210 protein-coding genes, 1 other RNA gene and 1 riboswitch (2 of these 212 only partly in view) are annotated in these 225,333 nt (G+C 65.1%); of the genes, 110 read left to right on the top strand and 101 right to left on the bottom strand.

Features of this window, described 5'->3' with window-relative positions; all coding sequences use genetic code 11:
- The 5 genes from JQ603_RS12960 to JQ603_RS12940 all read right to left on the bottom strand — a co-directional run.
- Window positions 1-241, bottom strand: partial view of a hypothetical protein gene (locus JQ603_RS12960; RefSeq protein WP_245003561.1) — the 5' portion only. Its footprint begins 101 nt before the window's first position; 241 of the gene's 342 nt are visible here — the first part of the coding sequence; it begins with the start codon at window positions 239-241; its stop codon lies off the left edge, out of view.
- 81 nt (window positions 242-322) lie between these two features.
- On the bottom strand, window positions 323-1,240 hold the full coding sequence (gene dapA / locus JQ603_RS12955; protein WP_212339839.1) for a 4-hydroxy-tetrahydrodipicolinate synthase: 918 nt from the start codon (window positions 1,238-1,240) through the stop codon (window positions 323-325).
- Window positions 1,241-1,264: 24 nt separating this feature from the next.
- Complete coding sequence (locus tag JQ603_RS12950) at window positions 1,265-1,519, bottom strand: hypothetical protein (protein ID WP_212339838.1); 255 nt, start codon at window positions 1,517-1,519, stop codon at window positions 1,265-1,267.
- A 132-nt stretch (window positions 1,520-1,651) separates the two neighbouring features.
- Entirely contained in the window at window positions 1,652-1,930 is a 279-nt protein-coding gene (locus JQ603_RS12945; protein ID WP_212339837.1) for a hypothetical protein, read from the bottom strand.
- Window positions 1,931-1,952: 22 nt separating this feature from the next.
- Window positions 1,953-2,417: a hypothetical protein gene (locus JQ603_RS12940; protein ID WP_212339836.1), complete on the bottom strand. Its 465-nt coding sequence runs from the start codon at window positions 2,415-2,417 to the stop codon at window positions 1,953-1,955.
- 611 nt (window positions 2,418-3,028) lie between these two features.
- Between JQ603_RS12940 and JQ603_RS12935 the strand changes: the two genes are divergently transcribed.
- From JQ603_RS12935 to JQ603_RS12910, 6 genes are all read left to right on the top strand, one after another.
- On the top strand, window positions 3,029-3,118 hold the full coding sequence (locus JQ603_RS12935; RefSeq protein WP_018641117.1) for a K(+)-transporting ATPase subunit F: 90 nt from the start codon (window positions 3,029-3,031) through the stop codon (window positions 3,116-3,118).
- A 112-nt stretch (window positions 3,119-3,230) separates the two neighbouring features.
- Window positions 3,231-4,934, top strand: coding sequence for a potassium-transporting ATPase subunit KdpA (gene kdpA / locus JQ603_RS12930; RefSeq protein ID WP_212339835.1), 1,704 nt, complete (start codon window positions 3,231-3,233; stop codon window positions 4,932-4,934).
- A 24-nt stretch (window positions 4,935-4,958) separates the two neighbouring features.
- Window positions 4,959-7,073, top strand: a complete 2,115-nt coding sequence (gene kdpB, locus JQ603_RS12925; RefSeq protein ID WP_212339834.1) for a potassium-transporting ATPase subunit KdpB — start codon at window positions 4,959-4,961, stop codon at window positions 7,071-7,073.
- A gap of 59 nt (window positions 7,074-7,132) precedes the next feature.
- Window positions 7,133-7,738 carry a K(+)-transporting ATPase subunit C gene (locus tag JQ603_RS12920; RefSeq protein WP_212339833.1) on the top strand — a complete coding sequence of 202 codons (606 nt, stop codon included), beginning with the start codon at window positions 7,133-7,135 and terminating at the stop codon, window positions 7,736-7,738.
- Between the two features lie 40 nt (window positions 7,739-7,778).
- Window positions 7,779-10,502 carry a sensor histidine kinase gene (locus tag JQ603_RS12915; protein WP_212339832.1) on the top strand — a complete coding sequence of 908 codons (2,724 nt, stop codon included), beginning with the start codon at window positions 7,779-7,781 and terminating at the stop codon, window positions 10,500-10,502.
- Window positions 10,499-11,188: a response regulator gene (locus tag JQ603_RS12910; protein WP_212339831.1), complete on the top strand. Its 690-nt coding sequence runs from the start codon at window positions 10,499-10,501 to the stop codon at window positions 11,186-11,188. Before JQ603_RS12915 ends, JQ603_RS12910 begins: the two co-directional genes overlap by 4 nt.
- Window positions 11,189-11,317: 129 nt before the next feature.
- Here JQ603_RS12910 and JQ603_RS12905 read toward each other — a convergent pair whose 3' ends face one another.
- Window positions 11,318-12,199: a Ku protein gene (locus tag JQ603_RS12905; protein ID WP_212339830.1), complete on the bottom strand. Its 882-nt coding sequence runs from the start codon at window positions 12,197-12,199 to the stop codon at window positions 11,318-11,320.
- A gap of 118 nt (window positions 12,200-12,317) precedes the next feature.
- Between JQ603_RS12905 and ligD the strand changes: the two genes are divergently transcribed.
- On the top strand, window positions 12,318-14,984 hold the full coding sequence (gene ligD / locus JQ603_RS12900) for a DNA ligase D (protein WP_212339995.1): 2,667 nt from the start codon (window positions 12,318-12,320) through the stop codon (window positions 14,982-14,984).
- 121 nt (window positions 14,985-15,105) lie between these two features.
- Here the strand turns inward: ligD and JQ603_RS12895 are convergent, their stop codons facing one another.
- Window positions 15,106-15,270 (bottom strand): DUF3309 family protein, encoded by a 165-nt coding sequence (locus tag JQ603_RS12895; RefSeq protein ID WP_018318514.1) that lies wholly within the window; start codon window positions 15,268-15,270, stop codon window positions 15,106-15,108.
- A 179-nt stretch (window positions 15,271-15,449) separates the two neighbouring features.
- Between JQ603_RS12895 and JQ603_RS12890 the strand changes: the two genes are divergently transcribed.
- Complete coding sequence (locus JQ603_RS12890) at window positions 15,450-15,767, top strand: polyhydroxyalkanoic acid system family protein (RefSeq protein ID WP_212339829.1); 318 nt, start codon at window positions 15,450-15,452, stop codon at window positions 15,765-15,767.
- 3 nt (window positions 15,768-15,770) lie between these two features.
- Here the strand turns inward: JQ603_RS12890 and treY are convergent, their stop codons facing one another.
- The 6 genes from treY to JQ603_RS12860 are packed head-to-tail and all read right to left on the bottom strand — an operon-like array spanning window position 15,771 to window position 29,780.
- Window positions 15,771-18,557: a malto-oligosyltrehalose synthase gene (gene treY / locus JQ603_RS12885; RefSeq protein ID WP_212339828.1), complete on the bottom strand. Its 2,787-nt coding sequence runs from the start codon at window positions 18,555-18,557 to the stop codon at window positions 15,771-15,773.
- Between the two features lies 1 nt (window position 18,558).
- Window positions 18,559-20,310 (bottom strand): malto-oligosyltrehalose trehalohydrolase, encoded by a 1,752-nt coding sequence (treZ, locus tag JQ603_RS12880; protein ID WP_212339827.1) that lies wholly within the window; start codon window positions 20,308-20,310, stop codon window positions 18,559-18,561.
- Window positions 20,307-22,385 (bottom strand): glycogen debranching protein GlgX, encoded by a 2,079-nt coding sequence (glgX, locus tag JQ603_RS12875; protein WP_212339826.1) that lies wholly within the window; start codon window positions 22,383-22,385, stop codon window positions 20,307-20,309. Before glgX ends, treZ begins: the two co-directional genes overlap by 4 nt.
- A gap of 3 nt (window positions 22,386-22,388) precedes the next feature.
- Complete coding sequence (gene glgB / locus JQ603_RS12870) at window positions 22,389-24,536, bottom strand: 1,4-alpha-glucan branching protein GlgB (protein WP_212339825.1); 2,148 nt, start codon at window positions 24,534-24,536, stop codon at window positions 22,389-22,391.
- Window positions 24,529-27,822, bottom strand: a complete 3,294-nt coding sequence (treS, locus tag JQ603_RS12865; protein WP_212339824.1) for a maltose alpha-D-glucosyltransferase — start codon at window positions 27,820-27,822, stop codon at window positions 24,529-24,531. Before treS ends, glgB begins: the two co-directional genes overlap by 8 nt.
- An 11-nt stretch (window positions 27,823-27,833) precedes the next feature.
- The gene (locus JQ603_RS12860; RefSeq protein WP_212339823.1) at window positions 27,834-29,780 is read right to left on the bottom strand and encodes a maltotransferase domain-containing protein; all 1,947 of its coding nucleotides are present in this window, start codon (window positions 29,778-29,780) and stop codon (window positions 27,834-27,836) included.
- A gap of 204 nt (window positions 29,781-29,984) precedes the next feature.
- Between JQ603_RS12860 and malQ the strand changes: the two genes are divergently transcribed.
- Complete coding sequence (gene malQ / locus JQ603_RS12855; RefSeq protein WP_212339822.1) at window positions 29,985-31,946, top strand: 4-alpha-glucanotransferase; 1,962 nt, start codon at window positions 29,985-29,987, stop codon at window positions 31,944-31,946.
- 29 nt (window positions 31,947-31,975) lie between these two features.
- Entirely contained in the window at window positions 31,976-33,775 is a 1,800-nt protein-coding gene (locus JQ603_RS12850) for a glycoside hydrolase family 15 protein (RefSeq protein ID WP_212339821.1), read from the top strand.
- Window positions 33,776-33,989: 214 nt separating this feature from the next.
- Here the strand turns inward: JQ603_RS12850 and JQ603_RS12845 are convergent, their stop codons facing one another.
- From JQ603_RS12845 to JQ603_RS12820, 6 genes are read right to left on the bottom strand one after another with little or no spacing between them, the layout of a single operon-like run.
- Entirely contained in the window at window positions 33,990-34,802 is an 813-nt protein-coding gene (locus JQ603_RS12845) for an HAD family hydrolase (protein ID WP_212339820.1), read from the bottom strand.
- Window positions 34,799-35,341, bottom strand: a complete 543-nt coding sequence (locus JQ603_RS12840) for a gluconokinase (RefSeq protein WP_212339819.1) — start codon at window positions 35,339-35,341, stop codon at window positions 34,799-34,801. Before JQ603_RS12840 ends, JQ603_RS12845 begins: the two co-directional genes overlap by 4 nt.
- Window positions 35,328-36,077 carry a 6-phosphogluconolactonase gene (pgl, locus tag JQ603_RS12835; RefSeq protein WP_212339818.1) on the bottom strand — a complete coding sequence of 250 codons (750 nt, stop codon included), beginning with the start codon at window positions 36,075-36,077 and terminating at the stop codon, window positions 35,328-35,330. The genes JQ603_RS12840 and pgl overlap by 14 nt, the downstream gene beginning before the upstream one ends.
- Window positions 36,074-37,585: a glucose-6-phosphate dehydrogenase gene (gene zwf, locus JQ603_RS12830; protein ID WP_212339817.1), complete on the bottom strand. Its 1,512-nt coding sequence runs from the start codon at window positions 37,583-37,585 to the stop codon at window positions 36,074-36,076. Before zwf ends, pgl begins: the two co-directional genes overlap by 4 nt.
- A 40-nt stretch (window positions 37,586-37,625) precedes the next feature.
- A complete protein-coding gene (gene gnd / locus JQ603_RS12825; RefSeq protein WP_212339816.1) occupies window positions 37,626-38,624 on the bottom strand; it encodes a phosphogluconate dehydrogenase (NAD(+)-dependent, decarboxylating) in 999 nt (332 codons plus the stop codon).
- 13 nt (window positions 38,625-38,637) lie between these two features.
- Complete coding sequence (locus JQ603_RS12820) at window positions 38,638-41,487, bottom strand: bifunctional transaldolase/phosoglucose isomerase (protein ID WP_212339815.1); 2,850 nt, start codon at window positions 41,485-41,487, stop codon at window positions 38,638-38,640.
- Between the two features lie 291 nt (window positions 41,488-41,778).
- Here JQ603_RS12820 and JQ603_RS12815 point away from each other — a divergent pair, with 291 nt between their 5' ends.
- The 4 genes from JQ603_RS12815 (at window position 41,779) to JQ603_RS12800 (ending at window position 47,562) form a co-directional block, all read left to right on the top strand.
- Window positions 41,779-42,486 carry an STM3941 family protein gene (locus JQ603_RS12815; protein ID WP_212339814.1) on the top strand — a complete coding sequence of 236 codons (708 nt, stop codon included), beginning with the start codon at window positions 41,779-41,781 and terminating at the stop codon, window positions 42,484-42,486.
- Between the two features lie 300 nt (window positions 42,487-42,786).
- Window positions 42,787-44,730, top strand: a complete 1,944-nt coding sequence (locus JQ603_RS12810) for a PrkA family serine protein kinase (protein WP_212339813.1) — start codon at window positions 42,787-42,789, stop codon at window positions 44,728-44,730.
- Window positions 44,731-44,749: 19 nt separating this feature from the next.
- Window positions 44,750-46,027, top strand: coding sequence for a YeaH/YhbH family protein (locus JQ603_RS12805; protein WP_212339994.1), 1,278 nt, complete (start codon window positions 44,750-44,752; stop codon window positions 46,025-46,027).
- Window positions 46,024-47,562 carry a SpoVR family protein gene (locus JQ603_RS12800; RefSeq protein ID WP_212339812.1) on the top strand — a complete coding sequence of 513 codons (1,539 nt, stop codon included), beginning with the start codon at window positions 46,024-46,026 and terminating at the stop codon, window positions 47,560-47,562. Before JQ603_RS12805 ends, JQ603_RS12800 begins: the two co-directional genes overlap by 4 nt.
- 205 nt (window positions 47,563-47,767) lie before the next feature.
- Here JQ603_RS12800 and JQ603_RS12795 read toward each other — a convergent pair whose 3' ends face one another.
- The 6 genes from JQ603_RS12795 to JQ603_RS12770 all read right to left on the bottom strand — a co-directional run bounded on the left by JQ603_RS12795 (window position 47,768) and on the right by JQ603_RS12770 (window position 50,481).
- A complete protein-coding gene (locus JQ603_RS12795; protein WP_212339811.1) occupies window positions 47,768-48,208 on the bottom strand; it encodes a DUF1801 domain-containing protein in 441 nt (146 codons plus the stop codon).
- Window positions 48,205-48,417, bottom strand: coding sequence for a hypothetical protein (locus JQ603_RS12790; RefSeq protein ID WP_433996638.1), 213 nt, complete (start codon window positions 48,415-48,417; stop codon window positions 48,205-48,207). Before JQ603_RS12790 ends, JQ603_RS12795 begins: the two co-directional genes overlap by 4 nt.
- Before the next feature lie 56 nt (window positions 48,418-48,473).
- Window positions 48,474-48,893 carry an SRPBCC family protein gene (locus JQ603_RS12785; RefSeq protein ID WP_212339809.1) on the bottom strand — a complete coding sequence of 140 codons (420 nt, stop codon included), beginning with the start codon at window positions 48,891-48,893 and terminating at the stop codon, window positions 48,474-48,476.
- Window positions 48,890-49,213 (bottom strand): ArsR/SmtB family transcription factor, encoded by a 324-nt coding sequence (locus JQ603_RS12780; protein ID WP_212339808.1) that lies wholly within the window; start codon window positions 49,211-49,213, stop codon window positions 48,890-48,892. Before JQ603_RS12780 ends, JQ603_RS12785 begins: the two co-directional genes overlap by 4 nt.
- A 100-nt stretch (window positions 49,214-49,313) precedes the next feature.
- Window positions 49,314-49,763, bottom strand: a complete 450-nt coding sequence (locus JQ603_RS12775; protein WP_212339807.1) for a DsrE family protein — start codon at window positions 49,761-49,763, stop codon at window positions 49,314-49,316.
- 97 nt (window positions 49,764-49,860) lie between these two features.
- Window positions 49,861-50,481 carry a hypothetical protein gene (locus tag JQ603_RS12770; RefSeq protein WP_212339806.1) on the bottom strand — a complete coding sequence of 207 codons (621 nt, stop codon included), beginning with the start codon at window positions 50,479-50,481 and terminating at the stop codon, window positions 49,861-49,863.
- A gap of 209 nt (window positions 50,482-50,690) precedes the next feature.
- On the opposite strand from JQ603_RS12770, the gene JQ603_RS12765 reads away from it, so the two are divergent.
- The 3 genes from JQ603_RS12765 (at window position 50,691) to JQ603_RS12755 (ending at window position 53,595) form a co-directional block, all read left to right on the top strand.
- Window positions 50,691-51,260 carry an STM3941 family protein gene (locus JQ603_RS12765; RefSeq protein ID WP_212339805.1) on the top strand — a complete coding sequence of 190 codons (570 nt, stop codon included), beginning with the start codon at window positions 50,691-50,693 and terminating at the stop codon, window positions 51,258-51,260.
- A 308-nt stretch (window positions 51,261-51,568) separates the two neighbouring features.
- Window positions 51,569-53,134 (top strand): SUMF1/EgtB/PvdO family nonheme iron enzyme, encoded by a 1,566-nt coding sequence (locus JQ603_RS12760; protein ID WP_212339804.1) that lies wholly within the window; start codon window positions 51,569-51,571, stop codon window positions 53,132-53,134.
- 17 nt (window positions 53,135-53,151) lie between these two features.
- Complete coding sequence (locus tag JQ603_RS12755; protein ID WP_212339803.1) at window positions 53,152-53,595, top strand: DUF4399 domain-containing protein; 444 nt, start codon at window positions 53,152-53,154, stop codon at window positions 53,593-53,595.
- On the opposite strand, the gene JQ603_RS12750 is transcribed toward JQ603_RS12755, so the two are convergent.
- The 10 genes from JQ603_RS12750 to pqqA form a co-directional block, all read right to left on the bottom strand.
- Window positions 53,596-54,651 carry a 2-oxoacid:ferredoxin oxidoreductase subunit beta gene (locus JQ603_RS12750; RefSeq protein WP_212339802.1) on the bottom strand — a complete coding sequence of 352 codons (1,056 nt, stop codon included), beginning with the start codon at window positions 54,649-54,651 and terminating at the stop codon, window positions 53,596-53,598.
- The gene (locus tag JQ603_RS12745; RefSeq protein WP_212339801.1) at window positions 54,648-56,495 is read right to left on the bottom strand and encodes a 2-oxoacid:acceptor oxidoreductase subunit alpha; all 1,848 of its coding nucleotides are present in this window, start codon (window positions 56,493-56,495) and stop codon (window positions 54,648-54,650) included. Before JQ603_RS12745 ends, JQ603_RS12750 begins: the two co-directional genes overlap by 4 nt.
- Window positions 56,465-58,264 carry an FAD-dependent oxidoreductase gene (locus JQ603_RS12740; protein ID WP_212339800.1) on the bottom strand — a complete coding sequence of 600 codons (1,800 nt, stop codon included), beginning with the start codon at window positions 58,262-58,264 and terminating at the stop codon, window positions 56,465-56,467. Before JQ603_RS12740 ends, JQ603_RS12745 begins: the two co-directional genes overlap by 31 nt.
- Before the next feature lie 239 nt (window positions 58,265-58,503).
- Window positions 58,504-59,181: a DUF4286 family protein gene (locus tag JQ603_RS12735; RefSeq protein WP_212339799.1), complete on the bottom strand. Its 678-nt coding sequence runs from the start codon at window positions 59,179-59,181 to the stop codon at window positions 58,504-58,506.
- Window positions 59,182-59,350: 169 nt separating this feature from the next.
- Window positions 59,351-60,337, bottom strand: coding sequence for a prolyl aminopeptidase (pip, locus tag JQ603_RS12730; protein ID WP_212339798.1), 987 nt, complete (start codon window positions 60,335-60,337; stop codon window positions 59,351-59,353).
- The gene (gene pqqE, locus JQ603_RS12725; protein ID WP_212339797.1) at window positions 60,327-61,520 is read right to left on the bottom strand and encodes a pyrroloquinoline quinone biosynthesis protein PqqE; all 1,194 of its coding nucleotides are present in this window, start codon (window positions 61,518-61,520) and stop codon (window positions 60,327-60,329) included. The genes pip and pqqE overlap by 11 nt, the downstream gene beginning before the upstream one ends.
- Entirely contained in the window at window positions 61,517-61,828 is a 312-nt protein-coding gene (pqqD, locus tag JQ603_RS12720; RefSeq protein ID WP_212339796.1) for a pyrroloquinoline quinone biosynthesis peptide chaperone PqqD, read from the bottom strand. The genes pqqE and pqqD overlap by 4 nt, the downstream gene beginning before the upstream one ends.
- An 11-nt stretch (window positions 61,829-61,839) precedes the next feature.
- Complete coding sequence (gene pqqC, locus JQ603_RS12715) at window positions 61,840-62,619, bottom strand: pyrroloquinoline-quinone synthase PqqC (RefSeq protein ID WP_212339795.1); 780 nt, start codon at window positions 62,617-62,619, stop codon at window positions 61,840-61,842.
- Complete coding sequence (gene pqqB, locus JQ603_RS12710) at window positions 62,616-63,545, bottom strand: pyrroloquinoline quinone biosynthesis protein PqqB (protein ID WP_212339794.1); 930 nt, start codon at window positions 63,543-63,545, stop codon at window positions 62,616-62,618. The genes pqqC and pqqB overlap by 4 nt, the downstream gene beginning before the upstream one ends.
- A gap of 119 nt (window positions 63,546-63,664) precedes the next feature.
- A complete protein-coding gene (gene pqqA / locus JQ603_RS12705; RefSeq protein ID WP_007595659.1) occupies window positions 63,665-63,745 on the bottom strand; it encodes a pyrroloquinoline quinone precursor peptide PqqA in 81 nt (26 codons plus the stop codon).
- Window positions 63,746-64,006: 261 nt separating this feature from the next.
- Here pqqA and JQ603_RS12700 point away from each other — a divergent pair, with 261 nt between their 5' ends.
- The 5 genes from JQ603_RS12700 to tarD all read left to right on the top strand — a co-directional run bounded on the left by JQ603_RS12700 (window position 64,007) and on the right by tarD (window position 67,923).
- Window positions 64,007-64,264: a DUF6894 family protein gene (locus JQ603_RS12700; RefSeq protein ID WP_130365152.1), complete on the top strand. Its 258-nt coding sequence runs from the start codon at window positions 64,007-64,009 to the stop codon at window positions 64,262-64,264.
- A 230-nt stretch (window positions 64,265-64,494) separates the two neighbouring features.
- Entirely contained in the window at window positions 64,495-65,895 is a 1,401-nt protein-coding gene (locus JQ603_RS12695) for an amidase family protein (protein ID WP_212339793.1), read from the top strand.
- 2 nt (window positions 65,896-65,897) lie between these two features.
- Entirely contained in the window at window positions 65,898-66,374 is a 477-nt protein-coding gene (locus tag JQ603_RS12690) for a glutathione peroxidase (RefSeq protein WP_212339792.1), read from the top strand.
- An 11-nt stretch (window positions 66,375-66,385) separates the two neighbouring features.
- A complete protein-coding gene (locus JQ603_RS12685; protein ID WP_035730878.1) occupies window positions 66,386-66,628 on the top strand; it encodes a DUF3297 family protein in 243 nt (80 codons plus the stop codon).
- A gap of 125 nt (window positions 66,629-66,753) precedes the next feature.
- The gene (gene tarD / locus JQ603_RS12680; protein WP_212339791.1) at window positions 66,754-67,923 is read left to right on the top strand and encodes a D(-)-tartrate dehydratase; all 1,170 of its coding nucleotides are present in this window, start codon (window positions 66,754-66,756) and stop codon (window positions 67,921-67,923) included.
- Between the two features lie 385 nt (window positions 67,924-68,308).
- Here the strand turns inward: tarD and JQ603_RS12675 are convergent, their stop codons facing one another.
- The 3 genes from JQ603_RS12675 to JQ603_RS12665 all read right to left on the bottom strand — a co-directional run bounded on the left by JQ603_RS12675 (window position 68,309) and on the right by JQ603_RS12665 (window position 72,557).
- Window positions 68,309-69,754, bottom strand: coding sequence for an MmgE/PrpD family protein (locus JQ603_RS12675; protein WP_212339790.1), 1,446 nt, complete (start codon window positions 69,752-69,754; stop codon window positions 68,309-68,311).
- 234 nt (window positions 69,755-69,988) lie between these two features.
- Window positions 69,989-71,341, bottom strand: a complete 1,353-nt coding sequence (locus JQ603_RS12670; RefSeq protein ID WP_212339789.1) for a malonyl-CoA decarboxylase — start codon at window positions 71,339-71,341, stop codon at window positions 69,989-69,991.
- 391 nt (window positions 71,342-71,732) lie between these two features.
- Window positions 71,733-72,557, bottom strand: coding sequence for an AraC family transcriptional regulator (locus JQ603_RS12665; RefSeq protein WP_212339788.1), 825 nt, complete (start codon window positions 72,555-72,557; stop codon window positions 71,733-71,735).
- Between the two features lie 51 nt (window positions 72,558-72,608).
- Between JQ603_RS12665 and JQ603_RS12660 the strand changes: the two genes are divergently transcribed.
- Complete coding sequence (locus JQ603_RS12660) at window positions 72,609-73,781, top strand: MFS transporter (protein WP_212339787.1); 1,173 nt, start codon at window positions 72,609-72,611, stop codon at window positions 73,779-73,781.
- Window positions 73,782-74,324: 543 nt separating this feature from the next.
- A complete protein-coding gene (locus JQ603_RS12655) occupies window positions 74,325-76,586 on the top strand; it encodes a cation:proton antiporter domain-containing protein (protein ID WP_212339786.1) in 2,262 nt (753 codons plus the stop codon).
- Here the strand turns inward: JQ603_RS12655 and JQ603_RS12650 are convergent.
- Together JQ603_RS12650 and JQ603_RS12645 are read right to left on the bottom strand one after the other, a co-directional pair.
- The gene (locus tag JQ603_RS12650) at window positions 76,583-79,735 is read right to left on the bottom strand and encodes an efflux RND transporter permease subunit (RefSeq protein ID WP_212339785.1); all 3,153 of its coding nucleotides are present in this window, start codon (window positions 79,733-79,735) and stop codon (window positions 76,583-76,585) included. The genes JQ603_RS12655 and JQ603_RS12650 overlap by 4 nt on opposite strands.
- Window positions 79,736-79,747: 12 nt before the next feature.
- On the bottom strand, window positions 79,748-80,941 hold the full coding sequence (locus JQ603_RS12645; protein WP_212339784.1) for an efflux RND transporter periplasmic adaptor subunit: 1,194 nt from the start codon (window positions 80,939-80,941) through the stop codon (window positions 79,748-79,750).
- A 232-nt stretch (window positions 80,942-81,173) separates the two neighbouring features.
- Between JQ603_RS12645 and JQ603_RS12640 the strand changes: the two genes are divergently transcribed.
- Window positions 81,174-81,965, top strand: coding sequence for a transporter substrate-binding domain-containing protein (locus tag JQ603_RS12640; protein ID WP_212339783.1), 792 nt, complete (start codon window positions 81,174-81,176; stop codon window positions 81,963-81,965).
- A gap of 36 nt (window positions 81,966-82,001) precedes the next feature.
- Here the strand turns inward: JQ603_RS12640 and JQ603_RS12635 are convergent, their stop codons facing one another.
- The 5 genes from JQ603_RS12635 to JQ603_RS12615 form a co-directional block, all read right to left on the bottom strand.
- The gene (locus JQ603_RS12635; RefSeq protein ID WP_212339782.1) at window positions 82,002-83,177 is read right to left on the bottom strand and encodes a YncE family protein; all 1,176 of its coding nucleotides are present in this window, start codon (window positions 83,175-83,177) and stop codon (window positions 82,002-82,004) included.
- Window positions 83,178-83,363: 186 nt separating this feature from the next.
- Complete coding sequence (locus tag JQ603_RS12630) at window positions 83,364-84,347, bottom strand: NAD-dependent epimerase/dehydratase family protein (RefSeq protein ID WP_212339781.1); 984 nt, start codon at window positions 84,345-84,347, stop codon at window positions 83,364-83,366.
- 95 nt (window positions 84,348-84,442) lie between these two features.
- Window positions 84,443-85,516 (bottom strand): hypothetical protein, encoded by a 1,074-nt coding sequence (locus JQ603_RS12625; RefSeq protein ID WP_212339780.1) that lies wholly within the window; start codon window positions 85,514-85,516, stop codon window positions 84,443-84,445.
- A gap of 70 nt (window positions 85,517-85,586) precedes the next feature.
- Window positions 85,587-87,074, bottom strand: a complete 1,488-nt coding sequence (locus tag JQ603_RS12620) for a flavin-containing monooxygenase (protein ID WP_212339779.1) — start codon at window positions 87,072-87,074, stop codon at window positions 85,587-85,589.
- 100 nt (window positions 87,075-87,174) lie between these two features.
- Window positions 87,175-87,624: a cupin domain-containing protein gene (locus JQ603_RS12615; RefSeq protein WP_024339447.1), complete on the bottom strand. Its 450-nt coding sequence runs from the start codon at window positions 87,622-87,624 to the stop codon at window positions 87,175-87,177.
- 189 nt (window positions 87,625-87,813) lie between these two features.
- On the opposite strand from JQ603_RS12615, the gene JQ603_RS12610 reads away from it, so the two are divergent.
- On the top strand, window positions 87,814-88,839 hold the full coding sequence (locus JQ603_RS12610) for an AraC family transcriptional regulator (protein WP_212339778.1): 1,026 nt from the start codon (window positions 87,814-87,816) through the stop codon (window positions 88,837-88,839).
- Between the two features lie 6 nt (window positions 88,840-88,845).
- Here the strand turns inward: JQ603_RS12610 and JQ603_RS12605 are convergent, their stop codons facing one another.
- Both JQ603_RS12605 and JQ603_RS12600 read right to left on the bottom strand, forming a co-directional pair.
- Complete coding sequence (locus JQ603_RS12605) at window positions 88,846-90,714, bottom strand: ATP-binding protein (RefSeq protein WP_212339777.1); 1,869 nt, start codon at window positions 90,712-90,714, stop codon at window positions 88,846-88,848.
- A 134-nt stretch (window positions 90,715-90,848) separates the two neighbouring features.
- A complete protein-coding gene (locus JQ603_RS12600) occupies window positions 90,849-91,481 on the bottom strand; it encodes a cupin domain-containing protein (RefSeq protein WP_212339776.1) in 633 nt (210 codons plus the stop codon).
- Between the two features lie 219 nt (window positions 91,482-91,700).
- On the opposite strand from JQ603_RS12600, the gene JQ603_RS12595 reads away from it, so the two are divergent.
- The 6 genes from JQ603_RS12595 to JQ603_RS12570 are packed head-to-tail and all read left to right on the top strand — an operon-like array spanning window position 91,701 to window position 99,436.
- Window positions 91,701-93,392 (top strand): peptide ABC transporter substrate-binding protein, encoded by a 1,692-nt coding sequence (locus JQ603_RS12595; RefSeq protein ID WP_212339775.1) that lies wholly within the window; start codon window positions 91,701-91,703, stop codon window positions 93,390-93,392.
- Window positions 93,393-93,419: 27 nt separating this feature from the next.
- Window positions 93,420-94,370 (top strand): ABC transporter permease, encoded by a 951-nt coding sequence (locus JQ603_RS12590; RefSeq protein WP_212339774.1) that lies wholly within the window; start codon window positions 93,420-93,422, stop codon window positions 94,368-94,370.
- A gap of 3 nt (window positions 94,371-94,373) precedes the next feature.
- Window positions 94,374-95,249 carry an ABC transporter permease gene (locus tag JQ603_RS12585; RefSeq protein WP_212339773.1) on the top strand — a complete coding sequence of 292 codons (876 nt, stop codon included), beginning with the start codon at window positions 94,374-94,376 and terminating at the stop codon, window positions 95,247-95,249.
- A gap of 40 nt (window positions 95,250-95,289) precedes the next feature.
- On the top strand, window positions 95,290-96,618 hold the full coding sequence (locus JQ603_RS12580) for an NAD(P)/FAD-dependent oxidoreductase (RefSeq protein WP_212339772.1): 1,329 nt from the start codon (window positions 95,290-95,292) through the stop codon (window positions 96,616-96,618).
- A 13-nt stretch (window positions 96,619-96,631) separates the two neighbouring features.
- Window positions 96,632-97,558, top strand: coding sequence for a 2-hydroxyacid dehydrogenase (locus tag JQ603_RS12575; RefSeq protein ID WP_212339771.1), 927 nt, complete (start codon window positions 96,632-96,634; stop codon window positions 97,556-97,558).
- Between the two features lie 9 nt (window positions 97,559-97,567).
- Window positions 97,568-99,436, top strand: coding sequence for an ABC transporter ATP-binding protein (locus JQ603_RS12570; RefSeq protein WP_212339770.1), 1,869 nt, complete (start codon window positions 97,568-97,570; stop codon window positions 99,434-99,436).
- Window positions 99,437-99,460: 24 nt separating this feature from the next.
- On the opposite strand, the gene JQ603_RS12565 is transcribed toward JQ603_RS12570, so the two are convergent.
- Complete coding sequence (locus JQ603_RS12565) at window positions 99,461-100,375, bottom strand: LysR family transcriptional regulator (RefSeq protein ID WP_212339769.1); 915 nt, start codon at window positions 100,373-100,375, stop codon at window positions 99,461-99,463.
- A gap of 159 nt (window positions 100,376-100,534) precedes the next feature.
- Between JQ603_RS12565 and JQ603_RS12560 the strand changes: the two genes are divergently transcribed.
- The 8 genes from JQ603_RS12560 to JQ603_RS12525 all read left to right on the top strand — a co-directional run bounded on the left by JQ603_RS12560 (window position 100,535) and on the right by JQ603_RS12525 (window position 110,180).
- Window positions 100,535-101,500: an agmatinase gene (locus JQ603_RS12560; RefSeq protein WP_212339768.1), complete on the top strand. Its 966-nt coding sequence runs from the start codon at window positions 100,535-100,537 to the stop codon at window positions 101,498-101,500.
- Window positions 101,501-101,545: 45 nt separating this feature from the next.
- A complete protein-coding gene (locus JQ603_RS12555; protein WP_212339767.1) occupies window positions 101,546-102,403 on the top strand; it encodes a transporter substrate-binding domain-containing protein in 858 nt (285 codons plus the stop codon).
- Between the two features lie 67 nt (window positions 102,404-102,470).
- Window positions 102,471-103,130, top strand: a complete 660-nt coding sequence (locus tag JQ603_RS12550; RefSeq protein WP_212339766.1) for an amino acid ABC transporter permease — start codon at window positions 102,471-102,473, stop codon at window positions 103,128-103,130.
- Between the two features lie 4 nt (window positions 103,131-103,134).
- The gene (locus tag JQ603_RS12545) at window positions 103,135-103,854 is read left to right on the top strand and encodes an amino acid ABC transporter permease (protein ID WP_212339765.1); all 720 of its coding nucleotides are present in this window, start codon (window positions 103,135-103,137) and stop codon (window positions 103,852-103,854) included.
- A complete protein-coding gene (locus tag JQ603_RS12540) occupies window positions 103,854-104,666 on the top strand; it encodes an amino acid ABC transporter ATP-binding protein (RefSeq protein ID WP_212339764.1) in 813 nt (270 codons plus the stop codon). The genes JQ603_RS12545 and JQ603_RS12540 overlap by 1 nt, the downstream gene beginning before the upstream one ends.
- Window positions 104,667-104,670: 4 nt before the next feature.
- Complete coding sequence (locus JQ603_RS12535) at window positions 104,671-105,654, top strand: arginase family protein (RefSeq protein WP_212339763.1); 984 nt, start codon at window positions 104,671-104,673, stop codon at window positions 105,652-105,654.
- A gap of 320 nt (window positions 105,655-105,974) precedes the next feature.
- Window positions 105,975-106,511: a hypothetical protein gene (locus tag JQ603_RS12530; RefSeq protein WP_212339762.1), complete on the top strand. Its 537-nt coding sequence runs from the start codon at window positions 105,975-105,977 to the stop codon at window positions 106,509-106,511.
- Between the two features lie 294 nt (window positions 106,512-106,805).
- Window positions 106,806-110,180 (top strand): adenylate/guanylate cyclase domain-containing protein, encoded by a 3,375-nt coding sequence (locus tag JQ603_RS12525; protein ID WP_212339761.1) that lies wholly within the window; start codon window positions 106,806-106,808, stop codon window positions 110,178-110,180.
- A 3-nt stretch (window positions 110,181-110,183) separates the two neighbouring features.
- Here the strand turns inward: JQ603_RS12525 and JQ603_RS12520 are convergent, their stop codons facing one another.
- Window positions 110,184-111,407 carry a polyhydroxyalkanoate depolymerase gene (locus JQ603_RS12520; protein ID WP_212339760.1) on the bottom strand — a complete coding sequence of 408 codons (1,224 nt, stop codon included), beginning with the start codon at window positions 111,405-111,407 and terminating at the stop codon, window positions 110,184-110,186.
- A gap of 183 nt (window positions 111,408-111,590) precedes the next feature.
- Here JQ603_RS12520 and JQ603_RS12515 point away from each other — a divergent pair, with 183 nt between their 5' ends.
- Window positions 111,591-112,247, top strand: coding sequence for a glutathione S-transferase family protein (locus tag JQ603_RS12515; protein WP_212339759.1), 657 nt, complete (start codon window positions 111,591-111,593; stop codon window positions 112,245-112,247).
- A gap of 280 nt (window positions 112,248-112,527) precedes the next feature.
- On the opposite strand, the gene JQ603_RS12510 is transcribed toward JQ603_RS12515, so the two are convergent.
- Entirely contained in the window at window positions 112,528-112,752 is a 225-nt protein-coding gene (locus JQ603_RS12510) for a hypothetical protein (RefSeq protein WP_211406954.1), read from the bottom strand.
- 182 nt (window positions 112,753-112,934) lie between these two features.
- Between JQ603_RS12510 and JQ603_RS12505 the strand changes: the two genes are divergently transcribed.
- The gene (locus tag JQ603_RS12505; protein ID WP_212339758.1) at window positions 112,935-113,291 is read left to right on the top strand and encodes a hypothetical protein; all 357 of its coding nucleotides are present in this window, start codon (window positions 112,935-112,937) and stop codon (window positions 113,289-113,291) included.
- A gap of 3 nt (window positions 113,292-113,294) precedes the next feature.
- Here the strand turns inward: JQ603_RS12505 and JQ603_RS12500 are convergent, their stop codons facing one another.
- Window positions 113,295-114,398 (bottom strand): mandelate racemase/muconate lactonizing enzyme family protein, encoded by a 1,104-nt coding sequence (locus JQ603_RS12500; protein ID WP_212339757.1) that lies wholly within the window; start codon window positions 114,396-114,398, stop codon window positions 113,295-113,297.
- Window positions 114,399-114,571: 173 nt separating this feature from the next.
- On the opposite strand from JQ603_RS12500, the gene JQ603_RS12495 reads away from it, so the two are divergent.
- The 8 genes from JQ603_RS12495 to JQ603_RS12460 all read left to right on the top strand — a co-directional run bounded on the left by JQ603_RS12495 (window position 114,572) and on the right by JQ603_RS12460 (window position 120,864).
- Window positions 114,572-115,405 carry an AraC family transcriptional regulator gene (locus JQ603_RS12495; protein ID WP_212339756.1) on the top strand — a complete coding sequence of 278 codons (834 nt, stop codon included), beginning with the start codon at window positions 114,572-114,574 and terminating at the stop codon, window positions 115,403-115,405.
- Between the two features lie 133 nt (window positions 115,406-115,538).
- Entirely contained in the window at window positions 115,539-116,465 is a 927-nt protein-coding gene (locus JQ603_RS12490) for an SMP-30/gluconolactonase/LRE family protein (protein WP_212339755.1), read from the top strand.
- A gap of 195 nt (window positions 116,466-116,660) precedes the next feature.
- A complete protein-coding gene (locus JQ603_RS12485) occupies window positions 116,661-117,254 on the top strand; it encodes a GNAT family N-acetyltransferase (RefSeq protein ID WP_212339754.1) in 594 nt (197 codons plus the stop codon).
- Window positions 117,255-117,270: 16 nt separating this feature from the next.
- Window positions 117,271-118,917, top strand: a complete 1,647-nt coding sequence (locus tag JQ603_RS12480) for a GMC family oxidoreductase (RefSeq protein WP_212339753.1) — start codon at window positions 117,271-117,273, stop codon at window positions 118,915-118,917.
- A 151-nt stretch (window positions 118,918-119,068) separates the two neighbouring features.
- On the top strand, window positions 119,069-119,338 hold the full coding sequence (locus JQ603_RS12475; RefSeq protein ID WP_212339752.1) for a hypothetical protein: 270 nt from the start codon (window positions 119,069-119,071) through the stop codon (window positions 119,336-119,338).
- Window positions 119,339-119,385: 47 nt separating this feature from the next.
- Complete coding sequence (locus tag JQ603_RS12470) at window positions 119,386-119,970, top strand: WG repeat-containing protein (RefSeq protein WP_212339751.1); 585 nt, start codon at window positions 119,386-119,388, stop codon at window positions 119,968-119,970.
- Between the two features lie 73 nt (window positions 119,971-120,043).
- Window positions 120,044-120,412: a hypothetical protein gene (locus JQ603_RS12465; protein ID WP_212339750.1), complete on the top strand. Its 369-nt coding sequence runs from the start codon at window positions 120,044-120,046 to the stop codon at window positions 120,410-120,412.
- A gap of 116 nt (window positions 120,413-120,528) precedes the next feature.
- The gene (locus JQ603_RS12460; protein WP_212339749.1) at window positions 120,529-120,864 is read left to right on the top strand and encodes a DUF1493 family protein; all 336 of its coding nucleotides are present in this window, start codon (window positions 120,529-120,531) and stop codon (window positions 120,862-120,864) included.
- Window positions 120,865-121,805: 941 nt separating this feature from the next.
- Here JQ603_RS12460 and JQ603_RS12455 read toward each other — a convergent pair.
- On the bottom strand, window positions 121,806-122,648 hold the full coding sequence (locus JQ603_RS12455; RefSeq protein ID WP_080134205.1) for an AAA family ATPase: 843 nt from the start codon (window positions 122,646-122,648) through the stop codon (window positions 121,806-121,808).
- 96 nt (window positions 122,649-122,744) lie between these two features.
- Window positions 122,745-122,990, bottom strand: coding sequence for a GlsB/YeaQ/YmgE family stress response membrane protein (locus tag JQ603_RS12450; protein ID WP_212339748.1), 246 nt, complete (start codon window positions 122,988-122,990; stop codon window positions 122,745-122,747).
- A 123-nt stretch (window positions 122,991-123,113) separates the two neighbouring features.
- Between JQ603_RS12450 and JQ603_RS12445 the strand changes: the two genes are divergently transcribed.
- From JQ603_RS12445 to sseA, 3 genes are all read left to right on the top strand, one after another.
- Window positions 123,114-124,289, top strand: coding sequence for a vWA domain-containing protein (locus tag JQ603_RS12445; protein WP_080134207.1), 1,176 nt, complete (start codon window positions 123,114-123,116; stop codon window positions 124,287-124,289).
- Window positions 124,290-124,413: 124 nt separating this feature from the next.
- Window positions 124,414-124,827 (top strand): rhodanese-like domain-containing protein, encoded by a 414-nt coding sequence (locus JQ603_RS12440; RefSeq protein WP_018641027.1) that lies wholly within the window; start codon window positions 124,414-124,416, stop codon window positions 124,825-124,827.
- Window positions 124,828-124,956: 129 nt separating this feature from the next.
- Window positions 124,957-125,811, top strand: coding sequence for a 3-mercaptopyruvate sulfurtransferase (gene sseA, locus JQ603_RS12435; protein WP_212339747.1), 855 nt, complete (start codon window positions 124,957-124,959; stop codon window positions 125,809-125,811).
- 1 nt (window position 125,812) lies between these two features.
- Here the strand turns inward: sseA and JQ603_RS12430 are convergent, their stop codons facing one another.
- On the bottom strand, window positions 125,813-126,598 hold the full coding sequence (locus tag JQ603_RS12430) for a hypothetical protein (protein WP_212339746.1): 786 nt from the start codon (window positions 126,596-126,598) through the stop codon (window positions 125,813-125,815).
- A 367-nt stretch (window positions 126,599-126,965) separates the two neighbouring features.
- Between JQ603_RS12430 and JQ603_RS12425 the strand changes: the two genes are divergently transcribed.
- Window positions 126,966-128,159 carry a L,D-transpeptidase gene (locus JQ603_RS12425; protein ID WP_212339745.1) on the top strand — a complete coding sequence of 398 codons (1,194 nt, stop codon included), beginning with the start codon at window positions 126,966-126,968 and terminating at the stop codon, window positions 128,157-128,159.
- Between the two features lie 55 nt (window positions 128,160-128,214).
- On the opposite strand, the gene JQ603_RS12420 is transcribed toward JQ603_RS12425, so the two are convergent.
- Both JQ603_RS12420 and JQ603_RS12415 read right to left on the bottom strand, forming a co-directional pair.
- Window positions 128,215-129,177: a D-2-hydroxyacid dehydrogenase family protein gene (locus JQ603_RS12420; protein WP_212339744.1), complete on the bottom strand. Its 963-nt coding sequence runs from the start codon at window positions 129,175-129,177 to the stop codon at window positions 128,215-128,217.
- A gap of 130 nt (window positions 129,178-129,307) precedes the next feature.
- Window positions 129,308-129,523: a hypothetical protein gene (locus JQ603_RS12415; protein ID WP_212339743.1), complete on the bottom strand. Its 216-nt coding sequence runs from the start codon at window positions 129,521-129,523 to the stop codon at window positions 129,308-129,310.
- 234 nt (window positions 129,524-129,757) lie between these two features.
- Between JQ603_RS12415 and ettA the strand changes: the two genes are divergently transcribed.
- Window positions 129,758-131,407: an energy-dependent translational throttle protein EttA gene (gene ettA, locus JQ603_RS12410; RefSeq protein WP_211406968.1), complete on the top strand. Its 1,650-nt coding sequence runs from the start codon at window positions 129,758-129,760 to the stop codon at window positions 131,405-131,407.
- 7 nt (window positions 131,408-131,414) lie between these two features.
- Window positions 131,415-132,641 (top strand): lytic murein transglycosylase, encoded by a 1,227-nt coding sequence (locus JQ603_RS12405; protein ID WP_212339742.1) that lies wholly within the window; start codon window positions 131,415-131,417, stop codon window positions 132,639-132,641.
- Window positions 132,642-132,842: 201 nt separating this feature from the next.
- Here the strand turns inward: JQ603_RS12405 and JQ603_RS12400 are convergent, their stop codons facing one another.
- On the bottom strand, window positions 132,843-133,124 hold the full coding sequence (locus JQ603_RS12400) for a hypothetical protein (protein WP_212339741.1): 282 nt from the start codon (window positions 133,122-133,124) through the stop codon (window positions 132,843-132,845).
- Window positions 133,125-133,361: 237 nt separating this feature from the next.
- A complete protein-coding gene (locus JQ603_RS12395; RefSeq protein ID WP_212339740.1) occupies window positions 133,362-133,682 on the bottom strand; it encodes a hypothetical protein in 321 nt (106 codons plus the stop codon).
- 132 nt (window positions 133,683-133,814) lie between these two features.
- Here JQ603_RS12395 and JQ603_RS12390 point away from each other — a divergent pair, with 132 nt between their 5' ends.
- The 3 genes from JQ603_RS12390 (at window position 133,815) to bfr (ending at window position 135,175) form a co-directional block, all read left to right on the top strand.
- Window positions 133,815-134,123: a hypothetical protein gene (locus JQ603_RS12390; protein ID WP_212339993.1), complete on the top strand. Its 309-nt coding sequence runs from the start codon at window positions 133,815-133,817 to the stop codon at window positions 134,121-134,123.
- 157 nt (window positions 134,124-134,280) lie between these two features.
- Window positions 134,281-134,553 (top strand): (2Fe-2S)-binding protein, encoded by a 273-nt coding sequence (locus JQ603_RS12385; RefSeq protein ID WP_212339739.1) that lies wholly within the window; start codon window positions 134,281-134,283, stop codon window positions 134,551-134,553.
- A 133-nt stretch (window positions 134,554-134,686) separates the two neighbouring features.
- Window positions 134,687-135,175: a bacterioferritin gene (gene bfr, locus JQ603_RS12380; protein WP_011089420.1), complete on the top strand. Its 489-nt coding sequence runs from the start codon at window positions 134,687-134,689 to the stop codon at window positions 135,173-135,175.
- A gap of 82 nt (window positions 135,176-135,257) precedes the next feature.
- Here the strand turns inward: bfr and JQ603_RS12375 are convergent, their stop codons facing one another.
- Complete coding sequence (locus JQ603_RS12375) at window positions 135,258-135,860, bottom strand: MSMEG_1061 family FMN-dependent PPOX-type flavoprotein (protein WP_212339738.1); 603 nt, start codon at window positions 135,858-135,860, stop codon at window positions 135,258-135,260.
- 22 nt (window positions 135,861-135,882) lie between these two features.
- Here JQ603_RS12375 and JQ603_RS12370 point away from each other — a divergent pair, with 22 nt between their 5' ends.
- Window positions 135,883-137,400, top strand: a complete 1,518-nt coding sequence (locus JQ603_RS12370) for a S8 family peptidase (RefSeq protein WP_212339737.1) — start codon at window positions 135,883-135,885, stop codon at window positions 137,398-137,400.
- 46 nt (window positions 137,401-137,446) lie between these two features.
- Window positions 137,447-137,689 (top strand): hypothetical protein, encoded by a 243-nt coding sequence (locus tag JQ603_RS12365; protein WP_212339736.1) that lies wholly within the window; start codon window positions 137,447-137,449, stop codon window positions 137,687-137,689.
- A 4-nt stretch (window positions 137,690-137,693) separates the two neighbouring features.
- Here the strand turns inward: JQ603_RS12365 and JQ603_RS12360 are convergent, their stop codons facing one another.
- Window positions 137,694-138,047 carry a hypothetical protein gene (locus JQ603_RS12360; RefSeq protein ID WP_212339735.1) on the bottom strand — a complete coding sequence of 118 codons (354 nt, stop codon included), beginning with the start codon at window positions 138,045-138,047 and terminating at the stop codon, window positions 137,694-137,696.
- A gap of 140 nt (window positions 138,048-138,187) precedes the next feature.
- On the bottom strand, window positions 138,188-139,249 hold the full coding sequence (locus JQ603_RS12355) for an alpha/beta fold hydrolase (RefSeq protein ID WP_212339734.1): 1,062 nt from the start codon (window positions 139,247-139,249) through the stop codon (window positions 138,188-138,190).
- A 128-nt stretch (window positions 139,250-139,377) separates the two neighbouring features.
- Here JQ603_RS12355 and JQ603_RS12350 point away from each other — a divergent pair, with 128 nt between their 5' ends.
- Both JQ603_RS12350 and JQ603_RS12345 read left to right on the top strand, forming a co-directional pair.
- Window positions 139,378-139,644 carry a DUF2277 domain-containing protein gene (locus tag JQ603_RS12350; RefSeq protein WP_212298980.1) on the top strand — a complete coding sequence of 89 codons (267 nt, stop codon included), beginning with the start codon at window positions 139,378-139,380 and terminating at the stop codon, window positions 139,642-139,644.
- Between the two features lie 95 nt (window positions 139,645-139,739).
- Window positions 139,740-139,961 carry a hypothetical protein gene (locus JQ603_RS12345; protein WP_212339733.1) on the top strand — a complete coding sequence of 74 codons (222 nt, stop codon included), beginning with the start codon at window positions 139,740-139,742 and terminating at the stop codon, window positions 139,959-139,961.
- Between the two features lie 47 nt (window positions 139,962-140,008).
- On the opposite strand, the gene JQ603_RS12340 is transcribed toward JQ603_RS12345, so the two are convergent.
- Entirely contained in the window at window positions 140,009-140,524 is a 516-nt protein-coding gene (locus JQ603_RS12340) for a collagen-like protein (protein ID WP_212339732.1), read from the bottom strand.
- A gap of 157 nt (window positions 140,525-140,681) precedes the next feature.
- Here JQ603_RS12340 and JQ603_RS12335 point away from each other — a divergent pair, with 157 nt between their 5' ends.
- Window positions 140,682-140,951, top strand: a complete 270-nt coding sequence (locus tag JQ603_RS12335) for a hypothetical protein (protein ID WP_212339731.1) — start codon at window positions 140,682-140,684, stop codon at window positions 140,949-140,951.
- A 21-nt stretch (window positions 140,952-140,972) separates the two neighbouring features.
- Here the strand turns inward: JQ603_RS12335 and JQ603_RS12330 are convergent, their stop codons facing one another.
- Together JQ603_RS12330 and JQ603_RS12325 are read right to left on the bottom strand one after the other, a co-directional pair.
- Window positions 140,973-141,218, bottom strand: coding sequence for a helix-turn-helix domain-containing protein (locus JQ603_RS12330; RefSeq protein ID WP_018641007.1), 246 nt, complete (start codon window positions 141,216-141,218; stop codon window positions 140,973-140,975).
- A 263-nt stretch (window positions 141,219-141,481) separates the two neighbouring features.
- A complete protein-coding gene (locus JQ603_RS12325) occupies window positions 141,482-142,249 on the bottom strand; it encodes an SDR family NAD(P)-dependent oxidoreductase (protein WP_212339730.1) in 768 nt (255 codons plus the stop codon).
- A gap of 111 nt (window positions 142,250-142,360) precedes the next feature.
- On the opposite strand from JQ603_RS12325, the gene JQ603_RS12320 reads away from it, so the two are divergent.
- Window positions 142,361-142,846, top strand: coding sequence for a J domain-containing protein (locus JQ603_RS12320; protein WP_212339729.1), 486 nt, complete (start codon window positions 142,361-142,363; stop codon window positions 142,844-142,846).
- A 130-nt stretch (window positions 142,847-142,976) separates the two neighbouring features.
- Here the strand turns inward: JQ603_RS12320 and JQ603_RS12315 are convergent, their stop codons facing one another.
- The 4 genes from JQ603_RS12315 to JQ603_RS12300 form a co-directional block, all read right to left on the bottom strand.
- Window positions 142,977-143,609 carry a hypothetical protein gene (locus JQ603_RS12315; protein WP_212339728.1) on the bottom strand — a complete coding sequence of 211 codons (633 nt, stop codon included), beginning with the start codon at window positions 143,607-143,609 and terminating at the stop codon, window positions 142,977-142,979.
- A 119-nt stretch (window positions 143,610-143,728) separates the two neighbouring features.
- A complete protein-coding gene (locus JQ603_RS12310; protein WP_212339727.1) occupies window positions 143,729-143,980 on the bottom strand; it encodes a hypothetical protein in 252 nt (83 codons plus the stop codon).
- Window positions 143,981-144,219: 239 nt separating this feature from the next.
- Complete coding sequence (locus JQ603_RS12305) at window positions 144,220-144,480, bottom strand: hypothetical protein (RefSeq protein WP_212339726.1); 261 nt, start codon at window positions 144,478-144,480, stop codon at window positions 144,220-144,222.
- Between the two features lie 157 nt (window positions 144,481-144,637).
- Window positions 144,638-145,021 (bottom strand): RidA family protein, encoded by a 384-nt coding sequence (locus JQ603_RS12300; protein ID WP_212339725.1) that lies wholly within the window; start codon window positions 145,019-145,021, stop codon window positions 144,638-144,640.
- Between the two features lie 472 nt (window positions 145,022-145,493).
- Between JQ603_RS12300 and JQ603_RS12295 the strand changes: the two genes are divergently transcribed.
- Window positions 145,494-145,928 (top strand): hypothetical protein, encoded by a 435-nt coding sequence (locus tag JQ603_RS12295; protein WP_212339724.1) that lies wholly within the window; start codon window positions 145,494-145,496, stop codon window positions 145,926-145,928.
- Between the two features lie 119 nt (window positions 145,929-146,047).
- On the opposite strand, the gene JQ603_RS12290 is transcribed toward JQ603_RS12295, so the two are convergent.
- Window positions 146,048-146,743 carry a glutathione S-transferase family protein gene (locus tag JQ603_RS12290; RefSeq protein WP_212339723.1) on the bottom strand — a complete coding sequence of 232 codons (696 nt, stop codon included), beginning with the start codon at window positions 146,741-146,743 and terminating at the stop codon, window positions 146,048-146,050.
- Between the two features lie 305 nt (window positions 146,744-147,048).
- Between JQ603_RS12290 and JQ603_RS12285 the strand changes: the two genes are divergently transcribed.
- Complete coding sequence (locus tag JQ603_RS12285) at window positions 147,049-147,594, top strand: HD domain-containing protein (protein WP_212339992.1); 546 nt, start codon at window positions 147,049-147,051, stop codon at window positions 147,592-147,594.
- A gap of 147 nt (window positions 147,595-147,741) precedes the next feature.
- Here the strand turns inward: JQ603_RS12285 and JQ603_RS12280 are convergent, their stop codons facing one another.
- Window positions 147,742-148,389, bottom strand: a complete 648-nt coding sequence (locus tag JQ603_RS12280; RefSeq protein WP_212339722.1) for a glutathione S-transferase family protein — start codon at window positions 148,387-148,389, stop codon at window positions 147,742-147,744.
- 248 nt (window positions 148,390-148,637) lie between these two features.
- On the opposite strand from JQ603_RS12280, the gene JQ603_RS12275 reads away from it, so the two are divergent.
- Window positions 148,638-149,075, top strand: coding sequence for a VOC family protein (locus JQ603_RS12275; protein ID WP_212339721.1), 438 nt, complete (start codon window positions 148,638-148,640; stop codon window positions 149,073-149,075).
- 451 nt (window positions 149,076-149,526) lie between these two features.
- Here the strand turns inward: JQ603_RS12275 and JQ603_RS12270 are convergent, their stop codons facing one another.
- On the bottom strand, window positions 149,527-150,081 hold the full coding sequence (locus tag JQ603_RS12270) for a mismatch-specific DNA-glycosylase (protein WP_212339720.1): 555 nt from the start codon (window positions 150,079-150,081) through the stop codon (window positions 149,527-149,529).
- A 45-nt stretch (window positions 150,082-150,126) separates the two neighbouring features.
- On the opposite strand from JQ603_RS12270, the gene JQ603_RS12265 reads away from it, so the two are divergent.
- A complete protein-coding gene (locus tag JQ603_RS12265) occupies window positions 150,127-151,728 on the top strand; it encodes a GmrSD restriction endonuclease domain-containing protein (protein ID WP_212339719.1) in 1,602 nt (533 codons plus the stop codon).
- Between the two features lie 134 nt (window positions 151,729-151,862).
- Here the strand turns inward: JQ603_RS12265 and thiC are convergent, their stop codons facing one another.
- The 6 genes from thiC to JQ603_RS12235 all read right to left on the bottom strand — a co-directional run bounded on the left by thiC (window position 151,863) and on the right by JQ603_RS12235 (window position 157,481).
- Window positions 151,863-153,761, bottom strand: coding sequence for a phosphomethylpyrimidine synthase ThiC (gene thiC, locus JQ603_RS12260; RefSeq protein ID WP_212339718.1), 1,899 nt, complete (start codon window positions 153,759-153,761; stop codon window positions 151,863-151,865).
- Window positions 153,762-153,941: 180 nt separating this feature from the next.
- The gene (locus JQ603_RS12255) at window positions 153,942-154,550 is read right to left on the bottom strand and encodes a thiamine phosphate synthase (protein ID WP_212339717.1); all 609 of its coding nucleotides are present in this window, start codon (window positions 154,548-154,550) and stop codon (window positions 153,942-153,944) included.
- Window positions 154,537-155,319, bottom strand: coding sequence for a thiazole synthase (locus JQ603_RS12250; RefSeq protein WP_212339716.1), 783 nt, complete (start codon window positions 155,317-155,319; stop codon window positions 154,537-154,539). The genes JQ603_RS12255 and JQ603_RS12250 overlap by 14 nt, the downstream gene beginning before the upstream one ends.
- A 165-nt stretch (window positions 155,320-155,484) precedes the next feature.
- Complete coding sequence (thiS, locus tag JQ603_RS12245; RefSeq protein WP_212339715.1) at window positions 155,485-155,682, bottom strand: sulfur carrier protein ThiS; 198 nt, start codon at window positions 155,680-155,682, stop codon at window positions 155,485-155,487.
- On the bottom strand, window positions 155,673-156,698 hold the full coding sequence (locus JQ603_RS12240; protein ID WP_212339714.1) for an FAD-dependent oxidoreductase: 1,026 nt from the start codon (window positions 156,696-156,698) through the stop codon (window positions 155,673-155,675). The genes thiS and JQ603_RS12240 overlap by 10 nt, the downstream gene beginning before the upstream one ends.
- A riboswitch (TPP riboswitch) is annotated at window positions 156,686-156,814 on the bottom strand. (Overlaps the previous gene by 13 nt.)
- Before the next feature lie 133 nt (window positions 156,815-156,947).
- Complete coding sequence (locus tag JQ603_RS12235) at window positions 156,948-157,481, bottom strand: lytic transglycosylase domain-containing protein (protein WP_212339713.1); 534 nt, start codon at window positions 157,479-157,481, stop codon at window positions 156,948-156,950.
- Window positions 157,482-157,713: 232 nt separating this feature from the next.
- Here JQ603_RS12235 and JQ603_RS12230 point away from each other — a divergent pair, with 232 nt between their 5' ends.
- Window positions 157,714-157,914, top strand: coding sequence for a hypothetical protein (locus JQ603_RS12230; protein ID WP_212339712.1), 201 nt, complete (start codon window positions 157,714-157,716; stop codon window positions 157,912-157,914).
- Window positions 157,915-157,977: 63 nt separating this feature from the next.
- Here JQ603_RS12230 and JQ603_RS12225 read toward each other — a convergent pair whose 3' ends face one another.
- Together JQ603_RS12225 and JQ603_RS12220 are read right to left on the bottom strand one after the other, a co-directional pair.
- Window positions 157,978-159,306 carry an ATP-binding protein gene (locus tag JQ603_RS12225; protein ID WP_212339711.1) on the bottom strand — a complete coding sequence of 443 codons (1,329 nt, stop codon included), beginning with the start codon at window positions 159,304-159,306 and terminating at the stop codon, window positions 157,978-157,980.
- 13 nt (window positions 159,307-159,319) lie between these two features.
- A complete protein-coding gene (locus JQ603_RS12220) occupies window positions 159,320-160,075 on the bottom strand; it encodes a response regulator (RefSeq protein ID WP_212339710.1) in 756 nt (251 codons plus the stop codon).
- Between the two features lie 180 nt (window positions 160,076-160,255).
- Here JQ603_RS12220 and JQ603_RS12215 point away from each other — a divergent pair, with 180 nt between their 5' ends.
- Both JQ603_RS12215 and JQ603_RS12210 read left to right on the top strand, forming a co-directional pair.
- A complete protein-coding gene (locus JQ603_RS12215; RefSeq protein WP_212339709.1) occupies window positions 160,256-160,807 on the top strand; it encodes a hypothetical protein in 552 nt (183 codons plus the stop codon).
- 227 nt (window positions 160,808-161,034) lie between these two features.
- On the top strand, window positions 161,035-161,565 hold the full coding sequence (locus JQ603_RS12210; RefSeq protein ID WP_212339708.1) for a PRC-barrel domain-containing protein: 531 nt from the start codon (window positions 161,035-161,037) through the stop codon (window positions 161,563-161,565).
- Window positions 161,566-161,815: 250 nt separating this feature from the next.
- Here JQ603_RS12210 and JQ603_RS12205 read toward each other — a convergent pair whose 3' ends face one another.
- From JQ603_RS12205 to JQ603_RS12170, 8 genes are all read right to left on the bottom strand, one after another.
- Entirely contained in the window at window positions 161,816-163,027 is a 1,212-nt protein-coding gene (locus tag JQ603_RS12205; RefSeq protein WP_212339707.1) for an ABC transporter substrate-binding protein, read from the bottom strand.
- Window positions 163,028-163,326: 299 nt separating this feature from the next.
- The gene (locus JQ603_RS12200; protein ID WP_212339706.1) at window positions 163,327-164,157 is read right to left on the bottom strand and encodes an ABC transporter permease; all 831 of its coding nucleotides are present in this window, start codon (window positions 164,155-164,157) and stop codon (window positions 163,327-163,329) included.
- Window positions 164,154-165,398 (bottom strand): ABC transporter permease, encoded by a 1,245-nt coding sequence (locus JQ603_RS12195; protein ID WP_212339705.1) that lies wholly within the window; start codon window positions 165,396-165,398, stop codon window positions 164,154-164,156. The genes JQ603_RS12200 and JQ603_RS12195 overlap by 4 nt, the downstream gene beginning before the upstream one ends.
- 217 nt (window positions 165,399-165,615) lie before the next feature.
- Window positions 165,616-166,674 (bottom strand): ABC transporter substrate-binding protein, encoded by a 1,059-nt coding sequence (locus JQ603_RS12190; RefSeq protein WP_212339704.1) that lies wholly within the window; start codon window positions 166,672-166,674, stop codon window positions 165,616-165,618.
- A 42-nt stretch (window positions 166,675-166,716) separates the two neighbouring features.
- Window positions 166,717-167,826, bottom strand: a complete 1,110-nt coding sequence (locus tag JQ603_RS12185) for an ABC transporter ATP-binding protein (protein ID WP_212339703.1) — start codon at window positions 167,824-167,826, stop codon at window positions 166,717-166,719.
- Between the two features lie 107 nt (window positions 167,827-167,933).
- Window positions 167,934-169,502, bottom strand: coding sequence for a DUF4403 family protein (locus tag JQ603_RS12180; protein ID WP_212339702.1), 1,569 nt, complete (start codon window positions 169,500-169,502; stop codon window positions 167,934-167,936).
- A gap of 129 nt (window positions 169,503-169,631) precedes the next feature.
- Entirely contained in the window at window positions 169,632-170,270 is a 639-nt protein-coding gene (locus JQ603_RS12175; RefSeq protein WP_212339701.1) for a Vgb family protein, read from the bottom strand.
- Window positions 170,271-170,298: 28 nt separating this feature from the next.
- Window positions 170,299-171,519, bottom strand: coding sequence for a helix-turn-helix domain-containing protein (locus tag JQ603_RS12170; protein WP_212339991.1), 1,221 nt, complete (start codon window positions 171,517-171,519; stop codon window positions 170,299-170,301).
- 90 nt (window positions 171,520-171,609) lie between these two features.
- On the opposite strand from JQ603_RS12170, the gene JQ603_RS12165 reads away from it, so the two are divergent.
- Both JQ603_RS12165 and JQ603_RS12160 read left to right on the top strand, forming a co-directional pair.
- Entirely contained in the window at window positions 171,610-172,404 is a 795-nt protein-coding gene (locus JQ603_RS12165; protein ID WP_212339700.1) for a DUF899 domain-containing protein, read from the top strand.
- Window positions 172,397-172,657 carry a hypothetical protein gene (locus JQ603_RS12160; protein WP_212339699.1) on the top strand — a complete coding sequence of 87 codons (261 nt, stop codon included), beginning with the start codon at window positions 172,397-172,399 and terminating at the stop codon, window positions 172,655-172,657. Before JQ603_RS12165 ends, JQ603_RS12160 begins: the two co-directional genes overlap by 8 nt.
- Window positions 172,658-172,689: 32 nt before the next feature.
- Here JQ603_RS12160 and JQ603_RS12155 read toward each other — a convergent pair whose 3' ends face one another.
- Window positions 172,690-173,187 (bottom strand): GNAT family N-acetyltransferase, encoded by a 498-nt coding sequence (locus JQ603_RS12155; protein WP_212339698.1) that lies wholly within the window; start codon window positions 173,185-173,187, stop codon window positions 172,690-172,692.
- Window positions 173,184-173,669, bottom strand: a complete 486-nt coding sequence (locus JQ603_RS12150; RefSeq protein WP_212339697.1) for an Lrp/AsnC family transcriptional regulator — start codon at window positions 173,667-173,669, stop codon at window positions 173,184-173,186. Before JQ603_RS12150 ends, JQ603_RS12155 begins: the two co-directional genes overlap by 4 nt.
- Before the next feature lie 132 nt (window positions 173,670-173,801).
- Between JQ603_RS12150 and JQ603_RS12145 the strand changes: the two genes are divergently transcribed.
- Window positions 173,802-174,197, top strand: coding sequence for a nuclear transport factor 2 family protein (locus JQ603_RS12145; RefSeq protein ID WP_212339696.1), 396 nt, complete (start codon window positions 173,802-173,804; stop codon window positions 174,195-174,197).
- 13 nt (window positions 174,198-174,210) lie between these two features.
- Here the strand turns inward: JQ603_RS12145 and JQ603_RS12140 are convergent, their stop codons facing one another.
- Together JQ603_RS12140 and JQ603_RS12135 are read right to left on the bottom strand one after the other, a co-directional pair.
- Window positions 174,211-174,630, bottom strand: coding sequence for a c-type cytochrome (locus tag JQ603_RS12140; RefSeq protein WP_245003556.1), 420 nt, complete (start codon window positions 174,628-174,630; stop codon window positions 174,211-174,213).
- A 112-nt stretch (window positions 174,631-174,742) separates the two neighbouring features.
- Window positions 174,743-175,468, bottom strand: coding sequence for a L,D-transpeptidase (locus JQ603_RS12135; RefSeq protein ID WP_212339695.1), 726 nt, complete (start codon window positions 175,466-175,468; stop codon window positions 174,743-174,745).
- Window positions 175,469-175,742: 274 nt separating this feature from the next.
- Between JQ603_RS12135 and JQ603_RS12130 the strand changes: the two genes are divergently transcribed.
- From JQ603_RS12130 to JQ603_RS12120, 3 genes are all read left to right on the top strand, one after another.
- Window positions 175,743-176,795, top strand: coding sequence for a glycosyltransferase family 4 protein (locus tag JQ603_RS12130; RefSeq protein ID WP_212339694.1), 1,053 nt, complete (start codon window positions 175,743-175,745; stop codon window positions 176,793-176,795).
- A gap of 33 nt (window positions 176,796-176,828) precedes the next feature.
- Window positions 176,829-177,518, top strand: coding sequence for a class I SAM-dependent methyltransferase (locus JQ603_RS12125; protein ID WP_212339693.1), 690 nt, complete (start codon window positions 176,829-176,831; stop codon window positions 177,516-177,518).
- 236 nt (window positions 177,519-177,754) lie between these two features.
- The gene (locus tag JQ603_RS12120; protein ID WP_212339692.1) at window positions 177,755-178,414 is read left to right on the top strand and encodes a hypothetical protein; all 660 of its coding nucleotides are present in this window, start codon (window positions 177,755-177,757) and stop codon (window positions 178,412-178,414) included.
- Window positions 178,415-178,671: 257 nt separating this feature from the next.
- Here the strand turns inward: JQ603_RS12120 and JQ603_RS12115 are convergent, their stop codons facing one another.
- A complete protein-coding gene (locus JQ603_RS12115; protein ID WP_212339691.1) occupies window positions 178,672-180,336 on the bottom strand; it encodes an aminotransferase class III-fold pyridoxal phosphate-dependent enzyme in 1,665 nt (554 codons plus the stop codon).
- 35 nt (window positions 180,337-180,371) lie between these two features.
- On the opposite strand from JQ603_RS12115, the gene asd reads away from it, so the two are divergent.
- Window positions 180,372-181,235: an archaetidylserine decarboxylase gene (gene asd / locus JQ603_RS12110; protein WP_212339690.1), complete on the top strand. Its 864-nt coding sequence runs from the start codon at window positions 180,372-180,374 to the stop codon at window positions 181,233-181,235.
- Window positions 181,236-181,299: 64 nt separating this feature from the next.
- On the top strand, window positions 181,300-181,863 hold the full coding sequence (locus tag JQ603_RS12105) for an NUDIX hydrolase (RefSeq protein WP_212339689.1): 564 nt from the start codon (window positions 181,300-181,302) through the stop codon (window positions 181,861-181,863).
- 216 nt (window positions 181,864-182,079) lie between these two features.
- On the opposite strand, the gene JQ603_RS12100 is transcribed toward JQ603_RS12105, so the two are convergent.
- Window positions 182,080-183,480 carry a FecR family protein gene (locus JQ603_RS12100; RefSeq protein WP_212339989.1) on the bottom strand — a complete coding sequence of 467 codons (1,401 nt, stop codon included), beginning with the start codon at window positions 183,478-183,480 and terminating at the stop codon, window positions 182,080-182,082.
- A gap of 186 nt (window positions 183,481-183,666) precedes the next feature.
- The gene (locus tag JQ603_RS12095; RefSeq protein ID WP_212339688.1) at window positions 183,667-184,404 is read right to left on the bottom strand and encodes a DUF2147 domain-containing protein; all 738 of its coding nucleotides are present in this window, start codon (window positions 184,402-184,404) and stop codon (window positions 183,667-183,669) included.
- Window positions 184,405-185,019: 615 nt separating this feature from the next.
- Between JQ603_RS12095 and JQ603_RS38420 the strand changes: the two genes are divergently transcribed.
- Window positions 185,020-185,487 carry a DUF2147 domain-containing protein gene (locus tag JQ603_RS38420; protein ID WP_349630732.1) on the top strand — a complete coding sequence of 156 codons (468 nt, stop codon included), beginning with the start codon at window positions 185,020-185,022 and terminating at the stop codon, window positions 185,485-185,487.
- A gap of 134 nt (window positions 185,488-185,621) precedes the next feature.
- On the top strand, window positions 185,622-185,954 hold the full coding sequence (locus JQ603_RS12085; protein ID WP_212339686.1) for a hypothetical protein: 333 nt from the start codon (window positions 185,622-185,624) through the stop codon (window positions 185,952-185,954).
- Between the two features lie 73 nt (window positions 185,955-186,027).
- On the opposite strand, the gene JQ603_RS12080 is transcribed toward JQ603_RS12085, so the two are convergent.
- A complete protein-coding gene (locus JQ603_RS12080; protein WP_212339685.1) occupies window positions 186,028-186,261 on the bottom strand; it encodes a hypothetical protein in 234 nt (77 codons plus the stop codon).
- Between the two features lie 42 nt (window positions 186,262-186,303).
- Here JQ603_RS12080 and JQ603_RS12075 point away from each other — a divergent pair, with 42 nt between their 5' ends.
- The gene (locus JQ603_RS12075; RefSeq protein WP_212339684.1) at window positions 186,304-187,506 is read left to right on the top strand and encodes an extensin-like domain-containing protein; all 1,203 of its coding nucleotides are present in this window, start codon (window positions 186,304-186,306) and stop codon (window positions 187,504-187,506) included.
- A gap of 102 nt (window positions 187,507-187,608) precedes the next feature.
- Window positions 187,609-188,190, top strand: a complete 582-nt coding sequence (locus JQ603_RS12070; RefSeq protein WP_212339683.1) for a histidine phosphatase family protein — start codon at window positions 187,609-187,611, stop codon at window positions 188,188-188,190.
- Window positions 188,191-188,196: 6 nt separating this feature from the next.
- On the opposite strand, the gene JQ603_RS12065 is transcribed toward JQ603_RS12070, so the two are convergent.
- Window positions 188,197-188,538: a DUF6665 family protein gene (locus tag JQ603_RS12065; RefSeq protein WP_212339682.1), complete on the bottom strand. Its 342-nt coding sequence runs from the start codon at window positions 188,536-188,538 to the stop codon at window positions 188,197-188,199.
- A gap of 54 nt (window positions 188,539-188,592) precedes the next feature.
- Entirely contained in the window at window positions 188,593-189,228 is a 636-nt protein-coding gene (locus JQ603_RS12060) for a TetR/AcrR family transcriptional regulator (RefSeq protein ID WP_212339681.1), read from the bottom strand.
- 194 nt (window positions 189,229-189,422) lie between these two features.
- On the opposite strand from JQ603_RS12060, the gene JQ603_RS12055 reads away from it, so the two are divergent.
- The 4 genes from JQ603_RS12055 (at window position 189,423) to JQ603_RS12040 (ending at window position 196,113) form a co-directional block, all read left to right on the top strand.
- Window positions 189,423-190,730, top strand: coding sequence for an HlyD family secretion protein (locus tag JQ603_RS12055; protein WP_212339680.1), 1,308 nt, complete (start codon window positions 189,423-189,425; stop codon window positions 190,728-190,730).
- A gap of 29 nt (window positions 190,731-190,759) precedes the next feature.
- Complete coding sequence (locus JQ603_RS12050; protein WP_212339679.1) at window positions 190,760-192,343, top strand: DHA2 family efflux MFS transporter permease subunit; 1,584 nt, start codon at window positions 190,760-190,762, stop codon at window positions 192,341-192,343.
- 510 nt (window positions 192,344-192,853) lie between these two features.
- The gene (locus JQ603_RS12045) at window positions 192,854-194,653 is read left to right on the top strand and encodes an ABC transporter ATP-binding protein (protein WP_212339678.1); all 1,800 of its coding nucleotides are present in this window, start codon (window positions 192,854-192,856) and stop codon (window positions 194,651-194,653) included.
- 53 nt (window positions 194,654-194,706) lie between these two features.
- Complete coding sequence (locus JQ603_RS12040) at window positions 194,707-196,113, top strand: MATE family efflux transporter (protein ID WP_212339677.1); 1,407 nt, start codon at window positions 194,707-194,709, stop codon at window positions 196,111-196,113.
- Between the two features lie 48 nt (window positions 196,114-196,161).
- Here the strand turns inward: JQ603_RS12040 and JQ603_RS12035 are convergent, their stop codons facing one another.
- Window positions 196,162-196,905 carry a sulfite exporter TauE/SafE family protein gene (locus JQ603_RS12035; RefSeq protein WP_212339676.1) on the bottom strand — a complete coding sequence of 248 codons (744 nt, stop codon included), beginning with the start codon at window positions 196,903-196,905 and terminating at the stop codon, window positions 196,162-196,164.
- 220 nt (window positions 196,906-197,125) lie between these two features.
- On the opposite strand from JQ603_RS12035, the gene JQ603_RS12030 reads away from it, so the two are divergent.
- Window positions 197,126-197,386, top strand: coding sequence for a hypothetical protein (locus JQ603_RS12030; protein WP_212339675.1), 261 nt, complete (start codon window positions 197,126-197,128; stop codon window positions 197,384-197,386).
- Between the two features lie 4 nt (window positions 197,387-197,390).
- Here the strand turns inward: JQ603_RS12030 and JQ603_RS12025 are convergent, their stop codons facing one another.
- Window positions 197,391-198,761: a PLP-dependent aminotransferase family protein gene (locus tag JQ603_RS12025; protein ID WP_212339674.1), complete on the bottom strand. Its 1,371-nt coding sequence runs from the start codon at window positions 198,759-198,761 to the stop codon at window positions 197,391-197,393.
- 78 nt (window positions 198,762-198,839) lie between these two features.
- Here JQ603_RS12025 and JQ603_RS12020 point away from each other — a divergent pair, with 78 nt between their 5' ends.
- Both JQ603_RS12020 and JQ603_RS12015 read left to right on the top strand, forming a co-directional pair.
- Window positions 198,840-199,268, top strand: a complete 429-nt coding sequence (locus JQ603_RS12020; RefSeq protein WP_245003555.1) for a DUF983 domain-containing protein — start codon at window positions 198,840-198,842, stop codon at window positions 199,266-199,268.
- A gap of 70 nt (window positions 199,269-199,338) precedes the next feature.
- The gene (locus tag JQ603_RS12015) at window positions 199,339-200,052 is read left to right on the top strand and encodes an alpha/beta hydrolase (protein WP_212339673.1); all 714 of its coding nucleotides are present in this window, start codon (window positions 199,339-199,341) and stop codon (window positions 200,050-200,052) included.
- A 168-nt stretch (window positions 200,053-200,220) separates the two neighbouring features.
- Here the strand turns inward: JQ603_RS12015 and rnpB are convergent.
- An RNA gene (gene rnpB / locus JQ603_RS12010) (RNase P RNA component class A) lies at window positions 200,221-200,699 on the bottom strand.
- Between the two features lie 150 nt (window positions 200,700-200,849).
- Here rnpB and JQ603_RS12005 point away from each other — a divergent pair.
- Entirely contained in the window at window positions 200,850-201,203 is a 354-nt protein-coding gene (locus JQ603_RS12005) for a YciI family protein (protein ID WP_212339672.1), read from the top strand.
- 22 nt (window positions 201,204-201,225) lie between these two features.
- Window positions 201,226-202,458, top strand: a complete 1,233-nt coding sequence (locus tag JQ603_RS12000) for an RNA polymerase sigma factor (protein ID WP_212339671.1) — start codon at window positions 201,226-201,228, stop codon at window positions 202,456-202,458.
- A 181-nt stretch (window positions 202,459-202,639) separates the two neighbouring features.
- On the opposite strand, the gene JQ603_RS11995 is transcribed toward JQ603_RS12000, so the two are convergent.
- Window positions 202,640-203,422: an N-acetylmuramoyl-L-alanine amidase gene (locus JQ603_RS11995; RefSeq protein ID WP_212339670.1), complete on the bottom strand. Its 783-nt coding sequence runs from the start codon at window positions 203,420-203,422 to the stop codon at window positions 202,640-202,642.
- 505 nt (window positions 203,423-203,927) lie between these two features.
- On the opposite strand from JQ603_RS11995, the gene rsmH reads away from it, so the two are divergent.
- The 17 genes from rsmH to JQ603_RS11910 form a co-directional block, all read left to right on the top strand.
- Window positions 203,928-204,917, top strand: a complete 990-nt coding sequence (gene rsmH / locus JQ603_RS11990) for a 16S rRNA (cytosine(1402)-N(4))-methyltransferase RsmH (protein WP_212339669.1) — start codon at window positions 203,928-203,930, stop codon at window positions 204,915-204,917.
- Between the two features lie 3 nt (window positions 204,918-204,920).
- The gene (gene ftsL, locus JQ603_RS11985) at window positions 204,921-205,313 is read left to right on the top strand and encodes a cell division protein FtsL (RefSeq protein ID WP_018640944.1); all 393 of its coding nucleotides are present in this window, start codon (window positions 204,921-204,923) and stop codon (window positions 205,311-205,313) included.
- Window positions 205,310-207,064 carry a peptidoglycan D,D-transpeptidase FtsI family protein gene (locus JQ603_RS11980; RefSeq protein WP_212339668.1) on the top strand — a complete coding sequence of 585 codons (1,755 nt, stop codon included), beginning with the start codon at window positions 205,310-205,312 and terminating at the stop codon, window positions 207,062-207,064. Before ftsL ends, JQ603_RS11980 begins: the two co-directional genes overlap by 4 nt.
- 83 nt (window positions 207,065-207,147) lie before the next feature.
- Window positions 207,148-208,620, top strand: coding sequence for a UDP-N-acetylmuramoyl-L-alanyl-D-glutamate--2,6-diaminopimelate ligase (locus tag JQ603_RS11975; RefSeq protein ID WP_212339667.1), 1,473 nt, complete (start codon window positions 207,148-207,150; stop codon window positions 208,618-208,620).
- On the top strand, window positions 208,617-209,996 hold the full coding sequence (locus JQ603_RS11970; RefSeq protein WP_212339666.1) for a UDP-N-acetylmuramoyl-tripeptide--D-alanyl-D-alanine ligase: 1,380 nt from the start codon (window positions 208,617-208,619) through the stop codon (window positions 209,994-209,996). Before JQ603_RS11975 ends, JQ603_RS11970 begins: the two co-directional genes overlap by 4 nt.
- Window positions 209,997-210,151: 155 nt before the next feature.
- Window positions 210,152-211,255 (top strand): phospho-N-acetylmuramoyl-pentapeptide-transferase, encoded by a 1,104-nt coding sequence (gene mraY, locus JQ603_RS11965; protein ID WP_018640940.1) that lies wholly within the window; start codon window positions 210,152-210,154, stop codon window positions 211,253-211,255.
- A 10-nt stretch (window positions 211,256-211,265) separates the two neighbouring features.
- A complete protein-coding gene (murD, locus tag JQ603_RS11960) occupies window positions 211,266-212,663 on the top strand; it encodes a UDP-N-acetylmuramoyl-L-alanine--D-glutamate ligase (protein WP_212339665.1) in 1,398 nt (465 codons plus the stop codon).
- A 169-nt stretch (window positions 212,664-212,832) separates the two neighbouring features.
- Window positions 212,833-213,984 (top strand): putative lipid II flippase FtsW, encoded by a 1,152-nt coding sequence (gene ftsW, locus JQ603_RS11955; protein WP_212339664.1) that lies wholly within the window; start codon window positions 212,833-212,835, stop codon window positions 213,982-213,984.
- Between the two features lie 187 nt (window positions 213,985-214,171).
- On the top strand, window positions 214,172-215,272 hold the full coding sequence (gene murG / locus JQ603_RS11950) for an undecaprenyldiphospho-muramoylpentapeptide beta-N-acetylglucosaminyltransferase (RefSeq protein ID WP_212339663.1): 1,101 nt from the start codon (window positions 214,172-214,174) through the stop codon (window positions 215,270-215,272).
- Window positions 215,273-215,394: 122 nt separating this feature from the next.
- Window positions 215,395-216,798, top strand: a complete 1,404-nt coding sequence (gene murC / locus JQ603_RS11945; RefSeq protein WP_212339662.1) for a UDP-N-acetylmuramate--L-alanine ligase — start codon at window positions 215,395-215,397, stop codon at window positions 216,796-216,798.
- Window positions 216,799-216,802: 4 nt separating this feature from the next.
- On the top strand, window positions 216,803-217,723 hold the full coding sequence (gene murB / locus JQ603_RS11940; protein WP_212339661.1) for a UDP-N-acetylmuramate dehydrogenase: 921 nt from the start codon (window positions 216,803-216,805) through the stop codon (window positions 217,721-217,723).
- Between the two features lie 107 nt (window positions 217,724-217,830).
- Complete coding sequence (locus JQ603_RS11935; RefSeq protein ID WP_212339660.1) at window positions 217,831-218,817, top strand: D-alanine--D-alanine ligase family protein; 987 nt, start codon at window positions 217,831-217,833, stop codon at window positions 218,815-218,817.
- A 346-nt stretch (window positions 218,818-219,163) separates the two neighbouring features.
- Window positions 219,164-220,186 carry a cell division protein FtsQ/DivIB gene (locus tag JQ603_RS11930; RefSeq protein WP_212339659.1) on the top strand — a complete coding sequence of 341 codons (1,023 nt, stop codon included), beginning with the start codon at window positions 219,164-219,166 and terminating at the stop codon, window positions 220,184-220,186.
- Window positions 220,183-221,505, top strand: coding sequence for a cell division protein FtsA (gene ftsA / locus JQ603_RS11925; RefSeq protein ID WP_212339658.1), 1,323 nt, complete (start codon window positions 220,183-220,185; stop codon window positions 221,503-221,505). Before JQ603_RS11930 ends, ftsA begins: the two co-directional genes overlap by 4 nt.
- A gap of 87 nt (window positions 221,506-221,592) precedes the next feature.
- Window positions 221,593-223,389 carry a cell division protein FtsZ gene (gene ftsZ / locus JQ603_RS11920; RefSeq protein WP_212339657.1) on the top strand — a complete coding sequence of 599 codons (1,797 nt, stop codon included), beginning with the start codon at window positions 221,593-221,595 and terminating at the stop codon, window positions 223,387-223,389.
- Window positions 223,390-223,749: 360 nt separating this feature from the next.
- Window positions 223,750-224,712, top strand: coding sequence for a UDP-3-O-acyl-N-acetylglucosamine deacetylase (lpxC, locus tag JQ603_RS11915; RefSeq protein ID WP_212339656.1), 963 nt, complete (start codon window positions 223,750-223,752; stop codon window positions 224,710-224,712).
- Window positions 224,713-224,950: 238 nt separating this feature from the next.
- Window positions 224,951-225,333, top strand: the start of a protein-coding gene (locus JQ603_RS11910; protein WP_212339655.1) for an outer membrane protein assembly factor BamD. It continues 520 nt past the right edge of the window; 383 of the gene's 903 nt are visible here — the first part of the coding sequence; it begins with the start codon at window positions 224,951-224,953; its stop codon lies off the right edge, out of view.

Here is a 225,333-nt window from a genome sequence, read left to right as displayed (position 1 = left end):
CGGCGGCGGCGAAGGCGAGCCGTAGCCGCGGCTCGTCGATCTGCTTGCAGAAGCAGTCCAGGATCGCCGCCGCGTCCTGCCGCTGGCCGCAGATGGCCGCGCAGAGATGGGAACTGGTGCGTCGGAAGAAGTGCAGCGAGTCCTGGCCGCTGCGCCGGCTGCCAAGACGATCGAGCTCGGTTGCGAGCGCGGCAACATTGAGCCGGTCGGAATCGCTTCGCGTTACGGCAAAGCGCAGCATGGCCAGTTGCCAGGCGCAGAGCAGCCTGTGATGGTCGTCGATTGATGGAGGCATGCAAGATCCGAACGGCGGCGCGAGGCGTCAGGCGCCGACGCTGTCGATCAGTTCCTCGTCGGCGATCGCGGCGAAGGCGCGTACCACTTCCCTCTGCGCGGCCGCGTCCAGCGGCACGATCGGCAGCCTTGTCGCCGGCGACATTAGACCCAGCACGCTCAGGGCGCTCTTGACCGCCGCCGGACTGTCCTTGGAAAGGCAGGCGATGAGCGGGGTGAGGCGCTTGTGCAGGTAACGTGCCGACTGCAGGCGGCCTTGCCTGACCTGCGAGAAGATCGTGCGACACAGATCGGGGGCGATGTTGGAGACTTCCGAGATCGCGCCGTCGCCGCCGCTTGCGATGGTGCCGAAGGCGGTGACGTCGTCGCCGGAGAGCAGGCGAAAGCCGGCCGGCAGCAGCCGGTTCAGACGCATCGGGCGGGTGATGTCGGCGCTTGCGTCGCACAGGCCGACGAACTGGCGGGACTCGACGAGACGCAGCAGCGTTTCGTCGGCGAGCGGGCGCAGCGTGCGGGCGGGAACGTCGTGCAGGATCACGGGCAGGCCGATCGCGCCGGCGATGGCGCGGAAATGCGCGAGCATTCCCTCCTGCATCGGCTTGTTGTAGGCGGGCACCACCGCCATGACGGCGTCGGCGCCGGCCGCTTCCGCACGCCGCGCAAGTTCGATGGCGTGGCTGGTGGCATTCGACACCGTCCCGGCGACGATGCGCGCGCGGCCGCGGACGGCCTCGACCGCGGTGCGGATGACGAGCTCCTGCTCGGCCGGGGAGAGCGTCGGCGCCTCTCCGGCCGTCTCGCAGACCACGATTGCGGGCACACCGGCTGCGACCTGGCGCTCGCAGAGCGCGGCGAACGCCTCGACATCGATCGCGTCGGCCGCGTTGAACGGCGTCGGCAGGTCCGGAATGAAGCCGGTGAACCAGGCTGAGGGAGGGATGAACATGGTCTTTCGCCTGTTGGCGCCGGCTCAGGCGGCGCGCTGCGAGACGATGATGTCGGGGCGCTTGCCCATGTCGAGCTCGAGCTCGCGCGGCAGCTCGACGATGGTCTCGGGATGCTGTCCGTTCTCGAACAGCGCGTATTTGACGGCCTGGGCGCGGCTGACGAACAGGCCGCCGTAGAGGCCGTTCTGCTCCTGCGCAACCCATTGTCCCCGGCGGTTGCGGCCGATGAAGACGATGGTCGAAGGGGAGCTGCACGAGGGAGGTTCGACGAGTTTCACGGATGTATTCCTTCCGATTGACGCCGGTGGCGAGCGCGAGCCCGCAACCGTCCGATCAATATCTGTTCAAGCGAATATGATTTCGAGTGAGGCACTGCGGCGATCTCATAGGAAGCTCATAAAGCGTTCCGTTCAGCTCTGCTCGTTGACAAGGTGAACCAGCGCGAACAGCGCCCCGAATGCCGCGCATTCGTCCCAATGATTGAGGACGGCGCCAAACAGCTGCTCGCGCCTGAGAACCGCGACGGCGGCGCAGAGGATGATCGACATCCAGAGCAGGGCGGCGAGGCTGCGGCCGAAGCCGATGCTGCCGAACGCCGCAAAGGCTCCGAGGAGGACGACGCGCACGGCAAAGCGCGCGATCACCCGCGCCGGGCTCAGAGCCCGCGACGTGTTCGAAGATTGCGGCAAGGCGCGAACCTGTCCGGCTGGCTTAGCTGAAATTCTCGCAGGCAACCGGCTCGTAGAGCGAATCCGGGACGGGGCGCACGGTGGGAACGCTTGGCCGCGATACCTCCACGGCCAGCGCCTGCACCTCGATGAACGCCGACAGCAAGGCGAGCGCGAGGTCGCCATGGTGTGCCTCGATCGCGGCGTCCAGCCAGTCCGGCAGTTCGCGCTCGCGCGAGAGCGCGCAATGCCACTCGCCCTCGTCATAGGCGATGCGGCGGACCTGCCACAGCGGCAGCTCGAACTCCATCAGCGCCAGCGCCGCGTCGGTCCAGGCTTCCGCATCGATCAGGCGCTGGACGCGTGCCCTGCGTTCGCCCTGGCCCAGCGACGGGAGGCGCCGGCAGGACTTGACGATCTCGAGCATCAGCGGCCGCGTCATTGCCGGTGCCGCGCGAAGCTGCCGGGCGAGGGAAGGTGGGTCTATGCGTCGGAGAGCAGCGGTCATGTCAGGCCTCCTGGAAGTGGCGTCGGTCAGTCGGCCGGCCTCTCCAAGATGGCTGGAAGGACATTTGAAAACGAGATGGGGACCGGGCGAGAGATATAGGGATTTCATAAGTGCCCGGATTCTTCCGGGTCAGACCGATAGAGTCCGGATTACCGTCTCCGCCGAGGTGGAGGCTTATGGAAGCAGGGCGTTTTGAAAAGACCTGAGGCGCGGCCTGCCGTATCAAGGGAGGGCAAAGGCGTCGGTGGATTGCGTCGCTGCACCGCCTGCACGGAGCGTGCTCCCGGAAATGCGTTGTCGGTGTCGCATGGCGGATGGCACGACGTGCCGGCCTTTATGAGATTCCTATAACGTCGCCATAGGCCTCATCTCGAAAACCTATGTGCGCAATGGCACTTCAGCGCGGTGAAGTTCCCGGCCGGAGAGACACGTGCTGCATTCGCTCGAAGCAAGCGGCCTACCGGGAATCCGGAGACAGGCAATGCCGGATATCGTCTCGTATTGAGGAGTATCGCCATGATGGACATTCTGATGCTGGCGCTGGGCTTCGCCTTCTTCGCCCTCGCGATCGGCTACACCTACGCCTGCGAACGGCTGTGACGGAGCGCGCCATGATCTTCGATTACGCGCTTGCCGGCGCCGTCTCGTTCGGCCTCCTGGTCTATCTCACCTACGCGCTGCTGCGGCCCGAGCGGTTCTGAGTCGTGCTGCTGCTTGTCGAATTGCTGCTGGCCGACGCCGTGCTCGTCGCCGGCCTGCTTGCGCTGCTCCTGCCGCTTTTGCGCTGGACACAATGCCTGAAGGGTTAATGCCATGACTGTGATCGGTTGGCTCCAGATCATTCTCTACTGCGCGATCATCGTCGCGCTCACCAAGCCGCTCGGCTGGTACATGACGCGCGTGTTCAACGGCGAGCGCACGTTCCTGTCGCCGGTGCTGCGCCCGATCGAGGCCGGCATCTACTGGATCTCCGGCGTCGACGAGAGGCGCGAGCAGCACTGGCTGACCTATACGGTCGCGATGCTGCTGTTCCATGTCGGCGGCTTCCTCATCATCTACGCCGTGATGCGGCTCCAGGCCGTGTTGCCGTTCAATCCGGCCGGGCAGGGCGCGGTTGCGGAAGACCTCTCCTTCAACACCGCGATCTCCTTCGTCACCAACACCAACTGGCAGAATTACGGCGGCGAGAGCACGCTGTCATATCTCGTCCAGATGCTCGGCCTGACGCACCAGAACTTCCTGTCGGCGGCAACCGGCATCGCGCTCGCGGTGGCCCTGATCCGCGGCTTCTCGCGCGCCTCGGTTCGCACCGTCGGCAATTTCTGGGTCGATGTCACGCGCACCACGCTCTATGTGCTGCTGCCGATCTGCGTCGTCTACACGCTGTTCCTGGTCTGGCAGGGCATGCCGCAGACGCTCGGCGCCTATGTCGATGCGACGACGCTCGAGGGCGCCAAGCAGACCATCGCAGTCGGCCCGGTCGCCTCGCAGGTTGCGATCAAGATGCTGGGGACCAACGGCGGCGGCTTCTTCAACGCCAACGCCGCCCATCCCTTCGAGAACCCGACCGCGCTGTCGAATGTCGTGCAGATGCTGTCGATCTTCCTGATCGGCGCGGCCATGACCAACGTGTTCGGCCGCATGGTCGGCAACCAGCGCCAGGGCTGGGCGATCCTCTCCGTCATGGGCGTCCTGTTCGTCGCCGGCGTCGCCGTCACCTATTGGGCCGAAGCGAACGGCACCTCGACGCTCCATGCTCTGGGCCTGACCGGCGGCAACATGGAAGGCAAGGAGGTCCGCTTCGGCATCGTCGCCTCCTCGCTGTTCGCCGTGATCACGACGGCGGCGTCCTGCGGCGCGGTCAACGCGATGCATGACAGCTTCACTGCGCTCGGCGGCATGATCCCGCTGATCAACATGCAGTTAGGGGAGATCATCATCGGCGGCGTCGGCGCAGGTCTCTACGGCATGCTGCTGTTCGTCGTGCTCGCGATCTTTGTCGCCGGCCTGATGGTCGGCCGCACGCCGGAATATGTCGGCAAGAAGATCGAGGCCCGCGAGGTCAAGATGGCGATGCTCGCGATCCTGGTGCTGCCGCTGATGTATCTCGGCTGGACCGCGGTCGGCGTGGTCTATCCGGCGGCGGTCGCCTCGATGGCGAATGCCGGCCCGCACGGCTTCACCGAGGTGCTCTATGCCTTCACCTCGGCGACCGGTAACAACGGCTCGGCCTTCGCAGGGCTCACCGGCAACACCTTCTTCTACAACCTCACGCTCGCATCGGCGATGTTCGTCGGCCGCTTCTTCATGATCGTCCCGGCGATGGCGATCGCGGGCTCGCTCGCGGCCAAGAAGTCGATTCCGCCGTCGGCGGGTACGTTCCCGACGACCGGCGGGCTGTTCGTCGGCCTCGTCGTCGGCGTGATCCTGATCATCGGCGGCCTGACCTTCTTCCCGGCACTCGCGCTCGGCCCGATCGTCGAGCACCTCGCGATGAACGCCGGCCAAGTCTTCTGACTCTGACTGTTTGGAGTGACCTCCATGGATACGATGAAACTGCAAAAACGCGCCCCGATGTCGGCGATGCTCGATCCCAGGATCGTGCTGCCCGCGATCAAGGCGTCCTTCACCAAGCTCGACCCGCGGCTGATGGTGAAGAACCCCGTGATGTTCGTGGTCGAGATCGTGGCCGCGCTCACCACCGTGATCTTCCTGCGCGACATCGTCACGGGCGGGGCGAGCCTCGGCTTCACCTTCCAGATCATCCTCTGGCTGTGGTTCACGGTGCTGTTCGCCAACTTCGCTGAAGCCGTTGCGGAAGGCCGCGGCAAGGCGCAGGCCGAATCGCTGCGCAAGACCCGCACCGAGAGCCAGGCCAAGCTCCTGACCGGCGCCGGCCAGGCCTTCAAGCTGGTCCCGGGCACCAGCCTGAAGGTCGGCGACGTCGTGCTGGTCGAGGCGGGAGATACCATTCCCTCCGACGGCGAGGTGATCGAGGGCGTCGCCTCCGTCAACGAGGCCGCCATCACCGGCGAGTCCGCGCCCGTGATCCGCGAATCCGGCGGCGACCGCTCGGCGGTGACAGGCGGGACGCAGGTGCTGTCCGACTGGATCCGCGTGCGCATCACCGCGGCGCAAGGCTCGACCTTCATCGATCGCATGATCAAGCTGGTCGAAGGCGCCGAGCGGCAGAAGACGCCGAACGAGATCGCGCTCAACATCCTGCTCGCCGGCCTCACCATCATCTTCGTGTTCGCCACCGTTACCATTCCGAGCTACGCGGCCTATGCCGGCGGCTCGATCTCGGTGATCGTGCTGGTTGCGCTGTTCGTGACGCTGATCCCAACCACGATCGGCGCGCTCTTGTCGGCGATCGGCATCGCCGGCATGGACCGCCTGGTGCGCTTCAACGTGCTCGCCATGTCAGGCCGCGCGGTCGAAGCCGCCGGCGACGTCGACACGCTGCTGCTCGACAAGACCGGCACCATCACGCTCGGCAACCGGCAGGCGACCGCGTTCCGTCCCGTTCGCGGCGTGACCGAGCAGGAGCTGGCGGACGCCGCCCAGCTTGCCTCGCTCGCCGACGAGACCCCGGAAGGCCGCTCCATCGTCGTCCTGGCGAAGGAGAAGTATGGCATCCGCGGCCGCGACATGGCCGAGTTGGGTGCCACCTTCATCCCGTTCACGGCGCAGACCCGCATGAGTGGCGTCGATGCCGGCGGTTCGTCTGTGCGCAAGGGCGCGGTCGATGCGATGCTGAACTATGTCGGCGGTGGCGCGCCGCTGGCGGTTGCCTCCGGCAATGCCGCCCGCGCGATCCAGCCCGCCGGGCTCTCGGAGGTCGGCCGCGAGATCCAGACCATCGCCGACGAGATCGCCAAGGCCGGCGGCACGCCGCTTGCGGTCGCCAAGGACGGCAGGCTGCTCGGCGTCATCCAGCTCAAGGACATCGTCAAGGGCGGCATCCGCGAGCGTTTTGCCGAGCTGCGCCGCATGGGTATCCGCACCATCATGATCACCGGCGACAATCCGATGACTGCCGCCGCCATCGCGGCCGAGGCCGGCGTCGACGACTTCCTGGCGCAGGCAACCCCCGAGGACAAGCTCAAGCTGATCCGCGACGAGCAGGCCAAGGGCAAGCTGGTGGCGATGTGCGGCGACGGAACCAACGACGCGCCGGCGCTCGCCCAGGCCGATGTCGGCGTCGCCATGAACACCGGCACGCAGGCCGCCCGCGAGGCCGGCAACATGGTCGACCTCGACTCCAACCCGACCAAGCTGATCGAGGTGGTCGAGATCGGCAAGCAGCTCCTGATGACGCGCGGCGCGCTGACGACGTTCTCGATCGCCAACGACGTCGCCAAATACTTTGCGATCATCCCGGCGATGTTCCTGGCGTTCTATCCCCAGCTCAACGTGCTCAACGTCATGAGCTTGTCGAGCCCGCAGAGCGCCATCCTGTCGGCGATCATCTTCAACGCGTTGATCATCATTGCGCTGATCCCGCTCGCGCTGAAGGGCGTCGCCTATCGCGCCGTCGGTGCCGGCGCGCTGCTCCGCCGCAACCTCTTGATCTACGGGCTTGGCGGAATCGTCATTCCCTTCATCGGCATCAAGGCGATCGACCTCGTCGTGACCGCCTTGCACCTGGCTTGATCGCCATCGTGCGGGACGCGCGGCGTCCCGCACGATGACGAAGATTTTGGAGACGTAACATGCTCAGAGAAATCCGCCCCGCCATCGTCCTCTTGCTGGTGCTCACCGCCATCACGGGCCTGGTCTATCCGCTGGCGATGACCGCCATTGCCGGCGCGATCTTCCCCGCCAAGGCACAGGGCAGCCTGATCGAGAAAGACGGCAAGGTGATCGGCTCCGCGCTGATCGGGCAGGAGTTCAAGGAGGACAAGTATTTCCACGGCCGCCCCTCGGCGACTCTGGCCCCGGACCCGAATGATTCGACCAAGACGGTGTCGGCGCACTACAACGCCGCCAATTCGGGTGGCTCCAACCTCGGCCCGAGCAGCAAGGCGCTGGCCGACCGGCTGAAGGAGGATGTGGACAAGCTCAGGGGCGAAAATCCGAACGCGCCCGTGCCGGTCGACTTGGTGACCACCTCTGCCAGCGGCCTCGATCCGGACATCTCGCCGGAAGCGGCGGAATTCCAGGTGTCGCGCGTCGCCAAGGCCCGGAATATGCCGCAGGACGCTGTGAAGCAGATCGTGGCTGCCAACGTTCAGGGCCGCTTGCTCGGCCTGCTGGGCGAACCCCGCGTTAACGTACTGGCGCTGAACCTCGCGCTGGATCGCGCTGCAGCCAAGTAGCAGTCTAGGCTCGCGGCGCGCAGATGATTATATTGACAGCATGGTCCGAGAGCGCCGCGATCCCGAACAACGTCCGTCTCCCGAGGCGCTGCTGGAAGCTGCGCGCCGGGAGGAAAGCGCGAGCGGCAAGCTGAAGATCTTCGTCGGCGCCGCCCCCGGTGTCGGCAAGACCTACGAGATGCTGCAGAGCGCTCATGCCAAGCGCAAGGCCGGCATCGATGTCGTGGTCGGCTTCGTCGAGACCCACGGCCGCGCCGAGACCGAGGCGCTGGTGCGCGGCCTCGAAGTGATCCCGCGCAAGCGGCTCGATTACCGCGGCCAGATCGTCGAGGAGATGGACCTCGACGCCGTGATCGCGCGGCGGCCGCAAATCGCGCTGGTCGACGAGCTCGCCCACACCAATGCCGCGGGCAGCCGCCATCCCAAGCGCTATCTCGACGTCGAGGAGCTGCTATTCCACGGCATCGATGTCTACACCGCCGTCAACATCCAGCACATCGAGAGCCTGAACGACGTCGTCGCCCAGATCACCCATGTGCGGGTGCGCGAAACCGTGCCGGATTCGGTGTTCGACCGCGCCGACGCCATCGAGCTGATCGACCTCACGCCCGACGATTTGATCCAGCGGCTGAGGGAGGGCAAGGTCTACGTCCCCAAACAGGCCGAGCGGGCGCTGGAGCATTATTTCTCGCCCGGCAATCTGACCGCGCTGCGCGAGCTCGCGCTGCGGCGGACGGCCGAACGGGTCGACGAGCAGCTGCTCAACCACATGCAGGCGAATGCGATCGCCGGCCCCTGGGCCGCGGGCGAGCGCATCCTGGTCTGTGTCAGCGAAGATCCACGCGCGGCTGGCCTCGTCCGCTACACCAAGCGGCTGGCCGACCGGCTGCATGCACCGTTCACCGCGATCTCGATCGAGACCCGGCGCTCGCTGCAATTGTCCGACGAGGAGCGCGATCGTCTCGCCGATACGCTGCGGCTCGCGGAGGCGCTGGGCGGCGAAGCCTTGACCATTCCCGCCGTCGGCCGCCGCATCGCCGACGACGTCATCAACTTCGCGCATGGCAACAACGTCACCCAGATCGTGATCGGCAAATCGACCCGCTCGCGCTGGTTCGAGATGACGCGCGGCTCGGTGGTGCATGATCTGGTGCGCCGTGCGGGCAATATCAGCGTCCACGTCATCCCCGGCGACGAGCTCTCCGAAGAGGCGGCGCCAAAGACAGTGGTGCAGACCGCGGCACGGTCCGAGCCGTTTGATGCACTTCCTTATCTGAAGGCGCTCGGGATCACCGCACTCGGCCTAGCCGCAGCGGTGGCCATCAAGCCCTATTTCGGCATCGAGAACGTTGATCTGATGTTCCTGACCGCGGTGGTCGCCGTGGCTGTCCGCTATGGGCTGTGGCCGTCATTGCTTGCGAGCGTTGCGGCGTCGCTGGCGTATAACTTCTTCTTCCTGCCGCCGGTCTACACCTTCACCATCACCGATCCAACCAACGTCGCGGCGTTCTTCTTCTTCATGTTGATCGCGTTCGTGGTGTCGAATGTAGCAGGCCGCGTGCGCACGCAGGCCGATGCAGCCATCGGCCGGATCAGGATGACCGAGCAGCTCTATGCCTTCAGCCGCAAGCTCGCCGGCACCGCCACGCTCGACGACGTCCTCTGGGCGAGCGCCTACCAGATCGCGTTGATGCTGAAGGTGCGCGTCGTGCTGCTGCTGCCGGAGGACGGTCTGCTCACGGTGAAGTCAGGCTATCCGCCGGAGGACCAACTGGACCAGGCCGACCTCGCCGCTGCCAACTGGGCCTGGAGCAATGATCGTTCCGCCGGCCGTGGCTCGGACACGTTGCCGGGCGCAAAGCGGCTGTTTCTGCCGATGCGCACCGGGCGCGGCCCCATCGGCGTCATCGGCATCGACAACGACCGCACCGGTCCGCTGCTGACGCCGGACCAGCGCCGGCTGCTGGACGCGCTGGTCGACCAGGGCGCGCTCGCGATCGAGCGCGTGCTGCTGGTCGAGGACATGGATCGCGTCAAGCGCACCGTCGAATCCGAGCGGCTGCGCTCGGCGCTCTTGACCTCGATCTCGCACGACCTGAAGACGCCGCTCGCTTCCGTGCTGGGGGCGGCCTCGACCATGCGCGATCTCGCCGGTGCCTTGTCCGACACCGAGAAGCGCGACCTGCTCGCCACCGTGATCGACGAATCCGAGCGGCTCAACCGCTTCATCGCCAATCTGCTCGACATGACCAAACTCGAGTCCGGCGCCATCGTGCCCAACACGGCCTTGCACGATCTCGGCGAGATCATCGGCAGCGCGCTGCGCCGCGCCAGCAAGATCCTGACCGCGCACAAGGTCGAGCTGGTGCTGGCCGCCGATCTGCCGATGCTGCAGCTCGATGCCGTGCTGTTCGAGCAGGTGCTGTTCAACCTGCTCGACAATGCCGCGAAATATTCGCCGCCCGACACCACCATCTCGATCCGGAGCCGGCGCGAGCGCGATCAGGTGGTGCTCGAGGTTGCCGACGAAGGCGACGGCATTCCGTCCCACGAGCTCGAGAGCGTGTTCGACAAGTTCTACCGCGCGCAGAAGGGCGATCACGTCCGTCCCGGCACGGGCCTCGGGCTCGCCATCTCCCGCGGCTTCGTCGAGGCGATGCGGGGCACGATTTCGGCCGCCAATCGCAATGACCGGAGCGGCGCGATCCTCACCATCCGTCTGCCGGTTCCGGCACAGACCCACGCATTGGATACCGCCGCATGAGTGCCGCCCCGATCAAGGTCCTGGTCATCGACGACGAGCCGCCGATCCGCAAATTGTTGCGGATGGGGCTGACGACGCAGGGCTATGAGATATTGGAAGCACCGAACGGCAAGTCGGCGCTGGAAAAGCTCGCTGAAGGACCCGCGCTGATCATCCTCGATCTCGGCCTGCCCGACATCCAGGGTCATGAGCTGCTCCGCACCATCCGGGCCCGCAACGAGGCCGTGCCGATCGTGGTGCTGTCGAGCCGGGGCGACGAGGCCGGCAAGGTGCAGGCGCTCGATCTCGGTGCCGACGACTATCTGACGAAACCGTTCGGCATGGACGAGCTTCTCGCGCGCCTGCGCGCCGCGCTGCGGCACCAGCTCCAGGTGCAGGGTGAGCGCCCGGTGTTTCGCACCGGCGATCTCTCGGTCGATCTCGTGCGCCGCATCGTCAAGGTCGGCGAGCGCGACGTCAAACTGTCGCCGAAGGAATACGACCTGCTGCGCGTGCTGGTGCAGCACGCCGGCAAGGTGCTGACCCATCGGTTCCTGTTGAAGGAGCTGTGGGACGAGCTGACCGATGCGCAATACCTGCGCGTCTATGTCCGCCAGCTCCGCCAGAAGATCGAGGCCGATCCGGAGCGTCCGCAATATGTGCTGACCGAGACGGGGATCGGCTACCGGCTGAAGGCGGGGGATTGACCCCACAGACCTGTAGGGTGGGCAAAGGCGCAAAGCGCCGTGCCCGCCATTCTCTCGATTTCGATAACGGTGGTGGGCACGCTCCGCTTTGCCCACCCTACGATATCGAGTATGGGGCGAGCGGTCTCCTCACCCCGCCTTCCTGTGCCTCGCCGCTGCCCGGTGCGACTTTCGCGGACTGCGCTGCCGTCCCGTGGCACGGCGCGCATGCGACTTCGCCGACGTTTTCCCCCCGCGCCGCTTCAGGCTCTGCTTCAACGCATCCATCAGGCTGACGACGTTGCTCGGGCGCTCCTCGGGCTCGGGCAATTCGATCTTCTTGCCGCTGGCCTTGCGCTTCACCAGCGCCTTCAGCGCGTTCTCGTACTCGTCCTTGAATTCGCCGGGATCGAAATGCGCGGCCTTGGTGTGCAGGATGTGGCCGGCGAGCTCGACCATGTCCTTGGTGATTTTCGGGCTCTTGATGTCGTCGAAGAACTGGTCCTCGTCGCGGAGCTCGTAAGGGTAGCGCAGCGTGGTGCCGAGCAGGCCCTTGCCGAGCGGCTCGATCGCGATGATGTGCTCGCGGTTGGTGAGCACGATCTTGGCGAGCGCCACGCGATCCTGATCCTTCATGGCATCGCGGATCACCGCGAAAGCGTCGGCTGCGGCCTTGCCGTCAGGCGCGATGTAATAGGGATGGTTGAGATAGCGCTGGTCGATTTCCTCGCTCGGCACAAAGCTCTCGATGTCGATGGTGTGGTTGCTCTCGATCTGGACCGCCTCGAGTTCCTCCGGCTCGATCTCCACATATTTGCCCTTGCGCAGCTCGTAACCGCGTCCCTTCTGGTCGCTCTCGACGACGTCGCCGGTCTCGGCGTCGACCATCTGCTGCTTGAGACGGTTGCCGGTCTCGCGGTTGATCATATGAAACCGGGTCTTCTCGGCCGCTGTCGTCGCGGGGTAGAGCACGACGGGACAACTGACCAGCGACAGCTTCAACGTTCCCTTCCAATAGGCGCGCGGGGCCATTGCATTCTCCAGCGTTTTCAAGGTGTTTTGGAACCCCAACCCCTCCATTGTGTTTTGGTTCCGGGTGGGACTTTTGCCGTGATAGGCTTTGAAAACCAAAAGAGAAGCGGGACCGGTCGTGCTGCGAAAACTCTCCACCTACCGACAGAAGCGTGACTTCGAGAAGACGCCCGAGCCATCCGGCAAGACCGCGGTGGCACCATCGGAACAGCGTCGTTTCGTGATCCAGAAGCATGACGCGTCGCGGCTGCACTACGATTTCCGGCTCGAATTCGACGGCGTGTTCAAGTCCTGGGCCGTGACGAAAGGGCCTTCGCTCGATCCGCACGACAAGCGCCTCGCGGTCGAGGTCGAGGATCACCCGCTCGACTATGGCGATTTCGAAGGCACGATTCCGGAAGGCCAGTATGGCGGCGGCACCGTGATGTTGTGGGACCGCGGCACGTGGGAATCCGACGATCCCGAAGCCGGCTTCAAGAAAGGCGACCTCAAGTTCACGCTCCACGGCGACAAGCTGCATGGCAGCTGGGTCCTGGTGCGTATGCGCAACCGCGGCGGCGAAAAGCGCACCAACTGGCTGCTGATCAAGCATCGCGACGACTATGCCCGCGAAGGCAAGGCCAACGACATTCTCGACGAGGACACCTCGGTCGCCTCGGGCCGCGCGATGGAGCAGATCGCCGAAGGCAAGGGCCGGGCGCCAAAGCCGTTCATGCTGGCGAAGGGCACGGGCAAGGCCAAGGCGAATGCGGTCTGGCAATCCAATCGGGCCGAGGAGACGAAAGGCAGGACCGTCCAGCCGGCGCCGCGCACGGCGTTGAAGGCCGCCGGAAAGAAAGGAAAGAAGACGACGACGGCCACGAATGCCAGGAAGGTCTCGGCGATGCCGGATTTCGTGGCGCCGCAGCTCTGCACGTCGGTCGAGCGGCCGCCGGCCGGCGCGGGCTGGTGCCACGAGATCAAGTTCGACGGCTACCGCGTGCAGCTCCGGGTCGAGGACGGCGAGGCCACGTTGAAGACGCGCAAGGGCCTGGACTGGACCGACAAGTTCGCCTCGATCGCGAAGGAGGCGGGCTCGCTGCCGGATGCCATGATCGACGGCGAGATCGTCGCGCTCGACCACAACGGCGCGCCGAATTTCTCCTCGCTCCAGGCCGCACTGTCCGACGGCAAGACCGAGGACCTCATCTTCTTTGCCTTCGATCTCCTCTTCGCGGAAAATCAGGACTATCGCCGGCTGCCGCTCGGCGAGCGCAAGGCGCGACTCAAGGAATTGCTTGAGGCGCGCAAGCGGAAGTCGGCCCAGATCCGCTATGTCGAGCATTTCGAGAGCGGTGGCGATGCCGTTCTGGAATCGGCTTGCAAACTCGAGCTGGAAGGCGTGGTGTCGAAGAAGCTGGACACGCCGTACCGCTCGGGGCGAACCGAGAGCTGGACAAAAGCAAAGTGCCGCGCTGGGCATGAGGTCGTGATCGGCGGCTACAAGACCACCAACGGCAAATTCCGCTCGCTGATGGCCGGCGTGCATCGCGGTGATCATCTCGCCTTCGTCGGCATGGTCGGCACTGGCTTTGGCGCCGACACGGTCAAGCGCATCATGCCCTCCTTGAAGGCCATGGAGGCCAAGGAGAGTCCGTTCGGTGGCAAGAATGCCCCGAAGAAGACGCGCGACGTGCACTGGCTGAAGCCGGAGCTCGTCGCCGAGATCGAATTTGCCGGCTTCACCGCCGACGGCAATATCCGCCAGGCCGCGTTCAAGGGCTTGCGGCAGGACAAGCCGGCCGAGGAGGTCGAGGCCGAGACGCCGGTCGATACCGCGCTCGCAAAACCTTCGGCCCGGAAGCGTGTCGTTTCAAAAGCTGGCAAGAAGGACGCCGGCACCGCCGAGGTCATTGGCGTCGTCATCTCGAAGCCCGACAAGGAGCTATGGCCGGACGGCGGCGACGGCGAGGGCGTCACCAAGCTCGATCTGGCGCGCTATTTCGAATCCGTTGGCGCATGGATGATCGAGCACATCAAGGGCCGCCCCTGTTCGATCCTGCGCGCACCCGATGGCATCGGCGGCGAAAAATTCTTCCAGCGGCACGCGATGCAGGGCACATCAAACCTGCTCGAGCTCGCAAAAGGCTCCGGCGATCGCAAGCCCTACTTGCAGATCGATCGCGTCGAGGGGCTCGCGGCGGTGGCGCAGATCGGCGGCCTCGAGCTGCATCCCTGGAATTGTGCGCCGGATGCCTATGACACGCCGGGCCGGCTGGTGTTCGACCTCGATCCCGCGCCGGACGTCGACTTTGCCGACGTCGTCGAGGCGGCCAAGGAGATGCGGCAGCGGCTCAGCGATGTCGGTATGGAAAGCTTCTGCAAGACCACGGGCGGCAAGGGCCTGCATGTGGTCGTGCCGCTGCTCCATGGTGCGCGCGACAAGGTGAGCTGGAAGGAGGCCAAGGCGTTTGCGCAAGGAATCTGCCGGTGGATGGCCGATGACGATCCCGAGCGCTATCTGCTCAACATGTCGAAGAAGCTGCGGGACGGAAAGATCTTTCTGGACTATCTGCGCAACGATCGGCTCTCGACGGCGGTAGCGCCCCTGTCTCCCCGCGCGCGTGATGGCGCCACGGTCTCGATGCCGCTCGCCTGGGCGCAGGTGAAGAGCGATCTCGATCCGAAGAAATACACGGTGAGGACCGTACCCGGCCTGCTGGCGCGTTCGAAGGCGTGGGAGGGCTATGATGATGCGGCCGCGTCGATCAAGGCGGCGATGAAGAAGCTGGCGGGGAAGAAGTAGGGTGGGTTAGCCGTAAGGCGTAACCCACCTCTTTGGTTTCCGCAGAGACAGAGGTGGTGGGTTACGCTCGCGGACCGCGCTTTGCGCGACCGCGTGCTAACCCACCCTACGAAGTCTGCAACTAGATCCGTCCCATCAGCAGCAGGATCAGCAGGATGACGATGACCAGCCCGAGGCCGCCGCCGCCGTAATAGCCGGTGCCGTAGAACGGGCCGCCGCCAATGCCGCTGAAGCCGCCGAGCAGGGCGATGACTAGAATGATCAGAATGATCGTGCCGATTGACATGCGAGTCTCCTCCAGCCCTTGCAGAAAGGGTCGTTTGCACCTGTCCCGTGTGTGAGGGCAACTTGCCGCAGGTTTTAAAGTTCCGGTTTTGAAACGGGGCGACAGGTGCAAGTTGCATGGAACCTTTATGGTCGCAGACGGCATCACTAAGTGAGGATCAATCAGCACGGGGCAGGACCATGTCAGCACCGCTTGTCGTTTCCATTCCGCATCGCCTCGGCCGCGAAGAGGCGGTGCGCCGGCTCAAGGCCGGGCTTGGCCGCGCGGCGGCCAGCATTCCCGTGATGCAGGTCGAGGAGGAGCGCTGGAGCGGCGACAGCATGAATTTCCGCATCCGCGCGCTCGGCCAGGTCGCGACCGGTCAGGTCGACGTCGCCGACGATCACGTCAAGGTTCAGGTGGTCTTGCCGTGGCTGTTGCAGCGCTTTGCCGAGATGGCGCAGGCGACGATCAAGAAGCGCGGGCAGCTGCTTCTGACCAAGGACGACGGAAAGTGAGTTTCAGGCGCTTACGCGCTGCCGCGCAGGCCTGATCGCGCTTGCTGCGCGGGCCGCAATGACAGCCGCCGGAAGATCACGGAAAGCCTGTGCGATCGGCAGTGCGTTGCCTGCAAGTCCCGCTGCGGCATAGCCCGTGATATCGACGGTCGCGTCGAAGCTCTCGCGGGCGGGCCATTCCCGGCCGGCTTGCGTGAACGGCGCAAACCGGCGTCCGACGATGACGATCGCTGCCGAGCGGCCTCGGCGGCGAGCGAACGCGATGACGTGCTCGGCATGCGTGCCGCGCACCTCCAGCGGCTGATAGTCGCCTTGCGCGAAAACGTCGCCGAGCTCGTTGCGCTGCCTGAGCAGGCGCCGCGTCCAGGCGAGCTTGAGCCGTCCGTCCGGCCAGGTCCTGCTCAGCTCGCTCCAGTCCGGTGCTTGCAATGACGCCAGCGCCGTATCGCGCGCGGAAAAATCCACGGGGCGGCGGTTGTCGGGATCGACCAGCGACAGGTCCCAGAATTCGGTGCCTTGATAGAAGTCGGGCACGCCCGGCAGCGTCGCCTTGAGCGTGAGCTGGCTCAGCGAGTTCAGGGCGCCGAGCAGCGCGAGACGGCGGGCCAGGGTTTGCAGCGCCTCCAGGAATTCGCCTGACAGCGCGGGATCGAGGATCTTTTCGATGAAGCTCCTGACGCCGCTCTCATAGGCCTCGTGCGGGTTGAGCCAGCTCGTCTCCTCCTTGCCCTCGCGCGCGGCCTTGAGCGCATAGGCCTGGATGCGCTCGACGAAACCGGCACCGGGCGGCCCCTGCAGCGGCCATGCGCCGAGCAGGGTCTGGTAGAGCATGTATTCGAACGTCGCCGACGGCGCGCGCAGATGGCCGTGGAGCGCAAGATGCGGCGCATTCAGAACCTTCCAGCGCGACACCGCGCTGGTCCATTCCCCGGGGATTTCGCTGAGCGCCGCGATCCGGGCGCGCGCGTCCTCACCGCGCTTGGTATCGTGGGTAGCGGTCGCCGTCATCCCCAGCGGCCACTCCCGGGCACGCGCCCGCATCGCCTCATGGAAAGCGGGGACGGTGAGGCCGGTGCTCGCGGGATCGCCGCCGACCTCGTTCAGCGCCAGCAGCCGATGGAACTGGTAGAACGCGGTGTCCTCCAGCGACTTTGCCATCATCGGCCCGGTGAACTGCTGCACCTTCAGCGCGAAGCGGCGCACGCGCGGCGTGCTGTGAGGGGGACGTCCGGGCTTGAGCAGATCCATGGTCAGGGCATCGCGCAGGAAGTCGAAGATGCCTTCGTCCGCGGCGAACCACTCGGCGCGGGCGCGCGCGATGGTGTCCTCGATCAGCTTGCGGTCGTGCGCGGTCGCCCCGGCCGTGGTCAGATAGGTGCGATAGACCGGGAAATGCAGCACATAGAGCTCGAGCGCCTGGCGCAGGCTGTCGGCCGAGAAGTCGCGGGTCGAATAATGCCCGTTGGCGATGCGCGCGAGCAGGCGCGTCAGCACGGTGAATTCACTCGTCAGCAGCGTCTCCAGCACGCGCCGCTTGGCCTCCTTGACGTAAGGCGCAAGCCGCGGCGAGCGGTTGCTGACCTGGCGCCAGGTCTCGTCCAGCGCCTCCAGCCCTTGGGGATCGACCAGCACCTGCGTGATGACGTTCATCCACTCATAGCCGGTGGTACCCTGGACGCCGGCGAAATGCGGCAGCTTCTCGTGCTCGCAGAGGATCTTTTCGATCACCGTGTAGAACGATCTTGTCTTGCCCTGCGCATCGCGCACCAGCCGGCGCAGCCGCTGGCAATATTGCGCGGGATCGCGCAGACCGTCGATGTGATCGAGGCGGATACCCTGCAATCTGCCGTCGGCGACGAGCTGCTTCACCAGGCGGTGCGTGGCGGCGAAGGTGCCGGGATCTTCGACGCGCAGGCCAGCGAGGCCGTTGACGTCGAAGAAGCGGCGATAATTGATGTCGCTGGAGGCGAGCCGCCAGTGGCCGAGCTTGTAGTTCTGGCGCTCCAGGAGGTGATGCAGCGCCAGTGTCTGCGCGGGACGGTCCTTGGCGGCGCGGTAGGCGGCAAGACCGCGGCTGATGATGTCGGCCGCGCCCGCGATCTCCTTGAGCTCCGACTTGAATCCCGGCGCTTCCTTGCGATTGGGGCGGCGTAATCCCGTATAGCGCGCCGCAAGCGCGAGCAGGCGCTTGCCGGCCTCCGTCTCCGCGGCATCCGCCTCCTTCACGATCACGCGCAGCATTTCGCCATAGCGCTCGGGCGCGATCGGCAAGCGATGCTCGAAATACCAGGCCGAAAAGCTTCCCTCATCGGGATCGTAGCGCAGCTCGATCTCGCCGCGCTCCAGCGCCTCGCCATAGGAGGAGCCGAGGATCGGCAGCAGCACGCCGCCGCGGGCGCGATAGGCCAGTTGATCCCAGTCGATGTCGAAGGAGATCGCGTGCGGCGAGGCCTGTCCCCATTCCAGCACGTCGAGCCACCAGGGATTGTCGGCAAAGTGCACGCCGACATGGTTGGGCACGAAGTCGATGATGAGACCGAGATCGTGCTGCCTGAGCGCCTCGCTCAGCCGCGCGAAGCCGGCTTCGCCGCCGAGCTCGGGACTGAGCTGGCTGTGGTCGACGGTGTCGTAGCCATGCGTCGAGCCCTTGCGGGCCTTCATCACCGGCGAGGCATAGAGATGCGTGATCCCAAGTGCCTCCAGATACGGCACCACCGCGGCGGCCTCGTCGAAGCCGAAATCCGCGGTGAGCTGAAGCCGGTAGGTCGCAATGGGAATCGCGGGAGGCATGTCAACCTCCGAGGCGCCAGACCACCGACCAGGGCGGAAGCCGATCGCCGGCCGCGCCGCCCCAGATCGGCGTGCCGGTGCTGACATTGGAGGTGATCTCGTGGTCCGACAGATTGGCGATGAGGCGCAGCGTCGTGCCGTCGCCCATGCGCCAATGTGCGCTGAGCAGACCGTTGTCGGCCGCCTCCGCATCGCCGAAGCTTGCGCCCTTCAGCCGCGGCATGATCTCCTTGCGCCGGAGCGCGAGCAGCTCTCGTACCAAAGCTAATCGTGCGTTCTGCTCCGGCGTACGCCCGGTCCAGTCGAGCACAGCCGATTGCAGTGTTGCGGGATCGAGCGGGTCGGGCACCTCGTCGCCGTATGTCTCATAGGCCCAGCCATATTCCTGCCTGCGGCCCTTGCGCACGGCATCGGCAAGGCCGCCCTGGAAATCGCAGAAGAACGGGAAGGGGACCTTCGAGCCCCATTCCTCGCCCTGAAACAGCATCGGCACCATCGGCGCGAGCAGGGTGACTGCGAGCGCCGCCTCGATCTGCTGCGGCGATGCGAGCGCCTCGAGTCGCTCGCCGAGCGGGCGGTTGCCGATCTGGTCGTGGTTTTGCAGGAAATTGACGAAGGTCGAAGGCGGCAACTGGCCGCTCGGCTCGCCGCGCGGCTTCTTGCCCCAGAATTCCGAGATCTCGCCCTGGTAGACGAAGCCGGAAGCGAGCGCGCGAGAGAGATCCATGCGCGGGGTCTGGTAGTCGGCGTAGTAGCCGGCGAGCTCGCCGGTCAGCATCACGTGCCAGACGTGATGGTAATCGTCGTTCCACTGGCCGCGATATTTTCCGTTCGGCGGCTCCTGAGCGGCGTCGAGCAGGCTGGCGCGATTGTCGCCGTTCTCCAGCACGAGATGGATGTGCCGCCCCGTCGCCCTGGCAAGCTCGCCGGCGGTCACGCTGAGGTCCTGCAGCATCGATTGTTCGCCGGGGACAGCCATGATGTGGTTGGCGGCGTCCAGCCTTAGTCCGTCGATGCGGTAGTCGGTCAGCCAGGACAGCGCGTTCTCGACCGCAAAGGCGCGCACCTGCGGCACCCTGTAGTCGATCGCGCTGCCCCAGGGTGTGTGCGCATCGGTGAAGAAAGACGGCGCATAGCGGCCGAGGTAGTTTCCTTCAGGGCCGAAATGATTGTACACGACGTCGAGGAACACCATCAGCCCGCGCAGATGGGCCTCGTCAATCAGCATCTTCAGATCTTCGGGGCGGCCATAGGCGCTGTCGGGCGCATACCACAGCACGCCGTCATAACCCCAGCCGCGGCGTCCCGCGAAATCGGCCAGCGGCATCAATTCCAGCGCAGTGACGCCGGTCGCCGCGAGATGATCGAGCTTGTCGATCATGGCGCGGTAGGTGCCTTCGCTCGTGAAGGTGCCGACATGGGTCTCGATCAGCACCGTCTCTTCCCACGGCCGGCCGCGCCAATCCTGCGCGCGCCAGGCGAAGGCGTCGTGATCGATCACCTCGCTCGGGCCGAACACGTCTTCGGGCTGGAAAGCCGAGGCCGGATCGGGCACGTCGATCTCGTCGTCGATCCTGAATTTGTAGGGGCTGCCAGGGGTGAGGCCGGCAATCTCGGCCACGTACCAGCCATCCTGCCGGCGCTGCATCGCGTGCCTGCGGTCGAGCAGGAGATCGACACGGCGCGCGCCGGGAGCCCACAGCCGGAACGACACGCCGTCTTTCGTTGGCCGCGCCCCGAAGGATGGCCTCATGACGCCCCCGCGAAGGCGAGCACGGAGCGCGGCGCCGCCTTGCTATCGCTTCCGGACGGGAAGTCGATGGTGTTCAGCTTGGCATCGGTCGTGTTCAGGATCTGCTGCCAGCTCTTGTATTCGGTCATCTCGGGCAATTTGAATGCGATCTCTTCGGGCGCGGCGTTCAGGACGATAAAGATCGCAGCCCCGCCCGGTTCCATCGGTCCCATCACATAGGAGAGAAACCGCCCATCCGGGAATGTCCAGTCGCTCTCCGTCATCTCGCTGCCTGTGGGCGTCAGCCACAGCGCGCCGTAGGAGCTGCCGTCCTTGGGGCGACCGTCGAGCCAGCGATGGCTGCGAAGCTGCGAGAAGCGGCGGCGGATGTCGGCGAGATGGCCGACGAAATCGACCATGTCCTCGCCCTCCGCTCCGAGTTTGTCCCAGCCGACCCAGCCGACCTCGTTGTCCTGGCAATAGGCGTTGTTGTTGCCGGATTGCGAATTGCCGACCTCGTCGCCGGCGAGGATCAGCGGGACGCCCTGCGCCAGCATCAGGCAGGCCAGCACGTTCCTGCGAAGCTGCCGGCGCAGCTCCAGGATTTTTTCATCGTCGGTCGCTCCCTCGACGCCGCAATTGTTGCTGTGGTTGTCGTTGGAGCCGTCGCGATTGTCCTCGCCATTGGCCTCGTTGTGTTTCTCGTTGTAGCTGAAGAGGTCGGCGAGCGTGAAACCGTCATGCACGGTGATGTGGTTGATGCTGGCGCGCGGCCGCCGTCCGTCGTGTTTGAACAGGTCGGAGGACGCCGTCATGCGGCTGGAGATGTCGCCGATCAGGCTGCCTTCGCCGCTCCAGTAACGGCGCATGGCGCTGCGATAGCGGTCGTTCCACTCCGACCATTGCGAGGGGAATGCGCCGACCTGGTAACCGCCGAGGCCGAGGTCCCAGGGCTCGGCGACGAGCTTCACGGCGGCCAGCACCGGATCCTGCCGGATCGCGGTCAGAAACGAGATGCCGCGATCAAAACCGTTCGGTCCGCGCGCGAGCGTGGTGGCGAGATCGAAGCGGAAGCCGTCGACATGGCAGACCTCGACCCAGTAGCGCAGCGAATCCATCACCATCTGCAGCACGCGCGGATGGGTGAGGTTCACCGACGAGCCGCAGCCGGTGAAGTCGTCGTAATAGCGCGGGTTCTCGCGGTTGAGCCAGTAATAGGAGGCATTGTCGATGCCGCGGTAGCACAGCGTCGGGCCGAGATGGTTGCCCTCGGCGGTGTGGTTGTAGACGACGTCGAGCATCACCTCGATGCCGGCATCGTGCAGGCGCGCGACCGTGGTGCGGAAGGAATCCAGCGCATTGTCCTGGGCGTAGCGCGGCTCCGGCGCGAAGAAGGACAGCGTGTTGTAGCCCCAGTAATTGGCGAGCTTCTTTTCCACCAATATGCGGTCGTCGACGAAGCTGTGGATCGGCAGCAGCTCGATGGTGGTGACGCCGAGCTTCTTCAGGTGATCGATCATCGCCGGCGAGGACAGGCCGCCATAGGTGCCGCGCAAATTCGGCGGCACGTCGTCGCGCTTCTGCGTCAAACCTTTGACGTGAGCCTCGTAGATGATGGTGTCTTCCCAGGGGATGTTCGGCCGGATCTCGCGCCGGCCCCAGTTGAAGGTCTCGTCGACCACGACGGCCTTGGGCATGCCGCGCGCATTGTCGCGCCGGTCGAACGACAGGTCCTCGCGCGGCGAGCCGGTGCGGTAGGCGAAATGCGCATCGCTCCAGACCAGCCGCCCCGAGAGCCGCTTCGCATAGGGATCGAGCAGCAGCTTGTTGGCATTGAAACGGTGACCGTGCTCGGGCTCGTAGGGGCCGTGCACCCGGTAGCCGTAGAGCTGGCCGGGCGAGACGTCGTTGAGATAGCCGTGCCAGACGTCCTCGGTCCTTTCAGGCAGTTCGACGCGCTCGAGCTCGCGGCGGCCTTGGGCGTCGAACAGGCAGAGCTCGACCTTCTGCGCGTTGGCGGAGAACAGCGCAAAATTGGTGCCGCGTCCGTCCCAGCTTGCGCCGAGGCGTGCGGGCGATCCGGCGGTCAGGCGCATATGTCAGCTTTCCGGAACGAGGAAGATCGCGGCGAGCGGCGGAATGGTGAGGCGGAGCTCGGGCGTCTTGCCGTCAACGGTCTGGACCTCGCCGATGTTCCCGACATTGCTGCCGCCGTAATGGGCGGAGTCGGAATTGAATGCCTCTTTCCACTTGCCGGCCAGGGGCACGGGGACGCGGTAGTTGCGATAGACGTTGGGGGAGAAATTGACGATGACGAGGCACCGCGCGTGCTCGTCAAAGCCCTTGCGCAGCCAGGCGAACACGTTGCGGTTGGCATCGTCGGTGATCAGCCATTCGAAGCCGGCCTGGTCGCAATCCATCTGGTGCAGCGCCGGCACCGCGCGATAGAGCCGGTTGAGGTCGCGGATCAGCGCCTGGATGCCGGAATGGACCTTGTACTCGAGCAGGTGCCAGTCGAGCGACTGGTCGTGATTCCATTCGCGGCTCTGCGCGATCTCGGCGCCCATGAACAGGAGCTTCTTGCCGGGGTGGCCGAACATGAAGCTGTAATAGGCCCGCAAATTCGCAAAGCGCTGCCATTCGTCGCCGGGCATGCGGCCCAGGATCGAGCGTTTGCCGTGCACGACCTCGTCATGCGACAGCGGCAGGATGAAGTTTTCAGAGAAGGCATAGTGCAGGCCGAACAGGATCTCGCCGTGATGATGCTTGCGGTGGATCGGATCCTTGCTGATGTAGTTCAGCGTGTCGTGCATCCAGCCCATGTTCCACTTGTAGCCGAAGCCGAGCCCGCCGAATTCGACCGGACGCGAGACCTGCGGCCATGCGGTGGATTCTTCCGCGGCCGTGGTCGCCTGCGGGAAGCGGGCAAAGACCTCCGTGTTGAAGCGGCGCAGGAAGTCGATCGCCTCGATGTTCTCGCGGCCGCCATACTGGTTCGGAATCCACGCGCCGGGCGGCCGGCTGTAGTCGAGATAGAGCATCGACGCCACCGCATCGACGCGCAGTCCATCGATGGCGTAGCGTTCCATCCAGAACAGCGCGTTCGACACCAGGAAGTTCGTCACTTCGGTGCGGCCGTAATTGTAGATCAGCGTGCCCCAGTCGAGGTGGCGGCCCTGGAGCGGGTTGGCGTGTTCATAGAGCGCCGTGCCGTCAAAGCTGCCGAGCCCGTGCGGATCGTCGGGGAAATGGCCGGGCACCCAGTCGAGCAGCACGCCGATGCCTTCGCGATGGCAGGCATCGACCAGCGCGGCGAAATCCTCGGGGCTTCCGAACCGGCTGGTCGGGGCATAGAGGCCGGTCGGCTGATAGCCCCAGGAGCCGTCGAACGGATGCTCGCTGACGGGGAGGAATTCGAGATGCGTGAACCCCATGTCGCGGGCATAGGCCGGCAGCTGCTCGGCGAGCTCGCGATAGGTCAGCCATTCATTGTTGTCCTTGCGCCGCCACGAGCCGAGATGGACCTCGTAGATCGACATCGGCGCCGACAGCGCGTTGATGCCGTCGGGTGCGGAGCGCGGCCGCGGCAGACGCGCCTCGTCGAGCACGATCGAGGCCGTCTTCGGCCGTACCTCGCTTGCAAACGCCAGCGGATCGGATTTCAGCGGCAGCAGATGGCCATGCGGGCCGATCATCTCGAACTTGTAGTGATCGCCGATCTTCGCATGCGGGATGAACAGCTCCCAGTACCCGCTGCCGCGTACCCGCATCGGATGACGCCGCCCGTCCCAGAAGTTGAAATCGCCGACCACGGATACGCGCCGCGCATTCGGCGCCAGCACCACGAAGCCGATGCCGTCGACGCCGTCGAGCCGCATCGGATGCGCGCCGAGCTTGTCGTAGAGGCGCTGGTGGGTGCCCTCGCCGAGCAAATAGAGGTCGAAATCGGTCAGGATCGGCGGGAAGCGGTAGGCATCCTCGAACTCGACGACGTGGTTGCCGAATTTCGCGCGCAGCTGGTAGTGCTTCGAGCCGTTGGGCAGGGCTCCGATGAACAGGCCGGAGTCATGAACGCGGTCGAGCGGCGCGACCTCGCCATGCTCGCCGACCGCCTCGACATCGGAGGCCTCGGGCAGGAAGGCCCGCACCACGCTCTTGCCGCCCTCGGGATGCAGGCCGAGATAGTGGAAGGGATCGGAGTGGCGGCCCTCGATGATCGCGTAGGCTTCCGCTGGCAGTTTAGGCATGGGCTTCGCTCTCGGCACTGGACAGAATGCGAAGCAGTCCGGTCAGCGGCGCATGGAGCCCCTCGGGCCGGTGGGACAGTTCGTACTCTACGTCGTCGAACGCTTGATCAAGCAGGAAAAACCTTAACAGGCCGTCCGCGGCTTGCGGATTTTCCGGCCATAGCCGCCGGTCGGTCATGGCCTCGCGATAGGCGTGCAGGAACGTCGTGGTGGCGCGTTCGCGCCATTCGCCGAGCGCGGCGGCAAGCCGGTCCTGTTCCTCCGAGGCGCCCGTGAGGGCTCGGGTGAGGGCGACGTTAACCGAAAGATCAATCGAGCGGATTAGACCGGCGACGTCGCGCGCGGCAGGCAGCTTGCGCCGCTTGCCGGCCAGCGGCCGGTGCGGATGTCCGTCGAAGTCGATGATGAAGATGTCGTCCTTCACGATCAGAGTCTGCCCGAGGCGGAAGTCGCCATGATGACGGATGTTCAACCCGCCGATCCCGGAAGGCAATAGTGCATTGAGGTGGTCGGGCAGGGCCGCGCGCGCTGCGCCGAGCTGGTCGATCAGCGGCCGGTCCGCCTCCCGCAGGCCGTCGCGGCTGTTGGCCAGGTGTTCGAAAACGCGCTCGGCCCGTGTCTCGAGGTCGGAGACCCAGCGCTCGGCGTGTTCGGAGCCGATCGGCTCCGGAGCGAGATTGTCCGGCTTTGCCGCGGCCAGGGCAACATGCAGCTCGGCAAGCCGCCGGCCGATCTGCGCGATGAAGTGCAGGTAGGGCGCCTGCTCCTGGGTCTCGCGGGGCGCCTCGCCCGCGGACAAGACCCGCTGCTCGTCGATATAGCGATCGAGATAACCGGTGGTCACGGTCCAGCCGTCGCCCTGGTTCTCGACAAAGGCATGCAGCACGCCGAGCGTGCTGCGCCGATCGTCCTCGACCAGCTCGACACTGCCGAGCAGCGCCGGCGTATTGGCGAAGCGGGCCACTTCCGTGAGGTAGTGGCCGATCTCGATCTCGGGACTGGTCCCGCTTTGGAGCCGGCGGTAGAGCTTGGCGACATATTGGTTGTCGACCAGTGCAGTGCTGTTCGACTGCTCGATCGCGCGGATGCGCTGGGGCTCCTTGATGGTGTAATCGGCGAACCGGCTGGTGGCCTTGAACTCCAGCCGCAGATTGTTCTCGTCCACCACCAGGTTTTGCGACAGACCCCGCAGGAAAAGTCCGATGAAGATCTGCTCAGTCGCAACGTCGAGCAGCGTACCCTCGCGCGCGCCCTGGCGCACGGCGGCGAGTGCCTTCGGGTTGAAGCGTTCGCGGTCGAAGCGCACCCACTCGATCTGCATCGGCATCACGTAGCGCGTGGTGACGTCGTCCCGCGTCGTCTCGAAGAACGCGATCCAGGGTCTGTTGTCGCCGATATCGCTGAACGGCACCGCCGAGGTGAGCGTGGCCTTGATGTGCTTGGGATTGTGATCGGGATACCAGCGTGTCCTTGCCAAAAATCCCGGCAGCACGTCGCGTTCGAACACGCCGCGCTCGCGGGCGAGAGAGACCCAGTTCGAATTCACCGGCACGACCAGGGTCTCGAACTCCGGCACCGCGCGCGGCGCCACCGGCTCGGACTTGTCGCGCTCCTGAAGCTGGAACCAGTAGAAGCCGTAGGGCCCCAGCGTGATCATGTAGGGCAATTCGCCGATCGCCGGGAAACGCGTCCGTCCGAGCATTTCCTGCGGGATGCGGTCCTTCCAAGGCGACAGATCGAGCTCGGTCGCCTGTGCGGCGCGAGAGAGATTGGCGACGCAGAGGATCACCTCGTCGCGATACTGCCGGACATAGGCCAGCACGGCGCGATTGGCCGGACGGATGAAGGTCATGGTGCCGCGGCCAAAGGCGAGCGTCGACTTGCGCACCGAGATCAGCCGCTTGGTCGCGCTGAGCAGCGACGACAGGCTGCGCGACTGCGCCTCCACGTTCACCGATTCATAGCCGTAGACCGGATCCATGATCAGCGGCGCGTAGAGACGGGCGGGGTCGCAGCGCGAGAAGCCGCCGTTGCGGTCCGGGCTCCATTGCATCGGCGTGCGCACGCCGTTGCGGTCGCCGAGATAGATGTTGTCGCCCATCCCGATCTCGTCGCCGTAATAGATGATCGGCGTTCCCGGGAAGGACAGCAGCAGCGAGTTCATCAGCTCGATCTTGCGGCGGTCGTTGTCCATCAGCGGCGCGAGGCGCCGTCGGATGCCGACATTGATGCGGGCCCGCGGATCGTTGGCGTAGGTGGTCCAGAGATAGTCGCGTTCGACGTCGGTGACCATCTCCAGCGTCAGCTCGTCATGGTTGCGCAGGAACAGCGCCCATTGGCAGCTCGCCGGAATGTCCGGCGTCTGGCGCAGGATGTCGGTGATCGGGAAGCGGTCCTCCTGCGCGATCGCCATGTAGATGCGCGGCATCAGCGGGAAGTGATAGGCCATGTGGCATTCGTCGCCACGGCCGAAATATTCCTGCACGTCCTCCGGCCATTGATTGGCTTCGGCCAGCAGCAGCTTTCCTTTGGAATAGGCGTCGAGTTCCTGGCGCAGGCGCTTGATGATCGCATGCGTCTCGGGAAGGTTCTCGTTCGAGGTGCCCTCGCGCTCGCAGAGATAGGGAATGGCGTCGAGGCGGAAGCCGTCGACCCCGGCGTCCAGCCAGCGCTTCATCACCTGGATGAGCGCGCTGACCACGCGCGGATTGTCGAAATTGAGATCCGGCTGGTGCGAGAAGAAGCGGTGCCAGTAGAAGGCGCCGGCCTCGTGATCCCAGGTCCAGTTCGACTTCTCCGTGTCGGTGAAGATGATGCGCGTGCCCTGGTATTTCTGGTCGGTGTCGCTCCAGACATACCAGTTGCGGGCGCTCGAACCGGGATGGCTGCGGCGCGCGCGCTTGAACCATTTGTGCTGGTCCGAGGTGTGGTTGACAACGAGCTCGGTGATGACGCGCAAACCTCGCTTCTGCGCTTCCTGGATGAAGCGCTTGAAATCCTTCATCGTCCCGAAATCGGGATTGACCGAGCCGTAGTCGGCGATGTCGTAGCCGTCGTCGCGGCCGGGCGAGGGGTAGAACGGCAGCAGCCACAGCGCGGTGACGCCGAGCTCCTGCAGATAGGGCAGCTTCTCGGTCAGCCCGGCAAAATCGCCGATGCCGTCATGGTTGCTGTCGGCAAAGGCCTTGACGTGGAGCTGATAGATAATGGCGTCCTTGTACCAGAGCTCATCCACGATCTCGGCAGCCTCAACTTTCTTGGTGTCGACGGAAGACAGAACATTCATGGCGTGACCCCTTACGCCAGGCAGCGGAACAAGAGCGCCGGATCGCGGTCGGGATCGATACGCAACCTGACCCCGCCCCACTCGATGCGGGACTGTTCGCCGGTGAGGAGGTTTTCGAGTGCCGTCACATGGTGTCGCCGTCCATCGGCGTCAACGGTGACGTCGCCGAGCGGCAGCCAGAATTCGCGCGCATGGCGCGAGAGCGCAATCACGACGACGACGGTGTTCGCGGGATCGGCCGCCTCCTTGGCAAAGGCGATCGTCTCGCCGTCCTCGACGTTGAGGAACCGCAAGTTTGCGGTCTGCTGAAGTGCCGCGTTTTCGTTGCGGATGCGGTTGAGCGCGGCAATGTAGGGCTTGATGTTGCCGGGCGTGTTCCAGTCGCGCTGCTTGATCCGGTACTTCTCGGAATCGAGATATTCCTCGCGTCCTGGGACCGCCTCGTGCTCCAGCAGCTCGAAGCCGCCGAAGATCCCGTAATTGCCCGACAGCGTCGCGGCCAGCGCGAGCCGCGATTTGAATACCCAGGCTTCGCCGCTCTGGAGATGATAGGGCAAGAGGTCGGCGGTGTTGACGAACAGGTTCGCCCGATAGAAGTCCCGCTCGGGATAACGCGTCAGCTCGCCCAGATACTGTTCCAGCTCCCACCTCAAAGTGCGCCAGGGGAAATAGCTGAAGGACTGCGCGAAGCCGAGCTTGGCGAGGCCCTTCATCAGCTTCGGTCGCGTATAGGTCTTGGAGAACAGGATCACCTCGGGATGCCGGCGGCGGATGTCGCCGATCAGCCATTCCCAGAACGGAAGCGGCGCGGTGTCGTGATTGTCGATGGCGAAGATGGTGACGCCATGGTCGATCCAGAACAGCAAGGCGTCGCGAAAAGCGTTCCACAGCCCGGCGCGATCGACGCAGCCGAAGTCGGGGATGACGATGTCCGAATAGGGGCCATCCGCTGCTCGCACCGAGCGGTCCGGCCGCCATTTGAACCATTCCGGATGCTGGGTCAGCCAGGGATGGTCCGGCGAGCACTGCACCGCGAAGTCCAGCGCAAGCTCGAGCCCGTATTCGAGACAGGTGGCGACCAGCGCACGGAAATCCTCGATCGTGCCAAGCTCGGGATGCAGCGCATCGTGCCCGCCCTCGGTGGAGCCGATCGCATAGGGCGAGCCGGGATCGCCCTCGCTCGCCACCGGCGCGTCGTTGCGGCCCTTGCGGTGTGTGTGGCCGATCGGGTGGATCGGCGTGAAGTAGAGCACGTCAAAGCCCATTGCGGCGATATCAGGCACGCGTGCAATGCAGTCGCGGAGCGTGCCGTGCCGGCCGGGAATGTCGCTCTGGCTGCGCGGCATCATCTGGTACCAGGCGCTGAAGCGCGCCTTGTCGCGGTCGATGATCAGCGGGAACAGCGGCGAGCGCGTCAGGTCGGGCCGCGACTGGCTCTCGGCCATGGCTTTGCCGAGCTCGGCTGCCAGCAGCGAAGCGACGTCGCCGGTCTGGAGATAATCCTCGCATCGCTTGATGATGATCGCTGCGGCGTCCTGCCGCGCGCCATGCGCCTTGGTCAGCAGTCCCGCGCCCTCGATCGCATCGAGGCTGACATCGGCCCCGGTGCGCCGCTTGCGCGCGATCGCGTGCGACCAGGTCGCGAACTCGTCGGTCCAGGCTTCGATTGCGTAGACATATTGGCCGGGCTCAACGGGCGTGAACGCGCCGGACCAGCGGTCATTGCCGTGAGGGGTCATCGGCTCGCTCCGCCATTCGCGGTCCTGCTCGCGGCGCCAGATCAGCGCGGCGGCGATCACGGCGTTGCCATCGCGGTAGATGTCGGCCCAGACCTCGACCCGTTCGCCCGCGATCCGCTTCACGGCGAAACGGCCGCCGTCGATCAAGGGATAGACGTCTTCGATGAGGAAAGCGCTGCCGGCTGCGGCACTTTCGACAGTTTGAATTGTCTTGTTCACGGTGATGCCATTGACAAGAAAGCAGGAGCCCGTTTCCCTTGTCGGGAACCTACGCTTGGTACCATTATAGAAAGCCGCTTGTGTGTCATTGGTTCCCTGGGGAACGGCAAGCGCAGTTTGCGAGTTACCCCTGACTAACCTCTTCCGCGACCTCGTTAAAATCCCTGCCCTTGGCCAAACGATGGCCTGCAAGCTGCGTGCCGAATGGATCTTTTAGCTCAAGCCCGGATCAAGGGCGTTCAGTCCGAATTCATCGACGCCCTGGGCAAGCTGCGGGTCACCGCGCCCGAGGCGCTCAAATCCATCCTCGATGCCCTGCCGGAGAAGCGGGTCTACCGCTTCGTCAGCGGGCCTGTCGTGGTGCGCGCCCTGGGGCATCCGCGCACCGAACTGGCGGCAACGGGAACGCCGCCGCTGCAATGGAAGATCTCCGGCAACGGTAATGTGATCGCGCAAGGCGAGACGCGCGAGCCTGTCATTGCCTGGCCCGCCGGCCTGCCGCTCGGCTATCACCGCCTGACACTGACGGATGCCGGTGGCGCGAGCGAAGACGTGCCGATGATCGTGGCGCCCGAGCGCGCCTTCGGCGGCGATTTCGACCGCGGCTGGCTGCTCGCCGTGCAGCTCTACAGCGTCCGCTCCGACCGCAATTGGGGCATCGGCGATTTCACCGATCTCGCAGGTCTCGTCCGGCTCGCCAAGCAACTCGGCGCCGACGGCGTCGGCCTCAATCCGCTCCACGTGCTGTTCGACGACCAGCCGGCCGATTGCAGCCCCTATTCGCCGAACAGCCGGCTGTTTCTCAATCCGCTCTATATCGACGTCGAGGCGATCCCGGAATTTTCCGCCGATCTCGTCCCCGATGCGGCCGTAACCGCCGCGCGGCTGCGCGAAGGCGACCGCGTGCCCTATGCCGACATGGCGGCGCTGAAATGGCTGGCCTTGCGCGCGGCCTTCAACAGCTTCGTGACGAGCGCGAGCGCGGCGCGCCGCAAGGCGTTCGACGCCTTCCGCGCCGCCCGCGCGCCGCTGTTGTCCCGCTTTGCCTGCTTCGAGGTGCTGCGGCATCGCTTCAACCGGCCGTGGTGGGAATGGCCGTCCGAATGGCAACAGCCGGACGCAGCCAAATGCGCCGAGCTGCGCAACGGGCCGGACAGGCGCGAGGTCGAGTTCGTCGAATTCGTGCAATGGACGGCCGACAGCCAGTTGCATGCCGCCAAGGAGCTGGCCGGCCAGCTCGGCATGCGCGTCGGGCTCTATCTCGACGTCGCCGTCGGCGTGCAGTCCAACGGCTTCGATGCCTGGAACGAGCAGACCGCGATTTCCCGCCACCTCGCCGTCGGCGCTCCGCCGGACGTGCTCAACACCGTCGGCCAGGACTGGGGCCTCGCCGGCTTCAACGCCGGCGGTCTCGAGGCGCAGTCCTTCGTGCCGTTCGCCGACATGCTGGCGGCGTCGATGCGCCATGCCGGCGCCATCAGGCTCGATCACGTGCTCGGGCTGAAGCGGCTTTATCTGGTGCCGCGCGGCTTCAGGCCCGACAACGGCGCCTATGTGCAGATGCCGTTCGAAGCGCTGCTCGCCGCGGTGGTGCGCGAGAGCGCAGCCCACAAATGCATCGTGATCGGCGAGGACCTCGGCACCGTGCCGGAAGGTTTTCGCGAGACCATGCAGGATTTCGGCATCTGGTCCTACCTCGTCATGATGTTCGAGCGCGACGATGCCGGCCATTTCCGCAATATCGACCACTACCGGCCCAACGCGCTGGTGACGCTGAACACGCATGATTTGTGCACCTATGCGGGCTGGCGCTCCTTCAGCGATCTCAAGATGAAGCGCTCGCTCGGGCTCGATCCCGGCGAGGACGACCAGGCGCGCTGGGACGCGCTCGGCGCGCTCGACGAGATACTGCGCCAGAACGGCATCGGCGCCAACGACCTCTATTCGGTGCTCGCCTTCCTGTCGCGCACGCCCTCGCGCCTGCTCGCGGTGTCCATGGAGGATCTGCTCGGCGTGATCGACCAGCCCAACATTCCCGGCACGATCGACGAGCATCCGAACTGGCGCCAGCGGCTTCCTGTCGCGCTCGACAAGATCGCGGCCAAGGTCGATCTCGCGGCTTTGAAGGCCGCGACGCGGGAACGATCATTGACCGGCGGGAGTTGAAGGCCGGGGCTTCCCAGGCTCGTACGACATTGACGCAAAAGATCGAGGACTATGCGCTGATCGGCGACTGCGAGACCGCGGCGCTGGTCGGGCGTAACGGCTCGATCGACTGGCTGTGCTGGCCGGCGTTCGATTCCGACGCCTGCTTTGCCGCGATCCTCGGCACGCACAGGAACGGCCGCTGGCTGGTCGCGCCAAGCGGGGAGGTGAGGGGCATCTCGCGCCGCTATCTCGGCAATACGCTCATCCTGGAAACGCAATTCGAGACGAAGAGCGGCACCGTCGCGCTGATCGATTTCATGCCGCCGCGCGGCAAGGCGTCCGACATCGTGCGCCTGGTCCGCGGCGTCAGCGGGAAGGTCGAGATGCGGATGGAGCTCGTCATCCGCTTCGGCTTCGGCGTGGATATTCCCTGGGTGCGACGGATCAATCATTCCCTGCTCGCGATTTGCGGCCAGGACATGACGGTGCTGCGCACGCCGGTCGAGACCCGCGGCGAGGATCTGACCACGGTGTCCGACTTCGAGGTGAGGGCGGGCGAGACCATCCCCTTCGTGCTGACCTACGGCCCCTCGCATCTCGATCCGCCCGCGCCGATCGACCCGGAGCTCGCGCTTCAGGAGACCGAGAATTTCTGGCAGGACTGGTGCCGCCAATGCACCCGCGATGGCGATTATCACGATCTGATCGTGCGCTCGCTGATCACGCTGAAGGCGCTCACCTTCGGCCCCACCGGCGGTATCGTCGCGGCGCCGACCACGTCGCTGCCGGAGAAGCTCGGCGGCAGCAGGAATTGGGACTACCGCTTCTGCTGGCTGCGCGATGCCACATTCACGCTGCTGGCGCTGATGAACTCGGGCTACACCGAGGAAGCCTCGGCCTGGCACAATTGGCTGCTGCGTGCGGCCGCCGGCTCGCCGTCCAACATGCAGATCATGTACGGCATCTGGGGCCAGCGGCGGCTCCTGGAATGGGAGGCGGGCTGGCTCGCCGGTTATGAGGGCGCCAAGCCTGTGCGCGTCGGCAACGCCGCGCATGCGCAGCTCCAGCTCGACGTCTATGGCGAGCTGATCGACGCCTTCCACCAGTCGCGCATGGCCAAGCTGAAGCTCGACGAGGAAAGCTGGGCGCTGGAATGCAACGTGCTCCACCATCTCGCCGAGGTCTGGGACCGGCCCGATCACGGCATCTGGGAGCGGCGCGGGCAACCCCGGCACTACGTGTTCTCGAAGGTCATGACCTGGGTCGCCTTCGATCGCGGCATCAAGAGCGCCGAGGCCTTCGGCTTCAAGGCGCCGCTGCTGCATTGGCGCGCCTTGCGCGAAGCCATTCATCGCGACGTCTGCAACAACGGTTTTGACGCCGAGGAGAACGCTTTCGTCGAGTCCTACGGCTCGAAGCTGCTCGATGCCAGCGTGCTGCTGCTGCCGGCGGTCGGCTTCCTGCCGGCCGAAGACCCGCGCATCCGCGGCACCATCGCCGCGGTCGAGAAATGCTTGATGCGCGACGGCTTCGTGCTGCGGCACGATCCGCGCGAACTGCCCGCGGGCCAGCCGCCGCTCGAAGGCGCGTTCCTCGCCTGCAGCCTGTGGCTCGCCGATGCCTATGTGCTGGCGGGCGATCTCGACAAGGCGCAAGTCTTGTTCGATCGCGTGGTCGGCATCGCTAACGATGTCGGGCTACTCGCCGAGGAATACGACTCCGTCGCCCGCCGCCAAACCGGCAATTTCCCGCAGGCGCTGACCCACATCGCGCTGATCAACACGGCGCATAACCTCTCGGCGGCAAGGCAGAAGAGCGAAAAGCCGGCGATGCAGCGGTCGAAGTAAGGGTGGCAGCGCTCTCTCCGTTCCCTCCCCCCTTGCGGGGGAGGGGCAGGGAGAGGGGTGCCACGCGGGGATTCTATCCGTCGCGCACTGGCTCCTGGTGCATCATCAACACCAACACCTTTGCCTGGGCTACCCCTCTCCCTAACCCTCCCCCGCAAGGGGGGAGGGAACATACCGCCACCGCGGCGCCAGCGGAGTCTCATCTCATCAGACGTCAGCCAACCCCGTTCCGCTTCAAGATCATCTCCATCGCCTCGGCAAAACCGTCCTGCTCGTTGCTCCCTGTGACGTGGGTCGCCTCGTCCTTGACGTTGTCGGTGGCGTTGCCCATGGCGATGGAGGTGCCGCTGACGCGGAACATCGCGAGGTCGTTCTGCATGTCGCCGATGGTGGCGACCGCGTCGGTCGAGATGCCCAGGCGCTTGGCCATAAACTCGACGAACGTGCCCTTGTTGAAGCCGGGCGGGGTGATGTCGAGATAATAGGTCTGCGAGCGCACCGCGGTGGCCTCGCTGCCGAGCGCCTCCTGCATCGCCTTCTCGCACGCGGCAAGCCCGGCGGCGTCGGCGCTGGCGCCGACGATCTTGCAGGCGCTGGCGAGATACGGCGAGAAATCAGTGATGATGGTCGGGTCGGAGCGGATCGTGTGCTGCTCATGCGCGACGTATTTGCCGCTGGGATTGTCGATCAGCCATTTGTCGGCAGTGAACAGCCAGATGTCTGCGCCGAAGTCGCGGAGGATTTGCAAGGACCGCTCGGCGGCGCCCGGCGGAATCAGGTGCTGCTCGACCGGTCGCATCTCGGGATCGACGATCGAGGAGCCGTTGAACGGGCCGACCGGCAGCCACAGCGCCAGCGGCTCGATCAGGAAGCGCATGCCGATCGCGGGACGGCTGGAGGTGATGGTGAAGCCGATGCCGGCCTGGTGCAGCCGCTGCACTGCGCTTCGCGCACGTTCGGTCAGCGTCTTGTCCTTGGTCAGCAGCGTGCCGTCGACGTCGGAGATCACGAGTGAGATGGGAGTCATGGCAGAACCTTGGGTATTGCCCCGCCCAGCTTCAATTGCCGCACGATGCCGTCCACGATCGCCTCGACGGTCTCGTCGATCGAGACGGTGATGACGTGCTCGTCCGTTTCCGGCGGCTCCAACGTGTCGAACTGGCTCGTCAGCAGCCCGGGCGGCATGAAATGGCCCTTGCGCTGCGCGAGCCGCTCGGCGATCAGCTCCTTCGTGCCCTTCAGGAACACGAAGCGGACGTCACTGCGTCCGCGCAGCAGCACGTCGCGATAGGTGTGCTTCAACGCCGAGCAGGCGATGATGACATGCTCGCTGCGTCCGCAAACCCGCTCGATCTCGTCGGCGATGGCATTGAGCCAGGGCCAGCGGTCCCCGTCGGTGAGGGGATGGCCGGCCCGCATCTTCTCGACATTGCTGGCGGGATGAAAGCTGTCGCCGTCCTCGAAGCGCCAGCCGAGCCGCTCGCCGAGCGCCGCCGCAACCGTGCTCTTGCCCGAACCCGACACGCCCATCACGATCAACGCACAAGGTGCTTCAACGCGGCCCACGAATTTCCTCCGGAAGCGCGGCCCTGTCGACCAGCCAGACGGTCTCACCATTCGAGCGCGCGCGTAAGGCCGGCAGATTCTCGCCATTGAGGAGGCGCGTCAAGATCGGCTGCTTGTCGTGCCCGGCAATCTCGAACAGCATTTCGCGGCAGGAGGCCAGAGCGGGCAGGGTGAGCGAGACCCGCGGCACGAACGGCGCGACATTGGCCTTGGGGACGCCGATGACCCAGCGCCCGGTCTCTTCGATCTCGGGAAAGCCGGGAAACAGCGAGGCGGTGTGGCCGTCCGGTCCTGCGCCCATCAGGACGAGGTCGAACAGCGGCCGCGCCGGATCGAGCCGGTCTGCGCCGTAGAAAGCCTGCAGCTCGCGCGCATAGGCTCCCGCACCGGCATCGGGATTTTCAGTCGTGCTCGGGATCGGATGGATATGGCCGGCAGGCGCGCTGCGATCGAGAAATGCCGCCCGCGCCACCGCCATGTTGTTGAGGGGATCGCTGTCAGGCACGAACCGCTCGTCGCCGATGAACCAGTGCACGCGGTCCCACGGGATCTTGCCGCGCCAGGCATCGCTGCCGAGCAATTGATAGAGCTTCTTCGGGCTCGAGCCGCCGGTGAGGCAGATCGCGATGCGCCCGGGATTTGCGCCGATCCGCGCCATCACCCGTTCGGCTGCGGCCTGCGCCAGCGCCTCGGCATCCGCCGCGACGATCAGTTTCGGCTGTTCGGCCGCAATCACGAGTATTTCCGCCAGCTTCGCCCGTCGCGCCGGAGCAGTTCGTCGGCGCATTTCGGGCCGTCGCTGCCCGCTTCATAGGTCTCGATGCCGTTGGTGCCGGCACTTTTCCACGCGTCCAGGAACGGCTGCACAGCCTGCCAGCCGGCCTCGATGCCGTCGGCGCGCTGGAACAGGATGTTGTCGCCGATCATGCAGTCGTAGATCAGCGTCTCGTAGCCGGTCGACGGATCGGCACGGAAATAGTCGCCGTAGCGGAACTTCATCTCGACGCCGTCGATGGTGATGCTCGGCCCCGGGATCTTGGCGTTGAACTGCAGCTCGATGGTCTCGGTCGGCGCGATGCCGATGGTGAGGAAATTCTGCGACAGGCGGTCGACGTCCGTGCCTGAGAACATCGACAGCGGCGCCTGCTTGAACTTGATCGCGACCTCGGTGCGTTTGTGACCCAGCGCCTTACCGGTGCGCAGGTAAAAGGGGACGCCGGCCCAGCGCCAATTGTCGATCATCAGCTTCAGCGCGACGAAGGTCTCGGTGGTGCTGTCGGACTTGACGTCCTCGGTCTTGCGATAGTCCGTGATCGCGTCGTCGCCGCTGCGGCCGGCGAGATATTGCGCGCGCACCGAATTCTTCAGCGCCTCTTCCCGGCTCGGCTGCTGGATCGATGTGAGCACGTCGGCCTTCTCGGAGCGCACGGAATGTGCGTCGAAACGCGCAGGGGGCTCCATCGCCACCAGCGACATCAGCTGGAACAGATGGTTCGGCACCATGTCGCGCAGCGCGCCGGTGGCATCATAGAAGCCGCCGCGATGGCCGACGCCGAGCTTTTCCTCCACCGTGATCTGGATGTGGTCGATATGGTTGCGATTCCAGATCGGTTCGAACATGCCGTTGGCAAAGCGCAGCACCAGGATGTTCTGCACCGTCTCCTTGCCGAGATAATGATCGATCCGGTAGATCTGGTGCTCGTCCATGATCTTCAGCAGCTCGCCATTCAGCGCCTTGGCCGATGCGAGGTCGGTGCCGAACGGCTTTTCGATCACGAGCCGCCGCCAGGCGCCGTTCTCCTTCATCATGCCGGTGCGGCCGAGCTCGCGCGCGGTCGGCGCAAACGCAGCCGGCGGGGTCGCCAGATAGAACAGCCGGTTGCCGCCGGTCTCCTGCGCGCATTCCAGTGAATCCAGATGCTCGCGCAGGCGATCAAAGGAAGGCGGATCCTTCGGATCGGCCTCGACGAAGGTCACGCATTCCAGCAGCTTCTTGGCGATGTCGTCGTCCACGGGCCGGGTCGCGAATTGCCGCAGGCCCTTCAGCAGGCTGTCGCGCAGCTCGTCATCCGACTGGCCCCTGCGGGCCACGCCGACGACGCAGAATTTTTCCGGCAACAGGTGCTCGGCCGCGAGGTTGTAGAGCGACGGCATCACCAGGCGATGGGTAAGGTCGCCGGTGACACCGAAGATGACGAAGGCGCAATTTTCCGGCTTGCGCTTGGCTTGCGGGTCTTTTGTCACGAATTGTCGGCCTTCGCTTGTCTACTTGTTACTCAGGCTTCTATTTGGGTTTCGAAGCGCCCGGCTGCTTCGGCTCCTTGTGGCCGCCGAAACCCGCGCGCATCGCGGAAAGAATTTTTTCGGCGAAGGTGTGTTCCTTGCGGGAACGGAAACGTGTGTAGAGCGCCGCGGTCAGGACTTCGGCCGGCACGGCCTCGTCGATCGCAGCATTCACGGTCCAGCGTCCTTCGCCGGAATCCTCCACGAAGCCCGAATATTCCGCCAGCTGCGGGCTGTCGGCGAGGGCGGTCGAGGTGAGATCGAGCAACCAGGACGGAATCACGCTGCCGCGCCGCCACACTTCGGCGATGTCGGCGAGATCGAAGTCGTAGCGATGATCCGCCGGCAGGGCGTCGATATTGGCGTTCTTGAGGATGTCGAAGCCTTCGGCATAGGCCTGCATCAGGCCGTATTCGATGCCGTTGTGGATCATCTTGACGAAATGCCCGGCGCCGACCGGGCCGGCATGGATATAGCCCTGCTCGATGCGGGGATCGCGCCCCTCGCGTCCTTCGGTGCGGGGAATGTCACCCGCGCCCGGCGCAAGCGCGGCAAAGATCGGATCGAGCCGGTCGACCACGGCCTTCTCGCCGCCGATCATCATGCAATAGCCGCGGTCGAGGCCCCAGACGCCGCCCGACGTGCCGACGTCGACATAGTGGATGCCGCGCGCCTTCAGCGCCTTGCCGCGGCGGACATCGTCCTGCCAGAAGGTGTTGCCGCCGTCGATGATGACGTCGCCTTCCTGCATCACCTTTGCGATCGTATCGATCGTCGTCTCGGTGATGTGGCCCGCCGGCAGCATCACCCAGGCGGTGCGCGGCCGCTCCAGCTTCGAGATGAATTCCTCGAGTGTCGCCGAGCCGACCGCGCCGTCTGCGGCAAGGCCCGCGACGGCCTTGGTGTCCTTGTCGTAGACCACGGTCGAATGTCCCTGGCGCATCAAGCGGCGAACGATGTTGCCGCCCATCCGGCCGAGGCCGATCATGCCGAGTTGCATGTGAGAGATTCCCTTAATTCAGTGCGTCGTTGAGCGCAGCATTGAGCGCGGCGAGACCTTTCTTGAGCCCGCCCTTCAGGTGGACACGCAGCGCGCGCCGCCCGCGTTCGGTGAGCACGTCGAAATCGCCCCGCGCCTGTGCCGCCTTGATCACGCCGAAGCTCGCCTTCTGGCCCGGCACGGACAGGTCCTTGGCGTCGTCAGCGGTGATCTGGAGGAACACGCCGCTGTCGGGCCCGCCCTTGTAGGCCTGGCCCGTGGAGTGCAGGAAGCGCGGGCCGAACTCGGCGCAGGTCGCGACATGCCGCTTCTCGCGCACCTCGAGCCGCATCGCCTGGAGGGCATCGATGGTGGCCTTGTCGCGCGCGATGTAGCCGAGCAGGGCAACGTAATCGCCATCGCCTGAGCGCGAGAGGTGCGCCTTCAGCCAGGAGGTGAGGTCGCCATTGGCGCCGGCAGCGCGTAGCGCCGTGGCGTTGGCCTCGTCGGTGTAGAGATCGGCCTCGACCGTGCTGACCACGGGCTGTTCGTCCGGCAGCGCGCCGGTCTTCTCGAACGAGGCCGTGAGCTCGCGGGTCTTGATCTTGGCCGCTTCGACGTCGGGCTGGTCGAACGGGTTGATGCCGAGGATCGAGCCCGCCACCGCCGTCGCCATCTCGAAGCGGAAGAACTCCTGGCCGAGATGGTCGATCGACTTCATCGCGATGCGCACGACGGGATGGCCGGCCGCTTCGATTGCGGCAAGCTGGGAGTCGTGTGCGGCGTCGGCTTCGCCCTCGATGCGGATGTCGATGAAGAAACGGTCATTGCCGTAGACCGAGGGATCGCCGAGCGGCTCGCCGTCGATCGGGATCAGGCCCTTGCCCTCCTTGCCGGTCGATTCCGCGATCAGCTGCTCGGCCCAGGCACCGAAATCGGCGATCTTCTTCGACGACAGGATCGTCACCTTGTCGCGGCCTTCGAGCGCGGCAAGCCCCATGGCAAGGCCGAGCTGCACGCCCGGGTTTTCGGACGGCGGCACGTCCGGTCCGCAGGAGCGGGCCATGGAGAGCGCGTGCCTGACGAAGGTCTTGACGTCGATGCCGGCGGTCGCCGCCGGCACCAGCCCGAACGGCGAGAGCACCGAGTAGCGCCCGCCGATCGAGGGCTCGCCATGGAAGATGCGGGCATAGTTCAGCGTCTTCGCCGCCTTCTCCAGCGACGATCCGGGATCGGTCACCGCGATGAAGCGATGGCCGGTCTTCACCTTGGAGCCGACCGCCTGCGCGACGCGCTCATGGAAATAATCCTTCATCGCGTTCGGCTCGGTGGTGCCGCCGGACTTGCTGGAGACGATGAACACGGTGTTGGCGATGTCGATCTTCCCCTCCATCGCCCGCACCTGCGCGGGATCGGTGGAGTCAAGCACGTGCAGCTTGGGGAAGCCGGGCTTCTTGCCAAAGGTCTCGGCCAGTACCTCGGGTCCGAGGCTCGATCCGCCCATGCCGAGCACGACGGCGTCGGAGAATTTCTGGCCCTTCACGCGGCCCGCATAATCCTCGTAGTCGGCGACATCGGCCTTGGCCGCGCTGTCGAGCCAGCCGAGCCATTTGTCCTCGTCGGTGCCGGTCCAGACCGACTTGTCGCGCTGCCAGAGCCTGCGGATTTTTGCCGAGGCACGCCATTCCTCGGTGCTCTTGGCCACGGCCTTGCCGAGCCCGTCGCCGAGCGATAGCTGCTGGCGGTCGAGCGCCGGCCCGAGCACGGTGGCGCGCTTGTGCGCGACCGCGCCGTAGAGCTTGTCGGCGGCGTCCGCAAACAGCTTGACGCCGTCCTTGACCAGCTCCTCGGTGATCGCATCGAGCGAGATGCCCGAGCGCTCCAGCTCCTCCAGCACGCGCCTTGCGTCCTCGACATTCTCTTCCAGGCTGTCGCGCGGCTTGCCGTGGTCGCGGAACGCATCCAGCGTCGCCGGCGGCACGGTGTTGATGGTGTCGGGGCCGATCAGCTCCTCGACATAGAGGACGTCGCTGTAGTCCTTGTTCTTGGTGCCGGTCGACGCCCACAGCATGCGCTGCGGCTTGGCGCCCTTGGCGGCGAGCTTCTCCCAGCGGGGACCTGCGAACAGGCGCTTGTAATCCTGATAGGCGACCTTGGCGTTGGCGATTGCGACCTTGCCCTTGAGGGCGGCAAGCCTCTCCTTTTCGGATGGGTCATTGGCGCGCGCGATCTTCTCATCGAGCTGCTTGTCGACGACGCTGTCGATGCGGCTGACGAAGAAGCTCGCAACGCTTGCGACATGCGAGGGGTCGCCGCCGCCTGCGACATATTTTTCCAGGCCCGCGATATAGGCCTCCGCCACCTGGAGGTAGACGGCCTTGGAGAACAGCAGCGTGATGTTGATGCTGATGCCGTCGCCGATCAGCGTCTCGATCGCCGGAAGGCCTTCCGGCGTCGCCGGCACCTTCACCATCAGGTTCTTGCGGCCAACGTCCTTCCACAGACGCCGCGCCTCGGCCACCGTGCCGGCGGTGTCCATCGCCAGATAGGGCGATACCTCGAGGCTGACATAGCCGTCGCCGCCCTTGAGGCGGTCATAGACCGGGCGCAGCACGTCGGCGGCATTCTGGATGTCCTCGACCGCGACGGCTTCGAACAGGTCGGCCACGGTCCGGTCGCCGCGCTTCAGCGCCTTGCCGATCGGGGCGTCATATTCGTCCGAGCTGCCGATCGCCTTCTCGAAGATCGACGGGTTCGAGGTGACGCCCTTGACGCCATCGGTGTCGATCAGCCGCTTCAGGTCGCCCTTGGCGATGAAGCCGCGGGCCAGGAAGTCCAGCCAGACGGCCTGTCCGTGCTTTTCCAGTTCTTTGACGGGATTCATGGTGCTTATTTATCTCCAAGCCTGCGGGCGAGGGGTTTCCGCGCCGGTCCTGACGCGCTATCCTCTAGCTTACATGCTCCCGGGAGGGAACCAATCAAGCGTGTGGGAGTCATACCTCTAGTGTAACTCCGTCGCGATCATGGCGATCCAGGCGGCAGTGGCTGTGTTGCGTAAAAAGTCGTTGGCCGGGAAAGTTTCGGCCGAGGTCTCGTTGCGTAGCGTCTGTCGGCCGCTGCACAGCCGGTCTTCAGTGGATTCCGATCCGCCGGATACTTTGTGGCTCGGTCGCGAATGGCCATGCTGGGGGAAAGCATGCACCTGCATCCTGACGGCTCTCCGTCCGCCGTCTCCGACAGCCCGCAGTCGGTCGCGCCGACCGTGCGCGTCGATGCGCCACACGATCTCGAAATCAACCAATGCGCAACGCGTTCGCGGCTGCTGGTCGCGGCGGGTTTCGCGATGATGCTGTTCAGCGCGAGCCTTGCCTTCGACTGGTGGGACAGCCTCGGCGACTACGACACGACGGTCGGCTATACCGGCGTCGCGGTGTTCGGCCTGATCACCGGCTGGCTGATCTGGCTGCTTCCCGGCGAACGTGGGCCGGTGGTGATCGTCACCCCCTACGGCATCCGCGATCTCCGCATCGGCAATGAATTTCTGCTGTGGGAGTCGATCGCGGAGATTTCGACCGAGGAGCGCCGCGGGCACAGGATGATCGTGCTGACGCCGACGCCGGCATTGCAGCGGCAGCTCTGCTGTATTCGCGGCAGGAGCCGGGCAGCGTCGCGCGGCGCGCAGGACGATCGGATCGTCATTTCCACCGAGGGACTGGCGACCGATTTTGATACATTGCTGCGCGCTTGCCGCGAGTGCCATGCCGCCAGCGATGCACACACCGCATTGCGGCGAGACCGCGATCAAGGCACGCAAGACGCGGGTGCACAAGGCTCAGGTGCACAAGGCTCAGGTGCACAAGGCTTGGCCGTACAAGCGTCATAAAGCTGCCGCCGGCTGGCGACTATGCTGCACCGCCGGATGAGCTGATCCCCGGTAATGCCCGGATGTGGCGGCCGAGTGACATTTTCTGGAAATGAGCGAAGATATACATAGATTCGCATAAATAACAGGCAGGTGCCTGTTCGTAACTCACCCGGTTGCCTACGTTGTGCGTTGCGTCGAGTCGGCCCCCGGGTGTCCAATGACTGTCATGTGCTCACGCTGATTCGAGAAGCGGCCTGAGGAACGGTCCAGTAACTGCTTTCGTTTCAGCTTGTAGCGGAACTCACGCGGAGAGGGATCATGTATAACGATTCTCTATTCAACGCTTTCGCTCGGTCGTTCGAGGCGAGAAGCCAGCACGACATGTCGATGGCGGAATATCTGGAATCGTGTCGAAGCGATCCCATGAAATACGCGAACGCGGCCGAACGACTGCTAGCAGCAATCGGTGATCCGCAGACGATTGACACGGCCAAGGACCCACGCCTTGGCCGTATTTTTTTGAACCGCACCATCCGCACCTATCCGGCCTTCGCCGGCTTCTACGGCATGGAAGAAACCATCGAGCGCATCGTCGGGTTCTTCCGCCACGCGGCGCAGGGCTTGGAGGAGCGCAAGCAGATCCTCTATCTGCTCGGCCCCGTGGGCGGCGGCAAATCCTCGCTCGCCGAGCGGCTGAAGTCGCTGATGGAAGTGCAGCCGATCTACGTGCTCAAGGCCGGCGATGAACTCTCGCCCGTGTTCGAAAGCCCGCTCAGCCTGTTCGATCCCGATCATCTCGGACCGATGCTGGAGGAGAAATACGGCATTCCGCGCCGCCGTCTCACCGGCCTGATGAGCCCGTGGTGCTACAAGCGGCTGGAAGCCTTCGGCGGCGATATCTCGCAATTCCGCGTCGCCAAGATCCAGCCGTCGCGACTGCGTCAGATCGCGGTCTCCAAGACCGAGCCGGGTGACGAGAACAACCAGGACATCTCGTCGCTGGTCGGCAAGGTCGACATCCGCAAGCTCGAGACCTACGCGCAGAACGATCCCGACGCCTACAGCTATTCGGGAGGCCTCAATCGCGCCAACCAGGGCATCCTCGAATTCGTCGAGATGTTCAAGGCGCCGATCAAGATGCTGCACCCGCTGCTCACCGCAACGCAGGAGGGCAATTACATCGGCACCGAGAACATCGGCGCGATCCCGTTCACCGGCGTGATCCTGGCGCACTCCAACGAGGCGGAGTGGGCGAGCTTCAAGGCCAACAAGAACAACGAAGCCTTCATCGACCGCATTTGCGTGATCAAGGTGCCTTACTGCCTGCGGGTCGCCGAAGAGCAGAAGATCTACGAGAAGCTGATCCAGGGCTCCGAGCTCGCGTCCGCGCCGTGCGCGCCGTCGACACTGGAAACGATGGCTCGGTTCTCGGTGATGTCGCGCCTGCGCAAGCACGAGAATTCCACGCTGTTCGGCAAGATGCGGGTCTACGACGGCGAAAGCCTGAAGGAATCCGATCCCAAGGCACGAAGCGTCCAGGAATACCGGGATGCCGCCGGTGTCGACGAAGGCATGGACGGCGTGTCCACGCGCTTTGCCTTCAAGATCCTGGCTGCGACCTTCAACCATGATCCGCAGGAGGTCGCCGCCGATGCCGTGCACCTGATGTACGCGCTGGAGCAGTCGATCCGCCGCGAGCAGCTGCCGGAGGAAACCGAGAAACGTTACCTGGAGTTCATCAAGGCGGAGCTGGCGCCGCGCTATGCCGAGTTCATCGGCAACGAGATCCAGAAGGCTTATCTCGAATCCTACTCGGATTACGGTCAGAACCTGTTCGACCGCTACGTCGACTACGCCGACGCCTGGATCGAGGATCAGGACTTCAAGGATCCCGACACCGGCCAGTTGCTCGATCGCGAGCTTTTGAACCAGGAATTGACCAAGATCGAGAAGCCGGCCGGCATCGCCAATCCGAAGGATTTCCGGAACGAGGTGGTCAAGTTCTCGTTACGGGCCAGGGCTCAGAACAGTGGCAAGAATCCGACCTGGACCTCCTACGAGAAGATTCGCGACGTGATCGAAAAGCGGATATTCTCCCAGGTCGAGGACCTGCTTCCGGTCATCTCCTTCGGGTCGAAGAAGGACGGCGAGACGGAGAAGAAGCACGGCGAGTTCGTCGCACGCATGGTGGAGCGCGGCTACACCGAGCGTCAGGTTCGCCGGCTCGTCGAATGGTACATGCGTGTGAAGCAGGCCGGTTGAGGCGGATGAAAAAGTGCCGATTCACATTATTGACAGGCGCCTGAATCCAGGCGGCAAGAGTCTTGAGAACCGTCAGCGGTTCTTGCGTCGGGCCAAATCCCTGGTGCAGGGCGCCGTCAAGAAGACCTCGCAGGAACGCGACATCAAGGACGTCCTGGAGGGTGGTGAGGTCACGATCCCGCTGGACGGGATGCACGAGCCGCGTTTCCGCCGCGAAGGCGGAACGCGCGACATGGTGCTGCCCGGGAACAAGAAGTTCATCGAGGGCGACTATCTGCAGCGCTCCGGCCAGGGCAGCGCCAAGGATTCCGGTCCGGGCGAAGGCGACAGCGAGGACGCCTTCCGCTTCGTGCTGTCCCGCGACGAGTTCGTCGATCTCTTCCTCGACGACCTCGAACTGCCGGATCTCGCCAAGCGCAAGATCGCGCAGACCGAGAGCGAGGGCATTCAGCGCGCCGGCTACACCACGTCGGGCTCGCCCGCCAACATCTCGGTGAGCCGAACCGTGAAGCTCGCGCTGGCGCGCCGCATCGCGCTCAAGCGTCCCCGCAAGGAGGAGATCGAGGAGCTGGAAGCCGCAATCGCCGCCTGTACGGACGAGGACGAGCGTACCGAGCTCATCGCCCAGCTCGAAGCGCTGAAAGCGAAATCCAAGCGCATTCCCTTCATCGATCCGCTCGACATCCGCTACCGCCGTTTCGAGACGGTGCCGCGGCCGGTCGCGCAGGCCGTGATGTTCTGCCTGATGGACGTCTCCGGCTCGATGTCCGAGCACATGAAGGACCTCGCCAAGCGCTTCTACATGCTGCTCTACGTGTTCCTGAAGCGCCGTTACAAGCATGTCGAGATCGTCTTCATCCGCCACACCGACCGCGCCGAGGAGGTGGACGAGCAGACCTTCTTCTACGGTCCGGCCTCGGGCGGCACGCTGGTCTCCAGCGCGCTGCAGGCGATGCACGAGATCGTGCGCGAGCGCTTCAATCCGTCGGACTGGAACATCTACGCCGCGCAGGCCTCCGACGGTGACAATTCCTATTCCGACGGCGAGCTCACCGGACTGCTGCTGACCGACAAGATCCTGCCGGTCTGCCAGTTCTTCGCCTATCTCGAGGTCGGGGAGTCAGGCGGCAGCGCCTTCGATCTTTCCGACTCCTCGCTCTGGACCCTTTACGAGCGCCTGCGCAACAGCGGCGCACCGCTCTCGATGCGCAAGGTCTCCGAGCGCAGCGAGATCTTCCCGGTGTTCCACGATTTGTTCCAGCGCCGCGAAACTGCTCAGGAGAAAGCCGCTCCATGACGGCACGATTGTTCGAAGGCGCGGATTGGGACTTCCATACCTTGCAGCGCATCACCGACGCCTGCGAGGAGGTGGCGTTGAAGGATCTCGGGCTCGACGTCTATCCGAACCAGATCGAGGTCATCACCGCCGAGCAGATGCTGGACGCCTACTCGTCGGTCGGCATGCCGCTGTTCTACAAGCACTGGTCCTTCGGCAAGCATTTCGCGTTTCACGAGGCCTCCTATCGCAAGGGCCTGATGGGCCTCGCCTATGAGATCGTGATCAACTCCTCGCCCTGCATCTCCTACCTGATGGAGGAGAACACGGCGACGATGCAGACGCTGGTGATCGCGCACGCCGCCTTCGGCCACAACCACTTCTTCAAGAACAATTATCTGTTCAAGCAGTGGACCGACGCCGACGGCATCCTGGACTATCTCGACTTCGCCAAGAACTACGTCATGCAATGCGAGGAGCGCTACGGCCGCACCGAGGTCGAGCGCACGCTCGACGCCGCGCATGCGCTGATGTCGCACGGCATCGACCGCTATCCCGGCAAGAAGAAGCTGGACCTGCGCGCCGAGGAGAAGCGGGCAGGGCGCCGCCGCCAGCACGAGGAAGAGGTCTTCAACGATCTCTGGCGCACCGTGCCGGCCGGCAAGAGCAAGAGCCGTTCGACGCTCAGCATCGAGCGGCGCCGCAAGCTGCTCGGGCTGCCGCAGGAAAACCTGCTCTATTTCCTCGAGAAGAGCGCGCCGCGGCTGGCGCCATGGCAGCGCGAGCTCTTGCGCATCGTCCGCCACATCGCGCAATATTTCTATCCGCAGAGTCAGACCAAGGTGATGAACGAGGGGACGGCCACCTACGTCCACTATCGCATCATGACCAAGTTGCATCAGCAGGGCCGCATCACCGACGGCAACTTCCTCGAATTCCTGGGCTCGCACACCAACGTGGTGTTCCAGCCCGAATTCGACGATCCGCGCTTCTCGGGCTTCAACCCCTATGCGCTCGGCTTCGCCGTGATGCAGGACATCGAGCGCATCGTCACCAATCCGGAAGACGAGGACCGCGAATGGTTCCCCGACATCGCCGGCAGGAACGACGTGATGGGCGTGCTGCGCGACGTCTGGGCCAATTACCGCGACGAGAGCTTCATCGGCCAGTTCCTGAGCCCCAGGCTGATGCGGCACTTCCGCATGTTCCATCTCCATGACGATCCCGAGGAGCGCGCCGGCATCCGCGTCGATGCCATCCACGACGAGCGCGGCTTCCGCCGCGTGCGGCGCGAATTGGCGCGGCAGCACGACGTCGGCTACATCGACGCCAATATCGAGGTGGTCGACGTCGATCTCTCCGGCGACCGCCGGCTGATCCTGCATCACCACGTGATCAAGGGCTCGCAGCTCAACGAGACCGACGCCAAGCGCGTGCTGCAGCACCTGGCCGATCTCTGGACCTACGACGTCGCGCTGATCGAGGTCGACGCCAACGACAAGGTTTTGCGCGAATACGTCGTCAGCCCGCGCCCGATTCCGGCGGCGGTGGCCTGAGGGCGGACGGTAGGTTCTGCATCGACGCGGCGGGACGCTTTCCTGCAGCCATCCTTCGAGACGCCCGCCTTCGGCGGGCCCTCAGGATGAGGGCGGAATGTGCGGCGGCGATTTCAACACGCGGGGATGCTGAGCCTCATCCTGAGGAGACCGCGAAGCGGTCGTCTCGAAGGACGAGGCGCTTGCACCAGCCACCAAGAACGTTCTACGCCGGCCGCTTCTTCGCCGGCTTCTTCTTCGACGCATTCAGCTCCACCGCCGCGCGGATCAGCGCCTTCAACGCCTTCTCGTCGATCTTCTCGCCCTCGCGAATATCGATCGCGCGGCGCACATTGCCGTCGAGGCTGGAATTGAACAGGCCCGCCGGATCGTCCAGCGCCGCGCCCCTGGCGAAGGTCAGTTTCACCACAGCCTTGTAGGTTTCGCCGGTGCAGATGATGCCGTCGTGCTCCCAAACGGGAACGCCGCGCCATTTCCATTCCTCGACGACGTCAGGATCGGCCTGCTTGATCAGGCCGCGGACCCGCGCGAGCATTTCGCCGCGCCAGTCGCCGAGCTCCCTGATCCTGCCGTCGATCAGCCTGGAAGGCGAAGCGCCGTCCGCGTCCTTCGCGCTGCTCTTCTTCGCCGCCACGGCCTTCTTCATGACCTCGCCTCGCTGTGCGCGCCGCCGCGCCGGCCAAGATAAGGCAGCGCGAACAGATACAGCCCGGTCGCGAGCAGCGGGATCAGCGGAACGAGCGCCAGGAAGCCGATCCAGGCGGCATCGAGCTGCATGGTCATGGCGACGATGTTCGCGGTGACGGCGAGCGTGAAGGCGATGGACAGCCAGCGATGGATCTGGCGAACCCACATATTCCCGGTCAAGAAAACCTCCTCTTGAGATGATCGAATGAAGGTCGGTGACGGCGCTACTCGGCCCGCGCCAGCAGCTCGTCCAGCTTGTTGAAAAACTGCTTCCAGCCGGCATGCGCGCCGCCATAGGCCTGCTTCTGCGTCGGACTGAAGCCCGCCTGCTCGACGCGCAGATGCGTGCCCGCGCCCGTCGGCGTCAGCGTGAACGTCACCACGCTCTTGAGATCGAAGGCGGCGTCCTCGTGCGAGAAATTCCAGGTATAGGCGAGCGTCTTCTGCGGCTCGATGGTGAGCACCTCGCAGTCCAGCACGCCGCCCCATTCGCCGCGCAGGTTGAAGCGATGGCCGACCTCCGGCTTGAAGTCGTTCTTCATCAGCCATTCCTCGATCAGATGCGGCTGCGTCAGCGCGCGCCAGAGCCGCTCCGCCGGGAAGGCGAACTCGCGCTCGACGACGACGGATCGTGTTTCGGTCATTGGTCCATCCTCTTCAGGAGATCATCGAGAGCGTCGAGCCGGTTCTGCCAGAAGCCGGCCATCTGGCTGGTCCAGTCGACCAGCGGATTGAGCGCGCCGGGCTGCGCGCTGTAGTGGGTCTGGCGTCCCTCATGGCGGTCGCGCACCAGGCCCGCCTGCTTCAGCGCGCCGAGATGTTTCGAGACCGCCGGCTGGGAAACGCCGGACCGCAGCGTTAGTGCCCCGACCGTCTGCTCGCCCTCGCGGCACAGCCGTTCGAAGATCGCCCGCCGGGTCGGATCGGCGAGGGTCCTGAACAGGAGGTCGTGGGTGGCGGACATGCGAGATCCATAACTCAGAAGTTATGGATTAACTCATAACCGTGGGGTTATGGATGAGTCAAGTGCCAAGAGGAGGATTATGATATGGCGGGCCGCAACCCTACGGCCGCAGATAGAGATACCCCTGCGACTGCAGCTCGGCCAACCGGACCACGCCGCCCTTCTCCGCGCTGACGAAGCCGGGCAACAGATCCGTCAGCGTGACGTTCTGCGCCTTCATCGTGTTGCCGCAGGCGGCGAGCTCGACGCCATCCTTGAAGAATTCGCCGACGCGCCTGCTGACATCGGGGTTGGCTTGCGCCGCGTGAAACGCCTTCAGCGCCGGCCCGTGGATCACCAGTGCGATCGTCACGTGCTCGGGCCCACCGACGCCGTCGATGTGGTTCTGGATGTTGCCGAGCACGAAATTGACCTTCTCGGCGTCGCTGAGGTGATAGACCACCTTGAGCTTGTTCGACGACGGAGCCTCGGTCGCGGCCTTCGCGCTGGAGGCGCCAAGCGCTGCGCCCAAAGCCGAGACGGCGCTCCACAAGATGTTCCGGCGGTTCATGGCGGTCTCCCGAAAGCATGATCCGGAAAAGTGTGAAGCGGTTTTCCGGAAAGATCATGCGCAAATGACGACTAAGCCTGACTTTGCCGGACAGATATCACTTGTGACGGAGCGCTGCGAGTTCCTTGCGGTCGGTCACCAGCGACGCGCATTCGCTGGTGTCGGTGCGATCGAGGCGGAAAATCGCATCGTCGGCGCCGGCGACCAGCGCATGCTCGGCTTCGTCATCCGGCTTGTTGTTCTGCCAGACCCTGACCCGCGCGAGGCGCACGATCGCCGACTTGTCGTCCTTGGAGAGCGCAACGCCGATGCCGCCGCCCTCGCAGTCGACGCCACAGCCGAGGCGGATTTCGGTGCCATCCTTGGTGAACACGGCGTGGTTACAGGAGCCGCTGGAATCGAAATCGCCGCTGCGGTGGCGATACCTGAAGCCGAGGCGGAACGAGTTGTGGAGCTGCTTGTCCTCCTGGTCGACCTCCGCGGAGATCAGCAGCTTCATCGATGCGACCTTCTGCTTCGGGTGCCGTGCCAGGTGCTCGGCGTCGTAACGTCGGACGAAGCAGGCATAGGCCTTGTCGCCCGGCCTGCCCGCATACATGCGCGCGTTGAAGGTGTCGGCCTCGGCCTTGGTGGCCTCACGGATGTCGTCGGCCTCCTCGGCCCGGGCGGCGCCGACGAAGCCGGCAAGGACGAGTGGAAGGATGAGGGCAAGCTTCATGATCGCACCCGGGGCGTGTGAACCGTCGTCCATCCGCAACGCGCAGGTGGGAGCCGACTGGCATTTAGTCGCGGGCGGAAAACGTTGCGTTCAAGTGCTCCTGGCCGCACGCCTTGCGGGCAGCCTCGCGCAAGGTTCCCGCTTTAACGATTTGGAAGGAGGGGTGTTGGTAAACCCCTGGTTGTCGCAGATGACTGGTGGCGGTCAAAATGTCCATAAGTCAGAACTTGCCCAACCTTGCGATCGGCTATTCCCTTCCGCGGCTGTTCAAGTTGCTGGGAGCCGGCCTGTTGGCGACGCTGCTGTGCGGCGCGCTCGCATTCAGCTGGCACTATGGCAGGGACATCGCCACGATCCAGATCGCGCTCAGCTATTTCGGCATCGTGTTTTTCGGCCTCGCCACCTGCAAGACGCTGTGGACGTTGATCTCCGCCAAGGAGCCGGTCCTCTTCATCACCCGTATCGGCATTCGCGACACCAGGATCGCCGATGACACCATCTCGTGGAGATCGGTGCGGGACATCTCGATCTTTCGGTATCGCAGCCAGAAGATCGTCGTTCTTCAGGTCGATCCTCTTCTCGCCGAGCGGTTCGAAGGCGGCCTTCTGAAGCGCGTCTTGTCGCTGCTGAACAAACCCATTGGTGCGGACGGCGTGCTCGTCACGGGCGGCCTGACCATGGACGGCGAAACGCTGTTCGAGACCTGCAAGCAATACTGGACGGCGGGACGGCTGGCCTATACGGGCCGCGCCGCAGCTGAGCCCGAGCCGGTCAGCTAGTCCAGGCCGCAGCCGAGGCGGACCGCATTGCTTTCACCAAACACTGCGTGTTGGCAGTCGCCGCACGCGTGACGCGTTCAACTCGCATACGCGCGCACGGCAGAGCGAGGCGACCTGGTTCCATGTGCGGCCTTAGTCGAACCTCGAGCCAGGAAGGTTCAATCGGCACGGGCCCTCGTTTTTTGGGAACTCGATGCTGACAGCCATTCGACATTGTCCCCATTCGTCAATGTGATAGCCTTCACAGGCGATTGCTTTTGGCAGTCGTAGAGTGGGGCCGCCTCTCGTCGTGTGTGGAGTCCCCCGCAATGGGCGAAATTCGCAACTTCAGATCCGGAAATCAGGACGAGCCGCCTCCACACGGCCCCATGCCTCGTCGTCTCGCGGCGATCATTGTCGGCGACATCGCTTCCTACAGTCGCATCATGCAGGCCGACGAGGAGGGAACGCATGTCCGCGTCAAGCGGATCGAGCGGGACATCATCCAGCCCAGCATCGTCGAGCACCATGGCACGCTGGTGAAGACGACGGGCGATGGCTTCATCGCCATCTTCGACAGCCCGGTCGAGGCCGTTCGATGCAGCATCGTCATCCAGCAGAATCTCATCGGCCGCAACGCCCCGCTTCCCAAGCATTCGCGGCTTGAATACCGGATTGGCGTCAATCTCGGCGACGTCATCGTGGAGCCGGATGACGTCTACGGCGACGGCGTCAACATCGCCACACGCATCGAGGGCATCGCGGAGCCCGGTCAGGTCTATATCTCGGGTGCGATCTACGAGCAGATCAAGCACAAGGTGGTGTGCGGCTACGAGTCGCTCGGCGATCGCAAGGTCAAGAACATCACGGATCCCGTACGCGTCTATCGCGTGCTGCCGGATGCAGACGCAGTCGGCAGGACGCGAAGCCGGCGCGAGAGCGTCCTGCTGATCCTTCTCATCACGGCATTGCTGGTGATTGCCGGCTACGTGCTTTGGTACGTGCTGGTGCAGCACCGCAGCCAGGTGGGGCAACAGGCTGCCGCTCCTCCGATCGCTGCGCCGTCGCCTTCGCCGGCGCCGCAATCCGCTCCGCCGTTACCGAGCCCGGCGGTGCCGGCACCTCAGGCCGCGCCCGCGGCTTCTCCGTTGCCCGCAACGGCGCCATCGCCCGCAGCATCGCCTTCACCATCCCCGGCATCCAGTCCATCGGTGACGCCGGTCCGCGAACCCCAGATGATCGCCGTTCGCGGCGGCAGCTTCGCGATGGGAAGCAATGATGATCCGAGCGAACGACCGGTCCACCAGGTCACGATCAAGCCGTTCTCGATCGGAAAATATCCGGTGACGGTGCAGGAGTGGAACGAATGCGCCGCCGCCAAGGCGTGCGGATTCACGGCGATCGGCAAGGACGATGCTCCCGTCAGCAATGTGAGCTGGACCGACGCGCAGCAATATGCCGCCTGGCTCGCGCAGGCGACGAAGAAGCCGTACCGGCTTCCGAGCGAAGCCGAATGGGAATATGCGGCGCGCGGCGGAACGCAGACCAAATACTGGTGGGGCGACAGGCTCCAGCCGGGCATGGCCGGGTGCAAGGATTGCGGTGACCTTGCGGCCGAGCAGCCGGCCAAGGTCGGCAGCTTCAAGCCCAATCCATTCGGGCTCCACGACATGGGCGGCGGCATCGATCAGTGGGTCGAGGACTGTTGGCACAGGACCTATCAGGGCGCGCCGAGCGACGGCTCGGCGTGGAGCAGCGCGGATTGCAGCTCTCACGTCCTGCGCTCGGGCTCCTGGAAGAACGACTCGCGATATGTGCGGCCATCCAACCGCGACGGTTACGACACCAATGTCCGTTACCCCACACATGGATTCCGCGTCGCGCTCAGTCCGTAAGTGCTGGAGTGGATTTGATGAAGATCATTTTTTGCGTCGCATTGGCGGCGGCGATCGCATTGTCTTCGGGCGCAGTCCACGCGCAGGGCAAGACCGCGCCCAAGGACGCCAAGCTTTATTTCATCACCCCGCGTGACGGGCAGAAGGTTCGCGGCGGGTTCTGGGTCCGGTTCGGTTTGCGCAACATGGGTGTGACGCATGCCGGCGACGACTATCAGAACGCCGGCCATCATCATTTGCTGGTCGACGTCAACGATCCCATCGATCCCAAGGAGCCGATCCCGCAGGACAAGTCGCATCTGCATTTCGGGGCCGGGCAGACCGAAACCATGCTCGAACTTCCGCCGGGGACGCACACGCTGCAGCTGGTGCTCGGCGACGCCAAGCACTACCCGTTCGAGCCGCCCGTCGTGTCCGAGAAGATCACCATACGTGTCAGGCAACCAGTCGCCGGGAAGTGATCAGCGCAGGCTGGCGTTGATCTTGTCCAGCACCGCCGAGCCCGGGCAGAGCGTGTCCGCTTCCAGCGTGTTGAGCGGGGTCTCGACCGTGTTGAGATGCTCGTGCAGATCCTCCGCATCGGGATCGACATAGAGCAGGCCGGTGACGATCTGGCCCTTGGCGGCGTGCTTCGCGAGGAAGGTCTGTGCGCCCAAACGATCATGCGGATCGTAGTCGGCGTCGATCTTGCGCAGCGCGATCTTGCTGCCGTCATGCTGCTCGACCACCTGCACCGTGCCCGGCGCGTAGTCCACCGCGATCGGATCGCGGCCGACCAGCACGTCGAGCCGGTTCACGGCGTCATTGTGCTCGCGGACATAGTCGAAACTCTTGGTCGAGCCGGCGTGGTTGTTGAAGGCGATGCAGGGGCTGATGACGTCGATGAAGGACGCGCCCTTGTGGCCGATCGCGGCCGCGATCAGCGGCACCAGCTGGCTCTTGTCGCCGGAGAACGAGCGCGCCACGAAGGTTGCGCCGAGCTGCAGCGCGATCGCGACGAGGTCGATGGCGTTGTCGGTGTTGGTGACGCCCTTCTTGCTCTTCGAGCCGCGGTCGGCGGTCGCCGAGAACTGGCCCTTGGTCAGGCCGTAGACGCCGTTGTTCTCGACGATATAGGTCATGTTGACGCCGCGCCGGATCGAATGCGCGAACTGGCCGAAGCCGATCGAGGCGGAATCGCCGTCGCCGGAGACGCCGAGATAGATCAAATCGCGGTTGGCGAGATTGGCGCCGGTCAGCACGCTGGGCATGCGGCCGTGCACGGAGTTGAAGCCGTGCGAATTGCCGAGGAAATAGTCCGGCGTCTTCGACGAGCAGCCGATGCCGGAGATCTTGGCCACCCGATGCGGCTCGATCGAGAGCTCGTAGCAGGCCTCGATGATCGAGGCTGTGATCGAATCGTGGCCGCAGCCGGCGCACAGCGTCGAGATCTTGCCCTCGTAGTCGCGATGCGTGTAGCCGAGCTCGTTCTTCTTCAACCCCGGATGATGGAATTTCGGCTTGGCAATATAGGTCATGACACGGCCTTGCGGAGCGGGGTCACCTTGAGGTGATCCTGGTGGTCGCCAATGGCTTTTGCGATGTAGCGGGCGGTAATCGGTGAACCGTCATAGTGCACGATCGGCACGAGCCGGACCGGATCGATCCCGTTCTCGTTGACGATGAGCTGACGGAGCTGGCTGTCGCGGTTCTGCTCGACGACGTAGACGAAGTCGTGCTCGGCGAGGAAGCTCGCCACGCTCGAATGGAACGGGAAGGCGCGGATGCGCATCCGGTCGAGCTGATGCCCGCGCGCCTCCAGCAGGCCGATCGCCTCGTCCATCGCCGGCGAGGTCGATCCGAAATAGATCACGCCGTATTTGGTCGGCCGTTCCGCATTGGCCTGCAGCGGCCGCGGCACCAGATCCTGCGCGGTTTCGAACTTGCGCACCAGCCGCTGCATGTTGTCCGCGTAGACCGTGCCTTCCTCGGAGTAGCGCGCATAGCGGTCGCGCGAGGTGCCGCGGGTGAAATAGGAGCCCTTGGTCGGATGCGTGCCGGGATAGGTGCGATAGGGAATGCCGTCGCCGTCGACGTCGAGATAGCGGCCGAAGTCGCGGCCCTCTTCCAGCATCTCCGCGGTCATGATCTTGCCGCGGTCATATTGCCGGGCGTCGTCCCACTTCAACGGGCGGCAGAGCCGGTGGTTCATGCCGATGTCGAGGTCGAGCATCAGGAAGATCGTGGTCTGCAGCCGCTCGGCGAGATCGAAGGAGGCAGCCGCGAACTCGAACGCTTCGGCCGGATCTTCCGGGAACAGCAGCACATGCTTGGTGTCGCCGTGCGAGGCATAGGCGCAGGCGATGATGTCGCATTGCTGGGTGCGGGTCGGCATGCCCGTGGAGGGGCCGGCGCGCTGGATGTTCATGATCACCGCCGGAATCTCGGCGAAGTAGGAGAGGCCGATGAACTCCGTCATCAGCGAGATGCCGGGGCCCGAGGTCGCGGTGAAGGCACGCGCGCCGTTCCAGGAAGCGCCGATGACGATGCCGATCGAGGCCAGCTCGTCCTCGCCCTGCACGATCGCGTATTTCGCCTTGCCGGTCTCCGGATCGTGCCGGTACTTCTTGCAATGGGCGGTGAAGGCCTCCGCCACCGACGATGACGGCGTGATCGGATACCACGCGCACACGGTGGCGCCGCCATAGACGGCGCCGAGCGCGGCGGCGCTGTTGCCTTCGATGAAGATGCGGTCGCCGACCTTGTCGGACTTCTTCACCCTGAGCCCGATCGGGCATTTCAGGTTCTGCAAGGCCCAGTCGCGGCCGAGATGCAGCGCGTGGACGTTGGAGGAGAGCAGCTTCTCCTTGCCCTTGTACTGCTCGCCGATCAGCTGCTCGATCAGCTTCGGGTCCATGTCGAGCAGCGCCGAGAGGCTGCCGAGATAGATGATGTTCTTGAACAGCTGGCGCTGGCGCGGATCGGTATAGGTCGAGTTGGTGATCGCGGTGAGCGGCACGCCGATCACGGTGATGTCGTCGCGGAATTTCGTCGACGGCATCGGCTTGGTGGAATCGTAGAACAGATAGCCACCGGGCTCGATGCCGGCGACGTCCTTGTCCCAGGTCTGCGGGTTCATCGCCACCATCATGTCGACGCCGCCGCGGGCGCCGAGATGGCCGGCTTCCGTCACCCGCACCTCGTACCAGGTCGGCAGGCCCTGGATGTTGGAGGGGAAGATGTTGCGTGGGGACACCGGCACGCCGTGGCGCAGGATCGCGCGTGCGAACATCTCGTTGGCGCTGGCCGAGCCCGAGCCGTTGACGTTGGCGAAGCGGACGACGAAGTCGTTTACGCTGCTGATCGGCTTTTTGTCGGACATGTCGAACCTGCGTGGGTCATATCGATGAAATATTTCTGCATGTCCCAGGCTCCGGTGGGACAACGCTCGGCGCACAGCCCGCAATGCAGGCAGACATCCTCGTCCTTCACCATCACGCGCCCGGTCTTGAGGTCGCTGGACACGTAGAGGTCCTGGTCGGGGCGCGGCGAGGGCGCCTTCAGGCGCTGGCGCAGATCGTCTTCCTCACCATTGTCCGTGAAGGTGATGCAGTCCATCGGGCAGATGTCGGCGCAGGCGTCGCACTCGATGCAGAGCGAGGTCGAGAACACCGTCTGCACGTCGCAGTTCAGGCAGCGCTCGGCTTCGCCCAGTGCGAGCTTGACGTCGTAGCCCAGCTCGACTTCGGCGCGGATGTCCTTCAGCGCGATGACCTTGTCGCGATGCGGCACCTTGAAGCGCTTGTCGTTGGAGATGTCGTTGTCATAGCTCCATTCGTGGATGCCCATCTTCTGCGAGGAGATTTGCACCTCCGGCAGCGGGCGCTCGGTGATGTCCTCGCCCGACAGCATCTTGTGGATCGACAATGCGGCGTCATGGCCGTGCGCGACCGCCCAGATGATGTTCTTCGGCCCGAATGCGGCATCGCCGCCGAAGAACACTTTCGGATTGGTCGAGGCGAAGGTCTTGGGATCGACCTGGGGCATGTGCCATTTGTCGAACTCGATGCCGCAATCCTGCTCGATCCAGGGGAAGGCGTTCTCCTGGCCGACCGCGACCAGCACGTCGTCGCAGGGAATGGTCTGATCGGGATCGCCCGAAGGCACCAGATTGCGGCGGCCTTTGGCGTCGTATTCGGCTTTGACGTGCTGGAAGCTGACGCCGATCAGCTTGCCGGCGACATGCTTGAAGGCCACCGGCACCATGTAGTTGAGAATCGGGATATCCTCGTGGATCGCGTCTTCCTTCTCCCAGGGCGAGGCCTTCATCTCCTCGAAGCCGGAACGCACGACCACCGTGACTTTCTCGCCGCCGAGCCGGCGCGCGGTGCGGCAGCAATCCATCGCGGTGTTGCCGCCGCCGAGCACGATGACGCGCTTTCCGATCTTGTCGACATGGCCGAACGACACATTGGCCAGCCACTCGATGCCGATATGGATGTTGGCGGCGGCTTCTTTCCGGCCGGGAATGTCGAGCTCGCGGCCGCGCGGCGCGCCGGAGCCGACGAAGATCGCGTCGTATTTCTCCGCGAGCAGCGACTTCATGCTCTCGATGCGATGGCCGCCCTTGAAGTCGACGCCGAGACCCAGGATGTAGCCGGTCTCCTCGTCGATGACGGAATTGGGCAGGCGGAATTTCGGGATCTGCGAGCGCATCATGCCGCCGGCTTCGGGATCGCCGTCGAACACGGTGCAATGATAGCCGAGCGGCGCGAGATCGCGTGCAACGGTCAACGACGCCGGACCGCCGCCCACAAGGGCAACACGCTTGCCGTTCTTCGGCGAAGGCCGCGGCAGACGCTGCTTGATGTCGTCCTTGAAATCAGCGGCAACGCGTTTGAGGCGGCAGATCGCGACCGGATTTTCCTCGACGCGTCCGCGGCGGCACGCCGGCTCGCAGGGACGATCGCAGGTGCGTCCCAGAATTCCGGGAAACACATTCGATTTCCAATTGATCATATAGGCGTCGCTGTAGCGGCCTTGTGCGATCAGTCGGATGTATTCGGGAACCGGGGTGTGCGCTGGACAGGCCCACTGGCAATCGACCACTTTGTGAAAGTAGTCGGGGGCCGCGATATCGGTCGGTTTCATTCCTACCCTGTCCGCGCAGGCTCAAAGACCCCCGCGGCCTTTTCTTGAGCTTGGCGAGCGCTTAGCGCGCTTCGATCCGGTTTCTGAATGACGTCATTGGGTTAGCTTATTAGAACCATTCCGAAGCACAACGGCAAATTTGGGTGATCACCCGCTTTCATGGGAGCTGCGCGTGCACAGCATTAACGCGCCGCGCGCAACATGCGGCGGTGCAATATGTTGCGATGCGGATGGCCGCTTCAGCCGCGCGCGATGTCGCTCTTTGCGAGGTCCCACATCAGGCAGTAGGTGCCCACCGAGACCGGAAGTGGGAAGGGTGATGCGGTGGGACCGGTGAAGCGCTCGGCGATGACCGCCGAGACCGCGCCGACATGCGTGCCGTCGATCAGCACGAACCAGTCGCGTGCACCTTCGTTGCGCACTGCCGGAATCTCGGGCGTTGCGCCCGACAATTCCGGCTCGCTCTCGAGCAGATGCATCGAGATGATGCCGGCGTGCTTTTCCGGTGCCAGGTTTTCTTGCAGTGCATCACGCCAAGGTGCGGCATTGTCAGGCGTCGGCCGCAGCCGCACCACGCCGAGCGCCGTCCCACGTCCGGTGCCGTTGCTGATCGTGATGCGCGCGACCACGCGCAGCATGTCCTTGAAACGCGCCATGGTCTGTCGCGACCAGTCGGTCGGATTGGCGAGCCGCGCCTTGTAGGCGGGGCTGTCGAGCACGTCGAGCGTCGCGGTCGAATAGAGGCAGAGATACTTTGGATTGGCGGCGTGCGCGACATAGCGCCGCGCTTCCAGGAAGCCCTCGATCGCGACGCGCTCTTCCAGATGCTCGCGATCGTACCAGCGATTGAACTCGACCTCATCCGAAACGTCGATGTTCATCGACGTCAGCAGCATGCCTTTCCCGGCGAGCGGCATTGTTCTTGTCCTTCCATGCTCGCCCCTCATGGTGAGGAGCGCGTCTTCGCGCGTCTACCGGACGATGCTGCGCATCGCCGGGAGAACCATGAAGGCCCCCGCTATTGCATCCCGGCCTTTCATCCTTCGCGCGCGAAGGGCGCGCTCCTCAGGATGAGGGGATAGATCCTTATCGCGGAATCTTCGACGCAAGGTCGGCGATCGACTTCATGACCGCGTCCCTCACGCCGCCATCATAGAGCGAATGCCCGGCTTCTTCCACGATGCGAATCTCGGAACCGGGCCAGACTTTCGCAAGGGCATGCGATGTCTCGGGCGGGCACAACAGATCGTAGCGGCCCTGGACGATGATGCCGGGAATGCCTTCGAGCCGGCCGGCATTCTGCAGCAGCTGGTTTGCGGTCATGAAGCTGTCGTTGACGAAATAATGCGCTTCCATGAACGGTGTCGCCGGCAGCGTGCGCCAGACGTTCAGCGCGGCGAGGTCGAGCCGTGTCCTCGCCGGCTTGTGCTCGGACAAGATGCGCTCGGTGTCGTGCCAGGCCTTCGCCGCCGGGCCATGCACGGCCGGGTCGGCGTCGAGGATGCGGCGCCAACAGGCGTCCACCGGCTGGTCGCGCTCTTCTAGCGGCAGCACGCTGAGGAAATCTTCGTAAAGCGCGGGATAGAATTGCGACAGGCGCGAGGTGAAGGCCGTCACGACCTCGGCCCGCGTGCCCAGGAAGGTTGCGCGGAGCGCGATGCCCGAGACGCGCTCGGGATGCGCCTCGGCATACGCCAGCGCCAGCGTCGCGCCCCAGGAGCCGCCGACCACCATCCAGCGCGAGATGCCGAACTTCTCGCGGATCTTCTCCATGTCCGCGATCAGGTGCGCCGTGGTGTTGTGCTCGCGTGATCCCTTGGGACGGCTGCGGCCGCAGCCGCGCTGGTCGAACAGAACTGCGCAGAAGCGGTCGGGATCGAACAGCCGGCGATGATCGGGCTGGCAGCCGCTGCCGGGCCCGCCATGCAGATAGATCGCAGGGATTCCGTCGGCGCGGCCGACGCTCTCGACATAAAGCTCATGGCCGTCGCCGACATCGAGCATGTCGGAGGTCAGCGGCGCAAAGGGGTCGGCACGCCTGACTGAGCTGGCCGCGTCGGCGTCAGGCGCCATTGTCGGATTCCAGGGTGCCGCCCGCGAAGTTGCGGTAGAGGAAGCGGTTGGTCTCGCCCTCGGCCTCGCGCTCGGCCTGCTTGAAAATGGTCTCGTGCAGCGGCGACAGCGCGCAGGCCGGATCGGTGTTGGCGGCATCGCCCGTCAGCGCAAAGGCCTGGCAGCGGCAGCCGCCGAAATCGATCTCGCGGAATTCGCAAGATTTGCACGGCTCCTTCATCCAGCCGGTGCCGCGATAGCGGTTGAAGGCCTCGGAGTTCTGCCAGATCCAGGCGATCGAATGGTTGGAGCGCACGGATTCGAAGTCGAGCCCGGTGATGCTCTCGGCGGCGTGGCACGGCAGCACCTTGCCGGCGGGCGAGATGTTGAAGAACTGCCGGCCCCAGCCGCCCATGCACTTCTTCGGCCGCAGCGCGTAATAATCCGGCACGACATAGTCGATGGTCAGCCGGCCCTTCAGCTGCTCGCGCGCCTCCTCGACGAGGCGGGTGCATTCGTCGAGCTGCGCCACGGTCGGCATGAGGGCGGCGCGGTTCTTCAGCGCCCAGCCGTAATATTGGACATTGGCGACCTCGAGCCGGTCGGCATCGAGATCCATCGCCATCTGGATGATATCGGGGAGCTGGTGCAAATTCTGCCGGTGCATCACCGCATTCACGGTGAGCGGCAGGTCGAGCTCGCGCGTCCATTTCGCCACTTCGAGCTTCTTGCGATGACCGTTCTTGTAGCCGGCGACGCGATCGGCGAGGCCTTCCTCGACGCCCTGGAAGGAGATCTGGACATGGCAGAGCCCGGCGTCGGCGAGATCGCTGAGCTTCTCGCGCGTCAGCAGCACGGCCGAGGTGATGAGGTTGGTGTAGAGGCCGGCGTCGCTGGCATGCTTCACCAGCTCGACGAGATCTTTCCGCGCCGTCGGCTCGCCGCCGGAGAAATGCACCTGCAGCACGCCGATCTCGGCGAGCTCGCTCAGCACTTTCTTCCACTCGTCCGTGGTCAGCTCCTTGCCAGAGCGGTCGAGCTCGACCGGGTTGGAGCAGTACGGGCATTGCAGCGGGCAGCGATGGGTGATCTCCAGCAGCACGGCGAGCGGAATGCCGAAGGTCTCCGCCGTCGACCGTTGTTTCTCCAGCACCGCGAGGCTGTCGCTCATCCCGGGCTGGATGTTGCCGAGCACGTCGCTCATGACGTCTTCTCCCGGGCCTCGGTGAGGAAGCCCTTGTCGGCCAGATCCTGCAGCATGGCGATGACGTCGGCCAGGATCGCCTCGCGCGGCGCGGCGTATTTCGCCGCGAGCTGATCCGCGACGTCGCCGACATTGCGCTCGCCGTTGCAGAGCTGCAAGACCTCGACTGCGATCTCGTCCGGTGCCAGCACGCGCTCCGGCGCGAGGATCACCCAGACCTTGCGGGTCTCGTCATATTTCAGCTTGGCATGCCGCGGCAGCACGGGGCGGCTTGCCTCGCTGACGCTGATGTTCCGCGGCCCGGCCATTGCTTTATCCCTCAGCTCGCTTTGGGCACGAACGCGCCCGGCGGAATGTTGCCCTCGACATAGGCGTGCTGGAGCGCATCTAACTGCACCCACAGCACGTTGGTCTTGAAGATCAGCGCGTTGCACACAAGCGCGCGCTGCTCCGGCGTCGTGGCATGCGCCTTGACATAGTCGAGCGCGAAATTGGCATCGCGCGGCGCCTGCGTCAGGCGCCGCTTGAAGTAGCTCATGATGTCGGGATTGACGAAGTCGTAGTGCTCCAGCATGCCGGAGATGCGCTCTTCGTGCAGGTTCGGCGCGAACAGCTCGGTGAGCGAGGAGGCGATCGCCTCCAGCGGGCTTTTTTCGCGGCAGTAGTGCACGTAGGCTTCCACCGCGAAGCGGGTCGCCGGCAGAATGCCTTCGGTGGATTCCACATAAGCGGTGTCGAGGCCGAGGCCTTCGGTCAGCTTGAGCCAGCGCTCGATGCCGCCCTCGCTGCCGACATCGCCGTCATGGTCCTCGATGCGGTGGCGCCATTCCACGCGCGTGGCGCGGTCGCGGAAGCGCGAGATCACCACCGCGTCCTTGATCGGGATGGTGCTCTGGTAATAGTAGCGGTTGAGCGCCCAGGCCTGCACCTGGCCCTTGTTCAGCTTGCCACCATGCAGCAGCTTATGGAACGGATGCAGGCTGTGATAGCGCGTCGCGCCGATATGGCGCAGCGTCGCCTCCAGCTCTTCGGCGCTCGTGAGCCTGATGTCCTTGCCGATCGAGAGCGCGGTCATTCCAGTCAGTGACGCGGCATTCACAGCACGATCTCCGTTCCATCCCCAGGTATCTGCCAACCCGCCTGTTCGACCCTTTTACGCTCCGGTGAGGCGGGCAGCAGCGCCGGGTTCGAGTTATTGATATGCAGAAATATCTTCCTGTCGATATCGAGGTCGGCGAGGCGCGCAATCGCGCCGTCGGCGCCGGACATCGCGACATGGCCCATGCTCTTGCCGGTCTTGAAGCCGAGCCCGGCCTTGATCATCTCGTCGTCCTGCCAGACCGTGCCGTCGAAGAACACCAGTGCCGCGCCGTCGATCTCGGCCTTGAGGGCATCGGTGACCTCGGCACAGGCGGCGATGAAATAGAAGCACTTGCCGGTGGCCTTGTCGGTGACCTTCAGGCCCAGCGTGTCGCCGTCGCCGGTCTCGCCGCCGGGATGGGCCTTGCCTTCGAGATACCAGGCCGACTTGCCGGGCACGGCAAACGGCAGCACCTCGAGTCCTGAACGCGCGCCGTCGGGCAGCCGCGGCTCGAAGGGCTCGCTGACACCGATCGGCTGGCGCTTGACGTTCTTCTCGTTCAGCACATTGAAGATGCTGTTGCTGGCAAGGATCGCCAGCACCTTCTCATGCGCATAGACCGTGAAGGGCGAGCCTTCGCGCATCGACAGCAGACCCGCCACCGCATCGACTTCGCCGTTGGTCAGGATCACGCCCGCAACCGGCGTATGGCGCAGCGCGCCCGCCTTGGGATGCAGTTGCGGCGTGGCATTCAATTGCTGGCGAAGATCGGGCGAGGCGTTGATCAGGAACCAGTGCTCGCCATCGCCGCTGAAGGCAACCGAGGCCTGGGTTCGATGGAGCTCATGTCCATTCGCACGGGCCGCGCGGCAGCCCTCGCAACCGCAATTCCATTGCGGCACTCCGCCGCCGGCCCCTGCGCCCAGGACGACGACGCGAAGCATGATCCGTCTCCTGGAAGCAACGTCGCGAGGTGAATCTCAGGCCGGCACGGCTTCCGTCATCCGGAAACCAATCGTGACCGAAAGATCCACCTGCGCAGAACGCAAAGCTGACCAACCGCTCACTTGCGGGTGGCGCTCACATACATGTTGATTTCCATGCCGCAGGGCACTTCGACGATCTTCGGGGCTTTCCAGGCCATTTGGCTCTCCATTTTCGCGAATTCGGACGTGTCCGCCCGCAGATAAATTAATGCGGGCGGAAAAGTTCGCCAGTGAAATTTTCCCGACCTAGGTAGTAGGCTGGCGGAATTGTTGCACCGCAAAGAGAGCGCATTGCGGCCGTAAAGATGAGCGAATGACATCCGCAAAATTGTCGATAGGTCGTGATCCCTGTCGGGATAAACCAGTTGTGAGTATGAAACGGCTTCCAATCGACTACAGGCGACCCCATTGGATCAGGCATGCCCAGATATTTCTTCAACACCCGTATCGGCGATGAATTGATCGTGGATCCCGACGGCGAGGACCTGCGCAATCCCGATCGCGCCTGGGAGGTCGCCCGCCAGATGATCCTGGAGGTCCTGAAGTCGGAAGGAACCCAGCCGGCGCTGCTGGAGGCGGTCATCGAGGTCACCGATTCCGACGGCGAGATCGTGCTGGAGTTTCCCTTCACCGAGGCGCTGCTGGACATGCCGGACCAGTCGGCGACACGGCATTAGCCGAGCGCGACGCGGCAAGAGGGGCCCGCGCTCCCTCCACGTCATTGCGAGGAGCCCTTGCGACGAAGCAATCCAGACTGCTTCCTCGGAGGCAGTCTGGATTGCTTCGCTTCGCTCGCAATGACGAAAGATGCGGCAATTCGAGCCCCCGTCGCCCTTCGCCCCTGCGAAATCCGCATGGCTTTGCTGCGTTCCCGGCGCTAAAAGACGCCGGTCATACGGAGCAAGCCATGCAAGATCTCTGGCGCCTGTCGGCCGCCGACCTCGCCACCCTCGTCAGGTCCAAAAAGGTGTCCGCCAGGGAGGCGGCCAAGGCCGGCCTCGCCCGCCTGGATGCGGTCAATCCCGCGCTCAATGCCGTGATCGATCACCGTCCGGAGGACGTGCTCAAGCAGGCCGACGCCGTCGATGCCGCAATTGCCAGGGGCGAGGACCCCGGCGTGCTCGCCGGCGTGCCCGTCACCATCAAGGCCAATGTCGACCAGGAGGGCTTTGCCACCACCAACGGCCTCAAGCTGCAGCGCGACCTGATCGCGCGCGAGGACAATCCGGTGGTCGCCAATTTCCGCAAAGCCGGCGCCGTTCTGCTTGGCCGCACCAATTGCCCGGCCTTCTCCTACCGTTGGTTCACCACCAACTTGGTCCATGGCGACACCAAGAACCCCCGCGATGCCTCGCTGACGCCGGGCGGCTCCTCCGGCGGCGCCGGCTCGGCGGTCGCGGCCGGCATTGGCCACATCGCCCACGGCACCGACATCGCCGGCTCGATCCGCTACCCCGCCTATGCCTGCGGCGTGCACGGCCTGCGCCCGACGCTCGGCCGCATCCCCGCCTTCAACCCGGTGCTGCCGGAGCGCCCGATCGGGCCGCAGATCATGGCAGTGTCCGGACCGCTGGCCCGCACCGTGAATGATCTGCGCATCTCGCTCGAAGCGATGTCGGCCCGCGACATCCGCGATCCCTGGTATGTCCCGGCGCCGCTGGAAGGCCCGGCGAGGCCCAAGCGTGCCGCGCTCTGCCTCAATCCGAACGGCCTTGCCACGACGCCGGAGGTGAAGGCCGCGGTGAGCGATGCCGGCAAGCGTCTCGAGCGCGCCGGTTGGACGGTTGACGTCATCGAGGATACCCCGCCGATGCGCGAGGCGGTCGAGTGGCAGATCAAGCTGTGGCTCGGCGACGGCTACGAGGCCCAGCTGGAAATGGCCGAGCGCGAAGGCGATCCCGGCGCGCTGGCGTGCCTGCGCGGCAACCGCGCAAGGGTGACGCCGATGGACCAAGCCAACTACGCCAAGGCGCTGACCCGAAGAGCCACGCTGACCCGCGACTGGATGCTGTTCTTCGAAAAATACGCCGTGCTGCTGACGCCGGTCTCCGGCGAATTGCCATTCCCCGATCATCTCGACCGCAAGGACGACGAATCCTTCAAGCGCGTCTGGGAAGCGCAGCTGCCGCAGATCGCGATTCCGTTCATGGGCCTGCCCGGCCTCGCGGTCTCCACCGGTCTCGTCGGCAAGGCGCCGGTCGGCGTGCACATCGTCTCCGGCCGTTACCGCGAGGACCTGTGCCTGCTCGCGGGCGAAGCGATCGAGGCCGGCGGCGTGCCGCCGTCGCCGATCGACCCCGTGGGTTAGCGATGCCTGCGATCTACGACTTCAAGGCCAACTCGCTTGCCGGCGACGAAGTGCCGATGCGCCGGTTCGAGGGACAGGTGCTGCTGATCGTCAACACTGCGAGCAAATGCGGTTTCACGCCGCAATATCGCGGCCTCGAGGATCTCTATCGCGATCTGTCGCCGCGCGGCTTCTCGGTGCTCGGCTTTCCCTGCAACCAGTTCGGCGCGCAGGAGCCGGGGCAGGCGAGCGAGATCCAGGAATTCTGCTCGACCCATTACGACGTCACCTTTCCCCTGTTCGAGAAGATCGACGTCAACGGCGCCAATGCGCATCCCTTGTATGAGTACCTGAAACGTCAGCAATCCGGCCTGTTAGGGGCCTCCATCAAATGGAATTTCACCAAATTCCTGGTGGACCGTGCCGGCAAGGTGATCGCGCGCTACGCGCCGACCGCAAGGCCGGAAGGATTGCGGCAGCAAATCGAAACACTGTTGTGAGCGAGACAATCATGAGCGACGAATTTCCCGACCGCCTGTCGGTCGACCCGAACAGCCCATACTACAACGCGGACATCCTGGCGCGCGACGTCGGCATCCGCTTCAAGGGCATCGAGAAGACCAATGTCGAGGAGTACTGCATCAGCGAAGGCTGGGTCCGCGTCACCGCCGGCAACGCCAAGGACCGCTACGGCAATCCGCTGACCATCAAGGTGCATGGTCCGGTCGAGCCGTATTTTCGGGATAAGAAATAACCCACTGTCATTCCGGGGCTCGCGAAGCGAGAACCCGGAATCTCGAGATTCCCCGGTGCGCAATTGCGCACCTGAGGTCTGGTCCTTCGGACCATCCCGGAATGACGACAACAGAGAGATGCCCCATGTCCGTCCGCATCGTCGACGTCCGCGAAATTACAAAACCGATCTCGTCCCCGATCCGCAACGCCTATATCGACTTCACCAAGATGACGACGAGCCTGGTTGCCGTCGTCACCGACGTCGTACGCGACGGCAAGCGCGTGGTCGGCTACGGCTTCAACTCCAACGGCCGCTACGGGCAGGGCGGGTTGATCCGCGAGCGCTTTGCCTCGCGCATTCTGGAGGCCGATCCGAAGTCGCTGCTGGATAGCGCCGGCGACAATCTCGACCCCGACAAGGTCTGGGGTGCGATGATGACCAACGAGAAGCCCGGCGGCCATGGCGAGCGCTCGGTCGCGGTCGGCACCATCGACATGGCGGTGTGGGACGCGGTGGCGAAGATCGCGGGCAAGCCGCTGTTCCGCCTGCTGGCCGAACGCCACGGCGTCAAGGCCAATCCGCGCGTCTTCGTCTACGCCGCCGGCGGTTATTACTATCCCGGCAAGGATCTTTCGATGCTGCGCGGCGAGATGCGCGGCTATCTCGACCGCGGCTACAACGTCGTCAAGATGAAGATCGGCGGCGCTGATATCGACGAGGATCGCACCCGCATCGAGGCGGTGCTGAAGGAGATCGGCAAGGACGCGCAGCTCGCCGTCGACGCCAACGGCCGCTTCAACCTGGAAGCCGGAATCGCCTACGCAAAAATGCTGCGCGATTATCCCTTGTTCTGGTACGAGGAAGTCGGCGATCCCCTCGACTACGCGCTGCAGGCCGCGCTCGCCGAATTCTATCCCGGCCCGATGGCGACCGGCGAGAATCTGTTCAGCCACCAGGACGCCCGCAATTTGATCCGCTATGGCGGCATGCGCCCCGACCGCGACTGGCTGCAATTCGATTGCGCGCTGTCCTATGGCCTCTGCGAATACCAGCGCACGCTCGAAGTGCTGAAGACCTACGGCTGGTCGCCCAGTCGCTGCATCCCGCACGGCGGCCACCAGATGTCGCTCAACATCGCAGCCGGCTTAGGCTTAGGCGGCAACGAAAGCTACCCCGACCTGTTCCAGCCCTATGGCGGCTTCCCGGATGGTGTGCGCGTCGAGAACGGCCACATCACCATGCCGGATCTCCCCGGCATCGGCTTCGAAGGCAAGTCCGATCTCTACAAGGAGATGAAGGCGCTGGCGGAGTAGGCGGGCGCTGGGGCAAGAGCCGCGACGGCAGCGCCACACACTCGGTGTCGTCCCGGCCTAGTGCGCAATTGCGCACGGGGGCCGGGACCCATAACCCCAGGGAGGAGTTATGGCGCGAGCCGGCAACCACGATCTTCGCCAAACCCAATCCTGTGGCCATGGGTCCCGGCCTTCGCCGGGACGACGGCCGAGTTTGTGGCCACGTTCACTGGCTATTCGGCGACGTTTGCGGCCACGACCTCGCCAATTCCTCCGCTGTCATGCCCCGGCTTGACCGGGGCATCCAGTACGCCGCGGCGGATGTGGCGGGAGCGCGCTCTTCAACGCCGGCTTCTGGAATACTGGATCGCCCGGTCAGGCCGGGCGATGACACTGAGTTTGCCCCTCACCCCCGCTGCAGCAAAGGCCGCAGCGTGCGTATATCCGCCACCGCCTCGATCCCGTACACCGACTTGATCAGCTGCTCGCTCTTCTCCGCGCCCACCACCGGCGCGATCAGGTCGCGGGCCTTGTCGATCACCTCCTCGCGCGTCATCGGGTTGCGCGGGGTGCCGCGCACGGCGGTGACGCGCTCGGAGAGGCGGGTGCCGTCGGCGAGCTCGATCTCGACGATTGCGACGCGCACCGGCAGCAGCTTTGCCAACTCCTCGTCGCGCACCAGGGTTACCTTGGCACGCTCCTTCAGCACCGCCGCGTCCTGCATGCGCGGCTTGTCGTGCGCGGCGTGGAAGGAGGCGGTCTTGTCGAGCAGCATCACCGCGACCATGTGCTGCAGGCAGATGTCGGGGATGTCGCGATTGTCCACGACCTCGGCGACCGACGGCGCGAGGCGCACCGTCACGCCCTTGACCTCTCCGGCCTCGAACGCCTGCTTGCGGCGGATCGCATAGATCGCATCGAGCGGTCCCTGGATCGGCGAGCCCACGGTCCATTTCTTGATGTCGGTGCCCGCGATCTCGTAGCGCTCGCCGAGTTTTTCGACGAGCTTTGCGGTTGCAGCCTTCGGCGCATAGGCCAGGAAATAATTATCCGGCCCCGAGAACACGTCGTCGACGCCGTTCCAGTCCGAGCGCACCAGCAGTGCCGCGGTCACGCCGTTGCGGGCCGGCATGCCGGCGAACACAAAACCCTTCTCGATATGGTCGACGTCGCGCCGCCACACGATGAAGCCGGAGGATTGCTGCGCGGCATAGTCGAGCACCCAGCGCATGCGCCGCGCGTCGAAGCCGGCGACACAGGCCGCCGCGGCCGAAGCGCAGAACGTGCCGGCGATGCTGTGCGTGCTCAGCACGCTCTCATAGCTGAAATCGGCGCCGCCCATTGCCATCACCACGCGCGTGCCGACGTCGTAGCCGAGCGTCACCGCGCGCAGGAAATGCGCGCCGTCGATGCCGAGATGCTCGCCGAGCGCAAGCGCCGCCGGCACCACCGAGCTGCCCGGATGCGAGCGCGACGGACTGTGTGAATCGTCAGTCTCGTCCGCGTGCGCCATCACGCCGTTGGCGAGCGCGGCCTCGACCGGCGATGCGTTAAGCGCGGTGCCGGCGACGGTCGATGCGCCCTGCGCCGCATTGGCGCGGATGTAGCGCTGCGCGGCCTGGCCGGGCGGCAGTTCCGACCCCGATATCATCGAGGCCAGCGTGTCGAGGATGTGGTGTTTTGCGTGCTCGACGATTTCAGGCGGCAGCGCGCGGGTTTTGGCGGCACTCATGTAATCGCACAGCGCCGTCATCTCGGGCCCCGTACTCGGGCCTTTGACACCGCGTGCTGGCGAAAGCGAGAGGCTGGCTGCCGTCGCTGCGGTCAGCCCGAGAAAGTCGCGTCGTTTCATGGTGTCCCGTCTTTGGTGCAGGAGCTGATGAAACGGATAGCGCTTATGAGAGCCGCATGTCCAGTAGCCTATAAATCTCCCGACGTCGTCCTGGACAAGCGCAGCGAAGCGGAGCGCTGATCCAGGACCCATTACCACAAGGCGCAGTTTTGCGAAGACTCGTGATTACCGATCTCGCACCGCAACTTCTCCCTGGGGTAATGGGTCCTGGCTTTCGCCAGGACGACGAGGAGGCTACGACAGCCGCATATCCAGCAGCCGTCGCCCTTCGCCCTTCAGCAGCTTCTTCACCGCGCTCGACGCCACGACCTCGCCGTCATTGGCGTAGGCTTCGTGGTTCTTCTCGATGTCGTCGAGGCGGTAGAGGTAGTTGACCATTACACTCGCCGATTCCCGCACGCCCTTGGGCGAGAGGTCCCCCAGCCAGTTGATGCGCTCGAGCCGGGCGCCGTTGCCGAGATGGAAGCGGGCGACGGAGTCGATCAGCCGGCCCTTGGGCGTGCGCGCCTTCAGGAAATAATAGGCAGCGAGCGGCTCCAGCACGCTGCGGAGCAGCGTCGTCGTCTCGGGGCTCTCGAACCATTTGGGATCGTCGAGGCGCCTCAGCACCTCGCGGTCCTCGTCCGACAGCGGCAGGTCCTTGTCCTGCTTCACCCATTGCATGAAGCCGGGGACCGGCGACAGCGTCACGAAGCTGTCGAGCTTGGGCAGCTCGCGCCGCAGTTCCTCCACCACCTGCTTGATCAGGAAGCTGCCGAAGGAGATGCCGCCAAGACCGCGCTGGGTGTTGGAGATCGAATAGAACACGGCGGTGCGCGCCTTCTCGATCGGAAGGTACTGGCGATCGACGGCAAGCAGCGGCGCGATCGCGCCGGGGATGGTCTCGGTCAGCGCCACCTCGACGAAGATCAAGGGCTCGTCCACCATCGCCGGATGGAAGAAGGCGTAGCAGCGGCGGTCCACGGGATCGATGCGGCGGCGCAGGTCGTCCCAGTCGCTGATCTCGTGCACGGCCTCATAGCGGATGATCTTTTCGAGGATGTTGGCCGGGGTCGACCAGTCAATCCGGCGCAGCACGAGAAACCCCCTGTTGAACCACGAAGAGAGAAGATGGGAGACGTCGCGATCGAGCGCGGCGAGATCGGTGTGTCCGTTCATCGTGCCAAGCAGGTCGGCGCGCATGGCGACGAGATCGCCGGTGCCGCCGGGCGCCCGGTTGAGGCGGCGGATCAGCTCCTGCCGCCGCGGCTCCGAGGCGAAATGCAGCGAGCTTGCGTCTTCGTCCGTCGGCTTGGCGCGCCACTTCTCGATCGCCGCGGACAGGCGTTCCCGGTCCGGGCCGAAATCGCGCACCAGCGCCTCGAAGAAGGCGCGGCGTCCCGCCGCATCCAGGTCCCTGTAGAGATCGAGCACCTCGCGTGCCATCGCGGTGCCGGAGGCTTCGCCCCGGCCCGACAGCAGCGCACCGCAGAGCTCGATCAGCCCGTCGGCATCCTGTTTGGTGTCAGAGCCATCGCCGCGCCGAAGCAGCGTGCGGCCGCGCTCGGAGATCGTGGCGAGCAGGTCGGAGAAGAAGGCGTTGGCCATCTGGGCTTTCGAGTCCGGAATTGTGCGATGCGGAAGCTTACACGGGATTTAGGCGGAAGCCGATCACAATCAAGCAGGCGAATTTGGCAACTTTAGTTGGGCCGTGCGTTTGGAGAATGGCGGCATGTCCCGGCTTGCACCGCTGCCGTAGGGTGGGCAAAGGCGCACTTGCGCCGTGCCCACGATCTCTCGACGATAGCGAAAAAGTCGTGGGCACGCTTCCGCCTTCGCTCTTCGAGCTACGGCGGACAAGTCGCTTTGCCCACCCTACGGCTCCTGTGGCTTGGCGGCCGCCTTACACGCCGTCATTGCGAGCGCAGCGAAGCAATCCAGACTGCCGCCGCGGAAAGATTCTGGATTGCTTCGCTGCGCTCGCAATGACGAGGTTGGGCTACCCCTTCCCCGCAAACTCCGTCGGCGTCCGCCCCGTCACCTGGCGGAACGCCGCCGAGAACGCCGGCACGCTGGCGTAACCGAGCTGGGTCGCGAGCTGCTTCACCGACACGCTCGCATCCGTCGACAGCCGTTGGATCGCTGCCGCAATCCGTGCGCGCTGGCACCAGCTCTTGAAGCTCAGCTGCGTCTCGCTCGAGAAGAGCCGCGACAGCGTGCGCGCGGAGGTTCCGACCTCGCGCGCCAGGGTGTCGATGTCGTGCAGGCCGGTGGGATCGTCGAGCACGATCATCGCCGCGCGGCGGCAGCGCGGCTCGCGCGGCAGCGGCACGAAGGTCGCGGAATCCTCGGCCTGGTGCAGTTCCAGCATCACCAGCCGCACCAGCAGCTCGGTGCGCTCTTCCGTATTGCGCGCGTCGAACAGCGCCAGGATCGCCTGGTTCAGCAGTGGCGACACCCGCACCACGAATTCCCTGGTCAATCCCTCATAGCGCTTTTCGCGCTTGAGCCATGACAGGTCGAAATACAGCGTGCGCATCTCGATGTCGGCGAGCAGATCGAGGGCATGCTCCAGCCCGGCCGGCACCCAGACCGCGCGGTCCGGCGGCACCAGCCAGCGTCCCTCGGGCGTCGTCACCTGCATGGTGCCGCGTGCCGCATAGATCAGCTGCGCCTCGCGATGCATGTGCAGATCGATCCGCATGCCCTTTGGATAGTCGCGCGCGACCAGGTGCACGCCCGCGGGCGAGCGATGGTTGCTCCGGACCTCCCGCAGGATTGGCGTTTCCAAGATTGGCGTTTCCAAGACAGTCATTGGCAGCATCCCGTCATGGGTCCGACATATAACTCATTTCGGAGCAGGAGAGGATTCGTAATGAACAGCCCCAGCCGGGTCATCAGTTTCGTCAATGCAGGCCATTTCATCGATCATTATGCGATGCTGATCTTTGCCGCCGCCGTGATCATCATGGGGCCGGCGCTGGGCATGGCCTATTCGGAGCTGCTGCCTTACGCGACGCCCGGCTTCATCGCGTTCGGTGCCGGCTCGTTGCTCACCGGCTGGCTCGGAGACCGCTGGAGCCGCCGCCACATGATGCTGATCTTCTTCGTCGGCATTGGCGCCTCCATGATCTCGGTCGGCTTCGTGCAGACGCCCGTGCAACTGGGCGCCGCGCTGCTCGCGATCGGCATCTTCGCCTCGATCTACCATCCCGTCGGCACCGCCATGATCGTGTCCTACGCCGACCGGCTCGGCCGCGAGATGGGCATCAACGGCGTCTGGGGCAATCTCGGCGTTGCCTCCTCGGCACTGGTGACCGGCGTGATCGGCCAGTATCTCGGCTGGCGCTTTGCGTTCATCGTTCCCGGCGTGGTCACGGTCCTGATCGGCATCGCCTTCGCGATGATGGTCGTGCACGAGGACCGCAAGGGCTCGAAGCAGGCGGCGGCGCAGGCGCGGGTGGCCAAACAGGACATGTGGCGCGTGATCCTGGCGCTGCTGATCGTCGTCATCGCGATCTCCACGACCTTCAACGCCGTCACCGTCGCGCTGCCAAAGCTGTTCGCCGAGCGGCTCGCCGACCTGACCAAGAGCCCGGCGCTGCTAGGTGTGATCGCAGCCTGCGTCTATGTGTTCGGCGCGATGACGCAGTACACGATCGGTCGGCTGCTCGACCGCTATTCGCTGAAGACGGTGGCGCTGCCGCTGTCCTTCATGCTGGCGCCGTTCCTGTATCTCGCCGCCAGCCTGAGCAATCTGCCGCTGATCCTGGTCTCGATCGGCATCGTCATGGGCGCGTTCGGGCAGGTCACGGTGAACGATGCCATGGTCGGCAAGTACACCACGGAAGAGTGGCGCTCGCGCGCCTATGCCGTGCGCTATTTCGTCGGCTTCACCGCGGCCGGCGCCTCCGTCGGCCTCGTCGCCTGGCTCTACGAGCAGGGCGGCTTCGTCACCATGCTGCACGCCTTCGCCGCGCTCTGCCTGCTCGCGATCGTCGCTGCGCTGATCCTGCCGCGCGAGATCCGGACGCCGCAGACGGCGTGAAGTCTCGTGTCCCGACAAGCTGCAACGCGTGAGCGTTGCGGCGCAGAGCCGGGACCCAGAGGCCGCGAATTCCCGTGTTGCATGGGCCCCGGCTCTGCAGCGCACCGCCGAAGGGGCGCTGCGCTGCGTCCGGGGCACGAGCGCGGTGTAAGGCCGCGACTCTCTCCATCCGTGATTGCGAGGAGCCCTTGAGACGAAGCAATCCAGAGTCTTTCCTCGGAGGGATTCTGGATTGCTTCGCGGAGCCTGTCATCGGGCCGCGCTTCGCGCGGACCCGGTGGCTCGCAATGACGGGGGATGAGGAGGCACCCTGCCCATGCCAGCCATGATGCCATTCTGCCAGTGTTTTGCCCGACGGAGCAAGCTGTTTCGGTAACACCGAAATTTTATCGAGCTTTTTCAACGTCGTTTCTACTGTGCATGGGGTTGTTTTCGCACTTTTTGTTTTCGCCGGTGAAACCGCGGCGTAGCAGATGGGGAACCTGCTCCACCTCCCGCGGGTTCTATCCCCGGTGGGACAGATGAAGGGGAAACGACACCTGCATGCAGTGGAGCCCGCTCCGATCGGTCGGCCTCGTCCCCGCGGCGCTTGTCCTCACCACACTTGCTGCCAGTGCCGAAGCCGGCAAGTCGGCCGGCCCGTCCGAGTTCCTGCTGGTGGCGCAGATCGTGCTGTTGATCGCCGTCGGCCGCGGCCTCGGCGAGATCATGCAGCGCATCGGCCAGCCCTCGGTGATCGGCGAACTGCTCGCCGGCATCCTGCTTGGGCCGTCGCTGCTCGGCTGGCTCTGGCCGGAGGCGCAGCACGCCATCTTCCCCAAGACACCCGAGCAGAAGGCGATGATCGACGGCATCGCCCAGTTCGGCATCTTGCTGCTGCTGTTGCTGACGGGCATGGAGACCGACCTCAAGCTGGTCAGGAAGGTCGGCAAGGCCGCGATCGCGATCTCGATCGCGGGCATTCTCGTGCCCTTCGCCTGCGGCTTCGTGCTCGGCGAGTTCCTGCCTGACGCGCTGCTGCCAAATCCGCAGCAGCGTTTGGTCGCCTCGCTGTTCATGGGCACCGCGCTGTCGATCTCCTCCGTGAAGATCGTCGCCGTGGTGGTCCGCGAGATGAATTTCATGCGCCGCGATGTCGGGCAGATCATCGTCGCGACCGCCGTGATCGACGACACCATCGGCTGGATCATCATCGCCGTCATTTTCAGCCTGGCCTCGCACAACACGCTGGATCTCGGCTCGGTGGCGAAAGCCGTGCTGGGCACGGCTGTCTTTCTCGCCGTCAGCTTCACCATCGGCCGGCGCCTGGTGTTCCAGCTCATCCGCTGGGCCAACGACAATCTGGTCAGCTCCGCCCCCGTCATCACGGTCATTCTGCTGCTGATGGGGACGATGGCGCTGATCACGCACCTGATCGGCGTGCACACCGTGTTGGGTGCTTTCGTCGCCGGCATCCTGGTCGGCGAATCCCCGATCCTGACGCGGCAGATCGACGAGCGCCTGCGTGGCCTGATCTCGAGCTTCTTCATGCCGGTGTTCTTCGGTCTCGCCGGCCTTGCCGCCGATCTGTCGGTGCTGCGCGATCCCAATCTCTTGATGCTGACGGGTCTGCTGGTGGTCATCGCCAGCGTCGGCAAGTTCGGCGGTGCGTTCGTCGGGGGCACCGTGGGCGGACTGAACACTCGGGAGTCGCTCGCGCTCGCGAGCGGCATGAACGCGCGCGGTTCGACCGAGGTCATCATCGCAACCATCGGCCTGTCCATCGGCGTGCTCAGCCAGAACCTGTTCACGATGATCGTCACCATGGCGATCGTGACCACGATGGCGATGCCGCCGATGCTGCGCGCGGCGCTGGCCAGGCTGCCGATGAACAAGGCGGAGGAGGAGCGCCTCGAGCGGGAGGAATTCGAGAAGCGCGGCTTCGTCGCCAACCTCGAACGTCCCCTGCTGGCGGTCGACGAGAGCATCAATGCCACCTTCGCCGCCCACGTCGCGGGCCTGATCGCCGGCATGCGCGGCCTGCCGATCACCGTGCTGCATGTCGGCAAGCGCGCTGCGCAGCAGGACAGGGGCCGCGACGAGGAGGAGAGCCATGAAGCCGTGGTAAAGCGGGCGGCCGAAACGGTGGCTTCCGATCCCGAGGCCGGGAACGTCGATGTGACGACGCGGGTTCGCAGGTCGGATCTCGGCGAAGCGGTCGGCGACGAGGCGAAGAAGGGATTCGATCTCCTCGTCGTCGGCATCGACAAGGTCATCGCGACCAAGGATCGTTTCGACAGGAAGATCGAGGACATCGCCGCCGAATTCGAAGGACCGCTCGCGATCGTGGTGGCCAAGGGCCGCCACCTGAAGCAGCCGGTGCCCGACGGGCTCAAGATCCTCGTTCCCGTCTCCGGCAGCGCCGTCTCCAAGCGCGGCGCCGAGGTCGCGGTCGCGCTGGCGCAGGCCGGATCGGGCTCGCTGCGTGTGATCTATGTGGCGACGACGCGGGACAAGGGCGCGCAACGTGGCGTGTCCCGTGGCCTCAGCCAGGAAACCGGCATCCTGAAGGACGCCAGCGATCTCGCCGCCCGCTATGATGTCGATATCACCACGACGCTGCGCGTGAACCGGTCGCCGGAAGCTGCGATCCTGCGCGAGATCGACACCACCGACGTCGATCTCGTGGTCATCGGCGTCGATCGCATCCAGGCCGATCATCTCTCCTTCGGCGGCGTCGCCGACGCCGTGCTCAGGCAGTCGAAGGTCTCGGTGCTGCTGGTCTCGAACGGCGAGGCGCGACCGGCGTCCGCCGCCAAGGCCTAGGGCTTCACCTCCGCCACCGCCTTCGGCGCCTTCTTCGAGGCACGCCAGTTCTCGAAGCGCTGCACCACCACGAAGAAGGCCGGCACGAACAGCACAGCGAGACAGGTCGAGGCCAGCATGCCCGAGAACACGGTGATGCCGATCGACTTGCGGGCGCTGGCGCCGGCGCCGGTCGCGAGCACCAGCGGCACCACGCCGAGGATGAAGGCGAACGACGTCATCAGGATCGGGCGGAAGCGGGCGCGGGCCGCCTCGATCGCCGATTCCAGGATCGGCTTGCCGTCGCGGACGTGCAGCTCGAGCCCGACCTCGACGATCAGGATGGCGTTCTTCGCCGACAGCGCGATCAGGAGGATCAGGCCGATCTGGCAGTAGAGGTTGTTGTCGATCTTGAGGCCGCTCAGGATCAGCATCGGCCCGATCAGCGACAGCGGCACGGCGAGGATCACCGAGATCGGCGCGTACCAGCTCTCGTATTGGCCGGCGAGCACGAGATAGACCAGCAGCATGGCGAGCCCGAACACCCAGTAGATCTGGTTCGAGACCGCCTTCTCCTGGTACGACATCGCGGTCCATTCATAGCCGGTGCCGGGCGGCAGCGTCTTGTCCGCGATCTCCTCCATCAGCGTCAGCGACTGGCCGGAGGAGTAGCCCTGCGCCGGCAGGCCGATGATGGTCGAGGAGGGATAGAGATTGTAGAGGCTGATCAGCGATGGACCGGTGGCCGGCGTGATCGTGGCGACGGTGCCGATCGGGATCATGTCGCCGTTCGAGTTGCGCACCTGCATGTTGGCGATGTCGCGCTCGGTGACGCGGAAGGCGGGATCGGCCTGGGTGTAGACCTGGAACACGCGGCCGAACTTGTTGAACTGGTTGACATAGGACGAGCCGAGATAGGTCGACAGCGCCGAGAACACCTGGTCGGTGGTGACGTGCAGCGTCTGGGTCTTGATGCGGTCGATCTCGACGTTGAACTGCGGCACCGAGGAGCGGAACGAGGACTGCACGCGCTGCAGCGCGCTCTGGCTCTGGCCGTTGGAGACCATCGCGCCGGTGATCGCCTGCAGCTTGGCAAAATCGCTGTTGCCGTCGCGCAGCTCGACCTGCATCGAGAAGCCGGCGGCGTTGCCGATGCCCTGGATCGGCGGCGGCGGCAGCACGATGGTGCGCGCCTCCATGATCACGGCGAGCTTGTCGTTGAGGCCAAAGACCAGCGAGCGCAGATCCTCGCCGGGGCCTTTGCGTGCATCCCAGTCCTTCAGGATGATGTAGGCGACGCCGGCATTGGCAAGACTCGCGCTGCTGTCGAGCGCGGAGATGCCGGCGATGGTGATGACCTGCGCCACGCCCGGCGTATCCTTGATGATATCGCTGGCACGGTCGAGCACGTTCTGGGTCCGCTCCAGCGAGGCGCCGTCGGGCAGCTGGATGGCGGCGATCAGATAGCCCTGGTCCTCGATCGGCAGGAAGCCGGTCGGCACCCGCGACAGACCGTAGCCGCCGATCCCGATCAGCACCAGCGCGACCGCGACCGACACCGTGGCGTGCCTGACCAGGAACGTGATCAGCCGCGTATAGCCGCGCTCGACCCGGTTATAGACGTTGTTGAAGCCGCGATAGAAGAAGTTGCGCTGCTCCGGCGGCACCGCCGGCCGCAGCCACAGCGCGCATTGCGTCGGCTTCAGGGTCGCCGCGTTGATGGCGGACAGCAGCGCGGTCGCCGCGATCACCAGCGCGAATTGCGAATAGATGCGACCGGTCAGGCCTGCGAGGAACGAGGCCGGCAGGAACACCGAGATCAGCACCAGGGTGATGCCGACGATCGGCGCGAACAGCTGGTCCATCGCCCTGATCGCGGCATCGTGGCCGTTCATGCCCTGCTCGATATTGTGGGCGGCGCCTTCCACCACCACGATGGCGTCGTCGACGACGATGCCGATCGCGAGCACGATCGCAAACAGCGTCGACATGTTGATGGTGAAGCCGAGCGCCGCCATCGCGGCGAAGGCGCCGATGATGGTGACCGGCACCGTCGTCGCCGGCACCAGCATCGCGCGCCAGTCCTGCAGGAAAACAAGGATCACGACCAGCACCAGAAGGCCGGCCTCGATCAGCGTCATGTAGACCTCGTGGACCGAGGCCTCGACGAATTTGGTGGTGTCGAACGGCGTGTCGTATTTGATGCCTTCCGGGAAGCGCTTGGCGAGCTCGGCCATCTTCTTCTCGACCGCCTGCTCGACCTGGAGCGCGTTGGCGCCGGGCGACTGGAACACGCCGATGCCGGTGGCGGGCTGCTTGTTGAGCGAGAAGATCTGGCTGTAGGTCTGCGCACCGAGCTCGACCCAGCCGACGTCACGCACCCGCGTGACGTCGCCGCTGGTCCCTGTCTTGACGATGATGTTCTCGAACTGGGTGGTGTCGTCGAGCCGTCCGTTGACGTTGAGCGTGTACTGGAACGCCTGGCCCGGCGGCGTCGGCGGCGCGCCGACCTGGCCGGCGGAGACCTGCTGGCTCTGCTGCTGGATAGCGTTGATGACGTCCTGCGGCACGAGGCCACGGACCTGCAGCTTGTTGGGATCGAGCCACACCCGCATCGAATACTGGCCGGCACCGAACACCGTGACGTTACCGACGCCGGGCAGGCGGGAGAGCTCGTCGCGGATGTTGATGGTGGCGTAATTGCTCAGGTAAAGGCTGTCGTACTTCGACTCGGGCGAGGTCAGCGTCACGAACAGCAGGATCGAGGTTGATTTCTTCTGGACGGTGACGCCCTGGTTCTGCACCGACTGCGGCAGCTGCGCGAGCGCGCTGGAGACGCGGTTCTGCACCAGCACCTGTGCGAAGTTCAGGTCGGTGCCGATCTTGAAGGTCACGGTCAGCGTATAGGTGCCGTCGGAGCCGCTGTAGGACTGCATGTAGAGCATGTCCTCGACGCCGTTGACCTGCTGCTCGATCGGCAAGGCAACCGTGTCGATCACGGTCTTGGCGCTGGCGCCGGGATAACGCGTGGTGACCTGCACCGTCGGCGGCACCACGTCGGGGTATTGCGCGATCGCGAGGTTGAACAGCGCGACGCCGCCGATCAGGATCATCAGGAGCGCGATGACGTTCGAGAGGACCGGCCGCTCGATGAAGAACTTTGAGATCATGGCCGGCGGCTCCTACTTGGTGGACGCCTGGGACTGGTCGATCTTCGTCACCTGCGGGTCGATCTTCTGGCCCGGGATCACGCGCAGCAGCCCCGCGATCACGACGCGGTCCTCCGGCTTGAGGCCGCTTTCGATCACGCGCAGGCCGTTGTCAGTCGGCCCGATCTGCACCTTGCGCTGCTCGACGACATTGTCCTTATTGACGACGAGGAGATAGCGCCCGCCCTGGTCGCTGCCGAGCGCGGTGTCGGGGACGAGCAGGGCACTCTTCTCCTGGTCGAAGGGCACGCGGACGCGGACGAAATAACCTGGCAGCAGCGCCCGCTTGTCGTTGGGTATGATGCCGCGCACCGCGAGCGTGCCGGTCGATGTATTGAGGGTCGGCGAGACATAGTCGAGGTGGCCTTCATGCGGATAGCCAGTCTCGGTCTGGAGGCCCACCTGGACCGGCAACTGTTTGAGGTCGGCGACGGTCAGCCCGCGGCGGGCCGCTTCGGCGCGAATGCGAAGCACGTCCTGCTCGTTGACGGTGAAGTTCACCCAGATCGGGTCCAGCGCGACGATGGTCGCGAGCTGGGTCGGGGAGGAGACGCCGACGAGTTCGCCGACAGAGACCAGGTGCGCGCTGACGATGCCGTCGAACGGCGCGCTCACCTTGGTGTAGCCGTAATTGACCTCGGCGAGCCTGGTATTGACCTGAGCCTGCTGGAGGTTGGACTGAGCGTTGTCGCGGGTCGATGTCGAGGTGTCGAGGGTGGACTGCGACACCGCCTGGCGCTGCACGAGATCGACCTGCCGCTTGTAATCGGCTTCGGCCTGCTTGACCGTTGCTTGCGCGCCGACCTCCGCGGCCTTCGCCTGCTCGACTTTGAGCTTGTACGTTTCCGGCTCGATCGTGAACAGCTGGGTGCCCTGCTTGACGAAGCTGCCGTCCTGATAGTCGATCGATTGCAGAAAGCCCTGCACGCGCGCGACGAGATCAACGCTCTTGATCGGCGCGGTGTTGCCGGTGGCCTCGACATAGCGCGTCACCGGCCGCTGCACGGGCGTGGCCACATCCACCTTGGGCGCGGGCGGGGCCACGTAGGCGTTCTTGTCCTCGCAGCCGGCGAGGGCGATCACGGCGCTTGCGGCGGCGAGCGCCCGTCCGACATGTCTCCACGCTCCATTGCGATGGGCGAGAGATGCGGGATCTGCGCAGGTCATTCGGTGGCCCCCGATTATTGTCTGTCGGTGCGGCAGGCTACCAACAAACGCCCGGCCGTGGAACACCATAGCCATGGCAGTCGCCGGCCTTGCGCTGCACACCGCGCCGTGGCTTTTGACAGATTTGTCATGACAAACCGCTTTTCACCGCGCACACGATCGACCAGAATTGTGTCAGGCCGTGTGCCGGAGACGGAGCAGTTGAAAGAAGAAAAGGTGAGGAGAACATGACATGCCCACGATCTTCCACTCGGCCCTTGCCGGCCTCGTTCTCGCAGCGACCCTCGCCATGCCCGCGCTAGCCGATGGCCTGAAGGACGAGATCGCGCCGACCGGCAAGCTGCGGGTTGCGATCGCGATCAGCCCGGCGGGCGGCGCGTTCTGGTCGACCAGGACGGAAGCCGGCTACGCCGGCGTGCCGGTCGACCTTGGTAAGGAGATGGCCGCGCAGCTTGACGTGCCCGTCGAATATGTCGTGCACCAGAATTCCGGACAGATCACTGATGCGGCCGGCAAGGGCACCTGGGACGTCACCTGGCTGCCCAAGGATCCCGAGCGCGAGACCAAAATGCTGTTCGGCCCGATCTACGAGGTCGCCGACGCCACCTACATCGTCAAGCCGGGTTCGAGCATCACCAATTTCGCCACGCTGGACCAGGCCGGCATCAAGGTCGCGGCCGTCAACGCCACGACCACCATGCGCGGCGCGATCGCGCATCTGAAGCAGGCAAAGGTCACCGGCTATCAGACCTATGACGAGATCTTCGGCCTCCTCAAGAGCGGCGAGATCGACGCCTTCGCGTTGTCGCGCGATCAGCTCAACAAGATGGCGCAGAACATTCCGGGCACGAAGGTGCTCGACGAGACCTTCAAGAAGACAGTGACCGCCGTCGCCGTCCCGCTCGGCCACAGTCAGGCCCTGGCCTTCGTCACCAAATTCATGAACGAAGCCGTGACGAACGGTACCCTGCGCAAGGCCTATGACAACAACGGCCTGAAGGACTCGCCGATCCGCACCGAGTAGGCGGGCGGCGCAGGAGGGCTGCGCCGCGCATCGGTCCTACGGCTCCGCGGTTCTGATCCCCGCGGGGCTCACCTGCAGCTTGAGCGTGGACGTCCTGGTCAGCGCCTTGCCGTCGAACGCGAAGGCGATCAACTCGTTCTCGACCATGCACTGCGCCACGACATGTTTGGAGTCCTTCGACCACACCATGCCCTGGCACCAATGGCCGATCTTGGCCTCCGCCACCGGCGTAAGGTCGGTCCCCGAGATCCGGTAGACCTTGAGCAGGCCGAAATCGTTGAAGAACGGCGAGGCCGACGGCTTGTTCGAGCCGTTCATGACGGTGACGGCGACATGGTTTCCGTCCGGCGACATCTTCACGGCCTCAGGCGTCTGCCCGACGGTCACCGTCGAGACGACACGGATCGGCTTTGCGGTCATGTCGATCAGGCTGATCGTGTCGTTGTCGCCGCTGCCGGCGCCGACATTGCCGACCACGGCGGCGGCGCTGCCGGTGAGATCGATGTCATAGGGACGGATGCCTGCGGAGAGGTCGCGCTTGGCGTACTCGACCTTGGTGCCGTCCACGGTGAGAAGCGAGATCTTGCTGTCGCCGTCACGGGTGACCAGCGCGGTCGCGCCGTCACGCGAGAACACGGCGTGGCTCGGGCCTGACTTGGCATCGCCAAGCTGGATCTTGCCGGACGGCGTCAGCGTGCTCCCGCTGATCGAAAAGACCGAGACCGTGCCCTCGCTCCGGTTCGCAACCAGCGCCAGCGTGCCCGCGCGGTTGATCGAGACGCCGGCCGCGCCCGCGCCGGCCTGGTGGGTCGCGAGCAGCTTTGGCGGTGAGGATTTCAGATCGATGACCGAAAGCTTGTCGTCGGGGATCGCCTTGGTCGGATCCGCCGGATCGACCTTCATGGCGCCCGTCACCAGCGCAAAGGCGCCGTCCGGTGCGATTGCCACGCTCGGCGGCGGGCCGACGACGCTGGCAGGCGCGGGCACCTCGCCGAGCAGCTTCAATGCGCCGTCGGTGAAGTCGATGACGCTGACCGTATCCGGCAGCGGCTGCTTGCGCACGACGGCACTGCCGTTCTCCAGCACCATCTTGCCGTCATTGGCGCTGACGACGATTTCGGCGTGGGCGGCGAAACTGGCAAGGCCGGCCAGGGACGTTGCGACCAGAGCTGACGCGGCATGGCGCACGCGTATGCGAGGAGCGGTTGTCATGTTTCCCCCGAGGATTTGTTCTTGTCCGGCCAAGCTAAATGCAACCGGGCGCTGGATGCAACAACTTCACCGCGATCATTTTTGCCTGGGCCCGGGGAATAAAGAACATGAAGAGCCCCCGGCGGGCATGGGAACGCGCGCCCGTTTGGCGATGGCGACGCTGACCGACGGCTACAAGGTGGAGAACTAGCTCGCCTTGCCCGCATGCCAAGCGGCGAGCACGGCCTTCTCCTCATCCTCTGTAAGTCCGACGACAGGTCCCTTGCTGCTGCGGAGCCAGCTGCGCGTATCGCGGGCCGTCACTGCTGGCGGCCGCGAGGTGAGCCCGGCCGCGCGCGCCGGCGAGGTGTCGCGCGTCATGAAGCCGGCGAAGTCGGGCAGGGGCAGCCACATCGGCAGCGACCGCGGGCCGGCCCAGCGCCGGACGTCGTGCGCCTCAAGAAAGGTGCGATCGACCCAGGTGAATTTGCAGGACGGGTTCAGCGCGGACGCGCACTCGGTCAGAACTTCGCCGCGCGTGCGAACGGGTCCAATGCCGTCATAGATGCCGGTGAGGCCAACCTCTGACGCATGCACGATCCACTGCGCGAGATCGCGCACATCGATGAACTGGACGGCGTCATCGGGCGATCCCGGCGCCAGCACCTCGCCGCCGCGCGCCAGTCGCGCCGGCCAGTACGAGAACCGCCCCGTCGGATCCTCCGGCCCGACGATCAGGCCGGCCCGGCAGATGAAGGCGTCGTCGCCGACCACCTGTTCGCAGGCGACCTTGGCGGCGCCATAGATGGCGTCGGTGCTGTGCTCGATATCCGCCGTCACTGGCTCGCGGAGCGAAGCCGTGTCGGCGCGCTGCCCGGGCGTGCGATTGTCCGCATAGACGCTGACGGTCGAGACGAAGGTCCAGTGCACGCCCGGCCACTTCAGCGCCGCCACCGCGCGGCGGACCTGACCGGGATGACGCGAGACATCGACCACCGCATCGAACGTCCCGCCCGCAAGCGGCGCAAGCCCGTCAACGGTGTTGCGGTCGATCATCACGAAGCGGGCGCCCGGTGCGATCGGTCCCGCGAGGCCGCGGGCCGCACAAGTCACGTCGTGCCCGGCCGCGCAGGCATGGGTGGCGATCGCGCGCCCGAGAAACTGACTGCCGCCGAGGATTAGCAGGCGCATGAGATGGCCGATGACATCGTGGCGCGTCCTTCCCGATGACGAAGGTGTGGGAGAGGGAGCCTACGACGTCCGGTAGCAGTTGCAAGCCGCTTCCCTCAGCGCGGCTTGAGCTCCGCGTACTTCGCCATGGCCCGCTCGAACTTCCGGTTGAACAGCCACATCGCCGCGAGGATCTCGCGGAAGCTGGCCGAGGTCCTCGCGCGGTCGGCCTGTCCGAACGCGAAAATGCTGTTGTTGCGCAGGTGCTTCATGACCGTGGAGCTGGATACCCGGTAATTCAGGAGGTCGCCGGACTTCAGCGCGGACCTTGTCGGGGTCGGCACGATCTGGATCAGCTCGAACAGCTTCATCTGGTCGATCGGGTCGGGCAGGGTCTTCACGATTCCCGGGATCTCGCGGAAGATATCCGCGTGCGCGTTCATCAGGCCGTCGCGCACGTTGGTCCAATGATTGAAACGATGGTCGGTGCCGCGGGCGCGCGCCTCTTCCTTGTCGTCACGCGCGCTCAGCTCGGGATCGAGCGCCGCGATCTCGCCCTTGATGGCCTCCCATTTCCTGCGTCCGTTGCGGTCCTCGGAGGGGCCGGTCTGGAAGCTGCCCATATAGGTGTTCGAGCGCCCATTGCGGACATTCTGCTTGCCGTTGGTCTCCGCAAAGAACAGCCCGAGGCTGATGCGCCCGGCAGCTTGCGCGTGATCGGGCGCAAGCCCCTTGGCGCGCGCAATCGCAACCGCGAGATCGACGACATCCCTAAACGGCGTCGCCGAGTTTTGCGCATTGGCCGGCGGCGCCTCCATGATGTCGAACAGCCGCGCATATTCGTCGATCAGGGGTTCGATGGCGGAATCGAAATAGGCCGGGGGAATCTCGAACTTGTTGGGCTTACCGATCCGCGACGGCATGGCGTCGGTGAGGTCCTTGTAGCTGCTGATGACGGCGACGCGCGCCAGGTACAGCGCTTGGCCCGGCAGGTTCGGCAGCGGCTCCTTGGCCTCGATCTGGCGCCGCCGCTCGGCGAGGATTGACTTGAAGTCTCCTAGCGCGCGCTCGTAGGTGGCGAGCGCCTCGGATTGCTTCGGCGTCGGCGCGCCGCCCTGTGCAACGGCGGGCGTCGCGACGAAGAAGGCGACAGCTGCAAAGGCCGCGGCGGCAAGTCGTCTCGATCCCATGGCTGGTTCCCGTCGATTCGATGGCCAGGGAGATCGTAAGCATCAGACGCCAGCAGCCGCAATTCTCCTCTCACGCCGCCCGGTAGTCCGGCGCGGTCGCCAGGAACTTGGCATAGGCATCCGCGTCCGGTGGCAGGAAGCGGCCTCCTAGTCCGCCGCGCTTCTGGTGCTTCGCGCCGATATCGGCCATCAGCTCGTCGAAATGGCGGTAGTGATAGGGCGCAACGCAGAGACCGCCATAGACGCCCGCCGCCGGCCGTTCGACACGCTTGAAGTGCAGCATCATCTCGATGTTGTCGCGCATCGCCTGCGCCGTCGGTTGGTTGGCGAGCTGGCCGTCTGCGTAGCGCACCAGCCAGTTGGCCGCGAGGTCGGCGCAGAGCACGGTGCAGAACGAGGAGTTGAAGCCGACGAAGCCGAGCTCCGGCAGATCGGGATTGGCGATCAGGCGATAGAGCCGGTATTGCCCGTCGGCATCGACCAGCTTCTGCTGGTATGCCGCAGGCAGGAACGGCACGCCGAGCTTGTAGCCGATCGCGAGCACGGCGACGTCCGCGCCGACGCGCTCGCCGCCGCTCATCACGATGGTGTCGCCTTCATAGTGCTCGAAGCTGCCGAACACCGCCTTGATGCGGCCGTCGGCGACCATCGGATAGAAGCCGGGCGTTGCGATCGGCACCGAGCAGTTGACGCCGTCCTCGATCCGCTCGGTCGGCACCATCTTGCACTGCTTGAGCTTGAGCTGCGCCTTCAACAGGCTCTCCAACCCGCGCCAGTTGGCCCAGACCAGCGGCGCCGCCACGCGGTGCGCAAGCCTTGCCATTGCGCTCGCGCCCCAGCCCGGAAACATCTCCTCCTGCGCGCGGATGTAGAGGATGCGTTTGAAGTTCACGAGGCCGCCGATGAAATAGGGGATGCGCCAGACCGGCTCGCGCATCACGATCGTGACCTCGCGCGCGCCCGACTTCGCCGCGTTCACGGCGATGTCGGTCGCCGATTTCGAGCCGCCGAGCACGACGACGCGGCGACCCTTTGCCAGCGCCGGATCGCCGTATTTCGACGAGTGCAGGATCTGGCCGCCCTGCGCCAGGAAGCCGTCCTCGCCCGGACAATGCAGCTCGCGCGGCTCGTTGAATTGCCCGGTGCAGACAGCGACGAAATCGAAATCTTCGTTCGTCGTGCCGCCGTTGCTCGTCAGGGTGAGCGTCCAGCCCGGTCTGCCGTCGGCGCGCCGCGCCATGCCGGCGACTTCGGTGTCGAGGCGCAGCATGCGGTCGAGGCCGAAGCTCTTCGCATAGTTGGCGAGATAGGCGTGGACCTGCGGCCCGGTCGGCCATTCCGGATAGGCATCCGGCATGGCGCGATCGGTGTAGCGGTAGAGATCCTTCGGGCTCTGAGTCTGCACGTCAGGATAGGAGCGCGCCGGCTCCCAGACGCCGCCGAGATCGCCGCTGCGCTCGACGATGGTGACGCGATGGCCGCGGGCGGCGAACGCCTTCGCGGCGGCGAGGCCGGAGACGCCGGCGCCGATCACGCAGACATGTTTTGGGCTGACCATGGGATTGCTCGATGTGTTTCGCGCGCAAGCGGCCACGTTCGGCCGCAAGGCGCGGCCGGCAGGGTCTGCACGCAGATGAAAGTAGACGAGGGAGCTGCGGCTAGTCGTTGGCCTCGGGCGGCAGGAAATCGACCTCGTGCAGCGCCGAGATGCGCACGACCTCGGCGGGGTCGGTCAGATTGTGCAGCTGGTTGAACAGCGCCTCCAGCTTCTGCATCGGCGAGACCCAGAACAGCGCGCGGCACGGCTTGTCGGACTTGTTGAAATAGCCGTGCGGGATGCCGCGCGGCATGCGCACGAGGTCGCCGGCATGGGCCTTGACCCACTGGCCGTCGAGCTTGAGGTCGAGCGTGCCCTCCTGCACCAGGATGAACTCGTCCTGGGTCGGATGGATGTGCACCGGCACGAACTGGCCGGGATCGCTGTTGGTCTCGAATGCGAAGGTGGAATCGGTGACGGCCTTGGGGAAATAGACCTGGCCCAGGATGTTCCAGCTCTTGCCGCCATAGCCCGTGCCGTTGGCGGTAATGCCCTTTTCGAGTGCAGTCATGGCTTGCTCCTCATGGATTCCGGCGGGGAGGGAGCTTCGGCCAGCCATGGGCCGCCTGTCTATCCGCTAAACGAATCCGGATGCGGCTGTTGCCATGCAGCACGACGATTTTGCGCCTTGCGGCCCTTTTCGCGTTCGGGGAACTATTATAGGCTTAAAGCAATTCCGTGACGCGAAGCGTGGTCGACGATGTCCGCAGCCGTGCAGGAAACGAGCGCAAGAACGTCCGCAGCCGAACGGCTTGCGGATTTCGCCCGCGTCACCACCGACGATGTCGACGAAGCGGCCGAGCAGATCGGCCGCATCTTCTGCCCGCACGATCTCACACCGACGCGGCCACGTGCGGCCGGCTTCTCAGCCCGGCACAATTGCGCGGCCTTCGACGGATTTTCCATCAACTACGTCGCCTATGGCGGATCGGTCAGCATCGATCCCGGCTGCCTCGAGCGCTTCTTCCTGGTGCAGATCCCGCTCACGGGCTCGGCCCGTATACGTGCCGGCGCCGGCGAGCTCGATGCCTGTCCGGGCCGGACGGCATCGCTGCTGTCGCCCACCATCCTGACCCGGATGGTGTGGAGCGACTGCGCGCAGGCGATCCTCTTGCTTGACCGCCGTCTGGTCGAGCAGCGCGCCGCGGCGCTGTCGGGCAGGGCGGCTGGCGCAGTCGAGTTCGATGCTGCGATCGACCTGGACACACCGTCCGGACGCCGCCTGCAAACCAGCCTTGCCGAGCTGATGTTGATTGCCGAGCGCCTCGGGCCGTCCGGCAGGCTGTCCCCGGTCGCAATGGCCGATTGGCGCGAGGCGCTGCTCGATCACCTCCTCAATGGCCAACGGCATGGCCTGTCGGATGCGATCCGGACGTTTTCGGGCCAGGCCGAGCGCCTGCCGCGCGCGCTCCGCGCCGCGCGCGATCATCTTGCGGACAATGCCGGCGAGCCGCTCGACCTCGTGCAGCTTGCCCGGGCCTCCGGCATCGGCATCCGCGCGCTCCAGCTCGGCTTCCGCCGTCACTTCGGCGTCTCGATCTCACAGATGCTGCTCGACATGCGCCTCGCCGGCCTGCATGCCCGTCTCGGGCAGGCCGCGCCCGATGCCTCCGTCACCGAGATCGCCTTCGATCTCGGCTTCACCCATCTCGGCCGCATGGCCGGCGCCTACCGCGAAAAATTCGGCGAGACCCCGTCGGCGACGCTACGGCGGAGGATGAGCTAGGCGGAGCTATTTCCGCGACCGCGTCGTGCCGCCGTCTTCAGTTGCCTGCCTGCGCAAGAAGCCCTCGACGTCGGCCTGCACCGAGTACGGCGTCGGGATTGCATCGCCCGCGGAATCGACGGCGGTGTCGAGAGAGCGGCGCAGCATGCGGGCGAGCTCGGCCTTGCGGTACGGCTTCGTCAGCAGCGGTGCGCCCATCGTGGCGCGGGCCTGCGTGGGCGAGTCATAGGCGTAGCCCGAGGTCAACAGCACTCTCAGCCACGGCCGCGCGGCCACCATCTGCTCGGCGAGCTCGCGCCCGTTGATGCCGCCCGCCATCACGATGTCGGTGAACAGCAGGTCGAACGTCTTGCCCTCCGCGGCGATGGCGAGCGCTTCGGTGGCGTTCGCGGCGGGGATGACCTTGTAGCCGAGGCTCTCGAGCTGCACCGTGACGTATTGGCGGACGTCGCGGTCGTCCTCGACGCACAGGATGGTTTCGTGTCCTCCCACGACCTTGCGCTCGTCATAGCCGGCCGGGCGGAGCGTGCTGGTCTCGGCTTTGGGCAGGTAGATCGTGAAGGTCGTGCCGCGGCCTTCGGTGGAGGCGACCTTGATGCCGCCGCCGGACTGCTTGACGAAGCCGAACACCATGCTGAGCCCGAGCCCGGTGCCCTTGCCGACCTCCTTGGTCGAGAAGAACGGATCGAAGATGCGTTCGAGAATGGCCCGCGGAATGCCCGTGCCGCTGTCGGCGATCTCGATCTCGACATAGTCGCCGGCATAGCCGGCGCCGACCGCGACGGCCTCGCGGACGCCGAACACCACGTTGCGCGTCGTCAGCGTGAGGCTGCCGCCGCCCAGCATCGCGTCGCGGGCGTTGATGGCGAGGTTGAGCAGCGCCGAGCTCAATTGACCGCGATCGGCGAAAGCCAGCCAGGCATTGGCGTCCAGCTTCGTCACGATCTCGATCTTCTTGTCGAAGGTCGCCAGCAGCAGCTTGGCCAGTTCCTCGAGCAGCTCGTTGATGTCGATCTCGGCCGGCTGGAGCGCCTGCTTGCGGGCAAAGGACAGCAGGCTCGACGTCAGCGTGGCGCCGCGATCGGCGGCCTCGCTGATCAGCTTGGTGATGGTCGCAAGCGGCGGATTGTCCTTCACGGCGTCGGCGAGGATCTCGATCGTGCCGGTGATCACGGTGAGCATGTTGTTGAATTCGTGCGCGATGCCGCCGGTGAGCTGCCCGACCGCCTCCATCTTCTGCGCCTGGATCAGCTGCTCCTCGGCGGCCCGCTTCTGCGTGACGTCCTTGACGAAGGTGTTGATGATTTGGCGTTCCCCGAGACGCAGTGCCGTGCTTGACGCCTCGATCAGGATCTCGCCGCCATTTCTGTGCAACAGGCTCGCCTCGAAGCGGATGCCGATCGGCGCATGCGACAGTTCCGGCAACAGCCGCATCATGCGCTGCCTGAAGCCGGCTCGGAGCGGCTCGGCGACGAGGAGGTCGACGACGTCGGCGCCGATGGCCTCGTTGCGCGTCCATCCGGTTAGGGCTTCGGCCTGGAAGCTCCACTCCAGGACGATGCCGCGCTCGTCGGTCTGGACGAAGGCGTCGAGCGCGGTCTTGATGACGGCTTGCGTCATTTGCACGCTCTCGGCGATGGCCTTCGTTTGATCCGCCAGGGCTGCGGCAGCCTGATCGCGCTGCGTCGTCTCGATCGCACGCAGGCACAGGCGCGCGATCAGCGCCGCAATGGCGGCGCTTGCGAGCAGGGCAATGACCTGGGGAGTGCCGAAGCCGCCGGCGGTTCCGGTCACTGCATGGGAGGCGAGGAGGGCTGCGGCAGTCACGACGACCTGCGCGGCCATCGCGAGAGTCAGAAGCCCCCTGAGTTTCATGTCACACCAAGACGTCAGCCGCGGATCGCCCGTCGCGCTGTCGACGGGCCGGCATCATGTGAGCTACAGACTGCCCCGCTCTCCGTCGAGGGTCAATTTACAGCACCGGGGGCGCCGGGAACAGGGTGCGTGGTTCAACCTGGCGGCGAATCGGTCTGGCGCAGCGTCGTCACCCAGATTGCGCGTGCCACCTGCTGGGTCGGGTTATCGAACATGTGCGGCACGGTGCTCGGGAAGCGGAAACTGTCCCCGGCCTCGAGCAGATGGGCCTGGTTGTCGAGCCACAGCCGCAGGCTGCCCGACAGGATGTAGCCCGCCTTCTCACCGGTGTGCTGGAGGAAGTCGGTGCCTGAGGAGGCGCCGGGATTGAGCGTGAGCTCGTAGAGCTCGAGCTGGCCCTTGCCGTCGGGGGTGAGGGCTTCCTTGACGACGCCGCTGGCGGTGAGGCGCAGCAGGCGCCTCGCGTTCTTGCGCACGATGTAGCGCTGCACGTTGTCGGGATCGCTGGTCTCGAAGAAGTAGGAGATCGGCACGTCGAGCGCGATGCTGAGCAGGCGCAGGGTGCGGATCGATGGCATGGCCCGTGCACGTTCGAGCTGGCTGATCATGCCGTTGGAGAGGCCGGTCTTGTTGGCGACATCCTGGATCGAGAGCCCGGCGCGCTGGCGCAGCAGCCGCACGGTCTCGCCGAGGCGCTGGTCGACCGCGTCGTCGGCCTCGACTGCCGGGGCGTCCTTGGTGCCGTTCGTATCGCCGCGACCATCCATGTCGCTCTCCCATGCATCGTCTCACCCCGGGACCCGAGTCGATCCGAGGTTCAGTCACAGTGAAAAGGTCGCGCATCCTAGCAATGTGATTGACAGCTGTATTTAGTCATGATGAACTTTTGATCGAAAAATTTAGAAGCACTAAAGCCCACTCCTTGTCCCTTGCCGGGGTCTCGGGGGCGCGGGAGACGGTGCCGCGTGCGACAAGGAGAGTGGGTCATGGCAGACGACACCGGCAAGTTCGGCGTTGGGGCAGTGCATCTCGGTGTTCCGAATCGCCGTCAATTCTTCCAGCTCGGCGCCGGCGCCGCGGCGGGATGGAGTCTCGCGGGCAGCGCCTTCGCGCAGGCCGAGCGCCCGACCAGCCCGCCGGACAAGCCGCGCGGACAGGTGATCGCGGCGCTGTCGCAGGAGCCGACCGTCTTCCATCCCTTGATGCCCGGCATCGAGGTCGATCAGGGCATCTGGTGGCAGGTGTTCTCGCCGCTCTGGTACATCGATCCCGACGGGAATTTCGTTCCCGACCTCGCCCGTGAGGTCCCGACGCTCGAGAATGGCGGCTTGTCGGCCGACGGCCTGACCTGGAAGATCAAGCTCCGCAAGGACGTGAAGTGGCATGACGGCACGCCGTTCACGGCGGAGGACGTCAAATTCTCCATCGAGCTGATCAACAATCCCGCCTTCCGCGCGCGCAGCCGGGTCGGCCATAGCCTCGTCAAGGACATCACCGTCGTGGCGCCCGACGAGATCCAATGGCGGATGGAAGCGCCGTATTCGCCCTACATGTCGATCCTGGCGTCGTTCACCTTCATCGTGCCCAAGCACATCCTGGAGAAGGTGTCCGATCCGAACGCCTCGCCGTTCCACAATGCGCCGGTCGGGACCGGCCCGTTCCGCTGGGGCGAGCGCGTGCCGGGCGATCATATCCAGTTGAATGCCCACACCGGCTATCACGGCAAGGGGCCGTACGTCGAACGCGTGGTCTTCAAGTACATCCCTGATCTCACCGTGCTCTACACGCAGTTCCGTACCGGACAGGTCGACTACACCGGCCTTGCGGGCATCCTGCCGAACTTCGTGCAGGAGGCGAAGACGCTGAAGGGCCGCAAGATCTTCGTCTCCTCGACCTCCTCGGTGGAGCATATCGCGCCCAATCTCGACTTCGGTCCCTTTACCGACCGCGCCGTGCGCGAGGCGCTCTATCTCGGCATCAACAAGCAGGCGATCATCGATGCGCTCTATTACGGCCTGCCGACGCAGACAGAGAGCTTCGTGCCGCAGCAGGCCTGGTCGTTCCAGCAGGGGCTGCCGCAGCACAAATACGATCCTGCCAAGGCCAATGCGCTGCTCGACGCCGCGGGCTGGGTTCGCGGCTCCAGCGGCATCCGCGAGAAGGGCGGCGTCAAGCTCGAATTCACCAACTCGACGACGGCGGGCAGTGCCGTGCGCGAGCAGTGCCAGCAGCTCCTGATCCAGGACTGGCGCGCCATCGGCGCAACGATGCGCGTCAACAACATGCCGGCGGCCGTGATCTGGGGCGACTTCTGGCAGCAATCCAAGTTCAATTCGGTGATCGTCGGCGTGAACTTCATGCTGGGCAGCGACCCCGACGTGACGCCGCGCTTCGGCTCCGGCGCCATTCCCGCCAAGGGCGGCCGCGGCTACAACACCTATCAATATCAGAGTGCGGAGGCCGACCGGCTGCTTTCCCAAGGCGCCAAGCAGTTCGACCTGGCGCAGCGCAAGGCGACCTATGGCGAGCTGCAGAAGCTCATCCGCAACGACCTCGCGATCCTGCCGCTGTTTCAGAGCTTTATCGCCGAGGGCATCAAGGAGGGGCTGCAAGGCTTCCGTCCGAACATCAACATGTCGATCAACAGCTGGAACATGCGCGAATGGTACTGGGCCTGATGTCTCAGGCCGGCTGGATCGCCTGAGATGGCCCGCTACGTCGCCAATCGCCTGGCGCAGGCGATCATGCTGCTCGTGATCGTTTCGGCGATCGGCTTTGCCATTCTGCATCTGGCGCCGGGCGGCCCGCTCTCGCAGTTTGCCGTCTCCGGGCAGATGACGCAGGAGGATCTCGACCGCGTCACGAGGCAGCTTGGCCTCGACCGGCCGCTGCCGATCCAGTACCTCGACTGGTTCGGCCGCATGCTCAAAGGCGACTGGGGCAAGTCCTATCGCGATGGCGAGGCGGTGCTGTCGGTGATCTCCTCGCATCTCGGCGCCACACTGGAGCTGATGGCGACGGCAACCATCATCGCGGTGCTGCTCGGCTGCTGGATCGGCATCCTTGGTGCGCTGCGCCGCTATTCGGTGTTCGATACGCTCGCCACCGTCGGCGCCATGATCGCGCTGTCGATTCCGACCTTCTGGTTCGGCCTCGTCACCATCTACGTGTTCTCGGTGAAGCTCGGCTGGCTCCCGGCCGGTAACCGGCAGACCATCGGCGACGGCTCCTTTCTCGACCTGCTGCATCACCTGATTGCGCCGGCCATGGTGCTGGCGCTGGTCGAGACCGCGATGTGGGGGCGCTTCATGCGCTCCTCGATGCTGGAGGTCATCAACCAGGACTACATCCGCACCGCGCGCGCCAAGGGCATGCCGGAATGGCGCATCCTCACCGTGCACGCCCTGCGCAACGCGCTGCTGCCGATGATCACGGTGGCCGGCCTGCAGTTTCCGACCTTGCTGGGCGGCGCGCTGGTGGCGGAAACCGTATTCACCTGGCCCGGCATGGGCCGGCTCTTTCTCGATTCCATCGGCTACCGCGACTATCCCGTGGTGATGGGCATCCTGATGTTTTCGGCGACGATGGTGCTGATCGGCTCGCTGCTCGCCGACATCCTCTATGCCGTCGTCGATCCGCGCATCCGGGTGGGCTAGGCGATGGCGACTGCGGCCCTCTCCACTGTCCAGCGCACGCCCGGTCAGGCCGCGTGGCGGCGCTTTTGCCGTCACAGGCTTGCGCTTGCGGGTGCGGTGATCATCCTTGTCCTCGTGCTCGGTTCGGCATTGGGTCCCTATCTCCTGCCGTTCGACGACACCTATATCGACATCATGAAGCGGTTCGCGCCGCCGCTGTCGGGCGCGCACATCCTCGGCACCGACGAGCTCGGCCGCGACGTGCTCGCACGGTTGATGATGGGCGGGCGCGTCTCGCTCTCGATCGGCATCGTCGCGATGGTGATGGCGATGGCGATCGGTATCGTGGTCGGCGCCTTCGCCGGCTTCTATGGCGGGGCCGTCGGTGCGGTCCTGATGCGGCTCGTCGATGCCGTGCTGTGCTTTCCGACCATCTTCCTCCTGCTTGCGCTCGCGGCGCTCACCGAGCCCGGCCTCGTCACCACCACCGTGCTGATCGCCGCAACGGCGTGGATGGCAGTGGCCCGCGTCGTCGAAGCCCAGGTGCGATCGCTGCGTGAGCGCGAGTTTGCCGTGGCGGCACTCGCCTTCGGGTCGTCGAACCTGCGGATCGTGTTCCGCGAGCTCGTGCCCAATGCGATCGCACCGATCGTGGTGGCGGCGACGCTGAACGTCGCCAAGGCGATCCTGCTCGAATCCTATGTCAGCTATCTCGGCTTCGGCATCCAGCCGCCGGCCGCAAGCTGGGGCAACATGCTCAACAACGCGCAGATCTATCTCACCAGCGCGCCCTGGCTCGCGATCGTGCCGGGTGTCGCCATCACGCTCGCGGTAACCAGCTTCAACTTCCTCGGTGACGGCCTGCGCGATGCGCTGGATCCGCGAATGAACATCCCATGACGAGCAAGATCTCGATCGAAGTGAATGCCAGGAGTGCCCCATGTCCCCGCCGCTCAACCGTATAAACAGCGACGAACGCCTGCCGGCGCAGGTGGATGTCGTCGTCATCGGCGGCGGCGTGATCGGCGTGTCCGCGGCCTATCATCTCGCGAAGAAGGGCCATTCCGTCGCCCTCGTCGAGAAAGGTCATGTCGGCGGCGAGCAGTCGAGCCGCAATTGGGGCTGGTGCCGGCAGCAGGGCCGCGCACGCGAGGAGATTCCGCTCGCGCGCGAGGCGCTGCGGCTGTGGGAGGACATGCAGAACGACGCCGGCGTCGATGCCGGCTTCCGCCGCACCGGCGTCCTGTTCCTCACCAAGAGCAAGGACGAGCTCGCCGGCTGGGAGCGCTGGGCCGCGATCGCGCGCGAGCAGCAGGTGCACTCCACCGTGCTGACGCCGGCGGAGGTCGCCGAGCGCATGCCTGATAATGCCGACAAATGGGTCGGCGGCCTGCACACGCCGAGCGATGGCCGTGCCGAGCCGTCGATGGCCGTGCCCGCACTCGCCACCGCCGCGCGCAAGCACGGCGTCACCATTCATCAGGGCTGCGCCGCGCGCGGGCTGGAGACGACCGGCGGGCGGGTTAGCGCCGTCGTCACCGAGAAAGGCACCATTCGCACCCAGTCCGTGCTGCTGTCCGGCGGCGCATGGTCGTCGCTGTTCTGCCGCCGCCACGGTATCGAGCTGCCGATCGGCCTCGTCAATGCGACCGCGTGCCGGACCACGCCGGCGCCGGAGATCACCTCGGGCGCGCTCGGCACCGACTTCTACTGCATCCGCCGCCGCCTCGACGGCGGCTTCACGCTGGCGCTGCGCAACCGCGGGACGGTCGAGCTGTCGCCCGACCTGTTTCGCTACGCGCGCACGTTCTGGCCGACCTATCAGCATCGCAAGAACGGATTGAAGCTGTCGTTCGGCAAGTCATTCTTCGACCAGCTCATGCGCGGCACGGGCTGGAGCTTCGACAAGCCGTCGCCGTTCGAGGCCGAGCGCGTGCGTGATCCCGCGCCTGACATGTCGTTGGTCAATGCGGCGCTGGCTTCGTTGATCAAGTCGAACCCGGAGCTAAAGGACATCGAGATCGCGGAAGCCTGGGGCGGCACGATCGATTGCACGCCCGACACCATTCCCGTGATCTCGCCGGTCGATGCGCTGCCCGGCTTCTTCCTCGCGACCGGCTTCTCCGGCCACGGCTTCGGCATTGGCCCGGCGGCCGGCAAGCTCGCCGCCGATATCGTGACCGGCTCGACGCCGCTGGTCGATCCCGCCGCCTACAGCCACAAGCGCATGATCGACGGCCGCCGGCTGGCGCCGGTCAGCCCGTTCTGAGGATGCCCGTGACATGACGGTTCTCTACAAGGCCAACGTGGCACGCGGGGGGGAATGGGCCCGCTTCTTCGCGGAGCGGGCGCCCGACATGCCGTTCCGGCTCTGGCCCGACATCGGCAATCCCGCGGACGTGCGCTATCTCGTGACCTGGGTGCCGCCTGATAACATCGCGACGACGTTCCCGAACATCGAGCTGGTATTCTCGGTCGGTGCCGGCGTCGATCAGTTCGACGTGGCAAAGCTCCCGCCGCACATTCCGCTGCTGCGCATGCTGGAGCCCGGCATCGCCGAGACCATGGTGGAATACGTCACCATGAGCGTGCTCGCCCTGCATCGCGATCTCCTGCACTTCATCGCCCAGCAGAAGGAGCAGGTCTGGCGCGAGATCCGGATCACGCCGGCCAGGCGCCGACGTGTCGGCGTGATGGGGCTCGGCCAGCTCGGCCAGGCCGTGCTCGAACGGCTCAAGGCGTTCGGCTTTCCGCTTCTCGGCTGGAATCGGTCGCCGCGCGAGATCGAAGGCGTCACCTGTTACGCAGGTGCCGAGGCCCTGCCGGATTTCCTGGCGCAGACCGACATCCTCGTTTGCCTGCTGCCCCTGACCGACGAGACCCGCGGCATCCTGAATGCGGACCTCTTCGCCCGCCTGCCGCGCGGTGCTGGTCTCGTCAATGTCGGACGCGGGCCGCATCTCATTGAGGCCGATTTCCTCGCGGCGCTCGATAGCGGCGCCCTGTCGGGTGCGGTGCTCGACGTCGCCGAACCCGAGCCGCTCCCGGCGGGCCATCCGTTCTGGGGCCATCCGCGCATCCTGCTGACGCCGCACAATGCCAGCATGACCACGCCCGATACGGCCGTCGACTACGTGCTCGACGTCATCGCACGCCACCGCCGCGGTGAAGACCTGCCGGGGCTGGTCGATCGTACGCGCGGCTACTAGGGCAATCGCATGAGCATGGACGCGAGCAGAGCTGACCAGGTGATCGCACAAGCGCGGTCCCCTGTGCTATCGGTCTCAGGCCTCACCACGTCCTTCATGCTCGAGCGGCAATGGGTTCCCGTCGTCCGCAACGTCTCCTTCGACATCGCGCCCCGCGAAACCGTGGCGATCGTGGGCGAGTCCGGCTCGGGCAAGAGCGTCACCGCGCTTTCGATCATGCGGCTGATCCCGAAGGACGGCGGCCGCATCGAGGGCCGCGTCACGCTGGCCGGGCGCGATCTCTTGTCGCTGCCCGAAGCGGGCATGAAAGACATCCGTGGCAACGACGTCGCGATGATCTTCCAGGAGCCGATGACGAGCCTCAATCCGGTGCTCACCATCGGCTTCCAGATCGCGGAAGCGCTGATCCAGCATCGCGGCCTGTCGCGCGCGGCGGCGGAGGCCGAGACCATCCGTCTTCTCGATCGCGTCCGCATCCCCGCGGCGAAGTCGCGCTTCCACGAGCATCCGCACCGCTTCTCCGGCGGCATGCGCCAGCGCGTGATGATCGCGATGGCGCTGGCCTGCAAGCCGAAGCTGCTGATCGCGGACGAGCCGACCACCGCGCTCGATGTCACCATCCAGGCCCAGATCCTGGAGCTCCTGAAGGAGCTTCAGCAGGAGGAGGGGATGTCGATCCTCTTCATCACCCACGATATGGGCGTGGTCGCCGAGATCGCGGACCGCACGGTGGTGATGTATGGCGGGCAGGCGGTCGAGACCGACGCCACTGCGCGCATCTTCGCCGCGCCCGCGCATCCGTATACGCGCGCGCTGCTCGCTGCCGTACCGCGGCTCGGCTCGATGGACGGACGTCAGCGGCCGATGCGTTTTCCCATCGTCGACAAGGTGACGGGCACATCGGATGACCCGATCGAGACGCCCGAGACGGTTTCGACCGCCGAACGCCCGCTGCTCGAAGTCTCGAACCTCACGACGCGCTTTCCGATCCGCTCGGGCCTGTTCGGCAAGGTCTCCGGCCGCGTCCACGCGGTCGAGAACGTCTCCTTCACCTTGCGCGCCGGCGAGACGCTGGCGCTGGTCGGCGAGTCCGGCTGCGGCAAGTCGACGACGGGACGCTCGATCCTGAAGCTGACGGAGCCCGACAGCGGTACGGTCCTGATCGACGGCCAGGATGTTCTCGCCATGAACGGCCGAACCTTGCGCGACTTCCGCAAGCACATGCAGATCGTGTTTCAGGATCCGTTCGCAAGCCTCAATCCGCGCATGTCGGTGGGCACGGCGATCGCGGCCCCGTTGCTCGCAAACGGCCTCGCCACCGCCGCCCAGGCCCGCGACAAGGTCGCCGACCTGCTCGTGCGCGTCGGTCTTTCCGCCGACATGGCCGCGCGCTTCCCGCATGAATTCTCCGGCGGCCAGCGCCAGCGCATCTGCATTGCGCGCGCGCTCGCGCTCGGGCCGAAGCTGATCGTCGCCGACGAGGCGGTGTCCGCGCTCGACGTCTCGGTGAAGGCGCAGGTCGTCAATCTGATGCTCGACCTCCAGGCCAGCATGGGCCTCGCCTATCTCTTCATCTCCCACGACATCGCGGTGGTCGAGCGGATGAGCCACCGCGTCGCGGTGATGTATCTCGGCGAGATCGTCGAGATCGGCCCGCGCGCTGCCGTGTTCGGCAATCCGCAGCATCCCTATACGAAGAAGCTGATGGCCGCCGTGCCGGTGCCGGATCCATCGCGCCGCGGCACGAAGCGTGAAGCCTCCAACGACGAGATCAGAAGCCCGGTGCGCGCACCGGATTACCAGCCGCCGGTGCGGCAATATCGCGAAGTCTCGCCTGGCCACGTGGTGCAGGTGTGGGGTGATGGTGAATGGTCTTGAAAGAAGGCGACAGAGCGAGACGTCTCAGCTCGCGCTCTGTGGATCGGTCAGCAATCTGGTAAGCAACCGGCCGCTCGGCGGCAGGGGGCGATTGATCGCCGAGATCAGCGAGAACTGGGTCGTGTAGCGAAACGCCTCGGCGCCTGTAACCTCCGCCAATTGATGGATCGGTCTCAGCATCTCGACATAATGCGTCGGCAGGAAGCCGACGAAGCCGCCGCCGACCAGCATCGTCGCGACCGCCTCCAGCCCGAAGGCGACGGCGCGCTGCTTGATGTGAAGCCGCCGCGCGAGATTTTGCGTGCGTCGATCGTTTGTCCGCGTCACCAGAACCACGCCGCCGGCGCGCAAGTCGTCGAGCGCAAGCGGCGCGGCCGCCGCTGTGTAGAGCCGGAACTCCTCGGTGAACAGCGAGACGTATTCGAGCTTGCTGTTGATGGCGGGCTGGCCGCTGATCGCAAGATGCAGTCGCCGCTCCAGCACGTCCTCGACCAGCGCGCCCGGCAGGCCGATCGCGACGTTCAAGGTGACATCGGGGGCGGCCGCGCGAAACCGGGCCAGAGTGTCCGCCAATCGGCACTGCTGATTGGAGAGGCAGTTGTCGGCGATGCCGATCTTCAGTTCGCCCGACAGGATGTTCCTGGCCAGGTTGAGCTCGTGATGCACCATTTCGAGTGCGTCGCAGGCCGCAATGCTGGCGAGCAGGGCCCGGTGGCCGAAATCGGTCAGCTCGAACCCGGAAGGGCCGCGAAAGCAGAGCCTGCTGCCGAGGCGCGTTTCCAGCGCGAGCAGATGCCGGCTGATGGTCGATCGCTCCATCCCGAGCTGGGCTTCCGCCGCGGTTAGCCCGCCCGCTTCGGCGACGGCGCGAAAGATGCGCAGCAATCTGAGATCGCTCTCGGTGAGCGGCGGAACGGGCGCCGGCGGGACGTACTTCATGTTGCGGTTCCTGCAAGCATGGTTTCGGGAAACGTCATTCCGGGCGCCGTCCGGTCAGCGTTACCGTCGCTGAACATCCGGGCAATGCGCAGACCGGTCGCCCGGCGGCCAGATGCCGATTTGTTCGGCAAGACCAACCTGCTGTGATCTGGAGGACGTATGGCTTTGCCCCTGACGGTGCCGCCTTCTCTCAAGCACCAGAGCCTGCTCTGGTCGCCCATCTGCACCGATCTCGACGCTCTCGACGCACACATTGCCATCCTCGGCATTCCCTACGGCAGCGCCTACGACGCCGCCGCGATCACCAACGACCAGTCGAAGGCACCCGATGCCGTCCGTTCGGTCACCGATCGGATCTGTCGCAGCCTGGAGCGCTACGATTTCGACGTCGGTGGCCCGATCTACGGCGGACGTGCCTTGAAAGTGGTCGATGTCGGCAACGTGCCTGCCGACATGACCGATCTCCGCAGCCACTCCGTTCGAGCCGAACAAGCGGTAAGCAAGATCCTTGCCGCCGGAGCCATGCCCATCACGATCGGCGGCGACCACGGCATTCCGATCCCGATCCTGCGCGCCTTCAAGGGCCACGGTCCGATCACGCTGATTCAGGTCGATGCCCATATCGACTGGCGCGACGAGGTGAACGGCGTTCGCGACGGCCTCTCGAGTCCGATCCGGCGGGCCTCCGAGATGCCCCATATCGGCGAGATCTTCCAGATCGGCATTCGCTCATCGGGCAGCGCGCGGCCCGAAGAGGTCGAGGCGGCGGCAGCCTATGGCTCCAACATCATCCCGGCCTTCGAGGTGCACGACAAGGGCATGGAGTCGGTGCTCGAGCGGATTCCGGAGGGCGGCCAGTATTACATCACGATCGACGCCGATGGCCTCGATCCCAGCGTGATGCCTGCCGTCGAGGGCCCGGCGCCGGGCGGCCTCACCTTCCATCAGGTCCGCAAGCTCATTCACGGCCTGGTGCGCAAGGGGCGCGTGGTCGGCATGGACGTCGTGGAGATCACGCCGTCCATCGACGTCAACATGATCAGCTGCATCACGGCCGGCCGCCTGATCGTGAATCTGATCGGCGCGGCGGTGAGGGCGAATTATTTCGACGCGCCGCCCGCCTGAGGCGGCGGCAAGGCTTTGCGATCACAGACAATAAAAGGATCAGCCATGCGGAAGACCAATCGCACGATATTCGGCATCCTGGCCGGCGCTGCCTGCCTCGCGCTGGTCGCGAGCCAGCCTGCCTTCGCCGAGACGACGCTGGACAAGATCAAGCGGACCGGCGAATTGACGGTCGGCACTGAAGCTGCCTTTCCCCCCTTCGAGTTCGTCAAGGACGGCAAGATCATCGGCTATGGCTCCGACATCCTGGCCGAAGTGGTCAAGGAGCTCGGCGTCAAGAAGCTGAACCAGCTCGATCTGCCCTGGCAGGGCATCCTGCCCGGTGTGCTGGCCGGCAAGTTCGATTTTGTCGCCACCACGGTCGGCATCAATGCGGAGCGCGCAAAGCGTTACGCCTACACGATGCCGATCGCCGACGGTCTGCCTTACGCCATGAAGCGCAAGGGCGACAAGATCGCCAAGGTGGAAGACCTCAACGGCAAGGTGGTCGCAACCCAGCTTGCCTCGTCGACCGAACCGGTTGCGCGCGCGCTCGATGCCAAGCTGAAGGCTGCGGGGGGCACGGGCTTCAAGGAGCTGAAGCTCTTCACCGCCTACCCCGAGAGCTACGTGGCGCTCGCAAATGGCGAGGTCGACGCCGTGCTCCAGCCGCTGCCGAGCCTTGCGGCCCTGGTCAAGGACAAGTCCGATGTCTTCGAGCTGATGGCGCCGATTCCTCAGGACGGCGTGCACCCCTATCTCGCCTGGGTGACGCGGCCAGATGACAAGGACCTGCGCGACGCCATTTCCGGTGTGATCCTCAAGATGCGCGACGACGGCCGCCTCGCGGCGCTTCAGAAGAAATGGTTCGGCTTCGAGATGACCATCCCGGACAAAGACTATCTGCCGCCCGGGGCCATGTAGCCGCTCGGCGCGACGACCAAGGGGTAACGGCGGGACCAGGCATCTTCCGACAAGAAAGGCCCGTATCATGGGCTTCAAGCTCGACTATCTGTTGTCGATCCTGCCCCGTCTGATCAGCGCTGCGGCCGTGAACCTCCGGCTGGCGATCATCATCATGCTGCTCGCCCTTGTGCTCGGCACCGCTTTGACGATCGTTCGCTCCCGGAAGATCGCCGCCGTCAACGCGTGCATCGCCGTCGTCATCAGCTTCGTGCGCGGCACGCCGCTCCTGATCCAGATCTTCATCGCCTATTACGTGCTTCCGGCGGTCGGTCTCGACCTCTCGCCGGAAGTGGCGGGCGTTTCGGCCATCGCCTTCAACAGCATGGTGTTCGTCAGCGAGAGCATGCGCGGCGGCCTCGCCACCATCGACGCCGGTCAGATCGAAGCCTCGACGGCGCTCGGACTGCCGCCGCATGCCATCTGGCTCAGGGTCGTGCTGCCCCAACTGTTCCGGCGCATCGTGCCGGTGCTGATCAACGAGGCGACGATCGTCGTGAAGGGCACCGCGCTTCTGTCGGTCATCACCGTCGTCGACGTGCTGCGTACGTCGCAGCAGATCGCCAGCTCCAGCTATCGGCCGTTCGAGACCATGATCGGTTCGGCACTCGTGTTCCTCGTCATCAATCTCGCCATCAGCCTGTCCGGCAGGCTGGCGGAGAGACGCTTCGCCGCGGCGCGAGCCTAGCGCGATGCATTTCGATCCAGCCATACTGGTCGATTATTGGCCGCTGCTCCTGCAGGGTGCGTGGCTGACCCTCCAGGTGTCGGTTGCAGCCCTGCTGCTGGGCTATGCCGCGGGAATTGCGGTCGCCTTGATCGCGCTGACGCCGGGCTGGCTGCCGCGGCTCGTCGCCGGCTTCTATGTCGAGATCCTGCGCAACATTCCCTTCATCATCATTCTCTTCGTCGTCTATTACGGTTTGCCGTTTTGGGGCATCCGGCTGCCGGCGACCCTGGTCGGGACCGTGGCACTCGCGCTGTTCGCCAGTGCCTATTATGCCGAGATCGTGCGTGCCGCGATCCTCGCCTTGCCGCGCGGCCAGTTCGAAAGCGCGCGCGCCATCGGCATGTCGCCGGCGAACGCGATGTGGCATGTGGTGGCGCCGCAGATCCTGCGCACCCTGGTGCCGCCGTCCACCAACATGACGCTGACCATGATGAAGGAGTCGGCCGTCCTGTCCTCCATCACGGTGCCGGAGCTCACCTATCAGAGCCTCGTGGTGCAGGGAAACACCTTCGCGCCCTTCGAGGTGTTTGCGGCCGTAGCCTCGATCTACTGGCTGATCGCGGTCGTCATCGCGGAAGCCTCGAGGCGGCTGGAACGCAGGGTCGGGGCCGTGCAGGCCGAGGCCGTCAGCCGCAACCGGATCGCCGACCGCTATCTCTCGCTGGTGGCCAGGAGGACCTGATGAGCGCTGTGCCCGTCCTCCGCGTCTCCAACCTGACCAAGCGCTTTCACGGCGTCACTGCGCTCGACCAGGTGTATCTCGACGTCCATGCGGGTCAGATCGTCGCACTGATCGGCCCGAGCGGATGCGGCAAGAGCACCCTGTTGCGCTGCCTGACCTGGCTCGAGCAGCCCGACGACGGCTTCATCGAGGTGGCGGGCAAGCCGCTGGGGCGCGAATTGATGCCGGGTGGTGTCGTGCGCCGCCACAGCCGCCGGCAGATCGACGCGCTGCGTCCGCAGGTCGGCATCGTCTTCCAGCAATTCCACCTCTGGCCGCATATGACGGCACTGGAAAACGTGGTGCGGCCGCAGATCGTGGTGCTCGGCCGCTCGCGGGACGAAGCGACGCGGCGCGGTGCGGAGCTGCTGACGCGGCTTGGTCTTGCCGACCGGATGGATCGCCATCCGCACGCGCTCTCCGGAGGTCAGAAGCAGCGGGTGGCCATCGCCCGTGCGCTGGCCATGGATCCGGCCCTGATGCTGTTCGACGAGCCGACCTCGGCGCTCGATCCGGAACTGGTCGGCGAGGTGCTCGCCGTGCTGCGCACGCTCGCCGATATCGGCATGACCATGCTGGTCGTCACCCACGAAATCGGCTTTGCGGCGAGCCTCGCCGACCGCATTGCCTTCATGGACCGCGGCCGCATCCTGGAGGAGGGGCCGGCGCGCGACATCATGGCCGCGCCGAAGGAGCCGCGCCTGCAGAGCTTTCTCGATCTGGTGCGGACGGACCACCGCATCGTCAGGACAACAGCCAAACCCACGGAGTAATGCCATGCCTCGCGTCAACCGGCCCTATGTCGGGATCCCATCCTTCCTGCGCGCGCGGATCTGCGAGGATCTGTCCATGCTCGAGGCGGCCATTGCCGTGCTCGGCGTGCCCTTCGATGAGGGCTCGCCGTTCATGCCGGGCAGCCGGCTTGCGCCGCGCGCGCTGCGCGAGCACTCGCTGCGCTTCTACGGCAGCGGCCAGGGTTACTACGATCCGGAGACCCGGCGCGAATATCTGGTCGAGGAGATGTCCAAGGGCCTGATCGCCGACGTCGGCGATGTCGACATCCATCCGGCCAATGCGCCGCGCACCTTCGAGAACATCACCGCCATGGTGCGCGGGATTCTCGATCGCGGCGCGCTTCCCGTGGTGCTCGGCGGCGATCATTCGATCACCTATCCGGTGTTTCGCGCATTCGACGAGAAGCTGCACGTCATCCATTTCGACGCGCATACCGACTACGCGCCGTTCGAGAACGACCTGACCATCACCAACAGCCATGCCTTTCGCCATATCGCCGGCATGGACAACACGCTCAGCCTGACGCAGGTCGGCATCCGCAGCCTGCGTCATTCGCCCGCGCAGGTCGAGGAGGTGATCGCCGGCGGTAACCGCGTCATCCCGATGGGCGAATTCCGGCGGATCGGCGCGGAGGGAATTGCCGCTCTGCTGCCGGCCAATTCACGTGTCTATGTCAGCATCGACGTCGACGCCATGGACATGTCTCTGGTCCCGGGCTGCGTCTCGGCCGAGCCGAACGGGATGAGCTATGTCGAGCTGCGCGACAGCCTGAAGGCGATTGCCGAGCGGCACGACATTGCAGGTTTCGACTTCGTCGAGGTCAACCCGCCGCTCGATGTCGGTACCGGTGTTACCGCCTATCTCGGCGCGCTGACCGTCGTCGAATTCCTCGGCCACATCTGCGCCCAGCCGCGCTGGGCCGCGCGCCGCTTGCGACTACGCGGCGATGCGGACTTGTCCTCCTGAAATCGTGACCGGATGGAGCGACAGGAAACTGCGCTGTGTGAACCATCTCATAGTTCATCACTCTCTTTCTGAACTACCACTCCGGCAAGAAATTGCCGCACCCGGACTCCATTCGACAAATACGGGTGAGATGCAATGCCTGCGCAGCCGCGTGCTCGCAGCTTTGGATTGGCTCCTCGTCTTGTTCACGAGCAAGCCAGCCCCATCACTCAGCACAGATCTTTCAGAAGTGGGAATCAAGGGCATCGAGAAACGCGTCCAGGCAGCTTCTATTTGGGGTCAGCCAGAAGGCTGCCAATTACTCAGAAGGAGCCCCCCCAATGAAGATAAGCAGCGCAATTTCCAGCGCATTTTCCCTCAGAAGGCACGTCGGCAGTCTTCGGATCGCCCGTTCCAGTCTGATCAAGTCGGCCCATATCCTTGAAAGAATTGGGCTGGCGGCCGTTGGGGCCTCTTGCGGCCTCTATGTCGGTGCGACTCTGTTGCGTCAGAAAGGCGGACTGTTTGAAAGCGGTTGGATTGTGCTCCTGACAATGCTCTACGGAGCTATTAGCTGTTACGTCGGAATTGATTTGTCCGGCAATGTCGCACGGAAGCCGAAATCGAGCATCTCGGAAGAATGGACCGGCTCCGAGCCGGCTGAGATCATGAGTGCGGCCGGAACGTTCGGCGCGGCCATTGCCGCAACTCTGTCCGTCAGCATCCTTGTCCTTGATCAAAATCTGCCCAACGGCCTGATAGGCTTTGTCGCCGGCTGTTGGGTGGTTGGTTCTTCGCTTCAGGTTGCGGCGGGCACGATGGCTCGCAGCCACGATGCGTCCGCGAATGAGCCAATGAAGGACTGCGCTCGCGAATAAACGCCCGCTTGGAATCGTACGTGAGCGAAGCCGCAGTGTTGGTTCGGCTTCAGATCTGCAGTGAGCAGCGACGACTCATCGCAACCTCTGCCGCCCAACGCTGCGCGCCAGCGATGTTTGGTAGTGTAGCCGTTCGCATCGAGCGCTGTCCCGGCACGAAATCGTGCCGGTATCGAGTAACCTAAATTCTCGCACAGCAAACAAGACGTGCCATCATGGTGGCGTTGGGATATTGTCCGCGCGCGGCCGTGGTCCAAGAGTCTGCTAACTGCCAGCCACAACATCGGTGGTGCCATGCAGATTGCGGAGTGGCTCGAGAAGCTGGGGCTTGGGCAATACGCAGATCGTTTTGCCCAGAATGGGATCGACGTGGGCGTCCTCCCCGAGCTGATGGACGAGGACTTCGACAAGCTCGGAGTCCTGCTCGGTCATCGCCGCAAGATGCTGCGTGCCATTGCCGACCTCGACCCGGCCGCGTTGATCGCATCGCCGGCTCCTCCTCACGACGCAGAGCGGCGTCATCTCACCGTGATGTTTTGCGATCTGGTCGGCTCGACTGCGCTCTCGGCGCGTCTCGATCCCGAGGACATGTGGGAGGTGATCCGCGCTTATCGCGCCGCCTGCGCGCGCGTCATTGCCGCGTATGACGGCAGGATAGCCAGGTTCGTCGGTGACGGAATACTCGTCTATTTCGGCTATCCCCGCGCCCACGAGGATGATGCGGAGCGGGCCGTGCGAGCGGGTCTCGACACCATCGCTGCGGTTCGGCAACTCAGGACAGGCGCCGGCGAACGGGTCGAATTGCGGATCGCAATTGCGACCGGACTTGTGGTGGTCGGCGATCTCATCAGCGGAGATGCATCGGAGGAGCACGCAACCATCGGCGACACACCAAACCTCGCTGCGCGGCTTCAGAGCCTGGCGGAGCCGGGGGCGGTCGTCGTTGCTTCATCGACGCGCCGGTTGCTTGGCGATCTCTTCACCTTTCGCAATCTCGGCCGCCGCGAGGTCAAGGGGGTCGGCGAACCGATTGCGGTCTGGGCGGTGGAAGGAGCAACCGCATCGGAGAGTCGCTTCGAGGCGGTCCGTGCCGCGCGCTCGATCGGCTTTGTCGGCCGCAAGGACGAGATCGAGTTCATTCTCTCGCGCCAGCGGGAGGCATGGCAGGGCCAGGGCCAGATCGTATTGATTTCCGGCGAAGCGGGCATCGGCAAGTCGCGCATTGTGGCAACGCTGTCCGAGAGCGCCTCGCTGGGGATGCACCGTCGCGTGCGATATCAGTGTTCGCCTTATCACACCAACAGCGCACTTCATCCCTTTGTCGCGCAGCTCGAGCGCGCCGCCGGAATCCGCTCGCACGACACGCCAGAACAAAAGCTCGACAAGCTCGAGGCGATGCTGGCGCTGGGAACCCGGCAGGCCGCCCGAGCAACACCGCTCATTGCGGCTCTGCTTTCGATTCCGACCGGCGACCATTGCCCGCCCCTCGGCTTGAGCCCGGCGCAGCAGCGGCGCCAGACATTCGCTGCCCTTCTCGATCAGCTCGAGGGATTGGCGCGAGACCAGCCTCTGCTGATCATCTGCGAGGATATGCATTGGGCCGATGCCACGACCCTCGAACTGTTCGATCTCGCGGTCGATCGGATCAGGGGACTGCCGATACTCGTGCTCTTGACATCCCGGCCGGAGTTCGAGCCCTCCTGGTCGGGCCTTGCCAATGTCAGCCTGTTGCGGCTCGACCGGCTCGATCGGCAGGACACGCGCGCGCTGGTCGAGCAGCTGGTCGTCGGCCGCCAGCTGCCACGCGAGATGATGAAGCAGATCATCGACAAGACCGATGGCATCCCGCTATTCGTCGAGGAATTGACCAAGATGGTGCTGGAGTCCGGGCTGCTCGTCGAAGATGCCGGGCGCTACCGCCTGAACAGTCCGCTCCCGCCGCTCGCCATTCCCGCGACGCTGCAGGATTCGCTGATGGCGCGGCTCGACCGGCTCGCTCCGGTCAAGGAGGTGGCGCAAATCGGCGCCGCTATCGGCCGCGACTTCTCCTACGCGCTGCTGAAAGCGGTGGCGGGACGGGACGATCTGACGCTGAGCGCTGCGCTGGGACAACTCGAAGAGGCCGAACTATTGTTGCGTCGTGGGACGCCGCCCGATGCAAATTACAGTTTCAAGCACGCCCTCGTTCAGGAAGCGGCCTACGAGAGTCTGCTCAAGAGCAAGCGGCAGGTGCTTCACACACGCATTGGCGAGGTCCTGCGCGAGAAGTTTCCAGTCGTCGCCGGGACCGAGCCGGAAGTTCTGGCGCACCACTTCACCGAGGCGGGGCTGGGCGAGGTCGCCCTCGAATGGTGGCGCAAGGCGGGCCAGCAGGCGTTGAAACGCTCGGCCTATTCCGAGGCAATCGCGCATCTCGGCAAGGCCATTGCGGCCGCCGATCAGTTGCCTGACGATCCCCGCCGGATGATGAGCAGGCTGCATCTTCAAATCGCCTATGGCCGTGCCTTGCGGGGCAGCCTCGGCCACAGCGCGCCCGAAACGGTCGCGGCATGGACGCGTGCGCGCCAGTTCGCAGCCGACATCGATGATCCCGTTGAACTTGCTCCGGTGCATTCGGGACTCTTCAATGCCTGCCTGACGCACGGCGAACTCGCTCCGATGCGGGAGCTGGCGGACGCCATCAGGAGCGCCGCTGACCGACGACCGGATTCGCCAGTGGCCGCCGTCGTCGCCCATTGGACGGGCGGTGTCACCTGCTGGTTCGCCGGCGATTACCTGAATGCGAGAACGCATCTCGAGCAGGCGCTGGCGATCCATGGTGCCGAACCGGATCCCGCGACCTTCAGGGCTTCGGCGCTGGATCTGCCGTTCGTGATCATGAGATTTCTTGCCCTGGTGCTCTGGCCGCTCGGTAGCACCGCTCGTGCGCGCAAGCTCGCCGCGGAAGCGGTGGGTGCTCCGGGAGAGAAACGGGCGCTGTCCCAGGCCAATGCGCTGGTTCATCGCGCCGTGTTCGACGGGGTGTGCGGGGGCATGTTGCAGCAAACAGAGACGATCCTGGCGCTCGGTCTCGCGCGCGACCACACGATGCCGCTGTACGTTGCCGCGGGCACCTACCTGAATGGCCTGGCCAAGTGGCGTGCCGGCGACCGAATGGCCGGACTGGCGGACATGCGTCACGGCTGGACCTCGCTGCACGAGAACGATTGCTACCTCTGCGAACCGTTCTGGGGGATGCATGTTGCCATGGCGATTGCAGAGGTAGGCGAAGTCGAGACCGGGATGGAAATCCTGAACGAATTGATCGCCGGGACGGGACAATCCGGCCAGCATTGGCTCGATGCCGAGTTGCATCGTGTCCGCGGTAGACTTTTATGGCGTCATGACCCTTCGGACGAATCCAGCGCCGAAGACGCCCTCAAGCGAGCGCTGGACATCGCGCGTAACCAGCAGACCAGGACTTTCGAGCTGCGCAGTGCCGTTGAACTTGCACGCCTGTACAAGACAAATGGCCGTGCGGCTGCGCTATCCGAAGTGCTCGCTCCCGTGCTCGCCGAATTCGAGGCGGAGCGAAATCTTCCGGAATTCGTGGAAGCGCAAGAGCTGCTCAGGCAAGAGCATGAGGCACGTGCCGATTTCCCTGGCCGGCGGTCGTTTGGGCAGAGATGACGGTCACGAATTCACGTGCACGAAATCCCGCAGCAACGGGTAGATCTCGTTGTTCCAGCGTTTGCCGGAGAATACGCCGTAATGGCCGACGCCGGCCTGCATGTGGTGGACGCGGCGATAGGCGCGCACGCCGGTGCAGAGGTCTTGCGCGGCGAGCGTCTGGCCGATCGAGCAGATGTCGTCCTTCTCGCCCTCGACCGTCATCAGCCCCATGCGGCCGACGGCCCTGGTGTTCACGGGACGGCCGCGGTGCATCAGCTTGCCTTGCGGCAACAGGTGCTCCTGGAACACGTCGCGCACGGTCTCGATGTAGAACTCCGCAGGCAGGTCCATCACGGCGAAATATTCGTCGTAGAAGGTCTTGATCGTCGCGGCCTTCTCCTTCTCGCCCTTGGCGATGTGATTGGCGAGGTCGAGATGCTGCTTGATGTGGCGCTCGAGGTTCATCGAGACGAACGCGGTGAGCTGCACGAAACCGGGATAGACCTTGCGCAGCGCGCCGCGGCACTGCATCGGCACGTAATTGATCAAATTGCGCTCGAACCACTCGATCGGCTTGCTCTTGGCGAAGTCGTTGACCTTGGTGGGCTGGATGCGCGTGTCGATCGGCCCTGCCATCAGCGTCAGCGTCGCCGGCCGCGACGGATGATTGTCCTCGCACATGATCGCGGCGGCCGCGAGCGCCGAGACCGAGGGTTGGCAGATCGCCACCATGTGCGGGCGCGGGCCGAGCTGTCCGAGGAAATCGATCAGATGCTCGGTGTAATCGTCGAGCCCGAAGCGGCCTTCGCTGCGCGGAATGTCGCGCGGGTTGTGCCAGTCGGTGATGTAGACGTCGTGGTCCTGCAGCAGCGTCTTCACGGTGCCGCGCAGGAGCGTCGCGAAATGACCGGACATCGGCGCTACCAGCAGCATGCGCGGCTGCTCGCCCACGTCATCCTTCTTGAAATGCAGCAGCGAGCCGAACGGCGTCGCGTAGGCAATCTCCTCGCGGACGGCGACCTCGCGGTTTCCGACCATCACGCTGTCGATGCCGTAGGCCGGACGGTCATAGGTGAGGGTGGAGCGCGAGATCAGCTCCAGCGCGGCCGAGAGCCGGCCGACCACTTGGTGCGACATGCCCTGAGGCGCCAGATTCAGGAATTTGAGCGCGGACGAGGCTCCCGCCCGCCAAGGCGCCGTCAGATCCATATGGTTCTGAAAGGCCTGATAATACATCGACATCATACTGAATTGCCCACCCTGTTCCCTGCCGTCATGCAATATCGAAGCCAGACGGGAGCAGGACCGCCCGCAAAATTGGCACATCGCTTGCTCCGGAAGCGGGGTGAGGACACAGGGAAGCTCAGCGAATGAGCACGTCCGCGGGCCGGGCGGGATGCGGGTCACAGGCGTGAGGGAAGGGGCCATATGGCGAAAGCGACACTGACCATCAGCAGCAAGAACTACTCGTCCTGGTCGCTGCGTGGCTGGCTGCTGACGAAATTTTCCGGGCTCGATTTCGAGGAAGTTGTGACCGCGCCGGATGACGCATCGGCGCGTGCGGAGATCCTCCTGCTGTCGTCGTCGATCCTGGTGCCATGCCTGCGGCACGAGGGCGCCGTGGTCTGGGATACGCTGGCGATCGCCGAATATCTCAACGAGGTGATGCCATCAGCCGGGCTGTTGCCGGACGACCGCCTTCAGCGCGCCCATTGCCGCTCCATTTGCGGCGAAATCCATTCCGGCTTCACCACGCTGCGCGCTTCGCTGCCGGTCAACCTCAAGGGACATTTCCCCGGCTTCAAGATCTGGTCGCGCGCGCAGGCCGACATCGACCGCGTCTGGTTCATCTGGCGCGACTGCCTGGAGAAGTCCGGCGGTCCGTTCCTGTTCGGCGAACGGCGCACCATGGCGGATGCGATGTACGCACCCGTGGTGACGCGCTTCGTCACCTATGACGTCAAGCTCGAGCCGCGGCTGAAGGCCTATGCCGATACCATCATGGCCATGCCCGAGATGAAGGAATGGATCGCGGCGGCGAAGGAAGAGCCGGCCGAGATCGAGGAGCTCGAGGTCGAATATTAGGCAGGGGCGGCGTCGCCCTGCCTGTTTTGGGAGCGAGACCTCACGCCGCCGCTCCCGGCAGCCATGTCATTGAAGCTGTTAACTTTTGGGGTTCGTCCCGGGACCCGGCGGCCCCTCATGGTACGCAGATATTGTATGGCCGCGTGGGCCGGTTGCGACATCTAGCCGTGAACAGCCGCGTACGAGGTCGCTCCGCTGATTCGGACGTGATTCGTTCGGGCCGCGTTCCGTTCGTTAAGGCGGAGCGCGGCTCCGTCGCATTTTGGAACACAAGCCGCCGTCAGGCGACGCCCGAGTGCTTCACCCGCGGCAGGCGCCAGCCGATGACGGTCGCTTCGACCGCAATGCCGGCCTCGTGGTTTTGCCAGCGTCCTCCGACATAGCGGCAGGCGAACGGCAGTTGATACGTTCCGCTGTGATCCTCGCACAGCACTTCGACCGGCAGGCCGGGGGGCGGTTCTCCCGCGCCATCGAACTCCGCCAGACGTCTATCGCGCGTAGCCATTGTAAAAATCTCCCCTAAACAAAGCCGCAGAAGAGCGCCCACTTCCTCCGCGTGCGGTTCATTGCTCCCCGTCCCAGGGAACAAGCCAAGCTCAACGCGAGAATGCGGTACGAGTGTGGTAGCGTCCGGGCGCTGCGCGCAATCGGCGCACATTGCTGTGATCATCAGACGAGGAACCCCGCATGCTGCTTCGAAGCGCCAGCGTCTATGTCCCGATGTTGCTGCTCGCCACGCTGGCGGCTGTGCCGCTCCGCGCGCAGGACGTGCCCGGCATCGAGATCTGCACGGTCGAGAAGACCATGGAGCGCCGCACCAGCTGTCTCCAGAGCAATGTCGACTTCCTCCAGAAGACGATCACCAAGCTCAACCTCGACCACCAGCAGAAGCTGGATGCGGCGGGTCGCCAGATCGACGCGCTGAAGACGAGCCTTGCCGGCCTGCAGAAGACGCTTCTCGATCTCCAGGCCGCGCAGGCGAAGGCGGCCGAGGATCTGAAGAAGAAGCAGGACGCGCCGCCGCCAAAGGACGCGGCGAAATAGCGATCACCGCACGCGATAGCGCTCCATCACGCCGCGGTCGGGCTCATAGCCGAGCCCGGGTCCTGAGGGCACCGCGACATGGCCGGTGGCATCGACATCGGCGCGGCCGCCCCACAGGCAGGCTTCGCGCTTGAGGTAGAACATCTCGACCAGCCCGTCGTCGCGTGTCGCGAGCAGGTGCAGCGTCGCCAGCAGGCCCGGACCGAAATACGGGGAGTGCGGGACGATCTTGATGCCGCGTTGATCGGCGAGCTTCGCGACCTTCAGGAATTCCGTGATGCCGCCGACCTTGATCACCGACGGCTGGACGTGGCTGACCGCGCCGGCATCCATCATCTGGCGGAATTGATATTCGGTGCAGGCATTCTCGCCGGCGGCGATGCCGAGCCCGCCCTTGCTGCGAACGCCGGCGAGCGTGGCAAAATCCTCGGGCGGCCAGACCGGCTCCTCCAGGAACATCGGCTGCGCGTCGCGGCATGCTTTCGCGAATGCGATCGCCTGCTCGCCTGACAGCGGGCAGTTCATGTCGACCATGAGCGGAATGCCGGGGCCGATCGCCTCGCGCGCGGCGAACACCGCAGGCGTCGTGGTCTCGTGCAGCTTGATTGCGCCATAGCCGAGCGCGAGCGCCTTCCGGCATTCGCCGGCGATGTTGTCGGGCGAACCGATCCGCAGCAGGCTCGCGTAGGCGGGAATGTTCGTGCGCCTGATCTCGCCGAGCAGGCGATGCAACGGCACGCCCTTGACCTTCGCCGCGAGGTCCCACAGGGCGATGTCGAGGCCGGAGATCGCGAACATGGTGATGCCGTAGCGGCCGAACAGATGCAGATTGCGCTGGATCTGCTCCATCGCCGCGGCAATGCCGGCGGCATCGGGAACCTCGAGGCCGATGGCCTGCGGCGCGATCATCTCCTCGACGGCGCTGCGCGTGGTGCGCGGGGAGACATAGGCGAAGGCATCGCCCCAGCCGGTCAGCCCAGCATCGGTCGTGACCTCGACGATCACCATGTCGAGGGCGGTGATGGCAGAGGCGCCCTGGCGGAAGCTCGCAACACCGGCGTCGTAGGGGATGCGGATATGGTGCGCCCGCACATCGGTGATCCTCATGCTGCGGTTCCTCCTGCTTTCTCGTGAGCGGATTTGCGAATGTAGCCACGAACGCCCGGACGTTGCCAGTGGCTGTTCCGGCGTTATCCTCCCAGGGGACCGCAACGCCGATCAAGCGAAGCCGATGGCCTTCGGCGCATCATGGCCTTGCTTCGAACGAGGGCCCAACCGCCATGAACCCAGCCCAGCGTGCGCTCTGGTACATCGAGAGCCATCTGGCCGAGCCGATGACGCTCGACGAGATCGCCGCGGTCGCAGGCGTGTCGCGGTTCCACATCGTGCGTGCGTTTGCCGCAGCCACCGGCCTGCCGGCGATGCGGTACGTGCGCGCGCGGCGGCTGAGCGAGGCGGCGCGCAGTCTTGCGAACGGCGCGCCGGACATTCTGTCGCTGGCGCTGGAGGCGGATTACGGCTCGCACGAGGCATTCACCCGCGCGTTCCGCGACCACTTCGGCACTACGCCCGAAGCGGTGCGGACCGCGAGCTGCTTCAGCCATCTCAAGCTACAGGAGCCGATCCTCATGGACTCCACCATGCTCGACAAACTTGCTGCACCGCGTTTCGAAACCGCAAAGGCCTTCCTCGTCGCCGGCCCTGCCGAGCGCATCTCCTGCGACAACGGCGCCATGATCCCGGGCCTGTGGCACCGCTTTCATCAGGAGGTCGCCGACATCCCCGCGCGCGTCGGCAATGTCGCCTACGGCGTCTGCTGCAACGGCGATGATGCCGGCAATTTCGACTACATCGCCGGCGTCGAGGTTGCCGATTTCTCCGACCTGCCGCGCCGCTTCGGTCGCGTCCGCATCCCCGAGCAGCGCTATGCGGTGTTCACCCACACCGACCACGTCGCCTCGATCCGCCGCACGGTCAATACGATCTGGAATCAGTGGCTGCCGGCCTCAGGCCTGAAAGCCGCGGACGCGCCGAATTTCGAGCGCTACGACGCGAAATTCGATCCCGCGACCGGCAATGGCGGCTTCGAAATCTGGATACCAGTGAAAGAGTAGCGCAAGGCTGGCATACCGTCCCGCTTGCTTGGCAAGCCCCGGTGACTTTGTCATAACCGCAGGCAAATCTTGCGTGTGGGGCCCGTGCCGGACATCCCGTGCAAGCCATAACAAGCAGCCGGGAGGGTCCCACATGTCCAACGTCCGCGTCCTCGCCACCGACCTCGAATTTCCCGAAGGGCCGGTCGTGATGCCGGACGGCTCGGTGGTGCTGGTGGAGATCCGCGGCCAGCGCCTGACGCGCGTCTATCCTGACGGCCGCAAGGAGATCGTCGCCAAGATTCCGGGCGGCCCGAATGGCGCCGCGCTCGGGCCCGACGGCAAGATCTACATCTGCAACAATGGCGGCTTCTCCTGGATCCCGACCCGCAACATGATCATGCCCGGCCCGCAGCCGGACGATTATCGCGGCGGCTCGATCCAGCGCGTCGACCTGCAATCCGGCAAGGTCGAAACCGTCGTCACGAAATGCGGCGAGCACGATCTGCGCGGGCCGAACGATTTGGTGTTCGACAGGCAGGGCGGCCTCTGGTTCTCCGATCTCGGCAAGCGCCGCGCCCGCGAGATGGATGTCGGCGGCATGTATTACCTCAAGCCCGGCATGGCCGAGATCGTCGAAATCGTGCACGGCGTGCTGCCGGCCAACGGCATCGGGCTGTCGCCGGACGAGAACACCGTCTACATCGCGGAGACGCCCACGGGGCGGCTGTGGGCCTACGAGCTCTCCGCGCCCGGCACGCTCAAGCCGCGCGACGCGATCTATCGCGGCGAACGGGGAAAACCGATCTGCGGCCTCGGCGGCTACCAGATGTTCGACTCGCTCGCGGTGGAGGCGAATGGCAATGTCTGCGTCGCCACCCTCGTCTCCGGCTGCATCTCGGTGATCGCGCCCGACGGCACCCTGGTCGAGCAGGTCCCGACCGGCGACCGCGTCACCACCAACATCGCCTTCGGCGGCCCCGGGCTGAAGACCGCCTACATCACGCTGTCGGGCAAGGGCGAGCTGATCGCCATGGACTGGCCGCGCGGCGGTTTGCCGTTGAATTTTTTGAATAAGTGAGCCAAGCCGTCATTGTACGGGAGGCGAGGCAACTCCTAGACCCTCACCCTGAGGAGCGCGCATCTCGCGCGCGTCTCGAAGGGCGAGGCCACCGGCGGGGCCTTCATCCTTCGAGACGCGCGTTCCGCGCTCCTCAGGATGAGGGTCTGGCAGTTTGGATTGCTTCGCTCGCAATGACAACGGAGAGAGACATCAATGCCCTGGCCTGATCCCATCACCCTGCGTGGACAGCACGCCCGTCTCGAGCCGCTGTCGCATGCTCATCGCGAGGGGCTGGTCGAGGCCGTCAAGGACGGCGAGCTGTCAAAACTCTGGTACACCGCGATCCCGCTGCCGGAGAACATGGGCAAGGAAATCGACCGCCGCCTGGGTCTGCAGGCCGCCGGCTCGATGCTGCCCTTCACCGTGTTCGACGCCGGCGGCAACATCGTCGGCATGACCACCTACATGAACATCGATGCCACCAACCGCCGCGTCGAGATTGGCTCGACCTGGTACGGCAAGAGCGCGCAGCGCGGTCCGCTCAACACGCAGTGCAAGCTGCTCCTGCTCCGGCATGCCTTCGAGACGCTGAACTGCATCGCGGTCGAGTTCCGCACGCATTTCTTCAACCACCAGAGCCGCCGCGCCATCGAGCGCCTGGGCGCCAAGCAGGACGGCATTCTGCGCAGCCACCAGATCGCGCCAAACGGCACGCTGCGCGATACTGTTGTTTACAGCATCACCGCCGCCGAATGGCCGACGGTGCAGGCGCATCTGGAATTTCAACTCAACGACAAGCCGCGCTAGGGGCGGCCGAGGGACCATGGATAGATTTGATTATGTGATCGTCGGCGCGGGCTCCGCCGGTTGCGTGCTCGCCAGCCGGCTCAGCGAAGATCCTGATATCAGCGTCTGCGTGCTCGAAGCCGGGCCCAGCGACTGGCACCCCTACATTCATCTGCCGGCGGGGTTCATCAAGACGTTCCACATGAAGAGCATCAACTGGGCCTACCAGCAGGAGCCCGGCCCGTACACCGGTGGGCGCAGCATCTACGCGCCGCGCGGCAAGACGCTCGGCGGCTCGTCCTCGATCAACGGCCACATCTACAACCGCGGCCAGCGCATGGATTTCGACACCTGGGCGCAGATGGGCAATCGCGGCTGGGGTTATGCCGACGTGCTGCCGTACTTCCGGCGCCTGGAGAAGCGGGTCGGCGAGGGCGAGGACACCTATCGCGGCCGCGAGGGCAGCCTTACCGTCACCACCATGGACTGGCGCGATCCGCTCTGCGAGGCCTTCATGGAAGGCGCGGTCTCGCTCGGCATCCCCCGCAACCCCGACTACAATGGCAAGACCCAGGAAGGCGTGTCCTACTGCCAGCGCACCATCGAGAACGGCCTGCGCGTCTCCGGCTCGACCGCGTTCCTCAAGCCGGCGATGAAGCGGTCCAACATGCATGTGCATACGCATGCGCATGCGACCGAGATCATCTTCGAGGGCAAGCGCGCCGTCGGCGTGCGCTACACCAAGGGCGGCCGAGGCGGCACGCCTGTCGAGGTTCGCGCCAACAAGGAAGTGATCCTCTCCGGCGGCACCTATAATTCGCCGCAACTGCTGCAGCTCTCCGGCGTCGGCTCGCCCGATCTGCTGCAGCAGCACGGCATCGCGGTGCGTCACGCGCTGCCCGTCGGCGAAGGCCTTCAGGACCATTACGCGCCGCGCACGGTGGCGCGCGTCAAAGACATCAAGACCATCAACGAGCTCCGCCGCGGCTTCTCGCTGTGGATCGAGGCGATGAAATGGGCGACCGCGCGCCGCGGCCTGCTGTCGCTGTCGCCGACCATGGTCTATTGCTTCTGGCACTCCGGCGAGAGCGCGGAGAGCTCCGACCTCCAGCTCACCTTCACGCCCGCGAGCTACAAGGAAGGCGTGCAGGGCCAGCTCGAGGACGAGCCCGGCATGACGGTGGCCTCCTGGCAGCAGCGCCCGGAGAGCCGCGGCTATGTCCGCATCCGCTCCAATGATCCGTTCGCGCCGCCGATCATCCAGACCAACTATCTCGACGCCGAGCTCGACCGCCGCGTCATCGTCGGCGGCATGAAGCTCGCGCGCCGCCTTCTGAAGTCCTCGCCGCTGTCGCCCTATTACGCCTACGAGGATTTCCCCGGCCCCAACGTCAACACCGACGACGAATTCCTGCACGCCGCCACCGAGCGCGGCACCACCACCTTCCACCCCGGCTGCACCTGCCGCATGGGCCCTGCCGACAGCACGTGGGCGGTGGTCGACGACCAGCTCCGCGTCCACGGCCTCGAAGGTCTCCGCGTCATCGATGCCTCCGTCATGCCGCGCATGATCTCCGCGAACCTGAATGCGTCAACGATGATGATCGCCGACCGCGCCTCCGACCTGATCCGCGGCAAGGCGCCGATGGAAGCCGCGCGCATTCCGGACGCGGCGGTGGCGTGAGCAGCGCAACTGCGTAGGGTGGGTTAGCGAGCGACTGCGCGAAGCGCTGCCGCTGGCGTAACCCACCGCTTCCGTTGATGCGGAGACAAACAGTGGCGGATTACGCCTTCGGCTAATCCGCCCTACGCGCCTACTCATGGACAGACGGCAAATGCCTCAACCTAGCGCCGAGCGACAATCCGTTGGTCAGATCGCCTTCTGCGGCCTCGTCTTTCTCTGCACCGCCATTCCTGTCGGTCTGCTGTTGCGCGTGGGCTGGCGGGATTGGACTCTCTTTGCCGGCCTCTGGGCGATCATGTATTTCATGGGCGGAATAGCATGGTTTCCTCGGCGCACACCGGTTCGAAAGGCCTTTTCATATGGCCTGCTCGTCGGTACGGTGCTGCCGGCTCTGGAGTGGGCGTCGACCTTGCTGCATTAATCTCGCCTTCGTGGGATGATCACCTCGCGCACACGGAGGCTTGTCGAATGAGTGATGTTCTCAAGCTGATCGTGCTGGCCTTCTTGCTGCTCCCGCTCGATCCCGTCGCAGCAGCCGATCCGAACGAAGATGCGCGGGGCGTGGTCTTTGATTGTTGGCAGCCCGAGTTGATCTTCAAGCAATGCGCGGTGGCGGGGCCGGACGGACGGCCGCATCTGACGCCTGCCTACGTGCCGCGGCTCCAATACAGGCCCGATGGTTTGGCCCCTGTCCTGCTGTCCGTCACGGGCAAGAAAGTCCGGGGCCAGTGGTACTATACGCGAGGCGATGGACCTCTCGTGCCGGTTGAAAGATACGACAACGGGCCGGATGATTTTGTCGATGGTCGCGCGCGATCTCGGGTTGGAGGCAAGGTCGGGTACATCGACCGCAATCTCGACCTCGTCATCCCCGCCGTCTACGACGGAGCCTATCCATTCGAGAAGGGCGTAGCTGTCGTCTGTCTGGCCTGTACGCTGGTTTCCGACGGCTCGCACAGTTGGTACGAAGGCGGGGAGTGGGGCCGGATTGATCCTAGAGGACGTGTGGTCGCGCCGTTCCAGCCTTGGGAAGTGTGGAAGACGATCCGGTAGTGTGCAGGAAGGGTAGCGAGAGAGGGAGTACGCTGACGCTACCCACCTTACGAGTTGAAGGGGACATGTTCATTTGAGCAGCGAGCAAAATCGTCCTCTCACGGATGCCGAGCGTGTCCTTGCCCGCTGGATGCTCGAGCACGGCACGGAAGAGGCAAGGCAGTATCTCGATCAACTCGAGTTGGCTGAAGTCACCCCCTGGAAATGCCGGTGCGGGTGCGCCAGCATCAATTTCCAGATCAGGGGACACGCTGAAGCGCCGCCTGGAGCCCAGATTCTGGGTGAATTCCTGGTGAACGATGGTGATCACCCAAGTGGGATCTTCATCTATTCGAGTGATGGCTTGCTGAAGGGCATCGATGTGTATGGCTTGGCAGGCGATGCGCCATCTGTATTGCCGTTGCCGGAGGAATTGTCCGCGTTTGAAGGTGACACTCCGTAGCCCGGATGGAGCGCAGCGCAATCCGGGACGATCATATCGGTCCGTGCATTTCCCTCGGATTTTGCTGCGCTCCATCCGGGCTACGAGGTCGTTGTTTATGGTTACAGGACGTCATGATGGCTGATATCGGCGATGCCGAGCTTTTGGAGAGTCTGCTCTCTTTTGTCCAAACAGAGACGTTGACGCGCAAGCAAATCACTCCCGCCACCGACATCGCCTGGGATTTGGGCGTCGACGGAGACGACGCGCATGAATTCATTTGTCGATTTGCGGATCAGTTCAACGTCGACATGTCGGAGTTCGATTTTGACATGTATTTTGGCGGGGAAGGGTTTGATCTGATCGGCCTGATCAAGTCTCTCGTTGGGCGGAAAACCAAGGCGCCGATGACGGTGGAGCTTCTTTTCGCAGCGGCGAAGGAGAGGCGCTGGCCTCGCAATTCCAGGGCGTGAGACCTTGTTCGTTCATCCGTTTTGCCCGTCGGGCAAAGCACCCCGCATCCCGTCAACCCCTCCGCGCAAAAATATTCCACTTTACCGAAATTCGGAATTGCGGCATAAGTCGAAACAGCCCGGCCCGACGAAGAGGGGCGGTTCGCGAGTCGTTCGAAACGCGGGCCGGGTTGCGGTGGACGCGGCAGCGTCGGCACGACCGGTGGCGGGCAGGGCGGGTAGTCCCTGTGAGTCCGAGGCCACGTGTAGACGGACGGCGCTGAATGCGTACGGCAAAACCGTGTGGTCCTGGCCGTCGTTGCTACGGTCAAGCCTTTGCGGAGATGCGCGCGAGCCCAACCGGGTAGACGGCATCGTCAATTCGCGGGGCGAGGGAGGCCAGAAGGAATTCGGCTCCCGGGAGAGCACGGCATAAGCCGTCCGACCACTGCGCAGGGAAGGCCGTGTGTTGGGCTTCACCTGTATGCTGTTGTGCGGTTTCTCTGCGCTACATTCGCGCAGCAGACCGCGGGTGCCGCCGGCACCCGGCCTTCCCTGCGCCCTCTTTCTTTGGGGGCGGCGGAGAGAGCAAAGCTCGGGCGAAATGAGCCGCGAGGATGTGAAGGTGTGTCTGCGATTTGGGATGCGAGGTGGAAGCTACTTGCGACACACTCGATATCGTAGGGTGGGCAAAGCGAAGCGTGCCCACCGTCTTACACGCCGCTCGCGATTCGAATGGTGGGCACGGCGCTTTGCGCCTTTGCCCACCCTACGGCACCGTGCACATATTCCGCTCTCGTGCCCCGGACGCAGCGCAGCGTCTCCCCGGCGATGCGAAGCATCGTCCGGTGCGGTGCGCTGCAGAGCCGGGGCCCATGTCTCGGAGCAATCCGTGTCGGCTTCTGGGTCCCGGCTCTGCGCAGCAGCGTTGCACGCTGCAGCGCGTCCGGGACACGAGAGCCCTACACTTCCCGTCGGCTCAAGAACGCCAGCCGCTCGAACAAATGCACGTCCTGCTCGTTCTTCAGCAGCGCGCCGTGCAGCGGCGGGATCAGTTTGCGCGGATCCCTTTCGCGCAGTTGCTCGACGCTCATGTCCTCGTTGAGCAGCAGCTTGAGCCAGTCGAGCAGCTCCGAGGTCGACGGCTTCTTCTTCAGGCCGGGGACCTCGCGCACCTCGAAGAAGATGCGCAAGGCTTCCTCGACCAGGCGCTTCTTGATGCCGGGGAAGTGGACGTCGACGATGCGGCCCATCGTGTCGGCGTCGGGGAACTTGATGTAGTGGAAGAAGCAGCGGCGGAGAAAAGCGTCCGGCAGCTCCTTCTCGTTGTTGGAGGTGATCATCATGATCGGGCGCTGCTTGGCCTTGATCGTCTCGCCGGTCTCGTAAACATGGAATTCCATGCGGTCGAGTTCGAGCAGCAAATCGTTCGGGAATTCGATGTCGGCCTTGTCGATCTCGTCGATCAGGAGCACCGGGCGCTGCTCGGCGGTGAAGGCTTCCCACAGCTTGCCGCGCTTGATGTAGTTCCTGATGTCGGAGACGCGGGCATCGCCGAGCTGGCTGTCGCGCAGGCGCGACACCGCGTCGTATTCGTAGAGGCCCTGCTGCGCCTTGGTGGTGGACTTGATGTGCCAGGTCAGAAGCGGCGCGTTCAGCGCCTTCGCCACTTCCTCCGCGAGCACCGTCTTGCCGGTGCCGGGCTCGCCCTTCACCAGGAGCGGGCGCTCCAGCACGATCGAGGCATTGACGGCGACCTTGAGATCATCGGTCGCAACATAGTCCTTGGTACCGGTAAACTTCATTGCGTGTCCTTAGGTATTCGTCGGCGCGAGGCTCTGGCCCCTGTCGCGACAAGGGAACGGCCGCTCGCGGCGGCCGTTCCTGGTTCGGTCAGGCTTTCAGACCCGTTTTATCAGCGAAAGGATGACGAGCACAATCACCGCGCCGATGGTGGCGTCCACGATGGCGCCGACCGTGCCCGTTGCCAGCTGGATGTGCAGCTGGGGCAGAATCCAGCCTGCCACCAGCGCGCCGATGATGCCGACGACGATGTTGCCGACCAGCCCAAATCCCGCCCCGTGGACAATCTTGCCGGCAAGCCAGCCTGCGATCGCGCCGATGATGAGCGCCGCGAGAATTCCCATTGCAAACGTCCCCAAAACAACCCCTTGAGGTGGCCAATTCTAGAGCAAAAAGCCTCCCGGTCCAGCGCAGAGCGCCGGTCTCCGCCCCTTGACGTTCGCCACCCGACGGGCAATCTGTCACCCATGTTTCTGCAATTCTTCACCTCTCTGCGCGACGCGCAGGTCCCCGTGACGCTGCGCGAATACCTCACGCTGATGGAGGCGCTCGACGCCGACCTCGCGGACTACACGGTCGAGAATTTCTACTATCTGTCGCGCGCCTCGCTGGTGAAGGACGAGCGCAACCTCGACAAGTTCGACCGCGTCTTCGGCACGGTGTTCAAGGGGCTGGAAAGCCTGCTCGACGCCATGGAGAAGGCCGAGATCCCCGAGGAGTGGCTGAAGAAGCTCGCGGAAAAGTATCTCACCGAGGAAGAGAAGAAGCAGATCGAGGCCATGGGCTGGGACAAGCTCATGGAGACCCTGAAGAAGCGCCTCGAGGAGCAGAAGGGCCGCCACCAGGGCGGCAGCAAATGGATCGGCACCGCCGGCACCTCGCCGTTCGGCGCCCACGGCTACAATCCCGAAGGCGTGCGCATTGGCCAGGAGAAGAACCGCAACAACCGCGCCGTGAAGGTGTGGGACAAACGCGAGTTCAAGGACCTCGACGGCAATGTCGAGCTTGGCATCCGCAACATCAAGGTGGCGTTGCGGCGCCTGCGCAAGTTCGCGCGCACCGGCGCGCCTGACGAGCTCGATCTCGACACCACCATTCGCGAGACCGCCAATCACGGTTATCTCGACGTGCATATGCGCCCGGAGCGGCGCAATGCGGTGAAGCTGCTGGTGTTCTTCGACATCGGTGGCTCCATGGACGCGCATATCGAGCAGGTCGAGGAGCTGTTCTCGGCGGCGAAGAGCGAGTTCAAGCACATGGAGTACTTCTACTTCCACAACTGCCTCTATGAAGGCGTGTGGAAGCAGAACAAGCGCCGCTTCACCGACCGCACGCCGACCTGGGACGTGCTGCACAAATACCCGCACGACTACAAGGTCGTGTTCGTCGGCGATGCCTCGATGTCTCCTTACGAGATCATGGTGCCCGGCGGCTCGGTCGAGCACGTCAACGAGGAGCCGGGCTCGGTCTGGCTCGACCGCATCATCCGCACCTATCCGCATGCGGTGTGGCTGAACCCGGTGCAGCAGAAGCACTGGGACTATTCGGAATCGACCACCATCATCAAGCGCATCTTCGCCAACCGCATGTACCCGATCACGATCGAGGGGCTGGAGGGTGCGATGAAGGAATTGACGCATTAGCTGTTGTCATTCCGGGGCGCCCGAAGGGCGAGCCCGGAATCCATCGGGCGGCAGCACGCGTAGATCAATGGATTCCGGGCTCGCGCTACGCGCGCCCCGGAATGACAACAAGAGGGAGAACCATATGCCCCAGACCATCACCCGCGGCATCAAGGCGCTGATCGACGAGGCTAATGCCGAGATCGAGACGCTCACTGCCAAGGATGCCATCGAGATCTCCAAGAACGGCGACGTCGTCATCGTCGACATCCGCGATCCCCGCGAGATCGAACGCGACGGCCGCATCCCCGGCGCCTTCGCCTGCACCCGCGGCATGCTCGAATTCTGGATCGATCCGCAGAGCCCCTACGCAAAGCCGATCTTCCAGGAGGACAAGAAGTTCGTCTTCCACTGCGCCGGTGGCCTGCGCTCCGCGCTCGCCGCCAAGACCGCGCAGGACATGGGCCTCAAGCCCGTCGCCCACATCGCCGGCGGCTACGCCGCCTGGCGCGACGCCGGCGGCCCGACCGAGCAGTGGGAGCCGAAGAAGAAGGGGTAACTCTCTCCCTTCGTCATTCCGGGGCGCGACGAAGTCGCGAACCCGGAATCCATTCATCTACCGACACTGCCGCACGATGGATTCCGGGTTCGTGCTGCGCACGCCCCGGAATGACAAGAAAGACCTCGCATGACTGCCACCGACCCTCTCGTCTCCACCGAATGGCTCGCCGCCCACATGGGCGACGCCAACGTCAAGATCCTCGACGCCAGCTTCAAGCTGCCGGGCGTGCTGCCGCTGCCGAAGGACGACTATCTCGCCGCGCACCTTCCGGGCGCCGTGTTCTTCGACGTCGATGCGGTGTCGGATCATTCCAACCCGCTGCCGCACATGTTTCCGAGCGCCGAGCAGTTCGGCCGCGACGTCGGCAATCTCGGTATCTCCAATGCCGACACCGTCGTGCTCTACGATGCCGGCGGCTGGGTCGCCGCTCCCCGCGCGTGGTGGATGTTCCTGTCCTACGGCCACGCCAATGTGCGCATCCTCAATGGCGGCCTGAAGAAGTGGCGCGCGGAGGGGCGCGCCGTCGAGAGCGGCGAGGTGAAGTCGAAGCCGGCGACGTTCAAGGCGAGCTATGATCCGAAGCGCGTGCGCAGCATGCAGCAGCTGATCGCCAACGTCGAAAGCCGGGCCGAGCAGGTGATCGACGCGCGCGCTGCCGATCGTTTCGAGGGCCGCGCGCCCGAGCCGCGGCCCGGCATCCGCTCCGGCCACATCCCCGGCGCCCGCAACGTGCCCTACAATCAGCTGTTCGACGCCGCGACCGGCGAGATGAAGCCGCTCGATCACTTGCGCGCCGCCTTCACCGGCGCCGGCGTCAAGCTCGACGCGCCGATCGTGACGAGCTGCGGCTCCGGTGTGTCCGCGGGCGTACTGACTCTCGCGCTCTATCGCTTGGGCGTCACCGACACCGCGCTCTATGACGGCTCATGGTCGGAATGGGGCCAGGACAAGGGCCCGCCGATCGCGACAGGGCCGGCGTAAGCTACTGGCGCGCCCTCGCGGCCGTCGTCGTCGCGAAAGTCTGCTGCGGCTGCCTGAACGGATCGAGTTGCTGCTGCAACTGCTGAGGCGGCGGACGCAGCACCACGCGGTGCCGCTTCTTCGCCTTCGCCTTGGTCGCCTTGCTCTCCGGCTTGCCGGCGCCGGCCCTCACATCGGTCTTGACGTCGGCCTTGGCCTTCGCCGGCGCATCCTTCGAGGCCGTGGCGGCGGGATCGTTCAGTGCGGCGAGTTTGGCCGGGGCGACATCGACCGCCGAGGAGGCCGGAGCGGCACTCGGATCGACCGGCGCCGGTGCGCTCGCGGCTACGGCAGGCGTCGCCTCGGGAACGGATGCCGTGGTGTCGGCGGGCGTGAGCGTGTCAGTCGCGGCGGGCGCCGCGGCTTCCGCCGTGGTCTCGGCCTTGGCCGGCTCGGTGGCCGGGGTGTCAGCGGCGGGTGCGGCGACCTGCGGCGCCGCCTCGGCCTCGCTTGTCACCGGGGCCGTCTGCTCGGGCTCCTGGACCGGCAGTCCGATGGTCGGCACCTGGTCACGCAGCGTCGGCGCGGGCTCGGCCGGCTCTGGCTCCGCGCGCAACGCAGCGAGCACCGGCTGGGCCGGCTCGGGGGCTTGCGCGAACACCTGCTCCTGCGGGCCGTTCCGCCAGGAGGGGTTGCTGACATACTGCTCATGGGTCGCCCGCAGCAGCGCGGCGGCCCCTAGGCCGAACACCAGGATGGAGGTTGACAGCACGATCGCGGCAAACAGGAAGCGAAAGCCGGGCAGCATCGGACGGGTTACGAATTTCCGCCCCGGCGGGTGGCGGCCGGGACCCAAGAGCCATCTGAACGCGGTGACGGTACTGCTTGCCGCGTTCGCCACGCGGGGATCGGAGCTCAAAGCGGCGGCGAATCAGGCTGATTCGAACATACCGCAACGATTCCGACCCGTTCCGCTAAAATCGGGGCCGAAGCTCCGGCAATTCTCGGCGCAATGCGATTTCCGCCCCGTGATGCAACGGGGCAACGGTCGTCTTACGGATCACAAATCGGCAAATCCGGCGCAAATCGGCCTGATATGTCTTGAATGTGCCGCTATCTTCGGTCATCTGGCCGTTAACGGTCCGGATGGGCCCGGGGACTATAAAAGAGCGATGATGATCAAACATTTTCTGACGATATGCGCTGCCGCGACAGTCGCTGCGGCGGGAACCTCGCTCGCGCAGGCTCAAAGCTACCCGGTCCAGCAGGTGCCGAGCTACGGCGCGCCGGCCGAATATCGCCCCGGCGACCGCACGCCGAATTTCGACTCGTTGGACGAAGACGATGATGCGATGCCGCAGGCGTCGCTGCCGTCGCCCGGCCCGGGCGGTCCGATCACCTCGCCCAACGATCCGCGTTACGGCCGCCCCGCCGGCCCGCCGGTCTATTCTGCGGCCCCGCCGCAGGGGCCGGTGATGTCGCCGGATGATCCCCGTTATGGCCGTCCCGCTGGCGCTCCGCCGGTCTATTCGGCGGCTCCGCAGGGCCCCGTGATGTCGCCCGACGATCCGCGCTATGGCCGCCCCGCCGGCCCGCCGCCGGTGATCTATGCCGATCGTCCGGCTCAGGCGCCCGGCAACGACGGCCTGCGTCCTCCGGAAGCGGTCGGTGGTCCCGCTGCGACCGGAACGGTCCAGGCTGGACAGCCGCCCGTCGGCGCCGATGGCCGGCCGATGACGATCGCCTCGCTGCCGCCCGAGGAGCAGCCTGATGCTGCGCCGGCGCAGTTGCCGCAGAACCTGCGCCGCCAGGAGGTCTCGTTCCAGACCAAGGAGCCGGCCGGCACGCTCGTGGTCGATACGCCGAACACCTACCTCTATTACGTGCTCGGAGGCGGCCGCGCGATCCGCTACGGCGTCCGCGTCGGCCGCGATGGCTTCACCTGGACCGGCGTGCAGAAGATCACCCGCAAGGCGGAGTGGCCGGATTGGCATCCGCCGACCGAGATGATCGAGCGCCAGCCCTATCTGCCGCGCTTCATGGCCGGCGGCCCCGGCAACCCGCTCGGCGCCCGCGCGATGTATCTTGGCTCGACCGTCTACCGCATCCACGGCACCAACCAGCCCTCGACCATCGGCAAGTTCGTCTCGTCCGGCTGTATCGGCATGCTGAACGAGGACGTCTCGGACCTGTTCGATCGCGTCAAGGTCGGCACCCGCGTGGTGGTGATGCCGGGCGGCCCGCCGCCGGGAACGGCGACGGCCTCCGCAGCGCCCGCGCCGGCTCCGATGTCCGCGCAGGCCGGCCCGGTCCCGGGCACGCAGCCGACGGTGGTGCCGCCGCTGCCCGCGCCGGTCACAGTGCGCTAAGCGCTTCAACGAATTCAGATTGCGAAGGGCGTGCCGGCGGCACGCCCTTTTCGTTTCAGGCCAGCTTGCGCGGCAGCTCGCTGCCCTTGGTGAAGGCGTCGATCGCCTCGACCATCTGGCCGTAATGGATGCGCAACCCGTCCTCGGTCGCGTAGCCGAGATGCGGCGTCAGCACGAGATTGTCGAGCTTGCGGAAGGGATGGTCGACCGGCAGCGGCTCGACCGAGAACACGTCGATGCCGGCGCCCGCGATCTTGCGCTGCTGCAAGGCCTCCAGCAGTGCCTGCTCGTCCACGATCGGGCCGCGCGCGGTGTTGACGAGGAAGGCCGTCGGCTTCATCCGCGCAAGATCGGCGCGGCCCACAAGACCGCGAGAGCGCTCGCTCAGCACCACATGAATGGTGATGATGTCGGCCTTGGCGAACAGCTCCTCCTTCGTGGCGTAGCCGACGCCGGCCGCCGCACACTTCTCCGGCGTCAAGTTCGGGCTCCAGGCGATCACGTTCATGCCGAACGCCTTGGCGATGCCCGCCATCTTGCTGCCGAGCTTGCCGAGCCCGACGATGCCGAGCGTCATCCCCTCGATCTCGACGCCGGCAAAGGTCTGCCACGGTTCGCCCGCATGCATACGTGCGTTCTCGCGGCCGATGCCGCGGGTCAGCTCCAGGATCAGGCCCATGGTCAGCGGTGCCGTGGGATCGCGCGAATATTGCGTGCCGCCGATGGCGATGCCGCGTCCGTTCGCCGCCTCCATGTCAATCGCGGCGTTGCGCATGCCCGACGTCAGGAGCAGCTTCAGCTTCGGCAAGCTGTCGAACAGGCTCTTGGGAAACGCCGTGCGCTCGCGCATCGCGCAGATGATCTCGAAGTCGGCCAGCGCGCTCGCCGCGGCCTGCTCCGAGGCGAAGGGATGGCTGAACACGGTGACGTCGACGCGGTCCGACAGTTTCGGCCAATCGGCGACGTCGAGGGCAAGGTTGAAATAGTCGTCGAGAATTGCGCAGCGCAGCCGGCTCATCAGCGTTCATCCATGGCGAGAGGTGAGGGCGCGGGCGGGGCGCCGTCGTCGGAACCGGGCCATGGTTGCGCGCAATCAGCCTCGCGCGCAAGCAGCCTGCGTCTTCAAAAATCCGATAGGAGGTCGTCGCTCAGAGGTCGCGCGGCTTGAGCCGGATCGGCGCATCCAGGCCGTGCTTGGCGCGCCAAGCGGGGCCGGGGCCACGCATGTAGTGCAGTTCGGGCCGGTAGGGGTTGAAGGCGGTGGTGAAGAAGCGCTTCCAGAAGGCCCTGATCTCCGAGACAAACCCGGAGACGCGCCCGGCTTCTGCCGGAACAGGAAGAGAATTGGTCTCGATCAGAGCCATGATGCGGCCTCGCTGTGCTCCCCGTTCGTTCTGAGCGGGCGGCGCTGTTTCCGCGCGAGACCGAGCTTTGGCCTGCTTTATTAAAAAATGGTTTCAATTGTCCGGATCTGCGTCCGGATGGTGTCCGTCCTGTATTCATCCGTGGTGAACGGAGGGAAAACGTTGCCCTTTGGGGGCGGGATCGTTACATCGGCGGCAAGCAAATTTCCTCAAATCGAAGGTTTCACGGGACCGATGGCGCGCCAGTTCATCTATTTCATGCAGGGCCTGACCAAGAGCTACCCGACCCGGAAGGTGCTCGATAACATCCATCTGAGCTTCTACCCGGACGCCAAGATCGGCGTGCTCGGCGTCAACGGCTCGGGTAAGTCGACGCTGCTCAAGATCATGGCCGGTCTCGACAAGGAATATACCGGCGAAGCCTGGGTCGCCGAGGGCGCCCGCGTCGGCTACCTCGAGCAGGAGCCGCACCTGGATCCTGCGCTGTCGGTGCGGGAAAACGTCATGCAGGGCGTCGCCAAGCAGAAGGCGATCCTCGACCGCTACAACGAACTCGCGGTCAATTATTCGGACGAGACCGCCGACGAGATGACCAAGCTGCAGGACGAGATCGAGGCCCAGGGTCTGTGGGATCTCGACAGCAAGGTCGATCAGGCGATGGACGCGCTGCGCTGCCCGCCTGACGACGCCGATGTCACAAAGCTTTCGGGCGGTGAACGCCGCCGCGTCGCGCTGTGCCGGCTGCTGCTCGACCAGCCCGAACTGCTGCTGCTGGACGAGCCGACCAACCATCTCGACGCCGAGTCGGTGTCGTGGCTGGAAGGCCATCTGCGCAACTATCCGGGCGCGATCCTGATCGTCACCCACGACCGCTACTTCCTCGACAACGTCACGGGCTGGATCCTCGAGCTCGATCGCGGCCGCGGCATCCCGTACGAAGGCAATTACTCGTCCTGGCTGGTGCAGAAGCAGAAGCGCCTGGAGCAGGAAGGCCGCGAGGAGGCCGCGCACCAGAAGACGCTGGCTCGCGAGCAGGAATGGGTCGCGTCCTCGCCCAAGGCACGCCAGGCCAAGTCCAAGGCGCGCTACCAGCGCTATGAGGAATTGCTCAAGCAGGCCAGCGAGAAGCAGACCCAGACCGCGCAGATCATCATTCCCGTCGCCGAGCGCCTCGGCGCCAACGTGGTCGATTTCGAAGCGCTCAGCAAAGGCTATGGCGATCGCCTCCTGATCGACGATCTCACCTTCAAGCTGCCGCCCGGCGGCATTGTCGGCGTGATCGGCGCCAACGGCGCCGGCAAGACCACGCTGTTCAAGATGATCACCAAGCAGGAAACGCCGGACAACGGCACGATCACGGTCGGCGAGACCGTGCATCTCGGGTATGTCGACCAGTCGCGCGATGCGCTCGACGGCAAGAAGACCGTGTGGGAGGAAATCTCCGGCGGCAACGAGCTGATCCTGCTCGGCAAGAAGGAAGTCAATTCGCGCGGCTATTGCTCGTCGTTCAACTTCAAGGGCGCCGACCAGCAGAAGAAGGTCGGCGCGCTGTCGGGCGGTGAGCGCAACCGCGTGCACCTCGCCAAGATGCTGAAGTCGGGTGCCAACGTCCTGCTGCTCGACGAGCCGACCAACGACCTCGACGTCGACACGCTGCGCGCGCTGGAAGAGGCGCTGGAGGATTTTGCCGGCTGCGCCGTCATCATCAGCCACGATCGCTGGTTCCTCGACCGCATCGCGACCCACATCCTGGCCTTCGAGGGCGACAGCCACGTCGAATGGTTCGAAGGCAACTTCCAGGACTACGAGAAGGACAAGATGCGCCGGCTCGGCCAGGACAGCATCATTCCGCACCGCGTGAAGTACAAGAAGCTGACGCGGTGATGGCGGCATGATGCGGCGGGCGCTCATCGCTGCGGTGATCGTCGTCACCTGCTGCTGGTCGTCCGCCCGCGCCGCCGACGCGGCCTTCACGCAGTTCATCGCCTCGCTGTGGCCGGAGGCGCAGGCGGCCGGCGTTTCGCGCGCGACGTTCGACGAACAGACGCGCGGGCTCGAGCCCGACTACAAGCTGCCCGATCTGATCCTGCCGGGACGGCCCGCGACCGGCGCGCCGTCGCAGGCCGAGTTCGTGCAGGTGCCTGCCGACTACGTCAAGGACGCTTCCATCGCGCGGCTGGCCGGCGAGGGCCAGCGGCTCTTGCAAAAATATCGTCCGGCGCTGACCGAGATCGAGAAGAGCTCCGGTGTGCCGGCCACCGTGATGCTCGCAATCTGGGGCCGCGAGACCGATTACGGCCGCTACACGCTGCCCTATGATCTCGTGCGTGTGCTGGCGACGCAGGCCTATGTCGGACGGCGCAAGGACACCTATCGCAACGAGTTCATCCTCTCGCTCAAGATCCTCGGCGAGGGCGTGGTGACGCGCAAGGACATGCGCTCGTCCTGGGCCGGCGCCACCGGGCTCACGCAATTCCTGCCATCCGAATATTACAAGCACGGCGTCGACTTTGACCGTGATGGCCGCATCGACATCTGGCATTCGGTGCCGGATGCGCTGGCGTCTGCCGCGCAACAGCTCGTCAACAAGGGCTGGCAGAGCGGCGTGCGCTGGGCCTACGAGGTGCAGGCGCCGGCGAAGGTCGATTGCACAACGGGCGTGCCCGAGGTGACGAAGCCGATCAGCCAATGGCTGCGCGAAGGCTTCGTGCCGGTGCGCGGCGCGAGGCTGAGCGCCGCCGAGCAGGCGCAGCCGGCCTCGCTGCTTCAGCCCGAAGGCATCTATGGTCCGTCGTTCCTCACGACGCAGAACTACTTCGTCATCAAGGAATACAATTTCTCCGACCTCTACGTGCTGTTCGTCGGCCATCTCAGCGACCGCATGACGAGCCCGCTGCCGTTTGCAACGCCCTGGTCGGCCTCGAAGCAAATGCGCACCAAGGATGTCGAGACCATGCAGCGCGGGCTCACCCGCGTCGGGCTCTACAAGGACAAGATCGACGGCAAGGCCGGCATGCAGACGCGTGCCGCGCTGGGCGCCTATCAGAAGTCGGCAGGACTCAAGGTCGATTGCTGGCCGAGTGAAGAGGTGCTGCGTTCGATCCAGGCGGCGCGCTAAAGCATGATCCGGACCCGAAGGGCCGCGTTAGCGCAAAGTGCGAAGCGGTTTTCCGCAAAGATCATGCGTAAACAACAACCTGAAACGCGAAGACGATTCATCCAAATCTCATCGCGCTTTAGCGTGTGAGCAAAGAAAAAGCCCGGCCGATGCTCTCGGCCGGGCTCTTGATCGCGGCGCATATGCGCCAGGGCGATCAGATCAGTAGCAGACGCGAACCGGACGGCTGACCCAGCCGTAGCCGTCCCAATAGCGCTCACGACGCCAGTAGCAGGGCGCGGGCGGCGGGGGCTCGGCGACGTAAACGGGGCCGCCATAGGCGGGCCGGCTCGACGCGATGGCGCCGCCGACGATGGCGCCGCCAATCAGGCCGGCTGCGATGCCGGCGCCGACGTTGTCGCCGGCTTTGGCGGACGGAGCAGCGGTCACCAGCGAACCGGCGACCGTCGCAACCGTGAGGGCGGCAACTAAAGTCTTCTTCATGCTCTTGGCTCTCCTGGGAGATGGGTTCCTCTTGTTAGAGGCGCCCGGGGTTCAAAGGTTCACGCACACTCTGATGGAATTGGCCTTGCGGCTAGGAAGCGCGCAAATGGTCAATCCACGGTAAACGCACACGGAGCTGTGACGAGAAAAAGCGGTCTTTTTCGGGCTCCAAGATGAACGGCATATCCGTAGTCAACCGGTCCAAGCAGCTGTTGCAAACGAGCCGGCCCAAGGGTCTCAGCCGCAAACCCGGACGCGGCGGACGCGCCAGGCGTAGCCATCCCAGAAGCGCTGCTTCTGCCAGACGCAGCCGCCGTAATAGTCGTCGGCGGCATAGCCCGGGCCCGGCGCGTAGTAGCGGGGCGGGTAGTAGCCCGGCTCGTAATAGCCGGGGCCCGGTCCGTAATAATACGGAGACGCCAGCGCGCCGCCGACAATGGCGCCACCGATGATCCCTGCCGCCACGCCGGCAGCGACGCCGCGCTGGGCATGGGCCGGCGTTCCGGCCGTCAGGGCCACAGCGGCGAGGGCAACGGCTGCCAGGAGCGACTTCTTCATCGATTGGACCTTTCGCATAAGTACACGGGAACTCTTTGAGGTCAGAGTTCCATACTTCGTTTGAATGATCAATGAACGGCACCTTTGCCGGGGACGACCAATTGGTATGGACCGCAGGTCTGCCAGGAGACGATGATGGGCAACGCGATGATCAATGCATTGATTGCTGCCGGGATCGTCTTTGCGATCGGCTACGGCTGGATCACCCACCTCCAGAACCGTGGCCAGCGCCGCTCGCGCGCAGGGGCCGGCGGTGATGGTGGGGGTGCGGGCGACAGCTATTCGGGGAGCAGCGACGGCTTCTCGCTGGGCAGCTGGTTTTCCGGCGACAGCTCGGGGAGCTCGACCGACGGCGGCAGCTGCTCCAGCAGCGACAGCGGCAGCGGTGGTGGAGATTGCGGGGGCGGCGGCGATGGTGGAGGAGGCGGTGGCGGCGACTAGGCGCGCAAGCTTGATCCACCGCAATACCTTATTTTAGAGCCGTTCTAGGCTGTTTCCGGGCCAGTTTGGAATAGCTTCAAATACCGGTTTTTCCCTTTGCATCCGGCTGGCCCGTTAAATATCGATGATGGCGCATCACGAAGGGCCTGCCGCTTCCATGATCGTTTGTTCCTGTAACGTGCTGAGCGATGACGATATCCGCGCCGCCGTCGCCGAGTCCGACGACGCCGTGCGCCATGCCAAACAGGTCTATGGATGCCTCGGCTGCAGCGCCGAATGCGGCCGTTGTGCCCGCACGATCAAGACCATCATCGACGAAGCCCTCGGTCCCTGCGCCAAGTCCTGCTGCTCCGGCTGCCCGCACAGCCACACCGTGGCCGCCAATGACGAGATCGCCGAGCCCGCCCAGTTCGCGCTCGCGGCCTGCTGAAATCTTCCGAATTCTCGGCTGAGCTTTTCCCCGGCTGCGTCCCCGTAGCTGGTTGCCCTCATTCGCAAAGTGATTTAGAAGCGTTCTAAATTCGGTTTAGGGCCGAATTGGACTGCAAGAGCTGGAGTGAACCATGCAGGGCGACGCAAAAGTCATCGACTATCTCAACAAGGCACTGCGTCATGAGCTGACTGCGATCAACCAGTATTGGCTGCACTACCGCTTCCTCGACAATTGGGGCCTCCTCGACATGGCCAAGGTCTGGCGCAAGGAGTCCATCGAGGAGATGGAGCACGCCGACAAGCTCACCGCGCGCATCCTGTTCTTCGACGGCTTCCCGAACATGCAGGTGCTCGATCCCCTGCGCATCGGCCAGAACGTCAAGGAGATCATCGAGTGCGACCTCGCCGCCGAGATGAGCGCGCGCGCGCTCTATCAGGAAGCGGCCACCTATTGCCACGGCGTCAAGGACTACGTCACGCGTGACCTGTTCGAGAAGCTGATGAGCGACGAGGAGCATCACATCGATTTCCTCGAGACCCAGCTCGATCTGATCGGCCGCATCGGCCTCGAGCTCTACACCCAGAAGCACGTTGGCGGGCTCGAGGGCGAAGGGCATTAAGCTCCGGCGCTAGCCGCAGACTCGGTGTCGTCCCGGCCTAGTGCGCAATTGCGCACGGGGCCGGGACGACGGCTGTAGTCGCCTACAGCTGCGCCTTGTAGCGCTCTTCCGTGATCGCCTGGCTCTCTGGCTCGCCCAGACCAGTCTGCTCGTGAATGACCTCGGTGATGCTCGGCATCACCGAGCGCTGCACCTTGTCCGCCGACCACAGCTTCGAGCGCATCAGCGCCTTGCCGCAGTGGAAATAGACTTCGCTCACCGCAACGTTCAGCACCGCGCGCGGCGGCTTGCCGAACTCCACCATGGAGGCGAGCAGGTCCGGATCGGCCGACAGCGTGCCGCGTCCGCCGACGCGCAGCGTCTCGTCGATGCCGGGGACGAAGAACAGCAGGTGCACGAAACCCGAGCCTTCGACGACGTTGCGAAAACTGTCGATCCGGTTGTTGCCGGAGCGGTCGGGCATCAGCAACTGGTTGGGAGCGGCGACGCGCACGAAGCCGATGCCACCGCCGCGCGGCGAGGCATCGACGCTGCCGTCCGCTCCCGATGTCGCGAGCACGCAGAACGGCGACATCTCGATGAACTTCTTCGCATGCGCATCGATGGTGGGACGCGCCTTTGCGATCACGCGTGGGGTCGGCTTGGCATAGATGGTGGCGAGGTCTTCGGCGCAAAGATCGGTCACGAAGGTCTCCCTGATTGAGGACTTGAGGACATCAATAGCACGCGCGCCGCGGTGCCGTCACTGCACCGCACGGGCCGGGAGCAGGGTCATCGGGCCGCGCTGGTGGCATATACCGGAAATTTCGCTTATAACGGGTGCCGTACTTTATCGCTTTTCAGGGAAGGAATTCATCATGGCCCTGACGCAGGCAATGCGGGTCGCGGGCGACCGGCCGCGCCGTCGCAAGCATGTCCCGGGACAGCTCATCGTTCGGTTGAAGCCGGCCGTTGCCCGACAGATCGCAGCGGACGCGCCCCGGGCGGCTACGTCGCGCGCGCTGGCGGCTGCGATGCCCGATGAGGTCCGGGGTCCGATCGATTTCCTGCGCGACAATTTCGGGCTTCAGTCGATGAAGCCGCTGTTCGTGGTCGAAGCCGGTGACGCACCAGCGCAGCCGCAGGCCTTGGCCGCGGTTCATCGCGCGATAGCGCGCTCTGCAACGGCGGCACCGCGAGAAGCGCTGGCCGGATTTCAGATCGTGCAGGTGAAGGACAGAAAGATAGATGCCGGAGTCGTGAAGCGCCTGAGTGCATCGAAGGCGATGGATCTGGTCGAGCCGGTCCCCAACCGGTGGCTCAGTGCCGCCGCCGATCCCATGAAGATCCGCCAGTGGGGCCTTCGCGCCATCAGATGGTTCGACAGGCGGCGGCCGGGTGCGGGGCGCGTTCACGTCGCCGTGCTCGATAGCGGTGTCGACGCCGGACATCCCGATCTTGCAGAAGCGATCGAGGAATACCGGCACGACGGCAACGGAGCGCGCGACTTTCTCGGCCACGGCACGCATGTCAGCGGCACGATCGCGGCCGTGGTCAACAATTCGGTCGGTCTCGCAGGCGTGGCCAATTGCCGGTTGCACTGCTGGAAGGTCTTCGACGATCCCAAGCGCGCAGGCGACGACGAGAACTTCAACTTTGAGGTCTACAGCAAGGCGCTCGCGGCCGCGCTCGATTCCAACATCAAGGTCGTCAATCTCAGCATTGGCGGTGAGGACCATTCGAAGGCGGAGGCGGCGATCTTCGCCGAATTGATCGATGCGGGCGTCGTCATCTCGACCGCGATGGGCAACGAGTTCGAGACCGGCAATCCGAAGGAGTATCCGGCGGGCTACGCGGACACGATCGGAGTTGGCGCCGTCGACGAGTCTCATCGGCGCGCCTCGTTCTCCAATACGGGCAAGCACATCAAGCTGGTCGCGCCGGGCGTCAACATCCTGTCGACAGTGCCGCGGGTGAAGGCGAGCTTCGCCGATCATGCGAGCTACGATTCCTGGCCCGGCACGTCAATGGCAACGCCGCATGTGACGGGTGCCGCTGCACTCGTCTACGTCAACAAGCCGAAATCCAGAGCGGCCGGACTTGCGGTTGCCAAGCGCCTGATCGCGACGGCGACCAAATTGCCCGCGATGCGGGGACGAGACTTCACACCGGAATACGGCGCGGGCCTCCTCGACGTCGCCGCTGCGCTCGGTCGCGCGAAACCGGCGAGAAAGCGACGAAAATAGGTTCCTGCGACCTTGATCGGGCGCTGCGAACGGCTAGGTTCTCGGCATGTCCGTGCAGTTCAAATTCCGCGATCGTGTCGATCAGCGTCGGCGGCGCATGATCATCAAGACGCTCGGCGAGGCCGGCTACACCGCCCGGAGCCTGTTTCCGGGACAGAAGCGGCAGACGCTCGCCGCGATCTTCACCGTCGCCGATGCCGACGCCAAGTCCGTCCGCGCCGCGCTGGATGATTTCGGCGATGACATTGAATTTGTCGAGGCCTCGCCCAAGCGAAAGCTGAAGGCCTAGCGGCCTACACCGCGTCCGCGGGCACGAAGCAGCTGATGATGATGGCGCCGCGATGGCGGACGTACCAGACCACGGCCTGGCCGACCGGATTGCCGCGGTCGCGGATGATGGCGCGCTCGGGGACTTCCATCCATTGCCCCTCGATCGGCACCCAATAGGTGCCGCCGCGCACATCGTATTCGGTGCGATGGCCGTCGGAAATGTCGCAGCAGGGCACGCCGTTCGGTGCGATCACGCTCTTGAACCAGGCGCGGATGTCGGGCGGGACGTGATCATATTGCCCGTTGTCGAACGCCAACGCGGCGCTCGTCAGCGCGGTCGTCGCGGCCAGCCAGACGCACAGTGCGAGCCTGTGCATGCGATGCTCCTCCTCGCGCGTCGATTCGTATCGTTGACGCGATTAAGCCCGAGCTGCCGGCGCATTGCATGCTCAAATAATATGCGGCGCCGAAGCGCCGCACATGATGCATTGCGATATGAGGATTTGCGCTTCCTGTCCTACATCGTCCGTTGCGGCGCGGTTTGCAGCAATTGTCGGATTTGCTCGCTGTAGAACTTTGCATTGCTGGTGGTGCCGTGGCCGCGCGTCTCGGTGCTGGCGGAGATCAGGTAGAGGCGGCCGTTCTTGACGCGCTTCATCGCAGCGTCCGTGATGCCGGTCTCGGGCGGGTTGCGCTCGTCGTCGGCGGAATTGATCAGCAGCAGCGAGGCTTCGATCGCCTCCAGCTTTTCGCTCGCATTGTAGTCGTGCGAGGACTCCCACTGATAGACGAAGTCGTTGGCGTCGGCCGTGATCGGCGCCGCGAGCCGTTCGTCGACGATCTTGTCGGCCTTGGCTGCCGTCGGCGCCTGCGATTGATAGGCCAGCGTGCCGCCGATGCTGGCGATGCCGTAGGCGGTGATGGCGTATTTCATCATGCGCGGCTGGCTGGCGTAGTTGCCGCCGTTGTAGTCGGGATCGTTGCGGATGGTATCGAGCATGATCCGCCGCAGCATCCAGTTACGCGATGCCATCTCGGTCGGCTGCGAGGCCATCGGGATCAGCGCGTCCATCGTCTTCGGATATTTCTCGCCCCACAGCCAGGTGTGCATGCCGCCCATCGAATTGCCGATGACGAGGCGCAGGTGCTTGACGCCGAGCCCTTCCGTCACCAGGCGATACTGCGCCTCGACCATGTCCTCGTAATCGTATTTCGGAAAGCTCGTCTTCATGCCGTCGGACGGCTTCGAGGATTTGCCATGGCCGATGCTGTCGGGAATGATGATGTAATATTTGGACGCGTCGAGCGGCTGCCCGGCGCCGAACAGCTCGCCGGCAAAGGACGGCGTCAGCATGCTCACGCCCGAGCCGCCCGTGCCGTGCAGCACCAATACGGGCTGGCCGCTCGGCTCGCCCACGGTGGTGTAGTGCAGCCGCAGCTCCGGCATGGTTTCGCCGGTGTGGAACTTGAAGTCCCTGGCGATCCAGTCGCCCTGTTTGGGGGCCGGATAGTCAGCGGCCATCGCCCACGTCGAAACGGACAGCAGAACGCCTGTCAGCGCCGCGCAAGAAGCTCTCATGTCTCTCTCCTCGAGCGGCTCATGGTCGTCGGCCGCCTTGGTGCGGAACTTAGCAGAAGCGCGGGGAAGGATGTAGGATTTCGCCTCCGCCGATCGTCCTTATGGAAACCCAGGGAGAGAGACGCCGCATGTGCCGCAACATCAAGACGCTGTTCAATTTCGAGCCGCCGGCGACGGAGGACGAGATCCATGCCTCGGCCTTGCAATTCGTGCGCAAGCTGTCCGGCTTCAACAAGCCGTCGCAGGCCAATGAGGCCGCCTTCGACCGCGCCGTCGCAGAGGTCTCGGAGGCCGCGCGAAGACTCCTGACATCGCTGCATACCCATGCCCCGGCGCGCGACCGCGAGGTCGAGGCGGAGAAGGCGAAGGAGCGTTCGCGGTTGCGGTTCGGCTAAAGGCTCCACGGTCTCTTCCGTGATCTGGCTCACGGTACAGGTCGCCTCGACTTGCAATGATGCCGGCCGGGGTTTTGACAGCCCGGAGCACGACCATGAGCCACCTCCTTCTTCCCCTCAAGGCAGGTGCCATCATCTTCACGCTGCTGTGGACCGCGTGGATGATGTGGTGGAGCGGCTCGTTCTCGAGCGCGAGCGTCGTGATCCTGGCCCTGTGTGGTGCTGCGGTCGGCTATCTCTGGTATCGCGCCATGCGCTGGCAGTTCGAGCGCATGGGCATGCTGCCGCGCCGGGATGATGCCTCCCGGTCATCTTGATTGGCACGTATCCCGGGCGCGCTGCTCTGCGTCCGGGCATGAGCACACTAGCTCTTGCCGTGCTTCTTCTTTTTCTTCTTTTTCTTGTGATCGTCGGCTTCGCTGTCGTCGCTCTCGTCATCGGCGATCGGCTCGTCGGTCTCCATGACCGCAGCCTCCAGCGCCTCGCGCTCGGCGGCTTCACGCTCGCGCTGGCGGCGGCGCTCGTCCCAGGCGTCGAAGAGCTGCTCGAGCCACGGCAGCACCTGTTCGATCGACGGCAGCTGGCCGGGCGGACCTTGCTCGCCGCGCGGGCCTTGCGGCCCTGCCGGTCCCTGCGGTCCGACCGGACCCTGCGGGCCGGCAACGCCACGCGCACCGGCCTCGCCCGGCTTGCCCTGCAGGCCGGCCTTGCCCTGGGGGCCTGCCTTTCCGATTGGTCCGGGCTTGCCCTGCGGCCCCGGCTTGCCGCGCGCGCCGTCCGGGCCCCGCTTGCCCGGATGACCCTGCGGTCCCGGCCGTCCCGGTTCGCCCTGCCGCCCACGCGGACCCGGGGGTCCCTGCCGTCCCTGATCGTCTGCCACGCCACTGCTCCCTTGACCGGAAGCAAGCTACTTAGCGGCGTTTGACGACAGCAGCAATTCTAACGGCGCATCGTGCCGCGCTTGATCAACATCAATCGACGGGACGAGGCGCCGTGCCATTGAGTTGTGAGGCCATGATCATCGCGAGGAGCGATCGATGCGCGCAGCATGGAAAATCTTCTGCCTGTCCGCCGCTGTCCTTGCCGCAGCCATCGTCATCGCGCAACTGCTCGTGCCTGACATCGTGCCGATTGCGTTTGCCGAGGAGCCGCAGCCGTCATGGGCTGTCATGACGGCTTTCGTGCTTCGCGCCATCGAGCTGATGACGGCCGCGGTCGCGGTCATCGCACTTGCGATGCTGGTCGGCATGTGTGCGCAGCGCGGGCTGCGCCGCTTGTCTGGCGGCACGGCCACGCAGGCGGATTGATCATCCGCACGCAGTTGCGCACTACTCCTGACAGGTCGGCACCTCGATGCCGGAGGCGGCATAGAGCCTGATCTTGTTGCGCAGCGTGCGCACCGACAGGCCGAGCACGCGCGATGCGCGTGTGCGGTTGCCGTCGCAGCGGGCGAGCGTCTGGAGCACGAGCTCGCGCTCGACCTCGTCGACGGTTGCGCCGATCAGGAGTGGAACGATCTGGTTCGGAGCGAGGAATTGTGCGTCCTGCGGCGCCGCGACATGAACAGTGGTCATCAACACACCCCGATCAACGCCCGCTTCCTTCGCTGGAAGCGGATCGAGAACAAACGACCCCCAGGCCGTAAAACCACGGTGGGCGGGTTTGGTTAATGAAAGGTTAATTGCGCGCGATCGCACCCAGATGACCTCAGGAATGCCGCGAAGCGGCCGCGTTTGGCAGAAGATGCATGGCGATGCGGACCTATCTCGATCCGCAATTTCGTCTCTTTGCCTAGCGCAGCCGGCGATGATGCCGCGTGGCGACGATAGTGCGCCGCTCACACCGTCCGGTAGCCGCCGTCCACCATCACGATCGTGCCCGTGACGTAGGCCGACAGATCCGAGGCGAGGAAGATCGCGGGGCCCACGATGTCCTCGGGCTTGCCGGTGCGCGCCAGCGGCGTGTGATCGACGAAGGTCTGCACCAGCGCCGGATTGGTCGCGCGCACATGGGCGTTGATGTTGGTCTCGATGAAGCCCGGCCCGATCGCGTTGACGCGGACGCCTTCCTTGCCGAGCTCGACCGCGAGCGCCTTGGTGAAGCCGAGCACGCCGTGTTTCGAGGTCGTGTACGCCGCCGAACTCGGCGTGCGCAGATGCACGAAGGACTGGATCGAGCCGATATTGACGATGCGGCCTTTGCTCGCGCGCAGCGGGCTAAGAAAGGCCTGCGTCATGTTGAAGACGCCGTTGAGGTTGAGCGAGATGATGTCGTTCCAGTCCTTCGCCACCGTCTCGGTCTCGGCCGTGAAGGCGTTGCGGCGGGTGATGCCGGCATTGTTGACGAGGATCGAGACCTGTCCGACCTTGCCCGCGACCTGCTTTGCGAGCGCAAAGCAATCGTCACGTCTGGTCACGTCGAGCGCGAAGCTCTCCGCCTTGCCGCCGGCTTTGCGGATCTCCTGCGCGGCCTCCGCGACGGTGTCGGCGTTGACGTCGAGCAACACCACTTGCGCGCCCTCGCGGGCATAGCCGGCCGCGATCGCCCGGCCGATGCCGGAACCGGCGCCCGTGATGACGGCGATGTGGTTTGCGAGCAATGCCATGACATTTTCCTCCCGATTTCGTTTCTAAGTTTCATGAAAGGCTAACCCGAAATTAAGGGGGCGGAAACGGCGGCCTTGGCATACTGATCTTCATTGCTAAACGTTGCGCGCATGATGGAACGGCTTGAATCCTGGAAACTCGCTCTCGAACGACTGCGGACGGCACAGCCGGCCGACTGGGCCGAGACCGGCCGGGTCGTGGCCGAGATCGTGCGGATGAGCACGGATGCCACGCTGCGGCAGGCCGCCGAGCAGGCGCTTCCGGTGCTGCGCCAGGCTCTGGTCAATGACGATCACAGCGTCACGCAGGCGGCGCAGCGCCGCCTCGGTGTGGTGCTCGAGGTCCTCCATGGTCTGACCGCGCCACGCTTCGGTCGTCGCAACGCGATGCCGAAGAAGCTTTCGAGCGAGGATCGCGCCCGCAAGATGCTGGGCCTGCCGCTCGCGGTGCAGCTCACCTGCGACGACATCAACCAGGCCTACCGCCGTGCCGCCAAGGGCATGCATCCCGACCACGGCGGCACCGCGCAAGCCTTCATCGACCTCGCCGCCGCGCGCGATGTCCTGATCCATCCCGGCGCGCACAAGGACGCCTGAGAGATCGAGTGAGATCTCGTAGGGTGGGCAAAGGCGCGAAGCGCCGTGCCCACGGTCTTCTTCATGATGGACGGAGTGGTGGGCACGCTTGCGCTTTGCCCACCCTATGAGGCCTGAGCTTGCGGCGCGCTCAGCTCTTGTTCACGCAGCTCGGATAGGGCGCGGCTTCGCCTGGCACGATCGGGCAGAGGGCGATCGGATTGAGATCGTTCAGGCGGGCTTGCCAGCGTTCGTCCCTGACCGGCGGCTCGTCGCTCTCGGGGCCGCGCTCGGCCCATTGGATGGTGTAATAGTCGGTGGTGCCCTTCAGCGTGATCAGCAGCGCGGTCTCGCTGTGCCGGGTCGGGCCGCTGTCGATGCGGCCGCAGCCGATCACGGCAGCGAAAGCCTCGAAGCGACCGAATGTCATGGCGCCGAGCGGCTGCGCTGCGAAGCTGTCGGGGCAGGCCGATCTGAAGCCGCCGGCAATGGTGCCCGCAAAGCTTTCCGGCGATGCATCCGGCGTCAGCGTCATGCCCTTCTCGCCGGTGACCGTGATCATCTGGGTCCACTGCTCGGGCGTCTCGCCCTTCGGCACGGCTTCGCGGATGTAGTGGCCGCCTTTGGTGTTCTCGAACACCACCGCGAAATTCGACGGCATCGCGAAGCTGACGAGCTGGCCGAAGATCGGCGAGATCACGCGGAAGGATTGCGGCGCCTGCGCCGGCGCCGCGGAGACGAGCGCGAGTGACAAGATGGCTGCCGTCGTGGTGAGCGTGCGCATCGATTGATCCCGCCAGGACTTAACAGAAAGACTGGATAGAAACGCTGGATGGAAACGCGAACGGGCAAGGATGCTAGCATCGCATCCTTGCCCGGCCCTTGTCGTCCGCCGATCGAATCTTACCAGGTGCAGTGACCGGCCTTCAGCGCATTGTCTTTCACCACGAGCGCGTCGAGGAAGGTCGGCACGGTCGCGCTGGCGCGGTGATAGCCGGCCGGCCACGGCGTGGTCGGGAGGCTCTCGTCCCAGATCTGGCAGAAGCCGGTGTCGTGCCAGCGGATCAGATGATAGCTGGCTTCGGCAGGGCTCGCGGCGACGAAGGCGGTGACGGCAAGACCCGCAGCAGCGCACAGCATGGAAAGACGACGCATGATCAGCTCCTCAAATGAAAGATGTGATGCGCCTCCCGACAATGATGGGGAGGAGTGGCGCGGAGCGCTTCTTGGCCTGCGCCCCGGACAAGATGTGAGTAGTTCCGCGCGCCGACGAGGTTCAAACAGCGGGCGCTGGAAATGCGCGCTGTCGGCTGAAAAAAGGGCGGTCCGCAAAAAGAGGAAGGGCGGACCGCTCGCACGATCCGCCCTTTTCAATCTGGTATGTCGCGTAAAGCCTAGAGCGTGCAGCGGCGCTCGGCGCGCATCTTGATCTGCAGGTCGGACGCCTGCTGGAAGGTCGGGGCCGGCTTGCTGACGACCTTGTAGGTCGACACGCCCCACTGGAACGGCTTGTACTTCAGGTCCTCGTTCCAGACCTGACAGATGCCGGTGTTGTCCCACCGGATCACGTAATAGCCCGGCGCTGCGGATGCGGGCACGGCGAACACGGAACTAGCGATGCCGGCAACGGCACAGAGGGCGAGAACGCGACGCATGAAGTATCTCCTTGTGGGGGAAGAATGACGCGAAAATTCGTGCGGGAAAAGCCGGTCCTTTGCAAGCCGGGAGCCGCCGTTTCACGGACATGTCAGGCGATGCAGGGCATTTGGTTCGGCCGCGTGCCCGGCAGGCCACAGGTGTCCAAACCGCGGTTCACTTCGCGAGCGACGCCACCGCCTCGATCTCGATCAGCATCCTCGGATCGGGCAGCGCATGCACCACGCATGTGGTGCGCGCCGGGTAGGGCGGCGGGCCGAAGGCGCCGGCATAGAGCGCGTTCATGGCGGCAACGTCCGAGGCGCGGGTCAAGAGCACGTTGACCTTGGCGAGGTCGCGCAAGGTCGCCCCGGCCTCGTCCAGCACGCGCTTGATGTTGACGACGACATTGGCGAACTGCGCATCGAAGCCGTCGGGCAGCGCGCCATGGGCGTCGAAGCCGGGAATGCCCGAGACGAACAGCAAGTCGCCGACGCGCGTCGCAAAGGACAGCGGCGGCGCCTTGACGTGCGGCGGGGCCGCGAAATGCTGGATCGGCATGGCATCACCTCGTGGGCGTGTCGGGAGCAGGAGCGTAGCGGGATGCGGGGGAGTTGCAATCGGGTTGCCGAGGGGCAAAGACAAAAAATGCGAAAACAACCCCATGCACAGTAGAGACCAAGCCGAAATCATTGATCTTTTTTGATTTCGGGAACGACGAAATATTTCGTTTGCGCCGTCGGGCAAAACAGGGGCAGAATGGCATGATGCGGTTGGCCTGTGCTGCGATCCCAACCTCCGCGGTCATGCCCCGGCTTGACCGGGGCATCCAGTACGCCGCGGCTTCTCGGTTCAATCTCAGGCGCCTCTGGAATAGTGGATCGCCCGGTTGAACCGGGCGATGACAGTTGGGTGCGTGGCCGCAGACCGCGCCCCTTGTCCGCCCCATCATGTTGCCGCCGCGATCGATCGGATAGATTCGGCTCGTCTGATTCGCGTCCCTCCCTTGAAAAATAGCCCCCGGAGACACTCCATGAAGATCGCTAGCCCCCTTCGCGCCGCGCTGGTCGCCATTGCCGCGCTTGCCGGCCTTTCGACCTCGGCGCTGGCCGACGGCGGCACCGTGGTGCTGACGATCTACAAGGCGGGCTGGATCATCGGCGGCTCCGGCGGGAGCGGCGTGCTGAACTTCCGCGGCCGCTCCTACGGGCTCTCGACCGGCGGGCTCGACTACGGCCTCGTGTTCGGGGGATCCAAGACCGTGTTGCGTGGCCGCGTCTCCAACATCAACCGTCCCTCCGACGTTGCCGGCGTCTACGGCGCCGCCGGCGCGGGCCTTGCGGTGGGCCGCGGCGCCCGCGCCATCGTGCTCACCAACCAGAAGGGCGCGGTGCTGGAGCTGACCGGCACGCAGGTCGGCCTGATGGCGAATGCGGATCTCAGCGGTCTCGCGATCACGATGCGGTAGAAAACGGTGCCGTAGGGTGGGTTAGCCGAAGGCGTAACCCACCTCTTTGGTTTCCGCGGAGACAGAAGTGGTGGGTTACGCCCGCGGACGCGCTTCGCGCGGCCGCGAGCTAACCCACCCTACGTTCCCGTCACCATCGCATGCACCCGCTCGCAATGCGCGACGAGGTTCTCGTGCGCATCGACGAAGGCCTTCAGCGGCGTCGGGATCGAAAAATAATAGATGTTGGCGACAAAGCCGTAGATGCCGGCATCGATGCTACCAGGCGCGGCGCCATGGACGAAGCCCGTGGCCGGCACGATCTCCGCCAGCACCTGCAGATCGGCGAGCCCCCGCGCATAGGCCTGATCGGGCGTGTAGCGGCCGATGCCCTGGTAGTGATAGCGCTGCGCGTTGTACGCCTTCGCCTTCTCGAACCCCTCCGCACTCACCTGCGGATGCTGCGCGATAAAACCGTCGCGGAACGCCGGATAGAAGCGCTCGTCCTTCCAGCGCGAATACGACATCACCCAGTAGAGATCGTCCAGCATGCGCGTGACGAGATGATTGGTGCGCCGTGCGGCCTGTGACAGCGCGGCATCGATGGTCAGGCGATATTTCGCGATCGCATGCGCGATGATGGTCTCGCTGTCGCCGATGGTCTCGCCGTCGTCGACGACATAAGGCAGTTGCCCGCGCGGCGCGGCGGAGGCATCGAAGATGTGCTCGTGCACGAACGGCACGCCTGCGAGCTTGAGGAAGGCGTAGACCTTGAGGCCGTAGCCGTTGTTGTCGGCGACGCCGAACAGCTCGGGGTAGGAATAGAGGGTCAGCATGGGCGGCTCCTCCGTGTGGGCGGAGCCAGCATGCAGGGGCGGGGTGGTGGATGCAATGGGCTCGCGGAATTCGCCAAACCACGCTGTCGTCCTGGCGAAAGCCAGGACCCATACCGCGGAATCTATCGTTGTGGACAGTCGCAGTACCGAACCACGAGTCTTCGTCAAACTCTTCCCTGTGGTTATGGGTCCTGGCTTTCGCCAGGACGACGGCTGAGTGTGGGGCACGACCTACGACTTGATCCACGTCGTCAACTCGCGTCAGATGCTGTTCAAGGAATTGTTCGAGGAATGACACCTTGCCGATGACCCGCGAGGAACTGGCCGCTGCCTATGCGGCACCCGGCCGCCACTACCACAATCTGGCGCATATCGAGGATTGCCTGGCCGCGCTCGCGCGTGTCGGCGGGCTTTCGGCCGCCGAGCGTGAGACGCTGTCGGAGGCGATCTGGTGGCATGACGTCGTCTACGATCCGACCCGGCCGGACAACGAGGAGCGCAGCGCAGAGCTCGCCGAGCAGAACGTTCGCGCTGAGCTTCGCCAGGAGGTTGGTCGCCTGATCCGCCTGACGAAAACGCATGACGTTCCCGCCGGCGATCGTCTCGGGGCGATCCTGATCTCGATCGACCTCAGCATTCTCGGCACTGATCCCGCGCGCTACGACGCCTATGCCGCTGCGATCCGCCGGGAGTTCATCCATGTCAGCGAGGACGACTATCGCATCGGCCGCGCCCGGGTGCTCCGCCATTTCGCGGCGCGCGAGATCATCTTTCCCGATCCGGACTTCGCTGCGATCTTCGACCGGCAGGCCCGCGCCAACCTCGCGCGCGAGCTGGCGTCGCTGAGTTGAAGCGATAGTTAGCGTAGGGTGGGTTAGCCCCGGGCTGCGCGAAGCGCAGTCCCGTGGCGTAACCCACCACTTCACCATCCGCGGCGACAGAAGCGGTGGGTTACGCCGCGCGATCTGCGCTTCGCTTGGCCGTACAGCTAACCCACCCTACGACCGCGACGCCGCGTTGAACACCGCAAGCTGCGCATCGAACGCGCGCCGGAAAGCCGGCCGCGCCTCGCCGCGGGCGACATAGGCGGCGATATCGGGATACTCGTCCAGCAGGCCCGAGGTGTTCAGCCGGCGCAGCACCGTCACCATCATGAGATCGCCGGCGCTGAACGCGCCGTCGAGCCAGTCGGCACCGCTGAGGCGGCGGGACAATTCGCCGAGCCTGGTGCGGACGCGATCCTGCAACATGGGCAGCCGCTCCGCGTACCAGCTCCTGTCGCGCTCGAACAGCATGGCCATGCCGAGCTCGACGATCGGCGGCTCCAGCGTGTTCAGCGCGGCGAACATCCATGCGATCGCGCGGCTCCTGGCGTTGCTGTCCGTCGGCAGCAGTCCGCCATGACGCTCGGCAATATGCAGCACGATCGCACCGGTTTCGAACAGCGCGAGATCGCCGTCCTCATAGGTCGGGATCTGCCCGAACGGATGCAGCGCAAGATGCGCCGGCTGCTTCATCGCCGCGAACGACACGAGGCGGACGTCATAGGCTTGGCCGACCTCTTCGAGTGCCCAACGAACGCGCATGTCACGCGCCTGCCCGCGGCCGCGGTCGGGCGAGGTTTCGAAGGCGGTGATGGTGGGCATCCGGGGCTCCGGGGTTGATTGCGCTTTGGTCCAGAGGACGAACGGGCGGGGCGGTTTCCGACAGGTTATCGCGATTTCGCGGAGCCCGTAGCCCGCATGAGCGAAGCGATATGCGGGAATAGTCGCCCCGGATATCGCTTCGCTCATCCGGGCTACAAGAAAAATCCCGTCCCCATTGTCGGAACGCCCCTCCCGCCCGCGTCCTTGGAGCACCAGCGCGCCCCGCCCAAGCCGAAAGGATCCCGCCCATGACCTCGATCACGCCGTTTCTCTGGTTCGACAACAACGTCCCCGAGGCGGTCGCGTTCTACAAATCGGTGTTTCCCAATGCCAAGGTCGACACCGTCAGCGACTTCATGGCGGTGTTCGAGCTGGAGGGCCAGCGCTTCCACGCGCTCAATGGCGGGCCGCAATACCGTTTCAATGAGGCGGTGTCGTTCTTCATCAGCGTCGAGACGCAAGGCGAGGTCGACTATTTCTGGAAAGCGCTCACCGCCGACGGCGGCGAGGAATCGCGGTGCGGCTGGCTCAAGGACAAGTTCGGCCTGTCCTGGCAGGTGATCCCGACGGCGCTCGGCCGCTATCTCGGCGATCCCGACCGCACCAGGGCGAACCGCGTCATGCAGGCGATGATGGGCATGCGGAAGATCGTGATCGCGGAGCTGGATAAGGCGTATGCGGGGTGAGCGGGCCAACGGTCCCGTAGGGTGGGCAAAGGCGCGCTCTACGCGCGCCGTGCCCACGCACTGTCGGGACCCACGGAGAAATCGTGGGCACGGCGCTGACGCGCCTTTGCCCACCCTACGAGGCTTCGAGTTTGAGCAAGATCGCGAGCTACACCCACAGTGTCGTCCTGGCGAAAGCCAGGACCCATACCGCGTGATCTATCGATTGCGATTGGTCGCAGTACCGGACCACGAGTCTTCGCCAAACTTCTCCCTGGGGTAATGGGTCCTGGCTTTCGCCAGGAAGACGGCGGAGTGTGGAGGTCCGTAGGGTGGGTTAGCCGATCCCAATTGCAGTCTATCGTCGCGCAACGGTGCGAGGCGTAACCCACCACGTCTGTGTTCGCGGCGACAGACCTGGTGGGTTACGACGAGCGGACTGCGCTTCGCGCATCCGCACGTCTAACCCACCCTACGCAGCGATCCACGCGGCCAATTCCCGCCACGGCTCCAGCGTCCAACTCCCCGACGCCGCGCCCGACGGCGACGGCAGCACAAAAATCTCCGGCCAGCTTCCATCGTGCGCCTGCCGCCCCAGCGCAATCGCAGCCGACGGCCTGCCATAAAACAAGCTCGCCGCCTTCTTGCTCGTGAACGCAATCGTCCGCGGCCGGTACTTGTCCATCTTCGCCCTGAACCCCGCCACGTCGATCGTCTCCGCCGCGATCTGGTGATCCATCCCGGCGCCCGACTTGGAGAGATCGGTGAAGCCGATCCCGAGCTCGATCAGCGCCGCGAACTCGCCCGGCTGATAGCGCTGCGGCGTGATCCCGGCCTCATGGATCGCGCGCCAGAAGCGGTTGCCGGGATGGGCGTAGTAATGCCCGAGCTCCGCCGAGCGCGTCGAGGCGGCGGTGCCGACGAAGACGAGGCGAAGGTTGGGACGGAGCTGGTCGGGGAGGCGGTGGGGGTTGATCACGAGACTGTCGACACGCGGATCAATTGTTGGTCCCGGATTTCGCCTCATTCGGTCTGCGCTGAACGGTGGACATCGACGCAATCCTCAATTGCAATGCTGACGATCTATCGTAATTTGATGTGGGATCAAAAAAGAAGTTTACTTGGGGGATTCATGGCACACAATTTGGATATTCAAACACTCAAAGTCCGAGACATTATTGAAGACTATCGAAGCGGGCGTCTGGTCATTCCTGAATTTCAACGAGAGTATGTTTGGAAGAAGAGTAGAGCCCCGCATCTGATTGACTCGATCTATCGTTCCTTTCCGATCTCAGCGTTGCTGCTTTGGTCGAGTGACTCCGATGTTCGCTCTCGTCGACGAGACCCCCGCCCTGTTCGAGGCCGGTCAATTTCGTGGCTTATTGATGGGCAACAACGAGTAATCACGTTGTCCAGAATATTGAGTGGCGACGAAGGCATCGAGGTGGTTTTCAATCCTGACGAAGACGCATTTCGCTTGGCAAATGCAGCAACAAAAAAGGACAGTAACTGGTTTCCGGTGAGCGAAATACTAGATGACGAACTGTATCGGCAACTCCGGAAGTCTTTACCCGATGGGTTGAAGGGCGAGCGTCGTGAGGCCAAATTTGAGAATGTGCGTAAATTGATGCAGTACGAAATTCCAGCGGTTCATATGCGGGATTTCTCCTTCGATCAGGCTGTTGAGGCATTTACCCGCATCAATACCTTGGGTGTTAAGCTAAAGACGGAGGACATCGCTAGCGCGCGCGTTGCTGCGAAGCACACAGGTTTTATTGCGGATGAGGTTGCGCCCTTCGTCGCTGAACTTAAAGGTGAGGGTTTTTCCCGCCTGAACGTTATGCACCTATTTCGTGCCTGTGCGTTCGTTGCGCTTCCCGATGGTCGAAGTCGAACTCCTCTCCATGAGCTAAGTCGTTCCGAGGTCGCAAATGCTTGGTCTGCGACAAAACGGGCAACAAAGGAGGCGATGGCGCTCATTCGGAACGAGTTTGGCTTGGTCAATATGGACATCCTATGGAGCGGCGCGCTTCTTGTTCCGGTCATCGCATTGTGCGCATCGCGCGGCGTGCGTGACAGAGACCCAAGAGGCGTGGCAGGATGGCTGGCCATGGCAGCACTGTTGCATCGCTACAGCAAGTCGTCTGAAACAGCACTAGATCAAGACTTGCGTGCGTGCCGATCGGACGATCCGATTGGCAAGTTGCTAACTAACGTTCGTAGAGACGCCGGGGCGTTCGGCGCAATCGCGAATGATTTTAGAGGGGCACTCAACGATAAGGGCGCTCTCTTCGCAGCTTATATCGCCTGTCGGCACCGAGGGCTCCGCGATTTGTTCTCGGGCTCTCAGATTTTACTGCAGGCAAATGTCGATCGGCACCACATTTTGCCTCGTGCGCAATTCGAAGAAGCCAGGAGAGGAAAAGCGGATGCAGTCGCCAACATTGCTTTTATCAGTGGCGAAGCTAACAGAAACGTAGGTGCTGCTTCGCCGGACGTCTACCTAAAGAAACTCAAGCGGGAAACGCTTGAGAGCCAATGCATCCCGCTCGATGCATCGCTTTGGGATGTTGACAAAGCTGACGAATTTTGGGCGGCTCGCCGTGTTCTGCTTGCCGAAGCTTTCAACGGCTTCTTGCGCGAGATGCTGCCCGGCCGTCGAATCCTTCAGTAAATAATCAGCTCGACGCCCGCGCCGAATCTATAGTGGGACAAGAAATACTCAATTGAAACCAGCAGGCCTGCTCGCGCTGGCCTGCTTATTTTCTGGAATTGGAGTGGCTCGGGGATGACGAGCGGAGCGAGCCCTCACAGCACCCGATTGCTCTCCTTCACCTTCTCCGCATCCAGATACACGCTCGAGCCCATCTCCTTGAACTTCGCGCTCATCTGCTTCATCCCGTCCTCGGCGGTGCCGCTGATCGACATCCCCACCGAGTTCGGATCGTTCAGCGTCGCCGCATAATCCCGCACGTCCTGCGTGATCTTCATCGAGCAGAACTTTGGGCCGCACATCGAGCAGAAATGGGCGACCTTGTGGGCTTCCTTCGGCAGGGTCTCGTCGTGGAAGCTCTTTGCGGTGTCCGGATCGAGGCCGAGGTTGAACTGGTCGGTCCAGCGGAATTCGAACCGCGCGCGGGAGAGGGCGTCGTCGCGCAGTTGCGCGGCGGGGTGGCCCTTGGCGAGGTCGGAGGCGTGGGCTGCGATCTTGTAGGTGATGACGCCGGTCTTGACGTCGTTGCGATCGGGTAGCCCGAGATGCTCCTTCGGCGTCACGTAGCAGAGCATGGCGCAGCCGAACCAGCCGATCATGGCCGCGCCGATGCCCGAGGTGATGTGGTCGTAGCCCGGTGCGATGTCGGTGGTCAGCGGTCCAAGGGTGTAGAACGGGGCTTCGCCGCACTCCTTGAGCTGCTTGTCCATGTTGATCTTGATCTTGTGCATCGGCACGTGGCCGGGGCCTTCGATCATGACCTGGCAGCCCTTGTCCCACGCGATCTTCGTGAGCTCACCGAGCGTCTCCAGCTCGGCAAACTGCGCGCGGTCGTTGGCGTCCGCGATCGAGCCGGGACGGAGGCCGTCGCCGAGCGAGAACGAGACGTCATACTTGCGCATGAGGTCGCAGATCTCGTCGAAATGCGTGTAGAGGAAGCTTTCCTTGTGGTGCGCCAGGCACCACTTCGCCATGATCGAGCCGCCGCGGCTGACGATGCCCGTGACGCGGTTGGCGGTGAGGTGGATGTATTGCAGGCGCACGCCGGCGTGGATGGTGAAATAGTCGACGCCCTGCTCGCACTGCTCGATCAGCGTGTCCTTGTAGAGCTCCCAGGTGAGTGCCACCGGGTCGCCGTTGCACTTCTCCAGCGCCTGGTAGATCGGCACGGTGCCGATCGGCACCGGCGAGTTGCGCAAAATCCATTCGCGCGTGGTGTGGATGTTGCGGCCCGTGGAGAGGTCCATCACGGTGTCGGCGCCCCAGCGGATCGCCCACACCATCTTCTCGACCTCTTCCTCGACCGACGAGGTCACCGCCGAGTTGCCGATATTGGCGTTGATCTTGGTCAGGAAGTTGCGGCCGATGATCATCGGCTCGAGCTCGGAGTGGTTGATGTTGGAGGGGATGATGGCGCGGCCGCGTGCGATCTCGTCGCGCACGAACTCCGGGGTGATGAAGGCGGGGACCGAAGCGCCGAAGCTCTCGCCGTCGGCGAGCGCTGCTTCGGCGCGCTCGAGCTGCTGCTTGCGGCCAAGGTTCTCGCGGGCGGCGACGTAGATCATCTCCTTGGTGACGATGCCGGCGCGGGCGAATTCGAGCTGGGTGATCTTCTGCCCGTCGAGGCCGCGCAGCGGCTTGTGATAGGCCGAGAAGGCGCGCGCGGCCTTGTCGGTGGAGACGCTGCCATTGTCCTCCGGCTTGAGCTGCCGGCCCTCATATTCCTCGACGCCGCCGCGCTCCAGCACCCATTGCTTGCGGTTGCGCGCAAGGCCGGCATTGACGTCGATGGTGACGGACGGATCGGTGTAGGGGCCCGAGGTGTCGTAGACCGGCAGGTTCGGCTCGCCGGCGCCTTCGGAGAGAATGATCTCGCGCAAGGGCACGCGCAGGTCGGGCGCGGCGTCGGGAGACGCGAAGATTTTTCGCGAGGAGGGCAGCGGGCCGGTGGTGACGGCGGGGACGGTCTTGTCGGGGTTGGAGCGGATGTTCATGGGATCCTCCGGTTTAATTCGTTGATGTCGCTGTGCGAGAGGCAAATACCGCTGTCATCCCCGCGAAGGCGGGGATCCAGTACTCCGAGGCGGTGCGGCTAGAGCCGAGACGCCGCGGCGTACTGGATCGCCCGGTCAAGCCGGGCGATGACAGTGGCGTGTGGGGTGAGAGCGTGCGCATCATGCCGCCTCCTTCGACTCGCCGAGCCATTGCCGCACGCGGGCATCGGGGTCGGCGTTCTGGGTGACGTCGCTGACGACGGCGATGGAATCCGCGCCCGCCGCAAAAATCTCCGCGGCGTGCTCGAACTTGATGCCGCCGATCGCGACCAGCGGGATGCTGCCGATGCGCTTCTTCCATTCGGTGATCTTCGGAATGCCCTGCGGCTCGAAGCGCATCGATTTGAGCGTGGTGAAGAAGATCGGGCCGAGCGCGACGTAATCGGGCTTGGCGGCGAGCGCGGTTTCAAGCTCGGCGTCGTCATGGGTGGAGATGCCGAAGAGCAGGCCGGCCTCGCGGATGGCCTTGAGGTCGGCATCCGCCAGATCCTCCTGGCCGAGATGCAGATATTTCGCGCCGGCGACGATCGCCGCGCGCCAATAGTCGTTCACGACCAGCTTGGCTTGCGTGTCTTTCGTGATCGCCAGCGCGTCGGTGACGATCTGCAGCGCGTCGGCGTCGTTGAGCTCCTTCGCGCGCAGCTGGATGGTGCCGACGCCGAGCTTGGTCAGTCGCTCGACCCATTTGAGGCTGTCGACGACGGGATAGAAGCGATCAGGATACGGCATGCCAGAACGGGGTCCCAACGACAGGGGTGGAGGGGGAGGCGAAGTCGCGGGCGTTCATCAGCCCGGCTTCGTAGGCGGTGCGGCCGGCATCACAGCCGAGGCGGAAGGCGTTGGCCATCGCGACGGGATCGGCGGCTTTTGCGATGGCGGTGTTGAGCAGCACGGCGTCGTAGCCGAGCTCGAGCGCCTGCGCGGCGTGGGAGGGCGCGCCGATGCCGGCGTCGACCACCAGCGTGATGTCGGGCAGCCGCTCGCGCAGCAGCTTCAGCGCATCGCGGTTGGTGATGCCTTTGGCGCTGCCGATGGGAGCCGCCCACGGCATCACCACCTTGCAGCCGGCGTCGACCAGGCGGTTGGCGACCGAGAGGTCCTCGGTGCAATAGGGGAACACCTCAAAGCCGTCCTTGACCAGGATGGTCGCGGCTTCGACGAGGCCGACGACGTCGGGCTGCAGCGTGTCGTTGTCGGCGATCACTTCGAGCTTGATCCAGGACGTCCCGAACAGCTCGCGCGCGAGTTTTGCCGTGGTCACGGCCTCGCGCACGGTGCGGCAGCCGGCGGTGTTCGGCAGCACGGCGACGTCGAGCTCGCGGATCAGCTTCCAGAACGCGTCCCCGGTCTTGCCGCCGGCGGATTCGCGCCGCAGCGACACCGTGACGATACCTGCCCCTGAGGCGCGGATCGCCTCCTGCATGATCGCCGGCGACGGATAGAGCGCGCTGCCGATGAGGAGGCGGGAGGCGAAGGATTTGCCGTAGAAGGTCACCATGGCTTCAATTTCCTTGCAGGCGACTTGCACAGGCCGTCATCCTGAGGTGCGCGCACTTGCGCGCCTCGAAGGATGACAGCGCCGCTTGCGGCCATCCTTCGAGGCGAGCCGAAGGCGGCTCGCACCTCAGGATGACGGCGGAGTTTGTGGCGGTATTCATCTCCATCACCCTCCCTGCCGCGGCGTGATGATCTCGATCTCGTCGCCGGCCTTCAGGCTCGTCTCGGCCCAGCGGCTTTTCGGCACGACGTCGTAGTTGAGCGCGATGGCGAAATGGGTGCCTTCGTAGTCGAGCTCGCTCAGCAGCGCGTCGACACTGGCCGAATTGATCTCGCGTTGCTCGCCGTTGACGATCACGCGCATTGCATCACCTCATTGTCGATCTGGCCGCGCTGGACATAGGCGAGCGTCAGCTCGGCGAGCGCCGGCGCGATCAGGAAGCCGTGGCGGTAGAGGCCGTTGACGGCGATGGTCTCGCCGCGAATGCCGATGCGCGGCAGATTGTCGGGGTAGGCGGGGCGAAGGCCGGAGCCGAATTCGACGATGCGGGCTTCGCCGAAAGCGGGATGCACGGCGTAGGCCGCGCCGAGCAGCTCCAGCGCCGAGCGGACGCTGACGCCGGTGTCCTCGGCCTCGATCGAGGTCGCGCCCAGCATGAACAGGTTCTGCTCGCGCGGGATCACGTAGAGCGGCCAGCGCGGGTGGATCAGCCGCACGGGGCGCGACAACTGCACCTCGTCCGTCTCGATCAGGATCATCTCGCCCTTGACGCCACGCAGCTCAGGCTGCTCGTCGCGGGCGGAGAGGCCGCGGCAGTCGATCACGATGCCTTTAGGATTGAGGTTTGCGAGATCTTTTGCGGTGACGTCGCTGTCGAACTTGATGGTGCCGCCGGCAGCCTTGATGCGTTCGTGCAGCTTCGGCAGCACGCGGCGCGGCTCGACATGGCCCTCGGTCGGGAAGAACAGCGCATCGCGGAAGCGGCCTTCGAGCGACGGCTCGAGCTCGGCCAAGCTTGCTGCATCGAGGCGGCGATGGCCTTCGGTCATCCGGGCAAAGCGCTCGAAATCGTTGCGCTCGCGCGGATGGGCGACGACGAGCGAGCCGTTGAAGGGGGTGTCGGGCAGTTCGCGCCGCCAGATGTCGAGCGAGCGCAGGCCTAGCCTGGAGATGATGGGTTCGGCGACCTCGGCCTCGCAATAGGGCGCCAGCATGCCGCCGGCCCAGTGGCTGGTGGCGTCGGTCATGGTGGCGTCACCGCGCTCGTGTAACGTCACGGCGTGGCCGGCCTGTGCGAACAAGAGCGCCTGCCAGGCGCCGGCAATGCCTGCGCCGATGATGGATACCGGGGAATCCGGTCGCTTGGTGGTCTGCAACATCCCTGTCCCTTCGCCGGCATGACCCGGATCAGGTTCAAAGGGTCACCGCGGTCCTGGGCGGTATTGCCCATTTAGCGGTATCTCAGCTCCTCCTCGGAGCACCCCTCGGAACGGGTCTAATGTATGCCAGGGAGGCGGGGTGGTCAACGCGTCAGCCACAGGGCAGTCATTCCGGGATGGTGCGAAGCACCAGGCCCGGAATCTCGAGATTCCGGGTCAGTCATGCAGACTGCCTCGGAATAACAGCGGTTAGTGCGGAACCTGCGCCCGCGCGTTGCGGACGCGTTGCGCCAGCTTCCTGTGCGGAACGTTGCCGAACATCGGCTGCGGATTGCCGTTGGGCTCGAGCCAGGTCTCGCCCGCATTGGCGACCTGCATGGCCTCATGGCGCTGCCGCTTTGCAACGTAGTAATAGCCGCCCGCGAAATAACGCACAGCTCGTGCGTGGTCGCCATTGGCGGCGCGATAGGCGCCGGCGAGGTACTTCACCGCATAGGTGAGATTGGTGTTGGGATCGCGCAGCCCGGCGGCATCGCCGGTGTAGCCGACCCCGCGCGCGGTCGCGAGCTTGATCTGCATCAGGCCAATGGTGCCGCCACGGCCGACGAGGCCGGGCTGATAGCGGCTTTCGCGCATGATGACGCGATGCACCAGCGCTTCCGGCACGCCATTGGCGCGGGCATGCATCGCGACCATCTCGGCATACTCGGCTTCGCCCGCGAATGCGGCCGGCGTGATCATCAGTCCCGCCGCGGCAAGCGCGGCAATACGCAAAATTTTCATCGAAATATTCCTCGGCAGAACGGACCTGCACCCTTGCGCGTTAGGCCGCGGGAACACGGCGATGATGTGGCGAAGTGTCACCAACGGCGATTTTCGCCGGCCCGTCGCTTTTACGACTTAAACCTGGGTTAAGTTTAGAACTGGCGGAGCGCCTTACGCGACAGCGGGTCTGTCCATTCGCGCATTCGCTCAAAAACTGCTCGTCAAGAAACGGCAACTCGGGAGGACGTCAATGAGCAGAGCACACATCGACGACATCCCCATGCAGAACCCGTGCGCACAATGTGGCACACCGATCCCGTTCCCGGACTGGATCGAACCGGGCGAAGGCCGCGTATCCTATCTCTGGACGTGCCAGGCCTGCGGCTACCGCTTCGAGGCGGTCGCGATCTTCGATGAGCACGCGATCGAGCATCCGCCGCTCGCAGCCTGAATTGCTGGCTTAAGGGCGCGTGATCTCTTCGGAAAACCGCTACACACTTTTCCGGATCATGCGCTAGGCCGCGAGTCGCGGCTCCTGCCACACCGGCAATTGCATCCGCACGATCAGCCCGTGCGGCTCGCGATCGTGCAGCGACAGCTCGCCGCCATGGGCGATCGCGATCGCGCGTGCGATCGACAGGCCGAGGCCGAAGCCGGTGGACTCGTCCATGGTGCGCGCGTCGTCGCCGCGCACGAACGGCTCCAGCATCTCCTGCTTGCGCGCATCCGAAATGCCGGGGCCGTCATCCTCGACGTCGATGACGAGCTTGGTGCCCGATATGTCGAGGCGGATCGTGACCTCGGCGCCGAAGCGCACCGCGTTCTCGACGAGATTGGTGACGCCGCGATGCAGATCGTCGGGCCGCGCTGCGGCGGTCGCCGATATGGGCCCCTCATAGTGCACGACGTGGCCCATGTCGGCGAACTGGTCGGCAATGAGCTGCAGCGTGCTGGCGATATCGACCAGCGTCACCGCCTCGATCTTGCGGTCGTTGCGCAGCAGCGACAGCACGGATTCCAGCATCGAGCGCATCTGGTCGAGATCCATCAGCATGCGCTTGCGGTTGCCCTCGTCCTCGATGAACTCGGCGCGCAGGCGCAGCCGCGTGATCGGCGTGCGCAGATCATGGCTGATCGCGGCCAGCATGCGCGTGCGATCCGACATCAGCCGCGCGATCCGCTCGTGCATGCGGTTGAGCGCGCGCGCCACCGAGCGGATCTCTTCAGGCCCGCGCTCGGGCAGCGGGTCTGCCTCGCCGTCCAGGCTGAAATTCTCCGCGGCCTTGGCGAAGGAGGACAGCGGCGCAGCCAGCGCGTAGGAGGCCCAGAGACCGAGCGTGGTGACGCTGATCAGCACGAACAGCAGCGTCATCATCCACGGCCCGCCCCAGAACCGCGATCCGTGCGGCAACGGCTCGACGCGGCCGGCAACCATGGTGCCGTCGGGCAGCTCGACCGCGATCCGGTGCGGGCCGCCCTGCGGCGCAAGCGCGAGCACCTTGTACTGATGGCCGAGATGCCGGCGCACATTGTGCAGATGCGGGCCCTCGCCGTCGCCGCCGGCGGCAACCGTGCCGGGCGCGAGCAGCTCGATTCCGGCCTTCGGAAACGCACGGGCGATATCGGCGAGGATCCGCGGCCGCTCGCCCGCCTCCGCGCCGTTGAGCAGCAGGGCTGCGTCCGCGAGCTGATGTGCGCTGTCGGGCGGCGGATCGGCGCGATCCGGCCGGCTCACCAGGAAGCTCACGGTGAGGATCAGATGCAGCGCGACGATCGAGGCCACCACCAGCGCGGCGATCTGTCCGCCGATGCTCTTGAGGTGGAAGAAGCGGAACGGCGTCATGACGGCCGTTCCCTCAGCTGCTCAGGGATGGCGCGACCGCTTCCGTGCTTGCTACTTCAGTTCTGGGCGTGAACAGATAGCCGCCGGAGCGCACCGTCTTGATGATGGTGGGATCGGCCGGATTGGGCTCGATCTTGCGGCGGATGCGGCTGACCAGCACGTCGATGGAGCGCTCGAACGAGCCGGAGTTGCGCCCTTGGGTGAGGTCGAGCAGGCTGTCGCGCGACAGCACGCGGCCGGGCCGCTCGCAGAAGGTGCGGAGCAGATCGAACTCGGCGCTGGTCACCGCGACGCGCGCGCCTTCCGGATTGCGCAGCTCGCGCAGGCGCAAATCGATGCGCCAGCCCTCGAAGGCGAGCGTGCTCGCGCCCTCGATCGAGCTTGCCGCCTGCGCGGCCGCCTGGCGGCGCAGCACCGCGTTGATGCGGGCGAGCAGCTCGCGCGGGTTGAAGGGCTTCGGCAGATAGTCGTCCGCGCCCATCTCGAGGCCGACGATGCGATCGACGTCCTCGCCGCGCGCGGTCAGCATGATGATCGGCGTCTGCGTCTCCGAGCGCACCTTGCGGCACAGGCTGAGGCCGTCCTCGCCCGGCAGCATGACGTCGAGGATGATGAGGTCGACGCGGTGGTCGGCCATGGCGCGCGACATCTCGCGGCCGTCGCTCACGGCGGTGACGTTGCAGGCGTTGTTGCGCAGGTACTTCGCAATCAACGTCCGGGTTTCGCGGTCGTCTTCGACGACCAGGATGTTGGGATTGGGAATGGCCATGCGCTTTGTTTGTCCAAGATTCGGGCCAAATGGCGAAGATTTTTGTTTCAGATTGTTTCCGTAGCCATTTCCGCAACATGGCGACATGCCCGGGCAGGGAAGCGGCAAGGTATCGTTAAGGCCGTTAACCATACCGTGGCGCGGTCACACAAGAAACCCCGCAAAATCCACGGAGCCATCATGACTTCGATTTCGGCGGCATCCGCCGGCAGCTACCAGTCGCCCTTGCAGCGGCTGCAGCAGGAATTGCAATCGGAAGTTTCCGCCGGCACGATCTCGTCGTCGGACCAGTCCGCGCTCTCGACGGCGCTGACCGACATCGACACCGCGCTCCAGCAGAGCCGGTCGAGCGACCAGTCGAGCGGCACGCGTCCCTCCAAGGAGGACATGCAGTCGAAGATCGACGAACTCATTTCCAGCGAAGTGTCGAACGGGACGCTGACCTCGGACCAGGCCGAGGAGTTGAAGAACGTCTTTCAGTCCGCCTTCGCGAACGGTCCCGACGGTGCCGGTGGACCGCCGCCCGGCCCGCCGCCGGACGACAGCTCCTCGGATTCGTCGTCGACGGACTCGACGAGCAGCAGCTCGACCGACCAGACCACGGCCGAGATCCTCCAGCAGTTTCTGCAGGCGCTGCAGCAGTCGCAATCGTCGAGCTCGTCCTACGGCGCCAACGGCAGCTCATCGAGCAGCTCGAATTTCTCCGCGCTCCTGATCGACTTCAAGAGCTGACCCCGAGCGACGCGGGTCGGCACGTTCCCCGCCGCGATCGTGCTTCACCCAGGGCGCATGATCGCCGGCGGGGAACGGTGCGCCGCAAAATGTTCCTGGGTGACGCAGGAACATTCGTCCAGCGAGTCCTTCTCGCGTATCGCGCGACGAAATTGCCGCGCGCTCGGAACTGCTGATGTTCAGCGCTGTTTTCTCCACACGAGCTTTTTGTTGAAGGAGAGGACAACATGCTGACGAAATCGATCGTCGCCGGCCTCGCCGGCACTGCACTGCTTGCGACCGCCGCGTTCGCGCAGAACCCGACGGCCACCACCGACAAGGCAGCGCCTGCAGCCACCGCGACAACGACGGCCACGACCGCTTCGGGCGAGTGGCGGACGTCGAAAATGTCGGGCCTGAAGGTCTACAACGACGCCAACGAGAACATCGGCTCGATCAACGAGCTGCTGATGGACAAGAGCGGCAACATCAAGATCGCCGTGATCGGCGTTGGCGGCTTCCTCGGCATGGGCGAGCATCTGGTTGCGGTGCCCTACGAGAAGCTGAAGTTCGTCAACGAGGCCGTGGCCTATACCGGCGCCGCCACGAACCCGGGCGCCAAGCCCGCCGCGACCACGACGACGGGCGCTGCGACCGGTACCGACAAGCCTGCGGCGACCACGACGTCGTCCACGTCGAAGTGGTATCCGGACCACGCCGTGTTCAATGCGAGCAAGGACGAGCTGAAGAACATGCCCGAGTTCAAGTACGCGGAGTAATGGGCTTCTAGTTGGCTGAACGAAGCGCGCCTGGTTTTTACCGGGCGCGCTGTCGTGTCGTTTTCTCATAGAGGATGTTGATCCTCACCCTGAGGAGCGCGCTCTTCGCGCGCGTCTCGAAGGGCGAGGCCACCAGCCGGGCCTTCATCCTTCGAGACGCTTGCTTCGCAAGCTCCTCAGGATGAGGAATTGGCGGTCCGAGGCGGAGCTTCTTTCCCTCTCCCCGCAAGCGGGGAGAGGGAGAAGACTCTCAATGCGTCACCAGCGGGCAGCCGCCCTTGTCGAGCGGACGGAACGCCTCGTCGCCGGGCACGGTGGCGATCAGCTTGTAGAGGTCCCACTCGCCCTTGGACTCCTCGGGCTTCTTCACCTCGAACAGATACATGTCGTGGACCATGCGGCCGTCGATGCGGATCTTGCCGTTCTTGGCGAAGAAGTCGTTGACCGGCGTCTTGCGCATCTGCTCCATCACCTTCGGCGCCTCGTCGGTCTTGATGGCCTCGATCGCCTTCAGATAGTGCATGGTCGCCGAATAGAGGCCGGCCTGGATCATGGTCGGCATGTGGCCGACCTTCTCGTTGAAGCGCTTGGAGAAGGCGCGCGTTTCCTCGTTCATATCCCAGTAGAAGGCATCGGTGACGATCAGGCCCTGTGTCGCCTTGATGCCGAGCGAGTGCGTGTCGGTGATCTCCTGCAGCAGCGCGATCATCTTCTGGCCGCCTTGGGTCAGGCCGAACTCGGCGGCCTGCTTCAGCGCGTTGGTGGTGTCGCCGCCGGCGTTGGCCAGCGCGACCACCTTGGCCTTGGAGGCCTGGGCCTGCAGCAGGAACGAAGAGAAGTCCGACGAATTGAGGGGATGACGGACCTCGCCGAGCACCTTGCCGCCGCTCTCCTTGACCACGTTGGCGGCGTCGCGCTGCAGCGCCATGCCGAAGGCGTAGTCGGCGGTGACGAAGAACCAGCTATCCTCGCCGCGCTTCACCATCGCCTTGCCGGCGACGTTGGACAGCGCGTAGGTGTCGTAGGTCCAGTGCACGGTATTGGGTGAGCATGCGGGGCCCGTGATGTCGGAGGAGCCGCCGCCCGAATTGATGTTGATCCTGTTCTTCTCGCGCGTCAGCGCCGAGATCGGCAGCGCCACCGACGACGTCGGCACGTCGAAGATCGCATCGACCTTGTCGTTGTCGTACCAGTTGCGGGCGATGTTGACGCCGACGTCGGGCTTGTTCTGGTGATCGGCGGCGACCACCTGAACCGGCTTGCCCGCGACCTTGGCGCCGTAATCGGCCACCGCCATCTCGACGGCGGCGAGCGAGCCCTTGCCGGTCGCGTCCGCATAAAGGCTCGACATGTCCGTGAGCACGCCAATCTTGACGACATCGTCGGAAATCTGCGCCCGCGCGGCGCCGGAGGTTGCGGCGAGCGCGAGACCGGCCGCGACGGCGGCGATGAGTTTTTGCATGTTGTTTTCTCCCTGAGTGTTGTTGTTCGGGCGTTGTTGCGGGGACTGTTCTAGCTTCTATCCGTCGCGGCAGCTAAGCGGCGCGCGCCATAGCGGAATGCAAAATCAGAAGGGGCGGGCGGTGTTCCCTTCGCCTCTCCCCGCTTGCGGGGAGAGGCCGGAATGCATCGAGGATGCATTCCGGGTGAGGGGCACTCTCCGCGAGTCCCACTCTCACCGTCCTCGCGGAGGCTCCCCCTCACCCCGACCCTCTCAGCGCGAGCGAAGCTCGTCGCGCCCCCGCAGGCGGGGAGAAGTTATCAGCCGCCGCTGCCCTTGAGCCGTTCGTTGCGCCGGCGCAGCCCTTCCAGCGTCGCGAGGAGGATGACCGACACCGTCGTCAGGATCACCGCCGCTGCCGTGATGGTCGGGCTGATGTTCTCGCGGATGCCGCTGAACATTTCGCGCGGCAGGGTGCGCTGCTCGGGACCGGCCATGAACAGCACGATCACCACCTCGTCGAAGCTGGTCGCGAAAGCGAACAGCGCACCCGAGGCAAGGCCCGGCAGGATCAGGGGCAGGATCACGCGCCGGAACGCTTGAAGCGGCGAAGCGCCGAGCGAGGCGGCGGCGCGCGTCAGATTGGTGTCGAAGCTCTGCAGCGTCGCGCCGACCGTGATCACCACGAAGGGCGTCGCCAGCGCGGTGTGGGCCAGGATCAGGCCGAGATAGCTGCCGGTAAGGCCAATCGGCGCGAAGAAGAAATACAGGCCCACCGCAGTGATGACGCCGGGCACGACGACCGGCGACAGCACGAAAGCCAGCACCAGCGGCTTGAACCGGCTCTTCCACTGCGCCAGCCCCAGCGCCGCCAGCGTGCCCAAGACCATGGACAGCAGGGTCGAGGCTATGCCGATGATCATGCTGTTCTTCAGCGAATTCATCCAGCGCGGCGAATTGATGAAGTCGTCGTACCAGCGCAGGGAAAGGCCAGGCAGCGGATAGGTCAGGTACGAGCCCGAGCTGAAGGACAGCGGCATGATCGCAAGGATTGGCGCAATCAGGAAGATGAACACCAGCGTCGAGATGACGATGGTCGCGGCCCACGCGATGCGCTGGCTGGGCGTGCGGAGAGGAGAATTGTCGCTCAATTCTTCATCCCTCCCGTGACCTGCTGGCCCTGCACCAGCTTGCCGTAGACGAGGGCGAGCAGAACGGTCGCCAGCAGCAGCACCGCACCCAACGCCGAGGCCAGGCCCCAATTCGCGGTCTCGGTCGTGTAGAGCGCGATGAAGTAGCTGATCATCTGGTCGGCGGCGCCGCCGACGAGTGCGGGTGTGATGTAGTAGCCGAGCGCCAGGATGAAGACGAGCAGGCTTCCCGCGCCGACGCCGGGCAGCGTTTGCGGCAGGTAGATGCGCAGGAAGGCGGTGAGGGGCGGCGCGCCCAGTGAGGCGGCGGCGCGCATGTAGGCGGGCGAGATCGCCTTCATGCTGCTGTACAGCGGCAGGATCATGAACGGCAGGAGCACGTGGGTCATGGCCACGCAGACACCGAAGCGGTTGTAGATCAGGCGGAGCGGCTCGTCGATGATGCCGAGCCAGTGCAGGCTGTCGTTCACGACGCCCTTGCTCTGCAACAGCACGATCCAGGCGCAGGTGCGGACCAGAAGCGACGTCCAGAACGGCAGCAGGACGAAGATCATCAGCAGGTTCGACCGACCGGGCGGCAGCGTCGCCAGCAGATAGGCGACGGGAAAGCCGAGGATCAGGCAGAGCGCGGTGACACCGAGGCTGATGAGGAAGGTGCGGGCGAAAATGTCTCGGTAGATGGCCTGATCCGGCGGAGCAGCGACAACCGCGCCGTCCGCATTCCGCGTCAGGTCGAGCGCCGCCAGCAGGTAGAAACCGGTCACCGGGCCGCTGGCGTCCTTGATGGTCGTCCAGGTGGCGCGTTCACGCCAGGCCGGATTGATCTTGGCCAGCGTCTCCCTGGCCGTGCCGGGCTCAGGCGCCGCCTTCAGATTGCGTGCCGTGCTGGTCAGGATCGTGCGAAAACCGTTCAGCGCGTAGTTGAGCCGCTTGGCCGCGATGGCGACGGTGCCGGAGGCGCGCGCCGCCAGGATGTCGCCTGCCAGCGCCGAATAGGCCTTTTCGTCCGGCAGGTCCTTGCCGTCCCAACTGGCGAGAGCAGCGACCGTCTGCGGCAGGACCTGGCGCACCTCCCGGTCATCGACGGCCCGCCACAGCATGCCGGCGATGGGACCTGCGAAGGTGAAGAGCAGGAAGACGAGAAGCGGCAGGACCAGCGCCAACGCCTTGACCTGGCGTGCCCGCTCGGCGCGCCTCAAGCGGCGCTTGAGCGGTACCTCGGTCGCGGTCAGGGGCGCCATGGAGAGAGCCTCTTCGATCGGCCTGAGCAAGCGCCTCGTCCTTCGAGACGACCGCTTCGCGCTCTCCTCAGGATGAGGCTCTCCGACATCGGTGCCTCTAGAGCCGCTGCCGCACACTCCGTCCTCATCCTGAGGAGCCCGCCGAAGGCGGGCGTCTCGAAGGATGGCCGCAACGTTACTGCTTTCAATGCGCGCCGCACGCCGGTGCTGTGGCGACCTATTTCGCGGCCCATTTGTTGAAGCGCTCGGTCAGGCGGTCGATGTTCTCGAGCCAGAAGGCCACGTTGATCTCGACCGCGTTCTTGATGTTGTCAGGCGCCGTCGGCAGATCCTTCAGGACGGCGGGCGCGAGCCGGCCGGCGGCGTCCTTGTTCGAAGTGCCGTAGGCAATGTTCTCCGACAGTTTTGACTGGTTCTCCGCCTTGCCTGCGAAGTCGAGGAACTTGTAGGCCGCGTCCTTGTTCGGGCTGCCCTTCAGGATGACCCAGCTGTCGAGCGTGAAGAGCGCGCCGTCCCATACCATGCCAAAGTTCTTCTTCTCGTTCTTGTTGGCGGTGTCGATGCGGCCATTGTAGACCGAGGTCATCGCCACCTCGCCGGAGGCGAGCAGTTGCGGCGGCTGGGCGCCGGCCTTCCACCACACGATGTCGCCCTTGATGGTGTCGAGCTTCTTGAAAGCGCGATCGACGCCCTCGTCGGTCGCCAGCACCTTGTAGACGTCCTTCGGCGCGACGCCGTCGGCCATCAGCGCAATCTCCAGCGTGGTCTTCGGGCCCTGACGCAGCGCGCGCTTGCCGGGAATCTTCTTGGTATCGAAGAAGTCGGCCCAGCCTTTGGGGGCCTCCTTCAGCTTGTCCTTGTCGTAGCCGAGAACGAAATCGTAGAGGATGGCGCCGACGCCGCAGGAATTGACCGACGGCGGGATGTAAGCGGCCTCGCCGCCGATCTTGGAATAATCCAGCTTCTCGAACAGGCCTTCCTCGCAGCCGACCGCGAGCTCGTCGCTCTCGACCTGGACGACGTCCCAGGTGGCGGCACCTCCCTGCACCTTGGCGCGCAACACGCCGACGCCGCCGTCCCAGGACTCGTCGTTCATCGGCGCGCCAGACGCCTTCTTGAACGGCTCGAAATAGACCTTCTTCTGGGCATCCTGGTACGCGCCGCCCCACGACACGACAGTGAGGTCGCGCGCCTCTGCGACCGTGGCCAGCGCAGCGCTGGCGCTCAGTGCCGCGGCGAAACCCAGAGCGATCTTGCCAATCTTGCGCTTCAGCATGGTCGTTGTTCCTTCTTCATCTGCGTTCTGTTGATCGTTGCATCATACGGGATCGAGGGCGAGGCAATCCTCGGGCCGGAAGGTGATGGACACGCCTTCGCCAGGTGCAAGACTGTGATGCGCTCCCGGTTGAAGCTTGACCATGAACTCCCCGTTGCCGGCGACCTCGAGCACGGCCAGCGCGTGGTCGCCGAGATAGATGGTGTTCTGCACTTTTGCCGGCAGCCGGTTCGGTCCTTCACCGGCGCTGCCATCCGGAACAATCGCGACACGCTCGGGCCGCACCGACAGCGAGGTCGATGCGCCCGCGCCCGAGACATTGACCGCCCGTGCGGTGACGGCGCCGCCGCCGGCCAGCGCGACGCGGCAATAGTCCTTGTCGATGGTCTCGACGGTGCCGGCCAGCACATTGTTCTCGCCGATGAAATGGGCGACGAAGCTGTTCACCGGATGCTCATACAGCGCGTCGGGCCTGTCGATCTGCTGCACGATGCCGTCGTTGAACACAGCAATGCGGTCCGACATGGTGAGCGCTTCGCTCTGATCGTGGGTGACGTAGACGACCGTGATGCCCATCGTCTCGTGCAGCTGCTTGATCTCCAGCTGCATCTGCTCCCGCAGGCGCTTGTCGAGGGCGCCGAGGGGCTCGTCCATCAGCACGAGTTGCGGGTTGAACACCAGCGCGCGGGCCAGCGCGACGCGCTGCTGCTGACCGCCGGACAGCTGCCCTGGCCGCCGCTGCGCCATGGTTTCCATCTTGATCATGCGCAGCGCCGCGTTGACACGCTCCTGCACGTCCGCCTTGCTCGTGTTGCGAACGGAGAGCGGGAAGGCGATATTCTCCGCGATCGTCAGGTGCGGAAACAGGGCGTAGTTCTGGAACACCATGCCGATGTCGCGCCTGTGCGGCGGCACGTTCTTGATCGGCCGGTCGGCGAGGTAGATCTCGCCATGGGTCGGAACCTCGAAGCCGGCCAGCATCATCAGCGTGGTCGTCTTGCCCGAGCCCGACGGACCGAGCAGGGTGATGAACTCGCCCTTCCTGATGTCGAGATCGAGGTTCTTCACCACGAGGTGCTCGCCATCGTAGGTCTTCTGAATGCCGGAAAAGCGCACCAGCGCCGGCGCAGGCGTGACCATGCCGGCTTCCATGTTGTCCTCGCGTTGTCCCCTACAATGCCGTGTGAGACTAGCACCCTGCGGCGAGAATGCCAGCGTCGCAAGCGGCGAAGAGGCGCGCGGGCCCGGTGAGCGAGGCGCTACATCCCCGACAGCTTCGTCACGGACACATTGAGCGTTCCGCCGGCTTCCGCAACCACGCGCAGCGTCTTGGAGTCGAAGGCGATGTCGGCGAGCGTCAGGCTGTCGATCCTGGCGTCGACCTTGAGGCCGTCCTCGCTCTTCTGGTAGTCGGCGATCGCGGCGGCGATCTTCTCGCGCGCGTTGGCGGCGATCGGCTTCAGGTCGAGCTTCGCGTTCTGAACCAGCGCCTGCTGCATCTGTGGCACGACGGCGCGCGCCGCCGCGCCGAGTAGGCCGAAGGCCGCTTCGGACTCGACCGCGAGCTGGATGTCGGCGAGCCGCAGCGTCTGCTGCGCCTGGTCGAGCATCGGCCGGCCCCAGATGTGAACGGTCGCCTCGGCGCCGAGCCCGAGCCAGCTCTTCTTTTCCTTGGCGCGCACCAGGAGCGAGATCAGCAGCCGGTCGCCCGACGGGATCACGTTGACGCTCTTCACGGTGACATCTACCGGGCCAGAACCGTCCTCGGGATAGGTGTGGCCGACCATCTGCGCGGCGACGAGCTTGTTGATCTCGGTGAAGGGCACGTCGATCGGCACGGCGATGTTCACGCCGGTGCCGGTCGGCGGCACGATCGAGATTTTTTCCGGGAACGGGCAGTCCGGTTTGGACGGGGCCGAGGTGACGCGCGTCTCGAGCTCGAGGCCGAGCAGCAGCGTCACGTTCTGCGCATCGACGCGTGGTTGCGCCGCGATGGCGCGGGTCGGCTTCATTTCCAGCCAGAGCGGCGGCAGCGCCGCCGATGAGCCCGAGCCTTGCAGCGGGATCGAGCGGCAGGCCTTGGCCCATTGCACTTTGGCATTCTCGCGCAGCGAGGGATCGTTGCGGATGCGCTCGGAGACGATGTTGATCTGCTCGCCGACATTCTTGTCGATCAGCGGCTTCACCTGCGCCGGCACGTTGACCTTGGCGCCGGAGACGTTGAGGTTGGTGTCGCCGAGATTGACCTGGGCGCCGAGATTGGGCTCCAGATGCCAGTTCGCCGCGAGCTTCGGCCGCGAGGTGACGATGACGTTGCCCTTGATCTCGGCGCTGGCGTTCAGATTCTTGATGTTGACCGCGCCGATCCGCTTTGCGGCGTCACCGCCGAGCACGCTGCCGAGCGCATCGCCGAGCGCGCCGGTGGCCTTCGCCGACAGCGAGCCGGTCACGTTGAGCTTGCCGGAGAGCGGCGTCGAGATCGTCAGCACGTCCTTGTCGCCGGCAGCCGCCATCGGTCCGCGCACCGCGGTCCAGCCGATATCGGCGTTCTCCAGGATCTGCGAGATCGGATTGTCGGCCTTGCCGGCGAAATTGCGCGGCGCGGCCTTCTCGGCCTGCTCGCGGATCGCCGACAGCGCAATAGCGACCGGCGCGACCACGATCGAGCTCTTTGCGACCGGCGGCAGCGGTGGCAGTTGTGCGACCGGCGGGGCGGAATTCGTCGCGCGCGGCGCGAGCCAGTCCATCGCCTTCAGGCTGATGAAGAACGACGCCGCGAGCACCACGACGGCGATCAGGATAGTCTTCAGATTCAACGTCAGTCGCATCAATCCCCCAAGCCGCCCCGGTGGGGATTTTACAGGGCGGGCGAGAAGGGCGCTAGAGCGCACCAAGGGGGTGGAATTGGGGCGAACAGGTTAACGGTCGCTAACGCGCAATTGCCGCGGATCGCGGGACTAGCCGCGCCGCGGACGGCGGACCGCTCTCACATTGCCGCGATCTCCGCCACCGCAGTAGAAGCGGTCACCGCCGTCGGACTCCAGGCCCGAGACCATGGTGCCTGCGGGCAGGTCGAGCTGCTCCAGCACCTTGCCCGTGTCAGGATCGACCCTCCTGATGTCGCTGTCCTCGCCTTCCCAGGTGCCGTGCCAGAGCTCGCCATCGACCCAGGTGACGCCGGTGACGAAGCGCTTGCTCTCGATGGTGCGGAGAACCTTCCCTGTGGCCGGATCGATCTGATGGATCTTGCGCTCCCGGTATTGACCGACCCAGAGCGAGCCCTCCGCCCAGGCCAAACCTGAATCGCCACCGCCACCGGGCGCGAGGATGGTGGAGATCACCTTGCCGGTCGCGGCGTCAATCTTCTGGATGCGGTCTTCGGCGATCTGGAACAGGTGGCGGCCGTCGAACGCGGTGCCCGCATGCGCGGCGACGTCGATGGAGCGTGCGATCTCGCCGCTGGACGGATCGACCGCATTCAGCTTGTCGCCGGACGCGAACCAGACATGGGTGCCGTCATAGGTGACGCCATGCACGGCTTCGACGCCGTCAAAAGGTCCGTATTCCCTGACGATCTCGGCGGCTGAACGCTTCATGTGGTTGATCCCTGTGAGGCGATGCACCTTACGTCTTTAGGAGCGGTGTGGGGAGTAACAAGCCTGTCGGGAAACCCGGGACCGGCGGCGTCATCCAGCGGCGCGCCCGTCCGTGTCCGAAGCACTGGACCTTGTTCGAGCGCGCCAGCTCCTCGAGGGCCCGCTGCACGGTGCGCGGGCTGATCCCAAGCGCAAGGGCGAGCGCGGAGCTCGACCACGGCTCGCCGTCGGTGAGAAGGGCGAGGACGGCGGCGTGCTTTTCCTCCATGGGCCGCGCCAGCACGAGGACGTCGCGCGTCTTGCGCGGCGCCAGCACGAAGCCTTGCTTCGTCGCGCTGATGTCGGCCAGCGGCCCGAGCTGGGTGCGGAGCCGGCCGATCTCGACGCGCAATCGCGCGCGGTGCGACTCATCGACGTGCCTTGCTTGAAACGCACCAGCAATCAATCTCTCTCGCGCGACATCCGCGGGCCATGCCTGCGCCAGAAGGCGAGCGAGTGCGAACAGCACCGGCCGCGTTCCGAGCGGCACGGCCACGCCTTGCCTGCGCACGACGTGATGGAAGGTGTCCACCACGAGCGCCGTCGAACTCGCCAGCCGTTCGACCTCTCCGAGCAGCAGCGGGTGTTCGCTGCCGCGTGCGATCAGGCGCGCTGCCGGGGTGTCGAGGATCAGGTTCGCGCTGTCGACCTCGGCCATGAGCGCCGGGATTTTTGCTAGCCGCGCTGCACTGCCTGCGCGGTCGAGCGCCGCGCGAGCATCCATCGTTTTCAGCCGCCTGATCGCGATCCCGGCAACCACGAGCTCGCGTACGACCTGGGAGGCGGGCGGAATCGGTGCGGCGCCAAGCCCCGCCAGCGTGTGCTCGGCCTCGTCGAGCCGCCCGAGCAGAAGAAGACGGCGCGCCTCGATGTGGCCCGCATGGGCCGCATTGGCGAGATCGCCGTGCTTCTCGAGCGTCGCGCGCGCCGCCGCGAGCGTTTTCACCGGCCATCCCAGATCGCGTGAGACCAGCGCGATCTCGGCTTCGGCCACCACGCATCTTGCCCGCGCCACCGCCTCGCGCGGACCGAAGGCGCGCGCGGCGCTGCGCAGCAGCGTCTTGGCCTTGGCGAGATCGCCGAGCTGCGCCATCGCGATGCCGCGCAGCGCCAGCGACGGTGCATCGTTGCGCAGCGCCACGCGGTTCAGCGCGCCGAGGGGATCGCCGGCCTCCAGCGCCCGCGCGGCGGCGGTGATCAGCGACTCCATGTCAATCCCGCCACACTTGTTACTCCCACCGCGCAACCGCCTGGTGCCAGAAATCGTTGGCAGGACGTCAAGCAAAGTCTTTGGAGAGTCATGATGACATCAGCAGAAAAAGCCGGAACCAACGGACACACCGCCATGCAGACCCCGCCGGTGGTGTCGGCGCAGGACTGGGAGGCCGCCCGCCAGCAACTGCTCGTGAAGGAAAAGGCGCATACCCGTGCCCGCGACGCCCTGGCCGCCGAGCGCCGGCGCATGCCATGGATGGAAGTTGCGAAAACCTATGCGTTCGAGGGGCCCGGCGGCAAGGTCAGTCTGGCTGATCTGTTCCAGGGCCGGAGGCAGCTGATCGTCTACCGCGCCTTCTTCGAGCCTGGTGTGTTCGGCTGGCCCGATCACGCCTGCCGCGGCTGCTCCATGGTGGCCGACCAGGTCGCCCATGTCTCGCACCTGAACGCCCGCGATACCACGCTGGTGTTCGCCTCGCGCGCGCCGCAGGCCGACATCATCAGGCTGAAGAAGCGGATGGGCTGGGAGATCCCGTGGGTCACCATCACCGACAGCTTCGATGCCGATTTCGGCGTGGACGAGTGGCACGGTACCAACGTGTTCTACCGCGACGGCAACCGCATCTTCCGCACCTATTTCATCAAGAGCCGCGGTGACGAGCAGATGGGCGGCACCTGGAACTATCTCGACATCACCCCGCTCGGCCGCCAGGAGGTGTGGGAGGATTCACCGAAGGGCTATCCGCAGACGCCGACCTACAAATGGTGGAACTGGCACGACAGCTACGCGGAAGGCGCCGCGCCCGACAAGAGATGGGTCGAGATCTCGGATGCCGGCGAGAAAGCGTTTCGCAAGGAGGCCGCGGAAGGTCGTGACTAGTCCCGTCAGCGCAACTGCGTCCGCCAGCCGCGATGGCGTGACGGCCGCGCGCCGCCTCGCCAGATGGCTGGCCTTGGCGGCGACGCCCACCTTCGCGGTCATGGCCATGCTGACCGCCGTGATCAGTGGCGGCCCGGCGGACATGCTGTGCGGTGCCGGGCAGGGGTCTCTGCTCGGCGGCATGGTGCCGATGTATCTCTTGATGAGCGCGTTTCATTCGGCGGCTTGGCTGAGGTTGATCGCGGAGCGGTGAGGCGCCATCCGATGAGAACCGGATGGCTTTTGTCACTTGCCGCTTCGGTCGAAGAACAAGGCCATCAGGATTTCATCGAAGTATCGGCCGTCCAGCTTGAGGGCTTCCACCTCGCGGCCGTACTCAACGAACCCGGCGGCCGTGTAGAGCCGGATAGCGGCCGCGTTCTCGCTGACGACGGCAAGCTGGAGCTGTTCGACCCGCTCTGCGGCATGTGCCGCGACCGCGTCGACGAGGCGTCGCGCCATGCCGGATTTTCGCGCATCGGGGCGTACATACATGCCCCAGAGAACGGCCTTGTGCTCGGTCTTGGCGCCTTCTTGCCGCCAGAAGCCGGCGACGCCGACAAGCTCCTCCGCGATAAAGGCGCCGAAGACATCCGACGTCGTGAGACGCTCCTCGAACCAGGCAAGCGGCTTTTCCTGCTCGCGCGCGAACGCACTGGCAAAGGCTTCGGGATGCGCGGCGAGGGCTTCCAGCCTGATCGGGCGATACAGCGCCGCGTCGGCGGATGTCAGCAGTCTGATCATGACGAAGCCAGGTGCGCCAGCGGCAGAGGTGCGCCGGCCTTGAGCGTCTGGAGCGCGATGCTGCTGCGAACCTCCTGCACGATCGGCAGGTTGAGCAGCTTGTCGACGAGGAAGCGCTGGTAATCCTCGAGCTCGGGCACGACGATCTCGAGGAGGTAGTCGGCTTCGCCGGAGACGAGGTGGCAGGCAACGACCTCGGGCATGGCAACGACGGTCCTTTCGAAGCTCAGCGCCTGGTCGTTGGCATGGCCGTTGATCTTGACCCCGAGGAAGGCCGAGAAGCCGAGCCCGAGGCGGCTGCGCCGCAGGGAGGCGCGGTAACCGTCGATATAGCCGTCCCGTTCCAGTCGACGCACCCGACGCAGGCAGGGCGACGGTGACAGTCCGACCTTGTCCGCCAGCTCGATGTTGCTCAGTCGGGCATTGGTCTGGAGTTCGGTGACGATGCGCCGGTCGATCGCATCCAGCTCGCATTTTGGCATGAACCGCATCCTGTTGGATCGAGAAGGGCGCAATATTGCGCCCGAGCCGTCGAGACTAGCCCAGTTCGCAAGGACATGCCTCGGCTTTCCGTGGGATGGGTTGCTCCGATCTTGTTGCTGATGGAGTGAGCCATGACCGAAAGCCCGAACATCGCCCCTCTGCTGGAGGCCGTCGAACGCTACTTCACGCTGATGTACGACAACGACGTTTCGCAGTTCGACCGCGTCTTTGCGCCGACCGCGCAGCTCCACGGATTTCGCGATGGCGAGTTGCGGATATTGCCGGTCCGCGACTACAGGACGATGCTGGCCTCGACCCCGTCGCCCAAGTCGAAGAACGCACCCCGCCTTCAGGAGGTATTGCTCATCGATCTGGCGTCGCCAGTGCAAGCCTTAGTGAAGGTTCGCGTTCGGATCGATCTGCTCCAGTACGTTGACTATCTCGCATATCACCGCATCCACGATGTCTGGCTGATCACGGCGAAATCGTTCCATGTCGAGCGACGGCATGAGCCGGTGGCCACCTAGCGCCGCCGCAATCCTATTGCGCACCCGCCGCCTGCAGATACGCAACGATCTTGCCCGCTTCCTCTGCCGGGATGCCGCCATAAGGCTGCATCTTGTTGCCGGATACGACCTCGTCCGGCTTGACCATGAAGCGGGTGAGCTTGTCCTGGTCCCAGACGAAGCCGGCTTCTTTCATCGAGGACGAATAATTGTAGTCCGGCAGCGAACCGGCCTTGCGTCCGACGATCTTGTTGAGGTTGGGACCAAGGCGGTTGTCGCCTTCCTTCACGGAGTGGCAGGTGCGGCAGGCATTGTTGAAGGCCTGCTGAGCCGCCGGATCGCTTGCCGGCTGCTGCGCCACGGAGGAGGGGGCGGAAAGGAGCGACGTCAGTGCTCCCGCACCGACAATCGTGCGCAGCCATGTGCTTGGCGATGTTTGCTGGCGTTGTCGCATCTGCGCCTCCATGGCGAAACGCGCCGCAGCGAGCGCGCGCCGGAATGTCGAGGGCAAACGAAAACGGCCCCGGCGGGTTCCGGGGCCGTTTGCGTCACAATGTCCTGTCGCTTCAGCGCGTCGCGGAGCCGAGATCCGCGCGGCGTTCCGTCATCGGCAGCACGATCACCTTGGTGCCGACGTTGACGCGGGAATAGAGGTCGGTGACGTCGTCATTGGTCAGGCGGATGCAGCCGGACGAGACGCGCTTGCCGATGGTCTCGGGGGCGTTGGTGCCGTGGATGCGGTAGATGGTGCCGCCGAGATACATGGCGCGGGCCCCTAACGGGTTGCCGGGGCCGCCGGCCATGTGGCGCGGCAGATAGGGCTGGCGGGCGATCATTTCCGGCGGCGGGGTCCAGGCCGGCCACTCGGCCTTCCTGGTCACCGACTGGATGCCCGACCATGTGAAACCGTCGCGGCCGACGCCGATGCCGTAGCGCAGCGCCTGGCCGTTGCCGAGCACGTAATAGAGATAGGTGTTGGGCGTATCGATGATGATCGTGCCCGGCGCCTCGCGCGTCGCGTAAGCGACGGTCTGGCGGCGGAAGCGGGCCGGCGTCTCGACCACGTCCTGATCATCGGACGGCTCGGTCTGGTAGGTTGGCGCCTGATAGGGCTGATACGGCTGATAGGGTTGCAGCGGCTGCGGCGCGGCCATCGGCGGCAGCGGCTGGAAGAACGGGAAGAGCTGCACCGGCGCGGCCTTGGCCGGACCTGCGAATGCGATCGCGGAGATCGCGACTGCGCCAAAAGCAACGGCGCGCGAATACGTCTTGAACGTGCCCAGATTGAACATTGATCGCCCCTGTTTGCGCGGGTGTTCGTGGTCACCCCGGCACCGTTGCGGTGCTCCGTTGCGTAAATCACTAAGGGAAACAAGTTTCGGGACGTTTGCGCGGAAAACCGAAAACGGTTTCATCGCGGCAAGGATTGTTTCATGACAGTTTCGTGGCTGCAGGGCTCCGTTAACGAACAAAACAGCGGGCCGACACTTCTATGACGTCACACGCCTGAAATATCCTTGGTTGATGGTCGAAAGCCGAGAATCATCAAACTCTCGGGATTTCCCCATGCGGGTATTAATCGCGACGGACGCCTGGCATCCGCAGGTCAACGGTGTGGTCCGCACCCTGACCTCGCTGGCGAACGCGGCCGAGGCGCTCGATGTCGAGATCGACTTCCTCACCCCGGACGGCTTTCCCTCCTGGCCGCTGCCGACCTATCCGGGCCTGCGCATCGCACTGCCGAGCAGCAAAGAAATCGCGCGGCGGATCGAAAAGGCGGCGCCCGAAGCGCTGCACATCGCAACCGAAGGCCCGATCGGCTGGGCCGCGCGGGCCTATTGCCGCCGCAACGGACTCGCCTTCACCACCTCCTATACGACGCGCTTCCCGGAATACGTCTCGGTGCGGACGGGCATCCCCGATGCCGTCGGCTATGCCGTGCTGCGCCATTTCCACGATGCCGCCGCCATGACCATGGTGGCGACGCCCTCGCTGCGGCAGGAGCTGTCGGAGCGCGGCTTCAAGCGGCTCGGCTTCTGGACGCGCGGCGTCAACACAGAGCTGTTCCATCCCGATCATCCCGCCAAGCTCGACCTCCCGGGCCCGATCTTCATGACCATGGGCCGCGTCGCGGTGGAGAAGAATCTCGAAGCGTTTCTCTCGCTCGACCTGCCCGGCACCAAGGTCGTCGTCGGCGATGGTCCGCAGAAGGCGGCGCTGGAGAAGAAGTATCCTGATGCCGTCTTCCTCGGCGAGAAGAAGGGCGCGGATCTCACCGCGCATCTGGCCGCCGCCGACGTGTTCGTGTTCCCGAGCCTGACCGACACCTTTGGCGTGGTGCAGCTCGAGGCGCTCGCCTGCGGCACGCCGGTTGCGGCGTTTCCGGTGACGGGTCCCAAGGACGTCATCGCCGATCATCCGATCGGCGCGATCGACCACGATTTGCGTACCGCGTGCCTGCGCGCACTCACCATGTCGCGCGAGACCTGCCGTAATTTCGCGCTGGAGCGTTCCTGGGAGAACAGCGCGCGCCAGTTCGTCGGAAATCTCACGTCACTTCAGCCCAGCCGCGTCCTGCGCGCCTCGCCTCGCATGGCGCGGCGGCCGGTGCGCGGTTGATCTCAATTTCGAACCACAGCGAGAACCTCATCGATGGCTAAGATCATGAACCTTGACGGCACCCAGCAGCTCGACCTCACCCGCGGCACGGTCGAGCAGGCCTACGATCGCTGGGCGCCCGTCTACGATCTCGTGTTCGGCGGCGTGTTCGCCAAGGGCCGGGCGGCCGCGATCGCAGCCACCAACAAGATCGGGGGCCGTGTGCTCGAGGTCGGTGTCGGCACCGGCATCTCGCTGCCGCTCTATGCGCCGCACCTGCGCATCTTCGGCACCGACATTTCGGAAGCCATGCTCGACAAGGCGCGCCAGCGCGTCGCCGAGGGCAAGCTGAAGAACGTCGAGGGGCTCGCGGTGATGGACGCCGAGAAGCTCGAATTCCCCGACAACTCGTTCGACGTGGTGATGGCGCAGTATGTCGTCACCGCCGTGCCGAATCCGGAGAAGGCGCTCGACGAATTCGCTCGCGTGCTGCGTCCCGGCGGCGAGCTGATCATCCTGACCCGGGTCAGCGCGGATGCCGGCATGCGCCGCTTCATCGAGCAGAAGCTCCAGCCGGTGGTGCGTCCGTTCGGCTTCCGCACTGCCGAGTTCGCCTGGTCGCGCTATGCGAAGTGGCTGGCCGGTGCCAAAGGCGTCGAGCTCGCCGAGCGCCGCCTGATCCCGCCGCTCGGTCATTTCTCGCTGGTGCGCTTCCGCAAGGTCGACGTCGCCAAGGCGGCCTGACTGTCGCTCCTCATGGTGAGGAGGCGCGAAGCGCCGTCTCGAACCATGAAGGCCCCCGCTGCTGCAGCTCGGCCTTCATCCTTCGAGACGCGCGTGCCGCGCTCCTCGGGATGAGGAGAGAGAGTAAGACGTGCGTCATCGCGCCGCTGCACATCGTCACATGACAAAATGATGATGTCACACGGCCTACATCGAATCCCTGTAAATCCTGAACCCGAAAGCATTTGGGGGAGAGCATGATCAAGAACTATCTCGAGCAGCTGCGGATCCAGCGCTGGGACGACCATCGCTACTATCACCACAGCCGCATCAATCAGAGCCTGCACTTCGTCAGCGCGCTGAGCTTCCTCTTCGCCTATGTCTGGCTGTTCATCGATCCCGTGGTCTCCGCGCTGGTCGGCTGGCTGGTGTCGATGACCTCGCGCCAGGCCGGTCATTTCTTCTTCGAGCCGCACACTTACGACCACATCAACCAGGCGACGCACGAGTACAAGGAAGAGATCAAGGTCGGCTACAATCTTCAGCGCAAGGTGGTGCTGATGGCGATCTGGGCGCTGTCGCCGCTGGTGCTGGTCGTCGATCCGACGCTGTTCGGCCTGTTCACGCCCTGGGCCAGCGCGACCGACTTCATGCGTCAGGTGGCGAAGATCTGGCTCGTGGTCGGCGGCGGCGGTCTTCTGTTCCGCACCGTGCACCTGTTCTTCATCCGCGACGTCGAGACCGGCCTCGTCTGGATGACCAAGATCCTGACGGATCCCTTCCACGACCTGATGCTCTATCGCGGCGCTCCGCTCGCTTTGATGCGCGGCGAGCTGATGGACCCCGGCCTGCACCTCAACCCCGAGCACACGCTGGGCCTCATCAACGAGCCCGTGCTCGAAGAGCAGCACGCCTGAGCGCGCGGCGCACACGACACACTCCGATGTCTGATGGTTACGTCATGCCCGGCCTCGTGCCGGGCATCCACGTGTTGGTGGCTGCGAATGCGGTGCTTCCTTCGCCTCGCCCCGCTTGCGGGGAAGTGGCATCGAGCGCTGCCACAGATGCCGTCATTCCGCGATGGTCCGAAGGACCAGACCCGGAATCTCGAGATTCCGGGTTCGGCTCTTCGAGCCGCCCCGGAATGACAGTAGTTACGTGGGCAGAGCCAGCCTCAGCGCCCAAACCGCCTGGCCAGCATCTCTCTCAAAATCTGCCGCTTGATGTTCTTGTTGGTCAGCACGCCGTCGTGCCACCAGAAGCCATCCGCCTTCATATTCCCGGCGGCGCGGACGAAGCGTTCGGCGACCTCGGTGAAATCCGCATCGGTGTAGTTGAGGCTGAAGATCAGCCGTCCGGTGCCGACCCAGCTCAGCGCCAGGCCTTCAGCGCGCAAATAATATTGCAGCATCCAGTTGTAGCGGGACGGCGTGGTGTATTTCACCGTCCAGATCGACGAGAAATTGGCGAACCGCACCGGCAGGTCGGCGCCCTCCATCATCTCGTTGAGCTTCCTGACGCGGCCGTTCCAGGTTTCCTCCAGCCCGTCATAGACAGCGCGAAAATTCGGGCTGGCGAGCCGGCTCAGGAACTCGTCCATCGCGGTCATGACGTAGGGATGCGAGTTGAAGGTGCCGCGGGCAAAGCAGATGTCGGCGGGACGATCGTCGCGGAAGCGGCGCATCAGTTCGCGTTTGCCGCAGACCACGCCGACCGGCAGGCCGCCGGCGAGGCTCTTGCCGTAGGTCACCATGTCGGCCTTGACGCCAAAATATTCCTGGGCGCCGCCGGCGGCGAGACGGAAGCCGACGAAGACCTCGTCGAAGATCAGCACGATGCCGCGCTGGTCGCAGACCTCGCGCAGCTTCTTCAGCCACTCCGTGTAGGCGGCACGATCGAAATTGCCGCCGCGCGAGGAATCGACCAGCGAGGAATCGCCGGGCGCGTTGGCGTTCGGGTGCAGGCCCTGCAACGGATTGACCAGCACGCAGGCGATGTCCTTGCGTGTGCGCAGCACATGCAGCGTCTTCTCGGACATCTCGGAGAGGGTGTAGGTCTCGTGCGCGGGGATCGGATTGCCGACGCCAGGCTGCACGTCGCCCCACCAGCCGTGATAAGCGCCGGCGAAACGAACCAGATGCGTGCGCTTGGTGTGGTAGCGCGCCAGCCGCACCGCCTGCATCACGGCCTCGGTGCCGGACATGTGGAACGAGACCTCGTCGAGGCCCGAGATCTGGCAGAGCCGCTGCACGTTCTCGAGGATGACGGGGTGGTAGGGGCCGAGGACGGGACCCAACGCATGCGCCCGCTTCTCGGAGCCCTCGATGCATTCCTTGTAGAAGTCGTTGCCGAAGATGTTGACGCCGTAGGACCCCGTGAGGTCGTAGGAGGTGTTGCCGTCGACATCAGTGACGGTGACGCCGCTGGACGATTCCATGAAGGTCGAGGTGCCCAGGTGCTCGCGGACGAGGCGCGAGAACTGGAACGGCACGCGGTAGCTCTCGGTGAAGTTGAGGTCGGAGATCGTCTCCGCCGCCTCCTTCGTCATCGCGCGACCCCTGGGGTAGCGCTCGGCGTAGAGCTTGGCGAGGCGGAAGAAGGCATCTCTGCGCTGCTTCACCACGTTGTCAGGCGCACCGTCGCAGCCGAAGTATTTGTCGCCCTCGAACTCGTAGAACGGGAGCAGCTTTGCCACCCGGCGCGACATCTTGGAGTGCCCCGCGAGCGAGCGGTGCTTGGCGCGGGAGAGTTCGACCCGCGCCTTGATCTTCGGGAAGACGGCGGCAGCAGACGCTGCGGCGGCCACGGACATCGAGAGAATCGGGAGTGTCGTTTCCATGACAACAAGCGCTAATACTGTGAGCTGACAGATTCATGACAGTCAAAGCCCTCATCGCCTCTTTCACCCAGCAGGAAGACCTCAACTTCCTGTTGACCAACCGCATCCCCCGCGCGGCGCTGACCCGCTTCATGGGCTGGTTCTCCAAGATCGAGAATCCCCTCGTGCGGGACTTCTCGATCGCGCTGTGGAAGCTGTTCTCCGACCTCGATTTGTCGGAGGCGCGCAAGACCCATTTCAGGAGTCTGCACGATTGCTTCACCCGGGAGCTGAAGCCGGGCCTGCGGCCGTTTGATTCCGACCCATCCATTGTTGCCAGCCCATCCGACGGCATCGTCGGTGCCCATGGGAAGATCGCCGACACCGAGCTGTTCCAGGTCAAGGGCGCGCCCTATTCGCTGCTGGACTTGCTTGGTGACTCAGCGCTGGTCGAGCAGCACCGCAACGGCTCCTTCGTCACGCTGCGGCTGACGTCGAGCATGTATCACCGCTTCCACGCGCCCTATGACGCGCATATCGAGCGCGTCACGCTGATCCATGGCGACGTCTGGAACGTCAACCCGATTGCGCTGAAGCGGGTCGAGCGTCTGTTCTGCAAGAACGAACGCGCGGTGATCCGGACGCATCTTGCGACCGGCGAGGCGGTGACGCTGGTGCCGGTCGCCGCGATCCTGGTTGCGAGCATCCGCCTGCACTTCCTCGACATGGTGCTGAACGCGCAGACCCGCGGGCCAGTCAACTTTCCCTGCGACGTCAAGGTGAGCAAGGGCGAGGAGCTCGGCTGGTTCGAGCATGGCTCGACCATCATCATCCTCGCGCCCGGCGATTTTACCTTCTGCGATGGTATTGGCGAAGGCACGCGCATTCGCGCGGGTCAAGCGCTGCTCAGGAGAAAGTAGCCTTCAATCCGCCGCGCCCGCCACCTATATCGTCTTTCGGGGACGACGATACTGGATGTGAGCGATGGCGCGGGCGCCGGTGATGGCGGCGGGTGGTATTGTGCTGCGGCGGGGAGCGGTGCCGCTGGTTGCAGTCGTGCGTCAGCGCAAGCGCAATGAATGGGTCCTGCCCAAGGGCAAGCTCGACGACGGCGAAACGCCGAAAGAGGCCGCGCATCGCGAGGTGCTGGAGGAGACCGGCCACGCCGTCGCCGTGCACGAGTTTCTGGGCACGCTGGTCTATCAATCGGGCGGCCGCTCAAAAGTCGTGCATTTTTGGCGGATGGAGGCCGACGGCGGCCCGGTCCGCAAGCTGACGAACGACATCAAGGCGGTCGACTGGCTGACGCTGGACGATGCGATCGCGCGCCTGTCGCGCGAATACGAACGCGCCTTCCTGACTCAGATCGGCCCGATCGCGCTCGCGGCGGCAGGACTGGCGCCATCGCCGGCACTGGAGCCGACGCTGGCGGCGGACGATATTGATGCCGCCATGCAGACGTTGACGCCGGCTGAGGCGGCTTCCGTTGATGAGTTGCGACATGGTTTGCTGCAGAAGGTGAAGGCCTGGCTGCGCGGCGAGGCGTGAGCTGTCGCGCGCTGCTCGCGGACGAATCTGCATCCGCCAGTTGGTGCAGTTGAGATCGTACTCGCTCCTTCCAAATCGTCATTGCGAGCGTAGCGAAGCAATCCAGAGTTCCTCCGCGGAAAGATTCTGGATTGCTTCGCTGCGCTCGCAATGACGGAGGAGAGAGCCGCCGCGTTGATGCTGCACCCGCGCCCCTTGTAAGGGGAGAAGGAAGGCTCACCGCCGCTCATTCTTGTCCTTCGGAGCTGGCGCTGGTTTACGCTGCGCTGCAGGGCGCTGGGCTCCCGGGACTCGTTGCTGGAAGCCGCCTTGGCGTTGCACGCCCGGCTGTTGAGCCACGGGCGGCTGGCCGGGCTGCAGGCCGGTGCGCGGCGTTTGCGGCCGCGGACCAGGCTGCTGCGTCCCGCCGGGTTGCGACGGCACGACTCCTCCGGACGGAATCTGTCCGCCGCGCTGAGGCTGGGTTTGCGGCGCGCTATTGGGCGGCGTGCCATGTCCAGGGCGCGGTGCACCGGGACGTCCTGCGCCTTGCTGCTGACCTTGTTGCTGCTGCCCCTGACCCGCGCGCTGGCCACCCGGCTGCACCGTGCCGCCTTGTTGTCCCTGGCCCTGCCGCTGCGGCGGTTGCGCGCCTTGGCGGCCCGGCGTGCCCGGCTGCTGCTGGCCCGGTCGGTTGTTCTGGCCGGGCTGGCCGTTCGGCCGCAATTGTTGTTGTTGCGGCGGTTGCGCCGGCCGCGGAATGCGGCTGATCGCGGCCGGGTTGGCGCGGCGGAAGTCGCGCTGCTCGGTCACGATCTGCCGGCCCGTGGTCTGGGCCAGATGCACCTGGCTGACGAAGCCGCGGTCGCGTGCGATCTGCTGCGCGGGAATCGTGATCGGCACGGCCGCAAAGCGCATGCCGGCGCCAGCCGCGCCAGCACGAATGGCAAAGCCGCTCGCGGCTTGCGTCAGCGCGCCGAGCCGCGCGCCGCTAGAGCGGTCGTTGACCTCGATGTGGCCGACCCGGCCGTCGGCGTCGGGATAGAGTTTTATGTTGACGTTATTCGCAGTGTTCGCAGTCGCGTTTTCGGGCACGTCGACGACGCCCGTGGTGCCGCGGATGCCGAGCGTCGCGGTCGGCGTCGCGATCTTCATGTCGCCGGTCTTCGCCACCGCAGCCGCAACGAAGGCGACCGTGCCCTTGCCGATGTCGAAGATCGCCGAATTCTGCTTGCCGCCGTCCTCATAGACGTAATTGTCGATGGTGATCTTCGCGCTGGCGGAGAGGTTGAACGTCGTCGCATCGTTGAAGGTGATGCCGAGCGAGGAGTTCGACGAGGTCTGCACGATATCGTTGAGATAGATGTCGTCGCGCACCTTGAGCGGATACGAGTTCTTGTCGCGGATCACTGTTGCGATCCCCGTGACGGTGGCGACGTTGCCGATCGGCTCGACGGCGGTGGATTGGGCATCGGCGGCCGGTGTCGGCGAGGCTGACGGTGCCGGGGAGGGCGTCGGCTGGGCCTGCGGCTGTGCTTGCGCAAGCTCGATCGCGTCGGACGCATATGCGGAGTTTGCGCCGGCCAGCGGCAAGGCCAGCAGCGGGAAAGCAAACACGAAGCGGCGCCAAGCCACCATTGAAGTCACGAGGATGTCCCGGTGAGAACGCGAGGCGAGATCGGCCGATATCAGCCACATCAGGCTGAATGGCGGATGAACATTTATCGCACGGGAGGAGCGAACGTTCAAACGCCACGTCCCGGTGTCAGGGACGTGGCGCCATCATAAGAACAAGAAGGCTCGTCAGCCGCAATGCCTTCGGTGTCAGCTCACGCGCTTCCAGGTCTGGCCGCCGCAGAACATGCCGCCGAAGGCGCAGCCCTGCACGCGCATCGCGTTCGGGCCCTTCATCGCGATCGTGGAGTCGTAGTTGCGGCCGGAGTCGGGATCGTGGATGCGGCCGCTCCACTTCGCACCATCGGGCTTCATGTTGATCAGGATGCGCTCGTTGGACTTCACAGCGTAGCCGCAGAGATTGGCGCCGCACTGCTCGACACGGACATTGCCCTTGTTCTCTTCGGTCGCCCACACGCCGATCGGCGAGTTCGGGGCGGCCACAGGCGCGGCAGCGACCGGAGCCGGAGCTGCAACAGGCGCGGGCTGTGCCGTCGTATCGACTGATGGCGCGGCGGCGGTCGGCGCGGGCGCGGCGGGAGCAACAACGGGGGCTGCCGGTGCGGTCGCCTGAACCGGCGCCTGCTGCGCGGGCTGCTGCTGCACCGGAGCCGGCGCGGGCTGCGTTGTCGTGGCCGGAGCCGGCGTGGTGTCGACGTCATCGTCCTTGGAGCCGCCGAGACCCTTGAGGTTGATGTTGTTCAGCTTGATCGGCTTATCCGACAGGCCAGGGGCGACGATGGTCACGCAGTTGAGCGAGGCGCAGTTGCGCGGCGTCTCGATGCGGATGTGCTGGCCCTCGATCTGGAACGAGATCGAATTGCCGGCATGCGCGGCGGCGGTCGAAGCGAGGAAGAGCGCGGTGGCGGCGATGGTGAGCTTGTTCATGACAACCTCCGAAATTGCGCGGTCCCGAGATGGACTGAAGTCGTTGGTGGATGAAGCGTGGTTCGACCCTAAACCGGGCCGGTCCCGCCTTCCGTGACGGACGTCACAACGGTCCGCCGCTGCCGGGGTGAGCCAGCGCACATTCAGCCGCGGTTCGCCCCGCGTAACCTTGCCGCGACACGACAGGAGGCGCCGATGCAGCGGCTTGCGACTTCGCTTGGCCTATTGATCGCACTGACGGCGATTGCGCCGGCGGCCCAGGCCGGCTCCTATTCCTTCTCGATCGGCGGGCACCGGTTCCGGGTCGAGTCGCCCAGGAATTGCCGGTCCACCTCCTGTGTTTCGTTTTCGAGCCGCAGTCTTCGGACGACGGAAGAGGTCAACAGGACACCGCCCGCGCCGCCTGCGCCGATTGTCCAGGCGCCGCAGCCGGTCACTCCGCCCGCTTCGGTCCGGCCGTCGCAGCCGGCTGTGGTCGCGCCACCACCGGCATCGACCGCCCCCGTCCTTGCCGCGACGACCTCGCAGCCCGTTGTGCCGCCGCCGGCGCCAAGACCTGAGCCAGCAAGACTTGAAGCGCCGAGTCCCGCCCCGCCGCGGGTTGACCTGCAACGCGTGGATCCGCCGAAGGCCGTCGCGCTCGATCCGCCGCGCGTGGCGCCGCCGGTGATTGCCACTGGGGCCGAGAGCACGCAGGGCACAACGATCGCACAGCGCAGCGACGACGAGGCGACCTATTTGCCGCTGGGCGAGTGGGAGAGCGATGGCGCCAAGGGCACGGTCCGCATCGAGCGCTGCGGCCCCGCGCTGTGCGGCTATGCGCTGACCGAAACGTCGAACCGCGGCGAGAGCGTGCTCGTCAACATGAAGCCGAAATCGCACGACGTCTGGACCGGCAGCATCTACAGCCGCGCCAGCGGCAACGCCTATTATGCGAGGATGACGCTGAAGAGCTCCGGCAGGCTTTACGTCGAGGCCTGCGCACTCGGCCGCTTCTGGTGCTCCGGCAACGACTGGACGCGCGTCGAGGAGCAGCAGGAGAAGATGGTCACGACGTCGTGGCAGCGGGGTGCGCGGTCGTAGTGTTTGGCTTACCCTCCCCCCTTCCAGGGGAGGGTGGCAGCGTCGTCCTGTCCAATTTGTAATCGTCCTGCACCGAACCTGCGACTGTCTTGCACGCGACCGATGGCTGACGACACGTGCAAGGGAGAGCCGACATGAAACGCATCAGCCTCATAGCGGCGCTGCTGATCGGCAGCGCGATTTCGGCACACGCCGACACCGACATCTGGAATAATGTGCTGAAGCAGAAGCGCGGCGACGATGCGCTGCATGTCGACAGTGCGTTCTGTGATGCGCAAGTTGGCGCGCCGCAGAACGGCACGGCGACATCGGCACAATACAAGCGCTGCATGCGTTCGCGCGGCTGGCGCTTCAGCCACACGCGTCGCGAGAAGGACGATCGCTATCCCGACCCTGACAATCCCGGCATGATGTGTCGCGACTTCAAGATCGGCGGCATCACGGGTTCGGAGTGCTCGAATTTCTGATGGGCCACGTCGACATGCTGCGGCTGCGCGATGCGTCCAGCCGGGCAAGCCCGCGGTACCGTCGATGAAATCCCTAGATCATGCCGAGCACGATGGCGGCGACAAAGGCCATGGCGAGGTACGCGGTGACTACGCTCAGTCTCCCGGCGAACGTCATGAGGTCGCTTCCTCCATGCGCGCCGTTTGGCGCGCAGCCCTTATGGTTAACAGAAAGTCTCTTTTCGAAAAAGTCAGCCTTGCTGTCGCTCGTCTTCGGCAGCAACCGGCGCCGATCGCGCCCGGTATGGTTAAAGAACACTGAAATCAACGTGTTGAAGAGTCTTTAAGTAAATTCACCGAACGTGCGTGCATGACGCGCGGAGTTCGTTTGTATCTCGTCGGCTCCATCGTCCTTGTTTCGCTAGCGGGTTGCGGACGCGGCTTCTTCCAGGCCGAACGTGAACCATGGCGGGCCGAGGCCGAGGCCGCATGCATGAAATCAGGCGCGGTGAAAGAGGGACCGGATCTCGTCCGCATCGACCCGATCTCCGGGCCGGGCAGCTGCGGCGCGGAGTTTCCGCTCAAGGTCGCCGCCATCGGCGAAGCCTCGAGTACCTATGGTTTCGCCGACGAGACGTTGCGCCCGCCCGGCAGCATCGGCAACCAGCCGCGCTGGCCGGTGCAGCCGCAGTCGAACTACCCGCAGAGCCAGAATTATCCGGCATCGTCCTATCCGCAGCGGTCGACCTATCCCGAGAGCGCGGTGCGCCAGCCGTCCGGTTATGGCGCCTCGTCCGGGCCGATGTCGCTGAACGCGCCCGGCGTCGCGCCGCAGGAGGACGAGATCGACCTGCCGCCCGAGGGCACCGATGCCGCGGGTGCGGCGCGCTACATGAATGCGCCGAGCTATCCGGCGCGATCGGCCGCGCCTTATTCGCAGCCGCCGGCCCAGCAGCCGCTGCCGCGCCTTGGTCCCGCGCAGGGCAATCCCGTCACCGCCGTCGGCCCCGTCGCGATCAAGCCGACCGCGACGCTGGCCTGTCCGATCGTGTCCGAGCTCGACCGCTGGCTCGCCGACACCGTGCAGCCGTCGGCGATGCGCTGGTTCGGCGCCCGCGTCGCCGAGATCAAGCAGATCTCCGCCTATTCCTGCCGCGGCATGAACGGCAATCCGCACGCCCACATCTCCGAGCACGCCTTCGGCAACGCGCTCGACATCTCCGCCTTCGTGCTCGCCGACGGCCGCCGCGTCACCGTGAAGGATGGCTGGCGCGGCATGCCGGAAGAGCAGGGTTTTCTGCGCGACGTGCAGTCGGGCGCGTGCGCGCATTTCACCACGGTGCTGGCGCCGGGCTCGAACGTCTATCACTACGATCACATCCACGTCGATCTGATGCGCCGCGCCAGCCGCCGCCTGATCTGCCAGCCGGCCGCGGTGTCGGGCGAAGAGGTCGCCGGCCGCGCTCAGCAGCGCAATCCCTACGCGGGCAGGCGCGATCCCTATGTCACGGGTTCGCTCGGAACGCGCAAGAGCACGCGCAAGCAGGAAGAGGATGACTACGCCGACGATTAGCCGGAGGCAGCTTCTCTTGTAGCCCGGGTGAGCGCAGCGATATCCGGGACAGGCTTCCCGCATATCGCTGCGCTCATGCGGGCTACGGTTGCGTCAATCGAAATGCCCATCGTCCGCTATCTCACTCACCCGCAGGTGCAGATCCGGCCTGATGTGCCCGTGCCGCAATGGGGCCTCAGTCCGATCGGGCGTGCGCGCACCGAAGCTTTGGCGAATGCAAGCTCGCTCGCAAGCATCACGCAGATCGTCGCGAGCGGCGAACGCAAGGCGATCGAGACCGCGGAGATCATCGCCGGCCGGCTCGGCCTCATGATCGAGACCCGAGAAGCCATGCATGAGAACGACCGCTCGGCGACCGGCTTCCTGAAGCCGGCCGAGTTCGAGACGGTCGCCGACCAGTTCTTCGCGGAGCCTCATCTCAGCGTCCGCGGCTGGGAGCGCGCCGTGGATGCGCAGGCGCGCATCGTGCGCGAGGCGGAAACGGTGCTGGCGCGCGACCGTCCCGGCGACGTTCTTTTCGTCGGCCACGGCGCGGTCGGCACGCTGCTGTTCTGCCACTATGCCGGCCATCCCATCGATCGCGCCTACGATCAGCCCGCCGGCGGCGGGCACGTCTTCGCGTTCGCACGCGAGGGGCGGCAGATCTTGCACGGCTGGCGCAGGATGGAAGAGATCGGGGCGTAGCGAGAGTTACGTCGCAGCCGGCTTCGACGGCGCAGGAGCCAGCCCCATGCAGCGCTGCACCTCGGCCGGGACGTTGTAGGTGCGCATGATATGGCGGCTGTCGCGCAGGCCGGTCGCCTCACGTTGCACCACGAACATCCAGAGCGCCTGGCCGGCTTCCATCACCAGCTTGCGCCGCGCCGGCTGCATCGAGGCCGGTGTCCCCGTGGCGGCGTGAGCGGTGTCGAACTCGCGCAAACGCGCCAGTGCCTGTTCGAGCGTGCGGCCCATCCGACCAAGCGCCGAGGCCTGTTCCTGGACGATCTCGTAATGGAGGATATCGACAGGCGGGCGAAGATCACGGGACATGCCGCAAATATAATGCCGCGGAAGCGGCCTGCGCAACGCGTCGGCCGCTCGCTGCTATTTCGCTTGATAGGCCGCCAGGAACATCCGCGTCGCGCTGTCGACCACCTCGGTCATGCGCTCTTCCGACGGCGCGGGCGCGGCCTGGAAGACGAAGGGCAGGAACAGCGAAGCCTTGCACAGTTCCATGAACTGCGAGGCCGCAAGGTCGCAATCGTCGATCCTGAGATCGCCGGAGGCGACATGGGTTTTGAGATAATCGGAGAGGCGGTTGATGGTCTTGTCCAGCACCCGCGCATAGTAGCGGCGGCCGACATCGGGCATGCGCTCGGCGATCGCCATCACGGTGCGGATCGCTGATCCGCCGCCGGGCCGGCACAGCAGGTGGATGTAGGCCCGGCCGAAATCCTTCAGCGTGGTCTCGGCATCGCGCACCGGATCGAAATTGAACACGACCTGGCCGTGCTGGAGCGCCTCCTGCTCGAGGATGGCTTCGAACAGCGCGCATTTGTCGGCGAAGTAGACGTAGAGCGTGCCCTTGGAGACCTGCGCGGCACGCGCGATCTCGCCCATGCTGGCGCCGTCGAACCCGAGATCCATGAACACCTTGCGGGCGCCGTCGAGGATCTGGCGGCGCTTGGAGCTGTCCTCGTCCTGGATGACGTGGAGACGTTCGCTGGCAGCTACAACCATTGGTTCAGGGTCTCGGAAGGTTTCTGGACGAGGTACCGAACTATGAAACGCAAATAAAGATTCGGGCCAGTAGGGTCCCGACCCGAGATAATATGTATATTGACCGAACCGTTCGGTCAATGATATCTGATATGAGCGAAAGGAACCGGCTGCAGGACGGTCGTCCTTGGTCGTGCTTTTTTGGGGAGGCCGTTATGGCCGTATCGAGAGACCAGGCTGCGCGCGTCATTCGCCAGGAAACGGTGGAGACGTCGGCGAACGATGAAGCTGCGGCCGAGACGCCCGCGGCCCTTGCCGACCAGTTGCGCTCCCACGTGGCCGAGGAAACCAAGCGCCGCAGCGAGGCGCCGGAGAAGCCCGTGACCGACAAGCCGGCCGCAGCGCCGGACGCCCCCGCTGCCGGCGCGCCGAAATCCGGCAAGCGCAAATTCGTCCTGATGGGCGTCGGTCTCGTGCTGGCGCTCGCGGCTGCGAGCTATGCCGGCTATTACACGCTGGTCGGCCGCTTCTACATCTCCACCGACGACGCCTATGTCCGCGCCAACAACACCATGCTCGGCGCTCGCGTGTCCGGCCACATCTCCTCGATCCTCGCCGGCGACAACACGACGGTGCGCGCCGGCGACGTCATCCTCCGCATCGACGACGGCGACTACAAGATCGCCGTCGATGCCGCGGCGACGAAGATCGCGACCCAGCAGGCGACCATCGATCGCATCGGCCGCCAGGTCGCAGCCCTCGACAGCCAGGTCGCGCAGGCCAAGGCGCAGCTCGTCTCCGCGGAAGCGGGCCTCAAGCGCGCGGATCTCGACTATGAGCGCCAGCAGGCGCTGAGCAGCAAGGGCTTTGCCTCGCGCGCCACCTTCGAGAGCTCGGAAGCCGGACGCGACCAGGGCGCCGCCGCCGTCAAGGCCGCGCAGGCCGCCTATGACGTCGCGGTCAGCAATGTGGACGTCGCCAAGGCGCAGCAGGCCGAAGCGCAGGCGCAGCTCGCCGAGCTCAAGACCTCGCTCGCCAAGGCCGAGCGCGATCTCGCCTTCACCGCGGTGCGCGCGCCGGTCGATGGCACGTTCTCCAACCGCCTGGTCAACGCCGGCGACTTCGTCGCGGTCGGCCAGAGGCTCGGCAACGTCGTGCCGCTCGATGACGTCTATATCGACGCCAACTTCAAGGAGACGCAGCTCAAGCGCATTCGTCCCGGCCAGCCGGTGACGATCAAGGTCGACGCCTACGGCATGCGCAAGTTCTCCGGCGTGGTCGACAGCATCGCGGCGGGCGCGGGCTCGGTGTTCACGCTGCTGCCGCCCGACAACGCCACCGGCAACTTCACCAAGATCGTGCAGCGCGTGCCGGTCCGCATCCGCGTGCCGAAGTCGGTCGCAAAGCAGAACCTGCTCCGCGCCGGCATGTCGGTCTACGCGACCGTCGACACCAACAAGGGCGCCGCCGACGCCGACAGCGAGGGCGATCTCGACGATCCCACCGCGATCCATCCGCAGTAGCCGCAAGCTGAGCGCTGCGAGGTCAGACCATGGCCACCGCCACCACCGCTTCACCCGCCATGACGGCGAACCCCGCTTCGGAGCGCATCGCGCCGAAGCGGCTGTTCGCCTTCATCATCATGGTGTTCGGGATGTTCATGTCGATCCTGGACATCCAGATCGTCTCGGCATCCCTCAGTGAGATCCAGGCCGGATTGTCGGCAAGCTCCAGCGAAGTCGCCTGGGTCCAGACCGCCTATCTGATTGCCGAGGTGATTGCGATCCCGCTATCAGGCTTCCTGTCGCGCGCTTTCGGCACACGGCTGCTGTTCGCGATCTCGGCGGCGGGCTTCACGGCATCAAGCCTGCTCTGCGGCTTTGCCACCACGATCGAGGAGATGATCCTCTGGCGCGCGCTGCAGGGTTTTCTCGGCGCCGGCATGATCCCGACGGTGTTCGCCTCCGCCTACACCGTGTTCCCGCGCTCGAAATTCCACATCGTCGGCCCGATCATCGGTCTCGTCGCGACGCTGGCGCCGACCATCGGACCGACCGTCGGCGGCTACATCACCGATCTGATGTCGTGGAACTGGCTGTTCTTCATCAACGTCGTGCCGGGCATCGGCATCACCGTCGGCGTGCTGGCGCTGGTCGATTTCGACGAGCCGCATTTCGAACTGCTTGACCGCTTCGACTGGTGGGGCCTGTTGTTCATGGCCGGCTTCCTCGGCACGCTGGAATATGTGCTGGAGGAAGGCCCGCAGCATGAATGGATGCAGGACACCTCCGTGGCGATCTGCGCCTGGATCTGCGCGGTCTCCGCGATCGCCTTCTTCTGGCGCGTGTTCACGGCGGCCGAGCCTATCGTCAATCTGCGCACCTTCTCCAACCGCAATTTCGCGATCGGCTGCCTGCTGCAGTTCTGCATCGGCATCGGCCTCTACGGCCTGACCTACATCTATCCGCGCTATCTCGCCGAGGTGCGTGGCTACAGCGCGCTGATGATCGGCGAGACCATGTTCGTCTCCGGCATCACCATGTTCCTGGTCGCGCCGCTGGTCGGCCGGCTCATGGTGAAGATCGACATGCGCTACATGATCGCGTTCGGCCTCATCGTGTTCGCGATCGGCTCCTACCAGATGACCTGGATCACCCGCGACTACGATTTCTACGAGCTGCTGGTGCCGCAGATCCTGCGCGGCATCGGCATGATGTTCGCGATGGTGCCGACCAACAACATCGCGCTCGGCACGCTGGCGCCCGACCGCGTGAAGAACGCGAGCGGCCTGTTCAATTTGATGCGCAATCTCGGCGGCGCGGTGGGCCTCGCCGTCATCAACACCGTGCTCAACGACCGCACTGATTTGCACATCACGCGTCTGCAGGAGCGCGTGACCTGGGGCAATGCCACCGCGACCGAAACGCTGACCATGCTCCAGCAGAAATTCCAGGGGCTCGGCGATTCCACGCTGATGGCGATGAAGCAGCTCAGCCAGATCGTGCACCGCCAGGCCGTGGTGATGAGCTTTGGCGATGCCTTCTTCGTGCTGACGGTGTTCTATCTCGGCCTCAGCCTGCTGGTCACGCTGCTGAACAAGCCGGCCGCAATGACCGGCGGTGGCGACGCGCATTGACGCTCCACAACAGGTGTCGTCGCCCGGCTTGACCGGGCGACCCAGTATTCCAGAGGCAGGCGTTGGAGACCTCGCTCTCACCACATCCGCTGCGGGGTACTGGATGCCCCGGTCAAGCCGGGGCATGACGGCGGAGGTTGGGACGACGATGCGCGCCAAGACCTCGCGCACCAAATTGCAACACTCGTCCGTGATCTCGCGCGGGGACCGTTGCAAATCACCCGCGACACATCTATAAAGCGCACCTCATTCAATCGAACCGGGGAGATTTGCATGATTTTGTCGCATTCGCAGATCGTACGCCCGCGCTCGATGATGCTCTGGCTCGGTACGTACTCGGCCTGTTAGAGGCCTCTTCCGCCAGCTTCGATTGGGCCAAGGTTTCGACCAGGCGTCCCGATCGCTCCGCTTCCCAAGTCAAGATCAGTCTTACGTGACGCCGTCCCGGCCCTTGCGGCCGGTTTGCGTCCATCGATGGAGCCGGCCCGCGCGCAGCGGCCGGATGATGCCATGACCGCTCTGTCAAAAAAGCCCGCGGCGATATACGTGGTGCTGCCCTTCGTGTTCAGGCACTGGCTGAAGCAGCCGGGGCGGACGCTCGCCATCGTCACCGGCCTGCTGGGGGCAACCGCAGCCGACCTGTTCATGCCGGTGTTCTCGGGCCATCTGGTCGATGCGCTGACGCGCGGGCCGTCGGATGCCGACGCGCGCCACGCCGCATTGGTCGCGTTCGCCGCCATCGTGGCGTTGGGTGCGGCCTCGATGGTGCTGCGGCTTGCAGGGCTGCAGGCGATCGTGCCGTTCACGCTGAAGCTCATGTCCGAGATCGCGCAGGATGCCTTCACGCGTGTGCAGCGCTTCTCGACCGATTGGCACGCCAATTCCTTCGCCGGCTCCACCGTGCGCAAGATCACGCGCGGCATGTGGGCGCTCGATCTGCTCAACGACACCATCCTGCTGGCGCTGCTGCCGTCGCTGGTCGTGCTGATCGGGTCGATGATCCTGCTCGGCGTGCACTGGGCCTCGCTCGGCGCGGTGATCGCGCTCGGCGCGCTTGTCTATGTCGCGATGACGGTGCTGTTCTCGACCCGCTACATCGCGCCGGCCGCGCGCGTCTCCAATGCCTGGGACACCAAGGTCGGCGGCACGCTGGCGGACGCACTGACATGCAACGCCGTGGTGAAATCCTTCGGCGCAGAGCTGCGCGAAGATGCGCGGCTCGCCCGTGTCATCAGCCGCTGGCGCGTGCGGGTGCGGCGGACCTGGTTCCGCTACAACTACACGGCCATGGCGCAGCTGTCGCTGCTGCTGTGCCTGCGCGCGTCCGTGATCGGCGGCTCGGTGCTGCTGTGGATGTCCGGGCACGCTTCGCCGGGCGACGTCACCTATGTGCTGACGAGCTATTACGTCATCCACGCCTATTTGCGCGACGTCGGCATGCACATCAACAACCTCCAGCGCTCGGTCAACGACATGGAGGAACTGGTGGCGATCCATGACGAGCCGATCGGGATTGCGGATGCGGCCAATGCGCGGCAGATCGCGATCGAGAGCGGCGAGATCGTGTTCGACGACGTCACGTTCCACTATGGCGGTCATCGCGCGCCGCTGTACGACGGCTTGTCGGTCAGGATCCGCGCCGGCGAACGCGTCGGTCTCGTCGGCCGCTCCGGCTCCGGCAAGACCACCTTCGTCAAGCTGGTGCAGCGGCTCTACGACGTCACTGATGGACGCGTGCTGATCGACGGCCAGGACATCGCGCTGGCAACGCAGCAATCGCTGCGCAGCCAGATCGCGATCGTGCAGCAGGAGCCGATCCTGTTTCACCGCTCGCTCGCCGAGAACATCGCCTATGGCCGGCCCGGCGCCAGCCTCGAGGCAATCGAGCAGGCGGCGCGGCTGGCCAATGCGCACGACTTCATCCTGCGTCTGCCCAAGGGCTACGGCACCCTCGTCGGCGAGCGCGGCGTGAAATTGTCCGGCGGCGAGCGGCAGCGCGTGGCGCTGGCGCGCGCATTCCTGGCGGATGCGCCCGTGCTGATCCTGGACGAGGCGACGTCGAGCCTCGATTCGGAATCGGAGGCGCTGATCCAGCAGGCGATGGAACGGCTGATGAAAGGCCGCACCTCGATCGTGATCGCGCACCGGCTGTCGACGGTGAAGAGTCTCGATCGGATCCTGGTGTTCGACCGCGGCGAGATCGTCGAGCAGGGCACGCATGCTCTGCTCGCGGGCAAGCCGGGGGGCATCTATCGCGGCCTGTTCGAGCGCCAGGTGGTGGAGCTCGGACAGATCGCAGCAGCGGAATGAGGTGTGTGGCAGCGGGCGAATCCCGCTGTCACGAGGCCTAAGGATGGAATGAGATGAAAGACCTGACGCACGGCTCCATCGTGAGACACATCCTGGCCATGGCACCGCCGATCATGGTCGGCATGATCACGATCATGATCTGCCAGCTGGTCGATCTGTACTTCGTCTCCGGCCTCGGCGATGCCGCGGTTGCGGGCGTCGCTGCGGCCGGCAATGCCGGCTTCCTCATCAACGCCCTGATGCAGGTGCTCGGCGTCGGCACGGTGGCGCTGATCGCGCATGCCGTCGGACGCAAGGATCGGCCGGATGCAAACCTGATCTTCAACCAGGCGATCGCGCTGTCGGTGCTGTTCGGTCTGTTGACCCTCGGCATGGGCGCCGCGTTGTCGCGCCTCTATATGCGTTCGATCGCCGCGGACCAGGCCACGGTCGAGGCCGGGACCACCTACCTGTTGTGGTTCATGCCGGCGCTCGCGTTGCAATTCGCGACGCAAGTGATGGGGGCCGCGCTGCGCGCGACCGGCATCGTGCGGCCCGTCATGCTGGTGCAGACACTTGCGGTCGCGATCAACATCGCGCTGGCGCCGGTGCTGATCTCGGGCTGGGGCACGGGCCGTGCGCTCGGCGTCGCCGGCGCGGGGCTGGCGAGCTCGATCGCGGTCGTCGCGGGCGTGCTGATGCTGCTGGCGTATTTCCGCAAGGTCGAGCGCTATGTCGCCTTCAATCCGGCGCAGTGGCGTCCGCAACCGCACCACTTGAAACGCATCCTCAATGTCGGCCTGCCGGCCGGCGGCGAGTTCGCGATGATGTTCATCTTCATGGCGGTGGTCTATTACGTGCTGCGCGATTTCGGCGCGGCGGCGCAGGCGGGCTTCGGCATCGGGCAGCGCGTGCTCGGACTGATCCAGATGCCGGCGCTCGCGGTCGCGCTGGCGGCAGGACCCATCGCCGGCCAGAACGTCGGTGCCGGCAACGGCGCGCGCGTGCGGGAAACCTTCGTCAAGTCGGCGCTGATCACCACCATCGTGGCGCTCGGCTTCATGGCACTCGCGCAGTTGAAGCCGGAGCTTCTGCTCGCGGGATTCTCCAACGATCGGGAGACGATGGAGATCGCCTTCCTGTTCCTGCGGATCATCTCGCTCAACATGGTGGCGCAGGGGCTGATCTTCACCTGCTCGAGCATGTTCCAGGGCCTCGGCAACACCAAGCCGGTGCTGCTGAGCTCGGCGACGCGCGTGTTCACCTATTCGCTGCCGGCGATCTGGCTGTCGACACGGCCAGGCTTCCGCATCGAGCACGTCTGGTATCTCTCGATCGCGGCGACCACGCTCCAGGCTGCAATGAGCCTGTGGCTCCTGCGCCGCGAGTTCAGGAAGCGCTTCGCGCCGCTGCCGCAGGACGAGGCTGCGGAGCCGGTGAAAGCTGAGCCCGTCGCGCCTCCTGCGCGTGCGCCCGCGTAGCGGTTGACCTGCTCCCCACGGCTCCCGCTCGTTTGCGGCGCCGTGGGGCTAATGCGCGCCAATGCTGTTCCAGACGAGGCCGAGGCCCGACAGGAACAGGAGGCCGAGTACGACATCGCCAAAGTGCTTGTCGCTCAGCGCATGATAGACGCGCGCTCCGGCCCATGCGCCGACCAGCGTGCCGGGAAAGGCGACAGCTGCGAGCCAGACCACCTTGAAGGCGACGAGGCCAGAGGCGGTCTGCAACACCAGCGCGGTGGCGAGCACCGTGAAGTTGAAGAGCTGGAAGATGCCGCGCCGCTCATGCTTGTTCCAGCCGCGGATGTTGGCCCAGAGGATCGGCAGCGGCCCCGACAGTCCGGCAAGTCCGCCCAGAATGCCGCCGGCAAAACCGATCGCGCCATCGGCGATGCGGCCGCCGAACTTGATCGCGAGCGGCCGCTTGTTCAGATACAGCGCCGTCGAAAAGATCAGCAACAGCACGCCGACGCTCAGCTTGAACACTTTCGGATCGGCGGAGGCGACCATCATGGTCCCGAGCGGCACGCCGATCAGTCCGCCGATCAGGAACGGCCAGACCAGCGAGAGATCAAAACTCTTCCACATCGACGGCAGCGTCGAGGTCTGCGCGATCACCGAGCAGATCAGCACCAGCGGCACCGCGAGCGAGGGCGGCAGGACGTAGAGCCAGATCCCGAGCGCCATCAGCGCCGTGCCAAACCCGGCCAGCCCCGAAACGAAGCCGCCGGCCAGCGCGCCGAACAGCAGCAGCGCGTAAGTAGACGCTTCCACCTGTCATTTCCTGTCGTTAGCGGCGATCTCGAACGGTTGATCGTCATCCGGCGCATAGCACAGATGCGGCCGGGAAGGTCAATTTCAAAACCGCACGCAAGCGTGATCCCCAGGGGCGGGCGTTCGCCGAAGCGGCGCCTACATGACCCGCGTAAGGCAATTTGGGGGACCCGTTGCAAGCGACGCAGCACTGTCCCCGATGAGATGATGGAGCATGATCATGATCCGGACGAAGATCGTCGTTGCGGTCGGGCTGCTATCGGCGGCGGCCTTGATGCCGACGATGGCGCAGGCGCAGTTTTCCGAGCCCGCGGCCTTTCAGGCCGCGCATCCGGATCGGGATGTGCTGAACGGCGGCCAGCTGACGCCCGCGGGGCGCGCCGCCCGTGGCGAGGCCGTGGCCCCGAGCGAGGCCTACGCGGCTTATCCTGCAGGCGTTGCACCGGTCGTTCGGCCACGCCACCGTCGTCATCATCAATAAGAGTCTAGACGATCTGCCTGGTGTCGGCGGGCTTGTGCAGCGCGCCGACCAGGATGCGCAGCGCCTCGGTCAACTCCGCCCTGTTACGCGCTGCGCCGAGCGAGACGCGCGCCGCGTGCGGCGGTGTCCCGTCGACTGCAAAGGCATCGCCGGCCACGATCGCGAGTCCATTCCGTAAGAGATGCGCCGCGACGTCGGGGCGTCCCTCCGGCAGCCGCAGCCACAGATGATGCGCCGCAGGCCTGGCGAGGAATTGAAAGCCTTTCAGTGCGCGCTGCGCAAGCTGTTGGCGGCCGACCGCCTCGTTGCGGATGGCGGTGATGATGCGGTCGGCGATGCCGGTCTCGATCCAGTGCGTCACCAACGCGACCATCAGCGGCGCCGGCATCTGCACGGTAGCCTGCAAATGGCCGCGCATCTGAAGCTGCGTGTCGCCGTCAGGCGTCACCAGATAGGCGATGCGCAGCGCCGGCGCGATGCATTTTGACAGCGTGGTTGCGAGATAAGTCCGCTCCGGAACGAGGTTCGCGATCGGCGATGCCGAGCGATCGAGCAGCCCGTAGGCGTCGTCTTCGATCAGGATCGTATCGAGGTCGCGGATAATCTTGGCGATGGCGCTGCGCCGCTCGGGAGGAAGCGTCGCGGTGGTCGGATTGTGCAGCGTCGGGATGAGATAGACGGCCTTGGGCCTGTGCGTGCGGCAGGCCTTTGCCAGCGCATCGGGCAGGATGCCGTCCTCGTCCATCGCGACGCCGACGAGCTTGACGCCGAGCCGCGCGGCGGCGGCCTTGATGCCGGGGAAGGTGAGCGCTTCCGTCAGCACGACGTCGCCAGGACGCGCAAGGTGCGCGAGCAGGTTGAGTAGGATCGTCTGCGTGCCGGGAAAGATCACGAGCCTGTCGGCGTGTGCGTGCGGGACGCGTGACCGCATCCAGCGCGCCGCGACCTCGCGCTCATGCGCGCTGCCGCCGGGCGGCTGATAGTTGAGGAACGCGGTCAGGCCCGATTGCGCGCGCAGCGTCTCCAGTCCCGCGACGATGCGCTCGTCGAGCTGCGCTTCGAGTGGATGCGGCGGTACGTTCATCGAGAGGTCGATCGCGACCGGATGCGGCAGGTCGACCGCGCGCCGCGCGCTGGTCTCCGACACGAACGACCCCTGTCCGACGCGGGCCTCCATGATGCCGCGGCGCCGCGCCTCGGTGTAGGCGCGCGTCACGGTGGTGAGGTCGATGCCAAGCGCCTTGGCCAGCGCGCGCTGCGTCGGCAATTGCTGGCCGCGCACCAGCCGGCCTGCGGCGATGTCGGCCTCCATGGCCTCGACGATGCGCTGGTAGCGCGGCCCGCTCAGCTCCGAGATTGTAGGGGTCCAATCCATGCAATTTAGGCCATATTCTTTGAATGTATGGATGCAGGATATTATTGTATGGATCAGCAAAACGGAAGAGGTGCGGTCATGGCAACCGGTTCAGTCTCTCTCACGAAGGCAATGTGGCGCGGCTTCTTGGGCAAGTGCCCGAACTGCGGCGAAGGACATATGTTCGGCCGCTTCCTGAAAGTAGCCGACACCTGCGATCATTGCGGTGAAGAACTGTTTCACCAGCGCGCCGATGATTTTCCGGCCTATCTGGTGATGGTCGTCGTCGGTCACCTCGTCGTGCCTGCGATCCTCGCAATCGAGACCGCCTACGCGCCGCCGATCTGGCTGCAATTGGCCGTGTGGCTGCCGGTAACACTGTTCGCTTCGCTTGCGTTGCTGCAACCGACCAAGGGCGCCATCGTCGGCCTGCAATGGCAGATCGGCATGCATGGCTTTGAGGCGAGCAAGCTCCGGCGCGAGGCCGGTGCGCTCGTCCTCGCAAAAGTGAATACGCGCACCGCCTGAAGCGGCGCGTTTACATCGCGCGTGTGGTCGTTACACTCCGTCGTAGCAAACAAGAACGATGGAAACGCCGATGGCCGCACGCGCAAAGACTTTTCTGCTCTGTCATGGCGCGTGGTCGGGCGGATGGGCCTGGAAGAAGATGCACCCGCTGATGGCGCAGGCGGGCCACCACCTGGTGGCGCCGACTTACACCGGTCTCGGTGAGCGCGCGCATCTCGCCAATGCCGCGATCGATCTCGAGACGCATATCCAGGACATCCTCAACGTCATCGCCTTCGAGGATCTCCGCGACATCGTGCTGCTCGGCCACAGCTATGGCGGCATGGTCGCGACCGGCATCGCAGACCGCGCGCGCGAACGCGTGACGCAGCTGATCTATCTCGATGCCTTCGTGCCGCGCGATGGCCAGTCTCTGTTCGACCTCAACGAGGCCGGCCGCGTGCCGATGCGAAAGGCGGCCGCGTCCGGCGACGGCTATCGCATCCCGCCGAACCCGCCGCCGCCGGATACGCCGCAGGCCGATCTCGACTGGCTCAATGCGCGCCGCATCAACATGCCGCTCAAATGCTTCGAGACGAAGTTGAGGTTGGACCGCGGCGAGCCGGCGATGCCGCGCAGCTACATCTATTGCACGCGCATTCCGCCGGGCGATGTGTTCGGGCAGTTTGCCAAGCGCACGAAGAACGAGGACGGCTGGCGCTATTTCGAGCTCGACGCCAGCCACGCGCCGAACGTCACGGCGCCGGAGGCGTTGATGGGCGTGTTGAACGAGATCGTGGCGTAGCCCACGCTCGTCATTCCGGGGCGTGCGCAGCACGAACCCGGAATCCATTTCTCCTCCGTCTCTGCCGCCCGATGGATTCCGGGTTCTCGCTTCGCGAGCCCCGGAATGACAGCGTGCCCAAAAATGGTGAGGGGTCCGATGCGGTCAGCATCGAACCCCTCGTTGCAAGATATCAGCCGGCCTGTAAGCCGGGTTCTGTAGGGCACCGCCCGCTTGCGCGAACGATACGTGACGGCCATTCCTCTGGGACCATGTTTGCACATGGCCTCGAGCAACCTACCCGGACGGCGGGCCTGACATCGCCCCGCGGCGTTATCGCTTTCGCGAACAGCCCGCTACGCCGTCCCTATTCGGTTTTGCTCCCGGTGGGGTTTACCATGCCGGCCCCGTTGCCGGCGCCGCGGTGCGCTCTTACCGCACCTTTTCACCCTTACCCGTCTACGCAGCTTGCGCTGCTACGACGTGGCAAGCCCGGCGGGCCTGCCTCGCCGAAGCCCAAAGGGCGAAGGCGGGCGGTTCGTTCTCTGTGGCACTTTCCCTGGGGTTGCCCCCGCCGGATGTTATCCGGCACCGCATGTCAAGGGAGCCCGGACTTTCCTCCCCGGCGGCCTTTCGGCACCTGCCGGAGCGGCCGTCCGGCCGACTGACTGATAACGCATGGAGCATTTGTGACGGTTCCGTCAAGCCGAGATCGCCGCGCACGCGTTCTCGAAAATAATTTATCCTGAAGATGTCGTTTGGAGCGCGCCCCGTTCGACTGGATGTCGGCGACACAGCCGAACAACAGGAGTGAAGCGATGCAGTATCTGCTGATGATCTACCAGAACGAGGTCGAGTACGCGAAGATCGACACGGGAACCACCCAGAAGATGTCGGCGGAGTATGAGGCCTTTACGCAATCCATCATCCGGAACGGCAATTTCAAGGCCGGCGATCGGCTTCGGCCGACAACGACCGCCACGACCGTCCGCGTGCGCGACGGCAAGACGCTGACGACGGACGGCCCGTTCGCGGAAACGCGTGAGCAACTCGGTGGCTACTATCTGATCGAGGCCAAGGATCTCAACGCTGCGATCGAGATCGCGGCGCGAATTCCGAGCGCGCGCATCGGCTCGATCGAGGTGCGGCCGATCTGGGTGTACGACAAGTGACGGCGAAGCTGCGCGTCGGCGCATGACCCCGAGCGAAATCGAAACCATCTTCCGCGACGAGGCGGGGCGGGCGCTAGCCACGTTGATCCGCCTCGTCGGCGATTTCGATCTCGCCGAGGACGCGCTGCAGGATGCGTTTGCGGTCGCGCTGGAGCGTTGGGCGGCGTGCGAAGTTCCCGACAATCCGCGCGCCTGGCTCGTCAACGTCGCCAAGCACAGGGCGATCGACCGCATCCGCCGCCAGGCCGTCTTTCGTGGCAAGCAGCAGGCGCTGATGCATGAGCTCGAGCTGAACGCGCTGGGCCCCGACGAGCCGCCGGCAACGCTCGACGACGACATGCTGCGGCTGATCTTCACCTGCTGCCATCCCGCGTTCGCGCCCGAAGTCCAGGTCGCGCTGACGCTGCGCACCGTGTGCGGGCTGTCGACGGCGCAGGTGGCGCGCGCCTTCCTCGTCAGCGAGGAGGCGATGGCGCAGCGGCTGGTCCGCGCCAAGCAGAAGATCAGGCTTGCCGGCATTCCCTATGAGGTGCCCGAGCGCGAGGCGCTGGCGCCGCGGCTCGCTGGCGTGCTCGCGGTGATCTACCTCGTCTTCACCGAAGGCTATGTCGCAACCTCGGGCGCGGATCTGATGCGGCCGGATCTTGCTGTCGAGGCCATCCGGCTCGGTGGCTTGCTCGACCGGCTGATGCCGGGGCGCGGCGGCATCAAAGGCTTGCTCGCCCTGATGCTGCTGCACGATGCGCGCCGCGCCGGGCGCGAGACGTCGGCCGGCGACATCGTGCTGCTGGAAGAGCAGGATCGCACGCTCTGGGATCGCGCGCAGATCGAGGAGGGCCTGCGTCTGGTGGACGAGGCGCTGCGCATACCCGGCCGGCCGCAACCCTATGCGGTGCAGGCCGCGATCGCTGCGCTGCATGCGCGCGCGCCAAGCTTCGAGGCGACCGACTGGCCGCAGATTGCGGGGCTGTACGAGGTGCTGCTGCGCATCAACCCGTCGCCGGTGATCGAGCTCAATCACGCCGCGGCGGTGTCGATGGTCGACGGCCCGGCGCGTGCGCTCGATCTCGTCGATGCGACCGCCGCGCGCGGCGGGCTCGACGGCTATGAGCTGCTGCCCGCGGTGCGCGCGGATCTGTTGCGACGGCTCGGGCGGAAGGAGGAGGCGCGCCAGGCCTATCGTGTGGCAACGGAGGCGACGCAGCTCGAGCCGTTGCGGCGGCTCTATGCGCGAAGGGTGAGGGAGATGGAGTAGGCCTCTCGTGCCCCGGACGCAGCGCAGCGCCCCTTCGGCGGTGCGCTGCAGAGCCGGGGCCCACCTCTCCGCAGCGAACTCGTGTCGCCAACTGGGTCCCGGCTCTGCGATGCAACGCGAAGGGCGTTGCATCGCGTCGGGGACACGAGACTGGGCAATGACGCGCTCATAGTTGCCGCCGTCACTTCGACGCGACCGCTGTCCCTTCGACCGGCAGGCTCGCCAGCAGCGCCTGCAAGGTCGACAGCGTCGAGTGATCCGCGACACCATCGAGCCGCGCCGGGCGGAAATGGCGTTGGAAGGCGGTGACCACTTCCATGGTCGCGGCGTCGTATTTGCCGGTGAGGGGAACGCCGTAGCCGTACTTTGCAAGCGCCTGCTGCATGCTCAGCACCGCGTCGCTGATGGTGCCGAGCATCAGGGTCTCGCCGCGCACGACCGGTGCCGGCGTGACCCAATGACCGACGCCGGAATTGGCCAGCGAATGCCACGGAAACTTTTCGCCGGGGTCCTTCTTGCGCGCGGGCGCGACGTCGGAATGACCGAGCACCCGGTGCGCGGGTACCTTGCGGCGGAGCATGATGCCGCGGCATAGCGCGATCACGGCCGCGATCTGGCGCAGCGGAAACTCCGGATAGCCCCAGTCGTGACCGCGATTGACGATCTCGATGCCGATCGAGCAGGAATTGACGTCGTCCTCGCCGGCCCAGGACGAGACGCCGGCGTGCCAGGCGCGCTTGGCCTCGGGCACGCATTGCACGATGCGGCCGTCCTCCAGCACGACATAGTGCGCCGACACTTCCGTCCCCGCCGTGCACAGCCGCGCCAGCGCACCCTCGACGTCGGGCATGCCGGTGTAGTGCAGCACGATCATGTCCGCCTGCCGACCCTTGTTGCGCTCGCCAAAGTTCGGCGAGGGGATGATGTCGGAGACGATCGAGGAATCCGGCTCGAACGAGCGCATGTTCGCCGCGGCTTTGGGAACCGGGAGGACGCGCTGACGCTTCGAATCAGATCCAGACGGCGAACCGGGCGACATAAGCAGCTCAAGTCGGACAGGAGAGTGGGGCAAGCCCTTCTCTTTACTATTCCTTTACCCTCCGCCGTGCGCAATCGCGCGACGAGGTTAACGGATGCATTTTGCGCGGGTGTGTGGATGAGGCATCACCATCGCCTCACCTTTTCCACTTGTAACGAGCCGATCAACGCTTTCTTAACGCTAAGGGCCGTTACTGAGAGATGAAGAGCCGACCCGCGTCCGGAGGCGGCCAAAGCGTATTTTGGCTCGGAATCCCATGGCTGCCCGACAAATTCCACTGGGAACTCTGGGTTTGCCGCCCGGGACGGCCGGGCTCGGTAACCATGTTGGACTGGGGCTTTGTCGTGGAACCGCCGCGACGCGGAATCATTCGAGGCGTTATGGGCTGGTTCGCCCTCGATCTGGCATGGTCGTTCGGCAGGCGTGGCGCATGAGCACCGCTCCTCACATTCCCGTGCTTGGCCGCGAGGCGATCGAACATCTCGCGCCGCACGCGGGCGGCATCTATGTCGACGCCACCTTCGGCGCCGGCGGCTACAGCCGCGCCATCCTCGACGTGCCGGGAACCCGGCTGATCGCGATCGACCGTGATCGCACTGCGATCGCAGGCGGGGCCGATCTCGTCGCGCGCGCCGCGGGCCGGCTGACGCTGGTCGAGGACCGCTTCTCCAATCTCGCCGAGATCTGTGCCGCGCAAGGCGTCGCTGGCGTGGACGGCGTCGTGATGGATGTCGGCGTGTCCTCGATGCAGCTCGATCAGGCCGGTCGCGGCTTCTCCTTCCGTCTCGACGGTCCGCTCGACATGCGCATGGCGCAGACGGGGCCGACCGCGGCCGACGTGGTCGCGCGTGCCTCGGAGAGCGATCTCGCCGACATCATCTATCTCTTCGGTGAGGAGCGGCAGTCGCGCCGCATCGCCCGCGCCATCGTCGCGGACCGGCAGGAGACCCCGTTCACGACCACGCGCGCGCTCGCAGATCTCATCGGCAGGATCGTGCGCTCCAAGCCCGGCGACATCCATCCCGCGACGCGGACGTTCCAGGCCCTGCGCATCTTCGTCAACGAAGAGCTCGACGAGCTCCAGGCCGCGCTCGCGGCTGCCGAGCGCGTGCTCAAGCCCGGCGGCCGTCTCGTCGTCGTCTCGTTCCATTCGCTGGAAGACCGTATCGTCAAGAATTTCCTTGGCGAGCGTTCGAAGACCGGCGGCGGCTCGCGCCACCTGCCGGAGGTGTCGCAAGTCCCGCCGAGCTTTCAGCTGCTGACGCGACGGCCCGTGATTGCCGGCGAAGCAGAAGTCGCGAACAATCCGCGCGCGCGTTCCGCCAAGCTGCGCGCCGCGGAGCGCACCAATGCGCCTGCGCATCATGACGATGAGCCATCGTCCTGGCCAGGACTCTCCGACGTGATGAGGGGAGGCTAGCGCATGCGCATCATCCACCTCCTCGTCATCGGCGCGCTGATCTTCGCGGCGGCCTATGTCTACCGGATCAAGATGGACTCCACCGCGCGCACCGAGAAGGTGCTGCGGCTGCATGCGGAGATCCGCGAGCAGCGCGACGCGATCGCCTCGCTGCGCTCCGAATGGGCCAAGCTCGATGCGCCCCTGCGCCTGCAGGGCTTGTCCGAGCGGCATCTGCCGCTCAAGCCGGTCAACGGCACGCAATATGACTCGCTGAAGAATCTGCCCGAGCGTCCGCCGCGGATGTTCAGGCCCGGCGAGCCCGACCCGATCGGCGCCATGCTCAACACCATCGAAGCCGCAAGCGATCCTGACACCGTGACGGGCTCCGTGCCTCAGCCCGAGGACAAGCAATGAGCCCGGCAACGCCTGCAAAGCCCACTGAAAAGCCGACCGAGCCCTGGCGGCAGCGGCTGATCCGCAGCCTGCTCTACGGGCGCAATGTCGATCGTGCCGCCAAGGCGCGGGCGCGCGTCGGCCTCGCCATGCTCGCCTTCGCCTCGGTCTATGCGCTGATCGGCGGCCGGCTCGTGATGTTCGCGATCGGCGCCGACGCGCACAGTGCGCGCCGTGCGGCATCGCAGGAGGTGGTCGCGACTGCGCGGCCCGACATCGTCGACCGCAACGGCGCCATCCTCGCGACCGACGTCAAGGCCGCGAGCCTGTTCGGCGAGCCGCGCCGCATCATCGACAAGGACGAGGCGATCGAGCTTCTGACCGCCACCGTGCCCGACCTCGACGAGGCCGAGGTGCGCGAGCGCCTGAAGACGCGCAAGGGCTTCGTCTGGCTCAAGCGCGAGGTCACGGCGAAGCAGCAGCAGGACATCCACAAGCTCGGCATTCCCGGCATCGGCTTCCTGCGCGAGAACAAGCGCGTCTATCCGACCGGCAACGAGGTCGCCCACCTCATCGGTCTCGTCAACATCGACAACCAGGGCATCGCCGGCATGGAGAAGTGGCTCGACAATCAAGGGCTCGCCGATCTCCACCGCGCGGGCTTTGCCACCGACCGGCTGCAAAAGCCGATCGAGCTGTCGATCGATCTGCGCGTCGAGCACGCGCTGCGCGACGAGCTCTTGAAGGCCAAGGAGAAGTACCACACCAAGGCCGCGTCCGGCATCGTCTCCAACGTCAAGACCGGCGAGATCGTGGCGATGGTCTCGCTTCCGGACTTCGATCCCAACATTCCGAAGGAAGCGCACGACCCCGACCGTATCAACCGCCTGACCACCGGCGTCTACGAGATGGGCTCGACCTTCAAGGCGTTCACGCTGGCGATGGCGCTCGATTCCGGAAAGATCAACTTGAACTCGTCGTGGGATGCGCGCGGAAACCTGCACTACGGCAAGTTCACCATCCACGACAGCCACGCGCTCGGGCGCTTCATCAACACCAAGGAAGTGTTCACCTACTCGTCCAACATCGGCGCCGCGCGGATCGCGCTCGGCCAGGGCGTCGAGGCGCACAAGGCGTTCCTCGCCAAGATGGGGCAGTTGACGCGGCTGCGTACTGAGCTGCCGGAGAGCGCCGCACCGCTGGTGCCGCGCCGCTGGGGCGAGCTGAACACGGTGACCATCGCGTTCGGCCAGGGCATGTCGGTGGCGCCGCTGCAGGCGGTGATGGGTATCAACGCGCTGGTGAACGGCGGCTATCTGATTCCGCCGACCTTCATGAAACGCAGCGAATCCGAAGCGGCGGCGATCGCCAAGCGTGTGATCAAGCCGGAGACCAGCGACAAGATGCGGTTCCTGATGCGGCTCAATGCCGAGATCGGTACCGCCAAGAGCGCCGACGTCAAGGGCTACTATGTCGGCGGCAAGACCGGCACGTCCGAGAAGGTCATCAACGGGCGCTACGCCAAGAAGCGCGTGCTCAACTCCTTCACCGCGATCATGCCCTGCGATGATCCGAAATATCAGATACTGATCATGCTGGACGAGCCGCAGGCCATTCCTGAAACCAAGGGGTTCATCACCTCGGGCTGGAACACGGTGCCGACCGGGGGCAAGGTGATCGAGCGGATCGCGCCACTCCTGGGCGTCGAGCCGCGGTTCGACCTGCCGCCGTCCGAGCGCCTTATTCTTGCAGCATCCAGGACAACCCAGTAATCAACGGGGTAGGCCATCGCCGGTGCTGATTCGGCTTTTCCTGACGATTCGGCTTTCCGGCGCGGCATGTCGACTGGAAGACCATGAAGCTGCGCGACCTCCTAGGTCAGGATGTTTTGGGCAATGATGCCGCAATCGAGCCCGCCGTCGCGGCGCTCGAGGTGACGGGCGTTGCGCTCGACAGCCGCGTGGTCAGGCCGGGCGATCTCTTCTTTGCGCTGGCGGGCAGCAAGACCGACGGCGCTCGCTTCATCGATGCCGCAATTGCCGCAGGCGCAGTCGCCGTGGTCGGCGATCACGCGCCGGCCGCCTGCAAGGTTCCGTTCATCGCGGAGGCCAATCCGCGCCGGGCGCTGGCGCTGGCGGCGGCAAGATTCTTCCCGTCGCAGCCCGCGACGATCGCCGCGGTGACCGGCACCAGCGGCAAGACCTCGGTCGCCGCGTTCACGCGCCAGATCTGGGAGCGGCTCGGGCATGCCTCCGCCAGCATCGGCACCATCGGCCTCGTCTCGCCGAAACGCACCGTCTACGGCTCGCTGACCACGCCGGATCCGATCGCGCTGCATCGGCAGCTCAATGAGATCGCGCGTGAAGGCGTCACGCATCTCGCCTTCGAGGCGTCCTCGCACGGGCTCGACCAATATCGCCTTGACGGCGTGCGCGTCTCCGCCGGCGGCTTCACCAACCTCTCGCGCGACCACATGGATTATCATCCGACTGTCGCGCATTATCTAGCGGCAAAGCTCCGGCTGTTCCGCGAACTGATCCCACCGGGCGGTGCGGCCGTGATCTCGGCCGATCACGACTGCTCGGCGGAGGCGATGGAAGTGGCGAAGGCGCGCGGGCTGCGCGTGATGGCAGTCGGGCGCAACGGCAATGGGATAGGCGAGGGCATTCGTCTCACCGAGGCCGTGGTCGAAGGCTTTGCGCAAAAGCTGACGGTGCAACATCGCGGCAAGAGCTACGCGATCCGGCTGCCGCTGGTCGGTGAGTTCCAGATCGAGAATGCGCTGGTCTCGGCCGGCCTTGCCATAGGCACCGGCAGCGATGCCGCAAGCGTGTTTGCCAGCCTCGAGCATCTCGAAGGCGCCAAGGGCCGGCTCGAACGCGTCGGCGAGCGCAACGGCGCGCCGATCTTCGTCGACTACGCGCACAAGCCCGATGCGCTGGCGAAGGCGCTGCAGGCGCTGCGGCCCTATGCGAAGCGCAGGCTGATCGTCGTGTTCGGCGCCGGCGGCGACCGCGATGCCGGCAAGCGTCCGATCATGGGCGGGATCGCCGCCGAGAATGCCGACGGCGTCATCATCACCGACGACAATCCGCGTAGCGAGAAGCCGGAAGCGATCCGCGCTGCGATCCTCGCCACCGCCAAGGGCGCGCGTGAGATCGGCGACCGCGCCGAGGCCATTCGCGTGGCGATCGAGGAACTGGAAGACGGCGATGCGCTGCTGATCGCCGGCAAGGGACATGAGACCGGGCAGATCGTCGGCAGCGAAGTGCTGCCCTTCAGTGATCACGAGGCGGTCGCCGCCGCACTAGCGTCGAGGGTTGCATGAGCGCGCCAATATGGACGGTTGCCGAGGTCGCGCGTGCGCTTGGCGTGGCCGGATCATTCCCTGATACGCCGATCGACTTCGTCACCCAGGACAGCCGCCTGGTGAAGCCGGGCAGCCTGTTCGTCGCGCTCAGCGGCACGCCGAGCGGCGGCTTCATCTCGGCCTTCGCCAGCGTGCGCGACGGCTGGGAGTTCGCGGACAAGGCGGAAGCCGCGGGCGCGGTCGCGATGATCGTGCCGCACGAGATCGCAGGCGTCCGTGTTCCCCAGATCGTCGTGAAGGACACGCTGATTGACGGTCTCTGGGGCCTCGCGCGCGCCGCGCGCGCGCGCTTCAAGGGGCCGGTGATCGGCCTCACCGGCAGCGCCGGCAAGACCAGCACCAAGGAGTTTCTGGCGGCCTATCCCGACGCCTATGCGAGCCCCTCGAGCTTCAACAATTTCTGGGGCGTGCCGCTGACGCTGTGCAATGCGAAGGCGGATGCCAGCCTCTGGGTCGTCGAGATGGGCATGAACCAGACCGGCGAAATCGCGCGGCTCAGCGAACTCACGCGGCCGACGGTCGCGCTGGTCGTCAACGTCCAGCCCGTGCATCTGGAAAAGCTCGGCTCGCTCGAAGCCATCAGGCGCGAGAAGGTGTCGATCGCCGTCGGCCTGCCCGAGGACGGCGTGCTGGTGCTGCCCGCCGGGATCAAGGCGTCGGAGTGGAAGGGCAAGGTGGTGCGCTTCGGCGAGCATGCCGAGGTGCACGAAGTCGCGCACGCGCCGCACGGCGAGAGCTGGCAGGTCGTGGCCATGATCGGCAAGAAGGAGATCGCCTTCAGCCTGACCCCGGGCGCGCCGCACCGCGTCCAGAATGCGCTTGCCGCGCTTGCCTCGATCCGTGCCGCGAACCTCGATGCGGCGACGCTCGCGATCAAGCTCGACCGGGTCGGCATCATGACCGGCCGCGGCGTCGAGCAGGCGGTCGGCGGCATCACCGTGATCGACGACAGCTTCAACGGTAATCCGGCCAGCGTCGCTGCGGCGCTGCAGAGCCTGCAGGCACGCCATATGACTGGCGGCCGACGCATCGCGGTGCTCGGCGACATGCTGGAACTGGGCGATGACGCACCGAGCTACCACACCGGCCTCGCCAAGCATCTCGACGGTATCGACGGCGTCTATTGTGTCGGCCCCCTCATGCGTCATCTCTATGACGTGCTGCCATCAGGCAAGGGCCTCGGCTGGCATGACGATCCCGCCACGCTGAAGCCGGGCGAGGTCGCGAACCTGCTGCAGGCAGGCGATGTCGTGGTTGTCAAGGGCAGCAAGAAGATGTTCTGGGTCAACAAGTTTGTGCCGGGCCTAGTGGCCGCCTTGCAGGCAAAGGCGTAAACTGCTTGGAAGGCGCAGTTCCCAATCCCACCGTGTGCGGCACCAAGCCGTCCGTTGTCCCAGAGGTCGCCCGACCCATGATGAAGCGAATGCGCGTGAGGCAGGTCGGGGCCAGCAACAGGGCCGCGTGCGAAAGGCGTCATAGGACCGTCTGAATGTTTTACTGGCTGATCGAGCTCTCCAATACATTTCCGAGCCTGGGTGCGTTTCGCACCCTCCTGAACGTATTCCGCTACATCACCTTCCGCACCGGCGGCGCGATCGTCACCGGCGCGCTGTTCGTGTTCCTGTTCGGGCCCTGGATCATCGACCATTTGCGCATCCGTCAGGGCAAGGGCCAGCCGATCCGCGCTGACGGCCCGCAATCGCATCTGAGCAAGAAGGGCACGCCCACCATGGGCGGCCTGATGATCCTGTCGGGCCTCACGGTCGGCACGGTGCTGTGGGCCAATCCGCTCAACCCTTACGTCTGGATCGTGCTCGCCGTGACGCTCGGCTTCGGCTTCGTCGGCTTCTACGACGACTACCTCAAGGTGACCAAGCAGACCACGACCGGTTTCGGTGGCAAGCTCCGCCTGCTGATCGAGGCGGCGATCGCGCTGGTCGCCTGCTACGCGCTGGTGCGGCTGAACCGCGATCCCGCATCGACCGCGCTGACGGTTCCCTTCCTGAAGGACACCGTGCTGCATTTCGGCTGGTTCTTCGTCGTCTTCGGCGCCTTCGTCATCGTCGGTGCCGGCAACGCGGTGAACCTCACCGATGGTCTCGACGGCCTCGCCATCGTGCCCGTGATGATTGCGACCGCGAGCTTTGCGATGATCGCCTATCTCGCCGGCAACGCCGTGTTCGCCGATTATCTCCAGATCAAATATGTCGCTGGTACCGGCGAGCTCGCGGTGCTCTGCGGCGCGCTGTTGGGCGCCGGTCTCGGCTTCCTCTGGTTCAACGCGCCGCCGGCCTCGATCTTCATGGGCGACACCGGCTCGCTCGCGCTCGGCGGCATGCTGGGCGCGATCGCGGTCGCGGTGAAGCACGAGATCGTGCTCGCGGTGATCGGCGGCCTGTTCGTGCTGGAGGCGGTCTCCGTCATCGTGCAGGTGGTGTCGTTCAAGCTGACGGGTAAGCGCATCTTCCGCATGGCGCCGATCCATCACCATTTCGAGCAGCTCGGCTGGACCGAGCCGCAGATCGTGATCCGGTTCTGGATCATCTCGGTGATGCTGGCGCTCGCCGGCCTCTCCACGCTGAAGCTGCGCTGACGGTACCACGATGATCCCCGTCACATCCTTCGCCGGCAAGACGGTCGCCGTGTTCGGCCTCGGCGGCTCGGGGCTCGCCTCCTGCCATGCATTGAAGGCGGGTGGTGCCGAGGTGGTCGCCGCCGACGACAATGCCGAGAACGTCGCCAAGGCCGCGCAGGCCGGTTTCATCACCGCCGATTTGCGCAACGTCTCCTGGGCGAATTTCGTAGCCCTCGTGCTCGCGCCCGGCGTGCCGCTGACCCATCCGGTGCCGCACTGGAGCGTGCTGAAGGCGCGCGAGGCCGGCGTCGAGGTGATCGGCGACATCGAGCTGTTCTGCCGCGAGCGCCGGCGCCATGCGCCGAACGCGCCGTTCGTCGCCATCACCGGCACCAACGGCAAGTCGACCACGACGGCGCTGATCGCGCATCTCACGAAAGTCGCCGGCTACGACACCCAGATGGGCGGCAATATCGGCACCGCGATCCTGTCGCTGGAGCCGCCGCGCATGGGCCGCGTCCACGTCATCGAGATGTCGTCCTACCAGATCGATCTCACGCCCTCGCTCGATCCCTCCGTCGGCATCCTGCTCAATGTCAGCGAGGACCATATCGACCGCCACGGCACCGTCGAGCACTATGCCGCGGTGAAGGAGCGCCTCGTCGCGAACGTGCAGGCAGGCGGCACCTCGATCGTCGGCGTCGACGACGGCTATTGCCGCGATGTCGCCGACCGGCTCGATCGCGCCGGCAAGAACGTCGTGCGTATCTCGGTGAAGAACCCGCTCGCCACCGGCATTTATTTCGAGCACGGCAACATCTTGCGCGCCTCGGGCGGTGCCCGCAGCGAGGTCGCCGCGCTCGGCGGCATCGGGTCGCTGCGCGGTCTGCACAACGCGCAGAATGCGGCCTGTGCGGCCGCCGCCGCACTCGCGATGGGTATCAGCCTGGATGTGCTGCAGAACGGCCTGCGCAGCTTTCCCGGCCTTGCGCATCGCATGGAGCAGGTCGGGCGCCGCGGCAACGTGCTGTTCGTCAACGATTCCAAGGGCACCAATGCGGACGCCACCGCGCATGCGCTGTCGTCCTTTTCGGAGATCTTCTGGATCGCGGGCGGCAAGCCGAAGGCCGGCGGCATCACCAGCCTGACCTCTTTCTTCCCGCGCATCCGAAAAGCCTACCTGATCGGCGAGGCCGCGCAGGAGTTTGCCGGCACGCTCGGCACGGTCGCGCACGAGATCAGCCAGACGCTTGACGTCGCCGTCGAGCACGCCGCGCGCGATGCGGAAGCCTCAGGGCTTGCCGACGCCGTCGTGCTGCTCTCGCCGGCCTGCGCCTCGTTCGACCAGTACCGCAATTTCGAGATCCGCGGCGCGAAGTTCCGCGAACTGGTGCAGGCGCTGCCGGGTGTGAAGCCGGTGGTGTGAGGTGCGTAGGATGGGTAGAGCGAAGCGAAACCCATCGTCACTCCCACGGATTTGATGGGTTTCGCTTCGCTCTACCCATCCTACAATTCCAAACATCTGCAGTTCCTTAACCTCCCGGTAACCAACCTCGGCGACCAATGAACGGACCTCTGTCCGAAAGCGGCCGCCCATGCTCTCCCGTGAAGAACGCACCCCCTTTTCCGAGTGGTGGTGGACCGTCGACAAGCCGCTGATGGGCGCCATCCTGGCGCTGATGCTGACCGGCGTGATCCTGTCGCTGGCGGCGAGCCCGCCGGTTGCGACCCGCATCGGGCTTGATCCCTTCCACTTCTTCAGCCGCCACGTGATGTTCCTTCTCCCGTCCTGCCTGGTGCTGCTCGGGGTGTCCTTCCTGTCACCGCGGGCGATCCGTCGCTCGGCGTTGCTCATCTTCGCGGCCAGCATCATCCTGATCGTGCTGACGCTCGCGATCGGCCCTGAGGTGAAGGGCTCGCGGCGCTGGATCACGCTGCTCGGCGTCAACATCCAAGCCTCCGAAATCGCAAAGCCGTCCTTCGTCGTCATCGCGGCCTGGCTGTTTGCGGAATCGACCAAGCGGCCGGAGATGCCGGCAACCTCGATGGCGCTGGTGCTGCTGTTGATGCTGGTCTCGCTGCTGGTGATGGAGCCCGACTTCGGCCAGACCATGCTGATCCTGATGGTGTGGGGCTCGCTCTTCTTCATCGCGGGCATGCGCATGATCTGGGTGTTCGGTCTTGCCGGCGCCGCCGCAGCCGGCCTGTTCAGCGCCTATCTGTTCGTCCCGCACGTTGCGGGGCGCATCAAGCGCTTCATGAACCCGGCCTCGGGCGACACCTTCCAGGTCGATACCGCGATGGAGGCCTTCTACAACGGCGGCTGGCTCGGCCTCGGGCCGGGTGAGGGCATTGCAAAACGCAGCCTGCCGGACAGCCACACCGACTTCGTGTTCGCGGTCGCCGCCGAGGAGTTCGGCATCGTCCTGTGCCTCGCCATGCTGGCGCTGTTCGCCTTCGTCGTCATCCGCACGCTGTCGCGCGCCTATGCCAATGAGGACATGTTCTCGCGCTTCGCCGCTTCCGGCCTTGCGATCCTGTTCGGCGTGCAGGCGGCGATCAACATGTCGGTGAACCTGCAGCTCATCCCGGCCAAGGGCATGACGCTACCGTTCATCTCCTATGGCGGCTCCTCGATCGTCTCGCTCGCCTATGGCGTCGGCATGATGCTGGCGCTGACGCGGCTGCGTCCGCGCACCGAGGTCGAGGCCAGCGGCCACGCCGAGGCGATGCGAAGTTATGCGTAGCTCTTCGTAGTTGCGAGCGCAGCGAAGCAATCCAGAGGCCCCTCTGCGTAGCCCGGATGGAGCGAAGCGCAATCCGGGAAGGTCTATCCGCGAGGTGAGAACCCCGGATTACGCTTCGCTCCATCCGGGCTACGAATGCGTCTCGCCGGCTCGCATTGGCCGCTTTTTCCCTGTAAGTACGGCCTCCATGGACACTTCCCCCCTGATTCTTCTCGCCGCGGGCGGCACCGGCGGCCATCTGTTTCCGGCCGAGGCGCTCGGCGTCGAGTTGATCCGGCGCGGCTTTCGCGTCCGCCTCGTCACCGACGAGCGCGCGCTGCGCTACAGCGGGCTGTTCAGCAAGGACATGATCGACGTCGTCAGCAGCGAGACCGCGCGCGGCCGCAATCCGCTCCAGCTCGCCTATGCCGGCCTCACGCTCGCCGTCGGCACGCTCTCCGCCTACCGCCTGATCAAGCGATTGAAGCCGGCCGCCGTCGTCGGCTTCGGCGGCTATCCGACGCTGCCGCCGCTGGTCGCGGCGAAATTCGCCGGCGTGCCCGGCATCATCCACGACGCCAATGCGGTGCTCGGTCGCGCCAACCGGTTCCTGTCGAGCCGCGTGCGTGCCATCGCGACATCCTTGCCCGGCGTGCTCGATCGCGATCCGGCGCTGTCGGGCAAGACCACGACGGTCGGCACGCCGATGCGGCCCGCGATCCTCGCAGCAGCCGCCGTACAATACACGGCGCCCGAAACCAACGGTCCGCTGCGTCTGCTCGTCGTCGGCGGCAGCCAGGGCGCGCGCATCATGGCCGACATCGTCCCGGGCGCGATCGAGCGGCTCGAGCCTGCGCTGTGGAGCCGTCTCATCCTCACCCAGCAGGTGCGCGACGAGGACATGGCGCGTGTCCGCGCGGTCTACGACAAGCTCAAGATCAAGTTCGAGCTCGCGCCGTTCTTCACCGATCTGCCGGCGCGGCTCGCCTCCAACCATCTGATCGTGTCGCGCTCCGGCGCCGGCACCGTCGCCGAGCTCGCCGCAATCGGACGGCCCTCGATCCTGGTGCCGCTGCCGGGCTCGATCGACCAGGACCAGTTCGCCAATGCCGGCGTGCTGGCCAAGGTCGACGGCGCAATCCGCATCCCGCAGACCGAGTTCACCTCCGACCGCCTCGCCGCCGAAATCTCCGGCTTCGCCGCCGAACCGGCACGCCTTGCCGCGATGGCCACGGCGGCGAAGGGGGCAGGGCGGCTCGATGCCGCCGAGCGGCTGGCCGATCTGGTGGTCAAGGTCGCTGGAATCTGACGCGAAAAAGCCCTTGTCTTCGTCCTCCAAAGCGGGGCATCCAGTAGGAAGGGCGCGCGGCTGATTTGGCCGTGACCTTCGCCAGATGCCGCCTTTCCGGCGGCAAGGTCAGGGAACAGAGCATGAGACTGCCGCGCGAGATCGGACCCATCCACTTCGTCGGGATCGGCGGGATCGGCATGAGCGGCATCGCCGAGGTGCTGGTCAATCTCGGCTATGCCGTGCAGGGCTCGGACGCCTCCGACAATTACAATCTCGACCGTTTGCGCAAGAAGGGTGCGAAGGTTTCGGTCGGCCACAAGGCCGAGAATGTCGACGGCGCCGAAGTCGTCGTCGTCTCGACCGCGATCAAGCGCGACAATCCGGAACTGATGGCGGCGCGCGAGCGGCGCATTCCCGTGGTGCGCCGTGCCGAGATGCTGGCCGAGCTGATGCGGCTGAAGAGCTGCGTCGCGATTGCCGGCACTCACGGCAAGACGACCACGACCACGATGGTCGCGACGCTGCTCGATGCCGGCGGGCTCGATCCCACCGTCATCAACGGCGGCATCATCAACGCCTACGGCTCCAACGCGCGGCTCGGGGCCGGCGACTGGATGGTGGTCGAGGCCGACGAGAGCGACGGCACGTTCCTGAAGCTGCCGACGGACGTGGCGATCGTCACCAATGTCGACCCCGAGCATCTCGATCACTTCAAGACCTTCGACGCCGTGCAGGACGCGTTCCGGCATTTCGTCGAGAACCTGCCGTTCTACGGCTTTGCCGTGATGTGCATCGATCATCCCGTCGTGCAGAGCCTCGTCGGCAAGATCGAGGATCGCCGCATCATCACCTATGGCGAGAACCCGCAAGCGGACGCGCGGCTGGTCGATCTCACCGCGGGCGGTGGCGGCTCGAAGTTCAAGGTCGTGATCCGCGACCGCAAGACCGGCGCCACGCATGAGATCGCCGATCTCGCGCTGCCGATGCCGGGCCGGCACAACGCCTCGAATGCGACAGCCGCGATTGCGGTCGCTCACGCGCTCGGCGTTTCCGACGACAAGATCCGCAGCGCCATCGCAGGCTTCGGCGGTGTCAAACGCCGCTTCACCAAGACCGGCGAGTGGAACGGCGTCACCGTGATCGATGATTACGGCCATCACCCCGTGGAGATCGCGGCGGTGCTGAAAGCGGCGCGCGATTCCTACACCGGCAAGGTGATCGCCGTGGTGCAGCCGCACCGCTACACCCGCCTGCAATCGCTGTTCGAGGAATTCTGCACCTGCTTCAACGATGCCGACGCGGTCGTCGTCGCCGACGTCTATGCCGCGGGCGAAGCGCCGATCGAAGGCATCGACCGCGATCATTTCGTCGCGGGCCTGCGCGCGCATGGTCACCGCGAGGTGATCCCGCTGCCGGGCGCGACGGAGCTCGCCGGCATCGTCAAGGGATTGGCGAAGTCCGGCGATCTCGTCGTGTGCCTGGGCGCCGGCAACATCACGCAATGGGCGTATGCACTGCCCGGCGAATTGAAGGCGTTGGGGTAGGGCCGTGAGCTTCCCCGACATCACCCCCGCTCTCAAAGCCGCCATGCCCGACCTCCGCGGCCGGCTGCTGGCGAACCAGTCGCTGGCCGAGCTCACCTGGTTTCGCGTCGGCGGTCCCGCGCAGGTGCTGTTCACGCCGGCAGACGAGGACGATCTCGCTTATTTCCTCGCCCATCTTGCCGCCGACATTCCGGTCTATGTCATCGGCGTCGGCTCCAATTTGATCGTGCGCGACGGCGGCATTGCCGGCGTGGTGATCCGTCTTGCGCCGCGCGCCTTCGGCGAGGCGACCGCGAGTGGCGACATCGTCAGCGCAGGCACTGCCGCGCTCGACAAGCGCGTGGCGGAAGTGGCGGCGTCCGCCAATATCGGCGGACTCGAATTCTTTTTCGGCATCCCCGGCACCATCGGCGGCGCGCTGCGTATGAATGCCGGCGCCAATGGTGGCGAGACCAAGGACGTGCTGATCGAGGCGAGGGGCGTTGATCGCGACGGCACCAAGCACACCTTCTCCAACGCCGACATGAAGTTCGTCTATCGCAATAGCGGCGTCGATCCTTCCATCATCTTCACCTCCGCGCGTTTTCGCGGCGAGATCAGGGATGCTGAGGCGATCCGCGCGCGCATGGCGGAGGTGCAGAGCCACCGCGAGACCGCGCAGCCGATCCGCGAAAAGACCGGCGGCTCGACCTTCAAGAATCCGCCCGGCCATTCCGCCTGGAAGCTGGTCGATGCCGCCGGCTGCCGGGGCTTGCGCGTCGGTGGCGCGCAGGTGTCGGAGATGCACTGCAATTTCCTGATCAACACCGGCGATGCCACCGCCCACGACATCGAGACGCTGGGCGAGACCGTGCGTGAGCGCGTGAAGGCGAATTCCGGAATTGAGCTGCACTGGGAAATCAAGCGGATCGGGATTTCCGCGTGAGTGTCATTCCGGGGGCGCGAAGCGCAACCCGGAATCTCGTCATTCCGGGTTCGATGCTGCGCATCGCCCCGGAATGACTGATACAGACAGGTGACGGACTAGAGAACATGCGCATCACCATCCTCTTCGGCGGCTCCAATCGCGAGCGTCTGGTTTCGGTCGCCTCGGCGCAGGCGCTGCATCAGGCGCTGCCCGAGGCCGATCTCTGGTGGTGGGACATCGAGGACAAGGTGCATGTGGTGCAGTCCAGGCAGCTGCTCGAGCATGCCCGCCCGTTCGAGGACGAGTTCAAGCCCGGCACATCAGGCATTCCGCTCGCGCAGGCGCTCGACCGGGCCAAGGCGGAAGATCGCGTGCTGGTGCTCGGCCTGCATGGCGGGCGCGCGGAGAACGGCGAATTGCAGTTGATGTGCGAGGCGCGCGGCGTGCCGTTCACCGGCTCGGGCTCGGCCTCCTCGCATCTCGCCTTCGACAAGATCGCCGCCAAGCATTTCGCCGCGCTCGGCGGCCTCACGCCGCCGGCCAACGTCGCGCTCGACAACATTGACGAGGCCTTCGCCGAATATGGCCGGCTGATCGCAAAGCCTGCGCGCGACGGATCGAGCTACGGCCTGATCTTCGTCAACGCCAAGCAGGATCTCGTCGCCGTCCGCAATGCGGCCAAGCACGAAGAGTACGTGATCGAGCCCTACATCGCCGGCGTGGAGGCGACCTGCGGCGTGCTGGAGCGCACCGATGGCTCGATCATCGCGCTGCCGCCGATCGAGATCATTCCGGGCGAGGGCAATTTCGACTACGCCGCGAAATATCTGTTGAAGTCGACCCAGGAGATCTGCCCCGGTCGTTTCGCCCCCGAGATCACCGCTGCGCTGAGGGAGCAGGCGATGCTGGCGCACCGGGCGATGTCCTGCACCGGCTATTCCCGGTCGGACTTCATCGTCTCGGAGAGGGGCCTGGTCTATCTCGAAACCAACACGCTGCCCGGGCTGACCAAGTCCTCGCTCTACCCCAAGGCGCTGAAAGCCGAGGGCATCGACTTCGTCGACTTCCTGCGCGGCCTGGTCGAGCTCGCCGATCGGGGCGTGCGGAAATAATTAGGACTGGTTAACGGCTGGACGGGCGAAACGGCCCGGTTTGGGGCCCAAATCCGGTAAAATGCCGGACATCGCGGCATAAATGCCTCACATGGCTGGGCAAAAAGCGTCTGGCGTTAACGAAGTTTACCTTTTGTTTACCAGGACATCCGAAGGTTAACGCTGGCGGCGCATATGGCGCTTTGGCTGCCGGCGCGTGAGCTGTGGCGGGTGATGTCACCTCCAGCGAACGCTTTGAAGGGGAGAGGCTTCTTCTGCTGAAGACCAGCACCCGGCCCGGCACCGAGACGTCATGTTCGCCAGGATCCGCGCGATGTCGCGGGCAAACTGTTGACGAGCTCGTGCAATGGATGGAGCAGGAAGCCTCACCCGGTCGCTTTTCAGATCGCTGAGGCCCCAAGCTGACCTGAAGGCGGCCGCTATCGGAGCGGTCGTGCTTCTGCGCGAGTGGGTGCAGGACAAGCGCGAGGAGAAGCGCGCTGCCGCCAGGATCAAGACCAAAGCCAGGGCCAAGGCCGTCGTCGAGCGCGAGCCGCCGCCGCGCGTGGTCGCGCTGGTCGAGCGCTATGCGCCGCGCCGGGTCGGGATCGCCATGACTGCGCTGCTCCTGATCGGAAGCTGCGGCTTCGGCATCGTCAGGGGCGGCCATCTCCAGGATTTCATCACGGCGGTCAGCGACGCCCGCAACGCCATGGCGAATTCCGCCGGCTTCCGCATCACCTCCGTGGTGATCAACGGCCGCAAGCAGCTCACCCAGGACGAGATCCTCGCGATCGGCGGCGTCAGCGGCCGCTCCTCGCTGCTGTTCCTCGACGCCGACGTCGTGCGCGAGAAGCTCAAGGCCAATCCCTGGATCGCGGATGCGACTGTGCTGAAGCTCTATCCGGGCCGGCTCATGATCGACATCACCGAGCGCCAGGCCTTCGCGCTGTGGCAGGAGGGCGGCCGCCTCTCCGTCATCGCCGACGACGGCGCCGTGCTCGAACCCTATGTCTCGCGCCGCTTCCTGTCGCTGCCGCTCGTGGTCGGCAAGGGCGCCGATACCCAGGCCCGCGATTTCCTGGCGCTGCTGGCGCGCTATCCGCAGGTCAATGCGGTGACCAAGGCCGCGGTCTATGTCGGCGAGCGGCGCTGGAACCTGAGGCTGAAGGACGGCCTCGACATCCGCCTGCCCGAGCAGGACGTCGGCAACGCGCTTGCGATGCTGTCGAGGCTCGACAAGGAGGACCGGCTGTTCTCCCGCGACATCGTCGCCGTCGACATGCGCCTGCCCGATCGGCTGGTGGTGCAGCTGTCCGACGACGCCGCCAAGGCGCGCGAGGAGCAGTTCAAGGACAAGAAGAAAAAGAAGGCCGGGGACGCTGCATGACCGGTCTTGATCGCACCCAGACGCCGAAGACGCGCCAGATGCCGCACAAGCGTGGCGGCCTCGTCGCCTGCCTCGACATCGGCACCAGCAAGATCGCCTGCATGATCGCGCGGCTGAAGCCGTCGGCGCCGAGCGACGCCTTGCGCGGCCGCACCCACGCGGTGGAATTGATCGGCTACAGCCAGATCCAGGCGCGCGGCATGAAGGCCGGCGCGGTGATCGATCTCGGTGAATGCGAGCAGGCGGTGCGCCAGGCCGTCGCGTTGGCTGAGAAGATGGCCAAGGTGCGGGTCGAGTCCGTGCTGCTGTCGGTCTCGGGCGGCCGTCTCTCCGGCCAGCTGGTCGAAGCCGCCGCTGACATCCGCGGCGGCGCCGTGACTCCGGCCGATGTCAGCCGCGTCACCTCCACCGGCATGCGCCATGCCACCGGCGAGGGCCGCACCGTTCTGCACGCGCTGCCGGTCGGCTACACGCTCGACGGCGTCAAGGGTATCCGCGATCCCCGCGGCATGGTCGCACATCAGTTCGGCGTCGACATGAACGTCGTCACTTGCGATGCCACCGTGGCTCGGAACCTGATGCTCGCGGTCGAGCGCTGCCACATCAATGTCGAAGCCATGGCGGCGAGCCCTTATGTCGCCGGCTTGTCGGTGTTGACTGACGATGAGGCCGATCTCGGCGCGGCCGTCGTCGAGATGGGCGCCGGCACCACGACGATTGCGGTCTATTCCGGCGGCCGTTTCGTGCATGCGGCGGGTTTTGCGGTCGGCGGGCAACACATCACGATGGATCTTGCGCGCGGACTCTCCGCGACCATTGCCGATGCCGAGCGAATCAAGACTTTATACGGGACGGTCATCACCGGTGGATCGGACTCGCGTGAGCTGATGTCTGTACCGACAGCCGGTGACGAGCAGGATCTGCCGCAGATCGTTTCCCGCGCTACCATCGCCAATATCGTCAAGCACCGTGCCGAGGAAATCTTCGAAATGGTCCGGGACCGGCTGAAGGATTCGCCCTTCGCGTCAGAGCCCAACGGCCGTGTCGTGCTCTCGGGTGGTGCCTCGCAACTGACCGGTCTCGTCGAACTCGGAACACAAATTCTCGGCCGGCCCGTGCGGGTCGGACGTCCCCTTGGCTTTGGCCGGCTGCCCAACGAGGCGAAGAACGCCGCGTTCGCGGTGCCGGCCGGACTCCTCGTCTACCCGCAATATGTTCACCAGGAACATGTCGAACCGCGGCATACGCGGCAGCAGGTCAAGACAGGGACCGGCGGTTATTTTGGAAAGGTTGGACGATGGCTACGCGAGGGCTTCTGATGACTCCTTTCCGCAATTTCCCATTTTCACCAACTCCCGCGGCCGCCGGCCGGGGCGAACCCACGCGCGCGTGATCGAGAGGCAACCATGACCATCAGCATCAATGTTCCTGATATTCACGAACTGAAGCCCCGGATCACCGTGTTCGGCGTCGGCGGCGCCGGCGGCAACGCCGTCAACAACATGATCACGGCGGGCCTGCAGGGCGTCGACTTCGTGGTCGCCAATACCGACGCGCAGGCGCTGACGATGTCGAAGGCGCAGCGCATCGTGCAGATGGGGACCGCGGTCACGCAGGGCCTCGGCGCGGGTTCGCAGCCGAACGTCGGCGCCGCGGCGGCGGAAGAGGTGATCGACGAGCTGCGCGACCATCTCTCGGGCGCCAACATGGTGTTCGTCACCGCCGGCATGGGCGGCGGCACCGGCACCGGTGCTGCTCCCGTGATTGCCAAGACCGCGCGCGACATGGGCATCCTCACCGTGGGCGTCGTCACCAAGCCGTTCCACTTCGAGGGCGGCCGCCGCATGCGCACCGCCGAAGCCGGCATCAACGAGCTGCACAAGGTCGTGGACACGCTCCTGATCATCCCGAACCAGAACCTGTTCCGGGTCGCCAACGAGAAGACGACCTTCGCCGACGCCTTCGCGATGGCCGATCAGGTGCTCTATTCGGGCGTTGCCTGCATCACCGACCTGATGGTCAAGGAAGGCCTGATCAACCTCGACTTCGCCGACGTCCGCGCCGTGATGCGGGAGATGGGCAAGGCGATGATGGGCACCGGCGAAGCCTCCGGCGACAAGCGCGCGCTGACGGCCGCCGAGGCCGCGATCGCCAATCCGCTGATCGACGATAGCTCGATGAAGGGCGCCAAGGGCCTCCTCATCTCCATCACCGGCGGCAAGGACCTCACGCTGTTCGAGGTTGACGAAGCTGCGACCCGCATCCGCGAGGAAGTTGACCAGGACGCCAACATCATCGTCGGCGCCACCTTCGACGAAGCCCTCGACGGCCTGATCCGCGTCTCGGTCGTCGCCACCGGCATCGAGCAGGCCGCAATCGCCCGCAACAGCCAGGCGACCTCCGCTCCGGTCGCGAACGCGGCGCCGCAGGTGCACCAGGCTCCCGCAGCTCCGGCCGCTGTCGCCGAGAGCCGTCTCGCCGACCTTACCGCGCGTCTGCGCGCCGACAACCAGCGCCTGGCCGAGCGCGCCCAGAAGCTGGAAGCCCAGATCCCGGCGGCCGCGCCGGCTCCGGCTGCTCCGGTCGCGCCGCGGGCGAACGTCGAGCGCGCGGCGCTCGCCGCCATCGCGGCTGCCGTTGCCGAGGTCCCGCAGGCGCCCGCGCCGCAGACCTATGGCGACGTCACCGTGCGGCCGATCGCACAGAAGCCGACCCTGTTCCCGGAGCCTGACATGGCCCCGGTCGCGATGCAGGAGCCGATGACGCCGGAAAACTTCATCCCGCCGCAGGCCGAGCGTCCGCCGGTCCGTGCACCGCGGATGCCGCGGATCGAGGAACTGCCGATGCCGGCCCAGGCCGAGATTCGTCAGGCCCGCGGCGAGGTGGAGGAAGAGGCCCCGCAGAAGACCCGCCTGTCGCTGCTGCAGCGCCTCGCCAATGTCGGCCTTGGCCGCCGCGAGGAGGAGAGCGAGCCGCCGGTGGCCGCTCGCACCACCGGCCCCGCCATGCCGCCGCTGCCCGAGCGCCGGCCGCAGAAGACGGTGGCGCAGCAGATTGCGGCCAGCGAGCCGGTATCGGAGTATGCCCGGCGTCCCGCGCCGCAGGGCCTCGATATGCATGGCCGCCCCGCGCCTGTTGCGCCGGCGCCACAGGGTGACGACCATCTTGATATCCCGGCCTTCCTGCGGCGGCAGGCGACCTGAGGATTGTTACAATAAGGCAGACGAAAAAAGGTCCCGGCGACAGGCTTGCCGGGACCTTTCCTTTTCTCCCGGGAAGACCCGGATTGCACAGTCAAGCAACTGATTTTAAATCATTAATTACATATTTGGTGGTTCACTAAAACCGCCGGCATCGGCCCAAAACCTCGGCGCAATTTGGTTAAGCCTTGGCGCGAATACGGCAGGTTTGGGGTAACAATCGGTAAAAAACCGTGAGTTGGCGCTGTTTGAGGCAGCAACTATGGTTTGCCGTGACTTGGGGATACGGATTCGCACGACGGTCTAGGCCGATCGGTCGGGTCGAGTATAAGTCGCAATGGGTCGTAGTGGGGCGGGTTCCTGATGAAATTTAGCCGGCAAACAACGCTTCGTGCGCAAGCCACCGTGGCAGGCGTCGGCGTTCACTCCGGTCTTCCCGTCACTCTCACGCTTGGGCCTGCGCCTATCGACGCGGGTTTTATTTTTGTCCGGACCGGCCTCGAGGGAAGTGACCGCGAAGTTCAGGCGACCGCCGACCAGGTAATCGCGACCGACCTTGCCACCGTCCTCGGCGACCGTAACGGTCCGCTGGTCTCCACCGCCGAGCATGTGCTTGCTGCGCTGCGGGGCATGGGCGTGGACAATGCCACGATCGAGCTCGACGGGCCGGAAGTGCCGATCATGGACGGCAGCGCCGCGGCGTTCATTGCTGCCATCGACCAGGCCGGCATCGTCACCCAGTCTGCGCAGCGCCGCTTCATCCAGGTTTTGAAGCCGATCTCGGTCAAGATCGGCGACTCCTTCGGCGAGATCCGGCCCTATGCCAACGGGTTCCGCGCCGAGGTCGAGATCGACTTCACCAATCCCGTCATCGGTCAGCAGAGCTACGCGCTCGAGCTCAACCCGGAACGTTTCCGTCGCGAAGTCGGCCGCGCCCGGACCTTCGGTCTGATGTGCGACGTCGCCCGGCTCTGGAGCGCGGGTTATGCCCTCGGCGCCTCTTTCGACAACACCGTCGTGTTCGACGAGGAGCGGCTGCTCAACACCGAGGGCCTGCGCTACGCCGACGAATGTGCCCGCCACAAGGTGCTGGACGTGATCGGCGACCTCGCGCTGGCTGGCCTGCCGCTGCTTGGCGCCTACCGTTCGGTCCGCGGCGGCCACAAGCTCAACCACGCCGTCCTGACCGCTCTGCTTGCCGACCGTACCGCCTGGCGCGTGGTCGAGGGCGAGGCGGTGCGTCGCACCACCCGTCCGGTGGGCGAAGTCGGTCGCGGCATTGTCGGCGGCCGGATCGCCGCGGCCTACGGGCCCGACGTCTCCTGAAGGGATCTGCCGCCGCGGGCAGGGCAACCTGCCCCGGGAAACTCCTGGTAACCATGATCGGCTAGCATTGCGGCAGGTTCGCCTTAATCCGGGCGAAATGCCTGCCTATCCGGTTGTTAACGATCGTTTTTGGATACATCGGCGTGGGCGCATGGCAGGCACCACGGCACCATTTCGCGCCCATGACGGGATTCATGGGCTGGCGGGTACTGCATCACAGGGCGTCAGGGCAAAACTCATGTCGGCACAGCGTATGACGCGCGGATCTCTTTCGATTTCGCCAAAGGCCTCGATTGCGGCCCGTGGGCTGCTCCAGGCTGCCACTCTCTTCTTGCTCGCGCTGCCGCTGGCCGGCTGCGGCACCGGCGATCTCTGGGACAAGTTCACCGCCAAGGACGACACCTTCGTCGAGGAGCCCGCCGACAAGATCTACAATGAGGGCCTGTACCTCATGAACGAGAAGAAGGACATGAAGGCGGCGAACAAGAAGTTCGAGGAGGTCGACCGCCAGCATCCTTATTCTGACTGGGCCCGCAAATCGCTGCTGATGTCGGCCTATGCCTCCTACCAGGGCGGCGACTATGACGGCTGCATCGGCGCTGCCACGCGCTACGTCACGCT

The sequence above is a fragment of the Bradyrhizobium liaoningense genome, assembly GCF_018130825.1.
Classification (GTDB): Bacteria; Pseudomonadota; Alphaproteobacteria; order Rhizobiales; family Xanthobacteraceae; genus Bradyrhizobium; species Bradyrhizobium liaoningense_B.
Note: the sequence above shows the minus strand (reverse complement) of the source record. Positions and strands in the feature narration are given on the sequence as shown.

Excerpts from the sequence above, each read along its gene's own strand:
- dapA (WP_212339839.1), bottom strand. The coding sequence starts at position 1,240 with ATGTTCATCCCTCCCTCAGCCTGGTTCACCGGCTTCATTCCGGACCTG.
- JQ603_RS12940 (WP_212339836.1), bottom strand. The coding sequence starts at position 2,417 with ATGACCGCTGCTCTCCGACGCATAGACCCACCTTCCCTCGCCCGGCAG.
- JQ603_RS12935 (WP_018641117.1), top strand. The coding sequence starts at position 3,029 with ATGATCTTCGATTACGCGCTTGCCGGCGCCGTCTCGTTCGGCCTCCTG.
- kdpA (WP_212339835.1), top strand. The coding sequence starts at position 3,231 with ATGACTGTGATCGGTTGGCTCCAGATCATTCTCTACTGCGCGATCATC.
- kdpB (WP_212339834.1), top strand. The coding sequence starts at position 4,959 with ATGGATACGATGAAACTGCAAAAACGCGCCCCGATGTCGGCGATGCTC.
- JQ603_RS12920 (WP_212339833.1), top strand. The coding sequence starts at position 7,133 with ATGCTCAGAGAAATCCGCCCCGCCATCGTCCTCTTGCTGGTGCTCACC.
- JQ603_RS12915 (WP_212339832.1), top strand. The coding sequence starts at position 7,779 with ATGGTCCGAGAGCGCCGCGATCCCGAACAACGTCCGTCTCCCGAGGCG.
- JQ603_RS12910 (WP_212339831.1), top strand. The coding sequence starts at position 10,499 with ATGAGTGCCGCCCCGATCAAGGTCCTGGTCATCGACGACGAGCCGCCG.
- JQ603_RS12905 (WP_212339830.1), bottom strand. The coding sequence starts at position 12,199 with ATGGCCCCGCGCGCCTATTGGAAGGGAACGTTGAAGCTGTCGCTGGTC.
- JQ603_RS12895 (WP_018318514.1), bottom strand. The coding sequence starts at position 15,270 with ATGTCAATCGGCACGATCATTCTGATCATTCTAGTCATCGCCCTGCTC.
- JQ603_RS12890 (WP_212339829.1), top strand. The coding sequence starts at position 15,450 with ATGTCAGCACCGCTTGTCGTTTCCATTCCGCATCGCCTCGGCCGCGAA.
- treY (WP_212339828.1), bottom strand. The coding sequence starts at position 18,557 with ATGCCTCCCGCGATTCCCATTGCGACCTACCGGCTTCAGCTCACCGCG.
- treZ (WP_212339827.1), bottom strand. The coding sequence starts at position 20,310 with ATGAGGCCATCCTTCGGGGCGCGGCCAACGAAAGACGGCGTGTCGTTC.
- glgX (WP_212339826.1), bottom strand. The coding sequence starts at position 22,385 with ATGCGCCTGACCGCCGGATCGCCCGCACGCCTCGGCGCAAGCTGGGAC.
- glgB (WP_212339825.1), bottom strand. The coding sequence starts at position 24,536 with ATGCCTAAACTGCCAGCGGAAGCCTACGCGATCATCGAGGGCCGCCAC.
- treS (WP_212339824.1), bottom strand. The coding sequence starts at position 27,822 with ATGAATGTTCTGTCTTCCGTCGACACCAAGAAAGTTGAGGCTGCCGAG.
- malQ (WP_212339822.1), top strand. The coding sequence starts at position 29,985 with ATGGATCTTTTAGCTCAAGCCCGGATCAAGGGCGTTCAGTCCGAATTC.
- JQ603_RS12845 (WP_212339820.1), bottom strand. The coding sequence starts at position 34,802 with ATGACTCCCATCTCACTCGTGATCTCCGACGTCGACGGCACGCTGCTG.
- gnd (WP_212339816.1), bottom strand. The coding sequence starts at position 38,624 with ATGCAACTCGGCATGATCGGCCTCGGCCGGATGGGCGGCAACATCGTT.
- JQ603_RS12820 (WP_212339815.1), bottom strand. The coding sequence starts at position 41,487 with ATGAATCCCGTCAAAGAACTGGAAAAGCACGGACAGGCCGTCTGGCTG.
- JQ603_RS12815 (WP_212339814.1), top strand. The coding sequence starts at position 41,779 with ATGGCCATGCTGGGGGAAAGCATGCACCTGCATCCTGACGGCTCTCCG.
- JQ603_RS12810 (WP_212339813.1), top strand. The coding sequence starts at position 42,787 with ATGTATAACGATTCTCTATTCAACGCTTTCGCTCGGTCGTTCGAGGCG.
- JQ603_RS12800 (WP_212339812.1), top strand. The coding sequence starts at position 46,024 with ATGACGGCACGATTGTTCGAAGGCGCGGATTGGGACTTCCATACCTTG.
- JQ603_RS12795 (WP_212339811.1), bottom strand. The coding sequence starts at position 48,208 with ATGAAGAAGGCCGTGGCGGCGAAGAAGAGCAGCGCGAAGGACGCGGAC.
- JQ603_RS12790 (WP_433996638.1), bottom strand. The coding sequence starts at position 48,417 with ATGTGGGTTCGCCAGATCCATCGCTGGCTGTCCATCGCCTTCACGCTC.
- JQ603_RS12785 (WP_212339809.1), bottom strand. The coding sequence starts at position 48,893 with ATGACCGAAACACGATCCGTCGTCGTCGAGCGCGAGTTCGCCTTCCCG.
- JQ603_RS12780 (WP_212339808.1), bottom strand. The coding sequence starts at position 49,213 with ATGTCCGCCACCCACGACCTCCTGTTCAGGACCCTCGCCGATCCGACC.
- JQ603_RS12775 (WP_212339807.1), bottom strand. The coding sequence starts at position 49,763 with ATGAACCGCCGGAACATCTTGTGGAGCGCCGTCTCGGCTTTGGGCGCA.
- JQ603_RS12770 (WP_212339806.1), bottom strand. The coding sequence starts at position 50,481 with ATGAAGCTTGCCCTCATCCTTCCACTCGTCCTTGCCGGCTTCGTCGGC.
- JQ603_RS12765 (WP_212339805.1), top strand. The coding sequence starts at position 50,691 with ATGTCCATAAGTCAGAACTTGCCCAACCTTGCGATCGGCTATTCCCTT.
- JQ603_RS12760 (WP_212339804.1), top strand. The coding sequence starts at position 51,569 with ATGGGCGAAATTCGCAACTTCAGATCCGGAAATCAGGACGAGCCGCCT.
- JQ603_RS12755 (WP_212339803.1), top strand. The coding sequence starts at position 53,152 with ATGAAGATCATTTTTTGCGTCGCATTGGCGGCGGCGATCGCATTGTCT.
- JQ603_RS12750 (WP_212339802.1), bottom strand. The coding sequence starts at position 54,651 with ATGACCTATATTGCCAAGCCGAAATTCCATCATCCGGGGTTGAAGAAG.
- JQ603_RS12745 (WP_212339801.1), bottom strand. The coding sequence starts at position 56,495 with ATGTCCGACAAAAAGCCGATCAGCAGCGTAAACGACTTCGTCGTCCGC.
- JQ603_RS12740 (WP_212339800.1), bottom strand. The coding sequence starts at position 58,264 with ATGAAACCGACCGATATCGCGGCCCCCGACTACTTTCACAAAGTGGTC.
- JQ603_RS12735 (WP_212339799.1), bottom strand. The coding sequence starts at position 59,181 with ATGCCGCTCGCCGGGAAAGGCATGCTGCTGACGTCGATGAACATCGAC.
- pip (WP_212339798.1), bottom strand. The coding sequence starts at position 60,337 with ATGGCGCCTGACGCCGACGCGGCCAGCTCAGTCAGGCGTGCCGACCCC.
- pqqE (WP_212339797.1), bottom strand. The coding sequence starts at position 61,520 with ATGAGCGACGTGCTCGGCAACATCCAGCCCGGGATGAGCGACAGCCTC.
- pqqD (WP_212339796.1), bottom strand. The coding sequence starts at position 61,828 with ATGGCCGGGCCGCGGAACATCAGCGTCAGCGAGGCAAGCCGCCCCGTG.
- pqqB (WP_212339794.1), bottom strand. The coding sequence starts at position 63,545 with ATGCTTCGCGTCGTCGTCCTGGGCGCAGGGGCCGGCGGCGGAGTGCCG.
- pqqA (WP_007595659.1), bottom strand. The coding sequence starts at position 63,745 with ATGGCCTGGAAAGCCCCGAAGATCGTCGAAGTGCCCTGCGGCATGGAA.
- JQ603_RS12700 (WP_130365152.1), top strand. The coding sequence starts at position 64,007 with ATGCCCAGATATTTCTTCAACACCCGTATCGGCGATGAATTGATCGTG.
- JQ603_RS12695 (WP_212339793.1), top strand. The coding sequence starts at position 64,495 with ATGCAAGATCTCTGGCGCCTGTCGGCCGCCGACCTCGCCACCCTCGTC.
- JQ603_RS12690 (WP_212339792.1), top strand. The coding sequence starts at position 65,898 with ATGCCTGCGATCTACGACTTCAAGGCCAACTCGCTTGCCGGCGACGAA.
- JQ603_RS12685 (WP_035730878.1), top strand. The coding sequence starts at position 66,386 with ATGAGCGACGAATTTCCCGACCGCCTGTCGGTCGACCCGAACAGCCCA.
- tarD (WP_212339791.1), top strand. The coding sequence starts at position 66,754 with ATGTCCGTCCGCATCGTCGACGTCCGCGAAATTACAAAACCGATCTCG.
- JQ603_RS12675 (WP_212339790.1), bottom strand. The coding sequence starts at position 69,754 with ATGAAACGACGCGACTTTCTCGGGCTGACCGCAGCGACGGCAGCCAGC.
- JQ603_RS12670 (WP_212339789.1), bottom strand. The coding sequence starts at position 71,341 with ATGGCCAACGCCTTCTTCTCCGACCTGCTCGCCACGATCTCCGAGCGC.
- JQ603_RS12665 (WP_212339788.1), bottom strand. The coding sequence starts at position 72,557 with ATGCTGCCAATGACTGTCTTGGAAACGCCAATCTTGGAAACGCCAATC.
- JQ603_RS12660 (WP_212339787.1), top strand. The coding sequence starts at position 72,609 with ATGAACAGCCCCAGCCGGGTCATCAGTTTCGTCAATGCAGGCCATTTC.
- JQ603_RS12655 (WP_212339786.1), top strand. The coding sequence starts at position 74,325 with ATGCAGTGGAGCCCGCTCCGATCGGTCGGCCTCGTCCCCGCGGCGCTT.
- JQ603_RS12650 (WP_212339785.1), bottom strand. The coding sequence starts at position 79,735 with ATGATCTCAAAGTTCTTCATCGAGCGGCCGGTCCTCTCGAACGTCATC.
- JQ603_RS12645 (WP_212339784.1), bottom strand. The coding sequence starts at position 80,941 with ATGACCTGCGCAGATCCCGCATCTCTCGCCCATCGCAATGGAGCGTGG.
- JQ603_RS12640 (WP_212339783.1), top strand. The coding sequence starts at position 81,174 with ATGCCCACGATCTTCCACTCGGCCCTTGCCGGCCTCGTTCTCGCAGCG.
- JQ603_RS12635 (WP_212339782.1), bottom strand. The coding sequence starts at position 83,177 with ATGACAACCGCTCCTCGCATACGCGTGCGCCATGCCGCGTCAGCTCTG.
- JQ603_RS12630 (WP_212339781.1), bottom strand. The coding sequence starts at position 84,347 with ATGCGCCTGCTAATCCTCGGCGGCAGTCAGTTTCTCGGGCGCGCGATC.
- JQ603_RS12625 (WP_212339780.1), bottom strand. The coding sequence starts at position 85,516 with ATGGGATCGAGACGACTTGCCGCCGCGGCCTTTGCAGCTGTCGCCTTC.
- JQ603_RS12620 (WP_212339779.1), bottom strand. The coding sequence starts at position 87,074 with ATGGTCAGCCCAAAACATGTCTGCGTGATCGGCGCCGGCGTCTCCGGC.
- JQ603_RS12615 (WP_024339447.1), bottom strand. The coding sequence starts at position 87,624 with ATGACTGCACTCGAAAAGGGCATTACCGCCAACGGCACGGGCTATGGC.
- JQ603_RS12610 (WP_212339778.1), top strand. The coding sequence starts at position 87,814 with ATGTCCGCAGCCGTGCAGGAAACGAGCGCAAGAACGTCCGCAGCCGAA.
- JQ603_RS12605 (WP_212339777.1), bottom strand. The coding sequence starts at position 90,714 with ATGAAACTCAGGGGGCTTCTGACTCTCGCGATGGCCGCGCAGGTCGTC.
- JQ603_RS12600 (WP_212339776.1), bottom strand. The coding sequence starts at position 91,481 with ATGGATGGTCGCGGCGATACGAACGGCACCAAGGACGCCCCGGCAGTC.
- JQ603_RS12595 (WP_212339775.1), top strand. The coding sequence starts at position 91,701 with ATGGCAGACGACACCGGCAAGTTCGGCGTTGGGGCAGTGCATCTCGGT.
- JQ603_RS12590 (WP_212339774.1), top strand. The coding sequence starts at position 93,420 with ATGGCCCGCTACGTCGCCAATCGCCTGGCGCAGGCGATCATGCTGCTC.
- JQ603_RS12585 (WP_212339773.1), top strand. The coding sequence starts at position 94,374 with ATGGCGACTGCGGCCCTCTCCACTGTCCAGCGCACGCCCGGTCAGGCC.
- JQ603_RS12580 (WP_212339772.1), top strand. The coding sequence starts at position 95,290 with ATGTCCCCGCCGCTCAACCGTATAAACAGCGACGAACGCCTGCCGGCG.
- JQ603_RS12575 (WP_212339771.1), top strand. The coding sequence starts at position 96,632 with ATGACGGTTCTCTACAAGGCCAACGTGGCACGCGGGGGGGAATGGGCC.
- JQ603_RS12570 (WP_212339770.1), top strand. The coding sequence starts at position 97,568 with ATGAGCATGGACGCGAGCAGAGCTGACCAGGTGATCGCACAAGCGCGG.
- JQ603_RS12565 (WP_212339769.1), bottom strand. The coding sequence starts at position 100,375 with ATGAAGTACGTCCCGCCGGCGCCCGTTCCGCCGCTCACCGAGAGCGAT.
- JQ603_RS12560 (WP_212339768.1), top strand. The coding sequence starts at position 100,535 with ATGGCTTTGCCCCTGACGGTGCCGCCTTCTCTCAAGCACCAGAGCCTG.
- JQ603_RS12555 (WP_212339767.1), top strand. The coding sequence starts at position 101,546 with ATGCGGAAGACCAATCGCACGATATTCGGCATCCTGGCCGGCGCTGCC.
- JQ603_RS12550 (WP_212339766.1), top strand. The coding sequence starts at position 102,471 with ATGGGCTTCAAGCTCGACTATCTGTTGTCGATCCTGCCCCGTCTGATC.
- JQ603_RS12545 (WP_212339765.1), top strand. The coding sequence starts at position 103,135 with ATGCATTTCGATCCAGCCATACTGGTCGATTATTGGCCGCTGCTCCTG.
- JQ603_RS12540 (WP_212339764.1), top strand. The coding sequence starts at position 103,854 with ATGAGCGCTGTGCCCGTCCTCCGCGTCTCCAACCTGACCAAGCGCTTT.
- JQ603_RS12535 (WP_212339763.1), top strand. The coding sequence starts at position 104,671 with ATGCCTCGCGTCAACCGGCCCTATGTCGGGATCCCATCCTTCCTGCGC.
- JQ603_RS12530 (WP_212339762.1), top strand. The coding sequence starts at position 105,975 with ATGAAGATAAGCAGCGCAATTTCCAGCGCATTTTCCCTCAGAAGGCAC.
- JQ603_RS12525 (WP_212339761.1), top strand. The coding sequence starts at position 106,806 with ATGCAGATTGCGGAGTGGCTCGAGAAGCTGGGGCTTGGGCAATACGCA.
- JQ603_RS12520 (WP_212339760.1), bottom strand. The coding sequence starts at position 111,407 with ATGATGTCGATGTATTATCAGGCCTTTCAGAACCATATGGATCTGACG.
- JQ603_RS12515 (WP_212339759.1), top strand. The coding sequence starts at position 111,591 with ATGGCGAAAGCGACACTGACCATCAGCAGCAAGAACTACTCGTCCTGG.
- JQ603_RS12510 (WP_211406954.1), bottom strand. The coding sequence starts at position 112,752 with ATGGCTACGCGCGATAGACGTCTGGCGGAGTTCGATGGCGCGGGAGAA.
- JQ603_RS12505 (WP_212339758.1), top strand. The coding sequence starts at position 112,935 with ATGCTGCTTCGAAGCGCCAGCGTCTATGTCCCGATGTTGCTGCTCGCC.
- JQ603_RS12500 (WP_212339757.1), bottom strand. The coding sequence starts at position 114,398 with ATGAGGATCACCGATGTGCGGGCGCACCATATCCGCATCCCCTACGAC.
- JQ603_RS12495 (WP_212339756.1), top strand. The coding sequence starts at position 114,572 with ATGAACCCAGCCCAGCGTGCGCTCTGGTACATCGAGAGCCATCTGGCC.
- JQ603_RS12490 (WP_212339755.1), top strand. The coding sequence starts at position 115,539 with ATGTCCAACGTCCGCGTCCTCGCCACCGACCTCGAATTTCCCGAAGGG.
- JQ603_RS12485 (WP_212339754.1), top strand. The coding sequence starts at position 116,661 with ATGCCCTGGCCTGATCCCATCACCCTGCGTGGACAGCACGCCCGTCTC.
- JQ603_RS12480 (WP_212339753.1), top strand. The coding sequence starts at position 117,271 with ATGGATAGATTTGATTATGTGATCGTCGGCGCGGGCTCCGCCGGTTGC.
- JQ603_RS12475 (WP_212339752.1), top strand. The coding sequence starts at position 119,069 with ATGCCTCAACCTAGCGCCGAGCGACAATCCGTTGGTCAGATCGCCTTC.
- JQ603_RS12470 (WP_212339751.1), top strand. The coding sequence starts at position 119,386 with ATGAGTGATGTTCTCAAGCTGATCGTGCTGGCCTTCTTGCTGCTCCCG.
- JQ603_RS12460 (WP_212339749.1), top strand. The coding sequence starts at position 120,529 with ATGGCTGATATCGGCGATGCCGAGCTTTTGGAGAGTCTGCTCTCTTTT.
- JQ603_RS12455 (WP_080134205.1), bottom strand. The coding sequence starts at position 122,648 with ATGAAGTTTACCGGTACCAAGGACTATGTTGCGACCGATGATCTCAAG.
- JQ603_RS12450 (WP_212339748.1), bottom strand. The coding sequence starts at position 122,990 with ATGGGAATTCTCGCGGCGCTCATCATCGGCGCGATCGCAGGCTGGCTT.
- JQ603_RS12445 (WP_080134207.1), top strand. The coding sequence starts at position 123,114 with ATGTTTCTGCAATTCTTCACCTCTCTGCGCGACGCGCAGGTCCCCGTG.
- JQ603_RS12440 (WP_018641027.1), top strand. The coding sequence starts at position 124,414 with ATGCCCCAGACCATCACCCGCGGCATCAAGGCGCTGATCGACGAGGCT.
- sseA (WP_212339747.1), top strand. The coding sequence starts at position 124,957 with ATGACTGCCACCGACCCTCTCGTCTCCACCGAATGGCTCGCCGCCCAC.
- JQ603_RS12430 (WP_212339746.1), bottom strand. The coding sequence starts at position 126,598 with ATGCTGCCCGGCTTTCGCTTCCTGTTTGCCGCGATCGTGCTGTCAACC.
- JQ603_RS12425 (WP_212339745.1), top strand. The coding sequence starts at position 126,966 with ATGATCAAACATTTTCTGACGATATGCGCTGCCGCGACAGTCGCTGCG.
- JQ603_RS12420 (WP_212339744.1), bottom strand. The coding sequence starts at position 129,177 with ATGAGCCGGCTGCGCTGCGCAATTCTCGACGACTATTTCAACCTTGCC.
- JQ603_RS12415 (WP_212339743.1), bottom strand. The coding sequence starts at position 129,523 with ATGGCTCTGATCGAGACCAATTCTCTTCCTGTTCCGGCAGAAGCCGGG.
- ettA (WP_211406968.1), top strand. The coding sequence starts at position 129,758 with ATGGCGCGCCAGTTCATCTATTTCATGCAGGGCCTGACCAAGAGCTAC.
- JQ603_RS12405 (WP_212339742.1), top strand. The coding sequence starts at position 131,415 with ATGATGCGGCGGGCGCTCATCGCTGCGGTGATCGTCGTCACCTGCTGC.
- JQ603_RS12400 (WP_212339741.1), bottom strand. The coding sequence starts at position 133,124 with ATGAAGAAGACTTTAGTTGCCGCCCTCACGGTTGCGACGGTCGCCGGT.
- JQ603_RS12395 (WP_212339740.1), bottom strand. The coding sequence starts at position 133,682 with ATGAAGAAGTCGCTCCTGGCAGCCGTTGCCCTCGCCGCTGTGGCCCTG.
- JQ603_RS12390 (WP_212339993.1), top strand. The coding sequence starts at position 133,815 with ATGATGGGCAACGCGATGATCAATGCATTGATTGCTGCCGGGATCGTC.
- JQ603_RS12385 (WP_212339739.1), top strand. The coding sequence starts at position 134,281 with ATGATCGTTTGTTCCTGTAACGTGCTGAGCGATGACGATATCCGCGCC.
- bfr (WP_011089420.1), top strand. The coding sequence starts at position 134,687 with ATGCAGGGCGACGCAAAAGTCATCGACTATCTCAACAAGGCACTGCGT.
- JQ603_RS12365 (WP_212339736.1), top strand. The coding sequence starts at position 137,447 with ATGTCCGTGCAGTTCAAATTCCGCGATCGTGTCGATCAGCGTCGGCGG.
- JQ603_RS12360 (WP_212339735.1), bottom strand. The coding sequence starts at position 138,047 with ATGCACAGGCTCGCACTGTGCGTCTGGCTGGCCGCGACGACCGCGCTG.
- JQ603_RS12355 (WP_212339734.1), bottom strand. The coding sequence starts at position 139,249 with ATGAGAGCTTCTTGCGCGGCGCTGACAGGCGTTCTGCTGTCCGTTTCG.
- JQ603_RS12350 (WP_212298980.1), top strand. The coding sequence starts at position 139,378 with ATGTGCCGCAACATCAAGACGCTGTTCAATTTCGAGCCGCCGGCGACG.
- JQ603_RS12345 (WP_212339733.1), top strand. The coding sequence starts at position 139,740 with ATGAGCCACCTCCTTCTTCCCCTCAAGGCAGGTGCCATCATCTTCACG.
- JQ603_RS12335 (WP_212339731.1), top strand. The coding sequence starts at position 140,682 with ATGCGCGCAGCATGGAAAATCTTCTGCCTGTCCGCCGCTGTCCTTGCC.
- JQ603_RS12330 (WP_018641007.1), bottom strand. The coding sequence starts at position 141,218 with ATGACCACTGTTCATGTCGCGGCGCCGCAGGACGCACAATTCCTCGCT.
- JQ603_RS12325 (WP_212339730.1), bottom strand. The coding sequence starts at position 142,249 with ATGGCATTGCTCGCAAACCACATCGCCGTCATCACGGGCGCCGGTTCC.
- JQ603_RS12320 (WP_212339729.1), top strand. The coding sequence starts at position 142,361 with ATGATGGAACGGCTTGAATCCTGGAAACTCGCTCTCGAACGACTGCGG.
- JQ603_RS12315 (WP_212339728.1), bottom strand. The coding sequence starts at position 143,609 with ATGCGCACGCTCACCACGACGGCAGCCATCTTGTCACTCGCGCTCGTC.
- JQ603_RS12310 (WP_212339727.1), bottom strand. The coding sequence starts at position 143,980 with ATGCGTCGTCTTTCCATGCTGTGCGCTGCTGCGGGTCTTGCCGTCACC.
- JQ603_RS12305 (WP_212339726.1), bottom strand. The coding sequence starts at position 144,480 with ATGCGTCGCGTTCTCGCCCTCTGTGCCGTTGCCGGCATCGCTAGTTCC.
- JQ603_RS12300 (WP_212339725.1), bottom strand. The coding sequence starts at position 145,021 with ATGCCGATCCAGCATTTCGCGGCCCCGCCGCACGTCAAGGCGCCGCCG.
- JQ603_RS12295 (WP_212339724.1), top strand. The coding sequence starts at position 145,494 with ATGAAGATCGCTAGCCCCCTTCGCGCCGCGCTGGTCGCCATTGCCGCG.
- JQ603_RS12290 (WP_212339723.1), bottom strand. The coding sequence starts at position 146,743 with ATGCTGACCCTCTATTCCTACCCCGAGCTGTTCGGCGTCGCCGACAAC.
- JQ603_RS12285 (WP_212339992.1), top strand. The coding sequence starts at position 147,049 with ATGACCCGCGAGGAACTGGCCGCTGCCTATGCGGCACCCGGCCGCCAC.
- JQ603_RS12280 (WP_212339722.1), bottom strand. The coding sequence starts at position 148,389 with ATGCCCACCATCACCGCCTTCGAAACCTCGCCCGACCGCGGCCGCGGG.
- JQ603_RS12275 (WP_212339721.1), top strand. The coding sequence starts at position 148,638 with ATGACCTCGATCACGCCGTTTCTCTGGTTCGACAACAACGTCCCCGAG.
- JQ603_RS12270 (WP_212339720.1), bottom strand. The coding sequence starts at position 150,081 with ATGAGGCGAAATCCGGGACCAACAATTGATCCGCGTGTCGACAGTCTC.
- JQ603_RS12265 (WP_212339719.1), top strand. The coding sequence starts at position 150,127 with ATGCTGACGATCTATCGTAATTTGATGTGGGATCAAAAAAGAAGTTTA.
- thiC (WP_212339718.1), bottom strand. The coding sequence starts at position 153,761 with ATGAACATCCGCTCCAACCCCGACAAGACCGTCCCCGCCGTCACCACC.
- JQ603_RS12255 (WP_212339717.1), bottom strand. The coding sequence starts at position 154,550 with ATGCCGTATCCTGATCGCTTCTATCCCGTCGTCGACAGCCTCAAATGG.
- JQ603_RS12250 (WP_212339716.1), bottom strand. The coding sequence starts at position 155,319 with ATGGTGACCTTCTACGGCAAATCCTTCGCCTCCCGCCTCCTCATCGGC.
- thiS (WP_212339715.1), bottom strand. The coding sequence starts at position 155,682 with ATGCGCGTGATCGTCAACGGCGAGCAACGCGAGATCAATTCGGCCAGT.
- JQ603_RS12240 (WP_212339714.1), bottom strand. The coding sequence starts at position 156,698 with ATGTTGCAGACCACCAAGCGACCGGATTCCCCGGTATCCATCATCGGC.
- JQ603_RS12235 (WP_212339713.1), bottom strand. The coding sequence starts at position 157,481 with ATGAAAATTTTGCGTATTGCCGCGCTTGCCGCGGCGGGACTGATGATC.
- JQ603_RS12230 (WP_212339712.1), top strand. The coding sequence starts at position 157,714 with ATGAGCAGAGCACACATCGACGACATCCCCATGCAGAACCCGTGCGCA.
- JQ603_RS12225 (WP_212339711.1), bottom strand. The coding sequence starts at position 159,306 with ATGACGCCGTTCCGCTTCTTCCACCTCAAGAGCATCGGCGGACAGATC.
- JQ603_RS12220 (WP_212339710.1), bottom strand. The coding sequence starts at position 160,075 with ATGGCCATTCCCAATCCCAACATCCTGGTCGTCGAAGACGACCGCGAA.
- JQ603_RS12215 (WP_212339709.1), top strand. The coding sequence starts at position 160,256 with ATGACTTCGATTTCGGCGGCATCCGCCGGCAGCTACCAGTCGCCCTTG.
- JQ603_RS12210 (WP_212339708.1), top strand. The coding sequence starts at position 161,035 with ATGCTGACGAAATCGATCGTCGCCGGCCTCGCCGGCACTGCACTGCTT.
- JQ603_RS12205 (WP_212339707.1), bottom strand. The coding sequence starts at position 163,027 with ATGCAAAAACTCATCGCCGCCGTCGCGGCCGGTCTCGCGCTCGCCGCA.
- JQ603_RS12195 (WP_212339705.1), bottom strand. The coding sequence starts at position 165,398 with ATGGCGCCCCTGACCGCGACCGAGGTACCGCTCAAGCGCCGCTTGAGG.
- JQ603_RS12190 (WP_212339704.1), bottom strand. The coding sequence starts at position 166,674 with ATGCTGAAGCGCAAGATTGGCAAGATCGCTCTGGGTTTCGCCGCGGCA.
- JQ603_RS12185 (WP_212339703.1), bottom strand. The coding sequence starts at position 167,826 with ATGGAAGCCGGCATGGTCACGCCTGCGCCGGCGCTGGTGCGCTTTTCC.
- JQ603_RS12180 (WP_212339702.1), bottom strand. The coding sequence starts at position 169,502 with ATGCGACTGACGTTGAATCTGAAGACTATCCTGATCGCCGTCGTGGTG.
- JQ603_RS12175 (WP_212339701.1), bottom strand. The coding sequence starts at position 170,270 with ATGAAGCGTTCAGCCGCCGAGATCGTCAGGGAATACGGACCTTTTGAC.
- JQ603_RS12170 (WP_212339991.1), bottom strand. The coding sequence starts at position 171,519 with ATGGAGTCGCTGATCACCGCCGCCGCGCGGGCGCTGGAGGCCGGCGAT.
- JQ603_RS12165 (WP_212339700.1), top strand. The coding sequence starts at position 171,610 with ATGATGACATCAGCAGAAAAAGCCGGAACCAACGGACACACCGCCATG.
- JQ603_RS12155 (WP_212339698.1), bottom strand. The coding sequence starts at position 173,187 with ATGATCAGACTGCTGACATCCGCCGACGCGGCGCTGTATCGCCCGATC.
- JQ603_RS12150 (WP_212339697.1), bottom strand. The coding sequence starts at position 173,669 with ATGCCAAAATGCGAGCTGGATGCGATCGACCGGCGCATCGTCACCGAA.
- JQ603_RS12145 (WP_212339696.1), top strand. The coding sequence starts at position 173,802 with ATGACCGAAAGCCCGAACATCGCCCCTCTGCTGGAGGCCGTCGAACGC.
- JQ603_RS12140 (WP_245003556.1), bottom strand. The coding sequence starts at position 174,630 with ATGCGACAACGCCAGCAAACATCGCCAAGCACATGGCTGCGCACGATT.
- JQ603_RS12135 (WP_212339695.1), bottom strand. The coding sequence starts at position 175,468 with ATGTTCAATCTGGGCACGTTCAAGACGTATTCGCGCGCCGTTGCTTTT.
- JQ603_RS12130 (WP_212339694.1), top strand. The coding sequence starts at position 175,743 with ATGCGGGTATTAATCGCGACGGACGCCTGGCATCCGCAGGTCAACGGT.
- JQ603_RS12125 (WP_212339693.1), top strand. The coding sequence starts at position 176,829 with ATGGCTAAGATCATGAACCTTGACGGCACCCAGCAGCTCGACCTCACC.
- JQ603_RS12120 (WP_212339692.1), top strand. The coding sequence starts at position 177,755 with ATGATCAAGAACTATCTCGAGCAGCTGCGGATCCAGCGCTGGGACGAC.
- JQ603_RS12115 (WP_212339691.1), bottom strand. The coding sequence starts at position 180,336 with ATGGAAACGACACTCCCGATTCTCTCGATGTCCGTGGCCGCCGCAGCG.
- asd (WP_212339690.1), top strand. The coding sequence starts at position 180,372 with ATGACAGTCAAAGCCCTCATCGCCTCTTTCACCCAGCAGGAAGACCTC.
- JQ603_RS12105 (WP_212339689.1), top strand. The coding sequence starts at position 181,300 with ATGGCGCGGGCGCCGGTGATGGCGGCGGGTGGTATTGTGCTGCGGCGG.
- JQ603_RS12100 (WP_212339989.1), bottom strand. The coding sequence starts at position 183,480 with ATGGTGGCTTGGCGCCGCTTCGTGTTTGCTTTCCCGCTGCTGGCCTTG.
- JQ603_RS12095 (WP_212339688.1), bottom strand. The coding sequence starts at position 184,404 with ATGAACAAGCTCACCATCGCCGCCACCGCGCTCTTCCTCGCTTCGACC.
- JQ603_RS12085 (WP_212339686.1), top strand. The coding sequence starts at position 185,622 with ATGAAACGCATCAGCCTCATAGCGGCGCTGCTGATCGGCAGCGCGATT.
- JQ603_RS12075 (WP_212339684.1), top strand. The coding sequence starts at position 186,304 with ATGACGCGCGGAGTTCGTTTGTATCTCGTCGGCTCCATCGTCCTTGTT.
- JQ603_RS12070 (WP_212339683.1), top strand. The coding sequence starts at position 187,609 with ATGCCCATCGTCCGCTATCTCACTCACCCGCAGGTGCAGATCCGGCCT.
- JQ603_RS12065 (WP_212339682.1), bottom strand. The coding sequence starts at position 188,538 with ATGTCCCGTGATCTTCGCCCGCCTGTCGATATCCTCCATTACGAGATC.
- JQ603_RS12060 (WP_212339681.1), bottom strand. The coding sequence starts at position 189,228 with ATGGTTGTAGCTGCCAGCGAACGTCTCCACGTCATCCAGGACGAGGAC.
- JQ603_RS12055 (WP_212339680.1), top strand. The coding sequence starts at position 189,423 with ATGGCCGTATCGAGAGACCAGGCTGCGCGCGTCATTCGCCAGGAAACG.
- JQ603_RS12050 (WP_212339679.1), top strand. The coding sequence starts at position 190,760 with ATGGCCACCGCCACCACCGCTTCACCCGCCATGACGGCGAACCCCGCT.
- JQ603_RS12045 (WP_212339678.1), top strand. The coding sequence starts at position 192,854 with ATGACCGCTCTGTCAAAAAAGCCCGCGGCGATATACGTGGTGCTGCCC.
- JQ603_RS12040 (WP_212339677.1), top strand. The coding sequence starts at position 194,707 with ATGAAAGACCTGACGCACGGCTCCATCGTGAGACACATCCTGGCCATG.
- JQ603_RS12030 (WP_212339675.1), top strand. The coding sequence starts at position 197,126 with ATGATCCGGACGAAGATCGTCGTTGCGGTCGGGCTGCTATCGGCGGCG.
- JQ603_RS12025 (WP_212339674.1), bottom strand. The coding sequence starts at position 198,761 with ATGGATTGGACCCCTACAATCTCGGAGCTGAGCGGGCCGCGCTACCAG.
- JQ603_RS12020 (WP_245003555.1), top strand. The coding sequence starts at position 198,840 with ATGGCAACCGGTTCAGTCTCTCTCACGAAGGCAATGTGGCGCGGCTTC.
- JQ603_RS12015 (WP_212339673.1), top strand. The coding sequence starts at position 199,339 with ATGGCCGCACGCGCAAAGACTTTTCTGCTCTGTCATGGCGCGTGGTCG.
- JQ603_RS12005 (WP_212339672.1), top strand. The coding sequence starts at position 200,850 with ATGCAGTATCTGCTGATGATCTACCAGAACGAGGTCGAGTACGCGAAG.
- JQ603_RS12000 (WP_212339671.1), top strand. The coding sequence starts at position 201,226 with ATGACCCCGAGCGAAATCGAAACCATCTTCCGCGACGAGGCGGGGCGG.
- JQ603_RS11995 (WP_212339670.1), bottom strand. The coding sequence starts at position 203,422 with ATGCGCTCGTTCGAGCCGGATTCCTCGATCGTCTCCGACATCATCCCC.
- rsmH (WP_212339669.1), top strand. The coding sequence starts at position 203,928 with ATGAGCACCGCTCCTCACATTCCCGTGCTTGGCCGCGAGGCGATCGAA.
- ftsL (WP_018640944.1), top strand. The coding sequence starts at position 204,921 with ATGCGCATCATCCACCTCCTCGTCATCGGCGCGCTGATCTTCGCGGCG.
- JQ603_RS11980 (WP_212339668.1), top strand. The coding sequence starts at position 205,310 with ATGAGCCCGGCAACGCCTGCAAAGCCCACTGAAAAGCCGACCGAGCCC.
- JQ603_RS11975 (WP_212339667.1), top strand. The coding sequence starts at position 207,148 with ATGAAGCTGCGCGACCTCCTAGGTCAGGATGTTTTGGGCAATGATGCC.
- JQ603_RS11970 (WP_212339666.1), top strand. The coding sequence starts at position 208,617 with ATGAGCGCGCCAATATGGACGGTTGCCGAGGTCGCGCGTGCGCTTGGC.
- mraY (WP_018640940.1), top strand. The coding sequence starts at position 210,152 with ATGTTTTACTGGCTGATCGAGCTCTCCAATACATTTCCGAGCCTGGGT.
- murD (WP_212339665.1), top strand. The coding sequence starts at position 211,266 with ATGATCCCCGTCACATCCTTCGCCGGCAAGACGGTCGCCGTGTTCGGC.
- ftsW (WP_212339664.1), top strand. The coding sequence starts at position 212,833 with ATGCTCTCCCGTGAAGAACGCACCCCCTTTTCCGAGTGGTGGTGGACC.
- murG (WP_212339663.1), top strand. The coding sequence starts at position 214,172 with ATGGACACTTCCCCCCTGATTCTTCTCGCCGCGGGCGGCACCGGCGGC.
- murC (WP_212339662.1), top strand. The coding sequence starts at position 215,395 with ATGAGACTGCCGCGCGAGATCGGACCCATCCACTTCGTCGGGATCGGC.
- JQ603_RS11935 (WP_212339660.1), top strand. The coding sequence starts at position 217,831 with ATGCGCATCACCATCCTCTTCGGCGGCTCCAATCGCGAGCGTCTGGTT.
- JQ603_RS11930 (WP_212339659.1), top strand. The coding sequence starts at position 219,164 with ATGGATGGAGCAGGAAGCCTCACCCGGTCGCTTTTCAGATCGCTGAGG.
- ftsA (WP_212339658.1), top strand. The coding sequence starts at position 220,183 with ATGACCGGTCTTGATCGCACCCAGACGCCGAAGACGCGCCAGATGCCG.
- ftsZ (WP_212339657.1), top strand. The coding sequence starts at position 221,593 with ATGACCATCAGCATCAATGTTCCTGATATTCACGAACTGAAGCCCCGG.
- lpxC (WP_212339656.1), top strand. The coding sequence starts at position 223,750 with ATGAAATTTAGCCGGCAAACAACGCTTCGTGCGCAAGCCACCGTGGCA.